This window comes from Methylobacterium sp. D54C (assembly GCF_053345595.1).
Genome location: NZ_JBKFAK010000003.1, coordinates 220761 through 444141, shown reverse-complemented (window position 1 = coordinate 444141; position 223381 = coordinate 220761). Strand labels below are relative to the sequence as shown.

The 223381-nt window shown below is 71.1% G+C and carries 205 protein-coding genes, 2 tRNA genes and 1 pseudogene (2 of these 208 only partly in view); 109 read left to right on the top strand and 99 right to left on the bottom strand.

Going from position 1 to position 223381, the window contains the following annotated elements; translation table 11 throughout:
• Window positions 1-134, bottom strand: the 5' portion of a protein-coding gene (gene mdoH / locus ACLBYB_RS11195) for a glucans biosynthesis glucosyltransferase MdoH (RefSeq protein WP_447698789.1). The gene continues 2020 nt to the left of window position 1, outside the view; only the first 134 of its 2154 coding nucleotides appear in the window; its start codon is at window positions 132-134; its stop codon lies beyond the left edge, outside the window.
• A 52-nt stretch (window positions 135-186) separates the two neighbouring features.
• Window positions 187-1755 carry a glucan biosynthesis protein D gene (locus tag ACLBYB_RS11190; protein WP_447698788.1) on the bottom strand — a complete coding sequence of 523 codons (1569 nt, stop codon included), beginning with the start codon at window positions 1753-1755 and terminating at the stop codon, window positions 187-189.
• A gap of 167 nt (window positions 1756-1922) precedes the next feature.
• Here ACLBYB_RS11190 and ACLBYB_RS11185 point away from each other — a divergent pair, with 167 nt between their 5' ends.
• From ACLBYB_RS11185 to ACLBYB_RS11175, 3 genes are all read left to right on the top strand, one after another.
• Window positions 1923-2516, top strand: a complete 594-nt coding sequence (locus ACLBYB_RS11185) for a ribosome hibernation promotion factor (protein ID WP_447698787.1) — start codon at window positions 1923-1925, stop codon at window positions 2514-2516.
• A gap of 144 nt (window positions 2517-2660) precedes the next feature.
• Entirely contained in the window at window positions 2661-3128 is a 468-nt protein-coding gene (gene ptsN, locus ACLBYB_RS11180) for a PTS IIA-like nitrogen regulatory protein PtsN (protein ID WP_020093595.1), read from the top strand.
• Window positions 3128-3454: a hypothetical protein gene (locus ACLBYB_RS11175; RefSeq protein WP_447698786.1), complete on the top strand. Its 327-nt coding sequence runs from the start codon at window positions 3128-3130 to the stop codon at window positions 3452-3454. The genes ptsN and ACLBYB_RS11175 overlap by 1 nt, the downstream gene beginning before the upstream one ends.
• Window positions 3455-3480: 26 nt before the next feature.
• On the opposite strand, the gene ACLBYB_RS11170 is transcribed toward ACLBYB_RS11175, so the two are convergent.
• From ACLBYB_RS11170 to ftsE, 3 genes are all read right to left on the bottom strand, one after another.
• A complete protein-coding gene (locus ACLBYB_RS11170) occupies window positions 3481-4257 on the bottom strand; it encodes a YdcF family protein (RefSeq protein ID WP_056528310.1) in 777 nt (258 codons plus the stop codon).
• Window positions 4258-4408: 151 nt separating this feature from the next.
• A complete protein-coding gene (locus tag ACLBYB_RS11165) occupies window positions 4409-5377 on the bottom strand; it encodes a cell division protein FtsX (RefSeq protein ID WP_020093598.1) in 969 nt (322 codons plus the stop codon).
• The gene (gene ftsE, locus ACLBYB_RS11160; RefSeq protein ID WP_020093599.1) at window positions 5374-6066 is read right to left on the bottom strand and encodes a cell division ATP-binding protein FtsE; all 693 of its coding nucleotides are present in this window, start codon (window positions 6064-6066) and stop codon (window positions 5374-5376) included. The genes ACLBYB_RS11165 and ftsE overlap by 4 nt, the downstream gene beginning before the upstream one ends.
• A 181-nt stretch (window positions 6067-6247) precedes the next feature.
• Between ftsE and ACLBYB_RS11155 the strand changes: the two genes are divergently transcribed.
• Window positions 6248-7036 (top strand): zinc-ribbon domain-containing protein, encoded by a 789-nt coding sequence (locus ACLBYB_RS11155; protein WP_447698809.1) that lies wholly within the window; start codon window positions 6248-6250, stop codon window positions 7034-7036.
• A 122-nt stretch (window positions 7037-7158) separates the two neighbouring features.
• The gene (locus ACLBYB_RS11150) at window positions 7159-8100 is read left to right on the top strand and encodes a helix-turn-helix domain-containing protein (protein WP_447698785.1); all 942 of its coding nucleotides are present in this window, start codon (window positions 7159-7161) and stop codon (window positions 8098-8100) included.
• Between the two features lie 5 nt (window positions 8101-8105).
• Here the strand turns inward: ACLBYB_RS11150 and ACLBYB_RS11145 are convergent, their stop codons facing one another.
• The 3 genes from ACLBYB_RS11145 to ACLBYB_RS11135 form a co-directional block, all read right to left on the bottom strand.
• On the bottom strand, window positions 8106-9233 hold the full coding sequence (locus ACLBYB_RS11145) for a glycosyltransferase (protein ID WP_447698784.1): 1128 nt from the start codon (window positions 9231-9233) through the stop codon (window positions 8106-8108).
• Window positions 9234-9382: 149 nt separating this feature from the next.
• The gene (locus ACLBYB_RS11140; protein WP_091683330.1) at window positions 9383-9790 is read right to left on the bottom strand and encodes a thioredoxin family protein; all 408 of its coding nucleotides are present in this window, start codon (window positions 9788-9790) and stop codon (window positions 9383-9385) included.
• A 123-nt stretch (window positions 9791-9913) separates the two neighbouring features.
• On the bottom strand, window positions 9914-10228 hold the full coding sequence (locus ACLBYB_RS11135; protein ID WP_020093604.1) for a hypothetical protein: 315 nt from the start codon (window positions 10226-10228) through the stop codon (window positions 9914-9916).
• 223 nt (window positions 10229-10451) lie between these two features.
• Here ACLBYB_RS11135 and ACLBYB_RS11130 point away from each other — a divergent pair, with 223 nt between their 5' ends.
• Both ACLBYB_RS11130 and ACLBYB_RS11125 read left to right on the top strand, forming a co-directional pair.
• Complete coding sequence (locus ACLBYB_RS11130; protein ID WP_132366537.1) at window positions 10452-11129, top strand: TetR/AcrR family transcriptional regulator; 678 nt, start codon at window positions 10452-10454, stop codon at window positions 11127-11129.
• Window positions 11130-11186: 57 nt separating this feature from the next.
• Complete coding sequence (locus ACLBYB_RS11125; protein ID WP_447698783.1) at window positions 11187-11648, top strand: DUF2852 domain-containing protein; 462 nt, start codon at window positions 11187-11189, stop codon at window positions 11646-11648.
• Between the two features lie 61 nt (window positions 11649-11709).
• Here the strand turns inward: ACLBYB_RS11125 and ACLBYB_RS11120 are convergent, their stop codons facing one another.
• The gene (locus ACLBYB_RS11120) at window positions 11710-13401 is read right to left on the bottom strand and encodes a methyl-accepting chemotaxis protein (protein ID WP_447698782.1); all 1692 of its coding nucleotides are present in this window, start codon (window positions 13399-13401) and stop codon (window positions 11710-11712) included.
• 478 nt (window positions 13402-13879) lie between these two features.
• Between ACLBYB_RS11120 and upp the strand changes: the two genes are divergently transcribed.
• Window positions 13880-14515, top strand: a complete 636-nt coding sequence (gene upp / locus ACLBYB_RS11115) for a uracil phosphoribosyltransferase (protein ID WP_020096508.1) — start codon at window positions 13880-13882, stop codon at window positions 14513-14515.
• 9 nt (window positions 14516-14524) lie between these two features.
• Here upp and ACLBYB_RS11110 read toward each other — a convergent pair whose 3' ends face one another.
• From ACLBYB_RS11110 to kaiC, 4 genes are read right to left on the bottom strand one after another with little or no spacing between them, the layout of a single operon-like run.
• A complete protein-coding gene (locus ACLBYB_RS11110; RefSeq protein ID WP_447698781.1) occupies window positions 14525-16279 on the bottom strand; it encodes an ATP-binding protein in 1755 nt (584 codons plus the stop codon).
• Window positions 16279-16539, bottom strand: a complete 261-nt coding sequence (locus ACLBYB_RS11105; protein ID WP_447698780.1) for a circadian clock KaiB family protein — start codon at window positions 16537-16539, stop codon at window positions 16279-16281. The genes ACLBYB_RS11110 and ACLBYB_RS11105 overlap by 1 nt, the downstream gene beginning before the upstream one ends.
• A gap of 53 nt (window positions 16540-16592) precedes the next feature.
• The gene (locus ACLBYB_RS11100; protein ID WP_331317765.1) at window positions 16593-16934 is read right to left on the bottom strand and encodes a circadian clock KaiB family protein; all 342 of its coding nucleotides are present in this window, start codon (window positions 16932-16934) and stop codon (window positions 16593-16595) included.
• On the bottom strand, window positions 16931-18619 hold the full coding sequence (gene kaiC / locus ACLBYB_RS11095; protein ID WP_447698779.1) for a circadian clock protein KaiC: 1689 nt from the start codon (window positions 18617-18619) through the stop codon (window positions 16931-16933). The genes ACLBYB_RS11100 and kaiC overlap by 4 nt, the downstream gene beginning before the upstream one ends.
• A gap of 247 nt (window positions 18620-18866) precedes the next feature.
• Here kaiC and ACLBYB_RS11090 point away from each other — a divergent pair, with 247 nt between their 5' ends.
• The 4 genes from ACLBYB_RS11090 to ACLBYB_RS11075 all read left to right on the top strand — a co-directional run bounded on the left by ACLBYB_RS11090 (window position 18867) and on the right by ACLBYB_RS11075 (window position 22405).
• A complete protein-coding gene (locus ACLBYB_RS11090; protein WP_447698778.1) occupies window positions 18867-19493 on the top strand; it encodes a DUF938 domain-containing protein in 627 nt (208 codons plus the stop codon).
• A 119-nt stretch (window positions 19494-19612) separates the two neighbouring features.
• Complete coding sequence (locus tag ACLBYB_RS11085; RefSeq protein WP_447698777.1) at window positions 19613-20854, top strand: ABC transporter substrate-binding protein; 1242 nt, start codon at window positions 19613-19615, stop codon at window positions 20852-20854.
• 121 nt (window positions 20855-20975) lie between these two features.
• Window positions 20976-21989: an NAD(P)H-quinone oxidoreductase gene (locus tag ACLBYB_RS11080; RefSeq protein WP_091677170.1), complete on the top strand. Its 1014-nt coding sequence runs from the start codon at window positions 20976-20978 to the stop codon at window positions 21987-21989.
• A gap of 113 nt (window positions 21990-22102) precedes the next feature.
• Window positions 22103-22405 (top strand): hypothetical protein, encoded by a 303-nt coding sequence (locus tag ACLBYB_RS11075; protein WP_020091847.1) that lies wholly within the window; start codon window positions 22103-22105, stop codon window positions 22403-22405.
• A gap of 45 nt (window positions 22406-22450) precedes the next feature.
• On the opposite strand, the gene ACLBYB_RS11070 is transcribed toward ACLBYB_RS11075, so the two are convergent.
• The 10 genes from ACLBYB_RS11070 to ACLBYB_RS11025 form a co-directional block, all read right to left on the bottom strand.
• Window positions 22451-23332, bottom strand: coding sequence for a 3-hydroxybutyryl-CoA dehydrogenase (locus ACLBYB_RS11070; protein ID WP_447698776.1), 882 nt, complete (start codon window positions 23330-23332; stop codon window positions 22451-22453).
• Between the two features lie 183 nt (window positions 23333-23515).
• Complete coding sequence (locus tag ACLBYB_RS11065) at window positions 23516-24469, bottom strand: electron transfer flavoprotein subunit alpha/FixB family protein (protein WP_056528343.1); 954 nt, start codon at window positions 24467-24469, stop codon at window positions 23516-23518.
• Window positions 24470-24535: 66 nt separating this feature from the next.
• The gene (locus ACLBYB_RS11060; protein ID WP_056528346.1) at window positions 24536-25285 is read right to left on the bottom strand and encodes an electron transfer flavoprotein subunit beta/FixA family protein; all 750 of its coding nucleotides are present in this window, start codon (window positions 25283-25285) and stop codon (window positions 24536-24538) included.
• A gap of 167 nt (window positions 25286-25452) precedes the next feature.
• A complete protein-coding gene (locus tag ACLBYB_RS11055; RefSeq protein ID WP_056528350.1) occupies window positions 25453-26025 on the bottom strand; it encodes a cob(I)yrinic acid a,c-diamide adenosyltransferase in 573 nt (190 codons plus the stop codon).
• Between the two features lie 13 nt (window positions 26026-26038).
• On the bottom strand, window positions 26039-26668 hold the full coding sequence (locus ACLBYB_RS11050; RefSeq protein ID WP_056528353.1) for an acyloxyacyl hydrolase: 630 nt from the start codon (window positions 26666-26668) through the stop codon (window positions 26039-26041).
• A 138-nt stretch (window positions 26669-26806) separates the two neighbouring features.
• Window positions 26807-26992 (bottom strand): twin transmembrane helix small protein, encoded by a 186-nt coding sequence (locus ACLBYB_RS11045; protein WP_020091853.1) that lies wholly within the window; start codon window positions 26990-26992, stop codon window positions 26807-26809.
• A 67-nt stretch (window positions 26993-27059) separates the two neighbouring features.
• Complete coding sequence (locus tag ACLBYB_RS11040; RefSeq protein ID WP_447698775.1) at window positions 27060-29708, bottom strand: TIGR02302 family protein; 2649 nt, start codon at window positions 29706-29708, stop codon at window positions 27060-27062.
• 137 nt (window positions 29709-29845) lie between these two features.
• Window positions 29846-31054 (bottom strand): polyhydroxyalkanoate depolymerase, encoded by a 1209-nt coding sequence (locus ACLBYB_RS11035; RefSeq protein ID WP_447698774.1) that lies wholly within the window; start codon window positions 31052-31054, stop codon window positions 29846-29848.
• A 235-nt stretch (window positions 31055-31289) separates the two neighbouring features.
• Entirely contained in the window at window positions 31290-31535 is a 246-nt protein-coding gene (locus tag ACLBYB_RS11030; protein ID WP_020091856.1) for a hypothetical protein, read from the bottom strand.
• 170 nt (window positions 31536-31705) lie between these two features.
• Window positions 31706-31915 (bottom strand): hypothetical protein, encoded by a 210-nt coding sequence (locus ACLBYB_RS11025; RefSeq protein ID WP_020091857.1) that lies wholly within the window; start codon window positions 31913-31915, stop codon window positions 31706-31708.
• A gap of 379 nt (window positions 31916-32294) precedes the next feature.
• On the opposite strand from ACLBYB_RS11025, the gene ACLBYB_RS11020 reads away from it, so the two are divergent.
• The 3 genes from ACLBYB_RS11020 to ACLBYB_RS11010 all read left to right on the top strand — a co-directional run bounded on the left by ACLBYB_RS11020 (window position 32295) and on the right by ACLBYB_RS11010 (window position 33309).
• Entirely contained in the window at window positions 32295-32948 is a 654-nt protein-coding gene (locus tag ACLBYB_RS11020; protein WP_091677159.1) for a Maf-like protein, read from the top strand.
• Complete coding sequence (locus ACLBYB_RS11015; RefSeq protein ID WP_100251145.1) at window positions 32945-33130, top strand: DNA gyrase inhibitor YacG; 186 nt, start codon at window positions 32945-32947, stop codon at window positions 33128-33130. Before ACLBYB_RS11020 ends, ACLBYB_RS11015 begins: the two co-directional genes overlap by 4 nt.
• A 103-nt stretch (window positions 33131-33233) precedes the next feature.
• Window positions 33234-33309 (top strand) — tRNA-Phe (locus tag ACLBYB_RS11010).
• Between the two features lie 104 nt (window positions 33310-33413).
• Here ACLBYB_RS11010 and ACLBYB_RS11005 read toward each other — a convergent pair.
• Window positions 33414-34166 carry a Crp/Fnr family transcriptional regulator gene (locus ACLBYB_RS11005; RefSeq protein ID WP_020091860.1) on the bottom strand — a complete coding sequence of 251 codons (753 nt, stop codon included), beginning with the start codon at window positions 34164-34166 and terminating at the stop codon, window positions 33414-33416.
• Window positions 34167-34378: 212 nt separating this feature from the next.
• On the opposite strand from ACLBYB_RS11005, the gene ACLBYB_RS11000 reads away from it, so the two are divergent.
• Window positions 34379-35356 (top strand): phosphoribosylaminoimidazolesuccinocarboxamide synthase, encoded by a 978-nt coding sequence (locus ACLBYB_RS11000; protein WP_447698773.1) that lies wholly within the window; start codon window positions 34379-34381, stop codon window positions 35354-35356.
• Window positions 35357-35410: 54 nt separating this feature from the next.
• On the opposite strand, the gene ACLBYB_RS10995 is transcribed toward ACLBYB_RS11000, so the two are convergent.
• The 3 genes and pseudogenes from ACLBYB_RS10995 to ACLBYB_RS10985 form a co-directional block, all read right to left on the bottom strand.
• Window positions 35411-35692, bottom strand: a complete 282-nt coding sequence (locus ACLBYB_RS10995; protein WP_020091862.1) for a DUF2312 domain-containing protein — start codon at window positions 35690-35692, stop codon at window positions 35411-35413.
• Between the two features lie 54 nt (window positions 35693-35746).
• A pseudogene (locus ACLBYB_RS10990) lies at window positions 35747-36928 on the bottom strand (alpha/beta hydrolase).
• 82 nt (window positions 36929-37010) lie between these two features.
• Window positions 37011-38375: an MFS family transporter gene (locus tag ACLBYB_RS10985; RefSeq protein WP_091677151.1), complete on the bottom strand. Its 1365-nt coding sequence runs from the start codon at window positions 38373-38375 to the stop codon at window positions 37011-37013.
• Window positions 38376-38613: 238 nt separating this feature from the next.
• Between ACLBYB_RS10985 and ACLBYB_RS10980 the strand changes: the two genes are divergently transcribed.
• Window positions 38614-39429, top strand: a complete 816-nt coding sequence (locus tag ACLBYB_RS10980; protein WP_447698772.1) for a DUF1236 domain-containing protein — start codon at window positions 38614-38616, stop codon at window positions 39427-39429.
• Window positions 39430-39483: 54 nt separating this feature from the next.
• On the opposite strand, the gene hrcA is transcribed toward ACLBYB_RS10980, so the two are convergent.
• On the bottom strand, window positions 39484-40539 hold the full coding sequence (gene hrcA / locus ACLBYB_RS10975; protein ID WP_020091867.1) for a heat-inducible transcriptional repressor HrcA: 1056 nt from the start codon (window positions 40537-40539) through the stop codon (window positions 39484-39486).
• Window positions 40540-40706: 167 nt separating this feature from the next.
• On the opposite strand from hrcA, the gene rph reads away from it, so the two are divergent.
• The 3 genes from rph to hemW are packed head-to-tail and all read left to right on the top strand — an operon-like array spanning window position 40707 to window position 43260.
• Entirely contained in the window at window positions 40707-41420 is a 714-nt protein-coding gene (gene rph, locus ACLBYB_RS10970; RefSeq protein ID WP_447698771.1) for a ribonuclease PH, read from the top strand.
• The gene (gene rdgB / locus ACLBYB_RS10965) at window positions 41417-42046 is read left to right on the top strand and encodes an RdgB/HAM1 family non-canonical purine NTP pyrophosphatase (protein ID WP_132366550.1); all 630 of its coding nucleotides are present in this window, start codon (window positions 41417-41419) and stop codon (window positions 42044-42046) included. Before rph ends, rdgB begins: the two co-directional genes overlap by 4 nt.
• A 26-nt stretch (window positions 42047-42072) precedes the next feature.
• On the top strand, window positions 42073-43260 hold the full coding sequence (gene hemW, locus ACLBYB_RS10960) for a radical SAM family heme chaperone HemW (protein ID WP_447698770.1): 1188 nt from the start codon (window positions 42073-42075) through the stop codon (window positions 43258-43260).
• On the opposite strand, the gene ACLBYB_RS10955 is transcribed toward hemW, so the two are convergent.
• On the bottom strand, window positions 43261-44526 hold the full coding sequence (locus tag ACLBYB_RS10955; RefSeq protein WP_447698769.1) for a penicillin-binding protein activator: 1266 nt from the start codon (window positions 44524-44526) through the stop codon (window positions 43261-43263).
• A 135-nt stretch (window positions 44527-44661) separates the two neighbouring features.
• On the opposite strand from ACLBYB_RS10955, the gene rsmI reads away from it, so the two are divergent.
• Window positions 44662-45633, top strand: coding sequence for a 16S rRNA (cytidine(1402)-2'-O)-methyltransferase (gene rsmI / locus ACLBYB_RS10950; protein WP_447698768.1), 972 nt, complete (start codon window positions 44662-44664; stop codon window positions 45631-45633).
• A complete protein-coding gene (locus ACLBYB_RS10945) occupies window positions 45630-46019 on the top strand; it encodes a YraN family protein (RefSeq protein ID WP_447698767.1) in 390 nt (129 codons plus the stop codon). The genes rsmI and ACLBYB_RS10945 overlap by 4 nt, the downstream gene beginning before the upstream one ends.
• Before the next feature lie 38 nt (window positions 46020-46057).
• Here the strand turns inward: ACLBYB_RS10945 and ACLBYB_RS10940 are convergent, their stop codons facing one another.
• The 3 genes from ACLBYB_RS10940 to ACLBYB_RS10930 form a co-directional block, all read right to left on the bottom strand.
• Window positions 46058-46447 (bottom strand): response regulator, encoded by a 390-nt coding sequence (locus ACLBYB_RS10940; RefSeq protein ID WP_012319888.1) that lies wholly within the window; start codon window positions 46445-46447, stop codon window positions 46058-46060.
• Window positions 46448-46717: 270 nt separating this feature from the next.
• Window positions 46718-47830, bottom strand: coding sequence for a L,D-transpeptidase family protein (locus tag ACLBYB_RS10935; RefSeq protein WP_447698766.1), 1113 nt, complete (start codon window positions 47828-47830; stop codon window positions 46718-46720).
• 76 nt (window positions 47831-47906) lie between these two features.
• Complete coding sequence (locus ACLBYB_RS10930) at window positions 47907-48914, bottom strand: extensin family protein (protein ID WP_447698765.1); 1008 nt, start codon at window positions 48912-48914, stop codon at window positions 47907-47909.
• A gap of 183 nt (window positions 48915-49097) precedes the next feature.
• Between ACLBYB_RS10930 and ACLBYB_RS10925 the strand changes: the two genes are divergently transcribed.
• On the top strand, window positions 49098-51167 hold the full coding sequence (locus ACLBYB_RS10925; protein ID WP_447698764.1) for a M3 family metallopeptidase: 2070 nt from the start codon (window positions 49098-49100) through the stop codon (window positions 51165-51167).
• Window positions 51168-51251: 84 nt separating this feature from the next.
• Window positions 51252-52145 carry a hypothetical protein gene (locus tag ACLBYB_RS10920; protein WP_447698763.1) on the top strand — a complete coding sequence of 298 codons (894 nt, stop codon included), beginning with the start codon at window positions 51252-51254 and terminating at the stop codon, window positions 52143-52145.
• A 3-nt stretch (window positions 52146-52148) separates the two neighbouring features.
• On the opposite strand, the gene ACLBYB_RS10915 is transcribed toward ACLBYB_RS10920, so the two are convergent.
• Together ACLBYB_RS10915 and ACLBYB_RS10910 are read right to left on the bottom strand one after the other, a co-directional pair.
• Window positions 52149-52367 (bottom strand): hypothetical protein, encoded by a 219-nt coding sequence (locus ACLBYB_RS10915; RefSeq protein ID WP_012319883.1) that lies wholly within the window; start codon window positions 52365-52367, stop codon window positions 52149-52151.
• Window positions 52368-52541: 174 nt separating this feature from the next.
• The gene (locus ACLBYB_RS10910) at window positions 52542-52934 is read right to left on the bottom strand and encodes a DUF2267 domain-containing protein (protein ID WP_012319882.1); all 393 of its coding nucleotides are present in this window, start codon (window positions 52932-52934) and stop codon (window positions 52542-52544) included.
• A 216-nt stretch (window positions 52935-53150) separates the two neighbouring features.
• Between ACLBYB_RS10910 and ACLBYB_RS10905 the strand changes: the two genes are divergently transcribed.
• The 6 genes from ACLBYB_RS10905 to ACLBYB_RS10880 all read left to right on the top strand — a co-directional run bounded on the left by ACLBYB_RS10905 (window position 53151) and on the right by ACLBYB_RS10880 (window position 60498).
• Window positions 53151-53894 carry a (Fe-S)-binding protein gene (locus tag ACLBYB_RS10905; RefSeq protein WP_042673458.1) on the top strand — a complete coding sequence of 248 codons (744 nt, stop codon included), beginning with the start codon at window positions 53151-53153 and terminating at the stop codon, window positions 53892-53894.
• Window positions 53891-55462 (top strand): lactate utilization protein B, encoded by a 1572-nt coding sequence (locus ACLBYB_RS10900; RefSeq protein WP_056528400.1) that lies wholly within the window; start codon window positions 53891-53893, stop codon window positions 55460-55462. The genes ACLBYB_RS10905 and ACLBYB_RS10900 overlap by 4 nt, the downstream gene beginning before the upstream one ends.
• Window positions 55459-56064, top strand: a complete 606-nt coding sequence (locus ACLBYB_RS10895) for a LutC/YkgG family protein (protein WP_447698762.1) — start codon at window positions 55459-55461, stop codon at window positions 56062-56064. Before ACLBYB_RS10900 ends, ACLBYB_RS10895 begins: the two co-directional genes overlap by 4 nt.
• Before the next feature lie 237 nt (window positions 56065-56301).
• A complete protein-coding gene (locus tag ACLBYB_RS10890; RefSeq protein WP_020091882.1) occupies window positions 56302-57162 on the top strand; it encodes a transglutaminase-like domain-containing protein in 861 nt (286 codons plus the stop codon).
• 716 nt (window positions 57163-57878) lie between these two features.
• Complete coding sequence (ilvD, locus tag ACLBYB_RS10885; protein WP_020091883.1) at window positions 57879-59609, top strand: dihydroxy-acid dehydratase; 1731 nt, start codon at window positions 57879-57881, stop codon at window positions 59607-59609.
• Complete coding sequence (locus ACLBYB_RS10880; RefSeq protein ID WP_447698761.1) at window positions 59596-60498, top strand: tetratricopeptide repeat protein; 903 nt, start codon at window positions 59596-59598, stop codon at window positions 60496-60498. Before ilvD (ACLBYB_RS10885) ends, ACLBYB_RS10880 begins: the two co-directional genes overlap by 14 nt.
• A 35-nt stretch (window positions 60499-60533) precedes the next feature.
• On the opposite strand, the gene ACLBYB_RS10875 is transcribed toward ACLBYB_RS10880, so the two are convergent.
• Together ACLBYB_RS10875 and xth are read right to left on the bottom strand one after the other, a co-directional pair.
• On the bottom strand, window positions 60534-61157 hold the full coding sequence (locus ACLBYB_RS10875) for a glutathione S-transferase family protein (protein WP_020091885.1): 624 nt from the start codon (window positions 61155-61157) through the stop codon (window positions 60534-60536).
• Between the two features lie 23 nt (window positions 61158-61180).
• Window positions 61181-61975, bottom strand: coding sequence for an exodeoxyribonuclease III (gene xth, locus ACLBYB_RS10870; RefSeq protein WP_447681281.1), 795 nt, complete (start codon window positions 61973-61975; stop codon window positions 61181-61183).
• A gap of 95 nt (window positions 61976-62070) precedes the next feature.
• Between xth and ACLBYB_RS10865 the strand changes: the two genes are divergently transcribed.
• The 3 genes from ACLBYB_RS10865 to glpX all read left to right on the top strand — a co-directional run bounded on the left by ACLBYB_RS10865 (window position 62071) and on the right by glpX (window position 65312).
• Entirely contained in the window at window positions 62071-62757 is a 687-nt protein-coding gene (locus ACLBYB_RS10865) for a ceramidase domain-containing protein (protein ID WP_447681282.1), read from the top strand.
• A gap of 109 nt (window positions 62758-62866) precedes the next feature.
• Window positions 62867-64183: a homoserine dehydrogenase gene (locus ACLBYB_RS10860; protein WP_447698760.1), complete on the top strand. Its 1317-nt coding sequence runs from the start codon at window positions 62867-62869 to the stop codon at window positions 64181-64183.
• Between the two features lie 145 nt (window positions 64184-64328).
• Window positions 64329-65312 carry a class II fructose-bisphosphatase gene (glpX, locus tag ACLBYB_RS10855; protein WP_020091889.1) on the top strand — a complete coding sequence of 328 codons (984 nt, stop codon included), beginning with the start codon at window positions 64329-64331 and terminating at the stop codon, window positions 65310-65312.
• A 57-nt stretch (window positions 65313-65369) separates the two neighbouring features.
• Here the strand turns inward: glpX and ACLBYB_RS10850 are convergent, their stop codons facing one another.
• Window positions 65370-66317, bottom strand: a complete 948-nt coding sequence (locus ACLBYB_RS10850; protein ID WP_447698759.1) for a L,D-transpeptidase — start codon at window positions 66315-66317, stop codon at window positions 65370-65372.
• 512 nt (window positions 66318-66829) lie between these two features.
• Here ACLBYB_RS10850 and ACLBYB_RS10845 point away from each other — a divergent pair.
• The 4 genes from ACLBYB_RS10845 (at window position 66830) to ACLBYB_RS10830 (ending at window position 71674) form a co-directional block, all read left to right on the top strand.
• A complete protein-coding gene (locus tag ACLBYB_RS10845; RefSeq protein WP_447698758.1) occupies window positions 66830-68092 on the top strand; it encodes an MFS transporter in 1263 nt (420 codons plus the stop codon).
• Between the two features lie 225 nt (window positions 68093-68317).
• Window positions 68318-69610, top strand: a complete 1293-nt coding sequence (locus ACLBYB_RS10840; protein ID WP_447698757.1) for an MFS transporter — start codon at window positions 68318-68320, stop codon at window positions 69608-69610.
• A gap of 6 nt (window positions 69611-69616) precedes the next feature.
• On the top strand, window positions 69617-70837 hold the full coding sequence (locus tag ACLBYB_RS10835) for a CaiB/BaiF CoA transferase family protein (RefSeq protein WP_447698756.1): 1221 nt from the start codon (window positions 69617-69619) through the stop codon (window positions 70835-70837).
• A gap of 24 nt (window positions 70838-70861) precedes the next feature.
• Window positions 70862-71674: an enoyl-CoA hydratase/isomerase family protein gene (locus tag ACLBYB_RS10830; protein ID WP_091677110.1), complete on the top strand. Its 813-nt coding sequence runs from the start codon at window positions 70862-70864 to the stop codon at window positions 71672-71674.
• A 191-nt stretch (window positions 71675-71865) separates the two neighbouring features.
• On the opposite strand, the gene ACLBYB_RS10825 is transcribed toward ACLBYB_RS10830, so the two are convergent.
• From ACLBYB_RS10825 to dctP, 4 genes are all read right to left on the bottom strand, one after another.
• On the bottom strand, window positions 71866-72333 hold the full coding sequence (locus ACLBYB_RS10825) for a YbaK/EbsC family protein (RefSeq protein ID WP_447698755.1): 468 nt from the start codon (window positions 72331-72333) through the stop codon (window positions 71866-71868).
• A gap of 194 nt (window positions 72334-72527) precedes the next feature.
• Entirely contained in the window at window positions 72528-73880 is a 1353-nt protein-coding gene (locus ACLBYB_RS10820; protein ID WP_020091896.1) for a TRAP transporter large permease, read from the bottom strand.
• Complete coding sequence (locus ACLBYB_RS10815) at window positions 73877-74569, bottom strand: TRAP transporter small permease (RefSeq protein ID WP_447698754.1); 693 nt, start codon at window positions 74567-74569, stop codon at window positions 73877-73879. The genes ACLBYB_RS10820 and ACLBYB_RS10815 overlap by 4 nt, the downstream gene beginning before the upstream one ends.
• Entirely contained in the window at window positions 74566-75588 is a 1023-nt protein-coding gene (gene dctP, locus ACLBYB_RS10810) for a TRAP transporter substrate-binding protein DctP (protein WP_020091898.1), read from the bottom strand. Before dctP ends, ACLBYB_RS10815 begins: the two co-directional genes overlap by 4 nt.
• 193 nt (window positions 75589-75781) lie before the next feature.
• Here dctP and ACLBYB_RS10805 point away from each other — a divergent pair, with 193 nt between their 5' ends.
• Both ACLBYB_RS10805 and ACLBYB_RS10800 read left to right on the top strand, forming a co-directional pair.
• Window positions 75782-76435, top strand: coding sequence for a GntR family transcriptional regulator (locus ACLBYB_RS10805; RefSeq protein ID WP_056528436.1), 654 nt, complete (start codon window positions 75782-75784; stop codon window positions 76433-76435).
• Between the two features lie 183 nt (window positions 76436-76618).
• The gene (locus ACLBYB_RS10800) at window positions 76619-77548 is read left to right on the top strand and encodes a class I SAM-dependent methyltransferase (RefSeq protein WP_447698753.1); all 930 of its coding nucleotides are present in this window, start codon (window positions 76619-76621) and stop codon (window positions 77546-77548) included.
• Between the two features lie 31 nt (window positions 77549-77579).
• On the opposite strand, the gene ACLBYB_RS10795 is transcribed toward ACLBYB_RS10800, so the two are convergent.
• From ACLBYB_RS10795 to ACLBYB_RS10775, 5 genes are all read right to left on the bottom strand, one after another.
• Window positions 77580-78260 (bottom strand): GntR family transcriptional regulator, encoded by a 681-nt coding sequence (locus tag ACLBYB_RS10795; RefSeq protein ID WP_020091901.1) that lies wholly within the window; start codon window positions 78258-78260, stop codon window positions 77580-77582.
• A 21-nt stretch (window positions 78261-78281) separates the two neighbouring features.
• Window positions 78282-81269, bottom strand: a complete 2988-nt coding sequence (locus ACLBYB_RS10790) for an FAD-binding and (Fe-S)-binding domain-containing protein (RefSeq protein ID WP_447698752.1) — start codon at window positions 81267-81269, stop codon at window positions 78282-78284.
• 208 nt (window positions 81270-81477) lie between these two features.
• On the bottom strand, window positions 81478-83283 hold the full coding sequence (locus ACLBYB_RS10785; protein ID WP_447698751.1) for an IlvD/Edd family dehydratase: 1806 nt from the start codon (window positions 83281-83283) through the stop codon (window positions 81478-81480).
• 156 nt (window positions 83284-83439) lie between these two features.
• Complete coding sequence (locus tag ACLBYB_RS10780; RefSeq protein ID WP_091926591.1) at window positions 83440-84207, bottom strand: SDR family oxidoreductase; 768 nt, start codon at window positions 84205-84207, stop codon at window positions 83440-83442.
• Window positions 84208-84209: 2 nt separating this feature from the next.
• Complete coding sequence (locus tag ACLBYB_RS10775) at window positions 84210-84923, bottom strand: GntR family transcriptional regulator (protein WP_447698750.1); 714 nt, start codon at window positions 84921-84923, stop codon at window positions 84210-84212.
• A gap of 119 nt (window positions 84924-85042) precedes the next feature.
• Here ACLBYB_RS10775 and ACLBYB_RS10770 point away from each other — a divergent pair, with 119 nt between their 5' ends.
• From ACLBYB_RS10770 to ACLBYB_RS10750, 5 genes are read left to right on the top strand one after another with little or no spacing between them, the layout of a single operon-like run.
• Window positions 85043-86302 carry an ABC transporter substrate-binding protein gene (locus ACLBYB_RS10770; RefSeq protein ID WP_091926592.1) on the top strand — a complete coding sequence of 420 codons (1260 nt, stop codon included), beginning with the start codon at window positions 85043-85045 and terminating at the stop codon, window positions 86300-86302.
• 7 nt (window positions 86303-86309) lie between these two features.
• Window positions 86310-87185, top strand: a complete 876-nt coding sequence (locus ACLBYB_RS10765; protein WP_091677084.1) for a branched-chain amino acid ABC transporter permease — start codon at window positions 86310-86312, stop codon at window positions 87183-87185.
• Window positions 87186-87199: 14 nt separating this feature from the next.
• The gene (locus ACLBYB_RS10760) at window positions 87200-89758 is read left to right on the top strand and encodes a branched-chain amino acid ABC transporter ATP-binding protein/permease (protein ID WP_447698749.1); all 2559 of its coding nucleotides are present in this window, start codon (window positions 87200-87202) and stop codon (window positions 89756-89758) included.
• Window positions 89755-90678: a 3-hydroxyacyl-CoA dehydrogenase gene (locus tag ACLBYB_RS10755; RefSeq protein WP_447698748.1), complete on the top strand. Its 924-nt coding sequence runs from the start codon at window positions 89755-89757 to the stop codon at window positions 90676-90678. Before ACLBYB_RS10760 ends, ACLBYB_RS10755 begins: the two co-directional genes overlap by 4 nt.
• 2 nt (window positions 90679-90680) lie before the next feature.
• Complete coding sequence (locus ACLBYB_RS10750) at window positions 90681-91610, top strand: 3-keto-5-aminohexanoate cleavage protein (protein ID WP_447698747.1); 930 nt, start codon at window positions 90681-90683, stop codon at window positions 91608-91610.
• A gap of 176 nt (window positions 91611-91786) precedes the next feature.
• On the opposite strand, the gene ACLBYB_RS10745 is transcribed toward ACLBYB_RS10750, so the two are convergent.
• The 3 genes from ACLBYB_RS10745 to ACLBYB_RS10735 are packed head-to-tail and all read right to left on the bottom strand — an operon-like array spanning window position 91787 to window position 94677.
• Window positions 91787-92068, bottom strand: a complete 282-nt coding sequence (locus ACLBYB_RS10745) for a DUF167 domain-containing protein (protein ID WP_447698746.1) — start codon at window positions 92066-92068, stop codon at window positions 91787-91789.
• A gap of 10 nt (window positions 92069-92078) precedes the next feature.
• Window positions 92079-93446 carry an FAD-binding oxidoreductase gene (locus ACLBYB_RS10740; protein ID WP_447698745.1) on the bottom strand — a complete coding sequence of 456 codons (1368 nt, stop codon included), beginning with the start codon at window positions 93444-93446 and terminating at the stop codon, window positions 92079-92081.
• 37 nt (window positions 93447-93483) lie between these two features.
• Window positions 93484-94677 carry a fumarylacetoacetate hydrolase family protein gene (locus ACLBYB_RS10735; protein ID WP_447698744.1) on the bottom strand — a complete coding sequence of 398 codons (1194 nt, stop codon included), beginning with the start codon at window positions 94675-94677 and terminating at the stop codon, window positions 93484-93486.
• Between the two features lie 277 nt (window positions 94678-94954).
• Here ACLBYB_RS10735 and ACLBYB_RS10730 point away from each other — a divergent pair, with 277 nt between their 5' ends.
• The 6 genes from ACLBYB_RS10730 (at window position 94955) to ACLBYB_RS10705 (ending at window position 102168) form a co-directional block, all read left to right on the top strand.
• Window positions 94955-96016 (top strand): ABC transporter ATP-binding protein, encoded by a 1062-nt coding sequence (locus tag ACLBYB_RS10730; protein ID WP_020091914.1) that lies wholly within the window; start codon window positions 94955-94957, stop codon window positions 96014-96016.
• Window positions 96017-96089: 73 nt separating this feature from the next.
• A complete protein-coding gene (locus ACLBYB_RS10725; RefSeq protein ID WP_020091915.1) occupies window positions 96090-97400 on the top strand; it encodes an ABC transporter substrate-binding protein in 1311 nt (436 codons plus the stop codon).
• A gap of 23 nt (window positions 97401-97423) precedes the next feature.
• Window positions 97424-98380, top strand: coding sequence for a carbohydrate ABC transporter permease (locus ACLBYB_RS10720; RefSeq protein ID WP_020091916.1), 957 nt, complete (start codon window positions 97424-97426; stop codon window positions 98378-98380).
• 89 nt (window positions 98381-98469) lie between these two features.
• Window positions 98470-99315 carry a carbohydrate ABC transporter permease gene (locus ACLBYB_RS10715; protein ID WP_234082978.1) on the top strand — a complete coding sequence of 282 codons (846 nt, stop codon included), beginning with the start codon at window positions 98470-98472 and terminating at the stop codon, window positions 99313-99315.
• Between the two features lie 198 nt (window positions 99316-99513).
• Window positions 99514-101142 (top strand): dihydroxyacetone kinase subunit DhaK, encoded by a 1629-nt coding sequence (locus tag ACLBYB_RS10710; protein WP_447698743.1) that lies wholly within the window; start codon window positions 99514-99516, stop codon window positions 101140-101142.
• A gap of 69 nt (window positions 101143-101211) precedes the next feature.
• Complete coding sequence (locus tag ACLBYB_RS10705) at window positions 101212-102168, top strand: D-2-hydroxyacid dehydrogenase family protein (RefSeq protein WP_447698742.1); 957 nt, start codon at window positions 101212-101214, stop codon at window positions 102166-102168.
• A gap of 26 nt (window positions 102169-102194) precedes the next feature.
• Here the strand turns inward: ACLBYB_RS10705 and ACLBYB_RS10700 are convergent, their stop codons facing one another.
• The 6 genes from ACLBYB_RS10700 to ACLBYB_RS10675 all read right to left on the bottom strand — a co-directional run bounded on the left by ACLBYB_RS10700 (window position 102195) and on the right by ACLBYB_RS10675 (window position 108594).
• Window positions 102195-103292 (bottom strand): ABC transporter permease, encoded by a 1098-nt coding sequence (locus ACLBYB_RS10700; protein ID WP_447698741.1) that lies wholly within the window; start codon window positions 103290-103292, stop codon window positions 102195-102197.
• Window positions 103289-104212, bottom strand: coding sequence for an ABC transporter permease (locus ACLBYB_RS10695; RefSeq protein WP_091926603.1), 924 nt, complete (start codon window positions 104210-104212; stop codon window positions 103289-103291). The genes ACLBYB_RS10700 and ACLBYB_RS10695 overlap by 4 nt, the downstream gene beginning before the upstream one ends.
• Window positions 104209-105795, bottom strand: a complete 1587-nt coding sequence (locus ACLBYB_RS10690; RefSeq protein ID WP_447698740.1) for a peptide ABC transporter substrate-binding protein — start codon at window positions 105793-105795, stop codon at window positions 104209-104211. The genes ACLBYB_RS10695 and ACLBYB_RS10690 overlap by 4 nt, the downstream gene beginning before the upstream one ends.
• 2 nt (window positions 105796-105797) lie before the next feature.
• Window positions 105798-106235, bottom strand: a complete 438-nt coding sequence (locus ACLBYB_RS10685; RefSeq protein WP_447698739.1) for a GlcG/HbpS family heme-binding protein — start codon at window positions 106233-106235, stop codon at window positions 105798-105800.
• A gap of 185 nt (window positions 106236-106420) precedes the next feature.
• Entirely contained in the window at window positions 106421-107449 is a 1029-nt protein-coding gene (locus tag ACLBYB_RS10680) for an alpha/beta fold hydrolase (RefSeq protein ID WP_447698738.1), read from the bottom strand.
• Window positions 107450-107529: 80 nt separating this feature from the next.
• Entirely contained in the window at window positions 107530-108594 is a 1065-nt protein-coding gene (locus tag ACLBYB_RS10675; RefSeq protein ID WP_020091925.1) for a WcbI family polysaccharide biosynthesis putative acetyltransferase, read from the bottom strand.
• Window positions 108595-109318: 724 nt separating this feature from the next.
• Here ACLBYB_RS10675 and ACLBYB_RS10670 point away from each other — a divergent pair.
• Entirely contained in the window at window positions 109319-109984 is a 666-nt protein-coding gene (locus tag ACLBYB_RS10670) for a hypothetical protein (RefSeq protein WP_447681306.1), read from the top strand.
• 91 nt (window positions 109985-110075) lie between these two features.
• Here ACLBYB_RS10670 and ACLBYB_RS10665 read toward each other — a convergent pair whose 3' ends face one another.
• A complete protein-coding gene (locus tag ACLBYB_RS10665; RefSeq protein WP_447698737.1) occupies window positions 110076-110930 on the bottom strand; it encodes a LysR substrate-binding domain-containing protein in 855 nt (284 codons plus the stop codon).
• Between the two features lie 92 nt (window positions 110931-111022).
• Here ACLBYB_RS10665 and ACLBYB_RS10660 point away from each other — a divergent pair, with 92 nt between their 5' ends.
• Window positions 111023-112327, top strand: coding sequence for an aspartate aminotransferase family protein (locus ACLBYB_RS10660; RefSeq protein WP_447698736.1), 1305 nt, complete (start codon window positions 111023-111025; stop codon window positions 112325-112327).
• Window positions 112328-112337: 10 nt separating this feature from the next.
• Here the strand turns inward: ACLBYB_RS10660 and ACLBYB_RS10655 are convergent, their stop codons facing one another.
• Complete coding sequence (locus ACLBYB_RS10655; RefSeq protein ID WP_091677043.1) at window positions 112338-114203, bottom strand: ABC-F family ATP-binding cassette domain-containing protein; 1866 nt, start codon at window positions 114201-114203, stop codon at window positions 112338-112340.
• A gap of 265 nt (window positions 114204-114468) precedes the next feature.
• On the opposite strand from ACLBYB_RS10655, the gene ACLBYB_RS10650 reads away from it, so the two are divergent.
• Complete coding sequence (locus tag ACLBYB_RS10650) at window positions 114469-115533, top strand: HD-GYP domain-containing protein (RefSeq protein ID WP_091677041.1); 1065 nt, start codon at window positions 114469-114471, stop codon at window positions 115531-115533.
• Between the two features lie 9 nt (window positions 115534-115542).
• On the opposite strand, the gene ACLBYB_RS10645 is transcribed toward ACLBYB_RS10650, so the two are convergent.
• Entirely contained in the window at window positions 115543-116445 is a 903-nt protein-coding gene (locus ACLBYB_RS10645) for a UDP-3-O-acyl N-acetylglycosamine deacetylase (protein ID WP_447698735.1), read from the bottom strand.
• A 244-nt stretch (window positions 116446-116689) separates the two neighbouring features.
• Between ACLBYB_RS10645 and ACLBYB_RS10640 the strand changes: the two genes are divergently transcribed.
• The 4 genes from ACLBYB_RS10640 to ACLBYB_RS10625 all read left to right on the top strand — a co-directional run bounded on the left by ACLBYB_RS10640 (window position 116690) and on the right by ACLBYB_RS10625 (window position 120177).
• A complete protein-coding gene (locus ACLBYB_RS10640; RefSeq protein ID WP_026604752.1) occupies window positions 116690-117376 on the top strand; it encodes a Crp/Fnr family transcriptional regulator in 687 nt (228 codons plus the stop codon).
• A gap of 4 nt (window positions 117377-117380) precedes the next feature.
• On the top strand, window positions 117381-118439 hold the full coding sequence (locus ACLBYB_RS10635) for an ABC transporter ATP-binding protein (RefSeq protein ID WP_447698734.1): 1059 nt from the start codon (window positions 117381-117383) through the stop codon (window positions 118437-118439).
• 77 nt (window positions 118440-118516) lie between these two features.
• Complete coding sequence (locus tag ACLBYB_RS10630) at window positions 118517-119407, top strand: ABC transporter permease (protein WP_447698808.1); 891 nt, start codon at window positions 118517-118519, stop codon at window positions 119405-119407.
• Window positions 119404-120177 (top strand): ABC transporter permease, encoded by a 774-nt coding sequence (locus ACLBYB_RS10625; protein WP_447698733.1) that lies wholly within the window; start codon window positions 119404-119406, stop codon window positions 120175-120177. Before ACLBYB_RS10630 ends, ACLBYB_RS10625 begins: the two co-directional genes overlap by 4 nt.
• A gap of 6 nt (window positions 120178-120183) precedes the next feature.
• On the opposite strand, the gene ACLBYB_RS10620 is transcribed toward ACLBYB_RS10625, so the two are convergent.
• Both ACLBYB_RS10620 and ACLBYB_RS10615 read right to left on the bottom strand, forming a co-directional pair.
• Window positions 120184-121644 carry a sodium:solute symporter family protein gene (locus ACLBYB_RS10620; protein ID WP_447698732.1) on the bottom strand — a complete coding sequence of 487 codons (1461 nt, stop codon included), beginning with the start codon at window positions 121642-121644 and terminating at the stop codon, window positions 120184-120186.
• A complete protein-coding gene (locus tag ACLBYB_RS10615) occupies window positions 121641-121844 on the bottom strand; it encodes a DUF3311 domain-containing protein (protein ID WP_042673517.1) in 204 nt (67 codons plus the stop codon). The genes ACLBYB_RS10620 and ACLBYB_RS10615 overlap by 4 nt, the downstream gene beginning before the upstream one ends.
• Window positions 121845-122042: 198 nt before the next feature.
• Between ACLBYB_RS10615 and ACLBYB_RS10610 the strand changes: the two genes are divergently transcribed.
• A complete protein-coding gene (locus tag ACLBYB_RS10610; RefSeq protein WP_447698731.1) occupies window positions 122043-122273 on the top strand; it encodes a hypothetical protein in 231 nt (76 codons plus the stop codon).
• 39 nt (window positions 122274-122312) lie between these two features.
• Here ACLBYB_RS10610 and ureG read toward each other — a convergent pair whose 3' ends face one another.
• The 7 genes from ureG to ACLBYB_RS10575 all read right to left on the bottom strand — a co-directional run bounded on the left by ureG (window position 122313) and on the right by ACLBYB_RS10575 (window position 128149).
• A complete protein-coding gene (gene ureG, locus ACLBYB_RS10605) occupies window positions 122313-122930 on the bottom strand; it encodes an urease accessory protein UreG (protein ID WP_020091939.1) in 618 nt (205 codons plus the stop codon).
• Window positions 122931-122939: 9 nt separating this feature from the next.
• Complete coding sequence (locus ACLBYB_RS10600) at window positions 122940-123650, bottom strand: urease accessory protein UreF (RefSeq protein ID WP_447698730.1); 711 nt, start codon at window positions 123648-123650, stop codon at window positions 122940-122942.
• A complete protein-coding gene (locus ACLBYB_RS10595) occupies window positions 123616-124116 on the bottom strand; it encodes an urease accessory protein UreE (protein WP_447681316.1) in 501 nt (166 codons plus the stop codon). The genes ACLBYB_RS10600 and ACLBYB_RS10595 overlap by 35 nt, the downstream gene beginning before the upstream one ends.
• A gap of 33 nt (window positions 124117-124149) precedes the next feature.
• Complete coding sequence (locus ACLBYB_RS10590; protein ID WP_091926618.1) at window positions 124150-124629, bottom strand: DUF29 domain-containing protein; 480 nt, start codon at window positions 124627-124629, stop codon at window positions 124150-124152.
• A 32-nt stretch (window positions 124630-124661) separates the two neighbouring features.
• Window positions 124662-126389: an urease subunit alpha gene (ureC, locus tag ACLBYB_RS10585; protein WP_447698729.1), complete on the bottom strand. Its 1728-nt coding sequence runs from the start codon at window positions 126387-126389 to the stop codon at window positions 124662-124664.
• Window positions 126390-126391: 2 nt separating this feature from the next.
• A complete protein-coding gene (locus tag ACLBYB_RS10580) occupies window positions 126392-127012 on the bottom strand; it encodes an urease subunit gamma (RefSeq protein ID WP_447698728.1) in 621 nt (206 codons plus the stop codon).
• A gap of 123 nt (window positions 127013-127135) precedes the next feature.
• On the bottom strand, window positions 127136-128149 hold the full coding sequence (locus ACLBYB_RS10575; protein ID WP_056528549.1) for a LysR family transcriptional regulator: 1014 nt from the start codon (window positions 128147-128149) through the stop codon (window positions 127136-127138).
• 97 nt (window positions 128150-128246) lie between these two features.
• Here ACLBYB_RS10575 and ACLBYB_RS10570 point away from each other — a divergent pair, with 97 nt between their 5' ends.
• Genes ACLBYB_RS10570 through ACLBYB_RS10560 form a run of 3 tightly spaced genes read left to right on the top strand, consistent with a single transcriptional unit; the run spans window position 128247 to window position 130319 of the window.
• The gene (locus ACLBYB_RS10570) at window positions 128247-129500 is read left to right on the top strand and encodes a GNAT family N-acetyltransferase (protein WP_447698727.1); all 1254 of its coding nucleotides are present in this window, start codon (window positions 128247-128249) and stop codon (window positions 129498-129500) included.
• Complete coding sequence (locus ACLBYB_RS10565; protein WP_020091947.1) at window positions 129497-130111, top strand: cysteine hydrolase family protein; 615 nt, start codon at window positions 129497-129499, stop codon at window positions 130109-130111. Before ACLBYB_RS10570 ends, ACLBYB_RS10565 begins: the two co-directional genes overlap by 4 nt.
• Window positions 130104-130319, top strand: a complete 216-nt coding sequence (locus ACLBYB_RS10560; protein WP_447698726.1) for a hypothetical protein — start codon at window positions 130104-130106, stop codon at window positions 130317-130319. Before ACLBYB_RS10565 ends, ACLBYB_RS10560 begins: the two co-directional genes overlap by 8 nt.
• Here ACLBYB_RS10560 and ACLBYB_RS10555 read toward each other — a convergent pair whose 3' ends face one another.
• Together ACLBYB_RS10555 and ACLBYB_RS10550 are read right to left on the bottom strand one after the other, a co-directional pair.
• Window positions 130320-130499 (bottom strand): hypothetical protein, encoded by a 180-nt coding sequence (locus ACLBYB_RS10555; RefSeq protein ID WP_091926624.1) that lies wholly within the window; start codon window positions 130497-130499, stop codon window positions 130320-130322.
• A 447-nt stretch (window positions 130500-130946) separates the two neighbouring features.
• Window positions 130947-131174, bottom strand: coding sequence for an HOOK family protein (locus ACLBYB_RS10550; protein WP_447698725.1), 228 nt, complete (start codon window positions 131172-131174; stop codon window positions 130947-130949).
• A gap of 255 nt (window positions 131175-131429) precedes the next feature.
• On the opposite strand from ACLBYB_RS10550, the gene ACLBYB_RS10545 reads away from it, so the two are divergent.
• From ACLBYB_RS10545 to ACLBYB_RS10520, 6 genes are all read left to right on the top strand, one after another.
• Window positions 131430-132683 carry an efflux RND transporter periplasmic adaptor subunit gene (locus ACLBYB_RS10545; protein WP_447698724.1) on the top strand — a complete coding sequence of 418 codons (1254 nt, stop codon included), beginning with the start codon at window positions 131430-131432 and terminating at the stop codon, window positions 132681-132683.
• Between the two features lie 49 nt (window positions 132684-132732).
• The gene (locus ACLBYB_RS10540; protein WP_447698723.1) at window positions 132733-135897 is read left to right on the top strand and encodes an efflux RND transporter permease subunit; all 3165 of its coding nucleotides are present in this window, start codon (window positions 132733-132735) and stop codon (window positions 135895-135897) included.
• A 236-nt stretch (window positions 135898-136133) separates the two neighbouring features.
• Window positions 136134-137279: a CaiB/BaiF CoA transferase family protein gene (locus ACLBYB_RS10535; RefSeq protein ID WP_447698722.1), complete on the top strand. Its 1146-nt coding sequence runs from the start codon at window positions 136134-136136 to the stop codon at window positions 137277-137279.
• A 34-nt stretch (window positions 137280-137313) separates the two neighbouring features.
• Entirely contained in the window at window positions 137314-138063 is a 750-nt protein-coding gene (locus ACLBYB_RS10530) for an SDR family oxidoreductase (RefSeq protein ID WP_447698721.1), read from the top strand.
• 10 nt (window positions 138064-138073) lie between these two features.
• Window positions 138074-139222, top strand: a complete 1149-nt coding sequence (locus ACLBYB_RS10525) for an acyl-CoA dehydrogenase family protein (protein WP_447698720.1) — start codon at window positions 138074-138076, stop codon at window positions 139220-139222.
• Window position 139223: 1 nt separating this feature from the next.
• Window positions 139224-140057, top strand: coding sequence for an FAS1-like dehydratase domain-containing protein (locus ACLBYB_RS10520; protein WP_447698719.1), 834 nt, complete (start codon window positions 139224-139226; stop codon window positions 140055-140057).
• Between the two features lie 123 nt (window positions 140058-140180).
• Here ACLBYB_RS10520 and ACLBYB_RS10515 read toward each other — a convergent pair whose 3' ends face one another.
• Together ACLBYB_RS10515 and ade are read right to left on the bottom strand one after the other, a co-directional pair.
• Window positions 140181-140606, bottom strand: coding sequence for an organic hydroperoxide resistance protein (locus tag ACLBYB_RS10515; protein ID WP_447698718.1), 426 nt, complete (start codon window positions 140604-140606; stop codon window positions 140181-140183).
• Between the two features lie 104 nt (window positions 140607-140710).
• The gene (gene ade, locus ACLBYB_RS10510; protein WP_447698717.1) at window positions 140711-142432 is read right to left on the bottom strand and encodes an adenine deaminase; all 1722 of its coding nucleotides are present in this window, start codon (window positions 142430-142432) and stop codon (window positions 140711-140713) included.
• A gap of 127 nt (window positions 142433-142559) precedes the next feature.
• Between ade and ilvD (ACLBYB_RS10505) the strand changes: the two genes are divergently transcribed.
• Window positions 142560-144389, top strand: coding sequence for a dihydroxy-acid dehydratase (gene ilvD, locus ACLBYB_RS10505; RefSeq protein ID WP_447698716.1), 1830 nt, complete (start codon window positions 142560-142562; stop codon window positions 144387-144389).
• Here the strand turns inward: ilvD (ACLBYB_RS10505) and ACLBYB_RS10500 are convergent, their stop codons facing one another.
• The 3 genes from ACLBYB_RS10500 to fcl all read right to left on the bottom strand — a co-directional run bounded on the left by ACLBYB_RS10500 (window position 144390) and on the right by fcl (window position 147163).
• Complete coding sequence (locus ACLBYB_RS10500; RefSeq protein WP_447698715.1) at window positions 144390-145088, bottom strand: GDSL-type esterase/lipase family protein; 699 nt, start codon at window positions 145086-145088, stop codon at window positions 144390-144392.
• 3 nt (window positions 145089-145091) lie between these two features.
• Window positions 145092-146114, bottom strand: coding sequence for an SGNH/GDSL hydrolase family protein (locus ACLBYB_RS10495; RefSeq protein ID WP_447681328.1), 1023 nt, complete (start codon window positions 146112-146114; stop codon window positions 145092-145094).
• Window positions 146115-146191: 77 nt separating this feature from the next.
• The gene (gene fcl, locus ACLBYB_RS10490) at window positions 146192-147163 is read right to left on the bottom strand and encodes a GDP-L-fucose synthase (RefSeq protein ID WP_447698714.1); all 972 of its coding nucleotides are present in this window, start codon (window positions 147161-147163) and stop codon (window positions 146192-146194) included.
• Between the two features lie 321 nt (window positions 147164-147484).
• On the opposite strand from fcl, the gene ACLBYB_RS10485 reads away from it, so the two are divergent.
• The 4 genes from ACLBYB_RS10485 to ACLBYB_RS10470 all read left to right on the top strand — a co-directional run bounded on the left by ACLBYB_RS10485 (window position 147485) and on the right by ACLBYB_RS10470 (window position 151751).
• Window positions 147485-148951, top strand: coding sequence for a hypothetical protein (locus tag ACLBYB_RS10485; RefSeq protein ID WP_447698713.1), 1467 nt, complete (start codon window positions 147485-147487; stop codon window positions 148949-148951).
• 74 nt (window positions 148952-149025) lie between these two features.
• Entirely contained in the window at window positions 149026-150549 is a 1524-nt protein-coding gene (locus tag ACLBYB_RS10480; RefSeq protein WP_447698712.1) for a phytoene desaturase, read from the top strand.
• Entirely contained in the window at window positions 150530-151600 is a 1071-nt protein-coding gene (locus ACLBYB_RS10475; protein WP_447698711.1) for a phytoene/squalene synthase family protein, read from the top strand. Before ACLBYB_RS10480 ends, ACLBYB_RS10475 begins: the two co-directional genes overlap by 20 nt.
• Window positions 151601-151622: 22 nt before the next feature.
• On the top strand, window positions 151623-151751 hold the full coding sequence (locus ACLBYB_RS10470; protein WP_280141588.1) for a hypothetical protein: 129 nt from the start codon (window positions 151623-151625) through the stop codon (window positions 151749-151751).
• A 50-nt stretch (window positions 151752-151801) separates the two neighbouring features.
• On the opposite strand, the gene ACLBYB_RS10465 is transcribed toward ACLBYB_RS10470, so the two are convergent.
• Window positions 151802-152713: a PhzF family phenazine biosynthesis protein gene (locus ACLBYB_RS10465; protein WP_447698710.1), complete on the bottom strand. Its 912-nt coding sequence runs from the start codon at window positions 152711-152713 to the stop codon at window positions 151802-151804.
• Window positions 152714-152723: 10 nt separating this feature from the next.
• On the bottom strand, window positions 152724-153647 hold the full coding sequence (hemC, locus tag ACLBYB_RS10460; RefSeq protein WP_447698709.1) for a hydroxymethylbilane synthase: 924 nt from the start codon (window positions 153645-153647) through the stop codon (window positions 152724-152726).
• Window positions 153648-153830: 183 nt separating this feature from the next.
• On the opposite strand from hemC, the gene ACLBYB_RS10455 reads away from it, so the two are divergent.
• The 3 genes from ACLBYB_RS10455 (at window position 153831) to ACLBYB_RS10445 (ending at window position 156036) form a co-directional block, all read left to right on the top strand.
• Window positions 153831-154751, top strand: coding sequence for a metallophosphoesterase (locus ACLBYB_RS10455; RefSeq protein WP_447698708.1), 921 nt, complete (start codon window positions 153831-153833; stop codon window positions 154749-154751).
• A gap of 191 nt (window positions 154752-154942) precedes the next feature.
• Window positions 154943-155497, top strand: coding sequence for a tellurite resistance TerB family protein (locus tag ACLBYB_RS10450; protein ID WP_091676961.1), 555 nt, complete (start codon window positions 154943-154945; stop codon window positions 155495-155497).
• A 77-nt stretch (window positions 155498-155574) separates the two neighbouring features.
• Window positions 155575-156036, top strand: coding sequence for an ABC transporter ATPase (locus tag ACLBYB_RS10445; protein ID WP_447698707.1), 462 nt, complete (start codon window positions 155575-155577; stop codon window positions 156034-156036).
• A 38-nt stretch (window positions 156037-156074) separates the two neighbouring features.
• Here the strand turns inward: ACLBYB_RS10445 and ACLBYB_RS10440 are convergent, their stop codons facing one another.
• Together ACLBYB_RS10440 and ACLBYB_RS10435 are read right to left on the bottom strand one after the other, a co-directional pair.
• A complete protein-coding gene (locus tag ACLBYB_RS10440; RefSeq protein ID WP_020091972.1) occupies window positions 156075-157607 on the bottom strand; it encodes an acyl-CoA carboxylase subunit beta in 1533 nt (510 codons plus the stop codon).
• Between the two features lie 157 nt (window positions 157608-157764).
• A tRNA-Val gene (locus ACLBYB_RS10435) sits at window positions 157765-157839 on the bottom strand.
• 258 nt (window positions 157840-158097) lie between these two features.
• Here ACLBYB_RS10435 and ACLBYB_RS10430 point away from each other — a divergent pair.
• A complete protein-coding gene (locus ACLBYB_RS10430) occupies window positions 158098-158439 on the top strand; it encodes a SelT/SelW/SelH family protein (RefSeq protein WP_234082982.1) in 342 nt (113 codons plus the stop codon).
• 55 nt (window positions 158440-158494) lie between these two features.
• A complete protein-coding gene (locus ACLBYB_RS10425) occupies window positions 158495-160711 on the top strand; it encodes a sensor histidine kinase (RefSeq protein WP_447698706.1) in 2217 nt (738 codons plus the stop codon).
• A 24-nt stretch (window positions 160712-160735) separates the two neighbouring features.
• Here ACLBYB_RS10425 and ACLBYB_RS10420 read toward each other — a convergent pair whose 3' ends face one another.
• The 8 genes from ACLBYB_RS10420 to ACLBYB_RS10385 are packed head-to-tail and all read right to left on the bottom strand — an operon-like array spanning window position 160736 to window position 172044.
• Window positions 160736-161884, bottom strand: a complete 1149-nt coding sequence (locus ACLBYB_RS10420; RefSeq protein ID WP_447681336.1) for an ABC transporter permease — start codon at window positions 161882-161884, stop codon at window positions 160736-160738.
• A gap of 11 nt (window positions 161885-161895) precedes the next feature.
• Window positions 161896-162912, bottom strand: coding sequence for an ABC transporter permease (locus ACLBYB_RS10415; RefSeq protein WP_042669521.1), 1017 nt, complete (start codon window positions 162910-162912; stop codon window positions 161896-161898).
• Entirely contained in the window at window positions 162909-164876 is a 1968-nt protein-coding gene (locus ACLBYB_RS10410; RefSeq protein WP_447698705.1) for an ABC transporter substrate-binding protein, read from the bottom strand. The genes ACLBYB_RS10415 and ACLBYB_RS10410 overlap by 4 nt, the downstream gene beginning before the upstream one ends.
• Complete coding sequence (locus ACLBYB_RS10405) at window positions 164873-165739, bottom strand: hypothetical protein (RefSeq protein ID WP_447698704.1); 867 nt, start codon at window positions 165737-165739, stop codon at window positions 164873-164875. Before ACLBYB_RS10405 ends, ACLBYB_RS10410 begins: the two co-directional genes overlap by 4 nt.
• Window positions 165739-167580: an ABC transporter ATP-binding protein gene (locus tag ACLBYB_RS10400; RefSeq protein ID WP_026604759.1), complete on the bottom strand. Its 1842-nt coding sequence runs from the start codon at window positions 167578-167580 to the stop codon at window positions 165739-165741. The genes ACLBYB_RS10405 and ACLBYB_RS10400 overlap by 1 nt, the downstream gene beginning before the upstream one ends.
• Window positions 167577-169529: a glycosyltransferase gene (locus ACLBYB_RS10395; RefSeq protein ID WP_447698703.1), complete on the bottom strand. Its 1953-nt coding sequence runs from the start codon at window positions 169527-169529 to the stop codon at window positions 167577-167579. The genes ACLBYB_RS10400 and ACLBYB_RS10395 overlap by 4 nt, the downstream gene beginning before the upstream one ends.
• Window positions 169517-170797, bottom strand: coding sequence for a glycosyltransferase family 4 protein (locus tag ACLBYB_RS10390; protein WP_447698702.1), 1281 nt, complete (start codon window positions 170795-170797; stop codon window positions 169517-169519). Before ACLBYB_RS10390 ends, ACLBYB_RS10395 begins: the two co-directional genes overlap by 13 nt.
• Window positions 170794-172044, bottom strand: a complete 1251-nt coding sequence (locus tag ACLBYB_RS10385; protein ID WP_447698701.1) for a glycosyltransferase family protein — start codon at window positions 172042-172044, stop codon at window positions 170794-170796. The genes ACLBYB_RS10390 and ACLBYB_RS10385 overlap by 4 nt, the downstream gene beginning before the upstream one ends.
• A gap of 148 nt (window positions 172045-172192) precedes the next feature.
• Here ACLBYB_RS10385 and ACLBYB_RS10380 point away from each other — a divergent pair, with 148 nt between their 5' ends.
• Window positions 172193-173521, top strand: coding sequence for a glycosyltransferase family 87 protein (locus ACLBYB_RS10380; protein ID WP_447698700.1), 1329 nt, complete (start codon window positions 172193-172195; stop codon window positions 173519-173521).
• On the opposite strand, the gene ACLBYB_RS10375 is transcribed toward ACLBYB_RS10380, so the two are convergent.
• On the bottom strand, window positions 173481-174341 hold the full coding sequence (locus tag ACLBYB_RS10375) for a carotenoid 1,2-hydratase (protein WP_447681344.1): 861 nt from the start codon (window positions 174339-174341) through the stop codon (window positions 173481-173483). The two genes, ACLBYB_RS10380 and ACLBYB_RS10375, sit on opposite strands and share 41 nt — an antisense overlap.
• Window positions 174338-175873, bottom strand: a complete 1536-nt coding sequence (crtD, locus tag ACLBYB_RS10370) for a 1-hydroxycarotenoid 3,4-desaturase CrtD (protein WP_447698699.1) — start codon at window positions 175871-175873, stop codon at window positions 174338-174340. Before crtD ends, ACLBYB_RS10375 begins: the two co-directional genes overlap by 4 nt.
• Before the next feature lie 106 nt (window positions 175874-175979).
• Here crtD and ACLBYB_RS10365 point away from each other — a divergent pair, with 106 nt between their 5' ends.
• The 15 genes from ACLBYB_RS10365 (at window position 175980) to ACLBYB_RS10295 (ending at window position 190508) form a co-directional block, all read left to right on the top strand.
• Window positions 175980-176849: a polyprenyl synthetase family protein gene (locus tag ACLBYB_RS10365; RefSeq protein ID WP_056528639.1), complete on the top strand. Its 870-nt coding sequence runs from the start codon at window positions 175980-175982 to the stop codon at window positions 176847-176849.
• A gap of 29 nt (window positions 176850-176878) precedes the next feature.
• Window positions 176879-178006: a methyltransferase gene (locus ACLBYB_RS10360; protein WP_447698698.1), complete on the top strand. Its 1128-nt coding sequence runs from the start codon at window positions 176879-176881 to the stop codon at window positions 178004-178006.
• Between the two features lie 94 nt (window positions 178007-178100).
• A complete protein-coding gene (bchC, locus tag ACLBYB_RS10355; protein ID WP_091976542.1) occupies window positions 178101-179039 on the top strand; it encodes a chlorophyll synthesis pathway protein BchC in 939 nt (312 codons plus the stop codon).
• Window positions 179036-180040, top strand: a complete 1005-nt coding sequence (locus tag ACLBYB_RS10350) for a chlorophyllide a reductase iron protein subunit X (RefSeq protein WP_020091989.1) — start codon at window positions 179036-179038, stop codon at window positions 180038-180040. The genes bchC and ACLBYB_RS10350 overlap by 4 nt, the downstream gene beginning before the upstream one ends.
• A 5-nt stretch (window positions 180041-180045) precedes the next feature.
• Window positions 180046-181575: a chlorophyllide a reductase subunit Y gene (gene bchY / locus ACLBYB_RS10345; protein ID WP_447698697.1), complete on the top strand. Its 1530-nt coding sequence runs from the start codon at window positions 180046-180048 to the stop codon at window positions 181573-181575.
• A complete protein-coding gene (gene bchZ, locus ACLBYB_RS10340; RefSeq protein ID WP_447681349.1) occupies window positions 181575-183041 on the top strand; it encodes a chlorophyllide a reductase subunit Z in 1467 nt (488 codons plus the stop codon). Before bchY ends, bchZ begins: the two co-directional genes overlap by 1 nt.
• Window positions 183042-183076: 35 nt before the next feature.
• Window positions 183077-183298, top strand: coding sequence for a hypothetical protein (locus ACLBYB_RS10335; protein ID WP_026604760.1), 222 nt, complete (start codon window positions 183077-183079; stop codon window positions 183296-183298).
• Between the two features lie 127 nt (window positions 183299-183425).
• On the top strand, window positions 183426-183662 hold the full coding sequence (gene pufB / locus ACLBYB_RS10330; protein WP_012319767.1) for a light-harvesting antenna LH1, beta subunit: 237 nt from the start codon (window positions 183426-183428) through the stop codon (window positions 183660-183662).
• Between the two features lie 10 nt (window positions 183663-183672).
• The gene (pufA, locus tag ACLBYB_RS10325) at window positions 183673-183864 is read left to right on the top strand and encodes a light-harvesting antenna LH1, alpha subunit (protein WP_020091993.1); all 192 of its coding nucleotides are present in this window, start codon (window positions 183673-183675) and stop codon (window positions 183862-183864) included.
• Window positions 183865-183945: 81 nt separating this feature from the next.
• A complete protein-coding gene (gene pufL / locus ACLBYB_RS10320) occupies window positions 183946-184770 on the top strand; it encodes a photosynthetic reaction center subunit L (RefSeq protein WP_020091994.1) in 825 nt (274 codons plus the stop codon).
• 90 nt (window positions 184771-184860) lie between these two features.
• Window positions 184861-185841 carry a photosynthetic reaction center subunit M gene (pufM, locus tag ACLBYB_RS10315; RefSeq protein WP_447681350.1) on the top strand — a complete coding sequence of 327 codons (981 nt, stop codon included), beginning with the start codon at window positions 184861-184863 and terminating at the stop codon, window positions 185839-185841.
• Between the two features lie 10 nt (window positions 185842-185851).
• Window positions 185852-186955: a photosynthetic reaction center cytochrome PufC gene (gene pufC, locus ACLBYB_RS10310; RefSeq protein WP_056528659.1), complete on the top strand. Its 1104-nt coding sequence runs from the start codon at window positions 185852-185854 to the stop codon at window positions 186953-186955.
• A gap of 109 nt (window positions 186956-187064) precedes the next feature.
• Window positions 187065-187208: a DUF3096 domain-containing protein gene (locus ACLBYB_RS10305; RefSeq protein WP_012319762.1), complete on the top strand. Its 144-nt coding sequence runs from the start codon at window positions 187065-187067 to the stop codon at window positions 187206-187208.
• A 165-nt stretch (window positions 187209-187373) separates the two neighbouring features.
• Window positions 187374-190064, top strand: a complete 2691-nt coding sequence (ppdK, locus tag ACLBYB_RS10300; RefSeq protein WP_447681352.1) for a pyruvate, phosphate dikinase — start codon at window positions 187374-187376, stop codon at window positions 190062-190064.
• Between the two features lie 192 nt (window positions 190065-190256).
• On the top strand, window positions 190257-190508 hold the full coding sequence (locus ACLBYB_RS10295; RefSeq protein ID WP_020091998.1) for a hypothetical protein: 252 nt from the start codon (window positions 190257-190259) through the stop codon (window positions 190506-190508).
• Window positions 190509-190590: 82 nt separating this feature from the next.
• On the opposite strand, the gene ACLBYB_RS10290 is transcribed toward ACLBYB_RS10295, so the two are convergent.
• The 3 genes from ACLBYB_RS10290 to ACLBYB_RS10280 all read right to left on the bottom strand — a co-directional run bounded on the left by ACLBYB_RS10290 (window position 190591) and on the right by ACLBYB_RS10280 (window position 196004).
• A complete protein-coding gene (locus ACLBYB_RS10290; protein ID WP_447698696.1) occupies window positions 190591-192105 on the bottom strand; it encodes a DUF882 domain-containing protein in 1515 nt (504 codons plus the stop codon).
• A gap of 142 nt (window positions 192106-192247) precedes the next feature.
• Window positions 192248-194272: a L,D-transpeptidase family protein gene (locus tag ACLBYB_RS10285; RefSeq protein WP_447698695.1), complete on the bottom strand. Its 2025-nt coding sequence runs from the start codon at window positions 194270-194272 to the stop codon at window positions 192248-192250.
• Between the two features lie 247 nt (window positions 194273-194519).
• On the bottom strand, window positions 194520-196004 hold the full coding sequence (locus tag ACLBYB_RS10280) for a sigma-54-dependent transcriptional regulator (protein WP_447698694.1): 1485 nt from the start codon (window positions 196002-196004) through the stop codon (window positions 194520-194522).
• Between the two features lie 250 nt (window positions 196005-196254).
• Between ACLBYB_RS10280 and ACLBYB_RS10275 the strand changes: the two genes are divergently transcribed.
• The 7 genes from ACLBYB_RS10275 (at window position 196255) to recJ (ending at window position 205280) form a co-directional block, all read left to right on the top strand.
• Entirely contained in the window at window positions 196255-198126 is a 1872-nt protein-coding gene (locus ACLBYB_RS10275) for a M3 family oligoendopeptidase (RefSeq protein ID WP_447698693.1), read from the top strand.
• Between the two features lie 109 nt (window positions 198127-198235).
• Window positions 198236-199597, top strand: coding sequence for an ABC1 kinase family protein (locus tag ACLBYB_RS10270; protein WP_091926654.1), 1362 nt, complete (start codon window positions 198236-198238; stop codon window positions 199595-199597).
• 122 nt (window positions 199598-199719) lie between these two features.
• Window positions 199720-200013 carry an aa3-type cytochrome c oxidase subunit IV gene (locus ACLBYB_RS10265; protein WP_020092004.1) on the top strand — a complete coding sequence of 98 codons (294 nt, stop codon included), beginning with the start codon at window positions 199720-199722 and terminating at the stop codon, window positions 200011-200013.
• Window positions 200014-200220: 207 nt separating this feature from the next.
• Window positions 200221-201450, top strand: coding sequence for a Re/Si-specific NAD(P)(+) transhydrogenase subunit alpha (locus ACLBYB_RS10260; protein ID WP_447698692.1), 1230 nt, complete (start codon window positions 200221-200223; stop codon window positions 201448-201450).
• Window positions 201451-201474: 24 nt separating this feature from the next.
• Window positions 201475-201930, top strand: coding sequence for a proton-translocating transhydrogenase family protein (locus ACLBYB_RS10255; protein WP_020092006.1), 456 nt, complete (start codon window positions 201475-201477; stop codon window positions 201928-201930).
• A gap of 4 nt (window positions 201931-201934) precedes the next feature.
• Window positions 201935-203332, top strand: coding sequence for an NAD(P)(+) transhydrogenase (Re/Si-specific) subunit beta (locus ACLBYB_RS10250; protein ID WP_020092007.1), 1398 nt, complete (start codon window positions 201935-201937; stop codon window positions 203330-203332).
• A gap of 130 nt (window positions 203333-203462) precedes the next feature.
• Window positions 203463-205280: a single-stranded-DNA-specific exonuclease RecJ gene (recJ, locus tag ACLBYB_RS10245; protein WP_447698691.1), complete on the top strand. Its 1818-nt coding sequence runs from the start codon at window positions 203463-203465 to the stop codon at window positions 205278-205280.
• Between the two features lie 12 nt (window positions 205281-205292).
• Here recJ and ACLBYB_RS10240 read toward each other — a convergent pair whose 3' ends face one another.
• The 4 genes from ACLBYB_RS10240 to ACLBYB_RS10225 all read right to left on the bottom strand — a co-directional run bounded on the left by ACLBYB_RS10240 (window position 205293) and on the right by ACLBYB_RS10225 (window position 208361).
• Window positions 205293-205787 (bottom strand): CAP domain-containing protein, encoded by a 495-nt coding sequence (locus ACLBYB_RS10240; protein ID WP_132366626.1) that lies wholly within the window; start codon window positions 205785-205787, stop codon window positions 205293-205295.
• 153 nt (window positions 205788-205940) lie between these two features.
• Window positions 205941-207014 (bottom strand): HD-GYP domain-containing protein, encoded by a 1074-nt coding sequence (locus ACLBYB_RS10235; protein ID WP_447698690.1) that lies wholly within the window; start codon window positions 207012-207014, stop codon window positions 205941-205943.
• A gap of 109 nt (window positions 207015-207123) precedes the next feature.
• Entirely contained in the window at window positions 207124-207270 is a 147-nt protein-coding gene (locus tag ACLBYB_RS10230) for a hypothetical protein (RefSeq protein WP_020092011.1), read from the bottom strand.
• A 398-nt stretch (window positions 207271-207668) separates the two neighbouring features.
• The gene (locus ACLBYB_RS10225; protein WP_020092012.1) at window positions 207669-208361 is read right to left on the bottom strand and encodes a GntR family transcriptional regulator; all 693 of its coding nucleotides are present in this window, start codon (window positions 208359-208361) and stop codon (window positions 207669-207671) included.
• A gap of 478 nt (window positions 208362-208839) precedes the next feature.
• Here ACLBYB_RS10225 and oxlT point away from each other — a divergent pair, with 478 nt between their 5' ends.
• Window positions 208840-210117, top strand: a complete 1278-nt coding sequence (gene oxlT, locus ACLBYB_RS10220; protein ID WP_447698689.1) for an oxalate/formate MFS antiporter — start codon at window positions 208840-208842, stop codon at window positions 210115-210117.
• A gap of 113 nt (window positions 210118-210230) precedes the next feature.
• Window positions 210231-210902 carry a class II aldolase/adducin family protein gene (locus ACLBYB_RS10215; protein ID WP_447698688.1) on the top strand — a complete coding sequence of 224 codons (672 nt, stop codon included), beginning with the start codon at window positions 210231-210233 and terminating at the stop codon, window positions 210900-210902.
• 12 nt (window positions 210903-210914) lie between these two features.
• Here the strand turns inward: ACLBYB_RS10215 and ACLBYB_RS10210 are convergent, their stop codons facing one another.
• Together ACLBYB_RS10210 and frc are read right to left on the bottom strand one after the other, a co-directional pair.
• On the bottom strand, window positions 210915-211847 hold the full coding sequence (locus ACLBYB_RS10210; RefSeq protein ID WP_447698687.1) for a methionyl-tRNA formyltransferase: 933 nt from the start codon (window positions 211845-211847) through the stop codon (window positions 210915-210917).
• Window positions 211848-212036: 189 nt separating this feature from the next.
• Entirely contained in the window at window positions 212037-213314 is a 1278-nt protein-coding gene (gene frc / locus ACLBYB_RS10205) for a formyl-CoA transferase (RefSeq protein ID WP_020092016.1), read from the bottom strand.
• 471 nt (window positions 213315-213785) lie between these two features.
• Here frc and ACLBYB_RS10200 point away from each other — a divergent pair, with 471 nt between their 5' ends.
• Entirely contained in the window at window positions 213786-214064 is a 279-nt protein-coding gene (locus ACLBYB_RS10200) for a hypothetical protein (protein WP_012319741.1), read from the top strand.
• Between the two features lie 5 nt (window positions 214065-214069).
• On the opposite strand, the gene ACLBYB_RS10195 is transcribed toward ACLBYB_RS10200, so the two are convergent.
• Window positions 214070-214762 (bottom strand): hypothetical protein, encoded by a 693-nt coding sequence (locus ACLBYB_RS10195; RefSeq protein ID WP_020092017.1) that lies wholly within the window; start codon window positions 214760-214762, stop codon window positions 214070-214072.
• A gap of 437 nt (window positions 214763-215199) precedes the next feature.
• On the opposite strand from ACLBYB_RS10195, the gene ACLBYB_RS10190 reads away from it, so the two are divergent.
• Genes ACLBYB_RS10190 through ACLBYB_RS10180 form a run of 3 tightly spaced genes read left to right on the top strand, consistent with a single transcriptional unit; the run spans window position 215200 to window position 218593 of the window.
• A complete protein-coding gene (locus tag ACLBYB_RS10190; protein ID WP_447698807.1) occupies window positions 215200-217080 on the top strand; it encodes an MHYT domain-containing protein in 1881 nt (626 codons plus the stop codon).
• Window positions 217080-217532 carry a response regulator gene (locus tag ACLBYB_RS10185; protein WP_020092019.1) on the top strand — a complete coding sequence of 151 codons (453 nt, stop codon included), beginning with the start codon at window positions 217080-217082 and terminating at the stop codon, window positions 217530-217532. Before ACLBYB_RS10190 ends, ACLBYB_RS10185 begins: the two co-directional genes overlap by 1 nt.
• Complete coding sequence (locus ACLBYB_RS10180) at window positions 217529-218593, top strand: sensor histidine kinase (RefSeq protein ID WP_020092020.1); 1065 nt, start codon at window positions 217529-217531, stop codon at window positions 218591-218593. Before ACLBYB_RS10185 ends, ACLBYB_RS10180 begins: the two co-directional genes overlap by 4 nt.
• A 10-nt stretch (window positions 218594-218603) precedes the next feature.
• Here ACLBYB_RS10180 and ACLBYB_RS10175 read toward each other — a convergent pair whose 3' ends face one another.
• Complete coding sequence (locus tag ACLBYB_RS10175) at window positions 218604-219167, bottom strand: TetR/AcrR family transcriptional regulator (protein WP_020092021.1); 564 nt, start codon at window positions 219165-219167, stop codon at window positions 218604-218606.
• Window positions 219168-219264: 97 nt separating this feature from the next.
• On the opposite strand from ACLBYB_RS10175, the gene ACLBYB_RS10170 reads away from it, so the two are divergent.
• The 3 genes in view from ACLBYB_RS10170 to ACLBYB_RS10160 are tightly spaced (at most 22 nt apart) and all read left to right on the top strand, a layout consistent with a single transcriptional unit that may run on beyond the window.
• On the top strand, window positions 219265-220368 hold the full coding sequence (locus ACLBYB_RS10170; RefSeq protein WP_427508785.1) for an efflux RND transporter periplasmic adaptor subunit: 1104 nt from the start codon (window positions 219265-219267) through the stop codon (window positions 220366-220368).
• Complete coding sequence (locus ACLBYB_RS10165) at window positions 220365-221462, top strand: efflux RND transporter periplasmic adaptor subunit (RefSeq protein ID WP_056528714.1); 1098 nt, start codon at window positions 220365-220367, stop codon at window positions 221460-221462. Before ACLBYB_RS10170 ends, ACLBYB_RS10165 begins: the two co-directional genes overlap by 4 nt.
• A 22-nt stretch (window positions 221463-221484) precedes the next feature.
• Window positions 221485-223381, top strand: the 5' portion of a protein-coding gene (locus ACLBYB_RS10160; RefSeq protein ID WP_020092024.1) for an efflux RND transporter permease subunit. Its footprint extends 1169 nt past the window's final position; only the first 1897 of its 3066 coding nucleotides appear in the window; its start codon is at window positions 221485-221487; its stop codon lies beyond the right edge, outside the window.

The window sequence follows — 223381 nt, the reverse complement described above, 5'->3', positions numbered from 1 at the left end:
TGACCGAGCCCCGGATCCCAGCGCGCCAGATCCTGGACGGGCATCGACAGGGGGGCCTCGGGCGGCAGATAACGGCCGCCGTCGGTCACGGTCTCGCGCCCGGAACTGGCGTCTGTCGCTGGCGGCAACATCATGGTCTCGTCCAGTCGCACGGGGGAGGCCGTTCCTCAGCAATCGGGTCGGGGTTCAGGGTGTCCAGCGAAACAGCCAGGTCTCGCTGGCCCGGGCCTGGCCGCGCCGGAGCGCGAGACGCAGCTCGCTCGCGCGCTCGCTCCCCGGATCGAGCTCGAACAGGATCCGCAGCGTCTTACGATCGGGGTACCGAAACCGTTCCTGACGCGTGATCATCCCGGCCGAAGCGCCGAGGTCGACGTCGATGTCGCCGGGCCGGAACAGCGCGTCGCCCTCGAAATCGACGGCGAAGAGCCGGCGGTTCCCCGTGCTGCCGTGACCGCAGCGGCTGTCGCGCACCCGGGCGATCTCCGGCGGCAGCGGGTCTGGCCAGCCCTTGGACCAGTGCTGCCGGCACTGGAAGCGCATCTCCGCGCCCTTCGCGAGCTTCGCCTTGGGCCGCCAGTAGGCGAAGACGTTCTCGTTGAGCTCGGAATCGCTCGGGATCTCCAGCAGCGTGACCGCGCCCTCGTTCCAGTCGTCGAGGGGCTCCAGCCAGAGGGACGGTCGCTGCTCCCAGTGGCGCCGGTCGTCCTCGAAATCGTCGTAGGCGCGGGCGCGCTGCATGAGGCCGAAGCCCTTGGGCCCGCGATCCACGAAGGCCGAGACCTGCAGCGCCTCGGGATTGTGAACCGGGCGCCAGATCGGCTCGCCGTAGCCGTTGTGGATCGCCAGGCCCTCCACCGAGAAGGCCGCGGCGCGCAGGTCGTCCACGCGGTTCCGGTCGAGGGGCCCGAACAGGTAGCTGCCCTGCATGCCGCCGAGACCGATATGGTCGAGCTCGGCGCGGGCGAAGACCGTCCCGTCGATCTGCGCCGTGGAGACGTCGCGGCCCGGCGTCAGGGTGATCTTGAACGCCGCGGTCGCCGATTCCGATTCCCCGAGGGCGTGGACGATGACCGGCTGGCCCGCCCGCGGCGCCTCGACGAACAGGGCCCGGAACAGCGGGAATTCCTCGCCGCGGGAATCCGCCGGCCGCAGGGCGAGCGCCCGGGCGTTGATGCCGAAATCCTGGCCCTCGGCGACGAGGCGGAAGAACGAGGCGCCCTGGAACAGGGCGAAGTTCGACAACTCGTCGGCGCCGCCGAACCGGGCGCGCAGGCGGAAGCCCGAGAAGGCGGTGTCGGCGGTCAGGTCGGGCAGGTCGAGGCCCGGCGCCGCGATGGCGGACTTGTCGTACCCGACCGGCTGCACCACGCCGTTCTCCACGACGAACAGCGACACCGGCGTCTCGAAGATCGAGCCGCGCAGCAGCGGCTCCAGGACGTAGCCGGCATTCCGGTCGGCCCAGACCGCGCGGCCCTCCGCGGGACGGATCGCCTCGTAGGCCTCTCGGGAGAGGTTCTTGAGAACCGTCGGCACGTCGCCGGTCTTCGGGGCGGCGTAGGGGGCGGCGGCCCGGGCGCGGGCGAGGTCGGTCAGCGTGCCCGCCGCGAATGCCTCGCCGGCGCCGGGCAGGGCCGGGGCCTTCTCCGGGTCGGCCGCCCGCGCGGCTGCCGGGAGCAGGCCCGCGGCAGCGCCGAGCGCGCCCCCCAGGACGGCGCGGCGTGTCGCGGTGGCGGAGAATCCGGGGTCGATCATCATGCAGGCGGTCGTCTCACGTCGCAAGGCAAGGTGCCGGAGGCCCCGTGTATACGGACAGGCCGGCTGAACCCAGCGTTAAGCAAGCGCTTGAACCGCAAGGGGCTCCGTTGACTTAACCCGAGCCGGCTCTCTAATTCGGCCGACTGCATCGGAACGGGGGAGGCAGCATGGGATCGTTGCGAGTGACTGGCCACGGCGTGGATCTCGGCGAGAGTCTGCGCGGCCGCGTCGAGGAACGGATGTCGGCGATCCAGGCGAAGTATCTCGACTCGCACATGCACGATTCCTGCAACGGCCACGTCACGCTCCGGCGCGACGGCACCGCCTTCCGGACGGATTGCGTCCTGCACCTCGTCTCCGGCCTGACGATCGAGGCCAACGGCTTCGCGCACGACGCGCGGTCGAGCTTCGAGCAGACCGCGGAGCGCCTGGAGACCCGTCTGCGGCGCTACAAGCACAAGCTGAAGCAGCACGCGACGGGCCCGGGGGACGAAGCGGCGGTCGAGGCCGCCTACGCGGTGTTCGCCGCCCCGGAGGTGGAGGAGGACGACGCCGCCGAGGGCGACGCCCACCCGCCGATCGTCGCCGAGAGCACCAAGACCCTCCAGCGCCGCACCATCGGCGAGGCGGTGACCGCCCTCGACATGACGGGATCCCCAGTGGTTGTGTTCGTCCACGCTGGCACCGGCCGCGTCAACGTCGTATATCGGCGGAGCGACGGAGCGATCGGCTGGGTGGACCCGCCGAACGCCACCGAGTGACGCCGCGGGTCGGGAGGAACGGAGCCGGAACCGGCTGGTTTCCCCGCTTATTGAATCTGGTGGGGGCGCGGCCGGAACGGTCGTCGATGCCCCTGCGACGAGGCCCGCTTCCTCGCGAACGGGCGACGGGGCAACGGTCGTTCGATGCCAGTTCTGGAATTCCTCGACCCCGACTCGGTCGTGCCGGCCCTGCGCGCCCGCGCCAAGAAGCAGGTGCTGCAAGACCTCGCCGCGCAGGCGGCGCGGCGCCTGCCCGCCCTCGGTGAGCGCCCCGTCTTCGACACGCTGCTCCAGCGCGAGCGGCTCGGGTCGACCGGCATCGGCGACGGCGTGGCGATCCCGCACGGCAAGCTGCCCGGTCTCGACCGTCTCTTCGGGCTATTCGCGCGCTTCGACCGGCCGGTGGACTTCGAGGCGCTCGACGGCCAGCCCGTGGACATCGCCTTCCTGCTGCTCGCGCCCGAGGGCGCCGGCGCCGATCACCTGAAGGCCCTGGCGCAAGTCGCCCGCATCCTGCGCGAGCCGGGCATGCTCGCCCATATCCGCGCCGCCCGGGACGCCGGCGCGCTCTACGCGCTCCTGACGCGCTCGACGGCACCGCAGGCCGCGTGATGATCCAGAGATTCCGAACGGCCGCCGCCCTGACCCTCGCGGCCGGCATCTCCGGCGCCGCCGCCCAGGGCGAGACCACCTGCGCGCGCGACGTCCTGGTGGCGCAATCGATGCAGCGCCAGGCCCTCGAGCAGCTCGAACAGGCGGACGGGGACGACGCCAAGAACTGCCGCGTCTGGCGGCGCCACGTGGAGACGATGCGCCGCGTGGCGAGCGTCTACGGTCGCTGCCTGTCCGGTTCGGAGCGCGGCGAGCGCCTGGCCCAGGTCCAGGGGTCGGACCGCGAGTTCTCGGCCGCGATCAAGGCCCGCTGCAAGGGGCTGTAGGGGCGGGGGTGGCGCGCGCCGCGCCCTCAATCCACGCCGCGGAGCATGAGCGGCTCGGCCACCATCTTCACCGGCTTGCCGCGCCCGATCAGGATCGCCGCGCGGGAGCGTTCGGGATCCGCCTCGAAGCGCGTGCGGACCCAGCTGACCAGGAACTTCATGTATTCGGAGGCCAGGAGGCGCGCGGCCGGCGGGTTCTGCCACCAGCGATCGGCATCGAAGGCCTCGCTCACGACCGGATGCGGCAGGACGCGGTCGCTGTCCTGGAGGGCGTGGTCGAGTTCGACCAGCGTCCGCGGCATGTGGTAGTTCGAGGTCACGACCGCCACGGTGCTGAACCGGTGCGCGCGCATCCAGCGGCGCGTCTCGATGGCGTTCCCGATCGTGTTGCGCGCCCGGTAGTCGAGATCCACGCAGCAGGCGATCAGGGCGCGCTGGGTCGGGTTCAGCCGGGCGATCTCGTCGCGGCTGGTCCGCTCGTTGACCCCGGTGATGAGCAGGCGCCGCCCGTAGCCGCCCGCGAGCAGGTCGATCGCGTCGCCGATCCGCTGGGCACCGCCGGTCAGCGCGACGATCCCGTCCGCCCGGTCGGTCGGCGTCCGCTCCTGGCGGGCCAGCGCGCCGACGAACACGAGAAAGCCCGCGAACAGGGCCAGCATCCCGAGCCCGGCGCCGAGGCCGCAGGTCCAGAGCGCGATCCGCCGCCGGTCGCGCGGGCGCGCGGCGGCGCGGCGCGGGAGACCCCACTCGTGCCAGGCCCAGCCGACGGCGTCGGTCGAGGGCGGATCCGATGCGCGCAGCATACGCGTGGTCATCCTCCGGAGAATCGGCGCCGATTGCGGCGGCTCGGAGGCCGGCGCAGTCAACTGTTTCCACACCGCAACGATAAAGTTTCCAGATGGTAAACGCGCTCGTAAGACCCCCTATTTCCACGTCTTCGTGACGCAGCAGGGATCAGGCCAGGAAGCGCCGCACGGTCACGCGCGAGACGACGCCCGTGACGAGGGACGCGATCACGCCGATCAGGATCACGCTGGCGTAGCCGCGCAGGCCGATATGGAACGCGCCGAACAGCGCCTCGACCTCCTGACCGGCCGGTCCGGAGCGCGCGGCCCGGGCGAGGAGCCCGGCGATCACGAAGGCCACGAGGGCCAGACCGGCGCCGATCGCGCCGCCGCGCAGGCCCAGGCCGAAGAACCGCCGCTGGAACGCGCGGGCGATGTAGTCGTCGTCGGCGCCGACGAAATGCAGCACTTCCACCACCTCGCGGTTGCTCGCCATGGCACCGCGTGTCGCGAAGGTCACCGCGAGGCCGGTGGCGATCAGGACGAGCAGCACGAGCCCGATCCCGATCCCCACGAAGGCGTTGGCGGCGGTCGAGAGCCGCTGCAGCCAGAGGGCGTGGTCGTCGAGGCTTGCGACGCCCGGCAGCGCCTCGACGAGGCGTGATCGCAGCCGCTTCAGATCGGCGGCCTGGCTGCTGGAGAGTTTGAGGGCGATGAGCCGCGGCACCGGCAGGTCGGACAGGTCGAGCCCGGTCCCGAGCCACGGCTCGAGCAGGCGCTCCGCCTCGGCCTTGCTGAACACCCGCGTCTCCGCGATCCCGGGTTCGGCCTTGGCGATGCCGTCGGCGCGGGCGACGTCGGCGTCGACGTCGCGGCCGGGACCGGGCCGGACCTGGATCGTGACCTCCCGCGCCACGTCGCCCTGCCACTGGGCGGCGTTCGTCGCGACCATCTCGGCCGCGCCCGCGCAGAGGCCGGCGAGGAAGGTGAGGATCGCGATGACCGCCGCGAGGGAGCGCCCCGCCGCCGTGTCGGTGGGCACCAGCGGCGCGTTGCGGCGCAGGTTGGCCGGCATCGACGGGTCGGGCGGAACGGCCGATCCACCGGCCTTCGTCCGCGGCATCGCCTGAGTGCTCATTCCTCGATCCGCAGCCGGCCTTCGCCCAGGACCATCCGGCGGGCATCGACGGCGTCCATGATGCCGAAATCGTGGGTGGCGATGATGACCGAGGTCCCGAGCTTGTTCAGCTCCAGGAACAGGCGCAACAGCCGCCGCCCGAGGCCCGGATCGACGTTGCCCGTCGGCTCGTCCGCGAGCAGCAGGTCGGGCCGCGCGATCAGCGCGCGGGCGATGGCCGCGCGCTGCTTCTCGCCGCCCGAGAGCAGCGGGGGCAGGGCGTGCATGCGCTCGCCGAGGCCGACCCAGCGCAGCAGTTCCACCACCTCGGCCCGGTAGCTGGCCTCGGCCCGGCCCTGGACGCGCAGCGGTAGGGCGACGTTCTCGTAGGTGGTCAGGTGGTCGAGGAGCCGGAAATCCTGGAACACCACGCCCATCCGGCGCCGGAGCCCGGTCAGCGCCTTCGCGGAGATGTCGCTCACCTCCTCGCCGAAGATCGAGACGAGCCCGCGGGTCGGCCGCACCGACAGAAGGATCAGGCGCAGCAGCGTCGTCTTCCCGGCGCCGGACGGACCGGTCAGGAACTGGAAGGAGCGCGGCGCGATGCGGAAGCTCACGTCGGACAGCACCTCCGGCCCGAGGCCGTAGCGCATGCCGACATTCTCGAACTGCACCACCGGTCGCTCCGCGCCGGGCAGCAGGCTCTTCATGCTCGCTTGTAGGTTCAAAGCCGTGCCGTATCTCGTCTGTCCGTCCCTCGGGAATCGCCGGAGCGGCGGGCGTTTTCAAGGCCTCGGGGATTTCACGGCCCCTTAACCCTGTTCGGGCACACTTCTTCAAGCAATTCACAGTCCGGCCCGGTCGCGGCCGATCGATGCGAGTATGGCGCGGATGCTGATCGCCTGCCCGAGCTGCGCGAGCGAATATCGCATCGACGCCAGCAAGGTCGGCATGGAGGGCCGTTCGGTCCGCTGTGCCGCCTGCCGCGAGACGTGGTTCATCTCGCCCGCCGACGTCCTCGCCGGCCACGAGGCGGAGCTCGCCGCGCAGGCCGAGACCGATCCCCTCGCGGACGCGGCCTGGGAGGAGGCGACCGCCTCGGTGCGGAATGCCACCGACGTTCCGGCGCCCGAATCCCGACGGTCCGCCAAGCGCAAGTCCGCCGGGAAGGCCGCTGGGAAGGCCGCCGGGAAGGCCCGCCGCTCGATCCCGGGTCTCACCCCGTCGCTGGCTCTCGGCCTGACGCTCCTGGCGGCGATCCCGCTCGTCTGCCTCGCCCGGACCAGCGTGGTCCGGGCCGTCCCGCAGACCGCCTCCCTGTTCGCGCGCATCGGCCTGCCGGTGAACGTGCGCGGGATCGAGATCCGCGATGTCGTCGCCTTCTACAACCCGGCCGAGGACGACAGTCCCGCGGAACTCGTCGTCGAGGGCGACCTCGTCGGCGTCGCGCGCTCGGACGCGCCCGTCGCGCCGCTGAGCGTTGAGATCCGCGACGCCGGCGGTCGGACGATCAAGACCTTCACGGTCGCGCCGCCGCGGACGATCCTCGCCGCGACCGAGACCGCGCGATTCCGCGCGAGCCTGCCGTCGCCGCCGGCCGCTGGGCGCGCGGTGGTGCTGCGTTTCGCCGACGCGTCCGCGACCCGCTCCGACCCTCGAGTGGCGGCGGCGGATCGGTGAGGCGGGTCCGCGCCGGTCATTAGCTCAGGTCACGCCTCTCCCGCGGATCGGCAACCTTCTCGACGGCGTTCCCGTTGCGGGCGTGAGCGTCGGCCGACGTCGGCGCATGGGATCGCCGTGCCTTGAGTGTTCGCGAAACCGTTCCCATCGTCGTCGAGACGACCGACTCGGTCGATCAGAAGCGCGCCTTCGACTACTGGCGCAGCACGGCACTGGCGCGCGTCAACGCGACGCCGCTGGCACCCGACATCCCGTTCGCGGCGGGCCGCCGGCTCGCGATCACCCGTCACGGCGCGATCCTGCACACCCTGAGCAAACCGATCGGGGTCGAGCGCACGACGCAGCACGTGCGCCGGGACGGGAGCGACGACATCGCGATCGTGCTCCTCTTCCAGGGCAGCGGCTACATCGAGCAGGGCAACAGCGGCGCCGTGCTGGGCGCCGGCGACATCGCAGTCCATGCCATGGACCAGCCCTTCGCGATCGGCAGCCGCGATTCCTACGAGGAGATCCGCCTCCAGGTGCCGCGCGCCGCCTTCGTGAGCCAGGTCGGCAGCGTGCACGCCTTCGCCGGGCGCGGTCTCCGCGCGACGCCGCTCAGCGGCCTGTTCGCGACCTATCTGCGCTCGTTCTCCGAGACGGTCGGCGGTATGTCGGAGGCGGAAGCCGGCATCGCCCTCGAGGGCGTCCTGCACCTGCTGCGCGCCCTGGCCGACCGCCAAGGCGAGACGGCCGGCGACGACCTGTCCGGGGACGCCGTGCGGGCCTTGGCCCTGGCCCATATCGAGCGCCGACTGCACGATCCCGCCTTCGGGCCGGAATCGCTGCCGACGGCTCTGCGGGTCTCGCGAAGCCGCCTTTACGCGGCTTTCACCGGCGACGAGGGCGTGGCGGCGAAGATCCGCGACGCCCGGCTCGACCGGGCCTACAAGCGGCTCCGCGGCGGCACGCGGATCGGGTCGGTGATGACGAGCTGCGGCTTCACCGACGCGGCCACCTTCAGCCGCGCCTTCCGCCGCCGGTTCGGCGTGGCGCCTCGGGACGTGCTGGAACGCCGCCCCTGACGGAGTCAGATGCGGCTGCCGCGCGGGTCGGAGACCGTCCGCCCGGGCGCGACCGCGCCCGCGAGCCGCTGCGCCACGCCGATGAGCCCCAGGCCGAGGCGGATCGCGACGACGCCGACCCGCGCGATCCGGATCTGCCCGGGCAGCTGGCGCGGGCCGATCGGGCGGTAGGCGAGGCGCGGGCTGGCGCGCTCCGCCTCCGCGATGGCCTGACCCAGCGGGAGGGACGCGATGCGCCGCGCCTCCGGCGGAACGATGCCGATCGCCCGCGCCCAGCCGTCGCTCCGCGCGAGCGCCCCGCGCCCGTGCATCTGGCGGAATCGCCGCCGCCAGAGGTAGCGCCGCACTGCGCGCGGGAAGGTCTCCATCCGGGCATCGCAGAGCGCGTCGGGCTCCTCGCAGCGGGAGCGGATCGTGTCCGCCACGCCGCCCGGCGCGCGCCCGGCGAGGCGGGCCGAGATGGTCACGCAGACGTCGGTGGCGTGCCGGACCCGCAGCCCGTGCTCCAGCAGCCGGGCGATGAAGGCGCCGTCCTCGCCGAGCGGGATCTCGGGCATGCCGCCGACGGCGAGGTACGCGCTGCGGGTCACCGCGAGGGTCGCGCCGATCGCGGTCCGGTGGCAGGGCCAGGGGTCGTTCGGATCGGGATCGATCCGCGCCTCGACCTCGGTGATCAGGGCGTCGTAGGTGTCCTCCAGCCGGCCGCGGGCGGGGAGCGAGGGCGGTAGCAGCGCCGCCTCCGCCGCGTCGAGCTCGACCCGGCCGGCCACAGCGTCGGCCCCGGCCTCGATCGCCGCGCGATTGCGCGCCACCCAGTTGGGCGGGACCCGGCTGTCGGCGTCGGTCGACAGGATGATCCCCGCATTCCCCGCATCACCCAGCCAGGCGGCGGCGGCGTCCATGGCCCGGCGCCGGGCCCATCCGGCATGGGCGCCGTAAAAATTCTCGACGGACACCCGGACCGGGATCGACAGCGTCGGCACCAGCGCGGTGACGAGGGCCTCGGTGCCGTCCGTGCAGTTGTTCAGGAACAGCACGAGCCCGACGCGCCCCGATTCAGCACCCTCCTGGGCGTCGATCGCCCGCAGGCACGCGGTGATCCGCTCCTCCTCGTTGCGCACGGGCACCGCCACGATCGCATCGGGACCCGGGACGTCTGACAAAGGGGGGCTCGACACCGGTGATCATCTCCGCCGGACCCGTCATGCGGGTCTGGATCGGGCTTATGCCGGAGCTTCCCTGAACGGAACCGGACCGGGGAGATCCGGCGACGCGCCGTCGGTCAGAGGGTCTTCTCGACGAGGCCCTCGATCCATTCCGGCTGGGTCTCGCCGACCGAGCGGCCGACCTCGGTCGCGCCCTTGTAGGCGATCAGCGTGCTCTGCATCCGCACGTTCAGGCGGCGCAGCAGCTCCTTCTGGCTGTCGAAGTCGATGTCGAAGATCTGGAGATCCTTGAAACGCGGCTCGGCCGCGAGTTTCGCGAGGATCGGCTTCTGCGTCCGGCAGATCGGGCACCACGGGGCGCTGACCGCGATCAGCACCGGCTTCCCGCCCTTCTGCGCGGCCTCGAAGGCCGCGTCCGAGAACGGCCGGGTCTCGCCCGCCAGGGCAGCGGTCGGGACCCCGAGCAGGGCCGGGCCGGCGAGGGCGAGGCCGACGAGCGCGAGGACGTGACGGCGGCTCTTCATGGCGTGCGATCCTCCCGCGACCCCGTCGGCGCGGGGGGCTGCTGTTGGCGGGATGCTACGTCGCGCGCCCGGCCCCGTCCCTGTGACCTGTGCGCCCCAAAGACGGAAAGCCCCCGCGCCGGATCACATTGTCGAGACGCCGGACGGCGGCGCGTCGGACGACCGGTCCTCCGCCACGAGCGCCGCGATGTCGTCGGGATCCACCGCGTCGATCGGGCGCCGGATCTTCAGGGCGCGCGTGGGCGCGCCGGCGCGCATCACCAGCACGATCGTCTCCATGTCGGGGCAGCCCGGATCGGCGCAGGCGATCTCGTTGACCGCCAGCGTGTCGGCCTCGCCGAGGCCGAGGGCCGTCCGCAGATCCTGCTTCAGGCGCGCCGCGATCGCGGCGCGCTCCGCCGAGCGGGCCCGCCACGCCTTGAGGCTCACGAAAGCCATGCGCGATGCTCGTTGTCCTGCCGTGGAAGCTCGGTTGCGGATGTCTAACACTGTTACAGTTATCCGGGGGCGGTCAAGCGTCGCCCCATGCGCCTGAAACAACCGTCGTGTTCACCGGTCATGTAGAGGCCGACCTCGGAAAAACCGACTTCGTTGGTCTTCGGACTCGACAGGGGCGTAGAGGTCCGGTGTGGTGTAATAGGCGCGCGAAGGATGTGAGATCTTGCGACCCTGGCGGGACGGGCCGGACGACCGGCGGAGCTACCATCACGGCAACCTGAAGGAGGCCCTGCTGGAGGCCGCGCGCCGGTTCATCGCCGAGCGCGGGATCGGCGGCTTCACCCTGGTCGACGCCGCGCGGCTCGTCGGCGTAACGCCGGCCGCCTTGTACCGCCATTTCCGCGGCCGCGAGGCGCTCCTCGAGGAGCTGGCCGGGCGCGGCTTCGCGGAGCTCGCCGCGCGTCTGGCGCGGGCCCTGACGTCGCGCGGGACGCCGCTGGAGCGGTTCACCCGGATGGGTGAGACCTATCTCGCCTTCGCCGAGGAGGAGCCGGCCTACTACGCGGCGATCTTCGAGACCCGCGGGGCACCCGCCGGCGGGGCCGATCCCGAGGCGCCGCCCGGCGCCGCGAGCGCGGAGGCGCGGCCGAGTCCCTTCGACCTGCTGGTGGAAGCGCTGCAGGCGACCTTTGCGGACGGGTTCGGGGGCGTGGCACCCCGGTTCATCGCCCTGGAGGTCTGGGCGCTGGCGCACGGCCTCGCCACCCTCTCGGCCGCCGGCCATCTGCCGCGCGGCCCAGGCTTCCCCGACAAGTACGAGCTGCTGCGGGCCGGAGTCCTCGCCCTGGTCCACGGGGCGGGGCGCCCCGGCGAGCGCGACGGCGGCGGTGGGCGGCCTTGAAAGGCCCCCGCCGGACCCGCATGTTAACCGCGTTCACATGAACAGCGGAGCACAGCCGTGACCTCTCAAACCTCCTCTCCCTGGGCGACCGGCAGGCTCTGCCGGTCCGGCCCGTTCCCGCGTCGGTCGCTGGAGATCGGCGCGATCGTGGTGGGCTTCATCTACTGGTGGCCGATCGGCCTCGCGCTCGTGGCCTGGAAATTCGCGGGCTACCCGGCCTTCGCCGAGATTCGGGACGCCGCGCGCCGGACGGTGTCGGGGTTCGAGGGCGGGCGCCCCGCGTCGCGCTTCGCCCGCGCTTTCGAGGCCGCGAACCGCCGCGGCGGCAGCGGGAACGCCGCCTTCGACGAGTACCGCCGGGCCGAGCTCGACCGCCTCGAGGCGCAGCGCCGCGCCCTCGAGGAAGAGAGCCGCGCCTTCTCGAACTTCGTGGAGGAGCTGAAGCGCGCCCGGGACCGCGAGCAGTTCGACGCGTTCATGGCCAAGCGCCGGACCGAGGGTGGCGGCCGCGCGGTCTGATTCTGCGACGCGGCGTCCGGGCCCATCGGCCCGGACGCACCCCTGAATGCCGCGTGCCGTCTCAGGCCGCGCGGACGCGATCGAGGAACCGCGCCACCTCGCCGTTCAGGTGCTCGGACTGCTCCGAGAGCCGCGACGCCTCGGCCAGAACCTGCCCGGCGGCCTGACCGGTCTTCTCGACGGCCCCCGCGACGCTGACGATGCTGCGGGTCACCTCCCCGGTGCCGGCCGCGGCCTGACCGACGTTGCGGACGATCTCGTGGGTCGCCGCGCCCTGCTGCTCCACCGCCGCCGCGATCGTGGTCGCCACGCCGTCGATGTCCCGGATGCGGGCCGTGATCGTCCCGATCGCCGCGACGGCCTGCCCGGTCGAGGCCTGGACCCGCCCGATCTGGCCCGCGATCTCTTCCGTGGCCCGGGCGGTCTGCTCGGCCAGCGCCTTCACCTCCGTGGCCACCACCGCGAAGCCGCGCCCGGCTGCGCCCGCGCGCGCCGCCTCGATCGTGGCGTTGAGCGCCAGCAGGTTGGTCTGGCCCGCGATGGTCGAGATCAGCCCGACCACGTCGCCGATCCGCGCCACGGCCTCGCTCAGGTCCCGGACCAGCGCGCCGGTCCGGTCGGCCTCCGCGACCGCCGCCCGCGCGAGGCCGGCCGAGCCGTCGACCTGCCGGCCGATCTCCTGCACGGAGGCGCCGAGTTCCTCGGCCGCCGCCGCCACGGTGCCGACGTTGCTGGCCGCCTCCTCGGCCGCGGCCGCGACGGTGGTCGACTGCCCCGCGGTCTCGGCCGCGGTCTCCGTCATGCCGCGGGCCGTGGCCTGCAACGATGCCGCCGCGGTCGAGACCTGCGCGACGATCCCGCCGACGGCGTCGGCGAAGCGGTCGGCGACCTGCCGCATCGCGAGGCCGCGCTGACGCTCCGCGTCCTGCCGGGCCGCCTCGGCCTCCACCTCGAGCTGCCGGGTGCGGATCAGGTTGTCCTTGAACACCTGCACGGCCGCCGCCATGGCGCCGATCTCGTCGCGACGGTGTCGGAACGGGACGTCGGTGCCGGCCTCACCCCGCGCCAGCCGGGTCATCGCGGCGGTCATCGCGGCGATCGGCCGCGAGATGTAGAGGAGGCCGAAGATCGCCGCCGCCAGGGCGGACACCAGCGCGAGGCCGATGCTGGCGACGGCCGCGGCGGACGCGGCCTCGACCCGGATCATCGCTGCGTCCGCGTCCTGCTGCGCCGCTTTCTCGTCTTGGTCCGCCAGACGGGCCAGGGCCGCCCGGGCGCCGTCGTACAGTGCCACGACGTCGGGCCGGATCAGCAGCGCGGTCGCCTCCGTCTGCCGCCCCGCCTCCACGAGGCGCCGCACGTCCCGTTCCACCTCCGCGAGTCGGGTCCAGGACGCGCCGAACGCGTCGTAGTGCCGCCGCTCCTCGACGGTGGTGATCAGCGGTTCGTAAGCCCGGCGCGCGTCGCGCAGCCGCGCGTGCGTGTTCGCCAGGGCGGCCTCATTGGCGTCCCGGTGCTCCGGTGTATCCGACAGTAGGATGAGCCGGTACTGCTTGATGCGCACCTCGGAGGCCGCCACTTCGATCGCGCCGACCTTCTCGAGGGAGGGCACCCAGTCCCTGGCCAGTGCCGTCGCAGCCTGCCCGATCCCGGCCAGCTGACGGAGGGACAGACCGCCCTGCGCCGCGGAGATCAGGGCAATTCCCGCGAAGAGAAGGGCCAGGATTGCTTTGAGTGGAATGGATACGCGCATGACGATCCTCGGCCAGATCCGAGTGCGGGACAATCGCATCGGGCGGCCCGACGCAGGCGACTGCATCTAGCCACTTCGGAATCTCGCACAACTCGCGCCTTAAAAACATCATAGAATGGTTTTGACTTGCAAAAATAATTCAAAAATACATAATTAACCGAACAAATCTACATCTTCATATCAGATAAAGGTCAACCGTCGCGCAGGTTCTGGTATCTGCTTCGACCGAGAATCTCTCTTATCCAGACGAAAGCGTTGACGGCGACGATACAAGTGACGCTTGAGCCGGACCCGCACGCGACGGTCCGCGCCGACCGAGCCCCCATCCTTCCGAGAGGATTCCGCGCCCGGCTGCGATGCCTACCCGAGTCCTCACGCACCTCCGTCGATCCGGCCTTCCGCCGGGATCACCGGGACGAGTTGCACCTCGGCCTTCGCTCCTGCATTGCTCCTCAACCACAAGGGGAGGGTTCGGGGCATGTCGACGGCTCGGGTCACCGTGGTCGATCACCCGCTGGTGCAGCACAAGCTGACCCATCTGCGGGACAAGAACCGCTCGACCAAGGGCTTCCGGCAGATCCTCAACGAGATCGGGATGCTCCTGGCCTACGAGGTGACCCGGGACCTCCCGCTGGAGCCCGTCACCATCGAGACGCCCCTCCAGCCGATGCAGGGGCAGCAGATCCAGGGCAAGAAGCTGGTGCTCGCGCCGATCCTCCGCGCCGGAGTGGGCTTTCTCGACGGCATGCTGTCGCTGGTCCCGTCGGCCCGCGTCGCGCATATCGGGCTCTACCGGGATCCCGAGACGCTGGAAGCCGTGGAGTACTACTTCAAGGCGCCGTCCGATCTGGCCGACCGGACGGTGCTGGTGCTGGATCCGATGCTGGCGACCGCCAACTCGGCGATCGCGGCCCTCGACCGCCTCAAGGCCCGGGGCGCCTCCGACCTCCGCTTCGTCTGCCTGCTGGCGGCGCCGGAGGGCCTCGCCAAGTTCCAGGCCGCCCATCCGGACGTGCCGGTCTGGACCGCGGCGATCGACAGCCACCTGAACGACCACGGCTACATCGTCCCGGGCCTCGGCGACGCCGGCGACCGGATGTACGGCACCCGCTAGGAGCCGGCCTCAGCGCCGCCGCCGGGCTCCGGCGCGGCCCTTGCCGACGACCTTGCGGAGGGTCTGCGAGAGCTGATCCACCGAGTAGGGCTTCTGGATCAGGTCGAAGCCGTGGACGCCCTCCTGCGCCAGCACGTGGCTGTAGCCGGAGGTGAGGACCACCGGCAGGTCGGGCAGGCGCCGCTGCAGCTCGCGGGCCAGCGCGATACCGCCCATGCCGGGCATCACGACGTCGGAGAAGACAGCGTCGAAACGGAAGGGGATCCTCTCGATCTCGACGAGCGCCTCCTCGGCATTCGTCGCCCAGACGGTCTTGTGCCCGAGATCTTCCAGGATCTGTGTGGCGAAGCGGCCGACCTCGATGTTGTCCTCGACGACCAGCACGCAGAGGCTGGCGCCGTCGAGCCCGCTCTCCTCGCTCCGCGGCGTGACGGGCATGTCCGGCGCGTGCTCCGCCTGTGGCAAGTAGAGCGTGAAGGTCGTGCCGTGGCCCGGGCTGCTGGACACGTCGACGTCGCCCCCGGACTGCTTGGCGAAGCCGAAGACCTGGGACAGCCCGAGCCCCGTGCCCTTGCCGATGTCCTTGGTGGTGAAGAACGGCTCGAAGATGCGCGGCAGCACGTCGGCCGGAATGCCGATGCCGGTGTCGGACAGCGACACCGCCGCGAAGGTGCTGCGCGACCCCGCGTGTCCGCGGATCGCCGGCATCGGCCGGTCGCCGGATAGCTGCAGGGTGAGCGTGCCCTCACCGCCCATCGCGTCGCGGGCGTTCACCGCCATGTTGATCAGCGCGGTCTCGAACTGGCTGAGGTCGGCGCGGATGTAGCAGGGTGTGGCGGGGATCTCGGCCAGAACGCTGATGCGCGCGCCGGTGACCGAATCCAGCATCTCCGCCACAGCCCGGAGCGAGGCGCCCACCTCGAAAACCTCGGGCCGCAACGCCTGGCGGCGCGCGAAGGCGAGGAGCTGGCCGGTCAGCTTGGCGGCGCGGTCGACGGTATCGGAGATCGCCTCGACGTAACGGCGACGGCGCTCCTCCGGCAGGTCCGGCCGCTTGAGCAGGTCGGTGGAGGATTTGATCACCGTCAGCAGGTTGTTGAAGTCGTGGGCGACGCCGCCGGTCAGCTGCCCCACCGCCTCGAGCTTCTGCGACTGCCGCAGCGCCTCCTCCACGCGCTCGCGCTCGGCGCTCTCGGACTGGAGCCTGGCATGGGCCTCCGCCAACGCCTGCATATTGCGTCGCTGCTCGGTCAGGTCCGTCAGGATCCCGCAGAGGAGCGGCTGATCGCCCTGGCAGGCGAAGCGGCTGAGCGACAGGAAGGTCGCGTTCTCCGACCCCGCCGCCGCGCGCAGCGCGATCTCCTCGCGGACGGGCCCGTCCATCGCGTGCCGGATCAGGCGCCCGAGGTCGACATCCACGTGGACGAAATTCCGGAGCGCGCGGCCGGTCAGGCGCTCCTGCGGCTCGCCGAGCATCTCGGCCAGCCGCCGGTTGCAGTAGAGCAGCGTCCCGTCCAGCGCCAACGTGAACGCGCCTTCCTGCATCTGCTCGATCAGTGCCCGGTAGGGCAGGTCCGCGTTCTCGAGCGTGTAGACGAGGCGCTCGTGGTTGGGCCCCTCCACCACGACGGCGTCGAAATCGCCCCGGCGGATGGCCGCGAGGGTCTCCTCGCTCTCCTCCAGCCGCGCCTCGAGCTCGCGGATATGGGCGCGATAGGCGTCGAGCCCGGGCTCGTCGCCGGGCAGCAGAGCGTCCACACCCATCAGAGCGGCTCCGCGGCGGACGCGATCTCGAGACTGCGCAGCACGCGGCCCTCGTCCGAGAGGTCGCCCGAGAGGCGCCGTTCCGGCGCCGGCGCCAGTCTCAGGAGTGTGGGTGCGGCGAGGATCCCGTCGCGCTCGGCCAGGTCGGGCTGCTGATAGATGTCGACGATCTCCAGTTCGTAGCGGCCCGGCACGTGCGCCTCGCAGATGCGGCGCAGCACTTCGACCGCGCGCAGCGAGCGCGGCGCGGTTCCGGCCACGAACAGCCGCAACCGAACGTGCCGCGCGTCCGTCCGAGACGAGGGGGCCGCGCTCAAGGCCGATCGGCCTTGGGACGGATGTCGAGGCCGACCAGAACCTTCTCGGTGTTCGACAGGTCGCCGATGATCCGCTTGAGCGGCGACGGCAGGCGGCGCACGAGGGTCGGGATCGCGAGGATCTGATCGCCGGCGGCGAGCTGCGGATTCTTCATGAGGTCGATGACCTCGATGTCGTAGTGGCCGGCCAAGTGCTCCTCGCAGAACCGCTTCAGGTTGGTGAGCGCGGCGAGAGACTTGGCCGTCTGCCCGGCGACGTAGAGGCGCAGGTGATAGTGGCCGGAATCGCGGTCGGGATCCGTCTCGGGTGCCGGGTCGTCCGATGTCGCATCGCTCATTCCGCGGCACTCCGTCGTGCGATCAACGCCTGCTGCTCCGCCGCGAGCATAACGCCCCGCGCCGCGTCCTCGGCGCGCAGGCTCTCCTCCTCGTCCACGGCCGCCTCGAGACCGGCCCTGAGCTCCTCGATCTGGCGCTCCAGGGCGGAGCGCCGGCGCGCCATATCCCGGAGCCGGCGCTCGGTCGCGTCCCGGTGCTGCTGCGCGGCCGCGCGTTCCTGAGCCTCCTGAACCAGGCGCGCGGTGCCGGTGAGAACACCTGAAGGACCAATATAGGCATCCACCAACTGGATCCCGCCCGACGACATCAGAAATTCACGGATCTGGTTGGAGTGGCTCATACCCCGCGCCTTGATGACGTAGAGGGTCCGCGTCCGCTCGCCGTTCGCCTCCATGTTCTGGAGCTTGATCCAGGCATCCATCAGGGAGGACACGCCGAGATCGTTGTCCTCGACCAGGGACCCGTCGCCGCGGAGGGTCGTGAAGATCGCCGTGACGCCGCGGACCTTCATCAGGTCGATCATGCGCAGGAGGGTCGCCTGCAACTCGCCCGCCGGCCCGCGAAGGGCCGAGATCGGGTCGATCACCACCACGTCCGGCCGGAACTGGTCGAGGTCGCGATGCATCCGCGCGAGATGCGTCTCCAGGCCGAACAGGCTCGGCCGCGCGGCCTCGAAGCGGAGGCGGCCGCTCGCCACGTGCGCGGCGAGGTCGAGCCCGATCGAGCGCGCGTTGCGGATGATCTGGGCCCCGCTCTCCTCGAACACGAAGGCCATGCAGCGCTCGCCGCGCCGGCAGGCCGCGTCGAGGATTGAGGCGGCGAGCATGCTCTTCCCGGTCCCGGCCTCCCCGGAGATCAAGATCCCGGAGCCGCGATGGAAGCCCCGCGGTCCCAGCATGGCGTCGAGCCCGGCGATCCCGGTCGAGAGGATGCCGTCGGGCACCGCGTAGGCGAGATCCGCCGAGGTCACCGGCAGCACACTGATCCCGGCGTGATCGATCAGGAACGGGTACTCGTTGGTGCCATGGGCGGAGCCGCGATACTTGACGACGCGCAGCCGCCGCGTCGTGATCTGGTCCTCGACGCGGTTGTCGAGCAGCACGACGCAGTCGGAGACGTACTCCTCCAGGCCCTGGCGGGTGAGCGGACCCTCGCCGCGCTCGCCCGTGATGATCGCGGTCAGGCCGCGATCCTTGATCCAGCCGAACAGGCGGCGCAGCTCGGCGCGGAGCAGGGTCGGATCGGTGCAGCCCGCGAAAAGTGTCTCGATCGTGTCGAGGACGACGCGCTTGGCCCCGATCGAGTCCACCGCGAAGCCGAGGCGGATGAACAGGCCCTCGAGGTCGTACTCTCCGGTCTCCTCGATCTCGCTCCGCTCCACGCGCACGTGGTCGATGGCGAGATGGCCCGCGGCGACGAGACCGTCGAGGTCGTAGCCGAGCGACGCGACGTTCGCCGCCAGATCCTCGGCCCGCTCCTCGAAGCTCATGAACACGCCGGGCTCGCCGTAGAGCGTCGCGCCGTTGACCAGGAAGGTCGTGGCGAACAGCGTCTTGCCGCAGCCCGCGGCGCCGCAGATGAGCGTCGGCCGCCCGGCCGGCAGACCGCCATGGGTCAGGTCGTCGAAACCGGTGATGCCGGTCGCGACCTTGGGTAGTGTCCGGGCGGCTTGCGGGTCGGGCACGATGGGCGAATCCCTGGACGTCTCGGAGGACGGCAAGTCCGGAAGTGGGGCGGCGCTCTCAACCCTGCCGGGCCGATCGGAACGGTTCGCACCGCGAGAGACGCGGCGGCGGGCGCGAACAGCGCGTCGAACGGGCAGAACACCGTTGGAATGCGGTATGGCAACGGGTCCGCCCGCGCAATATGGGTGCGTGACGCGTCCGGCCGCCATCCCGTCGACGGACTGCGCAGATCGATGGAAGGCCTCCATGCTCGGCTGGGACGTCGACGTCAACGAGGCCCTGACGGCGCCGGCCGTCGCGCGCAACCGCGACGCGATCCTGGCCGTGCTCCGCGAGATCCTGCCCGACAGAGGCACCGTTCTGGAGATCGCCAGCGGCTCCGGTGAGCACGCGGTCCACGTCGCCGCGGCCCTGCCGGGCCTGGACTGGCTGCCGAGCGATCCCGAACCCGCCGCCCGGCGCAGCATCGCCGCGCACGCGTTCCGGGCCGGCCTCGCCAACATCCGGCCGCCGCTCGCGCTCGACGCCGCCGCCGCGGCGTGGCCCGTCGCGCGGGTCGACGGGATCGTGTGCATCAACATGATCCATATCGCGCCCTGGGCCGCCACCGAGGGCTTGATGGCCGGCGCCGGACGCGTCCTGAGCGCGGGCGGCGTCCTGTTCCTGTACGGGCCGTTCCGCGAGGCGGACCGGTCGTTCGCGGAGAGCAACGCCGCCTTCGACGCCTCCTTACGCGCGCGGGATCCCGCCTGGGGCGTGCGGGACCTCGACGCCGTCGCGGCGGAAGCGGCCCGGCACGGGCTCAGCCTGGTCCGGCGCGTCGCCATGCCCGCCAACAATCTGAGCCTGATCTTCAGACGTGCGGACAGGTGAGGGCCCGTCTGTCACGGCTTTCCGTATCTGCACACTGTATTCAAGCATCCGCGTGCTGCACTATCCTGCCCTGGACCCGATGCGGCGGCAAAAGCCGCACGGGCCGCAGGAGGAAGCCCATGCCGATGGAACGCAGCGTCTCGAGCCGGGCCCTGGCCCTTCTCGCAGTGGCCGGATTACTGGGATCGACGCAGGCGCGGGCCGCCGATCCGATCAGGATCGGGGTGATCGCCGAGGCGCAGTCGGTGGTCGGGGCCTCGATCCCGCAGGCCGTCCAGCTCGCCGCCGACGAGATCAACGCCCAGGGCGGCGTCGACGGGCGCCAGATCCAGGTCGTCACCTACGACGACAAGTCCTCGGCCTCCGACGCGGTCCGAGCCTTCCAGCGGGCGGTCTCCGAGGACAAGGTCAACCTCGTCATCGCCAGCTACATCTCCGAGGTCGTGCTGGCGCTGATGCCCTGGGCGGCCCGGCTCAAGACGCCGATGATCACGCCCGGCGCTGCCTCGAACGAGATCAGCGCCGCGGTCCACAAGGACTACGCGCGCAACAAGTACACCTTCCACGGCTACCTGACCTCGGCGGCGCTCGCCCAGTCCATCTGCGATTCCACCAAGGACATGCTGATCGACCTGATGAAGGTGAAGACCGCCGCGATCATGAGCGAGGACGCGGCCTGGACCCGGCCTCTCGACGTCGGCTACGAGAAGTGCCTGCCCGAGATCGGCGTGAAGGTCGTCGACCACATCCGCTTCTCGCCGGACACGGGCGACTTCACGCCGATCTACAACAAGATCGAGGCGGCCAAGCCCGACCTGATCGTCACCGGCATCTCGCATGTCGGCGTGCAGCCGACCGTGCAGTGGCAGAACCAGAAGGTGCCGCTCGCCATGACCGGCATGAACTCGCAGGCGACCTCCTCGACCTTCTGGTCGAACACCAACGGCGCGACCCAGGGCGTGATCTTCCAGAGCATCGCGGTGCCGGGCGCGGCGATCACCGACAAGTCGCTCTCCTTCAGCGCCGCGTTCAAGAAGCGCTTCGGCAGCGACCCGTCCTACGCCGGGTACATGGCCTACGATCAGGTCTACTACGCCGCCGACGCGGTGAAGCGGGCCGGCACCACGGAGGCCGACAAGCTGGTCGACGCCCTGGAGAAGACCGACTGGGTCGGCACCGTCGGGCGCACGCAGTTCTACGGCAAGGACGACCAATTCACCCACTCGATCAAGTACGGGCCGGGCTTCGTCACCGGCCTGATGGCGCAGTGGCAGGACGGCAAGCAGGTCGCGGTCTGGCCGAAGAGCCTCGCGCAGGGCGCGATCGTGCTCCCGGCGGCCGTGAAGGCGGCGGCCCGCTAGGCGGCTCTCCGGACCGGCAACGGGCGCGCGGCTTGCCAAGCGCGCCCGTTGCCGCAAGTAGAGCCGGACCGCGACACCGTGAGCGCGGCCGAGACGACGTGCGCGCTGAGGACAATCGCTGATGGCCACCACCGACCTGCCCGGGACCATGCGCCAGATCCGCTACGCGGGTTCCGGCGGACCGGAGGTGATCAGCCTGGAGAACGCGCCCGTGCCGAGCCCGGGACCCGGCCAGGTCCTGATCGAGGTGGTGGCGGCCGGCGTGAACCGGCCCGACGTCGCGCAGCGGTCCGGGGTGTACCCGCCGCCGCCCGGCGCCACCGAGATTCCCGGCCTCGAAGTCGCCGGCCGTGTGGTCGCGCTCGGCAGCGGGGTCGAGGGCCTGTCGGCCGGCGACGAGGTCTGCGCCCTGGTGATCAGCGGCGGCTACGCCGAGTACGCCGTGGCCGAGGCGGCCCACTGCCTGCCGCGACCGAAGGCCGTCTCGCTGGTCGATGCCGGCGGTCTGCCGGAGACCTTCTTCACGGTCTACTCCAACGTGGTCCAGCGCGGCCGCCTGACGCGCGGCGAGAGCTTCCTCGTCCACGGCGGGTCGAGCGGCATCGGCGCCACGGCGATCCAGATCGCCAAGCATGTCGGCGCCCGGGTCTTCGCGACGGCGGGCTCCGCCGAGAAGTGCCGGTTCTGCGAGGATCTCGGGGCGGATGCCGCGATCGACTACAAGCAGGCCGACTTCGCCGAGGAACTGAAGCGCCTCACCGACGGGCGCGGCGTCGACGTCATCCTCGACATGATCGGCGCCAGCTACCTCGCCCGGAACCTCAAGTCGCTGGCACCGGACGGGCGGCTGGTGATGATCGCGCTGATGGGCGGCTACAAGGTCGACGGGCTGAACATCACGCCGATCATGCGCAACCGCCTGACCTTCACCGGCTCGACGCTCCGGCCGCGCGGGAAGGCCGACAAGGCCGCGATCGCCGACGGTCTCCGCCGGGACATCTGGCCCGAGCTCGAGGCCGGACGCATCCGGTCCGTCACCCACGCCACGTTCCCGCTCGAAGAGGCGCGGGCGGCGCACGAGCTGATGGAATCGAGCGCCCATCTCGGCAAAATCCTGCTGACGACCGGCCGCTGAGCCGGCCCCGTCAGGAACCTGCCTCGGCAGCCCCGCGTTGGCGGCCGGTAACGAGATCGTGTCGCACAGCGCCCGTTCCGGCGTGTGGCGTCCCGCCGAGGAAGGTTTTGCACATGGCCGAGAGACTGAACCCCAACGAGAGCCGCCAGGGCGAGCGCGGCAAGCCGGTGCTCTGGGTCTTGGTGGCGAGCCTCGTCCTGCTGGCGATCGCCACCGTGGGCCTGCTCACGTGGAACGGCGCCAACTCGCCGAAGGACTACGCCAGCCAGAGCCAGGACGCGTCGCGCAAGGAGGTGACGGGCTCGGTCAACGGCCAGTCCGGCGGGTCGTCGCCGTCGAACAGCACCGCCGTTCCGGGCGGCAACCCGTCCTATCCGCAGCCGGCTCAGCCGGGCGCGAACGGCGCGCCGAAGTAAGGCGTCGAGCGCGGGACGGGATGCGCCGTCCCGCGGCCGACCCTCTCAGCGGGTCGGGATCGGCGTCGGGCCGCGGTAATCGTAGAAGCCGCGCTTGGCCTTCCGGCCGAGCCAGCCGGCCTCGACGTACTTCACTAGGAGCGGGCAGGGTCGGTACTTCGAATCGGCGAGGCCCTCGTAGAGAACCTGCATGACCGAGAGGCAGGTATCGAGGCCGATGAAGTCGGCCAGCTGCAGCGGGCCCATCGGGTGGTTCGCGCCGAGCTTCATGGCGGTGTCGATCGACTCGACCGATCCCACGCCCTCGTAGAGCGTGTAGATCGCCTCATTGATCATCGGCAGCAGGATCCGGTTGACGATGAAGGCCGGGAAATCCTCCGACATCGTCGACGTCTTGCCGAGCTTCGCGATGAACGCCTTGGCCGACTCGTAGGTCGTGTCCTCGGTGGCGATGCCGCGGATCAGCTCGACGAGCTGCATCACCGGCACCGGGTTCATGAAGTGGATGCCGATGAACTTCTCCGGCCGGTCGGTCGCCGCCGCCAGCCGGGTGATGGAGATCGACGACGTGTTGGTCGCCACCAGGGTCTCCGGCCGCAGCGACCCGCACAGCGTGGTGAAGATCTCGCGCTTGGTCGCCTCGTTCTCGGTCGCCGCCTCGATGACGAGATCGCACGGGCCGAGGGCGGCGAAGTCGCGGGCGGGGACGATGCGCGAGCGGGCCTCGCCGCTGTCGCCCTCGGTGAGCGTGCCCTTCGTGACGAGGCGCGCGAGGCTGCCCTCGATCACCGACAGTCCATTCTCGAGCCGGGCGGGATCGCGGTCGTTCAGCAGAACCTCGAAGCCGGCGGTGGCGCAGACCTGCGCGATGCCGCTGCCCATCTGGCCCGCGCCGACGATGCCGACCCGCTTGATCTCCATATGCATGTGCCGACCTGTGCCCCCAAGGCGGATGCCGCAGCGCTGCCGCCCAGCTCTCTGGACGGCACGGACGCGACGGCACCGCGCGAAGTCTCGCCGCTGCTGCCTTCTAGACCAATCCTCGATCCGGAAGGAACCCGTGAAGCCGCGTTCTGCGACAATGCTCGCGGGTTGCCAGATCCGGTGCCGTTACTGGCCCTTGGCTTTGCCGATCTCGGATTGCAGCTCGGGAACGACCTGGAACAGGTCGCCGACGAGGCCGTAATCGGCCACCTGGAAGATCGGCGCGTCCTCATCCTTGTTGATGGCGACGATGACCTTCGAGTCCTTCATGCCGGCGAGGTGCTGGATCGCGCCCGAGATGCCCACCGCGACGTAGAGGTCCGGCGCCACGACCTTGCCGGTCTGCCCCACCTGCCAGTCGTTCGGCGCGTAGCCCGCGTCCACGGCGGCGCGCGAGGCGCCGACGGCGGCGCCCAGCGAGTCGGCCAGCGGCTCGATCAGCTCGTGGAACTTGTCCGAGGAGCCGAGCGAGCGGCCGCCGGAGACGATGATCCGCGCCGAGGCCAATTCCGGCCGGTCGGACTTGGCGATCTCCTCGCCCTTGAAGCTCGAGCCGCCCGCCTCGGGCGCGGCCGCCGAGACGGCCTCCACCGGTGCCGGGGCGCCGCCCTCTTCGGCCGCCTTGAAGGCCGCCGTGCGCACGGTGATCACCTTCTTGCCGGCGGGCGCCTGCACGGTCTGGATGGCGTTGCCGGCGTAGATCGGCCGCTCGAACGTGTCGGGCGAGACCACCTTGATGATGTCGGAGACCTGCGCGACGTCGAGCAGGGCGGCCACGCGCGGCAGCACGTTCTTGCCCGTGGTCGAGGCCGAGGCGATGATCGTGTCGTAGGGCTCGGCGATGGCGGCGATGAGCGCCGAGACCGGCTCGGCGAGGTCGTGGTCGTAGACGCCGTCCTCGGCGTTCAGGACCTTCTCGACGCCGTCGAGCTTGCCCGCGGCCTCGGCCACGGCCTTGGAGCCGGTGCCCAGCACGAGGGCGTGGACCGGCGCGCCGATCTCCTTGGCGGCGGCGAGCGCCTTCAGCGTGCTGTCCTTGATCTGGCCGTTGCCGTGCTCGACGAAGAGGAGTGTCGTCATGGTCTGCTGGTGCCCTCGAAGGTGGTGGCGCGGGGCTCGACCGTCGACCGGGAGCCCCGCCTCGGATCAGATGACGCCGGCTTCGACCTTGAGCTTCTGGACGAGCTCGGCCGCGGAGGCGACCTTCACGCCGGCCGAGCGGCCCGGCGGTTCGGCGGTCTTCAGCACCGTGAGCCGCGGCGTGACGTCGACGCCGAGCGCGTCGGGTGCCAGCTCCTCCAGGGGCTTCTTCTTGGCCTTCATGATGTTGGGCAGCGACGCGTAGCGCGGCTCGTTGAGGCGCAGGTCCGTCGTCACGATGGCCGGCAGCTTGAGGCTCACGGTCTGCAGGCCGCCGTCGACCTCGCGGGTGACGTCGAGGCTGCCCTCGCCGGGCTCGATCTTGTACGCGAAGGTGCCCTGAGGCCAGCCGAGCAGGGCGGCGAGCATCTGGCCGGTCTGGTTCGAGTCGTCGTCGATCGCCTGCTTGCCGAGGATGACGAGCTCCGGGCTCTCCTTCTCGACGACGGCCTTCAGGAGCTTCGCGACGGCGAGCGGCTCGCAGTTCACGTCGGTCTTCACCAGGATCGCCCGGTCGGCGCCCATGGCGAGTGCCGTGCGCAGCGTCTCCTGCGCCTGCTGCGGGCCGATCGACACGGCCACGATCTCGGTGACCTTGCCCTTCTCCTTCAGGCGGATCGCCTCCTCGACGGCGATCTCGTCGAAGGGGTTCATGGACATCTTGACGTTGGCGAGCTCGACGCCGGAGCCGTCGGCCTTCACGCGAATCTTGACGTTGTAGTCCACCACCCGCTTGACGGGCACCAGCACCTTCATGGCGGTCACGATCCTTCCCCGGAGGATTCTTGTCGTCGTGCAGGCCACTCCCACGGGCGCGCGAGGCGCAGCGTGGCCGGGGCACGCAAGGCGCCGGACCGTAACGGCCACATTTCCGCCTTGTCAACGCGGCGCCGTGGCGGCCCCGCGAAAACCGCGATGCCGGCTCAGCGATTGGCGCCGGGCACCCAGAGCACGTCGTCGGCCCCGTCGCCGTTCGCCGCCCGGCTCGCCACGAACAGGAAGTCCGACAGGCGGTTGAGGTAGCGCAGCGCCTCCGGCGAGACCGTCTCGTCCTCCCGCGCAGCGAGGCTGACCGCGAGCCGCTCGGCGCGCCGGCAGACGGTCCGGGCGAGGTGCAGCGCCGCGGCAGCCGGCGAGCCGCCGGGCAGCACGAAGGATTTCAGCGGCGGGATCGCGGCGTTGAGCGCGTCGATGTCGCGCTCCAGCCGGTCGACCTGGCTCGCCACGATCCGCAGCGGCTCGTAGGGGAGGGGCTCGGGGGTCGGCGGCGTCGCGAGGTCGGCGCCGAGGTCGAACAGGTCGTTCTGGATCGCCCCCAGCATCCCGTCGAGGGGGCCCTGCGTGTGCAGGCGCGCCATGCCGATGCAGGCATTGGTCTCGTCGACGGTGCCGTAGGTCTCGACCCGCAGGTCCGCCTTCGAGCGCCGCTGCCCGTCCGCCAGCGCGGTCGTCCCCTTGTCGCCGGTCCTCGTGTAGATGCGGTTGAGCTTGACCACGGGGTGGCGTGCCTCAGAACGTGTAGCCGATCTTGCCGCCGAAATTGGTCAGGCCGCGGTTGTTGGCGCAGAGCCCGGCATTCGACATGTGCTCGACCGTCGCCATGATGCTCCAGTGCTCCGTCAGGCGGAAGCCCAGGGCGGCCGCCTCGCGGAACATCGGCGAGCAGCCGAGGGTGTTGAAACCGTAGGGCGTCTCGGCCTTCGGGCCGGTCCAGCCGTTATGGGCCACGCCGCCGAAGAACCCGTCGAGGAACACGCGGCGGTTGAAGGTCTCGGGGAAGATCTCGAGCGTCCAGGTCGCGCCGAGATAGGCGTAGCTGGTCCGGCCGCCGGTGTTGTAGCTGCCGCCGACGGTCGGTCGCGGCACGAAGGCCTGCCAGAACGGATCGTCGCTGATGCGCGGCTTGGCGAACAGGATCTCGCCGTTGACGTTCGCCTTGCTGAATCCGGGGAGCTTGCCCTCGGCGCTCCCGGGATCCTGCACCGCGCCGCCGATCCGGATCTCCGACACGATGCTGAGCGGCTGGACGGGGGCCGCGTAGGCGGCGGGCGGCGGCGGCGCGAGGTCGGCGGCCGAAGCCGGCAGAATCGCCGCCCCGGTCAGAAGGCCGAACAGACGGAGGCGGGAAGGGGCAGTCATGCGGGCTCGGCCGGTTAGGCGCAGCGATTTGCTTCTACCGAGCGTAGCAGAGGCCCGCGCGGCGGGGCGGCCTATTCATCCTTCACCGGATCGAAAGGTGTTCGGTGCGGCGGCGCGGTCACACCCGGCCCGACGCCCTCATGCCGAGCGCCACCAGACCACGCCCATGATGATCACGATCGCGACGAACTGCAGGAGCACCCGGAGGCGCATCAGCTTCTGCGAGAGGTTCACGCTGCCGCCGCGCATCATGTTGGCGAGGCCCGCGACCAGGACCGCGGCGACGGCGAGGCAGGCGATCAGGACGAGGGTGTTGGACGACATGCGGTCGGGGATCCGGGTGGGGCGCGAGCCGCGATGCGGCTCGGCGCGTCGTTGAGGTGTCGGGCGCTCAGTTGCGGCGGAGCAGGCGCTCGAAATAGTCGAGTTCCTCGCGGGGGCGACTCGGGTCGCCGAGCTTGCGCCGCAGCTCTTCCATGATGCGCCGGGCGCGCTGGACCGCGGATTCGTCGGCCGTGGGGACGCGGACCCGCCCGTCGCTCATGTCGCGGCCGCGGGTCGGGCGCCCGAGAGGATCGTCGTCGCGCGCGCCGGCCTGACCCTGCTGGCCCGGCTGCTGGCCGCCCTCCTGCTGGCCCTCGCCCTGGCCCTCGGCCATCTCCTGCATCTGCTGGGCCATGCCGTCGGCGCCGCGCTTGAGGCCGTCGAGGGCGCGGCCCTGCGCGTCGACCGCGCCGTCCGAATCGCCGTCCTTCAGCGCGTTCTCGGCCTCGCGCATGGCGTCCTCGGCGTCGGAGAGGCCCTGCTCGCCGCGCATGCCGTTCTCCTTCATGCGCTTCTGAAGGTCCTCCAGCCGCTGCCGGAGCGCCTGCTGGCGCTCGCCGACGCCGCCCTGCTGGCCCTCGCCCTGCTGTCCCTGACCCTTCTGGCCCTGTTGGCCCTGACCCTGCTGGCCTTGCCCCTGCTGACCCTTCTGACCCTGCTGGCGCTGGCCCTGCTGCCCCTGGCCCTGCTGGCCGCGCTGTCCCTGCTGCGGCTGGCCGCGGCTCTGCGGGCGCTGGCCGTCGCGCTGCTCCTCGCCGTCCTTGAAGGTCTCGTCGCGCAGGCCCTGCTGCTCGCGCGACATCGCGTCGAGATCGCGCATCTGCTTCTGCATCTCGCGGGACGCCTGATCGGAGCGACCGCCGCGCTCGGCGGTCTGGAGATTCTCCAGGATATTGCGCAGCTGCTCCATCAGGCGCTGCGCCTCGGCGGTGTCGCCGCGCTTCATCGCCTCCGCCATGTCCTGGATCATCTTGTCGAGATCCTCCGGCGTGACGGTCTTGGTCTGCCCGTTGCTCTGGCCGCGCTCGCTCTGCTCGCGGGGCTCGCGGCCCTGCTTCTGCGCCATCTCGGACAGGAACTTGTCGAGCGCCTGCTTCAGGTCCTGCGTCAGGCGCTTGATCTCGTCGTCGGGCGCGTTGCGCTCGATCGCCTCCTTCAGCCGGTCCTGGGCCTGGCGGAGCTGCTTCTCGGCGTCCGACAGGTCGCCGTCCTCGATCTTGAGGGCCATCTCCCAGAGGAGGTCGGCCACCGCGACGAGGTCGGCATCCGTGCGGGCGCGGCGCAGGCGCTCGGTCGCGGTCCGCAGGCCGAGGAAGATCGCGGGCTGCGGCGTGTACGTGTCGGGCGCGACCAGCAGGGCGTCCAGCGCCCCCTGGACCCAGCGGCGATCGGTGTCTGGCGCGATGACGAGCCGGCGGCGCTGCTCGGCGAGCGCGCGCGCCAGCGGCTCGCGGAACGGCCGCGCCGGCAGGACGATCTCGGTGTCGGGCGTGCGCCCCTCCTGGCCGGCCTCGTCCTTGACCACGATGTGGTAGCGGACCTTCGCGCCGGACCACGGGCTCTCGGTGAGGTCCACGAGGGTCTTGGTATCGGTGTCGCCGCTCGCGTCGCCCGGCAGCGCCAGGTTGATCTGCGGCACCGGGACCAGGGCCCGCGCGGACTTCAGCGGCTCGATCACCGCCTCGGCCGAGCTGATCCCGTAATCGTCCTTCGCCCGGTAGGTCAGGTTGAAGGTGCCGCGCCCGTTCACCTCGGGGCCGCCCACGGCGGTCACCTCCGGCGGCCGATCGGGGATCGCGTCGACCGTGAGGCGCTGCTTGCCTGCCGGGGTGACGATCGTCAGCGCGGCGCCGCCGACGATGCGGTAGCGCTCCTCGCGCAGGTCGGGGCGCGCCTCCTGGCCCGGCACCGGGACGAGGCCGGCATTGGGCGTGAGGGTCGTCTCGGACGCGGCCTTGCCCTGGCCGGCGATCCGCACGATCAGCTGCGCGTTGACAGGCGCGCGCAGGTGCTGGTCGCTCCCGTCCATCGCGATCAGCAGCGGCGGAAGCCGCGTGTAGAGCGGCGGGTCGATCCAGCCGTCCACGCGGAAGTTCGGGCCGGGCGCCGCCGGCTCCTGCCAGTCGAAGGCGGCGCCGATCCGCTGGCGCCACTCGGGGCCGGCCACGAACAGGCTGGCGACCGCCGCGACCACCAGGCCGGCGCGCAGCGCGAAGGGGTCGTGCCGGGTCATGCCCGGCCGCGGCAGGCCGACCCGCAGGGCCGAGATCGCCTGCGCGGCGCGGCGCTGGTGGAGGTCCCACAGCAGCCGGCTCCCCGGATCGGCGGCGCCGACGGCGAGGCTGTCCTGGGCGGCCGAGGCCGGCCCGTGCCGCAGCTTCGGATCGCGGGAGGCGGCCTCGCGGTCGAGCCGCGCCAGGGCGAGGCGCCGGTCCGGCCGGGCGATGTGGATCAGCGGCAGCAGCGCGGCGACGAGCAGGATGGCGAGGGCGCCGAGGCCGATCTGGCGCCAGAGCGGCGTGAGGTCGAGCCACACGCCCGCCCAGGAGACGACCAGGAAGAGCAGGAAGACGCCGATGCCGCGCCAGAGCACGGGCCAGGCCTGCTCCCACAGGGCGGCCGCCCGCGCCTGCGCCACCAGCCGGTCGAGCCGCGTGGACGCCGCGTCCGCTCCGCCCACCCGGGTCTTGCTCTCGGTGCCGTTGCTGCCGATCACGCCGACCGTTCCGCCTCACGCCGAAGGAGTGGCCTACGGAGCCGCCCCCGGCGGGCCCCGTCACACGTGCCTAGCATGGTGGGCCGCGCGGGTCGGCGGGTCAAATCGGCGCGACGGCGGCCCGACCGGCGCGCCGGTCAGTTGTGCGCCTGGATGAAGTTGCGCACCTGCGGGTAGATCTGCGACTCCCAGCGCCGCCCGGCGAAGACGCCGTAATGGCCCACGCCGGCCTGGAGGTGGTGGGTCCGCATGTACGGGGCGAGGTCCGAGCACAGGTCGTGGGCCGCCATGGTCTGCCCGACCGCGCAGATGTCGTCCCGCTCGCCCTCGACCGTCATCAGCGCCGTGCGGCGGATCGCGCGCAGGTCGATCGGCTCGCCCCGATACGACACCGCGTTCCGGGCCAGGGCGTGGTCCTGGAACACGGTCTTGACCGTCTCGAGGTAGAAATCGGCGGCGAGATCGAGCACCGCGAAATACTCGTCGTAGAAGGTCTCGATCGCCTCGGCCTTGTCGTGCTCGCCGTTGGCCATGTGCCAGAACAGGTCGGCGTGGCCCTGGATGTGGCGCTTGGCGTTCATCGCCATGAAGGCCGAGACCTGCACGAAACCCGGATAGACCTTGCGGCCGGCCCCCTTGTGGCGCGACGGCACCGTGGCGATCAGGTTCTTCTCGAACCACTCGATCGGCTTGGAGGTCGCGAGTTCGTTCACGCCCGTCGGGTTGATCCGGCAATCCACCGGGCCGGCCATGAGGGTCATGCTGCGCGGGGCGGCCGGGTCCTTCGACTGCGCCATCGCGGCGGCGGCCACCAGGGCCTGCACGGCGGGCTGGCACACCGCCACCATGTGGGCGCCTTCGCCCATGGTCCGCAGGAACTGGATGAGGTGGCTCACGTAGTCGTCGAAGCCGAAGGTCCCGTCGGAGAGCGGCACGTCCCGGGCGTTGTGCCAGTCGGTGATGTAGACGTCGTGATCGGGCAGCATCGTGCGCACGGTGGCGCGGAGCAGCGTGGCGAAGTGGCCCGACATCGGCGCCACCATCAGCACCTTGGGCTGCTCGGTGTGGATGTCCTTCTTGAAGTGGAGCAGCGTGGCGAAGGGCGTGACCTCGACCGCCTCCTCGGAGACCGGGACGCTCCGGTTCCCGACATTCACCGACTCGATGCCGTAGGGCGGCCGCGCGAAGGTCAGGCCCGCGCGCATCATCATCCGGGCCCCGGCGGACATCCAGGTCGCCGGCTCGCCCCACCCGACCCAGGGCGACCAGATGTCGTTCAGCAGCCGCCCCCACGCCCGGGTCTGGGCGGCCATGTCGGTCTGCAGATCGAACGCGTCGTACAGCATCGGGCAGGCACTCGCTTGAGCCCTGCCCGGCACGCGGGCCATCGGGGCGGCAACGTTGGCGGATGCCGGAGTGAGGGTTGCATCAGCGTGGCCGTGCAGGATGGGTCCCGTTCCCGGAGGCGGCAACTGTCCGATAGGCGGATGCGAACAAGAATTGTCGTGACGTGACTTTGATGCACCACGCGCCGCGCCGATCACATTCGGGTGTGCCGAATCGCCCGACACACCCCCGCCGTCACGAGGCGCGGCGAATGACCGGGCGCGGATCGGACTCGCTCCGACGATGCTCGCAGGCGACCTTGAGGTACCGGTCGCTGCCCCCGGGCAACCCGGCCTGGGCGGCCATCGTCTGGGCGTGCATCAGGCATTCCATCGGCGTGTGCGCCGGCGCGACGATGACGTCGAGGGCGGTGTCGCGCGAGCAGTCCTGAGCCAGCAGCGTGCCGGCACAGACGAGGGCAACGGAGAGCAATTCCGACATGACGGACCTCAGCTTCGAGTGATCGAAAGGTCCGCGGGGTGCTCCGGCGTGCGAGCCACCGCGTTGTCGTTGCCTGGTCGCTTCCTCCGGTTGCTGAAGACTCGAAGCACGTCATGTGCCAGCGCAGCACGACGCGTCCCTTGCGAGGTGCAATGTCGTCCGGGCCGGACTCAGTCGCGGGCGGGAAGCCAGCGCGTCTCCGGCTCGTCGGCGGGCAGGAGCGCCGCGACCGCGTCGAGGTCGACCACGTACTGATCGGTGAGGCGCTGCCACATCTCGACCGGCGAGGCGACCTGCGGCCGGAGCCCGTCGAGGGCGCGGGCGAGCAGAGCCGCATTGACGAGCTTCGGGCGCGGCACGAGCGGGTCAGCGTTCAGCATCGATGACGATCCCATTGGAGTGACGCCATCCTGCGTCGATCGTGGTTAACGATGGGTTACATGCCGCCTCGACATCTTGCGCTGTTCTTGCGGACGCTTTCGCGCCAGGCTCTGAGCTGGATTCGTCGGCGCCCCCGGTCACGCCGAGGCGCCGCCAGACCTGAGTAACGCTGCCCGCGGACGCACCGGGCCGCGCGGGATCGCCCAGGCGAATCCACGCGCGTTCGCCAGGGCGTCGGCACCCGCTCGAGTTCACAAGCCGGACCCCTTCCCTTATCAGGCAGGCGCATCGAGCCTGTCCCGGCCGACGAAGTGCCGCCGCGCAGGGCGCGCACGGCTCCGGTCGCGCGGCTCCGGTCGATTGTGCGAACGGGACATCATGGACGCCAAACCTGAAGCGATCGGCGCGACGCAGGAGCCGACGGCGCGACTCGTGCTCGCATCCGCTTCGCCCCGCCGTCTCGCGCTGCTCCAGCAGATCGGGATCGAGCCCGCGGCGCTCCTGCCCGCCGAGATCGACGAGACACCGCGCAAGGCCGAGCCGCCGCGCGAGCTGGCGCGTCGCCTCGCGCGGACGAAGCTCGCCACCGCCGAGGCGGCGCTCCACCTGGAGGACACGACGACGCCGACCTGGCTTCTCTCGGCCGACACGGTCGTCGCGGTCGGGCGGCGCGTCCTGCCGAAGGCCGAGATCCCCGACGAGGCCGCGGATTGCCTGCGCCTGCTCTCGGGCCGGCAGCACCGGGTCTACACGGCGGTCTGCGTGCTCTCGCCCCGCGGGCGCCGCGAGCGGATCGTCGAGAGCCGCGTCCGGTTCAAGCGGCTCTCGGGCCGGGACATCCAGGGCTACGTGGCCTCGGGCGAGTGGCGCGGCAAAGCCGGCGGCTACGCGATCCAGGGACTGGCCGGGGCCTTCGTGGTCAAGCTGGTCGGCTCGTATAGCGGCGTGGTCGGCCTGCCGCTCTACGAGACCCTGAGCCTGCTCGACGGCGAGGGCTATCCCGTGCGGGCCGGATGGGGCGCCCTCGCATGACTCGGGAGCGCCGGCCGCCCCCCTGTCCGATCTGTCGGCAGCCCTCCACGCCGGACTTTCGGCCATTCTGCTCCCAGCGCTGCGCCGACGTCGATCTGGGGCGCTGGCTCAACGAGCGCTACGCGATCCCCGAGGAGCTCGATCCCGACGCGCCGCCGCCCCCGCCGGATCCGGAGCGCTGAATTTTTCGGCCTTCCGGTCCCGTCGAGGTCACGCGAGGCTGGACAGGCCGCCAAGCACTCACTATACCCCGCGACGTCCGAGGCCGACACCGGCGCGGACGACGCCCAGGTAGCTCAGTTGGTAGAGCATGCGACTGAAAATCGCAGTGTCGGCGGTTCGACTCCGTCCCTGGGCACCATTATCCCGCTGAGCGCCCGACCATCGGATCGGTAGAGCCGGCGACAGGATCCTCGATTTTCTGACAATACTCGGCTGTAGATCACGCGCGTCCGCGCGTCCTGATCAGCGCGTCTCCGCGTCGCGCAGGTGCAGGTAGGTCGGATCGAATTCGGCCGCTTCCTGCAGCCCGGCCCAGTCGTGGACGGTGAGGCGGCGACCCCGGAGCGTGATCAGGCCGGCGGCCTTGAGATCGCGGATCGTGCGGTTGACGTGGACCGACGTGATCCCGAGGGCGTCCGCGAGTTCGGGCTGTGTCATCGGCAGGTCGCAGGTCCGGTCGGGTGCCAGACCGACGGCGTCGAGGCGGGTCATCAGCTCGCAGAACAGGTGAGCCATCCGCGCATACGCTTCCCGGCGCCCGGTGTTGAGCATCCATTCCCGGACCAGGGCGGCGTCCATCAGCGTCGCGCGCCAGAACACCTCGTTGAGGCGCGGGTGCGCCCGCAGCATCGCCCGGACCGTGTCGTGCTGGACGAAGCCGAGGCGGCAGGCGCTCACCGTGGCGATGTTGATGTCGAGTACCTCCAGGAACAGGCTCTGGAAATCCGGCACGTCCCCGGGGACGTGGTAGCTCATCACCTGCCGCTTGCCCGCTCGTGTCGACTTGTAGGTGCAGGCGATACCGCTGAGCAGCGTGAAGCTCCGGGACGGCCGGTCGCCCTCCCGAATGATGTCCTGGTTGGGTTCGAACTGGGCGACCTGCAGCGGGAGCGCGACGAGGGCGGCGCGCTCCGCGTCGGACAGCCGGAACAGGGCCACGGTCTCGATCCGGCGCAGGAACGGATCTCTGACCGACGGTTGGGGTGTCTCGTTCATCGCGCCTCGGCCGTCCGGCAGAAGCGCTCGGCGTCGCGCGGCCGGTCGTCCACCGTCGTTGGTCCCCCCGTAAGTGTAGGGTCCCGGTCGGGCGCGACCAGGGCGAGGGCCGGCGCCGCGCGCCCTCGGTGAGGCCGGGACTGGAATTTCCCGCCCCGTCCGCGCACAGAAGTCCGGCGGCGCGGTCGCCGTTCAGCCTGACGGAAAGCCCGATGAACACGGCAGATCTCGCCCCGCACGCGCATCAGGTCCTGCGCGACGCGACCCTGCCCGAGCTGCCCCGGCACTACCGCGGCAAGGTCCGGGACAATTACGACCTCCCCGACGGCCGTCGCATCCTCATCACGTCGGATCGGATCAGCGCCTTCGACCGGGCGCTCGCGGCGATCCCGTTCAAGGGCCAGGTCCTGACCCAGACCGCCCGCTACTGGTTCGAGCAGACCGCCGACCTGTGCCCGAACCACGTCCTCGCCTATCCCGATCCCAACGTGGTGGTCGGCCGGCGCCTGGAGATCCTGCCCGTGGAGGTGGTGGTGCGCGGCTACCTCGCGGGCACCACGTCGACCTCGATCCTGACGCGCTACCGCGCGGGCGAGCGGGACATGTACGGCCACGCCTTCCCCGACGGGATGCGGCCGAACCAGCGCCTGCCGGAGGCGATCATCACGCCGACCACCAAGGCGTTCGACGGCGGCCACGACGAGCCGCTCACCGAGGCGGAGATCCTCGAGCGCGGGTTGCTGACGCGCGCGCAGTGGGAGACCGTGTCGAGGGCGGCCCTGGCGCTGTTCGCGCGCGGGACGGCGCTCGCGGCGGAGCGCGGCCTGATCCTGGCCGACACGAAGTACGAGTTCGGCACGGATCCCGAGGGCCGGATCGTCCTCGCCGACGAGATCCACACGCCGGACAGCAGCCGGTACTGGTTCGCGCAGAGCTATCCCGAGCGCTTCGCCGCGGGTTCGGCCCCGGAGAGCTTCGACAAGGACTTCGTGCGCAACTGGGTCGTCGCCCGCTGCGACCCGTACAAGGACCCGATCCCCGAGATCCCAGCCGAGGTGGTCCTGGAGACAGCCGCGGTCTACATCCGCGCCTACGAGACGATCACGGGCAAGCGCTTCGTCCTGCCGGACCCGGCCGAGGAGCCCCTGGAGCGGATCCGGCGCAACATCGCCGCCTATCTCGCGGCGTAGCCTCGGGGTCGGGACAGGCGGTGCGGCGCCTGGCGCCGCACCCGGTTGAGCCCGTCAGGCCGCCGCGGCGATCGGGGCCGGCGACGGCGCGTCCATGGCGCGCAGGTAGACGTCGAGGAGCGTCTCCTGCTCGTCGCGCTCGTCCTTGTCCTGCTTGCGGATCTTCAGGATCTCCTTGAGCACCTTCACGTCGAGACCCTCGCCCTTGGCCTCGGCGAAGACCTCCTTCTTGGCCTCCATCAGGTCCTTGATCTCCTCCTCCAGCCGTTCCACGCGCTCGATGATCGAGCGGATGCGGTCGCCCGCGACGCCCACGGTGTCGGTCATGTCGGTCATGCAGTCCCTCGTCGGATGACGGGGGCACCCTCGCCGGACAGGGTAAGCGGCGGGTTAAGGCCGGGCCGGCGCCCCGACCCGGTCCCGGATCCACCCTGCGATCGCGTCCGCAACGGCGTCGCTGTTCGATTCCAGCATCATCATGTGGCCGTTGCCGCGGATGCCGTGGTCGGCGAGCGCCAACCGGTCCGGCTTCGCGCCCGCCTAAGTCAGGAAGGCCGCCGTGCAATCGTCCATCGTCGCCCGGAACGACGCCTCGGCGGTCACGATCACCGCCGGCACCCGGGCGAGGTTCGGCAATCGGCGCGCGGGCTCGGCCTGGAGCCAGCAGCGGATCCTGTCGGGCGCGGCGGCGCTCTCCGCCTGGACGACCGTCAGGTCGGCCGGGCCGCTCACCGGCGGCTCGAAGTGCAGCGGCACCCGGGTGATGCCGTAGGGCCGCGCCCGCGCCTCGCCGACGCGCTCGTACCAGTCCGCGCCGCCCTTGAAGCGGATGTCGTAGAAGGTCGGCCCGTTCGGCTCGACGGCGACGTGTGCCTTCACGAGGTCGGGCCGCTGATCCGAGACAGCCCAGCCGAAGACGCCCGCCTGCGAGTGCGTCAGCAGGATCGCCGGGCCGATCTTCTCCAGCAGGGCGATCAGCGCCGGGTCGACCAGTTCCTCGCTCCTCAGGGCGCTGGCGATGTAGGGCACCTGGGAGAGGTAGAACTGATCGAAGGCGGCGTTGCCGCGGATCCCGGCGCCGCCCGGCCACTGCGTGTGGAGCTTCGCCTGCGGGTAGAGCGCGGACCGCTCCTGCCCGGTGAACACCGTCTCCAGATCCTCGGCGGGCAGGCGGGCGTAGGGGCCGTAGGTGTCCGGGTCGCCGCCCGAGCGGCCGCGACCGACTTGGTCGACGACGTAGACCGCGAAGCCCTGCGCGGCGAAGCGGTCGGCCCAGCCCGGCCGGCCGTCGGGCGTCCCGAGGAAGTTGGTCCCGGTCTGGGCGGTGCCGTGCACCAGGACGATCGGGTAGGGCTGCGTAACCCGCTCCGGAACGCGGTACTCCACGAACATCTGGCCGGACGCCGTCGTCTTGCCGCCCGCGGTGGCGTAGCGGCCGCCGACGAAGAAGTAGCCCGCGGGCTGCGTCGGCCTGAACGGCCCGTCGGCGGCACCCGGCTCGGCGGCTCGGGACGGCGATGCGGTGGCGAGACAGAGCAGGGCCAGCGCCCCGGCGGCGGCGTTCCTCGACATGGCGTCCTCCCGCGGGCGTCTGGCGCGCCCGGCGGGAGGCATATCAGCGTGAAAGTCCGGCCCGGTCCAGCCGGGCGGCCGATCAGGCGTGGGCGAGGCGCGGCTTCTTCCCCAGCGCCTCCTCGACGGTGCCCGCGCCGTCGAGATAGCCGTGGACCTTGGGGTTCGGCATGATCAGCGAGGCCACGAAGGCGATCGCCATCAGGACGGTCACGTACCAGAAGAACGTGCTCTCCATGCCGGCGTCCTTGAACCACAGGGCGACGAACTCGGCGGTGCCGCCGAAGGTGGCGTTGGCGATCGCGTAGGAGAGGCCGACCCCGAGCGCCCGGACGTTGGTGGGGAACAGCTCGGCTTTCACGATACCGCTGATGCCCGTGTAGAACGACACCACGGCGAGCCCGAGGGTGATCAGCGCGAACGCGAGGTAGGGGTCCTTGTTGGTGCCGAGGGCCGTCATCAGCGGCACCACCATGAGCGTGCCGAGGCCGCTGTAGAGCAGCATGTTCGCCTTGCGGCCGATCTTGTCGGAGAGCGCGCCGAAGATCGGCTGGATGATCATGTAGACGAACAGCACCACCGTCATCGTCTGCGAGGCCGACGTCTTCGGCATGCCGGCGGTGTTGACGAGGTACTTCTGCATGTACGTCGTGAACGTGTAGAAGCTCAGGGAGCCGCCGGCCGTGTAGGCGACCACGACCAGGAACGCCCGCCAGTGCTTGGCCAGCGCGGCGAAGGTGCCGGCGGTCTCCTTGTCGCTGCTGTCCTTCGTCTCGGCCAGGGAGCGCCGGAGATAGAGCGCGACGACCGCCAGCGCGGCGCCGATGAAGAACGGGATCCGCCAGCCCCAGGCGGTGAGTTCCGGGCCGGTCATCACCGTCTGCAGCAGGACCAGGACCAGCGAGGCGAGGAGCTGGCCGCCGATCAGCGTCACGTACTGGAACGAGGCGAAGAAGCCGCGCCGCCCCTTGATCGCCACCTCGCTCATGTAGGTCGCCGAGGTGCCGTACTCGCCGCCGACCGACAGGCCCTGGAGCATGCGCGCGAGCAGCAGCAGCACGGGCGCCAGCGTGCCGACATGCTCGTAGGTCGGCAGGATGCCGATCAGCAGCGAGCCGAAGCACATCATCAGCACCGAGATGACCATCGAGGTCCGACGGCCGACCCGGTCGGCGATGCGCCCGAACAGCCAGCCGCCGATCGGCCGCATGAAGAAGCCCACCGCGAAGATGCCGGCGGTCTGCAGGAGCTGACTGGTCGAATCGCCCTTCGGGAAGAAGGCCGGCGCGAAATAGAGCGCGAAGAACGCGTAGCAGTAGAAATCGTACCACTCGACGAGATTGCCCGACGACGAGCCGACGATCGCCCAGATCCGGCGCTTGCGGTCCGCGGCATCATCGAGGTCGCTCGGTGCGATACCGATCGTATCGTCGCGCGAGGCGGACATGGCGTCTCCGTCGATCAATCTTGGTGCCGGCCGAGGCCGGTCTCTTCTTGGTGCGGCGCGACGTTACAGGTGACGCGCCCGATCGCAAGACCGTGATCCGACTTAGCCGAGGACAGCGCGGGCGGGTGTCACCGGCCGCGCGTCCACGGTGCCGCGGGAGGGAACGGTTCGGCCCGGGGCCCCGTTGCGGGCCGGCGTGGGCGTCGGTGGCGTGCCGACCACGGCTGGAGAAGAGGCCATGAAGCGGATTCTGAGAGACACGGTCGCGGCGGCCATCGTCGTGGCCGGAGCGGCGACGGCGTTCGCGCAGGGCGGACCGGGCGGTGGCGGAGCGGGACCCGGTGGCGGCGGCGCTGGCGGTCCCGGCGGCGCGGCCGGCGCGGGCGCCGGTCCGGCCGGTGGCGGCGGCCCGGGCGGTGGCGCGGGCGGTGGGATGCGGGGCGGCGCCGGCGGGCCCGAGGGCGGGGCGATGCGCGGTCCCGGCGGTGCCGAGGGTGGGCCGCGCGGCGCCGAGCCCGGTGGGCCGGCGGGTCGCGGCGGCGAGGGACCGGGTCGCCCGGGCGGCGCGGCCGAGCGCAACGGACCGGCGGACCGGGGCGGCCCGGCCGCGAATCCCGGTGCGAGCGACCGCGGTGCGGGCGAACGCGGTGCCGGCGATCGGGGTGGCCGCGAGCCGGGTGCCGGACCCGAGCGGGGCAACCGCGACGCGGCCGGTCCCGAGCGCGGCGGTCGCGGTCCGGCCGGCGAACGGGACGGCCGTGCCGGTGCCCGCGACCGGGGCGCCGTCCGCGGCGCGGTCGGCCGCCTCGACACCCGTCAGCGGACCGAGTTCCGCAGCTCGATCACGCGTCTGGGCGTCTCGCCGCTCCGGGACGTGGCTTTCGGCTTGGCGATCGGCACCGCGATCCCGCGCTCGGTCAGGCTCCACAGGCTGCCGCCGGCGATCATCGAGCTAGTGCCGGAATACGAGGGCTACGATTTCGTCCTGGTCCGCGACGACATCGTGATCATCGATCCCGACACCTACGAGATCGTGGACGTGATCCCGGCCTGAGCGGGCGGTCACAAGAAGATCGGTGGGCCGGGCGGATCCTCTGCCCGGCGCCCTCTACCGCCCGCCGTCCAGGAGCTTCGACACCACGCGCGCCGTGTAGTCGACCATCGGCACGATCCGCGCGTAGTTCAGCCGGGTCGGACCGATCACGCCGACGACGCCCACGATCTTCTGCGAGCCGTCGCGGAACGGCGCCGCGATCAGCGAGGATCCGGACAGCGAGAACAGCTTGTTCTCCGAGCCGATGAAGATCCGCACGCCCTCGCCGCCCTCGGCTCGGGACAGGAGATCGATCACGTCCTTCTGGGTCTCCAGATCGTTGAACAGAAGGCGGATCCGCTCGAGATCCTCGACCGCGCGCAGGTCGTCGAGCAGGTTCGCCTGCCCGCGCACGATCAGCTGGCGGGCCTCCGTGGGGCCGACCGGCGTGGCGAGCCCGGCATCGACGAGGCGCTCGGTGATCGCGTCGAGCTCCCGCTTCATCGCCTTGCGGCCGGCCTCGATCTCGGCGCGCAGCGTGCCGAGGGTGCGGCCCTGCAGGCGCGCGTTGAGGAAGTTCGTCGCCTCCTGGAGGGCACCGGCCGGCAGGCCCGCCGGCAGGTCCACGAGGCGGTTCTCCACCGAGCCGTCGTCCGAGACGAGGATGACGAGGGCGCGGGCCGGATCGAGGCGCACGAACTCGATGTGCTTCAGGTTGACGTTCGCCTTGGTGGTCAGGACGACCCCGGCGCCCCGGGAGACGCCGGACAGCATGGTCGAGGCTTCGGCCAGGGCCGAGTCGAAGGTGTGACCCGAGGCGGCAGCGCGCATCTGCGCCTCGATGCGCGCCTGCTCGTCCTGGCTGACGTCGCCGAGCTCGAGCATCGCGTCCACGAAGAAGCGCAGGCCGAGCTCCGTCGGCAGGCGGCCGGCGGAGGTGTGCGGCGCGAAGATGAGGCCGGAATGCTCCAGATCCGCCATGACGTTGCGGATCGAGGCCGGCGACAGCGCCATCGGGAGGATGCGCGCGAGATTCCGGGAACCGACCGGCTCGCCGGTCGTGAGGTAGCTCTCCACGATCTGCCGGAAGATCTCCCGGGCACGCTCGTTGAGGGCGGCGAGCGCCTGCATCGCTTGGCCGTTCGAGAAGTTGGGACTGGGGTGTGTCACGGGGTCATCCTGTGGTCCGATCATGTCCAACCGTCCCGCGCGGATCAATCCGTACGGCGATGCTTGCCCGCGGTGGCGCGGCGGCCTAAGAGCCCGGCCCTCGACACTCTCGACAGAAGGGGCCCGCGATGCGGCCTTCCAAGCGTGCCGCCGACGAGTTGCGGCCCGTGAGCCTGGAGCGCGCGGTCTCGCGCTACGCCGAGGGCTCCTGCCTCGTCAGCTTCGGCAACACCCGGGTGCTCTGCACCGCGTCGCTGGAAGAGCGCGCGCCGCCGTGGCTGCGCGGTTCCGGCAAGGGCTGGGTCACGGCCGAGTACGCCATGCTGCCGCGTGCGACGCACGAACGCACCCGCCGCGAGGTCGGTTCCGGGAAGCCGTCGGGCCGGACCCAGGAGATCCAGCGACTGATCGGCCGTTCGCTGCGCGCCGTCACCAACCTCCCGGCCATGGGCGAGCGCCAGATCACGATCGATTGCGACGTGATCCAGGCCGACGGCGGCACCCGCACCGCCGCGATCACGGGCGCCTGGGTGGCGCTGCACGATTGCTTCGCCTGGATGCGGACCCGCTCGATCATCTCCGTCGACCCGCTGCGCGACCACGTCGCCGCCGTGTCGTGCGGCCTGTACAAGGGCGCACCGGTCCTCGACCTCGACTACGCCGAGGATTCGGCGGCCGAGACCGACGCCAACTTCGTGCTCACCGGCCGCGGCGGCATCGTAGAGGTGCAGGGCACCGCAGAGATGGAGTCCTTCACGCAGGAGCAGCTCCTCGAGCTCCTCGGCCTCGCCCGCGCCGGCACCGAGCGGCTGGTCGCCCTGCAGAAGGAGGCGATCGCGTGAGCCGCCGTCTGACCGGGAAGGTGGTCATCGCCACGCACAATGCCGGCAAGCTCGCCGAGATGCGCGACCTGCTCGCGCCGTTCGGGATCGAGGCGGTGTCGGCGGGCGAGCTCGGCCTGCCCGAGCCCGACGAGACCGGCACGATGTTCGCCGAGAACGCGGCGATCAAGGCGCGGGCGGCGGCCGACGCCACCGGGCTGCCGGCCTTCGCGGACGATTCCGGGCTCTGCGTCGACGCCCTCGACGGCGCGCCGGGCATCTTCTCGGCCCGCTGGGCCGGGCCGACCAAGGACTTCACCGGCGCGATGGCGCGGATCTTCGCCGAACTCGACCGGCGCGGGGCCGCCGAGCGCCGGGCGCACTTCGTGTCCGCCCTCGTGCTGGCTTGGCCGGACGGGCACACCGAGCTGTTCGAGGGACGGGTCTTCGGCGACCTCGTCGCCGCGAAGGGCTCCGCAGGCTTCGGCTACGACCCGATCTTCCGGCCGGACGGCCACGACCGCACCTTCGGCGAGATGAGCGCCGAGGAGAAGCACGGGGTCGACTGGCAGCAGGGGCGGGGCCTGTCGCACCGGGCGCGGGCCTTCGTCGAGCTGAGCCGCGCCTGCCTCGCGCCCGGCGCCTGATTGCCAAACGGCGCGCGGGCGCTCACATGCCCGCCATCATGTCATCGACCGGCCCGGACCATCCGACCCGCGACGCGGGCTTCGGGATCTACCTTCACTGGCCCTTCTGCGCCGCGAAGTGCCCGTACTGCGACTTCAACAGCCACGTCCGCCGCGCGGGCGTGGACGAGCCGCGCTTCCTGGCGGCCTTCCGCGCCGAGATCTCCCAAACCGCCGCCCGCACGCCGGGCCGGACCGTGACCAGCATCTTCCTCGGCGGCGGCACGCCCTCGCTGATGCAGCCCGCGACCGTGGCCGGGCTGCTCGACGCGGTGGGGGAGCATTGGGCGGTCGCGCCGGACGCGGAGGTGACCCTCGAGGCCAACCCGTCGAGCGTCGAGGCGGGCCGCTTCCAGGGCTACCGCGCCGCCGGGGTCAACCGGGTGTCGCTCGGGATCCAGGCCCTCGACGACGCCTCGCTGCGGACCCTCGGGCGCCTGCACGACACCGCGCAGGCGCTCGGCGCGATCGCCCTGGCGCAGTCGGCCTTCGCGCGGACCTCCTTCGACCTGATCTACGCGCGGCCCGGACAGACGCCGGACCTGTGGCGGGCGGAGCTTAGCGACGCGCTCGCGCGGGCCGCCGAGCACCTCTCGCTCTACCAGCTCACCATCGAGCCCGGGACGCCGTTCCACGGGCTCGCCGCCGCCGGCAAGCTGGTGACGCCGGACGACGAGGTCGGTCGCGCCCTCTACGACGTCACCCAGGAGCTCTGCGCGAAGGCCGGCCTCCCGGCCTACGAGATCTCGAACCACGCGCGGCCCGGTGCGGAATCGCGGCACAACCTGCTCTACTGGCGCTACGGCGAGTATGCCGGCATCGGTCCGGGCGCCCACGGTCGGCTCGTGACGGGCCGGGGCCGGGTCGGAACCGTGACGGAACGGTCGCCCGAGGCGTGGCTCGCCCGCGTCGAGGCCGAGGGCCACGGGATCGTCGAGACCGAGAGCCTCTCGGCCGCCGACCAGGCCGACGAGTTCCTGGTGATGGGCCTGCGCCTGCGCGAGGGGATCGATCCCGACCTCTACGCGGCGCTCAAGGGCCGGCCCCTGAACGGCAACCGCATCGGCATGCTGATCGGGGACGGCCTGCTCGAGCGGCTGCCGGGCGGCCGCATCGCCGCCACGGCGCGGGGGGCGCCGGTGCTCAACGCCCTGGTCGCCGAGCTCGCCGCCTGATCAGATCGCCGGCTTCGCGAGAACCCGGGGCGCCGGGCTGACGGGCGTCGCGGCGTTGTTGCGGATGTCGTAGACCGCGAGGGACCGCTCGCTCTGACCGTCCGGCCGGAACCGGAACGTCCCGTCGACGCCGGCGAAGCCCAGGCCGTTGGTCAGGGTGGTCTCGGCGAAGCGCTGCGAGCCGTAGCGCCGCGACAGGGCCGCGGCGAGCAGCACCGCGTCGTAGGCGAGCGAGGCCACCCGCGGCGGGACGGCGCCGAACCGGGCCTGGTAGCGCGCGCTGAAATTCGAGAAGCCGACGCGGTCCGGCGCGGCGAAGCGGCCACCCTGGAGGGCCGGCAGCGCGAACAGTGACGGCTCGTTCCAGAGGGCGGTGCCGAGGGGGCGCACCCGGGCCGGCGAGAAGCCCGCCTTCGTCAGCGCGGCCGCCACGGCGGGCATCGCGTCCGCGGTCTCGGGGATGAACAGCGCGTCGGCGGTGGCGCCGGGCCCGGTGATCACCCGCGCGAGCCGCTCGACCGCCGGGCCGGGCGCGCCGGCCGGGTAGCGCTCCACGGCGGCGACGCGCGCGCCCTTGCGGGCGACGACCTCCCGGAACGCCGCCTCGACGGCGTTGCCGTAGGCGGTCTCGGGGATCAGCGCCGCGAAGGACCTCTTCCCGCCCGCGACCGCGTCCTCGACCACGCGGTCCACCTCCGGCTGCGGCAGGAAGCTCAGCAGGTAGACGCCCTGGTTCGCCACGGTCGCGTCCGTGGAGAAGCCGATCACCGGCTTGCCGGCGGTCCTGGCGACGGCCGCGGCGGCCTGCACGCTGCCGGCGAAGAGCGGGCCGAGCACGATCTCGGCGCCCTGCCGCAGCGCCTCCTGGGTCGCCTCCCGGGCGCCGTCCGGACTGCCCCGGTCGTCCTCGACGATGAGCGTCAGGTCGGGCTGCTGGGCCTCGTCGTAGGCGAGCTGCGCCGCGTTGCGCATCGCGGCCCCCACGGTCGATCCCTGGCCGGTCAGCGGCAGCACCAGGGCGACCTTCACCGAGCCCGCCCCGATGCGCCCGCCGCCGCCCGCGGCCGGCATCGGCGGCGCCGCGGGCGCGGTGCCCGGCGCATCCGGCACGGCGGCCGGCGGTGACAGCTCGGCCTGCGGCCCGGTCGCGCGTCGCGCGAGGTCGCTGCCGACGCAACCGCCGAGCGAGAGCAGGATCGCGCAGAGCGCGGCGGTCTGGGCGGTGACACGCACGAGACGGTCCCGCGCGCTTGTCGGGCGCGCCATGGCGCGTACTCCTTCGGGCAGGCTCCGCAGCCTGACCGGCGGATTCTGAAATGTAAACGCGGCGGCGGGGACTTGCCCCCCGGCCACGCAGCCTCGCCGCGACGAGAGGCGACCAGTGTGGCAAGATCGCCGGTGATGACCCGCAGATTCGACGACCCGGGGGCCGCCGCCCCGACCCGAGCTCCGTCCCCGAAGCTCGCCCCCGACCGCCCGCGCAGCACGACCTTCACGGCCTTCGGCCTCGCGAGCGAGACCGAACCCCTGTCGCCGGGCCTGCACATCGTGGCGACGCCCATCGGGAACCTGCGCGACATCACGATCCGGGCGCTGGCGACCCTGGCGGCCGCCGACGCGGTCCTGGCCGAGGACACCCGCGTCACCCGGAACCTGCTGGCGCATTACGGGATCACGACGCCGCTGCTCGCCTATCACGAGCATTCCAACGACGCGGTGCGCGAGCGGATGGTGGCGCGGCTCACCGCCGGCGAGGCCCTGGCGCTGGTCTCGGATGCCGGGACGCCGCTCGTCTCGGATCCCGGCTACAAGCTGGTCCAGGCCGCCATCGAGGCCGGGATCGCCATCACGCCCGTCCCGGGGCCGTCCGCGGTGATGACCGCGCTGGTCGCGGCGGGCCTGCCGACCGACCGGTTCTTCTTCGAGGGCTTCCTGCCGCAGAAGGCCGGTGCGCGGCGCAACCGCCTGGAGGCGCTGATCCAAGTTCCCGGCACGCTGGTCCTGTTCGAGTCGCCGCATCGCCTGCCCGACATGCTGGCCGACGCCGCCGCGGTGCTGGGTCCGGAGCGGCCGGCGGCCGTGACCCGCGAGCTGACCAAGCTCTACGAAACCATCCGGCGCGATACGTTGGGCAGCCTGAGCGCGCGCTTCGCCCAGGAGGGACCGCCGAAGGGGGAGATCGTGGTGATCATCGGTGCGGCGACGGCGCCGGAGCGCAGCGCGGATTCGGATGCCGCCCTCGACGCCCTGATCCTGGCGGCGCTGGAGCGGCACTCGATCAAGGATGCCGCCAGCCTCGTGTCCGACGAGACCGGTCAGCCGCGGCGCCTCGTCTACACCCGCGCGCTGGCGCTGGCGCGGGACCAGGGATGACCGGGGCCGTGCCGGACAGGGCCGGCCGACGCCGCGCCGCCTACCGGCTCGGCCACCGCGCCGAGTGGCTGGCGCTCGCCGCGCTGATGCTCAAGGGGTACTGGCCGATCGGCCGGCGCGTGAGCGTCGCGGGCGGCGAGATCGATCTCGTCGTCCGGCGCTGGAAGACCGTCGTGTTCGTGGAGGTGAAGGCGCGGGCGCGCCGCGACGATGCCCGGGAGGCGATCGACGCCGCCAAGCGGCGGCGGTTCTCCCGCGCGGTCCGCGCCTGGATCGGACGCAATGCGTGGTGTGCCGGGTCGACGTTCCGGGCCGACGCCGTGTTCGTCGGATCCCGCACCTGGCCCGCCCATGTCGAGGGGGTCTTCACCATCGAGGGTCTGTGACGGGCGGCCCGTGACCGCCGGAGCCGACGCGCCGGGTCTCAGTCCCGGGCGGCGCGGATCGCCCCGATCAGGGTCCGCTTCAGGTCGGCCTGGCTGAACGGCTTCTGGACGACGGGCCTGTCGCGGAACGGCTCGCGGATGCCGGCACCGCCGTAGCCGGTCGAGAAGACCAGCGGCAGGTCGCGCTTGGCGATGGCCTCGGCCACCGGGTAGATCGGCTCACCCGCCACGTTCACGTCGAGAATGGCGACCTCGAACGCTTCCTGCGACGCCATCTCCAGCGCCGAGGACAGCCGCGCGGCCGGCCCGACCACGGCGCAGCCGAAATCGAGGAGCATGTCCTCCAGCAGCATCGAAATCGCGGCCTCGTCCTCGACGACGAGAACACGGACGCCGTTGAGGACGTCGTCGTTGGGGTCAGCAATCACGCCGGGCCGTCTTCCCTTCGAATGCCCCCGTCGCCGGGGATCTTGCCATGCGGCTGGTCACGCCTTGCGCACCGCGTGAGCAGCGTCCGGACGGGTGAACGCGGCCCGAGGGTCAGCCCGCGAGACAACCTGAGGCGTCGCCCGTAATGCGCAATGTGTCAAGCGTTCCCGGCCCGTTCCGACACCCAGACCGGGCGCTATGTTAACCGATGATACATTTTTGTGCGGGCGGCTTCGCGCGGGCGTATGCGAGTGTCGCCGCGCGGCCGTTCAGTCGTCCTTGAACGTGACCTTGGCGCCCCGTGTCACATGCGCGGCGAGGTCGCGGGCGTTCCAGTTGGTCAGGCGGATGCAGCCGTGGGACTCCGTCTTCCCGACCTTCTCGGGCTCCGGCGTCCCGTGGATCCCGTAGCTCGGGATCGCCAAGTCGATCCAGACCAGGCCGACCGGGTTGTTGGGCCCCGACTGGATGGTGAATTTGTGCTGCGCCTTCACGCCCTTGAACGCGTATTTCGGGTTGTAGGTGTAGTCCGGGTCGAACGCGACGCCCTTCACCTTGGTCTCGCCGCTCGGGGCCGGCTTCTCGGCACTGCCGATCGACGCGGGGTAATAGGCCACGAGCTTCCCGTCGGCGCCGTAGGCGCGGACGTCGCGGCTCGACTTGTCGACCTCGATGCGTTCGACCTTCGGCTCCTGGGGTAGATCCTTGGCCTTCGGCTTGTCCGTGCCCATCGGGTCCACCGCCGCGACCGCGATGGTCGTGCCGGCCTTGTCGAGGGGCTTGCCGGGATTGAGCGCGCTCACGAGGTCGCGGCTCATGTGGAAGCGCTCGGCCAGCATCTCGCGGGGATTGGTGTAGCCCATCGACTTGAGCTCGGCCTGCTCCTCCATCTTGGGCGGGATCCGCTCGACATAGGGGCCCGCGGCGTCGGCCTCGGAGAGCGTGTAGTCAGTGACGGCGGGCTTGTCGCTGGTCGCCTGGAGCTTGTCCCAGATCTCGGGCGTCAGGTCCTCGCCGGCGGGAAGCCCCTGGGCCACCGCGAAGGCCGAGAGGGCGTGCCGGTAATTGTCGCCCTTCCGGCCGTCGATCGCTCCGGGATAGAAGCGCGCGCGATCGAGCAGCACCTGGGCTTTGACGATCAGCGGATCGGGCTTGTCGTCCGACGACTTGGCCCGACGGGCCTTCGCGTCGGACTTCGTCCCCTCGCTCTTCCCGACGCCTGCCTGCGCCAGGGTCGCGGCGTTCACCGCCTCGGCGGTCAGCGCCGGCGGCTGGGCGGTCTCAGCCTTCCGGCCCTTCCCGGTCCGGGCAGCCGCACCATGCGCGGCCAGACAACTCGCCAGGAGAGCCACGCAGACCGGCCGCCAAGGTTTCGGGATCATCGCCGTCGTCATTCCGGGGAGCGGACGCGCTCTCGAGCCGAGAAATGCCGGACCTGCGGGAACGTTCCACCCGGTTCTACTGGCACAGGCGGTGACCGCCGTTACGCTCGCGCTCGTCGAGGTGGAAATGGTTGGCGTGGGCGGCGTTCGAGCCCGGGCCGAGGACGGTGCGGAAGAAGCCGCAGGCCTTGGCGCGCACCGCGCCGAGGAACTGTGCCTCCTCGGAACCGTCCGGCATCGCCTTGACGGGGATGCTCGCGCGTCCCGCGAAGGCGAAGCCCATGATGTCGGCGGCGTTGGCGAAGGCGTGCTCGCTGAGCTTGGCGTCGACGTCGTGGTTCTGTCCCCGGCAGACATAGGAGCCGCCGAGTTCGAGCGCGATCAGCGGGTGCTTCAGCGTTCGATCGGCCTCGATCTGCACCTCCGTGACCCAGCGCGCCAGCGCCTCGGCGGTCCGGCAGGTCAGCGTGGCGCCCTGCGGCAGCACCACCCCGTCGGCGAACTTCGTCACCTTGAGCGGCAGCGGCGCGGTGCACTGGCCTTCGGAGATCGCCGGCAGCGGCTCGAACTCGACCCCGAGACGCTTGAGGCGCGTCCGGCAGGCGGAATCGTCCGGCGGTGTCACCTTGAGCGCCAGGGCGGCCGCGCCCGACAGCTCGGGCGGCCGCGCGGGCGGCGCTGGCGGCGGTGAGGGGATCTCGGGCTTCGCTGTCTCCTTCGCGCTTTCCTTCGGAGCTTCCTTCCCGGCTTCCTGCCCGGACTCCGGCGGCTTGTCCCGGCCATTCTCCCTCGAAGGCTCTCGGGCCAAGTGCTTGCCCGGCTCCTTGCTCGGCTCCTTGCTCGGCTCAGCCGCGGCAGGTTTCAGCTCGGGCGGCCGCGCCGGCGGCGTCGGTGGCGCCGGCTCGGCGACGGGCGGCTTCAGCGCCTCGGGGCGCTCCGGCGGCAGCGGCGGGGGCGTCGGCACCGTGGCCGCCGGCGTCTCGACGGCGCCGACCGGCGTGGCCGGGAGGGCGAGCCCCGCGGCGAGGGCGCCGCCCGCCAGGAGCGTCGCGGATCGGAGGATCGACAGGCTGCGTCCCGGCATGGGGCCTCGAAGCGTGGGCGTTGGCCTCTACAACGGGCGAGACGCCATTCGGATCGCCCGGACCCGGTTGACGGCCGCGCCGATCGGACCACTGTCTTCCGGATCGCGCCGGCACACCCCATGTCGGCGCACCTGCGGCGCGGACGATCGCGCCGTCGCGTGGACGTCGAGATCGAGGACTGCATGTCGGACGCAGCTGATGCCGGGCTCCCGAGCCTGCCGCCGGACAATCCCTTCCGCGAGGCGCAGTGGAGCACCCCGCACGGCCTCCCGCCGTTCGAGCGGATCCGGCCGGAGCACTACCGGCCCGCGTTCGACGCCGCCCTGGCGGCGCACGATTCCGAGATCCGCGCCATCGCGAGTGAGTCCGCTCCCGCCACCTTCGGCAACACCGTCGAGGCGATGGAGCGGGCCGGCCTCGCCCTCGAGCGCGTCGCCGGCGTGTTCTACAACCTGACAGGCAGCCACACGAACCCCGAGCTGCAGGCCATCGAGCGGGAGATCGGGCCGAAGCTCGCCCGGCACGGCAGCGCCATCTACCTCAACCCCGAGCTCTGGGCCCGGATCTCGGCGATCGACGCCGAGGGCCTGAGCGCGGAGCAGCGCCGGGTCCTCGACCGGTACCGGATCCGCTTCCGCCGCTCGGGTGCGGATCTCGGGCCCGAGGACAAGGCCCGCATCGCCGAGATCGCGGCGCGCATGTCGGAGCTCGGGACCACGTTCAGCCAGAACCTCCTGGCCGACGAGAGCAGCTTCACCCTGCCGCTGCAGGGCGAGGAGGATCTGGCCGGCCTGCCGCCGTTCCTGCGGGCCGCGGCCGAGAGCGCCGCGAAGGAGCGCGGCCTCGACGGGCACGTCATCACCCTGTCCCGCTCGCTGATCGAGCCGTTCCTGGTCTGCTCGACCCGGCGCGACCTGCGCGAGCGCGCCTACGCGGCCTGGACGCGGCGCGGCGAGAACGGCGGCGCGACCGACAACCGGGCGATCATCGCGGAGATCATCCGGCTGCGCGCCGAGCGGGCGCGGCTCCTCGGCTTCGAGAGCTTCGCCCATTTCGCCCTCGACGACACGATGGCGGCGAGCCCGGACGCGGCGACCGGGCTGCTGCGGGACGTGTGGACGCCGGCCCGCGCGCGGGCGGCGGAGGAGCGCGACCGTCTCCAGGCCACCATCCAGGCGGAGGGCCACAACTTCGCCCTCCAGGCGCACGATTGGCGGCACTACGCCGAGAAGGTGCGGCGCGCCGAGCACGACCTCGACGAGAGCGAGATCAAGGCGTACCTGCCGCTGGAGCGGATGATCCAGGCGGCGTTCGACACGGCCTCGCGGCTGTTCGGTCTGACCTTCACGGAACTCGCCGACGTGCCGCGCTACCATCCCGATGTCCGGGTCTGGCGGGTCGGCAATCCCGATGGGTCCGAGGTCGGCCTGTTCCTGGGCGACTACTTCGCCCGCGCCTCGAAGCGGTCTGGCGCCTGGATGAGCGCCTTCCGCTCGCAGGAGCGCCTGAACGGGACGGTCACGCCGATCATCGTCAACGTCATGAACTTCGCCAAGGCGCCGGACGGCGAGGCGACGCTGCTGTCCTTCGACGACGCGCGCACCCTGTTCCACGAGTTCGGCCACGCCCTGCACGGGCTGCTCTCGGACGTGACCTACCCGCTCCTGTCGGGGACGGCGGTGTCGCGCGACTTCGTGGAGCTGCCCTCGCAGCTCTACGAGCACTGGCTGGAGCAGCCGGAAGTCCTGCGGACCCACGCGCGCCACCATCGCACGGGCGAGCCCATGCCCGACGCCCTGCTGCGGAAGCTGCTCGCCGCGCGGACCTTCAACCAGGGTTTCGCCACCGTGGAGTACACGTCCTCGGCGATCGTCGACATGACCCTGCACCTCTCGGCGGAAGGCGAGGGCGGTCTCGACGTGCCCGCCTTCGAGGCCGAGGCGCTGCGGCGGATCAGCATGCCGGCCGAGATCAGCATGCGGCACCGGACGCCGCACTTCGCCCACATCTTCTCTGGGGACGGCTACGCCGCCGGATACTACAGCTACCTCTGGTCTGAGGTGCTGGACGCGGACGCGTTCGACGCGTTCCGCGAGGCCGGCGACATCTTCGATCCGGAGACGGCGAAGCGGTTGCGGACCTTCGTGTACGGGGCCGGCAATTTGCGCGACCCGCGCGAGGCCTACACGGCCTTCCGCGGGCGGATGCCGAGCATCGAGCCGATCCTGAAGAAGCGCGGGCTGGCGGCCTGAGCCACGGGCGTGCGGTAAGGGTTTCGTAAACAAACGTCCTTAACGAACGCTTGCAGCGCGAGGCCGCGTGCGGAGTTCGGGGCGATGACGAAGATCGAAGCCAAGCAGGGCGTTTCCCAGGGCATCTCGCCGGCCGACCTGCTCAAGGCCGCGGTGACCGGCAAGACCGACGCCGCGGCCGCCGGGACCGAGACCGCGGCCTCGCCGGCTGGCGGGAAGTTCGCGCTGGCGTCGCTGGCGCGCCTGGATCCGAAGCGGTTCGCGATCCCGGGGGCTGCCCTCGCGCTGGGCGTCCTCCTGGGCGGGGGCGTGATGGCGCTCTCCCGCCCGGCCTCGGTCCGGCCCGACGCGCTCGCGGCCCTCGAGACGACGCTCGATGCCGGCCGCACCGAGACCGTGCGCCTCGCCGCCGACATCGCGCAGCTCCACACCGTGCTCGCCGACCTGCGCGCCTCGACCGACGTGGCGCGGAAGGAGGCGGCCAGCCGCAGCACCGCCCTCGGCGAGCGCCTGGCGCTGGTCGACAAGAGCCTGAACGGCAAGGTCACAACCCTCGGCGAGCGGCTCGAGCAGGTCGAGCGCGACCACAACACCCGCCTCAGCGGCCTCGCCGCGCAGCTCGACCGCCGCGCGGCCGCGACTCCGGCCGCCGCGAAGGCGGAGCCGACCCAGACCGGCAGCATCGGCGAGCCCGCCCGCGCCGCCGAGGCGAAGCCCGAGGTCAAGGTCGCGGACGCCAAGGTGAGCGAGCCCAAGCAGAAGCCGGCCGCGTCCGACAAGCCTCCGGTGATCGAGGGCTGGGCCCTGCGGGACGTCTACGAGGGCACCGCGATCCTGGAGAACCGCCGGCGCCGCCTCGTCGAGGTCGCGCCCGGCGACGTCATCCCGGGCGTCGGCCGCGTCGAGGGCGTCGAGCGCCACGGTCGGGAATGGGTGGTGGTGACCCGCCAGGGCCTCGTCACCGCGCAGGCTTGGTAGCCCTCAGCGGCCCGTGAACCCGGTCGGCGCCAGCTCGCCGGGCGCGATCGGGAAGCGCGGCTCGATCGTCATCGGATCGGCCAGGGCCGCCGCGCGCTCCGCGCGCCTGCGCCCGTGCCGCAGGGCCCGGGTCTGCGCCGCGCGGGTCGGGTGCAGGATGGCAGCGAGCAGGGACTGCCCTTCGAACTCGCTGTCCAGGTTCTTGGCTTCGAAGACGGGCATGGCCGGCCTGCTTGAGTGCGGTGCCGGACACTGCCGAAGGCGTCGATCCGGGCCACATCCCCAATAACGGGGATCGCGTGGACAGGTTCCGTCAAGCTTTCGCTCCGCAACCTCTTTTTTACTTTCGTCCAGGCGTCACCCGAATGCAGTGCGGCCGCGCACACCGGCCCGCGGTCAGACGAACTGGTTCAGCCCCGGGATCGATCCGATAATCGGGCCCATCGCGTCCTCGCCGACCTTCTCGCGGCCGAAGGCGAACAGCTCTTGTCCGAGGGGCTGCATCTGACCCATCGGCACGCCGGCGGCCATCAGCTTCTGGCCGAGCGCCATGACGCCGCCGCCGCCCATCATGCCGCCGAGCATGCCCATCAGGCCGCCGCCGCCGCTCTCGCCGGCATTCGACTCGGCGATCAGCGCCTCGGAGCCCGGCAGCGCCGCCAGGAGCTGGCCGACCTCGGCCGCGGGCCCTTCCTTCTGCAGGAAGGCCAGGATGTGCCCGATGGCGGTCTGAGCGGTCGCGGCGTCGAGCCCAGTGCGGGTGGTGACGCGGGCGAGCAGTTCTTCCATGGTGATGATCTCTTCGGAACGCTTCCAGACGTCCTTCGACTCTGAGGCGTCGGAAATCAAGCGCGCGGCATCGCTTCCCAGGAAAACTCCCCGGTTACAGCGGGCACGGTGCCGCAGCGCGCGACCTCGCCAAGGGCCGCCCCTTCCGGTAGACCCTCGGTCAGTCTTGAACCGTTCCAGGCCGCCGGGCCGGGTGATCCAGGGAGTTGCCGGACCATGCGGGTCGGCCTGTTCGTGCCGTGCTACGTCGACGCCTTCGAGCCGGAGGTCGGGATCGCCACGCTGGAGCTCCTCGAGCGCCTGGGCTGCACGGTCGAGTACCCGTTCGACCAGACCTGCTGCGGCCAGCCGATGACCAACACCGGCTGCCACGCCGAGGCCGCCGCGACCGAGGCGCTGTTCGTCAAGAACTTCTCCGGCTTCGACTATATCGTCGCCCCGTCGGGCTCCTGCGTTCACCAGGTGCGCGAGCACCTGACGGCGATCCCGCAGACCGACGAGGTCCGGCACGTCCGCGCCAGCACCTACGAGCTCGTGGAGTTCCTGCACGACGTGCTGAAGGTCGAGGACCTGCCCTGGGCGAACTTCCCCCACAAGGTCGCCTATCACACCAACTGCAACGCCCTGCGCGGCATCCACCACGCGCGGCCGACCGAGCTGGTGAAGCCCTACTACTCGAAGCCCCTCGACCTGCTGCGCCTCGTGAAGGGGGTCGAGCTCGTCGACCTCGCCCGGCCTGACGAGTGCTGCGGCTTCGGCGGCACCTTCTCGGTGTTCGAGCCCGCCGTCTCGGCCAAGATGGGCTACGACAAGGTCGCCGATCAGAACCGGGCCGGGGCCGCCTACGTCGTCTCGGCGGATTCCTCCTGCCTCATGCACCAGAAGGGCTGCGCCGAACGGCTCGGCTTGCCGCTCAAGTACATCCACATCGCGCAGGTGCTGAACGGAGCCGCCGCATGAGCGCCGAGGACCTCAACCCCCGCGAGCGCGAAGGCGTCATCCACCCCGAGGTGCGGGCCGGCCACGACGAGAGCGAGCGGGCGCCGGACGGCCGGCGTCTCCAGCACGCGGAAGCCGCCTCGAAGCCGATCCGCGCCCCGCAGACCCGGGAGCCGCAGCCGCGCGGCGCGAAGATCCGGGGCGACCGGCCGATCAACCAGTCGGAGGCCGCCGAGCGCTTCCTCGCGGCGCCGCTGCACCAGGCCGCCCACGACGAGCGCCTCTGGGACCTGCGCAAGAAGCGCGACGCCTCCGCGCACGGCATCCCGGAGTGGGAGGAGCTGCGCGAGCTCGCCTCGCAGATCAAGACCCACACGCTGAGCCACCTCGACCGGTACCTCGAGCAGTTCGAGGCGGCCGCGAAGGCCAACGGCGTCCACGTCCACTGGGCGAAGGACGGCGCCGATCACAACCGGATCGTGCTGGACATCCTGCGGAGCCACGGCGCGAAAACGCTGGTGAAGTCGAAGTCGATGCTCACCGAGGAGTGCGGCTTCCGCCACCACATGGCGGCCAACGGCATCGAGGTCATCGAGACGGATCTCGGCGAGCGGATCCAGCAGCTCGACAACGAGGAGCCGAGCCACGTCGTGGCGCCGGCCGTCCACAAGACCCGGATGGACGTGGCCGAGGTCTTCGCCAAGACGCTCGGCACCGATCCGGACAACGACGACGCGCACTACCTCGCCGAGAGCCAGCGCGAGACCACCCGGCCCTACATCCTGAAGGCCGATGCCGGCATGACCGGATGCAACTTCGCGATCGCCGAGACCGGCACGGTCGTGACCTGCACCAACGAGGGCAACGCCGACCTGTCCGGCAACGTGCCGCCGCTGCAGATCCACTCCATCGGCATCGAGAAGATCATCCCGAAGGTCGAGCACCTCGGGGTGTTCATCCGCCTGCTGTCGCGCTCGGCGCTGGGCTCGCCGATCACCCAGTACACCTCGCATTTCCGCGGCCCCCGCGCGGGCACCGAGATGCACATGGTGCTGGTCGACAACGGCCGCTCCGAGCGCCTCGGCATGGAGGAGTTCTGGACCTCGCTGAAATGCATCCGCTGCGGCGCCTGCATGAACACCTGCCCGGTCTACCGGCGCTCGGGCGGCCTCTCCTACGGCGCGACCTATTCGGGGCCTATCGGGCTGATCATCGATCCGACCTTCAACAAGCGGAAATACTCGACGCTGCCGTTCTCCTCGACGATGAACGGCTCCTGCACCAACGTCTGCCCGGTGAAGATCAATATCCACGAGCAGATCTTCGCGTGGCGGAAGGTGCTGGTCGAGGAGCACCAGATCCCGGCGCTCAAGCAGGGCATGATGAAGGCCGCGGGCGCCGTGCTCTCGCGCCCGGCCGCCTACCGGGCGGCGATCGGCGCGGCGGATTCCGCCCTGAAGGTCCTGCCGCGCTTCGCGGTCTACAACCCGCTCAACACCTGGGGGAAGAAGCGCGAGATGCCCGACGCGCCGCGCCAGACCTTCCACGCCTGGTACAAGCAGAACCGTATGAAGGACACGGGTCGATGAGCGCCCGCGACGCGATCCTCGACGGCATCCGCAGGAACCGGCCGGCCGGCGACTTCCCGCTGCCGGAGGTGCCGCTGTTCGCGCCGCTGGTCGGCCAGGACCTGGTCGCCGAGTTCGGCGAGCGGCTGAAGCGCATGGGCGGCCGCGTGGCCGAGCCCGGTGCCGGCGACGTGTTCGCGGGCGTGCGCGAGCGCCTCGACGCCGCCAAGGTTATCGCCTCCGCGGTGCCGGAGCTGACCGGCAACCGCGACCTGCGGAGCGTGCGCGCGCCCCAGGAGGTCGAGGACGTGGACGTGGCGGTGGTCCGCGCGGTGTTCGGCATCGCCGAGACCGGCTCGGTGCTGTTCACGCAGGACCAGCTGATCGTCAACGCCGTCGCCTATCTCGCGCAGCACCTCGTCGTGCTGCTCGACCCGGCCGACATCGTGCCGAACGTGCAGGCGGCCTACCGCCGGCCGGAATTCGGCCGCTCGGCCTACGCGGTGCTGCATACCGGCCCGTCGGCCACCGCCGACATCGAGGGCGTCCTCATCCACGGCGCGCAGGGCGTGCGCTCTCTGACGGTGGTGCTGCTCCCAAGGGATGCCGCCGAGCGCGGCTGAGAGCGGCTCCATCGCTTCAGCCGTCTTTGCGAGTGGAGCGAAGCAGTCCAGGGACGCCCTATGCCCGGCGATGTCGCGCCGCCCTGGCTCGCTTCGCTCCGCTCGCGATGACGGTGGCGCCGTCCGACGCACGCGGCGCCCCCGTCTCGCCCGCGCCCCCCGATCGAGCCGGAACCGACGGTCGGGCGCGCCCCTTGCTTGGACGGCGGATGGGCCGTCATCCGGCAAGGAGATCCGATGCGCTACACCCTCGGTTGCAGCCTGTCCTACAACATCCTCTCGGACACCACCTTCATCTTTAATCTGGAGGTGGCGAAGCTGAAGAGCGTCGAGATCCTGAGCGAGAGCCTGGTCCTGACGCCGAACCTCAAGCGCGATCTCTACACGACCCCCGATCTCCAGAACCGCTATCTCGCGGTCAACGTCCCGACCGGTCAGTTCGCGCTGGAGTACAATGCCGAGGTCGACCTGACCGTGCACCGGGCCGACCCGGCGACCGTCAACGAGACGCCCATCGGGCAGCTGCCCCTCGACATCCTGCCGTTCCTGCTGCCGAGCCGGTTCGTCTCCTCGGACCGGCTGACGCCCTTCGCGCTCGCCGAGTTCGGGGCGCTCCCCAAGGGCCACGCGCGCGTGAACCAGATCTGCAACTGGATCCACGACCACATCGCCTACCAGCCCGGCTCCAGCGACGGCGAGACGACCGCCCACGAGTCGCTCCTGAAGCGCGCCGGCGTCTGCCGCGACTTCGCGCATATCGGCGCCGCCTTCTGCCGGGCGCTCGGGATCCCGGCCCGGTTCGTGAGCTGCTACGCCCACGGCCTCGTCCCGAGCGACTTCCACGCGGTATTCGAGGCCTATCTGGACGGGCGCTGGTGGCTGTTCGACGCCACCCGGCAGGCCGACCTCGACGGGCTGGTGCGAATCGGCGTCGGGCGCGACGCCGCGGAGATCGCCTTCTCGACGCCCTTCGGCAACATGCAGCCGGTCAATCAGCAGGTCCGGATCCAGCGCGCGGACGGGCAGGGCAGCCCGATGCCGCGCACGGTGGACGCCATCTCGACCGAGATCCCGGCGCCGCACGCCGGAGCGGCCTGAGCGCGGATCCGGCCGGGATCACGTCGTCCTGTGATCCCGTGATCCCGGCCGCGCCGCCGCGAAGCGGGTGCCGGTGCAGGACGCCCGATCCCGGCCTGCGTCGGCGAAGAGCGGCACACGGGCTCCATTCGATCAGGCCCGCGACGCCGCCACGGACGCGCGCCGGACCCGCCGTTCCGCGCGAGCGAGGACCGCGCGGCGCGCAAGCAGATTGGCGCGCCGGACCTGCCGCGGCGGCGGCGCGACATGTCGTTCTGCCCGTCGGTCGGCGTATTGCCGGCGCAGGTCCCGCATAGGGATAGTGATACAGCGACTTTCCGGGTGCCGGATTGCCGCGTCCCGCCCGGATCGCGGCCGGGAGATCCTCGGCTTGCCCGAAGACAAGTTGCGTCTCGACGAAGCGTCTCGTCAGCGCCGCGCCATTGTCCTTCATCTTGTCGTCGCCGCCGAAATGGCCGCAAGCGTGGCTGTGGCGGGGTCGCAACACCGTAAAACGATCCCCGCTCCGCCCCGAGACCTGCCCGTAAACGCCGCGATCCCGCCATAGTCCGGGCCCACCTCAACATCCGCGGTAAACGGCAAATTCGACAACGGTTTACCGTTCGGAAACGAGGACTTCCCGAGCACGCGGACGGATCTCCCGGCGCCTCGCGAACGGCGACGCGCCGCGGTTCAACGCACCCTCGGGATCGGCTGCGAAGGCTTGGTCTGAAGTCATGGTGACGCGTTTGAACGACAAGTCGAAGCTGCCGAGTCGCCACGTCACGGAGGGGCCCGACCGCGCCCCGCACCGCTCCTACCTCTACGCCATGGGCCTGACCCGTGAGCAGATCCACCAGCCGCTGGTGGGTGTCGCCTCCTGCTGGAACGAGGCCGCGCCCTGCAACATCTCGCTGATGCGCCAGGCGCAGGCGGTGAAGAAGGGCGTCGCCGCCGCCAACGGGACGCCGCGCGAGTTCTGCACGATCACCGTCACCGACGGCATCGCCATGGGCCATGGCGGCATGCGCGCGTCGCTGCCGTCGCGCGAGGTCATCGCCGACTCGGTCGAGCTGACCATGCGCGGCCACGCCTACGACGCCCTCGTGGGCCTCGCGGGCTGCGACAAGTCGCTGCCCGGCATGATGATGGCGATGGTCCGGCTGAACGTGCCCTCGATCTTCATCTACGGCGGCTCGATCCTGCCCGGCTCGTTCCGCGGCAAGCCCGTGACCGTCCAGGACCTGTTCGAGGCGGTCGGCAAGGTCGCCGTCGGCGACATGAGCCTCGAGGACCTCGACGAACTGGAGCAGGTCGCTTGCCCGTCGGCCGGCGCCTGCGGCGCGCAGTTCACCGCCAACACCATGGCGACCGTCTCCGAGGCGATTGGCCTGGCGCTGCCCTACTCGGCCGGCGCCCCGGCCCCCTACGAGATCCGCGACAAGTTCTGCGCCACGGCCGGCGAGAAGGTGATGGAGCTCCTGGAGAAGCGCATCCGCCCGCGCGACATCGTCACCCGCAAGGCGCTGGAGAACGCCGCCACGGTGGTGGCGGCCTCGGGCGGCTCCACCAACGCGGCGCTGCACCTGCCGGCGATCGCCCACGAGTGCGGCATCGAGTTCACCCTGTTCGACGTGGCCGAGATCTTCCGGCGCACGCCCTACATCGCCGACCTGAAGCCCGGCGGGCGCTACGTCGCCAAGGACATGTTCGAGGTCGGCGGCATCCCGCTGCTGATGAAGACGCTCCTCGACCACGGCTTCATGCACGGCGACTGCCTGACGGTCACCGGCCGCACCATCGCGGAGAACATGGACCGGGTGACCTGGAACCCGGACCAGGACGTGGTCTACCCGGCGAACCGGCCGATCACCCCGACCGGCGGCGTCGTCGGCCTCAAGGGCAACCTCGCCCCCGAGGGCGCGATCGTGAAGGTCGCCGGCATCCCGGCCGAGAAGCAGGTCTTCACCGGCCCGGCCCGCGTGTTCGACGGCGAGGAGGCCTGCTTCGCGGCCGTGCAGGCCCGCAGCTACGAGGAAGGCGACGTCCTCGTGATCCGCTACGAGGGCCCGCGGGGCGGCCCCGGCATGCGCGAGATGCTGTCGACCACCGCGGCCCTCTATGGCCAGGGTATGGGCGACAAGGTCGCGCTGATCACCGACGGGCGCTTCTCGGGCGCGACCCGGGGCTTCTGCGTCGGCCATGTCGGACCCGAGGCCGCCGTGGGCGGCCCGATCGGGCTGCTGCGCGACGGCGACGTGATCACCCTCGACGCGATCCAGGGGACGCTCAGCGTCGCCCTGTCGGACGCGGAGCTGGCCGAGCGGCGCAAAGCCTGGACCGCGCGGCCCAACACCGCGACCTCCGGCTACCTCTGGAAATACGCGCAGGGCGTCGGCCCGGCCCTGTACGGCGCCGTCACCCATCCGGGAGGTGCCAAGGAGACGCAGAGCTATGCGGACGTCTAGGACTGACCTCAGCCGGCGCAGGGCGTCGGCCGGGGCCGATCCCGGTCGGTTCCGGTCCGTCGGCCGGCTCGCGGTCGCGACCTGGGCGCTCGCCCTGGTCGCGCTGCCGGTCGCGCCGTCGCGCGCCCTCGACGCCAATGTCCGCACGCCCGTGCAGGTCCCGGTCGCCGACAAGAGCTACCGCTCGGCCAAGGACGCGCTGCGCGCCGGCATGCGCGAGTACAATGCCGGCGACAAGCAGGGCGCCGCCCGCGCGCTGGAGTACGCGGCCGGCCAGGGCCACGCCCTTGCGCTGTGGAAGCTCGGCCGGATGTACGCCGACGGCGACGGCGTCCCGCACGACGACCTGAAGGCGTTCGAGTTCTTCTCGCGGATCGCCGACGCCAGCACCGATGACGGGCCCGATCCGCAGAACTCGGCGGTCCTGGGCAGCGCCTTCACGGCTCTGGGCACCTACTTCCTGGAGGGGATCAAGGGCACCTACGTGCGCCCCAATCCCGAGCGCGCCTACGACATGTTCAACTACGCGGCGTCCTACTACGGGGACCCCAACGCGCAGTACAATCTCGCCCGGCTCTACCTCGACGGCACCGGCGTCGAGGCCGACCCGCGGCAGGCCGCGCGCTGGTTCAACCTCGCCGCCGAGAAGGGCCACCACCCGGCGCAGGCGCTGCTCGGCGACATGCTGGTCAACGGCCTGGGCGGCATCCCGGTCCAGCGGGTGCGCGGCCTGATGTGGCTCTCGCTCGCGCGGGAAGGTGCCGAGAGCCGCAAGGACGACTGGATCGTCGCCCTCTACGAGAAGAACTGGGCGGCCGCCAGCGAGGACGACCGCGCCGAGGCGCAGACGCAGCTCCAGACCGTGGGCTCGATCCGCAAGCGGCGCTGAGCCGCCCTCGACTGTGCAAGCGGCGCTGAGCGGCCTCAGCTCTTCGCCGCGGCGATCGCCGCGGTGAAGGACGGCCGCTCCAGCGTCGCCGCGACCCAGTCGGCGAGCTTCGGCCACCGGGCGCCGTCGACCGCGACCTTGGCCAGCCGCAGGTTGTGAAACGGCGCCGCCACGGCGATGTCGGCGATGCCGAACCGGCCGCCGACGAGGTAGGGCCCGTCGATCTGCGATTCGAGGTAGTCGAACAGCGGCGGCAGAGCCGTGTCGACGGTCCGCTGCGCCAGGGCCTCGTCGCCCTCGACCTTGAACAGGCGGGGCTTGAGGAAGCGCTCGACGAACGGCACCAGCACCTGCCGGGTCAGCTCGCACTCGCCGAACTTGTCGAACCAGCGGGCGCGGGCGGCGTCCCGCGCGTCCTCGGGGATCAGCGCGGGCGCCGGGTGCAGCCGCTCGAGATAGTCCACGATGGCGCTCGAATCGGCGAGGCGATACCCGGCATCCTCCATCGCGGGGATCTTCCCCATCGGGCTCGCCGCCCGGAAGCCGGGATCCTGCGCGTGGAAGCCGACCGGGCGGTGTTCGAAGGCGACGCCCTTCTCGTAGAGCGCCGCGAGCACCTTGCGCACGTAGGGCGACACGCTGCTGCCGTAGATGATCATCGTCGTTCCCCCAAATCGCGGCTCTAACCGGCCGCCAGCTCCGCCGTGACCGGCACGTGGTCCGACGGCTTGTCGAGCCCGCGCATGTGCTTCTGGACCGAGGCCGAGACCAGGCGGTCGCCGGCCTGGGGCGAGAGCAGCAGGTGGTCGATGCGGATGCCGGCATTCCGCTGCCAGCACCCGGCCTGATAGTCCCAGAAGGTGTAGAGCCCGTCGCGCGGGTCGCAGGCGCGCAGGGCGTCGGTGTAGCCCTCGGCGAGGATCGCCCGGAACGCGGCCCGGGTCGTCCCGAGGAACAGGGCGTCCGAGCGCCACGCCTCCGGATCGGCCGCGTCGGCCGCCTCCGGGATGACGTTGTAGTCGCCCGCCAGCGCCACCGCGATCTCGTCGTCCAGCAGCGCCCGGGCGTGGAGCCGCAGCCGCTCCATGAAGGCGAGCTTGTACGGGTATTTCGGGCTGTCCACCGGGTTGCCGTTCGGCAGGTAGATCGACGCCACGCGCACCGGGCGGGTGTCCGCGCCCGAGATCAGCGCCTCGATGTAGCGAGCCTGCTCGTCGGCGGCGTCGCCCGGCAGCCCGCGCCGAATCTCCGACATGGCCAGCGGCGCCCGGACCAGCAGCGCCACGCCGTTATAGGCCTTCTGGCCCAGCGTCTCGACCGCGTAGCCCGCTGCCTCGATGTCGGCGCGCGGGAAGGCCTCGTCCTGGCATTTCAGCTCCTGCAGGCAGACCACGTCGGGCCGCGCCTCCTCCAGGAAGCCGAGGAGGTGCGGGAGCCGCTGCTTGATCGAGTTGACGTTCCAGGTGGTGATCCGCATCGCCTCGCTTCCGGTCGCCGCCCGGCCGTCATCCGCGCTTCGCGTCGCGCTGACAAGGCCATCCCGGCGCAAGGACGGGGAAGTAGGGTCGGCGGATGAACTGGTTCGAGCCGGTATCGGCTTACTGCGAGCGGGGCGGGCCGGACTTCTGGGCCGAGCCCGCGAACGCGCTGTCGAACGCGGCCTTCCTGCTGGCCGCCGCCGCCGCGGCGCGGCGCGCCGCCGTGGCCGATCCGCCGGACCGGACCTGCCTCGGGCTGGCGGCCCTGATCGCCGTGGTGGGCGTCGGCTCGTTCCTGTTCCACACCCTGGCGGTCTACTGGGCGATGCTCGCGGACGTCGTCCCGATCGCGCTGTTCATCTACGCCTATCTCGCGCTGGCCCTCTCGCGGTTCCTGCGCTTGGCGCCGGTCCGGGTCGCGGCGGCGACGGGCGGCTTCGCGCTCCTCGGATTCGCGCTCACGCCCCTGCTCGACGGGATGACCGGCCTCGACGTCGCGCGGCTCACCAACGGCTCGGTCGACTACCTGCCCGCCCTGCTGGCGCTGTTCGGCGTCGCCTGGGCGGCCGCGCGGCGGCCGGAGGAGCGCTTCGTCGGGACCGGGCGGCGGCTCGCCGGCATCGGCCTGCTCTTCCTGATCTCGCTCGCGGCGCGAACCGGCGACCGGGCGGCCTGCGCGCTGCTGCCGACCGGCACGCACCCGCTCTGGCATGTGCTGAACGCCGTCGTCCTGTACGCCCTCGTGGCGACGGCGATCCGCCACCGGGAGACCGCCGGGTGACACGCCCCGCGGTCCCGGGCCAATTCCTTGCGGGCTGGGCGGAATTCTTGCAGAAGTGCGCCGCATCGGGCGCCCGGCCCATCGCGGTCGCCCGGGCACGGAAGGGGTCATGACAGTGAGCTTTCGCCTCGGGATCGCCGGACTCGGGACCGTCGGTGCGTCCGTTGTCCGGATGGTCGAGCGCCGCCGCGCCGCCTTCGCTGCGGCAGGCCTCGACATCCGCGTCACCGCGGTCTCCTCGCGCGACCGTGGCCGGGACCGCGGCATCGACCTGTCCGGCATCGCGTGGTTCGACGATCCGGTGGCGCTCGCCCGGTCGGAATCCGTGGACTGCGTGGTCGAGCTGATCGGCGGCGCCGAGGGAGCGGCCAAGGCCGTGGTCGAGGCGGCGCTCGCGGCGGGCAAGCCGGTGGTGACCGCCAACAAGGCGCTGCTGGCCCGTCACGGCGCCGCCCTGGCCGCGCAGGCCGAGGCGAAGGGCGTGGCCCTCGCCTTCGAGGCGGCGGTGGCCGGCGGCATCCCGGTGATCAAGACCCTGCGCGAGGGCCTGCCGGGCAACGCGGTCTCCCGCGTCTACGGGATCCTCAACGGCACCTGCAATTACATCCTCAGCCGCATGGAGCGCGAGGGGCTGACCTTCGAGGCCTGCCTGAAGGACGCGCAGGCCCTGGGCTACGCCGAGGCGGACCCGACCTTCGACGTCGAGGGGTTCGACACCGCGCACAAGCTCGCGATCCTGACGAGCCTCGCCTTCGGGACCGCCGTCGACGCCGACGGCGTGTCGGTCGAGGGCATCTCCCGGGTGCAGCCCCTCGATCTGCGCATGGCGGACGAGCTCGGATACCGGATCAAGCTGCTCGGCGTCGCGCAGGCGACCGAGGCCGGCATCGAGCAGCGGGTCCACCCGACCATGGTGCCGAAATCCTCGGCGATCGCGCAGGTCATGGGCGTGACCAACGCCGTGACGATCGACGCGGACGCGGTGGGCGAGCTCACGCTCATCGGTCCCGGCGCCGGCGGCGAGGCCACGGCCTCCGCGGTGGTGGCCGACATCGCCGACGTGGCGCGCGGCGTGATCCGCCCGACCTTCGGCGTTCCGGCCGCGGCGATGCGCGCCAGCGAGCGCGTGGAGATGCAGCGTCACGAAGGCGGCTACTACATCCGCCTCACCGTCCATGACCGCCCGGGCGTCGCGGCCGGCGTCGCGCAGCGGATGGCCGAGCGATCCATCTCCCTGGAGAGCATCCTGCAGCGCCGTGTCGAGGGGCCGGAGGCCGATCCGCGCGGCCGCTCCGGCCGGCCGGTGCCGCTGGTGCTGATCACCTACGCGGCGACCGAGGGCAACATCCGCGACGCCCTCGACGCCATCGGCGCCGACGGGCTGCTGGCGGAGCCGCCGCAGCTGATCCGGATCGAGCGTGAATAACAGTGCATACGGTCGCGTGACCCCCCACCGCTTGATGCAGGATAGTGGGCATTAGCGAACCGGCGTATACGCTGCGCGGCCGTCATCCGACGGTATCCATCCGGGATCCGACCCCAAGATCGGACCCGGCCAGAGGCAGGAAACCATGGAAGAGGCCCCTAAGCCGGCATCGCGCGGCGTCCCGCGCACGCTCGCCCTCGAACTGGCCCGCGTGACGGAGCGTGCCGCCATCGCCGCCGCCCGATTGCGCGGCCAGGGCGACGAGAAGGCGGCCGACCAGGCCGCGGTCGACGCGATGCGCGACGAACTCAACGGCCTGCCGATCCGCGGCACCGTGGTGATCGGGGAGGGCGAGCGCGATCAGGCGCCGATGCTGTTCATCGGCGAGCAGCTCGGTCTCGGGGAAGGGCCCGAGGTCGATATCGCGGTCGATCCGCTGGAGGGCACGACCCTCTGCGCCAAGGACATGCCCGGCGCCATCGCCGTCATGGCCATGGCCGAGCGCGGCTCGCTCCTCGCCGCGCCGGACGTCTACATGCAGAAGATCGCGATCGGGCCCGGATACCCGCCCGGCCTCGTCGATCTCGACGCCAGCCCGACCGACAACATCGCGGCGCTGGCCCGGGCCAAGGGCGTCGACCCGAAGCAGATCACCGCGCTGATCCTCGACCGTCCCCGCCACGCGGCGCTCGTGGCCGAGGTGCGGGCGGCCGGCGCGGCGGTCCGCCTGATCTCGGACGGCGACATCGCCGGCATCATCTTCACGGCGAGCCCCGAGGAGACGGGCATCGACCTCTATCTCGGGACCGGCGCGGCGCCCGAGGGCGTGCTGGCGGCCGCCGCGATGCGCTGCATCGGCGGCCAGATGCAGGGACGCCTGATCCTCGACACCCCGGACCGTCGGCGCCGGGCCGCCGAGATGGGCATCGAGAATCTGGACCGGAAATACGACCTGACCGATCTCGCGAGCGGCGACGTCATCGTGGCCGCCACGGGCATCACGGACGGGGCTCTCCTGCGCGGCGTGCGCTTCCGGCCGGACAAGATCCAGACCGAGACCCTGGTATACCGGTCCGAGGCCGGGACGGTCCGCCGGATCCTCGGCGAGCACCGGCGCGGGCTGACCTGAACCGGCGGACCGCCGGTCGCGGACCGGCGGCGCTCGGGCGGTGGGCCCGGCCCGGTCTCAGTTCAGCACCACCACCTTGCTGCCGACGCCGACCCGGCTGAACAGATCGATCGCGTCCTGATTGATCATCCGGATGCAGCCCGACGACACGCTCTTGCCGATGGAGAAGGGCTCGAGGGTTCCGTGGATGCGGAACAGCGTGTCCTTGTTGCCTTGCCAGAGGTACATGGCGCGGGCGCCGAGCGGATTGCGCAGACCGCCGGCGACGCCGAGGCCGCTCTGCAGCTTGTCGACCTCGCTGGCGAGCTTCGGGCTGCGGGCGATCATCTCCTTCGGCGGATACCAGTCCGGCCACGCCTGCTTGGAATTCACCGTCGCGGTGCCCGACCACGAGAAGCCCTGCTTGCCGACGCCGACGCCGTAGCGGCGGGCCCGGCCGTTCGCCTCGACCAGGGTGAGCTGGTGGGCCCGCGGGTCGACGATGATCGTCCCCGGCTCGTAGGGACCGTGATAGGCGATCTCCTGACGGAGGAAGGCGGGGTTCATCTTCTTGTAATTGAACGCCTGGACCGGGAACACGTCGTCCGTGATCGGGCCGTAGATCTTGGCGTAGTCGATCGGCTCGTTGTCGGGCGCCCGGAGCACGGCCTTGGCCTTGGCGGCCTCCAGCGGCGAGAGCCCCTCGGCCGCAGGCGCGCTGCCCGGGCGTGCCGGGACCGTCGGGTCCGTCTCCAGGTTGGCGGCCGGCGGCGGCGCGACCGGGGCCTGCGCGGCAGGCGGCGGGGGTGCCGGGCGCACGAAGTCGGTGCGGCCGGTATAGGGCAGGTAGCGGCCGCCGCGACGCACGTAGAGAGCGCCGTTCTGATCCTGGTAGAGCTGATTGTCGTCGCCGAACCCGTCGATCCCGGCATCGCCCACGGGGCCGCGGCCCTGGGCGTTTGCGGCGGAGGCGAGGGCGAGGACCGTGAAGCCGGCCAGGAGAAGGCGACGGATCGGGGCGGACATGGTTCGAATTCCTCGGGAGGCGCCGCCGGGGCTTGCCGCGACGCGCAGGCGAGCGGGCCGGCACGAAGTCGCGGCAGAGCTCATCCCGGGGCTTAGCAAAGGTCGCGCTTTACCGCCAAGTTGCCGACGGTCATCAAGGGCAACTTACAGGGTCTTCCGGGTCGTTTCTCGCCGCGTGTGTTGCCCTCGTGCAGCAACGATTTCGGCCGCGCCGCTCACCGATCCGTGAGGGCGCCGGGCGAGCGCCCGTTTACTCGGCACGCCTGCCTCGCCGAGCGGCAGCGACTCGGCGCGAGCGACTTGGCGGAACGCGGTTCGGCCGCGGCGCCGCGACGGCCGAGCGATCCGGTCGGCGGGCATCCGTCCGGGATGGCACACTTGCTGCATTGCCCAGTCAGCCGCGCCTGCTGCGGCGGCGGAGCAACGACGCTCCAAACAGCGGACGGTGTGAGTCCGGATCCCCGGCATGAGCGACCGCACGGCGGTTCGCCCACTTACGACGAGCACCAGCTATGGCCAGCTTCAAAACGGTGATGAAGTCGGGTCACCCCCCGACGCTGTTCGCGGCATTCCTCTACTTCGATTTCTGCTTCGCCATCTGGGTCCTGAACGGCGCCATGGGCCCGTTCATCACCGAGACTTACAAGCTGACGCCGGCCCAGACCGGCTTCATGATCTCGCTACCGATCCTCGCCGGTGCGCTGATGCGCTTCCCGCTCGGCGTCCTGGCCCAGTATATCGGCCGCAAGAACGCCGCGATCACCGAGATGGTCGTGATCATGCTGGCGATGGCCTACGGCTATCTCTTCGTCTCCTCCTACAACGACGTGCTCGCCATGGGCGTGCTGCTCGGCATCGCCGGCGCGTCCTTCGGCGTCGCGCTCTCCCTCGGCTCCGGCTGGTTCCCGCCGGAACACAAGGGGCTGGCGATGGGCATCGCGGGCGCCGGCAATTCCGGCACCGTGCTGGCCGTGCTGTTCGCTCCGCCGCTGGCCCAGGCCTACGGCTGGCAGACCACCTACGCCTTCGCGGGCCTCGTCATGCTGCTGCCGCTGGCGGTCATGATCGTGCTCGCCAAGGAGCCGCCGGATTGCGAGCACCAGTCCTTCAAGGAGCACGTCTCCTGCCTGTTCACGAAGGATGGCTGGGCGTTCTCGCTGATCTACGTCATCACCTTCGGCGGCTTCATCGGCCTGTCGAACTTCCTGCCGACCTTCTTCTACGAGCAGTTCGCGGTGACGAAGGTCGAGGCCGGGCGGCTGACGATGCTGGCGGCCTTCATGGGCTCCGGCATCCGGATCGTCGGCGGCTACTTCGCCGACCGGATGGGCGGCATCGCGGTGCTGTCGGTGGTGCTGCTGGCGGCGATCGCGACCCTGCTCTCGCTGACCGCGACCCCGTCCCTCGCGCTCACGACGCTCCTGTTCATGCTGTGCTTCGCGGCGCTCGGCGCCGGCAACGGCGCGCTGTTCCAGCTCGTCCCGCTGCGCTGGCCCACCAACACGGCGGTGGCCGGCTCGATGATCGGCGAGATCGGCGCGCTCGGCGGCGCGATCCTGCCGAACGTCATGGGCTTGTCGAAGCAGTATACCGGCTCGTTCTCGCTGGGCTTCGTCGGCTACGCCGTCTTCACCGCGATCGTGCTCGGTTGCCTCGCCCTCTGGCAGCGCAAGTGGGTCGGGAGCTGGGTCGGACCGCGCGGAAAGGCGCTCGGCAAGGAGATCGGCACCCCGACCGAGGCCGAGCAGGGTCAGCTCCGGCCCGCGACGGCCTGACCGGCGCCGCGGGGCCTCCCGGCGACGACCGACACGAGACGGGGGCCCGGGCGGCCCCCGTTTTCAGTTGCACCCCGTGGAATGAATTCACGTGCCAGATGCACGTCGGCGGTTGCCTTCCGCCGCGCGACGCGTTTGAATAATGCATTACGAAAGAGCGCCCGGCCCGAGAGCCGAGGTGCCCGGCGACCGCGCGAGGCGGCGCCCCCATGGGAGGAACGGTCGATGTCGAAGCGCTTCAGCGCCACGAACGGCGTGCTCGGCCTGCTCTGTCTGATGTACTTCATCACGTACCTGGACCGGGTGAACATCGCCACGGCCGGTGCGGAGATCATGCGCGATTTCGGCATGTCGAAGACCGATTTCGGTCTGATCCTGTCGGCCTTCGCGTACCCCTACGCGATCTTCCAGGTGATCGGCGGCTCGGTCGGCGACAAGTTCGGCGCCCGGCGCACGCTGCTGGCCTGCGGGGTGATCTGGGCCTCGGCGACCATCCTGACCGGCATGGTCGGCGGCCTCGTCAGCCTGTTCCTGGCGCGCGTCCTGCTCGGCTTCGGCGAGGGTGCGACCTTCCCGACCGCTACCCGCGCCATGCAGAACTGGACGGCGCCCGGCCGGCGCGGTTTCGCGCAGGGCATCACCCACGCCTTCGCGCGGCTCGGCAACGCGGTGGCGCCCCCGATCGTGGCCTTCCTGATCTACCATTTCGGCTGGCGGACGAGCTTCGTCATCCTCGGCGCGGTGAGCTTCGTCTGGGTCGCGATCTGGTGGCTGTACTTCCGCGACGACCCGTCCGAGCATCCGGCGATCACCGAGGCCGAGCTCGCGACGCTGCCGCCGCCCCGCCAGGTCGGCGCGAAGCAGAGCGTGCCGTGGGGCGCCCTGACGCGCCGGATGCTGCCGGTCACCGTCACGTATTTCTGCTACGGCTGGACCCTGTGGCTGTTCCTCGGCTGGCTGCCGAGCTTCTTCAAGGAGAACTACAGCCTCGACCTGAAGAACTCGGCCCTGTTCGCCTCGGGGGTGTTCTTCGCCGGCGTCGTCGGCGACACGGTCGGCGGCCTGCTCAGCGACTCGATCCTGCACCGCACCGGCAAGGTGAAGCTCGCGCGCCTGTCGGTGATCGTGATCGGCTTCCTCGGGGCGGCCGCGAGCCTCGCGGGCGTGTTCATGACCCGGGACCTGACCCTCGTGGCGCTGCTCCTGTCCTCCGGCTTCTTCTTCGCCGAGCTGGTGATCGGCCCGATCTGGTCCGTGCCGATGGACATCGCGCCGAAATACGCCGGCACCGCCAGCGGGCTGATGAACACCGGCTCGGCGGTGGCGGCGATCGTCTCGCCGATCGTCTTCGGCGTCATCGTCGATCTGACCGGGAGCTGGACGCTGCCGTTCGTCGGCTCGATCGGCCTGTGCCTGCTCGGCGCCGCGCTGGCCTTCACCATGCACCCCGAGCGGGAGTTCGTGGATCCCGTCACGCCGTCGATCGGCCCCGCGGCCACCGTCCCGGCCGGGGAGTAGCGCGCGATGGCGGAGACGATGAAGCGGTCGGGTCCCCTCGCCGGGATGCGGGTGATCGAGCTCGCCCATATCATGGCCGGGCCGGTCTGCGGGCTGATGCTCGCCGACATGGGTGCGGAGGTGATCAAGGTCGAGAAGAGGGAGGGCGACGACACCCGTCGCACCGTCCCGCCCGCCCTCGAGGGCGAGAGCGCCGCCTACATGATGATGAACCGCGGCAAGCGCGGACTCAGCCTCGACCTGAAGGATCCGGACGGCGTCGTGGTCCTGCGGCGCCTGCTCAAGGGCGCGGACGCCCTGATCGAGAACTACCGCGGCGGCACGATGGAGCGCCTCGGGATCGGGTACGAGACCCTCAAGGTCGAGTTCCCGGAGCTGGTCTACTGCTCGCTCTCCGGCTTCGGCCGCACCGGTCCCTACGCCGACCGGGCCGGGTTCGACCTCGTGGCGCAGGGCATGAGCGGCCTCATGTCGGTGACCGGGGAGGGGCCCGGGCGTCCGCCGATGAAGTGCGGGCCGCCGGTCACCGACATCACCGCCGGCATCCTGGCCGCCATGGGCATCCTCGCCGCCTACGCGAACCGGCTCCGCACGGGCCGGGGCCAGGCGGTCGACACGTCGCTGTTCGAGGCCGGCATCACCCACACCTACTGGCAGTCGGCCATCGCCATGGCGACCGGGATCGCGCCCGGGCCGATGGGCTCGGCCCATCCGCTGAACGCCCCCTACGAGGCCTTCGAGACCGCCGACGGCTGGATCACGATCGGCGCGGCCAACCAGACCAACTGGCTGCGCCTGCTCAAGGCCATCGGTGCCGACGACCTCGCCGAGGACCCGCGCTTCGCGCTCAACCGCGACCGGATGGCCAACCGGCACGCGCTCGCCGCGACCCTCGCGCCGATCTTCCGGGCCCACGGCTCGGCCGAGTGGCTCGCCCGGCTGGAAGCCGGCGGCGTCCCGGCCGGCCCGGTCCTCGACGTGAACGCGATGCACCGGGACCCGCAGACCCTCGCCCGCGAGATGGTGGTCGAGGTCGATCACCCGCGGGTCGGCCGCATGAAGACGCTCGGCCTGCCGGTGAAGTTCTCCGAGACGCCGGGACGCGTGCACGGGCCGGCCCCGTTGCTCGGCGAGCATTCCCGGGCGATCCTGGCGGAGGCCGGCTACGCGCCGGCCGAGATCGACGCGCTGATCGCGCGGGGCGTGGTCCGCGAGACCGCGGCCTGACGCCGCCACCCGGAGACGCCGCGCATGACCGCCAAGCCCGCGACCGACGAGTTGCTGTTCACCACCGACGAGGCCGGCATCGCCCGCATCGTCCTGAACCGTCCGCAGGCGCGCAACGCGCTGACCTTCGCGATGTACCAGGGCCTGATTACCTGCTGCGAGGCGATCGCCGGGAACCCCGCGGTCAAGGCGCTGATCATCACCGGTGCGGGCGACAAGGCCTTCGCGGCCGGGACCGATATCGCCCAGTTCCGCGACTTCAGCACCGCCGAGGACGCGCTGGGCTACGAGCGCTTCATGGACAGGGTGCTGGGCTCCCTGGAGCGGCTGCGGGTGCCGACCATCGCGGCGATCGCCGGCGCCTGCACGGGCGGCGGCGCGGCCATCGCGGCGGCCTGCGACCTGCGCATCGCCACGCGCGACGCCCGCTTCGGCTTCCCGATCGCCCGCACCCTCGGCAATTGCCTGAGCCAGGGCAACCTCAAGCGGCTCTCCGGCCTGATCGGCCCGGCGCGGGTCAAGGACATCATCTTCACCGCCCGCCTCGTCGGAGCCGAGGAGGCGCTCGCCATCGGCCTCGTGGGCGAGGTGGTCGACGATCGGATCGCGCTCACGGAGCGGGTCGATACGCTGGCCCAGCTCTTGGCCAACCACGCGCCGCTGACCATGCAGGCGACCAAGGAGGGGCTGCGGCGGCTCGCCGAGGAGGAGGCCGGCGCCGAGGGCGCGCCGCATCCCGGCGATGACCTGATCCTCATGTGCTACATGAGCCAGGATTTCCGCGAGGGCATGGAGGCCTTCCTCGGCAAGCGCCCGCCCAACTGGACCGGGCGCTAGGGCCGAACCCTGTCACGTGGTGCGACGGTCCGGAGGGAAGGCGTCTTCGGTGTCGAGACAGTGGCGCCATGCCTCCTCTCCCGTGCGGGAGAGGGTTGGGGTGAGGGACGAGAACGTTCAGGATCAAGCGCGCGATCCTGCGTCGACGGCGCGCGCCTCGTGCGGAGCGGGAACGGCGCTGACCGCGCCGCTCAGCCCGGCAGCGCGCAGACATCGACCCAGGCGGCGCCGGTGAGCGCGGCCATCCGCGCCGGCGCGATCCGCACCGAGCTGTGGGTGCTGCCGGCGGCCGGCACCACCTCGTCGAACGCCCGCAGGGAGACGTCGCAGTAGACCGGCAGCGGCGCCAGCAGGCCGAAGGGGCAGACGCCGCCCACCGGATGGCCGGTGAGCGCCTCGACCTCGCCGAGGTCGAGCATCCGCACCTTGCCGCCGAAGGCGGCCTTGGCCTTCCGGTTGTCGAGCCGCGCGTCGCCGCGCGTCACCACCAGGGCGACCTGATCGCCGACCCGGATCGAGAGCGTCTTGGCGATCTGGGCCGGGACGACGCCGTGGCCCTCCGCCGCCTCGGCGACGGTCGCGGTGCTGGTCTCCAGCACGATGACGGCGATGTCGGGCGCCTTCTCGGCGAAGAAGGCGCGCACGGAGGCGAGGCTCATGGTTCGGTCCGAAGCTCGGGATCAGGGCGGGGCGGCGCGCGCGCTGCCATAGGCGGCTCCGGCCGCGCCGGCCAGCGCGCCGGCGCGGGGCGCCGCTGCGCGGGACGCGGCGCTCGCGCGACCGCCTCCCCTCACGCGACAGGCCCCTCTCCGGGCGGAGAGGGGCCTGCCTCGCACGGGCCGGGTGGATCGAGCTACCGCGTCGTCGTGAGCAGCAGGTCCGGCAGCCACATCGCGATGCCCGGCACGAGGCACAGGATCAGGATCGCCACCGCCATCAGGATCACGAAGGGCAGGGTGCCCCAGATGATGTCCGAGAGCGGGATGTCCGGGGCGATGTTCTTGATGACGAAGATGTTGAGGCCCACCGGCGGGTGGATCAGGCCCATCTCCATGGTGATGGTCATCACCACGCCGAACCAGACGAGGTCGAACCCGGCGGCCTTGAGCGGCGGCAGGATGATCGGCGCCGTCATCAGGATGATCGAGACCGGCGGCAGGAAGAAGCCGAGCGCGATCACCAGCGCCAGGATGGTCACCAGCAGCACCCACGGCGAGAGCTGCATCGCGACGATCGCGGCGGCGGCCGACTGCGAGATGTGCAGGTAGCTCATCACGTAGGCGTAGAGCAGCGACATGCCGATGATCAGCATCAGCATGGTCGATTCCCGCAGCGTCGCCGTCAGGATCGGCGTGACGTCGCGGAAGCGCCAGACGCCGTAGATCGCGGCGATCAGCGCCAGGGCCATCAGCCCGCCGAGGCCCGCGGTCTCGGACGGTGTGGCGTAGCCGCCGTACAGCGCCACCATCACGCCGGTGAGCAGGACCACGAAGGGCAGGACCCGCGGCAGCGTCGAGAAGCGCTGCGCCATGCTGTACTGCTCGTCCGCCAGGATCGGCGAGGCCGGCCCGCCGCGCTCCAGGGCCACCTTCGCGGCGGCGTATTCCGAGCGGAAGCGTACCATCGACCACGCGGCGAACAGGCCCACGAGCAGGAGCCCCGGCCCGATGCCCGCGAGGAACAGCCGCCCGAGCGACTGCTCGGCCGCCACCGCGTACAGGATCATGGTGATCGAGGGCGGCAGCAGGATGCCGAGCGTGCCACCCGCCGCGATGATCCCGGCCGCGAAGCCCGGCGAGTAGCCGCGCTTGCGCATCTCCGGGATGCCGGCCGAGCCGATCGCCGAGCAGGTGGCCGGGCTGGAGCCCGCCATGGCGGCGAACAGCGCGCAGGCGAAGACGTTGGCGATGCCCAGGCCGCCCGGGATGCGGTGCATCCAGGCGTGCATGGCCGTGTAGAGATCCTGGCCCGCCTTGGACCGCCCGATGGCCGCGCCCTTCAGGATGAAGAGCGGGATCGACAGCAGGGTGATGGAGGCCATCTCCTCGTAGACGTTCTGCGCCACCGTATCGAGGGAGGCGCCGGGCATGAACGCCACCATGAAGGCGAGCGCCACGAAGCCCAGCGCGAAGGCGATGGGGATGCCCGAGAGCATCGCCCCGAGGGTCGCGCCCGCGTACAGGAAACCGATCGCGGCCGTGCTCATCGTTCAACCTTCGCGGAAACGGTCTGACCCATCGGGTCCGGTCCCCGGGGCGCGACCTCGGCCGCCCCGTGCATGTCGCGATTCACGTCGGCCCCGAGCCCGATCTTGGGCTGTGCCCAGCCTGCAGCCCGGGGCCCGTAGGCGAGGGCCTCGGCGATCTGGAGGACGAACTGGACGCACAGCAGGCTCATGCCGACCGACATCAGCGTGTAGGGGATCCAGAGGGGCGGCCCCCAGGTCGATTGCGAGACCTGCCCGTCGACCCACGCCTCGTGATCGAGGGACCAGCTCTTCCAGGCGAAGAACAGGCAGAAGGCGAGGCTGACGACGTCGGCCAGCAGGAGCCGGATTCGGTTGGCGGCGGGCGGGAGGAGGCCGGTCAGGGCCTCGATCGCGACGTGCCCGCGCTTGGCCTGCACGCCGGCCGCCGACAGGAAGGTGGCCCCGATGATGAGGAACACCGCCATCTCGTCCTGCCACTCCGTCGGCTCCTTCAGGAGGTAGCGGACGACGACGCTGTGGGTCAGGACGAGGCAGGCGGCCACGAGGCAGAGGCCGCCGATAGCCAGGATCAACGAGTTCAGGAGGCGCATGCCCCGGTCGAAGGCGCCGAGGAGGCCCGGAACGCGGGGCTCCTCGGCCCCGCGCGCCTCCGGGGCGGCCGTGGCCGCGTCGAAGCCGTGGCTCACGCGACCTGCTCCGCGAGCTTCAGCAGTTCCGCGCAGTTCGCGTTCTTGGCGGCGTAATCCTTCCAGGCGGTGCTGCGGGCGAGATCACGCCACTGGCCGAGGGACTTCTCGTCGACCTGGACGACCTTGGCGCCGGCCTTCGCGAAGATCTCCTCCACGCGGGTGTCGTCCTCCTTCGCGCCGGCCTGGCCGAAGGCCTCGAGCTCCGTGCCGACCGCCATGATCAGGTCCTGCTGCTCCTTCGGCAGGCCCGAGAACACGATCTTGGACATCATGATCGGCTCGAGCATGAACCAGTAGGAGCGCTCGCGCCCCGAGGTCAGCGCCTTGGACAGCTCCTCCAGGCGGAAGGAGATCAGGCTGGTGGAGGAGGTGATCACCGCGTCGCAGGCGCCGGTCTGCATCGCCGCGTAGGACTCGTTCGACGGGATCGAGAGGGTGGCCGCGCCGGCCTCCTTCATCATCATGTCCATCTCGCGCGAGCCGCCGCGGACCTTCATCCCCTTGGCGTCGGCCGGCGCCACGAGGGCGCGCTCCCGGCTCGCGACGCCGCCGGCCTGCCAGACCCAGGAGACCAGGATGATGCCCTTCGCGTCCAGGATCTCGGTGAGCTTGCGGCCGACCGGGGCCGCCTTCCACGCCACGGCCTGCGCGTAGGACGTCACCAGGGCGGGCATCAGGCCGATATTGAGTTCCGGAATCTCGCCGCCCGCGTAGGGGCTCGGGTAGAGCGACATGTCGAGTGCGCCCTTGCGCATGGCGCCGAACTGGGCGTTCGTCTTCATCAGCGAGGAGCCCGGGTAGACCTGGACGTCCAGGGCGCCCTTCGAGCGCTCGCCGACCATCTTGGCGAACTTCCGGCACATGCGGTCGCGGAAATCGCCCTCGTCGATCGTGCCGCCGGGGAACTGGTGGGACAGCTTCAGCGTCGTGGCCGCCTGCGCGCTGTTCAGGCCGAACCGCAGGATGGCCGGTGCCGCGAGCGTGGCCGCGATCAGCGATCGACGAGTTGGCGTCATGGAGCTCTCCCGCACCGCAAACAACGCGGCGTAATTTTGTGCGCTGCAATAGTGCGGCGCCTCGTTGTATGCATGGAAAACCGCCTTGTATATTTTGTCAATGCTCCAGCATAATGTCCGCGCGTGCCGAACATCCGCCGGTCTCAAGGGCGGGACGGCGCGCGACCCGTTCATCGGGGGAGGGAACGGCGGCATGAGCCACGCGCAGCGGCTGCGGCAGCGAATCGAGGATGAGATCGTCTCCGGCGAGCTCGCCTTGGGATCGCGACTCGACGAGAACCAGCTCGCGGCCCGCTTCGGGGTCTCGCGCACGCCCATCCGGGAGGCGCTGCTGCAGCTCGCCGTCACCGGGCTGGTGCAGACGAAGCCCCGGCGGGGAGCGATCGTCAGCGCGCCCGAGCCGCACCTGCTGCTCGCCATGTTCGAGACGATGGCGGAGATCGAGGCGGCTTGCGGCCGTCTCGCGGCGCGCCGCCTCGTCCCCGAGGACGCCGCCGCGCTGCGCGCCGCGCTGGAGGGCTGCCGCGCCGCCCTGACCACCGAGGACACCGAGGCCTACTACGCCGAGAACTACGTGTTCCACACAGTGGTGTACCGGGCGAGTCGGAACGCCTTCCTGGCGGAGCAGGCGCTGTCGCTCCATCGCCGCCTGGCCCCGTATCGGCGGCTGCAGCTGCGCGTGCGCCAGCGCCTGCCGCAATCGCTGGCCGAGCACGAGGCGATCGTCGCCGCGATCATCGCGGGCGACGAGGCCGGCGCCGCGGAGGCCCTGCGGGGTCACGTGATCGTCCAGGGCGACCGCTTCACCGATCTGGTGGCCGGACTGCGGGCGCCGAGCGCCGCCTGAGCGGCGGGGGGCGCGTGGCCCGCGATAATTGCGTCGGCGGTCTGTCCGAATCCGGGCCCGGCCCGGGAATCGTCCCTTCATCGCGCCCTAACCCTGCCGGCAGGTCGGACTGCGTAGGTGTTCCGCCCGACTCGACCATAAGTTGCAGTCCCGGCATTGTCGATCCGGAGCCGGGGATCGATCATGCTGAAGGACGTCGTCAGGAGCGCGGGCCGTCGCGCGGGGGTGGATATCTTCCGGGCCAGCCGGGAAGTTTTTCGCTGGAGCCACACGGTCCACGATTACTACCCCGTCGTGCCGTCCGCGCGCTGGTCGCCGGGCCGGGCGCCGCACGGCCAGCTCAAGGCGGTGCTCGCCCGGTCGCACGCGGCCTACGACAGCTTCCTGACGGAACTCGAGGCGCGGGCGGACCTGCTGCACAGCGTCCCGCACGACGCGCCCGTGACCGGCGGGGCGACGCCCCAATGGAACAACACGTGGTTCACCGCCCTCGACGGCGCCGCGCTGATGACGATGCTGGCCTGGAAGCGCCCGTCTCGGTTCTTCGAGATCGGCTCGGGCTGCTCGACCTGCTTCGCGCGGCACGCGATCGACACCCTGAACCTTCCGACGCGGATCACCTCGATCGATCCGATGCCCCGCCGCGAGATCGACGCGCTCTGCGACTGGACCGTGCGCAGCCCGCTGGAATCCTGCGATCTGAAGATCTTCGAGGAACTGAAGGCGGGCGACATCCTCTTCTTCGACGGTTCGCACCGCTCCTTCGCGAATTCGGATGTGACGGTGTTCTTCTTCGAGGTGATGCCGCGCCTCGCACCGGGCGTGATCGTGCAGATCCACGACATCTTCATTCCGGACGACTACCCGTCCGCCTGGAACTGCCGATTGTACAACGAGCAGTACCTTCTGGCGGCGATGCTGCTGTGCGGCGCGCCGCCGTTCCGGGTGACCGTGCCGGTGATGTATATCTGCCAGGACCCGGCGATGAGCGCTCGGGTCAAGACGGTGTTCGCCGCCCGCGGCACCGGCCCCGACATCCCGTTCCTCTACGCGAACGATTCCCGCACGCCGGGCGCGTCGTTCTGGTTCGAGATGACCGGGACGCCCGGCTGATCGCGGGCGTGGTCTACCGTGGTCGAGGCGCTCAGGCGGTCTCGGCCGCACCGTAATTGGCGGCGATCACCGACTTCTTCCCGCGGATATGCTCGCGCATCAGGACGGCCAGCGCCGCACCGTCCCGGGCGCGCAGCAGCGCGATCATGCGCTCGTGCTCGGAGACGGCGCGGGCCCACTGCTCGGGGGTCTGGTGGGCGGAGTAGCGCGACCGCTGGATCCGGCCGGACAGGCTCTCGTAGATGTTGGCGAGGATCGTGTTGCGGCTCGCCGCCATGATCCCCTCGTGGATGCGTCGGTTGTGGCTGAAGTAACCGGCCTCGTCGCCCGACTTCCAGGCCTCGACCATCGCGTCGTGGTCGACCACCAGGGCGTCGATGTCGGCGTCGGTGATCGTGCGGCAGGCGAGATCGCCGGCCGTCGCCTCGAGGCCCGCGATCACCTCCATCATCTCCTCGAGTTCGCCGTCCGAGATGCTGGCGACGCGCGCCCCGCGATTCGGGAGCAGTTCGAGCAACCCCTCCGTCGCAAGGATCTTGATCGCCTCGCGGAGCGGCGTCCGCGAGATCCCGAAGCGCTCGGTCAGCTCGCTCTCGTTGATCCGCGCCTTCGGCTCCATCTCGCCGGACCGGATCAGTTCGCGCATGCGCTCGGCGACCTCGTCGTGGAGGTAGCGGCGGCTGATGCCGATCCCGGGCTCGATTTTGTTCATGGTCCCCCGACACACGTCAGGTCAGTGCGACCTGTGGTCTATGTGTAGGTGCCCGGCAATGGAGTGTCGAGGCACGAGGGCCCGATCCAGCACGCGGGCCACATGTTCCGCCTGGAGACCCAGCCCGTCGTGGATCTGGTGACGGCAGCTCGTCCCGTCGGCCACCACGAGGTCGTCGGGCCCGGCGGCGCGCAGGGCCGGGAACAGCGACAGCTCGGCCATGGCGAAGGACGTCTCGATGGATTCCGGCCTGTAGCCGAAGGCGCCCGCCATCCCGCAGCAGCTCGATTCGATCACCCGCAGGTCGAGCCCCGGCACCGACCGGAGCACCGTCTCGACCGAGCCCATGACGCCGAAGGATTTCTGATGGCAGTGGCCGTGCAGGTGCGCGACCCGGCCGCCCTGATCGGCGAACGGCAGCGCGATGCGTCCGGCCGTCAGGTCGGCGGCCAGCAACTCCTCGAACAGGAACGACTGCTTGGCCAGCAGCGCGGCCTCTTCGCCGGGCAGGAGCGCCGCGAACTCGTCCCGGAAGGTGAGCAGGCAGGACGGCTCGAGGCCGACGACCCGTGCCCCCGCGCGCAGGAACGGCAGCAGCGCGTCGAGGGTGCGGCGCGCCTCCTGGCGCGCCCGGTCGGTCTGGCCGGCGGAGAGCCAGGTCCGGCCGCAGCAGAGGGGGCGCCGGCCGCGGGACGGGTAGACCCGGTGCAGCCGGTAGCCGGCCGCCTGCAGGACGCGCTCGGCCGCCTCGAGATTCTCCCGCTCGAAGGCCCGGTTGAAGGTGTCGCCGAACAGGATCACGTCGCGGAAATCGCCCGCGACGTCCTGCGCATGGGCGGGCTCGCCCTGCTCGCTCCAGGGCCGGCGCCAGCGCGGCAGCGAGCGCTTGGCCGAGAGGCCGGCGACGCGCTCCGAGAGGGCGGCGAGGGCCGGGTATCGGTCCCGCAGGTTGAGGAGCGGCGCCAGCCGCGCGGCGGCTCCGGCGTAGAGCGGCATCGTCGCGATCAGGCGCTCCCGCAGGGGCAGCCCGTGGCGGGCATGGTAGTGGTGCAGGAACTCGATCTTCATCTTGGCCATGTCGACGCCGGTCGGGCACTCGCGGCGGCAGGCCTTGCAGGAGACGCAGAGATCGAGGGTGCGCTTCATCTCCGGGCTGGTGAACGCGTCCTTGCCGAGTTGGCCCGAGATGGCGAGCCGCAGGGAATTGGCCCGTCCCCGGGTCAGGTGCTGCTCCTCCCGGGTTGCCCGGAAGGAGGGGCACATGGCGCCGCCGACGAGCTTCCGGCAGGTGCCGTTGTTGTTGCACATCTCGACGGCGGAGCCGAAGCCGCCCCAGTCCGACCAGTCGAGGGCGGTCTTCATCGGCGCCGACACGGCGTAGTCCGGCTTGAACCGGAACAGGCTGCGATCGTCGAACTTCGGCGCCCGCACGATCTTGCCGGGGTTGAGCCGGTTGTCCGGGTCGAACGTGTCCTTCACGATCTCGAAGGCGCGGGTGAGCGTCGCGCCGAACAGCGGCTCGACGAATTCCGAGCGCGAGAGGCCGTCGCCGTGCTCGCCGGAATACGAGCCCTTGTAGCGGCGCACCAGCTCGGAGGTCTCTTCCGCGATCGCCCGCATCCGCCGGACGTCACCGGCCTCCTTCATGTCGAGGATCGGGCGGACATGCAGGCAGCCGACAGACGCGTGGGCATACCACGTGCCGCGGGTGCCGTTCTTGGTGAAGACCTCCGTCACCGCGTCGGTGTAGTCGGCGAGGTGCTCCAGCGGGACGGCGCAATCCTCGATGAACGAGACCGGCTTCGCGTCGCCCTTCATCGACATCATGATGTTGAGGCAGGCCTCGCGCACCTCCCAGACGGATTTCTGGCGCGCGGGCTCGACGACCTCCACGACGGCGTCCGGGAAGCCGTGATCGGCCATGCAGGCGTCGAGGCGCTTCAGGTCGCGCCGGAGCGACGCGAGGTCGTCGCCGGCGAACTCGGTGAGTAGCAGGCAGTTCGGCTTGCCCTTGGTGATGTCGGCGAGCGTCGTGCGGAACAGCGGGATATCGGCGCCGAGCACGAGGACGTTGTTGTCGACCAGCTCGACCGCCACCGGGTCCAGGCCGACGATGTGCCGCGTCGTCTCCATGGCCGCCCGGAAGGACGGGAAGTGGCACACGCCCATCACGCGGTGCGTCGGCAGGCGCGAGAGCTTCAGCGTCACCGCGGTGGTCGCGGCCAGCGTGCCCTCGGACCCGACGAGCAGGTGCGCGAGGTTCGGCTGGGCCTCGATCAGCGAATCGAGGTTGTAGCCGCCGACGCGGCGCTGAACCTTCGGGTAGCGCGTCTCGATCTCGGCGCGGTGGTCCTCGGCGAGGTCGCGCATCCGCGCGGCGAGCGCCGCGGCCCGATCCGACCCGTTCACGCCCGGATGCGCGTTTCCGGTCAGGCCGAAGCCGAAGGCCTCGCCGTCGTGGAGCAGCGCCTCGATCGCGAGGACGTTGTCGCTCATCTTGCCGTAGCGCAGGGAGCGGGCCCCGCAGGAATTGTTGCCCGCCATGCCGCCGATGGTGCAGCGGGTCGCCGTCGAGGGCTCGACCGGGAAGAACCAGCCGTCGGCTTTCACCCGCGTGTTCAGGCGCTCCAGCACCATGCCGGGCTCGACGGTGATCGTGCCGGCCTCCGCGTCGTAGGCCAGGACGCTGTTGAAGTACCGCGAGCAGTCGACGACGAGGCCGGACCCGATCGGCTGGCCGTTCTGCGAGGTGCCGCCGCCACGCAGGATGACCGGGGCGCCGTGCTCGGCGGCGATGCGCAGGGTCGCGGCGATGTCGGCGGCGGAGCGCGGCAGCACCACGCCGGCGGGCATGATCTGGTAGATCGACGCGTCGGTGCTGTAGCGTCCGCGCGTGAAGGCGTCGAAGCGCGCCTCACCCTGGAGCTGCTCCGCCAGCCGGCGCGGCAAACCGGCCTCGAGGCGCGCCGCTGCACGCGGCGCCGGGGCATCCGCCCTCGCTTCCGTCACGATCGATCCCTCCCGAGATGGGACGCGCCCACCCGCGGGGAAATGTATTCAAAATTCACTGCGGCGCAAATCGGCCGCGGTGTCACGCTGGCAACGGGCGGCCGGAGTCCTGTACTGCGCCGGGCCTCGCGGGCTGCCGCGAACCTCGCCCGGCGCGCGGCCCGTCGCAGCCCCGCGTCCGCCCGCCGGGCGGGTTCCGGTAACGGCCTCAGTGGTTGTCCCGCGGCACCCCGGAGGCCTGCGCGACCTTCTGGAACTTCACTGCGCCCTTCAGCACCATGCCTTGATCGAGCTGGTCGACCTGATCGCGGTAGATCTCCTGCCAGGGCGTCTGCGTCGCCGGGTAGGGATATCCGCCGCGCGCCGCCAGATCCGCGCGCCGGCGCGCGATCTCCTCGGCCGGGAGCAGGATGTCAGCGCTCCGGCGGTTGAGGTCGATCCGGATACGGTCGCCGCTCTGCAACAGGGCCAGCCCGCCGCCCGCGGCCGCCTCGGGAGACGCGTTCAGGATGGCGGGCGTGCCGGAGGTGCCGGATTGCCGGCCGTCGCCGATGCAGGGCAGCGAGGTGACGCCGCGCCGGATCAGGGCGCCGGGCGGCTGCATATTCACCACCTCGGCGGCGCCGGGATAGCCGATCGGACCGGCCCCGCGCATGATCAGGATCGTGTTCTCGTCGATGTCGAGCGCCGGGTCGTCGATCCGCGTGTGGTAGTCCTCGGGACCGTCGAACACGATCACCCGCCCCTCGAAGGCCATCGGATCGTTCGGATTGCGCAGGTAGCGGGCGGCGAATTCCTCCGAGATCACGCAGGTCTTCATGATCGCGGAATCGAACAGGCTCCCCTTGAGATTGAGGAAGCCGGCGCGCTCCATCAGCGGCTCGCCGTAAGCGCGGATCACGTCGCGGTTCCAACTGTGCCGCCCGCGGTAGTTCTCGCCGACGGTCCGGCCGTTGCAGGTCAGGACACCCTCGTGGACCTTCCCGGCCTCGATCAGCTCGGCGAAGACCGCCGGCAGGCCGCCCGCGCGGAAATACTCCTCGCCGAGCCAGCGGCCGGCGGGCTGCATGTCCACGAGCAGCGGGATCTCGAACCCGACCCGTTCCCAGTCGTCGCAGCTCAGCGGCACGCCGATATGCTTGGCGATGGCGTTGATGTGGATCGGCGCGTTGGTCGAACCGCCGATCGCTGCGTTGGCCACGATCGCGTTCTCGAAGGCCTCGCGGGTCAGGATGTCAGAGGGCTTGAGGTCTTCCCAGACCATCTCGACGATCCGCTGGCCGGTGGCGTAGGCCGCCTGGCCGCGTTCGCGGTAGGGCGCCGGGATCGCCGCCGAGCCGGGCAGCGCGAGGCCGAGCGCCTCGGCGAGGGCGTTCATTGTCGAGGCCGTGCCCATCGTGTTGCAGTGGCCCGTGGACGGTGCCGACGACCCGACGATGTCCATGAACTGCTGGAAGTCGATATCGCCGGCGGCATGCCGCTCGCGCGTCTTCCAGACGATCGTGCCGGACCCGGTCAGCTCCTTCTGGAAGTAACCGTTAAGCATCGGTCCGACGTTCAGCGAGATCGCCGGGATGTTGACGGTGGCCGCCGCCATCAGACAGGCCGGCATGGTCTTGTCGCAGCCGGTCAGCAGCACGACGCCGTCGAGCGGGTAGCCGTACAGCACCTCGACCAGCGACAGGTAGGCGAGGTTCCGGTCGAGCGACGCGGTCGGCCGCTTCCCGGTCTCCTGGATCGGGTGGCAGGGAAACTCGAAGGCGACGCCGCCGGCCTCTGTGATGCCGTCCCGCACCCGCTTGGCGAGCTCGACGTGATGGCGGTTGCAGGGCGACAGGTCGGAACCCGTCTGGGCGATGCCGATCAGGGGCTTGCCCGACCGCAGCTCCTCCGGCGTCAGCCCGTAATTGAGGTAGCGCTCCAGGTAGAGGGCGGTCATGCCCGGGTTGTGCGGGTTGTCGAACCAGGCCTTCGAGCGCAGGTCGGCGGGCGTGATCCGGCGTTTGTCGCTCATGGTCGCTTCCTCGCATCCTGGGGCCGGCGCTGGCGGTCCGGCTCGTGTCTTCCGCTACCGCGGCGGGCGTCGCGGCCGCGGTCGCGGCGCCCTGAGCTCGATCTTGCAATACTCTGAGGATTGATCCGCCGCAGCATCTCCGGCGCTTGATTAATTTCAGGACAGCATCCGGGTGTCACCATCGATGGAAATGGCCTGCCCCGAGATCGTCCGGCCGCGCGGCGAGCAGAGCAGCAGGATCTGGTCGGCGAGCTGCCGCGCCGTGACGTACTCCTTGACCGACACGAACGAGAACGCCCGCGCCTCCATGTCGGCGAAGCTCGTGCCCTGCTGCTGGGCCTTCGATTCGAGCACCCGGCGCTGGCGATCCCCGGCGACGAGACCCGGGAGGATCGCGTTCACCCGGATCCCCGCGCCGCCGAGCTCGATCGCCAGGGACTTGGTGAAGCCGATCACCCCCCACTTGGCGGCCGCATAGGGGCTGCGCAGCGCGAAGCCGAACTTGCCCGCGGCCGAGGAGAGATTGACGATCGAGGCGTTGGCGCTCTGGCGCAGGTGCGGCACCGCCAGGCGCGCGCAGTTGAACTGGCTGGTCAGGCAGACCGTGAGGCAGCGATCCCACTCCTCGGGCGCGATCTCCTCGACCCGGCCGGTCGGGCCGGCGATGCCGGCATTGTTGACGAGCACGTCGAGGCCGCCGAGGAACTCGACCGCCTGGTCCATCATCGCGGCGACGGCGTCGCGGTCGGCAACGTCGGTCCGGCTGCGCCCGACGGTGTCCGGCAGCGCGGCCAAGGCCTCGGCGTCGATATCGCAGGCGAAGACGCGCGCGCCTTCGTCCAGGAAGGCGTCGACGATCTCGCGACCGATTCCGGCAGCGCCCGCCGTCACCAGGACCCGCAGGCCGGCAATCCCCAGATCCATGATCAATCCTCTCCCTGAACGTCCCGCAATCCGCCGCGGGTCAAGATGAACTCCGCGGCTTCCCGGATGTCGGCGGCGATCGCGGCCGCGGCCGCCGCGCCGTCCCGGATCTCGATGGCCGAAACGGCCTCGGCGTGCCGGCGCAGAGCGAAGCCCTGGAGGAGGCGCTCCGGGTGGGCGCGCAGATCCAGGTTGATCACCGGGCCGGCCTTCAGCCAGAGCCGCGCGATAATCTCCTGCAGGGGGCCCAGCCCGCAGGCGCCGTAGATGGCGAAATGCAGGTCGCGGTTGAGCTGGACGGCGCGCGCCCTGTCGGGCTCCGCCGCCTCGGCCTCGGCTCGGAAGGCCGCCTCGGCGCTCCGGATCGCCGCGAGCTCGGCCCCCGTCCGCCGCTCGGCCGCCCGGGTCACCGCGATTCCCTCGACCGCGATGCGGGTCTCGACCAGGGCCCGGAACGCGGCTGCGCCCATGACCGGCACCCGGATCACGCGATTCGGCGCCACCTCCAGCACGCCGTCCGCCGCGAGCCGGCTCACCGCCTCGCGCACCGGCATGACCGAGACGCCGAGGGCCGCGGCGCTCTGCCGAAGGGACAGCCGGTCGCCCGGCGCCAGCCGCCCCGAGGCGAGCAGGTCCGACAGGGCCTCGTAGACGGTGTCCGACAGGGTCCGCCGCGCGAGCTGGGGCAGGTCGGCGAGGGCCAGAGTGGAATTCATGTGCCGACACTAGACGGATCCGGCACTATCGCGCTAGTGATCTGTGATCACAGTTCGGGTGAGGGCCGTCAGAGCCCGCCACAACAACCCGGCTGGAGGACACGCACGGGAGCGGAACGATGACGGATCGGTACGGGAATTCCCTTTCTCGCCGCAGCCTCCTGCGCGCCGGCGGCGCGGCGCTCCTCGCGCCGGCCCTCGCGAGCCCGGCGCTCTCCCAGGGACAGTCCGAGGTGATCCGGATCGGTCACCTCACGCCGCGGACCGGCTTCCTCGGGCCGCTCGGCGAGTTCGCCGTGCAGGCGGCCCAGCTCGCGGTGGAGGAGATCAACGCCGCCGGCGGCATCGCGGGCCGGAAGGTCGAGCTCCTGTCGGAGGACAGCGTCAACCCGCAGACCGCCTCGGCCAAGGCCGAGCGCATGGTCCAACGCGACCGCGTGGCGTGCCTCGTCGGCGAGATCAACTCGGCGTCCGCGCTGGCGATCAGCCAGGTCGCCCAGCGCGAGAAGATCCTGTTCATCAACACCGGCGCCAACTCGGACGCGCTGCGCGGCTCCGACTGCAAGCGGTTCATGTTCCACGTCGAATCGCAGAACACCATGATGGTGCGGGCCTGCGGCCGAGCACTGCTGGACCGGGGCCTGATCAAGGGGCGCAAGGTCTACGCGCTCACCGCCGACTACGCCTTCGGCCACGATCTCCTGAAGCAGGCCAAGAAGTACTTCGCCGCCAACGACGCCACCCTCGTCGGCGAGGATCTGATCCCGACCGAGCTCACCGACTTCTCACCGTTCCTGCTCAAGCTCCGTCAGGCCAAGCCGGACCTCGTGATCTGCAACCTCGCGGGCGCGCAGATCACCAACTTCCTGAAACAGTACAGCGAGTTCGGCCTGCCGTTCCCGGTCGCCGGCTTCGGCTTCGACACGGCGCTCGCCTGGGGCGCCGGGCCGGGGAACTTCCTCGGCACCTGGCCGGTGATCTGGCACCACCAGATCGACTCGCCCTCGGCGAAGAAGTTCGTCGCCGCCTTCAAGGCCAAGTACAAGAAGCCGCCGGAGAACCAGGGCTGGGGCGACTACACGGCGATGAAGATCGTCGCGCAATCGATGAACGAGCTCAAATCGACCGAGTCGATCAAGGTCGTGGAGCACCTGGAATCGGGGGCGAAGTTCGACATCGCCAAAGTCCGCGAGGGCTATTTCCGCCCCTGGGACCACGAGCTGATGCAGGAGATGTTCGCGATCACCGCCCTGCCGGCGGATCAGGTCAAGAATCCCTACGACATCTTCACCTCGACCGGGCCGCTGCCCGGTCCCGGCGAGAGCCTGGAAGTGCTCGCCACGACCCGCGACGAGAACGCCTGCACCTTCCCGGCGTGAGGCGTCCATGCAGCTCGTCTTCATCCTGGAGCAGGTGCTCAACGGCCTGCTGATCGGCGTCCAGTACCTGCTGATCGCGCTGGGCCTGTCGCTGATCTTCAGCCTCGGCGGGATCGTGAACCTCGCCCACGGCGCCTTCTACGCGATCGGCGCCTACATGACCGTGCTGCTGACGCCGACCATCGGCTTCGGCGGCGCGCTCATCGCCTCGCCGCTCGCGGTGGCGGTGCTCGGCCTCCTGATCGAGCGGTTCCTGCTGCGGCGCTTCTACCGCGGCGACCCGACGCTCGGCCTGCTCCTCACCTTCGGGCTCGCGATGGTGGCGGAGCAGGCGCTGCGCATGGCCTTCGGGGCGGCGCCGGTGCCGTTCGGGATCCCGAGCTGGCTGCGCGGACAGATCTTCATCGGCGACCTGATCTACTCGCGCTACCGGCTCTCGATCCTCGTCGTGGCCCTCGCCTGCGTCGCCGGCCTGTGGCTGCTCCTGACCCGCACCAGCTTCGGGCGGGTGGTCCGGGCCGGCGTGCAGAACCCCGACATGGTCGCGGCGCTCGGCATCTCGCTGCGGCCCTATATGACCGCCGTGGTGACGATCGCGGTCGGGCTCGCGGCGCTGGCCGGGACCATGATGGCGCCGGTCACGGGCGTGCAGCCCGCCATGGGCGCCGAGATCCTGACCTTCGCCTTCGTGGTCGTGGTGATCGGCGGTCTGGGCTCCTTCTGGGGTGTTGTGCTCGCCGCGCTGATCGTCGGCGTCGTCCGGGGCCTCACCGCCTACGCCTACCCGCCGGCCACCGAGGCCGCCGTCTACGCCCTCATGGTGCTCGTCCTGCTGCTGCGCCCGCGCGGCCTGTTCGGCGAGCACATCGCCCGGTTCGAGTGAGCGGAGAGCGTCCCATGTCCGGAACCGCCGAGCCGCTGCCGCTCGCCCTGCCGCAGCGCGGCCTGATCCTGCGCGAGAGCCGCCAGCTCTGGGCAGCCCTCGCCGCCCTGATCGTCCTGCCCTTCGCCCTCGACGCGATCGGCCTGACGCTGATCACCGCCACCGACGTGGTGATCTTCGCCCTGGCGGTGCTCGGGCTCAACATCCTGGTCGGCTGGACCGGGCTCACCTCGTTCGGCCACGGGGCGTGGTTCGGGATCGGCGCCTACGCGGTGGCGATCCTCCAGACGCGCCTCTTCCCCGGCGACATGGCCCTGCCGCTCCTCGGCGCCCTGGCGATCACCGGGCTCGCGGCCCTCGCCGCCGGCGGCCTGATCCTCCGGCGGCGGGGCGTCTACTTCTCGCTCCTGACCCTCGCCTTCACGGCGATGCTCTACGCCATCGCGTTCCGCTGGACCGACCTCACCGGTGGCGAGAACGGCATCGGCAACCTGCACCGCTGGGCGGCGCTGCAGGAACCCGGCGCCTACTACGCCGCGGTGTCCGGGATCGCCTTCGCGGTCCTGATCGCCCTGTGGCGCTTCCGGCGCTCGCCGATGGGCACCGTCCTGGTGGCGATCCGCGAGAACGAGCAGCGTGCCGGCTTCCTCGGCTACGCCACCAACCGCTACAAGCTCGCGGCCTTCGTGATCTCGGCGACGATCACCGGGCTGGCGGGCGCGCTCGCGGCCTACAGTCACCGCTTCACCTCGGCCGACCCGATCTCCATCGCCTTCTCGGGCGAGCTGCTCGCCATGGTGGTGATCGGCGGGATGCGCTCGTTCCTCGGGCCGGCGCTCGGCGCGCTGTTCTACATCCTCTTCCGCGAGTTCCTGTCGATCTACACCGCCGATTGGCTGCTGTATTTCGGCCTGCTGTTCGTCGCCTTCATCGTGTTCTCGCCGGACGGGCTCGTCGGCATCGCGGCGCGGCTGCTCAAGCCGTTCCGGCGCGTCCCGACCGAGGGCGCGGCCATGTCGGCCCGCCGCGCCGGCGCCTCGGGCCGCGTCCCGGCCCGCTTCATCGCGGAGGGGCGCAGTGACGGCCCGGTGCTGGTCGCCGACGAGATCCGGAAGAGCTTCGGGCCCGTGAAGGCGGTGCGCGGCGTGTCCTTCGCGGTGGCTGACCGGACGCTCCACGCCTTGATCGGACCGAACGGCGCCGGCAAGACCACCGCCTTCAACCTGCTGTCCGGGATGTTCAGCCCGAGCGGCGGCAGCATCCGCCTCGACGGAAGCGAGATCGCCGGCCTGGAGCCGCACGCCATCACCCAGGCCGGGATCGGGCGCTCGTTCCAGATCACCAACCTGTTCCCGGGCCTCTCCGTGGAGGAGAACGTCCGCCTCGCGGTGCAGGCCCGGCACGCCGCGCATTTCAGCCCCTGGCGGGACGCGCTGGCCGTCCGCGAGATCGCCGACGACACGGCCGAGCTGCTGCGCTGGACCGGCCTGTCCGGCATCGAGCGGGCCGAGGCCGGCAGCCTGTCCTACGGCGGCCAGCGGCTGCTCGACATGGGGCTGGCCCTGGCCACGCGGCCGCGCGTGCTGCTCCTCGACGAGCCCCTCGCCGGGCTCGCGGCGGCCGAGCGCGAGCGGGTCGGCGACCTGATCAAGGCGCTGTCGGCCGACATCCCGGTGCTCCTCGTCGAGCACGACATCGACCGCGTCTTCCGCCTCGCCGACCGCGTCACCGTGATGGCCGACGGCGCGGTGCTGGTCGACGGCTCGGTCGCGGACGCCCGGGACGACGAGCGGGTGCAGGCGGTCTATCTCGGCTCGGGCACGGCGGCGATCGCCGCGAAGCCGCGCGCCAGCGCCGCCGAGGCCGAGACGCTGCTCGCCATGGAGGGCGTCGACACCTTCTACGGCAAGTCGCACATCCTGAACGGGGTGAACCTGGCGGTGCGCCGGGGCGAGGTCGTGGCGCTCCTCGGACGCAACGGGGCCGGCAAGTCGACCCTGCTCAAGACCCTGATCGGCACCGCGCCGCCGGCCGCCGGCCGGATCGTGCTCGCCGGCAAGGACATCGCCGGCCTGTCGCCCGACCGGATCGCCCGGCTCGGAATCGGCTACGTGCCGCAGGGGCGGGCGCTGTTCGCCGGCATGACCGTCGCGGAGAATCTCGGCCTCGGCCGGCTGCGGCGGCTCACCGGCGCCGGCATCCACTGGGACGAAGAGAAGGTCCTCGAGTTCTTCCCGCGCCTGAAGGAGCGCTGGAGCGTCGACGCGGCCCGCCTGTCCGGCGGCGAGCAGCAGATGGTGGCGGTGGCCCGCGCCCTCTCGGGGGACACGCGGCTCCTCCTCCTCGACGAGCCCTTCGAGGGCCTGTCGCCGGCGGTGACGGAGGAGCTGTTCGAGGCCTTCGACCGGCTCCGCCGGGAGATCGCGATCATCCTGGTGGACCACCACCTCGACCTCGCCCTGGCGCTGTCCGACCGCACCGTCGCCCTGGAGCGCGGCAGCGTGCAGTGGACGGGCGAGTCGCGTCTCTTGCGCGAGGATCAGGAGTTGAGGCGGAAGGTGCTGTGGCTATGACCGAGAGCGTCGCGATCGTCGGCGCCGGCCTGATCGGCCGGGCCTGGGCGATGATCTTCGCCCGTGCCGGCTGGGACGTGCGCCTGTTCGACCCCGCGGCGGGCGTGGCCGAGGCCGCGATCCCGCTCTGCGCCGAGGGGCTGCGGACGCTGGCGGCGAACGACCTCTGCGCGGATCCCGAGGGTGCCGCGGCGCGCATCCGCGCGGCCGGCACCCTCGCGGCCGCCCTCGACGGCGTCGCCTTCGTGCAGGAGAACGGACCGGAGCGGCTGGAGGTGAAGCGGAGCCTCTTCGCGGACCTCGACGCCGCGACGCCGCGGGAGGCCGTCATCGCCTCGTCCTCCTCGGCGATCCGCTGCTCCCTGTTCACCGAGGATCTGCCCGGTCGGGCCCGGTGCCTCGTCGGCCATCCGGTGAACCCGCCGCACCTGATTCCGCTGGTGGAGATCTCCGGCGCGCCGTGGACGGCGCCCGAGGCACTGGTGCGGGCCCGTCAGGTTTACGAGCAGATCGGGCAGGTCCCGATCACCGTGCTGAAGGAGATCGAGGGCTTCATCCTCAACCGGCTCCAGGGCGCCCTGTTGGCGGAGGCGTTCCGCCTCGCCTCGGAGGGCTACGTCACCCCGCAGGACCTCGACAAGACCGTCGCGGACGGCCTCGGCCTGCGCTGGAGCTTCATGGGTCCGTTCGAGACGATCGAGCTCAACGCGCCCGGCGGCATCGCCGATTACTGCGCCCGCTACACCGGTTTCTACAAGAGCCTCGCCGCCGACCCGGCGCCGCCCGCGGTCTACGAGGCGACAGCCACCGAGGCGATCCTGGCCAACTGGCAGCCGCCGACCGATCTGCCCGCACGCATGAACCGCCGCGACGCGCGGCTGGCGGCGCTCCGCGCCCACAAGGCTTCACGGAAGGACTGAGCATGGCCTCACAGCGGAAAGTCATCATCACCTGCGCGGTGACGGGCGCGATCCACACGCCCAGCATGTCGCCGCACCTACCCGTCACGCCCGAGGAGATCGCCGACGCCGCCATCGGCGCCGCCGAGGCCGGCGCCGCCATCGTGCACCTGCACGCCCGCAATCCGGAGAACGGCCAGCCCGACCAGACACCCGAGGCCTTCGCCAAGTTCCTACCGGTGATCAAGCAGCGCTCGAACTGCGTGGTGAACATCACCACGGGCGGCGCGCCGACCATGTCCATCGAGGAGCGGGTGCGCCCCGCGGCGACCTTCCAGCCGGAGGTCGCCTCGCTGAACCTCGGCTCGATGAACTTCGGCCTGTTCGGCATGCTCGACCGCTTCAAGGACCTGAAGCACCAGTGGGAGCGGGACTATCTCGGCAACAAGGACATCATCTTCCGCAACACGTTCGGCCAGATCGAGCACATCCTGACGACCTGCGGCCCGAACGGGACCAAGTTCGAGTTCGAGTGCTACGACACCGCGCATCTCTACAACCTGAAATACTTCTTCGACCGCGGCCTCGTGCAGGCGCCGCTGTTCATCCAGACGGTCTTCGGCCTGCAGGGCGGCATCGGCGCGCATCCGGACGACGTGATGCACATGAAGCGCACCGCCGACCGTCTGTTCGGCGATCAGTACCGCTGGTCGGTGCTGGGCGCGGGCCGCAACCAGATGAACATCGCCGCCATGGCGGCCGCGATGGGCGGCAACGTCCGCGTCGGCCTCGAGGACAGCCTCTGGGACGGTCCGGGCAAGCTCGCCGAGACCAACGCCGCGCAGGTCCGGCGGGTGCGCGCGATCATCGAGGGGCTGGGTCTGTCCGTTGCTTCGCCCGACGAGGCGCGGGAGATCCTGGCGCTGAAGGGCGGCGACAAGGTCGCGTTCTGAACGCGCACTCGGTTGATGATGCGTCGCGGGAGGTGCGACGCGTCATCCGATAGCGGCTGACGTTCAGGCTCTTCCGTCCTTGCGAGCGCAGCGAAGCAATCCAGGCGCGCCACAGGCCTCCGATCGCGCGCAACACTGGATTGCTTCGCTGCGCTCGCAAAGACGTAGGCGACCGTTCACGGCGAACCGAACACACGATCCAGATCCGCCTTCGCGACGCCGTCGATCTCCAGGATCTTCAGCCGGCTCTGCTCGCCGGTCACGATGCGGACCGAGCCGCGGCTGACCTTCAGCGCCTTGGCGATCAGCGCGACGAGCGCCGCGTTGGCCGCGCCCTCGACCGGCGGGGCGGCGACCCGGACCTTCAGGTAGGGCTGCCCCTTGTCGTCCCGGGCCCAGCCCTCCGCGGCGTCGCGGCCCCCGCGCGGCGTGAGGCGCACCGCCAAGCGGATCGCCACGGCGGAGCCCTCAGAAGATCTTGCCCGGATTCAGCCGGTTGTCCGGGTCGAGCGCCCGCTTCACGAGCCGCATGACGGCGATCTCCTCGGGCGAGCGCGACAGCTTCAGCTTGGCCCGCTTCTCGAGCCCGATCCCGTGCTCCGCCGAGACGGAGCCGTTCAGCTCCGCCAGCGGCTCGTAGATCGCCGCGTCGATCGCCGCGTTGCCGGCGGCGTCGAGGCGGGTGGTGTTCCAGTGGAGATTGTTGTCGCCGATATGCCCGTAGACGACCGCCCGGCAGCCCGGGATCGCCGCGAGCCGGTCGAGCGCGCCGCGGACGTAGCCGTCCATCCGCGCGAGCGGCACGCTCACGTCGAAGGCCCGGTCGATCCCGTCGGCGTTCAGGTGCTCGACGCGGTCGCGGATCCGCCACATGCCGCGGCGCTGCTCCTCCGAGGCGGCGACCACGGCGTCGAGGATCGTGCCGTCCCCCATCAGCCCTTCCAGCAGGCCCAGGAACCGGTCCGATTCCTCGGGGACGCACTCGACCTCGATGATCGCGTAGAACGGGTAGTCCGGACCGAGCGGCGGGGTCGCGCGCCCGGGTGCCGTCATCAGCCTGTAGAAGTCCGGCCACAGGCCCTCGAACGAGGAGACACGCCCTTGGAAGGCGCTCTGCGCCGCCCGCAGCACCCGCGCGCCGTCGTCGACCCCGGGGCACGCGATCAGCGCCGTCGCGTAGCCGGCGGGCTCCGGCCGCAGGCGGATGACCGCCCGCGTGACGATGCCCATCGTGCCCTCGGTGCCGAGGAAGAGCTGCTTGAGGTCGAGCCCGGTGTTGTTCTTGATGAGCGGCCGCATCGACGACACGACCGTGCCGTCGGCGAGCACAGCCTCCAGGCCGAGCACCATCTCGCGCATCATGCCGTAGCGCAGCACCCGCAGGCCGCCCGCGTTGGTGGAGATCGCGCCGCCGATCGTCGCCGAGCCGCGGGCGCCGAGATCGAGGGGGAAGAACAGGCCCGCCGCGGACGCGGCGTTCTGCACGCTCTCGAGCGTCGCGCCGGTGCCGACCACCACCGTCATGCCGAGCGGGTCCACCGGCTCGATGCCGGTCATGCGCTCGGTCGACAGGGTGATCTCGTCGGGCTGGCAGAGCGTGCCGTCGACGAGGCCGGTGGCGCCGCCCCGCGGGACCACCGCGACGCCCGCCGCGTGGCAGGCGGCCATGACGGCGCCGGTCTCCTCCGTGCTGCGCGGGCGGACCAGCGCCAGCGCGGCGCAGGGCTCGGTCGGGCGCGTCCAGTTGGCCGAGCGCCCCCGCAGCTCCGCACCGGTGACGAAACCGGACGGTCCGACGATCGCGGCGAGGCGGTCGAGGAAGGCGGTGTCGGTCATCGGCATCATCTCGGGGCTCGGTCCGGTGGCCGCTCTGTCACAGAATCCCGCGCGCGGCGAGATTCCGCATCAGCGCGCGGGCGCCGAAGGTCCAGGGCTCGCAGGCGTCGCACGGGCGCATGCGGTTGACGAGGCTGCCGAGCTCCGGGCTCGCCACGACGACGCGGTCGCCGTCGGCGTGGGTGAAGCCGAGGCCCGGCCCGTGCCGGTCCTGGATCGGCGCGAACATGGTGCCGAGGAGGAGGAGGGCGCCGTCGGGGTAGTCGTGCGTCCGCCCCATCAGCGCCTCCGCCAGCTCCTCCGGGTCGCGGCTGATCTCGGAGAGCGGCGAGGTGCCCTCCAGCCGGAAGCCGTCCGTGCCGGTCACCTCGAGGGTCACGGTCGTGCGGCGGACGTCGTCGAGGCCGAACGTGTCGTCGAACAGGCGCAGGAACGGCCCCACGGCGCAGGAGGCGTTGTTGTCCTTGGCCTTCCCGAGGAGCAGCGCCGACCGGCCCTCGAAGTCGCGCAGATTCACGTCGTTGGCGAGCGTCGCCCCGACGATGCGCTGGTCGGAGGCGACCGCGAGCGCCACCTCGGGCTCGGGGTTGTTCCAGTGCGAGTCCGGGTGCAGCCCCGCATCCGCGCCGCAGCCGACGGCCGAGAGCGGCTGCGCCTTGGTGAAGATCTCGGCGTCCGGGCCGATGCCGACTTCCAGGTACTGGCTCCAGGCGCCCTGCGCGACCAGCACCTCCTTGAGGGCCATGGCCTCGGGCGAGCCGGGCTTCAGCCGGCGCAGGTCGTGCCCAACCAGGCGCTCGACCTCGGCGCGGATCGCCGCCGCGGCGGCGAGATCGCCGCGTGCGCGCTCCTCGATCACCCGCTCCAGCATCGAGGTGGCGAAAGTCACGCCCGCCGCCTTCAGGGCCTGGAGATCGACCGGGGCCAGGAGCCAGGGCTTGGTGGCGTCGCGCGCGTCCGGCGGCGTGGTGGCCAGCACCGCGTCGAGGCTGCCGAGATCCTCGCCCTGGGCGCCGCGCAGGGCGGCGGCGGGGTCTCGGGCCTCGCACAGGTCGCTGACGGTGGGGAAGGCGGCGGTGACGTCGACGATTCGGGCAGCACCGTCCGCGTCGGCGCGGATCGCCACGACGCTCGGACCGGCCACGTCCGGCCGCCACACCCGGCCCACGAGGGCGCCCCGGCATCCGTCGGCGGGCAGGATCTCCCGCGCGGTCAGGCCCGATAACGACATGTGCTCATGTCCCCTGGATGTGTGATCCTGAGATGTCCGCGCGTGGCGGGCCCGGTTCCGGGACCGCGGCCGGCGCGCGATCCCATAGCATTCCGCGCCGCCCGTCATCCCGCCGGAAGTTTCACCGGGCCGCGCTCGTCACGGGCGCCGGGGGGCTCGCCTGACAGATCCAAGAATATCTGCAGCTTTGCCAGGAGGCCGGCTTGCTTTCCCGCGAACCCTCATTTGTACTGCTGCCCTAGAGCCGCCGACAGAGCGGCCTTGATCGGGAGGAAGCATGGCCTCGGTGGGAATCCGCGAGGTTCGCAAGGCTTTCGGATCGACGAATGTCCTGCACGGCGTGTCGGTGGATATCCGGGACGGTGAATTCGTGATCCTGGTCGGCCCGTCGGGCTGCGGGAAATCAACGCTCCTGCGGATGATCGCCGGGCTCGAGAATATCTCCGGCGGCGAGATCCGCATCGGCGAGCGCGTGGTGAACGATGTGCCGCCCAAGGAGCGGGACATCGCCATGGTGTTCCAGAACTACGCCCTCTACCCGCATCTCACCGTCCGCGAGAACATGGCGTTCTCGATGCGGATCCGGAAGGCGCCGGCCTCCGAGATCGATCTCCGCGTCAACAAGGCCGCCCAGATCCTCGGGCTGGCTCCCCTGCTGGACCGCTACCCGCGCCAGCTCTCGGGCGGCCAGCGCCAGCGCGTCGCCATGGGCCGGGCGATCGTGCGCGACCCGCAGGTCTTCCTGTTCGACGAGCCGCTCTCCAACCTCGACGCCAAGCTCCGGGTTGCGATGCGCACCGAGATCAAGGAGCTGCACCAGCGCCTGAAGACGACGACGATCTACGTCACCCACGACCAGATCGAGGCCATGACCATGGCCGACCGGATCGTGGTGATGCACGACGGGGTCGTGGAGCAGATCGGGCCGCCCCTCGAGCTCTACGACCGGCCCGACAACCTGTTCGTCGCCGGCTTCATCGGCTCTCCGGCCATGAACTTCATGCCCGGCAAGGTCCGGGCGAACGGGCGTCTGACCTTCACCACCGAGACCGGCCTGTCGATCCCGCTCGCCGACGCGCCCTCCGGGGTCGACGGTCGGCCGCTCATCCTGGGCGTCCGCCCCGAGCATTTCGATCTCGCGCCCGAGGGGATCGCCGCGGAGGTCGTTGTCGTGGAGCCGACCGGCTCAGAGACCATGCTGGCGGTGCGGGCGGGGGGCCAGGACCTCACCTGCGTGCTGCGCGAGCGCGTGCGTGAGCGGCCGGGCGAGACGATCTCGCTGCGGCCGAACCGCGTGCACTTCTTCGACGCCGAGACCGGCCGTCGCCTGCCGAACTGACCCGCGTCGGATCCGACGCGGATTCGAGGCGCGCGGCGCCTCTAGGATCACGATCACCGAGGGAGAAGAAACGATGTCCGTTCTCGATCGCCGGTCCCTCCTCGCGGGCGCCGCAGCGACAGGCCTCGCCGCCGGCGGCGACCTCCTCGGCTTCGCCAAGGCCTGGGCGCAGAACGCGGAGTGGAAGCCCGAGCCTGGCGCGAGCCTGTCGCTCCTGCGCTGGAAGCGCTTCGTGCCGGCCGAGGACGAGGCCTTCATGAAGCTCGTCGACGCCTTCACCAAGGCGACGGGCGTCAAGGTCACGGTGACCAACGAGTCCTTCGACGACATCCAGCCCAAGGCGTCGGTCGCCGCCAACACGGGCCAAGGACCCGACATGGTCTGGGGTCTGTTCTCGTTCCCGGCGCTCTTCCCCGACAAGTGCCTGCCGCTCGAGGACGTGGCGGAATCCCTCGGCAAGAAGTACGGACCCTGGTTCCCGTCGGCCGAGGCCTACGGCAAGGTCAAGGGTAAGTGGATCGCGATCCCCGTGGCGTTCAACGGCGGCTATCCGAACTACCGCATCTCGGCGATGAAGAAGGCCGGGTTCGACAAGTTCCCCACCGACACCGCTGGCTTCCTCGAACTCTGCCGCGGCCTGAAGAAGAACAACACGCCCGCCGGCTTCGCCCTCGGCCACGCCACCGGCGACGGCAACACGTGGTGCCACTGGGCGCTCTGGTCGCACGGCGGCAACCTCGTCGACGCCAACGAGAAGATCGTCATCAACTCGCCCGAGACCGCCAAGGCGCTCGAATACGTCAAGTCCCTGTACGAGACCTTCGTGCCCGGCACGGTGTCGTGGAACGATTCCTCGAACAACAAGGCCTTCCTGGCCGGCGACCTGTACCTGACCAACAACGGCATCTCGATCTACGCGGCGGCCAAGAAGGACAACCCGAAGCTCGCCGAGGACATGGACCACGCGGTCTGGCCGATCGGCCCGGTCGGCAAGCCCACCGAGTTCCAGCTCGCCTTCCCGATCCTGGCCTTCAAGTACTCCAAGGCGCCGAACGCCTGTAAGGCCTTCATCGCCTTCATGATGGAGGCGGCGAACTACAATCCCTGGCTGGAGGCGGCCCAGGGCTACCTCTGCGAGCCGCTGTCGAACTATCCGAAGAACCCGATCTGGACGAGCGACCCGAAGAACGCCGTCTTCGCCGAGGCGGGACGGCGCTCCCTGGCGGCGGGCGGCCTCGCGCCGGTGAGCGAGCGGATCGCCGCGGTGCTGGCCGACTTCGTGATCGTCGACATGTTCGCCAGTCACTGCACCGGCCGCGAGGACGTGAAGGGCGCCATCAAGAACGCCGAGCGCGCCGCCACCCGCATCTTCCGGAACACCTGACCGCACCCGCCGGAGGCGAGACCATGGCGCACACGGCCCTGACGCAGCCCGCCCCGGCCGCAATCCCGACCCGCTCGGCCTGGCAGCGCGTCCGCGCGAGCCGGGGCTGGGCGGGGTTCTGGTTCATGCTCCCGACGGCGCTGATCCTCGGCCTGTTCCTGGCCTACCCGCTCCTGAAGGGCATCTGGCTGTCCTTCACCAACGCGCGGATCGGCCGCGACGGGGTCTTCGTCGGCCTGGAGAACTACGAGTGGCTCTGGGACGACGACGTCTTCTGGCTCTCGGTGTTCAACACCTGCCTCTACACGGCGGTGGCGTCCGTAGTGAAGTTCGGCGTCGGCCTCTACCTCGCGTTGCTGCTCAACAAGAACATGCCGTTCAAGTCGATCATCCGGTCGATCGTGCTGATCCCGTTCGTGGTGCCGACTGTGCTGTCGGCCATCGCGTTCTGGTGGATCTTCGACAGCCAGTTCTCGATCATCTCCTGGTCGCTGCGCCATCTCGGGGTGATCGACGGCAACATCGACTTCCTCGGCGATCCCGCCATGGCGCGGGCCTGCGTGATCTTCGCCAACATCTGGCGGGGCGTGCCGTTCATCGCGATCACGCTGCTCGCCGGTCTCCAGACGGTCTCGCCCTCGCTCTACGAGGCCGCGACGCTGGACGGCGCCTCCAACTGGCAGATCTTCTCGCGGATCACCCTTCCGCTGCTGACCCCGATCATCGCGGTCGTGATGACCTTCTCAGTGCTGTTCACCTTCACCGATTTCCAGCTGATCTGGGCCATGACGCGCGGCGGCCCGGTGAACGCCACCCACCTGATGGCGACCCTGTCGTACCAGCGCGGCATCCTCTCGGGGACGCTCGGCGAGGGCGCGGCCATCGCCACCGCCATGGTGCCGTTCCTGCTCGCGGCCATCGGCATCTCGTGGTTCGGCCTGCAGCGCAGGGCCTGGCAATCCGGGGGGAACGACCGATGAGCGCGCCCGCACCGCCCGCCCATGCCGATCCGCATCTCAACTCCGTATTGGAGGCGCGGCCCGCCGGGCTCACGGACAATTCGGAGGGCATGGCCTATCTCGAGCGCCTGCCCCGGCGGCTCGTGACGACCTACCTGCCGCTCCTCCTCATCCTCGCCGTGCTGCTGTTCCCGTTCTACTGGATGGCGCTGACGGCCATCAAACCGGACGAGCAGCTGATCGACATGGAGCGGTTCAACCCGTTCTGGGTCGTGGATCCGACGCTCAAGCACATCAACAAGCTCCTCTTCGAGACGCAGTATCCGCGCTGGCTCTGGAACACGATGTACGTGTCGGTGGCGGCGACCGTGCTGTCGCTGTTCGCGAGCGTGCTCGCCGCCTATGCCTGCGTCCGCGTGCGCTACCGGGGCGCCGGCTGGGTCGGGGCGGCGATCTTCCTGGCCTACCTCGTGCCGCCCTCGATCCTGTTCATCCCGCTCGCCACGATCATCCAGGCCTACGGCCTGTTCGACTCGCCGATCGCCCTGATCCTCGCCTACCCGACGATCCTGATCCCGTTCTCGACGTGGCTCCTGATGGGCTACTTCAAGACCATTCCCTACGAGCTGGAGGAATGCGCGCTGATGGACGGCGCCAGCCGGTGGCAGATCCTCACCAAGATCATCCTGCCGCTCGCCTTCCCGGGGCTGATCTCCGCCGGGATCTTCTCCCTGACCCTGTGCTGGAACGAGTTCATCTACGCGCTGACCTTCCTGTCCTCGACGCAGAACAAGACGGTGCCCATCGCCGTGGTGAGCGAATTCGTGGATGGCGACGTCTACAAGTGGGGGTCGCTGATGGCCGGGGCGCTGCTCGGCTCGCTGCCGCTGGTGATCCTCTACTCGTTCTTCGTCGAGTACTACGTCTCCGCACTCACCGGCGCCGTGAAGGAATAGGGACGGGCAGGACCGTCGTCTTCGCGCGCGCCGCGAAGCGTGACAGGGCGGCGGGACCTCGGTCGGCGTGGCGCGGGCCGGATCGCTGCGCTGTGCTCGCGAGGACGGAGACCGTTGCCAGCAGGGCTCGACGAGGCGGACAATGCGCGCGGATCCGCCGGCGCCGAATCGCGGACCGGCCCCATCGAAGGTCACGCCATGGCCCACTTCATCGATGCCCGTTCCACCCTGGTCAACGACGCCGTCGACGGCCTCGTCGCCGCGAGCGGCGGACGCCTGGCACGGCTCGACGGCGACCCGGGCATCCGCGTCGTCCTCCGCGCCGCTCCGGACCCCTGGAAGGTCGCGGTCATCTCCGGCGGCGGCTCCGGCCACGAGCCGGCCCATGCGGGCTTCGTGGGACCGGGCCTGCTCAGCGCCGCTGTCTGCGGTGACGTCTTCGCCTCGCCGAGCGTCGACGCGGTGCTGGCCGGGATCCTCGCGGTGACGGGGCCGGCGGGGTGCCTGCTCGTCATCAAGAACTACGCGGGCGACCGGCTGAATTTCGGGCTCGCCGCCGAGCGCGCCCGGGCGCTCGGCCACAGGGTCGAGACCGTGATCGTCGCGGACGACATCGCGCTGCCGGACGCCAAGCAGCCCCGCGGGGTCGCCGGGACGCTGTTCGTCCACAAGGTGGCGGGTCATGCCGCGGAGGCCGGGGAACCGCTCGAGACCGTGGCGTCGCTCGCTCGCCGGGCGGCCGGGGCGGCGAAGTCGCTCGGCATCGCGGTCTCCACCTGCACGATCCCCGGCTCGCCGCGCAGCGAGCGGCTGGCGGAGGGACAGGCCGAGCTCGGCCTCGGCATCCACGGCGAGCCCGGCGCGGAGCGCATCGCGCTGCCGAAGGCCAGCGACCTCGCCGAACTGATGGCCGAGCGTCTCGCGCGGGCCGTCGAAGGTGCGGACCGGCTGGCGCTGCTCGTGAACAATCTCGGCTCCGCCTCCGCGCTCGAGATGCAGGTCCTCACCCGCGCCGTGCTCGCCACCGACCTGGGGCGGCGCGTCCGCCTGCTGCTCGGGCCCGCGCCGCTGATGACGGCGCTCGACATGCACGGTGCCTCGCTGTCGGTCCTGCCGCTCGACGACGCGCTGGAGCGCGCCCTGTCGGAGCCCGTCCCGGTCCCGGCCTGGCCCGCGGCGGTGCCGGTCGCGCCGCCGATGCTCCGGCCGGTGCCCGAGGGGCTCGCGGGCGAGGCCTTCGTGCCGTCGCACGACACCGTCACCGCCGCCCGGATCCGGGCCGTCGCCGAGGCCCTGATCGGGGCCGAGGACACCCTGAACGGCCTCGATGCCAAGGTCGGGGACGGCGATGCCGGCACGACCTTCGCGGGCGCGGCGCGGGCCGTCCTGGCCGATCTGGACCGGCTGCCGCAGGCCGAGCCGGCCGCCCTGTGCCGGGCGCTCGCCGAGCGGATCGGGCGCGCGGTCGGCGGATCGAGCGGCGTGCTCGGATCGATCTTCTTCGCCGCGACGGCCTCGGCCCTCGCCGACGGCGCCGCGTGGCCCGAGGCTCTCGGGCAGGGCGTGGCGCGCGTCCAGGGGTACGGCGGCGCCCGAGCCGGCGACCGCACGCTGCTCGACGCCCTGATCCCCGCCGTCGAGGCCCTGAAGGGCGGCGATCTCGCGGCCGCCGCGGCGGCGGCCCGGGCCGGCGCCGAGGCCACGGCCGGCATGGATCGCGCCGGCGCGGGCCGCTCCAGCTACCTGGCCGCCGGGGACCTCGCCGGTGTCCAGGATCCCGGCGCCGCCGGCGTCGCGGCGGCGTTCGCGGCCCTGGCCGGGGCGTAGGCGCCGGGCGCCGCGCACCGGCGCCCCGCATCCGTTGACGCTCCACCCGTCGAGGCCTACCCCATCCCCATGCGCACCGGCCTGATCCTCGACGATTACCAGCAGGCGGCCCTCGCGCTCGCGGACTGGGCGCGCCTCTCCGACCGCGTCGCGATCTCCGCGATCAGCCAGCACATCCCGAACCCGGACGACCTCGTGGCGCGGATCGCGCAGGCCGAGATCCTCGTGATCATGCGGGAGCGGACGCCGTTCCCGCCGGCTCTGCTGGAAAGGCTGCCGCGGCTGGAACTCCTCGTCACCAGCGGCATGCGCAACCTCGCCATCGACGTCGCGGCGGCCCGGGCGCGCAACGTCGTCGTCTGCGGCACCGATTCGAGCCCGACGCCGCCGACGGAGCTGACCTGGGCGCTGATCCTCGGACTGGCGCGCCACGTGGCGCCGGAGAGCCTGACCCTGCGCGCGGGCGGCCCCTGGCAGAGCACGATCGGGACCGATCTCGCCGGCGCGACCCTCGGCGTTCTGGGCCTGGGGAAGATCGGGACGCGGGTGGCCGAGATCGGGCGCGCCTTCGGCATGCGTGTGATCGCCTGGAGCCCGAACCTCGACGATGGCCGCGCAGCCGCCGCCGGGGTCGAGCGGGCGGCCTCGAAGGAGGCCCTGCTGGAGGCCAGCGACGTCGTCACGATCCACTTGGTCCTCGGCGACCGGACGCGCGGCCTCCTGGGCGCGGCAGAGCTGCGCCGCATGCGCCGCGACGCGTTTCTCGTGAACACCTCGCGCGCGCCGATCGTCGATCAGGCCGCGCTGGTCCAGGCGCTGGAGGAGGGCTGGATCGCCGGCGCGGGCCTCGACGTGTTCGAGACCGAGCCGCTGCCGGCCGACAGCCCGTTCCGGCGCCTGCCGAACGTGCTGGCGCTGCCGCATCTCGGCTACGTGTCGCGCAACAACTACCGGACCTTCTTCACCCAGGCGGTGGAGGACATCGAGGCCTGGCTCGCCGGCGCCCCGATTCGGCAACTGGGCTGACGTCGCGGAGCTTGCCGGCCCCGGACTCAGTCCCGGCGGGGGTCCAGCGCGTCCGCGAGGCCGTCGCCGATCAGGTTGAGTGCCACCAGGGTCGCGATCAGGAACGCGGCCGGGGCCGCGAGCAGGTGCGGCGCCGCCTCGATAGAGCGAGCGCCCTCGGCGATCAGGACGCCCCAGCTGGTCTGCGGCTCCTGCACGCCGAGCCCGAGGAACGACAGGAAGCTCTCCAGCAGGATCACCTGCGGCACCAGCAGCGTCGCGGTCACGGCCACCGGGCCAAGGGTGTTCGGCACGATGTGCCGGAGGATGATCCGGGGTGTCCCGAGGCCGAGTGCCCGCGCGGCGCGGACGAAGTCGCGCTCGCGCAGCGACAGGGTCACGGCGCGCACCACCCGGGCCATGTCGAGCCACTCCACCGCGGCGATCGCCACCAGCATGAGCAGCAGGCTCGGGCGGAAGAAGACCAGCAGCAGGATCACGAAGAACACGAAGGGGAGGGCGTAGAGCACGTCGACGGCGCGCATCATCACGGCGTCGACGGCGCCTCCGACGAAGCCCGCAATCGCCCCGTAAGCCACGCCGATGAGCAGGGCGACGAGGCTGGCCGCGAGCCCGATCGCCAGCGAGATCCGGCCGGCGACGAGGCAGCGGGTCAGCAGGTCGCGACCCTGGATGTCGGTGCCGAGGGGGAAGTGCAGGCGTCGGACCGGCACCGCCACGACGAGCCCGCGGCCGCCGTCCCGCTCTTCCGCGACGGTCGGGGTCCCGAACAGAGCCGAGCGCGGCAGGTAAACGAGGCTACGCCGGTCGACGCCGGCGTCGGAGCCGAGGGTGAGCCGCAACGTGTCGCCGTCGCGCTCGACCGCGTCGAGCCGCGCGCGCATGCGGAAGGCCAGACGCTCGAGCGCCGGCTGGAGACGCGCGGCGTCGGGCTGCGCGGTGAGGCCGGCCGGGAGCTGGCGCAGGTCCGGATAGGCGCGCTCGGGGTCGTGACCGGTGAGGCCTGGGCCGATCAGGCAGGCGAGGGCGATCAGGACCAGCACGGCGAGCGCCGCCACGGCGGTCCGCTCCCGCGCGAACCGGAGGGCGGCGCGCCGGGCCGGCGCCGTGGAAACCGCCGTCACGCCGCCACCCGGAGGCGCGGGTCGAGCCACGCGCAGGCGAGGTCGGCGGCGAGGTTGAGCAGGATCACCAGCCCGGCGACGAGCAGGACCGTGCCCATCACCAGCGTGTAGTCGCGGTTGAGCGCGCCCTCGACGAAGTACCGCCCGATCCCCGGAAGCCCGAAGATCGTCTCGACCACCACCGAGCCGGTGAGCAGGGCCGCCGCCAGCGGTCCGAGATAGGCGACCACCGGCAGCAGCGCCCCCCGCAGGGCGTGCCGGGTGACGCGGGCCGGCGGAAGGCCGAGGCTGCGCATGGTGCGGACGGGCTGCGTCCGCAGCGCCTCGGCGAGCGAGGTCCGGGTCAGCCGGGCCAGGGCGCCGACCTGCGGCAGGGCCAGGGTCACCACCGGCAGGACGAGGTGGCTCGGGGCACCGTCGTTCCAGCCGCCGAGCGGCAGCCAGCGCAGGGTCAGGCCGAAGGCGATCTGCAGCAGCGGCGCGACCACGAAGCTCGGCAGCGAGAGGGTCAGGGCGGCCCCGACGCCGAGGAGCCGGTCGACGAGCCCGCCGCGCCGGAGCGCCGCCACGATCCCGAGCCCGACGCCGAGCGCGGTGGCCAGCGCGAGGGCGAGGGCGCCCAGCGTCGCCGAGACCGGCAGGCCCCGGGCGATCAGGCCGAGGACGCTCTGGTCGCGGAACGAGAAGGAGGGCCCGAGGTCGCCCCGCGCCAGCGCCGCGAGGTAGCTGCCGAACTGCGCGATCAGCGGCCGGTCGAGGCCGTAGACCCGGCGCAGGTTCTCCATGGCGGCGGGCGCCAGCGGCCGCTCCAGGTCGAACGGGCCCCCCGGGGCGAGCCGCATCAGGAAGAAGCTGACGGTCACCACGGCGAGCAGCGTCGGCACCGCCTGGAGGAGGCGGCGCAGGATGAAGCGGATCACGCGTCGAGCCTCATGAAGCGGGTCGGCGCGGCGTTGCGCAGGTTCGGGTGGTAGCCGTGCAACCGCGGCGCGATCAGCGCCTTGGAGCGGTAGTGCATCAGCGGGATCCACGGCAGCTCGCGCAGGGCGATCGCCTCGGCGTCGTAGAGCAGGCCGGCCCGGCGGGTGAGGTCGCGCTCGGTGGCGGCCCGCGCCATGAGGGCGTCGTAGGCGGCGTCCGACCAGTGGCCGGCGTTCATGCCGTCATTCCCGCTCTGGAGCAGGAACAGGAAGTTCTGCGGATCGGAATAGTCGGCGATCCAGCTGTAGCGGGCGACGTCGAAGTCGCCGCCGTCGCGCAGGTAGGCGAAATGCGTCTTCGCGTCCGTGTAGACGTAGCGCGTCACGATTCCGAGGTCGCGCCACATCTCGCCGAGCGCCACCGCGATGGTGCGGTTGTTGTCGCTGATGTTGAACCGGTACTCCACGGTGAGTGGCCGGTCCGGGCCGAAGCCCGCCTCCGCGAGCAGCCGGCGCGCCTCCGCCTCGTGGTCGATCGGCAGGCCGAGGCGGCCCTCGGTCTCGGGGGGCGTGCGGTAATTGTCGAGGCCGGGCGGGCACAGGGAGTAGGCCGGGCTCATGGTGCCGCCGTTGAGGCCGTCGGCGAGGTACTCGCGGTCGATGACGAGCGACAGCGCCCGGCGGACGCGCCGATCCGAGAACGGCGCCTTGCGGGTGTTCACCACCAGCGCCGCGAGCCCCAGCGAGGGGCCGAGCACCACCTGCGGCCCGAAGCGGCGGCGCAGGTCGGCGATCTGGTCGACGGGCAGGTCGGAGAGGGAGTCGATCTCGCCGGCGGCGTAGCGGCGCACCGCGGCGGCGATGTCGGGCGTCGGCAGGAAGGCGACGCGCCGGATCGCGAGGCTCGCGGCGTCCGGATGGTGCGGGTTGGCCTCCAGCGTGATCGCGCCGCCCGGCACGCGGTCGGCGAGCCGGTAGGGTCCGTTGGTCACGAGGTTCCCCGGACGGGTGAAGCTGTCGCCGTAGCGCTCGACCGAGGCGCGGTGGACCGGAAGCGCGGTCTGGTGGGTCAGGAGTTCCAGGATGTAGGGCGTCGGCTGTTCCAGGCTGATCGCGAGCCGGAGCGGCGCCTCGGCGGCGACGCCGAGGGCGTCGGCCGGCGTCTCGCCGCGGTTCACGGCGGCGGCGTTGCGGATCGGGAACAGGATCTCGGCGTATTTCGCCGCCGTGGCCGGGTCGAGCATTCGGCGGAACGCGTAGACGAAGTCGTTCGCTGTGACCGGCTCGCCGTTCGACCAGCGGCCATCGGGGCGCAGGTCGAAATGCAGGCTCACCCCGTCCTCGGAGACCGACCAGGCGCGCGCCGCGCCCGGGATGATCGTGCCCCGGTTGTCGTAGGTGAGCAGCCCGTCGCAGAGATCGCGCAGGATGTGCGCCTCCGCGACCGTGGACGAGCGGTGCGGGTCCAGCGTCTCGGGATCGGCGTCGTTGCCGCGGCGGTAGAGCGCGTCGGCCGCGCGGGCGGGCCGCACGGCCGCGAGGGCGAGCGCGCCGGCCAGCCAGTCGCGCCGGCGCGGGCGCACGGTCAGGCGCCGGTGTCCGGCTTCAGGCCGGCCGCCTCGATCCCCGCCACCGCGCAGATCTCGTCGTTGTCGGAAGTGTCCCCGGAGATGCCGACCGCGCCGAGAAGGCGTCCCTCGCCGGAGCGGATCAGCACGCCGCCCGGCACCGGCACGAGGGCGTCGGGCCCGGCGAGGTGACTGACGGCGGCGACGAAGTAGGGCTGCTGCTCCGCCCGCGCGTGGATCGCCCGGGAGCCGAGGCCCAGCGCCAGGGCCCCGTTGGCCTTGCCGCTCGCGATCTCGGCCCGGCGCAGGGACGTGCCGTCCTCGACCGCGACCGCCTTCAGCGCGCCGCGGGCATCGTAGACGACGACGGCGAGGGGCTTGAGGTTGCGGGCGCGCGCCTCCCGCAGGGCGGTGTCGACGACGGTGCGGGCGGCCTCGAGGGTCAGGTCGATCATCGGATTCCAACACGGACGCCGCTCCGAGCGGCGGCTCCATCCTTACGGACGGGGGCGCGCCGGGTCCACCGACGCGGATCGCTGCGGCCTCCGACACACGACCTCGACGTTCGGCGGCCGGCGCGAGCTCGACCCGCCGGTCTGCGAGCGCCTGCGCGCCGGTGTCCCGCGGGCCCGCTAACGGATCACGCCGGTCGCGCGGCCGGCAGGCGGATGATGCTCGCCAGGAACGCGTCGTAGCCGGCCGCCACCGCCTCCGGCCGCTCGAAATGCGGGAACGCGCCGGTCGGCAGGGTGTCGACGCGCCAGTTGGGCCGGTCGGCGACCCGCGGCACCAGCCGGTAGTCGACGAAGTCGCCGCGCTCCCCGTGCACCATCCAGACCGGGAGGCGCAGGCGCTCGTAGAGGCGGGTCGCGTCGGTGGGGAACAGGTGGCCCGCGATGAAGCAGAACGGGGCGTGCTCGGCGCCGGGCTGGTGAGCCGAGGCGTGATCGTAGGCGAGCAGACCCTCGTCGATCTCGGAGGAACCGAAGGTCTTCTCCAGGAAGAACCGCATGCTCGGCCGCGTGACCAGCGCGTCGAAGAGCGGCCGGCCGAGCGGAGGGCGGTCGAGGACGCGGAACAGCCAGTCGCGGCCGCGATGGCCGTCCGGCGGACCCTCCCCGGAGAGCCGGGCGTCGAACCCCGTCGGGCTCACCAGCGCGAGGCTGCGATAGGCGTCGGACCGCTCCAGGCTCGCCCGCGCCAGGAACGAGCACGAGAGCGACAGGGCGAGGGCGTCGATCGCCCAGCCGCCGTGCCGGCTCCGGATCTCGTCGACCGCCGCGTGGATCGCCTCCACCATCAGGCGCGGCGTGTAGCGGCGGCGCGAGCGCTCCGAGAAGCCGAAACCCGGGAGTTCCAGGGCGTAGACCGGGCGCGTGCCGCGGTAGCGCAGGTACAGCGGCCGGACCTCGTAGGCGTTGGCCGCCGCGTTGATCGAGTGGATCAGCAGGAGCGGCACGCCCTCGGCCTCAGCCGAGCCGTAGAGCGACAGCGCGCCGGCGCGGCGGGTTCGGATCCGCTCGTGGCGGCCCGGCAGGGCAGGCGGCAGGGTCATCCGCCGGTCCACGGCCAGCGCGCTCCAGCCGACCAGCGCCGCCGCCGAGCCGGCGAGCGTCAGGGCCGCCGCGGTCGCGGCGCGACCGGTGCGATGGCGGGACACGGAACTCATCGGAACACCTCGACGTCCTTCCCGCGGCGGCGGGCCGTGGCCGACAACGCCGGGCCCGCGGGGAAGTGCCCTTCCGGACGCTATGAGGCGTGGCCGGCGAGGCTGCCGGCATTCACCGCCGGGGCCCGGCTCGCCGGCCGCGCCGGCGCGTCGCCCCGGCCCGCGGCCTCGCGCAGGAAATCCACCGTCGGCGCGTCGTTGAGCCAGCCCTGGACGCGCTGCGAGATCAGGAGTTTCCGCTCGCGCCGGTCGTAGTTCGCGTAGGAGGCGGCGACGAATTCGGGCCGGCTCATCGTGCGCGCGGGGCCGGACCGGCGCGTCTCCGCCTTGAAGAACAGGGCGCTGCCGGGCACGCCGTAATGCTGGGCGATCTCCGGATAGACCGGCCAGCTGCCCTGGCCGCCGAGATCGTCCGGGAGGAACGCGTCGAGGTCGCATTCCTCGAAGGGCACGCCGGCCCGGGTCAGCAGGCCGCGGGCGAGGTCGGCCACCACGTAGAGTTTCGTGTGGTTGATCGAGTGCATGAAGCAGCCCCGACGCGCCCAGCGCGTGAGGTGCGTGTCGAGATCGTACCCGGCCTGGACGCCGAGGCCGCGCAGGTACGCGACCGACTCGTCCCAGAGATTGAAGTATCCGAGGCGCTCGAAGACCGGCTCGGAGAACAGCCGCAGCGCCTGCGCCTGCGAGAAGCCCGACAGGTAGGCGAACAGCGTGATCGCCGAGTGCGAGTGCCCCATCGGACCCGAGATTAGGCCGTTGAGCGTGACGTGATCCTGAACGCCCACGTGGACGAGGTCGGGATGGTAGGCGCTGAACACGATGGTCGGGATCAGGCGGACCTTCGGGTGCGTCCGAAGCGTGTCGATCGAGCCGCCGCCCTTGAACTTGGGCAGGTAGATGCTGGTGAAGACGTGGTCGTACCCGTCCGCGTGCGCCATCAGGTCGGCGAGCCGCGGGAACCGGCGGGACGCCGTGAAGGCCGAGACGAAATCCACCTGCGCGTGCGGCAGCAGGTAGCGCATCGTCTTGGCGATGGATCCGGCCTGGCAGACCCCGATCACGAGGATGCGCGGCGATCCGGTCCGCTTCTTCCCGAACTGCGCGAGCCGGTGCCGCGCGCGCCAGAGGCTATCGACGGTCAACATCCGGCCTCTCTCGCATGTCCGCGGGCCGCGGGCAAACACCGCACCCGTGCGGATCCCGCGGGCCGGGACCGCCGATCGCGCCCATCGGGAGGAGCCCCCTCGCGGTGCCGACCGTCGGACGGACTGCACGACCCGCGCGGCGGAACCGCAGCTCACGGCGACGCGCGCCGCCTGTGGATCGCCCAGGCTCGAAAGCACGCGCTCGGGGATCTCCGATTATTCGGAGCGCCGCCCGCCATCTCTGAAAACAGCGGAAGCAACGCGTACAGCGGACCGCCGAATTCCTACGATGTCGCCGCGATATAAAGTCCAAGAAAGTCTGTCACGGAGACGATTCAACTTGCGCGCCGTTGACAGAGTCAAGTCGTTGGATACAAATTCGATTCAACGAAGCATGAAGCTCGCGGACTGGGCGCTCGCGGTCATGAGGACCGGCAGGCCCCCGATGACCGAGGTGGATCCCCTCTCTCGCCGTGACTCCGCGTCAGCGGCCGCTCCGACGGGCGCGGGGCGCTTCCGACCGACCTGCCTGGACAACCGGCCACGGTCCGAGCCGCTCGGACGGCGCAGCTGCGGCATGCCCGCGGTGGCGCCCCTCCGCATCGCCGCGACGGTCGTCGATCCACGCCCGCATGACCGTCGGCGACCGGTCGATGCGCGGGCGACGGCGCTGCGCGGGTCGGAGGCCGGGTTCCGCATCGGGTCGAAAGCTGGAGACTGCGCGATGGATTACGTACCTCCGATGGCCGCGATCGCGGCGGCCGCACAGAAGGCGCCGCCCGGCGAGGCGACCGTGCTCACCCCGGCGCGCGACGTGAATCCCGTCGCGGCGCCGGATCCGCGGTCGATCTACACGCTCACGCCGGAGGCGGCCGGGGCCGTCTTCGCGCTCGTCGAGAACCGCATCCAGGTGATCGACGCCGCGCTCGACGTGACCGACCGGCGGGGTACGCAGGTCGCTGCCGCCGCGATGGCGACGGCCACGGCGACGACCCCGGTCGTATCGCCGGAGACGACGAAGACGATCGGCGCCGCCAATCGCAACTGGAGCGAGGATGTCCGGTTGGATCACAGCCCGTCCCGGCTCGTCGGCGCCGACACGGTCGTGGCGTACGACAGCCCGCGGGTCACGGCGGCCTGGAGCCTGGCCTTTCCGGACGTGCCCGGCCGGCGGTTCCGGGCCGTGCAATTGCCGGGACCGAGCCTCCGCTCCGTCCTGCACGAGGCGGAGGCCGGTTTGGACGACACGGGGAGCGACATCTACCTGCTCTGCAACAGCGCGCATTTCGAGACAATCCGCCAAGCCCATCCGCGCACCCACATCAACTGGATCAACGTCGACAACGACGAGATCGTCGTCGTCTGGCGGAAGCCGTCCGAGGCGGGCTAGCGACAGGCCCGACCGGCTCGGGGTGGCCGCGATCGCGACCGGACCAGGGCTACCCCGCCCGGACGAACGGGAGCCCGGCGGGACCGCCCGATCAGAGCGTCGGCAGCACCGCGCGCAGGTGGGCGGCGAAGGCGCGGGTCAGCGGCGCGGCGTGCGCCTCGTCCAGGCGGATCGTCAGGCCGATCCGCGGCAGCGCGGGCAGGCCGCTGCCGCGGCTCAGGATGCGCAGGTCGGGCGGGACCGCGGCCCGGGTGAGGACCGCGACCGCCTGGGCGGAGCGCGCCACCGCCAGCAGTCCGGACAGGCTGCCGCTCGCGTAGGCGATCCGGTACGCGCGCCCGCCCGCGTCGAGGGCGGCCCGCGCCGCCCGGTGGTCCAGCGTGTCGGGGTCGCCGAGCGCGAGCGGCAACGGGTCGGGCCACGGCGCTTCGGCGCCGCGCGGCGCCACCCAAACGAGGTCCTCGCGCCGCAGGATCTCCCGCCCGGCCGCCAGCGGGACCGAGACGAGGGCCAGATCGAGCCCGCCGCGGGCGAGCCGCTCCTCCAGACGGGGCGTCGCGCCGCAGACCACCTCGATCGCCGCGTCGGGATGCAGGTGCGCGAAGCCGCGCAGCAGGGTGGGGAGAAAGGCCTGCGCGTAATCGTCCGGGCAGCCGAACCTGAGCGTGCCGTTGAGGCGGCCGCCGGACAGTTCCGCCACCGCGTCGTCGTGCGAGGCCAGGATCCGGCGCGCGTGGACGAGGAGCCGCTCGCCCTGCACCGTGAGCACCACCCCGCGCCCGGTCCGTCGCAGCAGCGGCTGCGCGACCAGATCCTCCAGCCGCTTCATCTGCATGCTGAGGGCGGCCTGGCTGCGCCCGACCCGCTCCGCGGCCCGGCTCAGCGCGCCCGTCTCCGCCACCGTGACGAAGCTGCGCAGGAGGTCGATGTCGAGGCTCTGAGCCATCAGGATCGCTGAACCCTCGGTTCAGAACTATAAGCTTCTCTGGGGTTGCGGGCGGTCCTAGCATGGCGGGGCCTGTCACGGGACCCGGATCGATGACGACGCGGAACGACGACCCCGACTTCTGGACGCGCGCGCGCCGGCACCTCGTGCGCTACGGCGGCGCCTTCGCGCCGGTCATCATCGAGCGGGCGGAGGGCAGCTTCGTCTACGACGCGGACGGCCGGAAGATCCTCGACTTCACCTCCGGCCAGATGAGCGCGATCCTGGGTCACGGGCATCCCGAGATCGCCGCCGTCGTCGCCGACCACGTCGGGCGCCTGGATCACCTGTTCAGCGGCATGCTGAGCCGGCCGGTGGTCGACCTCGCGACCGCGCTGGCCGGCCTCGCCCCCGGCGGGCTGGAGCGCGCGCTTCTCCTGACCACCGGCGCCGAGGCCAACGAGGCCGCCCTGCGCATGGCCAAGCTCGCCACAGGCGGCTGGGAGATCGTCAGCTTCGCGCAGTCGTGGCACGGCATGACGGCGGGGGCCGCTTCGGCGACCTACAGCGCCGGCCGCAAGGGCTACGGCCCGGCCCCCGTCGGGTCCTTCGCGATCCCTGCCCCGAACGTCTACCGCCCGACCTTCGCGCGGGACGGGGCCCCCGACTGGCAGACCGAGCTCGACTACGCCTTCGCGCTGGTGGACCGGCAGTCGACCGGCAACCTCGCCGCCTTCCTGGCCGAGCCGATCCTCAGCTCCGGCGGCATCCTCGAACTCCCGCCCGGCTACCTCGCGGCGCTGAAGCGCAAGTGCACCGAGCGGGGCATGCTGCTGATCCTCGACGAGGCCCAGACGGGCATCGGCCGCACCGGCCTGATGTTCGCCTGCGAGCGCGACGGGGTGGTGCCCGACATCCTCACCCTGTCGAAGACCCTGGGCGCCGGCCTGCCCCTCGCGGCGGTCCTGACCACGCCGGAGATCGAGGATCTCTGCCACGCCCGCGGCTTCCTGTTCTACACCACGCACGTCTCCGACCCGCTTCCCGCCGCGGTCGGCCTCAAGGTGCTGGAGATCGTCCGGCGCGACGGCCTGGTCGGCCGGGCCGAGGCGGCCGGCGCGCGGCTCGCGGCGCGGCTGCGGGCGCTTCAGCAGCGCTTCGCCTGCATCGGCGACGTGCGCGGGCGCGGCCTCCTGCAGGGCGTGGAGATCGTGGCCGACCGGGACACGAAGGTGCCGGCCCCAGAACTCGGCGACGCAATCACGCGGCGCTGCCTCGAACTCGGCTTGAGCATGAACATCGTGCAGCTGCCCGGCATGGGCGGCGTGTTCCGCATCGCCCCGCCGCTCACGGCCACGGACGCGGAGATCGACCTCGGGGTCGACATCCTGGAGCGGGCGATCGAAGGCTCGGTGTGAGGCGGCCCCGTCAGGCCGCCTCGATCTCCGCGCTGACCGTCAGCCACTCCTCCTCGGCGGCGGCGAGCGCGGTCGCGGCGTCCGACCGCATCTTGGCGATCTCGCCGGCCTTGGCGGCGTTCTCCCGGAACGCGGACCCGTCCTCCAGGGCGGCGTCGATCTTCTGGATCGCCGCGGTCAGCTTGGCCATCCGCGCCTCGATCGCCTCCAGCCGCTTGCGCAGGGGCGCGAGGGCCGCGCGGCGCTCGACGCCGGCGCGGCGCGCCTCGGCCTTCTGCCCGCCGGAGGGCTCCGAGTCGCGCTCGACCTCGCGCTCGGGCCCCGACAGGACGAAGCGCCGGTAATCGTCCATGTCGCCGTCGAAGGTCTTCACCGTGCCGTCCGCGACCAGCCAGAGCCGGTCGGCGCAGGCCTCGACCAGGAACCGGTCGTGTGAGACGAGGATGACGGCGCCCTCGTAGTCGTTGATCGCCTCCACGAGGGCCTGCCGGCTCTCGATGTCGAGATGGTTGGTCGGCTCGTCGAGGATCAGGAGGTGCGGGCCGTGGAAGGCGGCGAGCCCCATGAGCAGGCGCGCCTTCTCGCCGCCCGACAGCTTCTCGACCGGCGTGTCGGCCTTGTTGGCGCCGAATCCGAGCCGCGCCGTCGCGCTGCGGACCTTCGCCTCGGGGACATCCGGCATCAGGGTCCGGACATGCGCGTAGGCGCTCTCGGCGGGGCGCAGCTCGTCGAGCTGGTGCTGGGCGAAGTAGGCGACCTCCATCTTGGAGGAGCGCTTCACCTCGCCGGCGACCGGCCCGAGCCGGCCGCCGATCAGCTTGCAGAAGGTCGACTTGCCGTTGCCGTTCGCGCCCAGCAGCGCGACTCGGTCGTCCGGCGCGAGGCTGAGGTCGAGGCCGGTCAGGACGATCCGGTCCCCGTAGCCGGCCTTGACGCGCTCCATGGCGACGATCGGCGGCGACAGCGGCTTCTCCGGGCTCGGCAGGTGGATCACCGGCACGTCGTCCTCGAGGAGCGCGGCGATCGGCTCCATCTTGGCGAGCCGCTTCATCCGCGACTGCGCCTGCCGCGCCTTGGTGGCCTTGGCCTTGAAGCGGTCGATGAAGCTCTGCAGGTGCGCGCGCTCGGCATCCTGCTTGGCCTTCGCCTTGGCCTGGAGAACGCGCTTCTCCGAGAGCTGCTTGGCGAAGCTGGTGTAGCCGCCGCGGTAGATCGCCAGCTTGCCGCGGTCGAGGTGCAGGATGTGATCGACGCTGGTGTCGAGCAGGTCGCGGTCGTGGCTGATGATGATCGCGGTGCGCGGGTAGCGTTCCAGGTAATCGTACAGCCAGAGCGTGCCCTCGATGTCGAGGTAGTTGGTCGGCTCGTCGAGGAGCAGCAGGTCCGGCTCCGAGAACAGGACGGCGGCGAGCGCCACGCGCATCCGCCAGCCGCCGGAGAAGTCCGCGCAGGGCCGCGCCTGGGCCGCCGCGTCGAAGCCCAGCCCGTGCAGGATCGCGGCGGCCCGGGCCGGCGCCGAGTGGGCGCCGATATCCACGAGCCGCGTCTCGATCTCGGCCCGGCGCAGACCGTCCGCGTGCTCGGCCTCCGCCATCAGGCGGGCGCGCTCCGTGTCGGCGGCGAGCACGACCGCGTGCAGCGTCTCCGGTCCGGCCGGCGCCTCCTGGGCGACGGCGCCGATCCGCATGCCCTTGGGCAGCGCCACCGACTTCGCGTCGACCGGGAGGTCGCCGAGAATGGCCTTGAACAGGGTGGTCTTGCCGGCCCCGTTGCGCCCGACCAGCCCGACGCGGGCGCCTTCCGGGATCGTGAAGCTCGCGGAATCGAGAATCAGACGGTCGCCGATGCGGTAGGTGAGGTCGTTGACGCGCAGCATGCCGGCGTTCTGGCGGTCCGGACGCCGCGAGGCAAGCGCCGCCGTCGCGCGGGCAGGCCGGCATCCCCGTGTCGCCCCCCGACACAACGCGACGCCTATTTTAAGCTTCAAACATCAGCTTCGGCTGTCGGATTTTTAACGGAATGCCGTCAAACCTGTGGCGAGTGCTGCGCAAATAGACGCTGATAGTGCGTTCATCGGCTCTAGAACGTCGTCGCGTGAGCCGGAAAAGCGCCCGGGCGGGGGCGAGCCACAGGGGGGAATCTTGGGCCAGACCCTGATCCTGACCGACGATGTCGAGCGCGCCGAGAGGCTCGCGCGCAATCTCGGCGGCGTCACGCCCGTTGTGCTGCACGACCTCTACGGCGACGCCGTCCCGCCGCGGGGGGCGGGGCTGATCATCAGCGACGTCAGCGCGCTGACCTCCGAATCCGTGCGCCGGCTGCGCCAGGCGCTGTCCACCGCGCGCGGGCCCGGCATCCCGTTCCTGGCCCTGATCCACGGCAACCTCGGCCGCGGCGAGATCCAGGCCACCGCCCTCGGCGCGACCCGCGCGATGCCGGCCGCCGCGGTCAGCGCCATGCTGCTGAACGCGGTCGCGACCCTGATCGGCACCGCCAAGGCCCCGCCGCAGACCGGCAACTGGCAGGAGCAGGTGAACGAGGCCCGCTCGGCCTTCGTCAGCCTGTTCCGCGCCGATCAGGCGCCCCCGGCCGCGCTGGTCGAGAACGGCGCCGACTTGGTCAACCAGGCGATCCGCGAGGCCAAGGTGCGCGAATGGCTCAGGGTCGTGGCGAGCTTCGACGACGTCACGCACCGCCACTGCCTGAGCGTGGCCGGAATCGCGGCCGAGTTCGCGCGTGTCCTGGGACTCAACGAGGCGGATTCCCGCTACCTCGTCAAAGGCGCGCTGCTCCACGACATCGGGAAGGCCAAGATCCCCCTCGCGATCCTGAACAAGCCCGCGCCGCTGACGCCGACGGAGCGCGCCGAGATGGCTCGCCACCCGGCGCTCGGACACGAGATGCTGCTGACGGGCGACTACGACGCGCTGACCCTGTCGGTGGTCCGCTCGCACCACGAGTATCTCGACGGGTCGGGCTATCCGGACGGGCTGCGCGGGCAGCAGATCCCCGACCTCGTCCGCCTGATCACCATCGCCGACATCTTCGCCGCGCTGATCGAGGCGCGCCCCTACAAGGCGCCGAAGGCCCCGCGCGAGGCCTACGCCATCCTCGAATCGATGAGGGCGAAACTCGATGCCGACCTCGTCCGCGCCTTCGGAGCGGTCGCGGTCGCCTGCGAGACGCCCCGCCGCGCCTCCGCCTGAACCCGACCCTCAGACGAGTTCCCAGGCCTTGCCGTCCCGCATCAGGGCGGTGACGAGGGCGTGGTTCAGCTCGTGCCCCGTGTGGAACGCCGAGATCCGACCCTCGACCGGGTGGCCCGCCAGCGCGAGGTCGCCGACGAGGTCGAGGATCCGGTGGCGAACCGGCTCGCCGGGGACGCGCATCCCGCCCAGGACGTGCCCGCGCACCAGCAGCGCTGCCGAGCGGGGCGAGACGCCCTGCAGGAAGTCGTTCCGCATCAGGTAGCCGTAGGCGCGGCCCGCCATGGCCCGCGCGTAGCGCCCGAAGCTGCGCGCCGGCGCGATCTCCCGCCCGAAGGATTCCGGCGTGATCGCGCCCGACCAGTCGATCGATCCGAAATGCGCCAGCGCGACGTGGCCGGTGATGTGCAGGCCCGGGCCCGGCTCGATCTCGAGGCGGCGCCGCCCGTTCTCGACCGCCACCGTGCGCAGCAGGCGGATCACCCGGCAGGGCAGGCTCTGCTCGCGCCGGCCCGCGATCCGTATGGCCTCACACCAGGGCGTCGCGCTCCCGTCGAAGATCGGCAACTCGTCGGCGTCGATCTCGGCCAGCACGTTGTCGATCCGCAGCGCGCTGAGCGAGGCCATCAGGTGCTCGATCGTGCGCACGAGGACGCCGTCGCGTCGCAGCGCCGAGGAGAGCGGCTGCGATTCCCGGTAGTGCCAGTGGGCGGGCACGTCGACCGCCCGTCCGTCCTTCAGGTGGCGGCGGAAGACGATGCCGTGGCCGGCCGGGGCGGGGCTGACGCGGACCGTGGCGTGCCGCCCGGAATGGAGGCTGCGGCCCGAACGCTCGAAGGGGCGCGCGAGTGTCGCCTGCTGGCGGGGACCGGTGGAGGATGTCGAGCGCGGGAAAGGTACGTCTTGATGCATCGATACTGCCCGCCTCGGCGGGCCAGGAATTTAGCCCTGATACCTGATCCACGCTAATAAACTCCTGTTCATCGGGACGCGGCTTGACCGCCCCGCCCGCGACCGTCACGATTGCGGCGCCCGATCGATCCAGCACCGCCCCGGCGGGGCGCGGCTTCACTGTGCGGGCTGCTCCCGTCCCCAGATCTGCTGGCCGGCCCCCGTCAGGGCAGGGACGGAGGCCGGAGTTGAGGGAACACGATCGATGGCGCGGTTGGGGACAATACCTTTCTTCAAGGATCCCGGCATCGAGCTCAGCCCCTACGAGCCCCGCTGCCACTGGCGCCGCTTCGACGAGAACGAGGTCCTCGTCGACTTCGACGACATCTCCACCGACGTGTACTTCATCGCCTCCGGCGAGGTCCGCATCCTGAACCGGACCCAGTCCGGCAAGGAAGTCATCCTGGGCGAGATGCGGGGCGGGGCCTTCTTCGGCGAGCTCGCCGCCATCGACGGGATCGGCCGCTCGGCCAACGTCACGGCGCTGACCCGCGGCGAGGTCTGCGTGGTGCCGGCGCCGGTCTTCCGGCAGATCGTGTTCGCCTCCGAGGCGATCGCCGACCGGCTGTTCCGGCTCCTGGCCAAGCGCGTGCGCGAGCTGAACACGCGGCTCATGGAGCACGCCCTGCTCGACCTGAAGCACCGGCTCTACGCCGAGCTGCTCCGCCTCTCCGTGCCGCGGGCCGGCACGGCGGGCGAGCGGGTGGTCTCGCCGCCGCCCTACCACCACGTCCTCGCCGCGCGGATCGGCTGCCGCCGCGAGCAGGTGACCCGGGAGTTCACCGCGATGGCGGCGGAGGGACTGGTCGACCGCACCCGCGGCGCCCTGGTCCTGCGCCGGCCGGACCTCCTGGAAGCGCGCGTGGCCGAGGCGCTGCGCGAGGATTCCTGATCCGTTGTCCGAGGGGCCTGCGCCGCGCCTGCGGCTGGAGGAGCTGACCAAGCGCTTCGGCACCCATCAGGCCGTCGACGCCGTGTCCCTCGACCTCGAGGCGGGGGAGTTCTTCTGCCTGCTCGGCCCGTCCGGATGCGGCAAGAGCACACTCCTGCGCATGATCGCGGGCTTCGAGAGCCCGACCTCGGGACGGATCCTGCTGGGCGCGCAGGACCTGACCGCGCTGCCGCCCCATCGGCGGCCGGTCAACATGATGTTCCAGTCCTACGCCCTGTTCCCGCACATGAGCGTGGCCGGCAATATCGGCTACGGGCTGAAGGGCCTCGGCCGCTCCGCCTCGGCGGAGCGCGTGTCGGAACTGCTCAAGCTCGTGCGCCTGGACGGGTTCGGCGACCGTAGACCGGAGACGCTCTCGGGCGGCCAGCGCCAGCGGGTCGCCCTGGCCCGGGCGCTCGCCCGGGAGCCGAAGCTGCTGCTGCTCGACGAGCCGCTCGGCGCGCTCGACCGCGGCCTGCGCGAGGAGACCCAGGGCGAGCTGCGCGCGGTCCAGCGCCGCCTCGGCACCGCCTTCGTCGTCGTCACGCACGATCCCGAGGAGGCGATGATGCTCGCCGACCGGATCGGCGTCATGGAGGCGGGCCGCCTGATCCAGGTCGGGCCGCCGGCCGATCTCTACCGGCGCCCGGCGAGCCGCTTCGTCGCCGGCCTGCTCGGCGACGTGAACCTCATCCCCGGTCGCATCGGCGCCGGAGGCGCCGACGCGGTCCGCACGGTCGAGACCGCCCACGGCCCCGTGCGGGGCGTCGCGGAGGCCGCGCTCGCGGAAGGGGCCGCGGTCGTGGTGGCGGTGCGGCCCGAGGACGTGGTGCTGGGCGCGGAAGGGCTGCCGGTGGTCGTCGCCGACGCCGTGTTCCTGGGCGACCGGGTGCGTCGGACGCTGCACCTGCCCGACGGCGCCACGCTGCGGGCGAGCGGGCGGCCCGCGGAGGCCGCCGCGGCGCCGGGCTCGGACGCACGGGCCAGCTTCCCCGCCGACGTCGCCGTGATCCTGCCGGCATGAGGGCCGCCGGAGCGGAGGCCGACCGCGCGACCGGGCGAACGGAGGCCGGGTCCGCGCGCGCCCGCAAGCGCGGCCGGATGTTCGACCGCCTGGCGCGCCTGCCGCCCTTCCTGTGGCTGGCGGCGTTCTTCCTGCTGCCCTTCGTCATTACCCTGAAGATCAGCCTCTCGGAGCCGGCCACGGCGATCCCGCCCTACCTGCCGCTGCTCGACTGGCGCGGCGGGCTCGACGGCTGGTCGGCTTTCCTCGAGGCCCTGAACTTCGACAATTACCGCACGCTCGCCGCCGACCCCCTCTACCGCGACGCCGCCCTGGGCTCCCTGACCTACGCGGGCGTCGCCAGCCTGATCCTCGTCGCTCTCGGGACGCCGCTCGCCTACGCCCTGGCGCGGGCGCCGTCCCGCTGGCAGCCGCTCCTCGTCGCGCTGGTGATCGTGCCGTTCTGGACGAGCTTCCTGATCCGGATCTACGCCTGGATCGCGATCCTGAAGCCCGAGGGCCTGCTCAATCTCGCCCTGCGCCGGCTCGGCCTGATCGACGCGCCGCTGACGATCCTCAACACCGACGCGGCGGTAATCGTCGGTCTCGTCTACGCCTACCTGCCCTTCATGGTGCTGCCGCTCTACGCGGTGATGAACCGCCTCGATCCGACCCTGCGCGAGGCCGCGGCGGATCTCGGCGCCTCGCCGAGCCGGGTGTTCTGGACCGTGACCGTGCCGCTCAGCCTGCCCGGGATCGCGGCCGGCGCGGGGCTCTGCTTCATCCCGATGGTCGGCGAGTTCGTGATCCCCGACCTGCTCGGCGGGTCGGAGACGCTGATGCTCGGCCGGGTGCTCTGGAGCGAGTTCTTCTCGAATCGCGACTGGCCGCTGGCCGCGGCCGTCGCCGTGCTGATCCTCGCCATCGTCATCGGACCGGTGGTGCTGTTCCGGGACAGCCTGCGCGCGGGCGAGGGCGAGGCGCCGTGAGCTGGGTGACCCGCACCGCCCTGGTGGCCGGCCTGGGCTTCCTCTACGGGCCGATCGCGGTGCTGATCGTCTACTCGTTCAACGCCTCGCCGATGGTGACGGTCTGGGGCGGGTTCTCGACCCGTTGGTACGGCGCCCTGCTCGCCGACGCGCCGCTCCTGTCGGCCGCCTGGGTCTCCCTGAAGGTCGCTTTCCTCGCGAGCCTGCTCGCCACGATCCTGGGGACGCTGGCCGCGCTCGCCCTGGAGCGGCAGGGCCGCTTCCGCGGTCGCGCCCTGTTCACGGGTCTCGTCTTCGGGCCGATCGTGATGCCGGAGGTGATGATCGGGCTGTCGCTCCTGCTCATGTTCATCGGGATCGGGCTGGACCGCGGCCTCCTGACGATCGTCATCGCGCACACGACCTTCTGCACCGGCTTCGTGGCGGTGGTGGTCGGCGCGCGCCTGCGCGGCCTCGACCGGTCCCTCGAGGAGGCCGCGGCCGATCTCGGGGCGGCGCCGGCGCGCGTGCTGATGACCGTGACGCTGCCGCTGCTCGCGCCCGCCCTCGTGGCCGGCGCGCTCCTCGCCTTCACCCTGTCGCTCGACGACCTGGTGATCGCGAGCTTCGTCTCCGGCCCGGGCTCCACCACCCTGCCGATGCGGCTCTACAGCCAGGTCCGGCTCGGCGTGAATCCGGAGATCAACGCGGCCTCGACCCTCCTCGTCGGGCTGGTGAGCGTCGCGGTGCTGCTGGCGTCCTGGCTCACCGCCCGCCGCGGACAGGGCTGAGCGGCGTCACTCCGCGGCCTGCGCCGCGGTCGCGCCCCCGCGCACCATCTGCGCCACGGCGACCGTCACGACGACGTTCACCACCAGCGCCACGATGCCGACATTCACGTCCTGGAGCGGTCCCAGGACCGGCAGCTTCGCCAGGCTGAACCCGGAGAGGACGGTCGCCGCCACGGTGGCCACGCCCGCGACGATCCCGGCGATGGCGGCGCGGCGGTCGAGGGGATTGCGGCGCATCAGGCTGGTGATGAAGCACGGGAAGAGCTGCGTCACGAAGTTGTAGCCCATGAGCAGGAGCTGCACGATCGTGTCGCCGCCCGACAGGGTGAAGCCGACGCAGACCAGCGCCAGCACCGGCACGAGGATCTTGCACAGCCGCGCGGTCGCGGCGTCGTCCATGCCGGGGCGCAGCGGCCGGACGAGGTTGTTCGCCACCAGCGTGACGCCGGCGATCAGGATCATGGAGCCCGGGACGAGGGCGGTGAGCACGCCCGTGGCGCCGATCAGCCCGATGACCCACGGCGGGAAGGTCGCGAGGGAGAGCTTGAACAGCGAGAGGTCGACGTCGGGCCCCGTCAGGCCCGGCACCTGCATCACGGCGGTGAAGCCGATCACGAACACGAACAGGTTGATCAGCTGGTAGATCGGCAGGATCACCGCGTTGCGGCGGAAGGCGCCGGGCTCCCGCGCCGTGTAGAGCGACGCGAAGGTGTGGGGCCACATGTAGCCGCCGAGCGCGGTCAGCAGGACCGTGGTGGTGAACCAGGTCGGGCTCTGGCCGCGGTCGGGCAGGGCCAGGAAGCCGGGCTTCGCCGCCTCGATCGCCGTGAACAGACCCTCGTAGCCGCCGTAATAGTGGACCGGCAGGTAGATCCCGAGGAACACCACCACGAACAGGATGCTGGTGTCCTTGATCACGGCCGTCCAGGCGGAGCCGTGCACGCCCGACACCACGACGTAGGCGGTGAGCGCGGCCGCGCCGATCCAGACCGCGGTCGTCGACGAGATCGCGCCGTAGGACGCCGTCGAGACGATGATCCCGAGGCCCTTGAACTGCAGCACGAGGTAGGGGACGAGGGCGACGATCCCCACGAGCGCCACCAGCATGCCGAGCGCGCGGCTGCCGTACTTGCGCGCGAAGAAGTCGGGCTGCGTGTAGAGGTTGTGCTGCTTGGCGTAGCGCCAGACCGGGGGCAGCAGCCAGTACGAGGTGACGTAGGCGAGCGTCAGGTAGCAGAGGATGTAGTAGGCGGGGCCGCCCTTGCCGTAGGCGATGCCGGAGCCGCCGAGGAACGTGAAAGTCGTGTAGATCTCCCCGGCCATCAGCAGGAAGACCAGGGCGGTGCCGAAGCCGCGGCCGCCGACAGTCCACTGCTCCAGCCCCATCTCGCGGCCCAGCCGCGCGTAGAGGCCGAGCCCGATCGCCAGCGCGAAGCCGGCCGCCACGATGACGAGCGCGATGCTCATCGGGGATCCTCCGGCGCGCGGTTCTGAGGGTCGGTCAGGTAGATCACCCCCATCACGACCGAGGTTCCGATCACGCAGAACACCAGCCAGGCGAGGAGCAGCGGCAATCCGAACACGAAGGGCTCGACCCGGTTCAGGAAGAACGGGCCGACCAGGATGCCGAGGAAGGGAAGGGCGGCCAGCCACCGCAGATTTCGCATGCGCGATACCGTTCAGAAGGCCCCGATATCGCGGGTTGAATCAGTCACGGACCGCTGTCAACGCCGCGAGCGCCCGACGGCGCTCATCCCGATCACGTCTGCGTGCTGTGCGCTCGCGCACGCGGCCGCGCTCCGGGCGCGCATATCCTCAGCGCAGCGTCGCGCCGTCCGACACGGCGGGCGCCGAAGGTTTTCACGATGACCCGCACTCTGACCATCGCGGCGCTGGCCGCGCTCCTCGTCGTTCCGGCGGTCCAGGCGGAGGCCCGCCCGCGGCACACCCCCGCCAAGGCGCAGCCCAGCGCCGCGATCAAGGCGCGCCAGACCGTCCTGAACGATTTCAACGCGCGGATGAGCCGCCTGGACGCGCTCATGGGCACCCCGAGCAGGTCGTCGGTCCGCGCGCGCTCGGCCGAGGCCGGCCGCTAGGAAACGTGACGCGCCGGCGGCCCGGACCGGCGCGTCGACTCAGCGGCCCAGGCCGCCCGCCTCCTCCACGAAACGCGCCACCGCGTCCGCGCCCGCGCCCTCGCGCAGGGACGCGAACACGTACGGCCGGGTGCCGCGCATCCGCTGCGTGTCGGATTCCATCACCGACAGGTCGGCGCCGACGAGGGGCGCGAGGTCCGTCTTGTTGACGATCAGCAGGTCGGACCGGGTGATGCCCGGACCGCCCTTGCGGGGGATCTTCTCGCCGCCGGCGACGTCGATCACGTAGAGCGTGATGTCGGCGAGTTCCGGCGAAAACGTCGCCGCGAGGTTGTCGCCGCCGGATTCGATCAGCACGAGGTCGAGCTTCGGGAAGCGCCGGCTCATCTCGGCGACGGCGGCCAGATTGATCGAGGCATCCTCCCGGATCGCCGTGTGCGGGCACCCCCCGGTCTCGACGCCGAGGATGCGCTCCTCCGGCAGGGCGCCCGCGACGGTGAGGATCCGCGCGTCCTCCTTCGTGTAGATGTCGTTGGTGATGGCGCAGATCTCGTAGCGGTCGCGGAATCGCTTGCAGAGCTGCTCCATCAGGGCGGTCTTGCCGGAACCGACAGGTCCGCCGATGCCGACGCGGAGGGGGCCGTTCGTGGAGGTCATGCTGCGGGCTCAGGATCGGAAGATGCGGGAATACTGGGTCTCGTGGCGGAAAGAGCCGAGATCCAGGCGGAAGGTGGCGGCACCGAGGGCGTCGAGATCCGCCGCGGCGGCCGCCTCGGCGAGCCCGGCGAGGCGCGGCGCGAGGGCGGCAACGACCCGCGTGCCGGCGGCCTGACCCACGGGCGCCGCCCGGAGGGCCGCGGAGACGAGATTCTGGAGGAAGGCGAGGCCGTAGGCGGCGAGCACGGGCCCCGGATTCATGCCGTGCGCGCCGGCCGCGAGGCCGACCGCGATCGGGTACGCGACCGGCCCCGGCAGCCGTTCCGCCAGGGCGTCGAGGGCGTCGCAGGGCCACGCGCCGCGCGTCGCGTCGAGGAAGCTGCGGCCCTGCTGGCTCGTCTCCAGGTGCAGCTCGCGCGACGGCGCCAGGGCCAGGGCGAGGTCGTTGACGGCGACCAGCGCGGCGCCGTCCGCGGACAGCGCCGCCGCGTGGGCGTGGGCGGCCAGGATCAGGTCGTTGCGCAGGGCGCCGCGCTCGCAGACGTCCCGGAGCCACGCGGTCAGGCTCGCCTCGTCGCGGACGTCGCCCGCCTCGACCGCCCATTCGAGCCCGTGCGAGTAGGCGTAGGCCCCGACCGGGTAGCCGGGCGACAGCCACGCCATCAGGCGCAGCGCCTGCACGGCTTCAGCCCGCGGCATGGTGGTGATGGTGGCCGCCATGCGGGTGGTCGTGCCCGTGGCCGTGGCCGAGATCCCCGGAATAGGCGCCGCCCTCCGGCCGAAACGGGCGCTCCACCGGCTCGGCGGTGCCGCCGAGGCCCCGGACCATCTCGGCGAGGACGTGGTCGTGCGCGATCCAGACCGCGTCCGGGCCGATCTCGGCGGCGATGTGCCGGTTGCCGATGTGCCAGATCAGGCGCTTGAGGGCGTGATCGCTGGGAGCCCGGATCTCGAGCAGGCGCTCCGGCGCGGCCTCGACCCAGACGAGGCGCCCGTCCTGGAGGACGAGGGCGTCGCCGTCCTCCAGCACGGTCGGCTCCGGAAGGTCCAGCAGGAAGCTCAGCCCCCCCGCGCCGCGCATGGCGACGCGGCGGCGGTGGCGGTCGCCGTGATCGAGGACGACGCGGTCGACGATCTCGCCACCCGACAGGGCGTCGCGGCGGAGGATGCGGGTGGCGCGGATCATGGTCGACGGTTCGGGTGGGGTTCTCGGGCGCGGTCAGACAACGTCCGTCTCCGGCGTGCCCGGATAGAAGCCGAGCTCACGGATCTGCTCGATCGCGTAGGGACAGGATTTCGGAAAGACGGATCCGGGCAAGCCCGTCTCGCTCGCGGCCCCGAGGACAGCGACGGAATAGGCCTTCGCGAGCACCGCATCCGGCCAGGACTGGAGGCTGGGGCTCACGTCGATCAGGTCATCGATCCGGATGCGCTGCTCGAGGATGGTCGCGCGCCAGCCGTACTTCCGCTTCTCCGGCTGGAATTCCCACTTCAGCAGGTGCAGCAGCAGGATGGCGAGACGGCTCCGGATCTCGGATTTCTGGGATCCGCCCAAGCTCTCGATCTCCTCGGCGACGTTGGCGCGGTCCAGATCCGGCCAGCGCCCGGCCCGGAGCAGGGCCGCCTGCTCCTCAGTCCAGAGGCAGAGATCGGTCGTGTAGAGGTCGTCCCTCGCCGGAAGCTGGGCGATCTTCGTCATCGCGGCTCTCCTGCCACCGAGCCCATCCTATCTCAGAACAGGAAGTAGCGCTGCGCCATCGGCAGCACCTCGGCCGGCTCGCAGACCAGCAGCTCGCCGTCGGCGCGCACGTCGTAGGTCTCCGGATCGACCTCGATGACCGGCGTGGCGTCATTCAGCACCATGCTCTTCTTCGAGATGCCGCCGCGGACGTTCTCAACGGCGACCAGCTCCTTCTGCACGCCCAGCCGCTCCCGCAGGCCGTCCTCCACCGCCGCCCGGGAGACGAAGGTGAGGGCGGTGGCGAAGGGAACCCGTCCGTAGGCGCCGAACATCGGCCGGTAGTGCACCGGCTGCGGCGTCGGGATCGAGGCGTTCGGGTCGCCCATGGGCGCGGCCGCGATGGTGCCGCCCTTCAGCACGAGGTCGGGCTTCACGCCGAAGAAGGCCGGCGTCCACAGCACGAGGTCGGCGAGCTTGCCGGGCTCCACCGAGCCGATATGCCGGGAGATGCCGTGCGAGATGGCCGGGTTGATCGTGTACTTGGCGACGTAGCGGCGCGCGCGCAGGTTGTCGGTGCCGGACGCGTCGCCCGGCAGGGCGCCCCGCTGGCGCTTCATCTTGTCGGCGGTCTGCCACGTGCGGATGATGACCTCGCCGACCCGGCCCATCGCCTGGCTGTCGGAGGACATCATCGAGAGGGCGCCGATGTCGTGCAGGATGTCCTCGGCCGCGATGGTCTCGCGCCGGATGCGGCTCTCCGCGAAGGCGAGATCCTCGGGGATCGACGGGTCGAGGTGGTGGCACACCATGAGCATGTCGAGATGCTCGTCGATCGTGTTCCACGTGTAGGGCCGCGTCGGGTTGGTGGACGACGGCAGCACGTTCGGCAGCCCGGCCACCTTGATGATGTCCGGCGCGTGGCCGCCGCCCGCGCCCTCGGTGTGGAAGGCGTGGATGGTCCGGCCCTTGAAGGCCGCGATCGTGTCCTCGACGAAGCCCGATTCGTTGAGCGTGTCGGTGTGGATCATGACCTGGATGTCGTGGGCGTCCGCCACCGACAGGCAGGTATCGATCGCCGCGGGCGTGGTGCCCCAGTCCTCGTGCAGCTTCAGCGCGCAGGCACCCGCCCGCACCATCTCGACTAGGCTCTCCGGACGGGACGCGTTGCCCTTCCCGGCGAAGGCGAGGTTCATCGGGAAGGAATCCGCCGCCTCGATCATCCGGGCGATGTGCCAGGGGCCCGGCGTGCAGGTGGTGGCGAAGGTGCCGTGCGCCGGGCCGGTGCCGCCGCCGAGCATCGTGGTGACCCCCGAGCAGAGTGCCTCCTCGATCTGCTGCGGGCAGATGAAGTGGATGTGGCTGTCGAAGCCGCCCGCCGTCAGGATCTTGCCCTCGCCGGCGATGACCTCGGTGCCCGGCCCGACCACGATGTCGACCCCGGGCTGCACGTCCGGATTGCCGGCCTTGCCGAGCCGGAAGATCCGGCCGCGCACGATGCCGACATCGCACTTCACGATGCCCCAGTGGTCGAGGACCACCGCGTTGGTGATCACCGTGTCGACGGCGCCGTCGGCGTTCGTGGCCTGGCTCTGGCCCATGCCGTCGCGGATGACCTTGCCGCCGCCGAACTTCACCTCCTCTCCGTAGGTGGTGAAGTCGCGCTCGACCGTGATCTCCAGGCTCGTGTCCGCGAGCCTGATGCGGTCGCCGACGGTCGGGCCGAACATGTCGGCATAGGCCGAGCGCGGCAGGCTGGCGGGCTTGGGCGTGTTGGCCATGGTCAGAGCTTGCCCATCACGTCGCCGCGGAACCCGTAGACGGTGCGCCCGCCGGAGAGCGGCACCAGCGCCACTTCCCGCGTCGATCCCGGCTCGAACCGCACGGCGGTGCCCGGCGCGATGTCGAGGCGCTTGCCGCGGGCCTGCTCCCGCGGGAACACGAGGCCCGGATTGACCTCGAAGAAGTGATAGTGCGAGCCGACCTGGATCGGCCGGTCCCCGACATTGGCGACCTCGATCACGGTCCGCTCGGCGCCGAGGTTGAACACGATCTCGCCGGGCAGCGTCGTCACCGCGCCGGGGATGTCGGACGAGGCCGCACCGCGGATCGGGTGATGCACGGTGACGAGCTTCGTGCCGTCCGGGAAGGTCGCCTCCACCTGGATGTCGTGGATCATCTCGGGCACGCCCTCCATGACCTGATCGGCGTTCAGCACGGTGGCGCCGGCCTGCATCAGGTCGGCCACGGTGCGGCCGTCCCGCGCGCCCTCGACCACGAAGTCGGTGATCAACGCCACCGATTCCGGATGGTTGAGCTTCACGCCGCGGGCGAGGCGGTTGCGCGCCACCTGCGCCGCCATGGCGATGAGCAACTTGTCCTTCTCACGGGGCGTCAGCAGCACGGGCAACCTCGTCGTCGCGGCGGCCGGAGCAAGGATCATGCGCGCGGCGCGGTCAAGGGCGGGCGTCGGCCGTTGCAGGACCCGGACCAGCGGCCGTCGCGGCCCGCCGGAATCACGGAGGCGTCACGGCGTCATGGCGATGAAGCCGGCGAACAGGTCGGGCAGGGGGGCGCCTTTCACGGCACCCGGCAGGTCGCGGGGGTGGATGAACTCGTCCCGGAACCAGGGATAGCGCTTCGGATCGAAGGAGGCCCGCAGCCAGTCGATCGTCCGCCGCACGCGGGTGATCCGCTCGGCGTCCGGGTGATAGGTCAGCCAGATATCGACGCTGAAGCGGCCGAGATTGTCCACAGGGACGACCTGCGCGCCGATCGCGCTGGCATAGGTCGGCAGCAGGCCGATCCCGGCCCCCTTGGCGATGGCCCAGTAATACGCGCTGCTGACGTTGATCTTCAGGGTGATCGGGACCTTCGCGGGGAAGCCCGGCACCGTGCGCACGTAATCCTCGAGGGCGACGGTCTGGCCGCCGTCCTGCACCACGATCCGGTGGCGCTCGAGGTCCTCGGGGCGCGCCGGGAGCCCGTAGGTCTCCTCGTAGCTCCGCGCGGCGTAGGGCACCATGTGGATCCGGCCGAGCTTGACGATGCGCAGGTCCGGGCTGGTCGGCCGCGTCAGCTGGATCGCGACGTCGGCCTCTAGCCGCAGGACGTCGGCGGATTCCATCGCGCAGCGCAGGTCGACGGTCAGGCGCGGGTTGGCGCGCTGGAACTCGACGAGCCGCGGCGCGAGCCAGAACGCCCCCAGCCCCTCCGTCACGGCGATCCGCACCTCGCCGGTCTCGGCGAAGGGCGCGCCCTCGCCGGTGCGCACGAGGCTGAAGGCGGCCGCCTCCATGCGGCCGGCGGCCTCGAGGATCGCGTGGCCCTCGGCGGTCAGGCGGATGCCGTCGACGTGGCGGGTCAGCAGCGGCGCGCCGATCAGCGCCTCGAGATCGTCGATCCGGCGCCGCACCGAGTTCACCGACAGGCCGAGCTTCGTGGCCGCCGAGCGGAAGCTGCCGGACCGCTGGAGCGCCAGGAAGACCCGGATGCTCTGCCAGTCGGGCATCGGGTCCCGGATCGCCTCCGCCTGTTCCATCGACGGAACACCCCTGTTTCAAATTTTGCACATACAGCCAGAGCGCTAGATGCGAAGTGCTTAACCGTCAATCCGTACCCGAATGACAGGTCATCCGATGACGGTGCACATTGCTAGCGCGCAGTTCGTGGCCAAGGACGCCGATCAACTCGGTACAGCGCTAGTCTCTCCCGAGCCGCGGCACGCGCTGAATGCGCTCGAGGTCGGCCGAATTGCCCGGCACCTCGTCATCTTCACGCCGACCCCGGACGATCTGGCGCGGCTGATCGCGGCGGCGCGCGCGGATCTGCCCGATCTCGCGCCCCTGCGCACCGTCCAGCGGGTGATGTCGCTCAATCCCGACAGCGTCCTGGCGATCGCCCAGCGCCACCGGTTCGACGCCGCGGATCCGCGGGGCGAGGGGTTCGTGGCCTGCCTGATGCTGAACGCCGACGGCCTGGCGGCGCTCAAGGCCGGGACGCTCGACGCGTTTGATCCGCCCGCCGCGCTGCTGGCCGGCCAGCACGAGCGCCCGGCGGGCATCTACGTCTGGGCCGTCTACGCGCGGCGGCGCCTCTCCGGCGGCGTCGGCCTCGTCTTCGACCGTCTGTCGAGCCCGACCTACCGGGGCGTCGACTTCTACGCCCGCGCGGCCACCCCCGAGGGGGCCGACCTGCTGACCACCCTCGGCTTCACCGCGCAGACCTCCGCCCGCGGTGCCCTGTACCATTTCGCCCGCGCGCCGAAGGCGGAGCCGGCGCCCCCGTACGACACCCACCGGTCCGGCGGGACCGGCATCAGCGTCGCGGTCGCGCGGAACATGGAGGACCTGTCGCGCGTGATCGCCCTGCGCGCCGCCGTCTACATGGCGGAGCAGGCCTGCCCGTACGAGGAGGAGTTCGACGGCAACGACCTCTCGGCGACGCACCTGATCGGCTACGTCGGCGACGAGCCGGCGGGCTGCCTGCGCATCCGGTTCTTCGCGGATTTCGCCAAGATCGAGCGCCTCGCGGTTCGAGCGGAGTTCCGCAACACGCGCCTGTCCTTCGCGCTGGTCCGCGCCGGGATCGAGCTGGCCCGGGTCAAGGGCTACCGGCGGCTCTACGGCCACGCCCAGAAGCGCCTCGTCGGCTTCTGGAGCCGCTTCGGCTTCCGCGTCTTCGAGGGCGCGCAGGAGCTGGTCTTCTCGGATTTCGACTACGTCGAGATGCTGATGGAGGCGGAGCCGCACCCGCAGGCGATCGGCCTCGGCGCTGACCCCTACGTCATCATCCGGCCGGAGGGGCGCTGGCACCGGGCGGGCGCCCTCGACCGCTCGCGGAGCCGCGCCGTGACCCGCCCGTCCGTCGACCGGGCGGTGGCCGCGCGATGAACCGGCCGATCAACCCGGCGCTGTATCGCCGGCCGCGCAGCGTCCCCGCCCTGGTGCTGGTGGACATGCAGCAGGAATACGAGATCGCGGGCCGCCCGCTCGCCCTGGCGGGGATCGAGCCCGCGCTCTCCAACTGCCGGCGCGCCCTCGCGCATGCCCGCGCGAGCGGCATGCAGGTCGTCTACGTCCGCTGGATCGGCGCGCCGCTGTTCCAGGCGGGCAGCCGCTTCGTCCGCTGGATCGAGGGGTTCGAGCCGCACGGCTGCGACATGATCTTCGACCGGGACCGCCCGTCCTGCTACGCCAGCCCCGCCTTCGCGGACGCGATGGAGCGGGGATCGCCGCCGCTCGTCATCGCGGGCTTCGCCGGCGAGTCGTCCTGCCTCGCGACGGCGGTCGACGGCTTCCACCGCGGCCAGGACGTGACCTTCCTGTCCGACGCCTCCGCGAGCCACGACCTCGACGGCATCTCCGCCGACGAGATCCACCGGTCGGTGAGCGCGGTGATGCGGGTGTTCGGCGACGTCACCGACACGCAATCCTGGATCGCGGCCTCGGCGCCTTTCAGGCCCCTGCCCACAGCTTCGAGACCCACGCACGCCAATGACTGACCGAAGCCAGAATCACGGGATTCCGGAGGGGGTCCCGGCCGGCGACGACGATGTGGACCTGCGCCTCGGCCGGCACGCGATCGAGCTGCTGCAGGCGGCGCGCGAGGCCGGCGAGCCGACGCTGATCGCGCAGGCCGAGGCCATGGCGATGGCGGTCGGCTTCGTGCTGGCGAGCCGGCTGCCGGGCGGCGCGCCGGAGACCGCGTGATCAGTCGGCGCCGTCCTCGCCGCCGATGAGGCGCATGGCGCGCAGGCGCGCGGTCCGCTCGTCCTGGGCGCGCCGGTCCGCGGCGAGCGCCCGCCAGAGCACGACGAGCTCATCCGCGACAGGCGAATCGACGGTTTCGTCGGCATCGCGCGCGATATTGGCGTGATCGAAGGCGTCCATGTTCGAGGTTCCGCGCCTTGAGGTGCGGTCCGCTAACAGGACAGGATCGCGATCGTCCAGCCCGAAAGTTGAGCAGATCCTGTACAAGCCGACGGGATCGTCACGCGCGGCGCAATCCATCGCCGGCAAACCGAACACCGGATCGTAGATCGGCGAGGATGGGGAGGCTGACGGCGGTCGATCGACCGGGACGATGATCCGGCTGGACCGAATTGCATCCGGAGCCGCTGTTCCGCCGCCTGCCGGGACATGAATTCAATAATCTATTGACGATAATCGATAAATACGCGACCGGCCACGCAGCCCGCCGCCTCGAACAGTGTCCGCACGGGGCCGCACACGCCGCGAGCCTCAGAAACATCTCGGACACCGAACTGTGACAATCCCGACCGGTATCGGCCAGGGCCCGGGCGCCGCACGGGTGCGTCCGATCGGACCGCGAGCACCTCAGGCCCGGGATCGCTTCAGCGCGGCGATGATGGATTCGACCACGACGATCTGCTCCTGCACGGCGACCAGCCGCGGCCCGGCATCCGCGCCGTCGCCCAGCACGAAGGTGCCCTTCTGCCGCCGCGCGTCGCGCAGCTTGCGCACCGACGCGACGATGACCTGCCGCTCCTCGATCAGCGCGTCGCGCAGTTCGTTCAGGCCGTCCAGTTCCAGGGTCGAGGCCATGCGGCGTCCCGGTCTCACATCCTCGGCGCGGCGTCGGCGGCCGTCCCGCGCGGGCACGCCGGGCGCCTGTCGTCCGCGCGGGGCGTCGGGCCCCGCGGCGCGGCCCACTCTCGGCGGCGGTAGCACGCTTTCCGCTCACGGAACATTGCCGCGATCCGGGGAGCGCCGCGATGTCCGGCGCGGCCATTGTATGCTATTGAATGCAAAATTATCCCGGCCCGCGAAGCGGTCGGATCAACGGGCGGATAGCGGCGCATGCTGAGTGAGGACGTGCACGACCGCGACGAGTCTCGCGCGGACGAGACGGTCACGGACCGGCGCCACGGCGACGCGCGTCGCGCCGCGACCAAACCGGCGAAGAAGCGCTCGGGCGCGGCCGGCCTGATCCTCCTGCTGCTCGCCGTCGCGGGCGGCGGCGCCTACGGCTACACGCGCCTGAATCAGCCCGCGGTGAAGTCCCGGGCGGCGGCCCCGCTGCCGGTGCCCGTCACCCTCGGCACGGTCGAGCAGGGGCCGTTCGCCCTCGTGTCGAACGGCCTCGGCACCGTCCAGGCGTACAACACCGTCCAGGTGCGCACGCGCGTCGACGGCGAGATCCAGCAGGTCGCGTTCCGCGAGGGTCAGACCGTCCGCAAGGGCGACGTGCTCGTGCAGATCGACCCGCGGCCCTACCAGGCGGCGCTGGATCAGGCGAAGGCCAAGAAGGAGCAGGACACGGCCAACCTCGGCAACGCGAAGGCGGACCTCGTCCGCTACACCGGGCTGGGCGCCTTCGCCTCCCGGCAGCAGACCGAGACGCAGACGGCCCTGGTCGCCCAGCTCACCGCGCAGGTGGCGTCCGACCAGGCGGCCATCGACAACGCCACGACGCAGCTCGGCTACGCCACGATCCGCGCGCCCATCGACGGCGTCACGGGCTTCCGGCAAGTCGATATCGGCAACATCGTCAACGCGGCCGGCCAGACCCCGATCGTGACGATCACCCAGGTCGAGCCGATCTTCGTGGTGTTCACGGCCCCGGAGGATCAGCTGCCCGCCATCACCGCGGCCCTCAAGGCCGGTGACGTGCCGGTGGAGGCCTGGACGTCGGACGGGCTGACCAAGCTCGCCGACGGCAAGCTGGCCCTGTTCAACAACCAGGTCGACACCGCGACGGGCACGATCCGCCTCAAGGCCGTCTACGAGAACAGGAACCACGCGCTGTGGCCGGGCCTGTCGGTCTCCACCAAGATGCGGGTCGGCACGGTCGCGGTCGCCACGACGGTGCCGGACGACGCGATCCAGCACGGGCCCGACGGGCTGTTCGCCTTCGTGGTGGACGATGCCAGCCGGGCGCATCAGCGCGCGCTGAAGGCGGGCCGCTCGGATTCGGGGCGGACGCGCGTTCTCAGCGGCGACCTCCGGCCCGGCGAGCGGGTGATCGTCGCCGGCCAGTACAAGGTGCAGGACGGCAGCCTCGTGGCCGATCCGCACGCGGCCCACACCGCGCAGGCGGAGGCGGTCCAGTGACGCGCGCGGGACGCCTCACGGCGGGCGCGTCCCCGCGCGGGGCCCGGCCATGAAGGGCGGCATCTCGGCACCGTTCATCCGGTTCCCGGTGGCGACCACGCTGATCATGGTCGGCATCCTGTTCCTCGGGATCGTGGCCTACCCGCTGCTCGGCGTCGCGCCGCTGCCGCAGGTGGATTTCCCGACCATCCAGGTGACCGCGCAGCTCCCCGGGGCCAGCCCGGAGACGATGGCCTCGTCGGTGGCGCAGCCCCTCGAGCGGCAGTTCTCGCAGATTCCCGGCGTGTCGCAGATGACCTCGACGAGCTCCCTCGGGATCTCGACGGTCACGGTCCAGTTCGACCTCAACCGCAACATCGACGGCGCCGCGAGCGACATCCAGGCGGCCATCAACGCCGCCAGCGGCCAGCTCCCGAAGAACCTCCCGACCCCGCCGACCTACCGCAAGGTCAATCCGGCCGATTCGCCGATCCTGCTGCTCTCGGCCACCTCCGACAGCATGCCGCTGATCGACGTCGACGACGCGGTCGACGTCCAGCTCGCCCAGCGGATCAGCCAGATCTCGGGCGTCGCGCAGGTCTTCATCGGCGGCCAGCAGAAGCCCGCCGTGCGGATCCAGATCGACCCGGCCAAGCTCGTGGCCAAGGGCCTGTCGCTGGAGGACGTGCGCGCGCAGCTCACCCTCACCACGGTCAACAACCCGAAGGGCAGCATCGACGGCGGCAGCCACAGCTACACCATCTACGCCAACGACCAGCTCACCGCGGCCCACAACTGGAACGACGTCATCGTCGCGTATCGCGACGGCGCGCCGCTGCGCGTCCGCGACATCGGACAGGCGGTCGCCGGCCCCGAGGACACCAAGCAGGCCGGCTGGACCAACGGCAAGCGCGGCATCTTCCTGGTCGTGTTCAAGCAGCCCGGCGCCAACGTCATCGACACGGTCGACAGCATCAAGGCCCAGCTGCCCCGCCTGACCGCCACACTGCCGGCCGCCATCAAGGTCGGCATCCTGAGCGACCGCACGCAGACCATCCGCGCCTCGGTCGAGGACGTGCAGTTCACCCTCCTGCTGACGATCGCGCTGGTCGTCGGGGTGATCTTCGTCTTCCTGCGCAGCTTCTGGGCGACCGTGATCCCGAGCGTGACCGTGCCGCTCGCGCTGCTCGGCGCCTGCGCGCTGATGTGGATGGCGGGCTACACCCTCGACAACCTCTCGCTGATGGCGCTCACCATCTCGGTCGGCTTCGTGGTCGACGACGCCATCGTCGTGCTGGAGAACATCAGCCGCTACGTCGAGGAGGGAATGCGGCCCATGGAGGCCGCCTTCAAGGGCGCGGGCGAGATCGGTTTCACCATCGTGTCGATCTCGGTGTCGCTGATCGCCGTGCTGATCCCGCTCCTGCTGATGGGCGGCATCATCGGAAGGCTGTTCCGCGAGTTCGCCGTGGTGCTGTCGATGACCATCGCGGTCTCGGCCTTCGTGTCTCTGACGCTGACCCCGATGATGGCCTCGCGGCTGCTGAAATCCCACGACGCCGAGCGCCACGGCCGCCTCTACCGCATGAGCGAGGCCGCCTTCGACTGGCTGCTCGCGGTCTACGCCGACGCCCTCGACGTCGCGCTGCGCTTCCGCCGCGTCACGCTGCTGGTCTTCTTCGCCACGCTGGCGCTGACCGGCTACCTGTTCGTCGCCATCCCGAAGGGCTTCTTCCCGCAGCAGGACACCGGTTTTATGATCGGCGTCACCGAGGCGTCGCAGGACATCTCCTTCTCGGCGATGAAGGCGCTGCAGGAGAAGGTCGGCGCGATCGTCCAGGCCGATCCCGCGGTCGCCACCGTCGGCATGTCGCTCGGCGGCAACGGCCAGGCGCTCAATTCCGGGCGCATGTACATCACGCTCAAGCCCCGCGACGAGCGCGACGTCAACGCCTTCCAGGTGATCGGCCGGCTGCGCCCCAAGCTGGAGCGCGTCGAGGGCATCCGGACCTTCATCCAGGCGACCCAGGACGTGCGCACCGGCGGCCGCACCTCGCGGACGCAGTTCGAGTACACCCTCCAGGACCCGGACCTCGCCGAGCTGAACACCTGGGCGCCGCGCATCCTCGACAAGATGAAGACGCTGCCGGAGCTGCGCGACGTCGCCACCGACCAGCAGACCCGCGGCACGACGCTGACGCTGTCGATCGACCGCGACGCCGCCTCGCGCTACGGCATCACGCCCCAGCTCATCGACGACACGCTCTACGACGCGTTCGGCCAGCGCCAGATCGCGCAGTACTTCACGCAGCTCAACAGCTACCACGTCGTCCTGGAGGTTCTGTTGGCGCTGCAGGGCAGCGTCGAGAGCCTCGACAAGATCTACATCAAGGCGCCGATCGGCGGCGGGCAGGTGCCGCTGGCGGCCTTCGCCCGCTGGACGACGGTTCCGGTGGCGCCGCTGGCCGTGAACCACCAGGGGCAGTTCCCGGCGGTGACGATCAGCTTCAACCTCGCTCCCGACGTCGCCCTCGGGCAGGCCACGGAGGCGATCGGCCGGGCGATGCGGGAGCTGCAGGTCCCACCGACCGTGGTGAGCGGCTTCCAGGGCACCGCCCAGGCCTTCCAGCAATCGCTCTCGACGGTGCCGCTGCTGATCCTGGCGGCCCTGTTCGTGGTCTACCTGATCCTCGGCATCCTCTACGAGAGCTTCATCCACCCGATCACCATCCTGTCGACGCTGCCCTCGGCCGGTGTCGGCGCCCTGGCGGTGCTGATGTGGGCGGGGTTCGACTTCAGCCTGATCGCGCTGATCGGCATCATCCTCCTCATCGGCATCGTGAAGAAGAACGGCATCATGCTGGTCGACTTCGCCATCGTCGCCGAGCGGGAGGAGGGTCTCTCGCCCGAGGTCGCGATCCGGAAGGCCGCGCTGCTGCGCTTCCGGCCGATCCTCATGACCACGATGGCGGCCCTGCTCGGCGGCATCCCGCTGATGGTCGCCACCGGGACTGGCTCGGAGATCCGGCAGCCGCTGGGCTACGCCATGGTGGGCGGCCTCGCGGTCAGCCAGGTGCTGACGCTGTTCACCACGCCGGTGATCTACATCTACCTCGACCGGCTGGCGCACCGCTTCTCGTTCCGCGACAAGCCGCAGGCGGTGGACGCGGCGCTCGATGACCCCGAGCCGGTGGAGGAGGTCCGCGGCCCGCCGGCGTTGCGCGCGGCGGAGTGAGGCTAACCGCCGTCTTCGCGAGCGCGGCGAAGCGATCCAGATGCGCCGCGCTCGCCGACGTCGCGCTTCCCTGGATCGCTTCGCTCCGCGCGCAGAGTCGCTGAGCGTCGCGGAAGAGGCGTCCCGAAGCCAATGGCCGGGCAGCCCTGTCACCGCGGCCCGCTTGGCGGGGCTTCTCGCCGTTCCAGTTCATGCGGCACCGGCCCTCTGAGACCGCGGGAAGCCGAAGGATGCGGATGAGCCAGAACCTGCCGCTGCGAGGGCTGACCGTGCTCGCCCTGGAGCAGGCCGTCGCCGCGCCCTACTGCACCTCGCGGCTCGCCGATGCCGGGGCCCGGGTCATCAAGATCGAGCGGCCGGAGGGGGATTTCGCCCGCGGCTACGACGCGGCGGTCAACGGGCTGGCGAGCTACTTCGTCTGGCTCAACCGCGGCAAGGAGAGCCTCGTCGCCGACATCAAGGATCCGGCCGACGGCAGCCTGCTGCACGCGATCCTCGCGCAGGCCGACGTGTTCGTGCAGAACCTCGCCCCCGGCGCGGCGGCCCGGGCGGGCTTCGGCTCGGCGGAGCTGCGCGCGCGCTACCCCCGGCTGATCACCGTCGACATCTCCGGCTACGGCGCCGGCAACGCCTACAGCGACATGAAGGCTTACGACCTGCTGGTCCAGGCCGAGAGCGGGCTCGCCGGGATCACCGGCCACCCGGCGGGGCCCGGCCGCGTCGGCGTCTCCGTCTGCGACGTCGCCTGCGGGATGGACGCCCACGCCGCGGTCCTCGAGGCGCTGATCGCCCGCGGGATCACCGGGCAGGGCTGCGCCCTGGAGGTCAGCCTGTTCAGCGGCGCCGCCGACTGGATGAACGTCCCGCTGCTCTACTTCGAGGGGACCGGCAAGGCGCCCCAGCGGGTCGGCCTCGCGCACCCGTCGATCTGCCCCTACGGCGCCTTCCCCACGGCCGACAGCAGCCTCGTGCTGATCTCGATCCAGAACGAGCGCGAATGGGCGAATTTCTGCGCCGGCGTGCTCGGGGAGCCGGAGCTCGCCCGGGCCGAGGGCTTCGCGTCCAACAACGCCCGGGTGGCCAACCGCGCCGCGGTCGATCTGCGCATCGGCGCCGCGCTGGTGCGGCTGGGCCGCGACGCGGCCGCCGCCCGGCTGAAGGCGGCGGGCACCGCCTACGGTTTCGTCAACACGCTGGCGGACCTCGCCACCCACCCGGCGCTGATCCGCGCGGAGGTCCGGACGCCTTCGGGGCCGGCCCGAATCGTGGCGCCGCCGGTGCTGATCGACGGCGCGGTCCGCGCCCTCGGGCCGGTCCCCGCGATCGACGAGCACGGGGCGCGGATCCGCGAGGAATTCGCGCTCCGCGCTCGAGGACAGTGATCTGACAGCACATCGGCGTGGGCGGGAGGAGACGATGAGACTGAACGGCAAGATCGCGCTCGTGACGGGGGCCGGCAGCGGCTTCGGGGCGGGGATCGCCCAGCGCTTCGCCGCGGAGGGCGCCAGGGTGGCCTGCGTCGACATCGACGGCGCGGCGGCCGGGCGCGTCGCGGCGGCGATCGGCGACAACGCCATCGCGATCGCCGCCGATGTCGGTCTGGCCGCCGACGTCGCCGCCAGCGTCGCCGAGACGCGGCAGCGCTTCGGCGTGCCGAGCATTCTCGTCAACAATGCCGGCACCACCCACCGCAACAAGCCGCTGATGGAGGTGACGGAGGAGGATTTCGACCGGGTCTTCCGGGTCAACGTGAAGTCGATCTTCCACTACGTCCGGGAAGTCGCCCCGCTGATGCGCGACGCGGGCGGCGGCGCGATCCTCAACGTCAGCTCGACGGCGGCGCTGCGGCCGCGCCCGGGTCTGACGTGGTACAACGCCTCCAAGGGTGCGGCGAGCCTTGCCTCGAAGTCGCTGGCCCTGGAGCTGGCGCCCTGGAAGATCCGGGTGAACGCCCTCTGCCCGGTGATGGGCGCCACGGGGCTCCTCGAGCACTTCATGGGCGTCCTCGACACGCCCGAGAACCGCGACCGCTTCATCGCCACGATCCCGCTCGGGCGCCTGTCGGAGGCGAGCGACATCGCCGCCGCCGCCCTGTTCCTCGCCTCCGACGAGGCGGCGTTCATCACCGGCGTCGATCTCCCCGTCGACGGCGGCCGCACGGCCTGAGGAGCCCCCGATGGAAGCCTATACCGAGATCCGCGAGGCGGTCGCCAAGCTCTGCGCCGGCTTCCCGGGACCGTACTGGCGGGCCCTCGACCGGGAGATGGCCTACCCGACCGAATTCGTGAACGCGCTGACCGAGAGCGGCTACCTGTCGGTGCTGATCCCCGAGGCGTACGGCGGCGCCGGCCTGCCGCTCTCGGCGGCCGCCGCGATCCTCGAGGAGGTGCAGCGGGCGGGCTGCAACGGCGGCGCCTGCCACGCGCAGATGTACACGATGGGCACGCTGCTGCGGCACGGCTCGGAGGCGCAGAAGGCCGAGTACCTGCCGGTCATCGCGGAGGGGCGCCTGCGGCTCCAGGCCTTCGGCGTGACCGAGCCCACCTCCGGCACCGATACCGGCAGCCTGAAGACGACGGCCCGCCTGGAGGGCGATCAATACGTCGTCAACGGCCAGAAGATCTGGACCAGCCGCGCCGAGCACTCGGACCTGATGCTGCTCCTCGCCCGCACCACGCCGAGGGCCGAGGGCATGAAGCGCACGGACGGGCTGTCGGTGCTGCTCGTCGACATGCGCGCGGCCAAGGGCAACGGCCTGACGATCCGGCCGATCCGCACGATGATGAACCACGCCACCACGGAGGTGTTCTTCGACAATCTCCGCGTTCCGGCGCAGAACCTCATCGGCGAGGAGGGCAGGGGCTTCCGCTACATCCTGTCCGGCATGAACGCGGAGCGGATCCTGATCGCCGCCGAGTGCGTCGGCGACGCCAAGTGGTTCATCGACAGGGCCCGGGCCTATGCCGGCGAGCGCTCCGTCTTCGGGCGGCCGATCGGTGCCAACCAGGGCGTGCAGTTCCCCATCGCGAAGGCCTACGCCAACATGCGCGCGGCCGAGCTGATGGTCCGCGAGGCGCTGACCCTCTACGAGGGCGGGGCCAATCCCGGGGCCGAGGCCAACATGGCCAAGATGCTCGCCGCCGACGCCTCCTTCGAGGCCGCCAACGCCTGCATCCAGACCCATGGCGGCTTCGGATTCGCCGAGGAGTACGACGTGGAGCGCAAGTTCCGCGAGACGCGCCTCTATCAGGTCGCGCCGATCTCCACGAACCTGATCCTCGCCTACCTGTCCGAGCACGTGCTCGGCCTGCCGCGCTCGTACTGACATGACCGATCTCAGCGCCTGGATCGGCCGGACGCGGGCGGCGTCCGACCTCGTCACCCCGCGCCTCCTCGCCGAGTTCCGCGCGACCTTCGCGCCGCACCTGGCGCCGGTCGCCGACGGGATCGCGCCGCCGGCCCTGCACTGGTGCCTCGCGCCGGAGACGCCGCCGGCCGACTCCCTCGGGCCCGACGGCCACGCCGCCAAGGGCGGCTTCCTGCCCCCGGTGCCGCTGCCCCGGCGGATGTGGGCGGGGGGCGAGATCGAGACGCTCTCCGACCTGCGCGCGGGGGACACGGTCACGCGCACCGAGACCGTGCGGGACGTCGCCTTCAAGAGCGGGCGGAGCGGGAGCCTGTGCTTCGTCACCGTCGACCACACGGTCTCGACAGAACGGGGCGTCACGATCCGCGAGCGGCAGGATATCGTCTACCGCGAGGCGGCGGGCGCGCAGACGGGAACCGGCGCCGCGCCCGAGCGCGACGGTTCCGAATCCTACGCGGTGATCTGGGAGGTGCCGGCGACCCCGACGCTGCTGTTCCGCTACTCGGCGATGACCTTCAACGGCCACCGCTTCCACTACGACCAGCCCTACGCGACGCGGGTGGAAGGCTACGCCGACCTCGTCGTGCACGGCCCGATGCAGGCGACGCTGCTGATGAACCTCGCCGCGACGCTCCTCGGACGCGTGCCGCGGACGTTCACGTATCGCGGCGTCGCGCCGATGACGGCGAACCAGGTGTTTCGGGTCTGCGGGCGGGTCGCCGGGACGGCGTTCGAGGGCGCGACCCTCGACGCGGGGGGCCAGGTCTGCATGCGGGCCCGGGCCGACGGGTGAGCGGCCGCGGACGCTCGGTCCGCATCCAAGATTGGGACGGGATCGGCACCGCCGTCGCGCCGCGCGCGGGCAAAAGCGGCACAGCGGCCCGCGGACGCGTCCGCGGGCCGGCCCCGGGCGGGATCAGGCCAGCTTCAGGCCAACGTTGACGTTGCCGCGGGTCGCGTTGGAGTACGGGCAGACCTGGTGGGCGGCGTCGACGAGCTTCTGCGCGTCGGCGCCGTCCAGGCCCGGGAGGCTGATGGTCAGGTCGGCGGTGATGCCGAAGCCGCCCTCGGAGCGCGGGCCGATGCCGACGTCGGCGGTGACGGTGGTCTCGGCCGGGACCTTCAGCTGCAGCGACGGCGCGACGGCCTTCATGGCGCCGAGGAAGCAGGCCGAGTAGCCGGACGCGAAGAGCTGCTCCGGGTTCGCGCCCGGACCGCCCGCGCCGCCGAGCTCCTTCGGGGTCGAGAGCTTGACCTCGAAGCTGCCGTCGGCAGTCCGGGCGGCGCCGTCGCGGCCGCCGGTGGCCGTGGCGGTGGTGCGGTACTTCACGTCTACGGGCATGGGACTCTCCGGTTTGGGGATGCCGCCGGCATGTAGGTGCCGACTCGCTTCCGCACAGCCCATTTAGATTGCGCACAATCTAATTTCAAGGATCAATCAGCGTTTCAAGGATCGATCAGCGCGAAGCGGTCGACATCGACGAGCCCTCGATCGGTGATCTTCAGGTGGGGGATCACAGGCAGGGGCAGGAAGGCCACCTGCAGGAAGGGTTCGGGAAGGACGACCTCCAGGCTTCGCGCCGCGTCGCGCAAGGTTACGAGCGAGCGGCGGATGGCGTCGAACGGCATGAGACTCATGAGCCCGGCGACCGGCAGCGCGATCTCGGCCAGCACCCGGCCGCCCTCGACCACCACGAAGCCGCCCTCGATCGCGCCGAGCCGGTTCACCGCCACGGCCATGTCGGCGTCGTCCGCCCCGACCACCGTGATGTTGTGGCTGTCGTGCCCGACCGACGAGGCGATGGCGCCGCGCTTGAGGCCGAACCCCTTCACGAACGCGACCCCGACGCCGCGCGCGCCCGGCTGTGTCCGGCCGTGGCGCTCGACCACCGCGACCTTGATGACGTCCTGGTCGAGGTCGATCCGGCGCTCGCCGCCGGAATAGGGCAGGGTCAGGTCGTGCCGCAGGGTGATGATCTTGCCGGGCACGACGCCGATCACCGGCGTCGACGGCCCGGAGCCCGGAGCGGCGAAGTCGGCGGCCGTCACGTGCCGCGCCCGCACGCTCCGGCGGCCGATCGGCTCGATCGACGCGCGCGCGTCGAAGAGCGCGGCGTCCACCGGCCGGCCCGCGCTGAGGACTTGCGACACGGCACAGGCGGCGAGATCGTCGAGCACCACGAGGTCGGCGCGCTGGCCGGGCGCGACGAGGCCCCGGTCGTGCAGCCCGAAGGCGCGGGCCGCCGACCAGGAGGCCGCCCGGTAGGCGGCCAGCGGCGGCACGCCGAGGGCGATGGCCGTGCGGATGACGAAGTCGAGGTGCCCCTCCTCGGCGATGTCGAGGGGATTCCGGTCGTCGGTGCAGAAGGCCAGGAACGGCGCCGTCCGCTCGGTCAGGATCGGCGCGAGGGCGTGCAGGTCCTTGCACACCGAGCCCTCGCGGATCAGCACGGTCATGCCCTTCGACAGCTTCTCGCGGGCCTCCTCGGGCGATGTCGCCTCGTGCTCGGTGCGGATGCCCGCCGCGATGTAGCCATTGAGGCCGAGGCCGCGCAGGAGCGGCGCGTGCCCGTCGATGTGCCGCCCCTGGAAGGCCGCGAGCTTGTCCAGCACGCCCGGGTCGCTCGCCAGAACACCCGGGAAGTTCATGAACTCGGCGAGGCCGATCACCTTCGGGTGCGTCGCGAAGGGCAGGAGATCCTGCGCCTCGATCCGGGCGCCCGAGGTCTCCAGGTGGTCGGTGGCTGGCACGCAGGACGAGAGCTGCACCCGCAGATCCATCGCCAGCGTCTCGGAGGATCTGAGGAACCACGTGAAGGCGTCGGTGCCGAGCACGTTGGCCATCTCGTGCGGGTCGCAGATCCCGGTGGTGACGCCGTGCGGCAGGACGCACCGCTCGTATTCCTGCGGCGGCATCAGCGACGACTCGACGTGGAAATGCGTGTCGATGAAGCCCGGCACCACGACCTTGCCGGACACGTCGATCTCCCGGGTGCCGCTATACGCTCCGAAGGTCCCGACGATCCGGTCGCCGCAGATCGCGATGTCGGAGGCCACCAGATCGCCGGTGACGAGGTCGAGGAAGTGGCCGCCCTTTAGGACCAGATCGGCTTCGGCCCGGCCCTGACCCTGCGCGATCGCGCGCCGGAGGAAATCCACCTGTGTCATCGTGATCCGCCCCTCCCTCCTGCCATCCGCCAGAAGCATGCCACGGGTGCCGGTCTCCCGGCGACGCTTGCGGATGCGCGGGCGCGGGCGCAGAAGCCCTTCACCTTTGAACCAGTCGAAGCTCTCGATGCCTGCCTATCGCTCACGCACCACCACCCACGGCCGCAACATGGCCGGTGCCCGCGGCCTCTGGCGCGCCACCGGCATGAAGGATTCGGATTTCGGCAAGCCGATCATCGCGGTGGTGAACTCCTTCACGCAGTTCGTGCCGGGCCACGTCCACCTGAAGGACCTCGGCCAGCTCGTCGCCCGGGAGATCGAGGCGGCCGGCGGCGTCGCCAAGGAGTTCAACACCATCGCGGTCGATGACGGGATCGCGATGGGCCACGATGGGATGCTGTACTCGCTGCCGTCCCGCGAGCTGATCGCCGATTCCGTCGAGTACATGGTCAACGCGCACTGCGCCGACGCGATGGTGTGCATCTCGAACTGCGACAAGATCACCCCCGGCATGCTGATGGCGACGCTGCGCCTCAACATCCCGACCGTCTTCGTCTCGGGCGGCCCGATGGAGGCCGGCAAGGTCCAGCTGCCGGGCATCGCCAGGAAGGTCGACCTCGTCGACGCGATGATCGCGGCGGCCGACGACCGGATTTCCGACGAGGACGTCGCCGTCATCGAGCGCTCCGCCTGCCCGACCTGCGGCTCCTGCTCGGGCATGTTCACGGCGAACTCGATGAACTGCCTCACCGAGGCGCTGGGTCTGGCGCTGCCGGGCAACGGCTCGGTGCTCGCCACCCACGCCGACCGCAAGCGCCTCTTCGTCGAGGCCGGCCATCTGATCGTCGATCTGGCCCGCCGCCACTACGAGCAGGACGACGCCAGCGTGCTGCCGCGCGCGGTCGCGAGCTTCCAGGCGTTCGAGAACGCCATGACCCTCGACATCGCCATGGGCGGCTCGACCAACACGGTGCTGCACCTGCTGGCCGCCGCCCACGAGGGCGAGGTGCCCTTCACCATGGCCGACATCGACCGGCTGTCCCGGCGGGTGCCGGTGCTGTGCAAGGTCGCCCCGGCGGTGGCCAACGTCCACATGGAGGACGTCCACCGGGCGGGCGGCATCATGGGGATCCTGGGCGAGCTCGACCGGGCCGGCCTGATCGACACCGGCGTCGGCAACGTCTCGGCCGGAACGCTCGGCGGGGCGCTCGCCCGCTGGGACGTGCGCGGCGAACCGGCCGCCTCGGTCCAGACCTTCTACCGCGCGGCCCCGGGCGGCGTGCCGACCCAGGTGGCGTTCAGCCAGGAATCGCGCTTCGACGCGCTCGACCTCGACCGGGAGGGCGGCGTCATCCGCGACGCGGCGCACGCCTACTCGCAGGATGGCGGCCTCGCCGTGCTCTACGGCAATCTCGCCGAGCAGGGCTGCATCGTGAAGACCGCGGGCGTCGACACCTCGATCCTGACCTTCACGGGCACCGCCCGCGTGTTCGAGAGCCAGGACGCGGCCGTCGACGGCATCCTCAACGGCAAGGTCACGGCCGGCGAGGTGGTGCTGATCCGCTACGAGGGCCCCCGCGGCGGCCCCGGCATGCAGGAGATGCTGTACCCGACGAGCTACCTGAAATCGAAGGGTCTGGGTAAGGCCTGCGCGCTCGTCACCGACGGACGATTCTCCGGCGGGTCGTCGGGCCTGTCCATCGGGCACGTCTCGCCCGAGGCGGCCGAGGGCGGCCTCATCGGCCTCGTGCGGGACGGCGACCGGATCGCCATCGACATCCCGAACCGGCGCATCCACCTCGATGTCGAGACGGGGGAGCTCGACCAGCGGCGGGCCGCCCAGGAGGCGGCGGGCTGGCAGCCGGCGAAGCCGCGCAAGCGGAAGGTGAGCGCGGCCCTGCGCGCCTACGCCATGCTCACGACGAGCGCGGCGCACGGCGCGGTGCGCCGGGTCTGATCAGCGGAGCTCGAGGACCAGGGCGGCGATGGCGGCCAACAGGGCCGCCGCCACCACCGCGACGCCGATGAGGCGCGCGCGGACGGACCGGGCCGTGTTCGCGGGCGCACCGTTCACCGACAGGGCAGGGGCGGATGGGGCGTCCGGGATGCGCCCCAGCGCCCGGAGCATCAACGGCTCGATCGCCGCGTATCCGGCCGGGCTCAGGTGGAGCCCGTCCGTCCCGTAATCCGGCCGGAGTCCGCCGGTCTCGGACACCAGCACGGCGTGGTAATCGATGAACGTCGCGCCGTGCTCGTGGGCGTGATCCCGGAGCCACGCGTTGACCGCCGCGATCATGGCGGGGGCGTCCCGCACCTCCGGATTCCACGGGATGCCGTCCACCGGCGTGAGCGAGCCGATCCAGGCCTTCACGCCCAGGGCACGGGCCTCGTCGAGCATGCCGGCGAGCGTGCGGCAGATCTCCTCGACCGGGACGAAGACACCCTCGTTGCGGCCGATATCGTTGACGCCGCACAGGAGATGCACGCCCCGGGCGCCGGTCTCCGCGAGGTCGCGGGCGAACCGCATGGTGATCCAGCGCGCCGTCTGCCCGGAGCCGCCACGGGGGATGAGGTCGTAGGCCTCGAAAGTGCCGGCCCGGTGGAAGCCCCAGAGCTCCGTGATCGAGTCGCCCACGAAGACGATCGGTTCGGCCATGGCTCAGGCGGCCGTCGCCGCCCCGACCGTCTCGACCACCTCCGCCTGGAGACGGTCGGCCATCACTTGGCGCCCCTCCGAAGTCACGTGGACGATGTCGGTGAACAGGGCGCGGGCGTCGGCCTCGAACAGCCGGCTCAGATCCCGCGCCGCGAAAGACCGGTCGGCCGTGTCCAGCCGCCCGAGGACACTCTCGAAGCGCTCGTACTGGCGGTCGAGATAGGCGAGGAACGCGCCGGACGCGGCGCCGGCCTCCGCGCCCGCGAGCGCCCCCTTGCGGACGACCGTCGGCTGCAGGAGGAACCGGACCGGCGCGCCGATCCCGGGCGCGAGCCGCGCGAGGCGCCTGAGCGCCAGCTCGAACTGCCGCACCACCTCCCATTCCCAGATGTCGGACTGCCAGTTCGTCAGCGCGCGCAGGTTCTCGAGGCGATTGAAGATCATCGCCTGCAGGCCGTCATACGACAGGTCCTCCGCGTCCTCGGCGGATTTCCTCGGGTCGAAGAAGTAGTCGTAGAGGCTCTCGTTCGCGAAGTGATTGTAGGGAACGCCGGCCCGCGGATCGAAGCTCCACGGCTGGAAGATGTCGGTCGCGCCGCCGACCACCAGGATGACGTCGGGCTGCAGGTCCATCAGCCGCGTCGTGATCAGGGCGATCATCTGGTTGAGACAGGCCGAGACCGCGCCGAAATTGTAGACCCGCGCGCCGGGCCCGTGCGCCTGCTTCAGCCCGGTCTCCAGGCGTCCGGGCACGGTATCGGCGAAGACCTGGCCGTCGATCAGCGTGCTGTCGCCGACGACGAAGACCCGCAGCGTCTCGGAGGGCGGCCGCGCGTCCGCGTGCGCGTCGTTGCGATACCCAAGGGCGTCGTAGCGCCAGCCCTGACCGGACGCCTCGGTCAGCGGCTTCCCGGCGAACTGCGCGTAGGGCGCGGGAAACCGGCTGTTCGCGTCGAAGTTCTGGAAGCTCTGCAGGAACTTCCGCCGTCGCGCGTCCGCGCTGTCGTCGGGCGGCCGGTGGGCCATGGTCCGTCTCCTCGCCGGGCGGATGCCCGGTGGCTGTGCGATGGTCGGTGAGCCGGGCGGCGGGACTGCGGGCCCGGTCAGCTCCGCAGCGTCGCGTGGTTCTCCAGGAACCAGCCGTAGGTCTGGCGCAGGCCGTCCTCGAGGGCGATCTCCGGCCGCCAACCCATCGCCCGCAGCCGCGACACGTCCATCAGCTTGCGCGGCGTGCCGTCGGGCTTGGTCGCGTCGAACGCCAGCTCCCCCCCGTAGCCGATCACCCGCGCGAGCGCCTCGGCGAGCTGACGGATGGTGCAATCCTCACCCGTCCCGACGTTGATGTGCGAGAGGTCGGGGCGCGTGTTCGCGGCGTAGACCGCGTCGTCCATCTCCATCACGTAGACGCTGGCCCGCGCCATGTCATCGACGTGCAGGAACTCGCGCATCGCCCGGCCGGTGCCCCAGACCGTGACCTTCGCCAGACCCTCCCGCTTCGCCTCATGGAAGCGGCGCATCAGCGCCGGCAGCACGTGGGCGTTCTCGGGATGGAAGTTGTCGTTCGGGCCGTAGAGGTTCGTCGGCATCACGCTGCGATAGCGGCGCCCGTACTGGCGGTTGTAGCTCTCGCACATCTTGATCCCCGCGATCTTGGCGATCGCGTAGGGCTCGTTGGTCGGCTCGAGCAGCCCGGTCAGCAGGGCGTCCTCGCGCATCGGCTGGGGCGCGAGCTTCGGGTAGATGCAGGACGAGCCCAGGAACAGCAGCCGGTCGACGCCGTGCGTGTGCGCGGCGTCGATCAGGTTCGACTGGATCAGCAGGTTCTCGTGGATGAACTCGGCCGGGTAGGTGTTGTTGGCGTGGATGCCGCCGACGCGCGCGGCGGCGAGGTAGACCTGGTCGATGCGGTTCTCGGCGAAGAAGCGCCGGACCGCGGCCTGATCGAAAAGGTCGAGGGTCCGGCGGTCGGCCGTGAGGATCCGCTCGTGACCGAGCTCACGCAGGCGACGCACGATCGCCGAGCCCACCATGCCGCGATGGCCCGCCACGAAAATGGTCTGACCTCGACCGTCCATCACGCGTCCGTTCCCTGCCGAAAGCTCGGATTTCCAAGCCCCTATAGCCCCTTTGCGGCGCGATATCGCCGCGCAAACACGCGTTTTCTGAGGCGGGCGACGAGGCGCGCGCCGGCCTCCGCGAACCGCGTCATTGTACGGGAAACGACGAAACCAAATACAACTGAAAGTTAGCGTTAATCATTCTACCAGAAGCTGCATCTCGTTCCTGCTTGCCGACCAACGGGTTGCAGGGCCGGATCGGAATCGCTCCCCGGCCGCGCAGCAATGGAGTTCCAGATGCGTCCCTTGACCGTCGTCCCGGTTACGCCGCGGACTGCGATGATCGCTGTCCTCCGTCCGGGCGCCGCCCGCGCGATCCCGATCGCGACCGGGCTCCTGCTCTGCACGGCCCTGGCGACGCCCGCCCAGGCGCAGCTCCTGCGCGGCGCCTTGGATACAACTTCGAATGGCATCCTCGGCACCGGGCTCACGATCGGCACGAGCAGCCCCGGCAGCGGCGTGCTCGGAACCGGCCTCAATGTCGGCACGACGAGCGGCGGGCTTCTCGGCACCGGCGTCACGGTCGGTACCACTGATCCCGGCACCGGCGTGCTGGGGACCGGCCTCAACGTAGGAACCACCAGCGGGGGTGTGCTCGGGACCGGCGTGCTCGTCGGCACGACCGGTCCGGGAGACGGGCTGCTCGGCACCGGTCTCACCTTGGGAACCGCAGGAGGGACCGGAACGGGCGGCTGCGGCACCTGCGGCGGCACCGGCGGGGGTGGGACCGGCGGAGGCGGAACCGGTGGTGGTGGTACCGGTGGCGGGTCCAATCAGGGCATCTACATCATCACCGGCAACGTGACGCAGTCCCAGGGGCAGACCGTCATCAACGAACTGAGGCTCTCGCAGCTCACGAGCGTCACGGGCGTCGCCGCCAACAACACCAGCAACCAGGCCGCGCCGATCGCCGTCGGCAGCGATGCGCTGGCGGTGGGCTACGGTTCGAGCGCGGCCGGGACGGCCTCGACCGCGGTCGGCACGGGCGCCAGCGCCGCCAACACCGGCAGCGTCGCCCTCGGCTACGCGGCCAGCGCGCAGGGCCTCGGCGGAACGGCCATCGGCACGGCCTCCGCGGCGTCCGGAGCCGGCAGCACCGCCCTGGGCTTCGTCGCCGGCGCGACCGGGACCGGATCCACCGCCGTCGGTGCGGCCGCCTCGGCGGCCGGCAACAACAGCGTCGCGCTCGGCAACGGGGCGGCCGCCAACCAGGCCAACACGATTGCGATCGGCGCGAACGTGAAGACGACCCAGGCCAACCAGGTCGCGATCGGCAATTCCGCGAACACCTACAGGCTCGCCGGCATCGCCTCGCAGGCGAGCGCCGCCGCGCAGAGCGGAGCCACGGCCTTCGTGACCACGGACGCGAACGGTAACCTCGCGGCCTCGGCCTACGGACCGTCGACGATCGCCGGCCTCGGCAATCGGATCGATTCGGTGCAGGCGCAGGTCAACAACCTGGAAGCCAAGACCGACTCGGTCCAGCGCTACGCCATCCAGACCCGCAAGGAGGCCCGGCAGGGCGTCGCCATGGCCATTGCGATGGCGACCGCGCCGATGCCGTCGGCGCCGGGCAAGACGACCTGGGCCACCAACGGGGCGACCTACCGGGGCGAGTGGGCCGGCGGTCTCGCTGTGGCGCACCGGTTGCCGACCTGCTGCGTCCCGATCGCGGTGACCGCCGGCGTGGCCTACGGCGGCGACAACGCTGTCGGTGTCCGCGCCGGTCTCGCGGGCGAGTTCTGACACGGCCATCATCGCCAGGGACGCGCCTGATTTCGTCCTTGCGCGGCGGGAAAGGACCGCGATAGTGTCAAGCAATGCTGACACTCGCGGTCGACCATCGGGTTGCGCAAGAGATCGATCGGCGCCCGCACGCCGTCGTGGTCGGCTCGGGCTTCGGCGGCCTCGCCGCGGCGGTCCGGCTGGGCGCGCGCGGCTATCGGGTCACCGTGCTGGAGCGCCTCGCGCAGCCCGGGGGACGGGCCCGCGTCCACCGGCAGGACGGCTTCACCTTCGACGCTGGTCCGACCATCGTCACCGCGCCCCAGCTCTTCGAGGAGTTGTGGCAGCTGGCCGGCCGCAGGCTCGCCGACGACGTGACGCTGGTGCCGATGGATCCGTTCTACCGGATCCGCTTCGCCGACGGCACGTCCTTCGCCTACAGCGGCGACGTGGACCGGATGCGCGCCGAGGTGGCCCGCTTCGCGCCGGACGACGTCGCGGGGTACGAGCGCTTCATGGCGCACAGCCGCGCCGTCTGCCGGATCGGGTTCGAGCAGCTCGGACACGTGCCGTTCGGCAGTGTCGGCGCGATGCTCAAGATCGCGCCCGATCTGCTGCGCCTCTCGGGACACCGCTCGGTGCACGACGTGGTGGCGCGCTTCATCCGCGACGAGCGGCTGCGCACGGTCTTCAGCTTCCATCCGCTCCTGATCGGCGGCAACCCGTTCCGGGCCAGCGCCATCTACTGCCTGATCGCCGACCTCGAGCGGCGCTGGGGCGTTCACTTCGCGATGGGCGGTACGGGGCAGCTGGTCGACGGGCTGGTGCGGCTGATCCGGTCGCAGGGCGGCCGCCTGCGCCTCGGCGTCGAGGTCGCGCGCATCCGGGTCGAGGCGGGGGCGGCCACCGGCGTCGACCTGACCGGCGGCGAGACGATCGCGGCCGACGTCGTGGTGTCCAACGCCGATTCGGCCGTGACGCACGCGCGCCTGCTTCCGGAGGCGCAGCGCTGGAGCCCGGGGCGGTTCCAGCGGGCCCGCTCGTCGATGGGACTGTTCGTCTGGTACTTCGGCACCAAGCGGCGCTACCCGGCGGTGAATCACCACACGATCCTGCTCGGGCCCCGATACCGCGGCCTGCTCGCCGACATATTCGACCGCAAGGTGCTGGCCGAGGACGCGAGCCTCTACCTGCACCGTCCGACCGCCACCGATCCGAGCCTCGCCCCACCGGGATGCGACGCCTTCTACGTGCTGGCCCCGGTGCCGAACCTCGCCGGCGGCCAGGATTGGCAGACCCTCGCCGAACCGTACCGGCGCCGGATCGCCGCCCTGCTCGAGGCGAGCGTGATGCCCGGGCTGTCGGAGGCCATCCTGACCTCGAAGGTGACGACGCCGCTGGATTTCCAGGACGATTTCCTGAGCTACCGGGGCTCCGGATTCGGCCTGGAGCCGGTGCTGACACAATCGGCCTGGTTCCGTCCGCACAACCGGTCGAGCGCAGTCCGCAACCTCTACCTCGTGGGGGCCGGCACGCATCCGGGGGCCGGCCTCCCCGGGGTGCTGTCCTCCGCCCGCATCCTCGACAGCGTGGTCCCCGATGCCCGCGTTACCGCCTGAATTCGCCGCCGCGGCCGACCGGACCGCCTGCCGGATGGCGATCCGGGCCGGCTCGAAGAGCTTCTTCGCGGCCGGCCAGCTGCTGCCGGCCGACATGCGCGAGGCGGCTTACGGCCTCTACGCCTTCTGCCGGCTGTCCGACGATCTCGTCGACGATGCGGCGAGCCCGGCCGACCGGCGCGGCGCCGTAGCGCGTCTCGAGGCCCGGATCGGCCAGGCCTATGCGGGCCGTCCCGCCGACGCCCCGGCGGACCGCGCCTTCGCGGAGATCGTCGCGGCCCACGCGATTCCGGAAGCGCTGCCGCGCGCGCTGATCGAGGGCTTCGCCTGGGACGCCGAGGGCCGGCGCTACGCCGATCTCGGGGCGCTCCACGCCTACGCTGCCCGGGTCGCGGGCTCGGTCGGGGCGATGATGGCCCTGATCATGGGGACCCGCTGTCCCGACGCGCTGGCCCGCGCCTGCGATCTCGGCGCCGCGATGCAACTCACCAACATCGCGCGCGACGTCGGCGAGGACGCGCGGATGGGCCGCCTCTACCTGCCGCTGGACTGGATGCGGGAGGCGGGGCTCGATCCGGACGCGTTCCTCGCCGATCCGCGGCCGAGCCCGGTCCTGGCCGGCGTGGTGGCCCGCCTCCTCTCCGAGGCGGACAGCCTCTACGCGCGCGCCGAGGCGGGCATCGCGGTGCTACCACGCGGCTGCCGGCCCTCGATCCGGGCGGCGGGGCTGATCTACGCCGAGATCGGCCGGGTCGTCGCGGCGCAGGGCTACGATTCGGTCCGCCACCGCGCCCGGGTCACGACGGCGCGGAAGCTCGCCCTGATCGTCCGCGCGATCCGAACGCCCGCGGACGCGGCCGGCCTCGGCGCGGCCCCGCTTCCCGAGACGGCGTTCCTGATCGAGGCCGTGGCGGCCGAGCCGGTCCTGCCGATGCGCGCGCGCCCGGCGCTGCGGCCCTGGTGGGACGTCGGCGGCCGGGTCGTGCACGTCCTCGACCTGATCGAGCGGATGCGCGAGCGCGAGGCGTTCGGCCGCTCCGCACCGTCCTGATCGACGCGGCGGAGGCTCATCGGTGCGCGACGGGCTGTTCGCCGCCCTCGATATCGGACTCGTCTTCGCCCTGGCGCTGGGTGTCGGGGTCTGGCAGCTCATCGCGGTCCGCCGCAGCATCCGCCGCGACCGGGACGGCAAGGTGGATTGAGGCCACGGTTACCGACGGCGGCCTCCGAGCCGTGACGGCGCGGTGAGCCACTACCCCGCGATCCGGCCGCCCTCATCCGTCGCGGTCACGCGGTCGGCGGATCCGGCAAGCGCGACATCGCCCTCCAGCAGGCACCCGACCGGGCGGCCGTCCACGAAGCCGAGCCGCACCCGGATCTCGGACAGGCGGCCCATAGCCCGACCCTGCAGGATCCGGATCGGACGGTCGTCCGGCTCGATGAGGCCGTCCTGCAACAGCCCGAAGGCCAGGGCGGCGGCCGCGATGCCCGTGGCGGCGTCCTCGGGATAGCCGGAGGCGCGGGGAAACTGCCGCGCCTCGAACAGCCGGGCCGGGCCGTCGAGCACGGCGTAGGGGTAGAGCCCGGTCGACCCGATCCGCGTGCAGGCAGCCTCGACGGCATCGCTGGCGGGCGCGAGGGCGTTCAGCGCCGCCGCGTCGCGCATCGGCACGAGCGTCTTGATCCGGGACGTCACAGCGTTGTGGACCGGCCGCGCAGCGAGGGCGTCGCGCCCGATTCCGAGCGCCGCTTGGGCTGCGGCGCTCTGCTCGTCCGCCAGGGGCCGCACGCGGCCGACCGACTGCGTGATCGCGACGCTCCAAGCATCCGCGCCGCGCGGGCTGACGAACCCCGTTACGGAACCGCTGCCGGTGGCGATGCGGACCGACCCCTCCGGGAGGCGCCCCTCGCGGGCGAGCACCCACAGGACGCCGATCGTGGCGTGGGCGCACATCTCCATCTCGTGGTTCGGCACGAAGAAGCGGAGGTGCAGATCGTGGGCCGGGTCATCGGCCGGCAGCGCGAAGCCCGATTCGTGGCCGTACCGCCGGGCGACGCCCCGCATGGCCTCCGCGTCGAGGGCCCGCGCGTCGGAGACGACGGGACAGGGATTGCCGCCCGTGCCGGCGTGCGTGAAGACGTCGACCACAGTCACGGGCGGCATCGGCCGGCCCTCACTGGAGGTGGCGGGTATAGGTGTCGCCGGCCGCCGCCTTGAGCGCCGCGCCCGCCTCACGGCCGATCCGCTCCGCCTCCGCGACGGGCCCCTGCCGGGACGCCGCCCAGTGGCGGCTGCCGTCGGGCAGGAAGAGCAGCCCGTCGATCCGCAGAGTGTCCCCGTCGATCTGCGCCAGGGCGGCGATGGGCGTCCGGCAGGACCCGTCGAGTTCCGCGAGCAGCGCCCGCTCGGCCGAGACCGCGATGGTGGTCCGCCCGCAGGCAATGGGCGCCAGGAGGTCGCGGATCGCCGCGTTGTCCGAGCGGCACTCGATGCCCAGGGCGCCCTGCGCCACGGCCGGCAGCATCTCCTCGACCGACAGGACGCTGCGCGCCATGCTCTCCAGGCCGAGGCGCTCCAGGCCCGCGATGGCGAGGAGCGTCGCGTCGCACTCGCCGGCCTCGAGCTTGCGCATCCGGGTGTTGGCGTTGCCCCGCAGCGGGACCACTCGGAGATCGGGCCGCCGCATCAGCACCTGCGCGCCGCGGCGGAGCGACGAGGTCCCGACCCGGGCGCCGGCCGGCAGCCCCGCCAATCCGTCGGCGTGCGGCGACAGGAACGCGTCCCGCGGGTCGTCGCGCGCGAGGATGCAGGCGATGGTGAGGCCGTCGGGGAGCCAGGTCTCCACGTCCTTCATCGAATGCACGGCGACGTCGACCTCGCCGGCGAACAGGGCCTGCTCGAGTTCCTTGGTGAACAGGCCCTTGCCGCCGATCTCGGACAGGGGCCGGTCCAGGATCTTGTCGGCCACGGTGGTCACGACCACCAGCTCGGTCTCGAGGCCCGGATTGGCCGCCACGATCCGGTCGCGCACCATCCCGGTCTGCGCGAGCGCCATCGGAGAGCCGCGGGTGCCGATGCGCAGGGGGCGGTTCAACATCTGTTCCGGATCGCTTCGCTGGACGAGACACTGCCTTATAGACCGAGCGCGGCGGCAGGCCACATTCCGTCAACTGGTTTCGGGCCAAGGTCTCGCGGCCGTGAAGGCGGGCCGCCCCGCTTTCGCCGGACTGCACGCCTAGCGGGACCCCGGCGGGTTCTGGAGCCTACAGGTCTTATCGCGATGCTGATCATGCCGAGCCGCCGGCAGTTCCTGACCGGGCTCGGCGTGGGCGCCGGCCTCACCGCCGCGACGGGCGTCTACGCCTTCGACGTCGAGCCGCTGCACCGGCTCGTGGTCACGTCCTACGCGCCGTCCCTGCCGCGCTGGGATACGGCGCTGCGCCTGCGGGTGGCGGTGCTGGCGGATTTCCACATCTGCGAGCCGTACATGCCGTTCGACCGGGTGGCGGAGATCGTCGCGGCCACCAACGCCCTCGCGCCCGATCTGGTCCTGCTGCTCGGCGACTACCCGGCCGGGCGCATCGCGTGGCGCAAGCTGCCGCTCGACCAGTTCGCCCGGATGATGACCGAGCTGAAGGCGCCCCTCGGCACGCACGCGATCCTCGGCAACCACGATTGGTGGGACGACCATGCCGTCCAGCGGGCCGGCCGCGGCGTTCCGGCGGTGCGGCGCCTGCTGGAGGCGCAGGGCATCCCGGTCCTGGAGAATCAGGCCGTGCGCCTCGTGAAGGACGGGCGGCCGTTCTGGCTGGCCGGGCTCGGCGACCAGCTGCCGTTCCTCAACGCGTGGAACACGTTCAGCCTGGCCGACCTGCCGCGAACGCTGCGAGCGGTCACGGACTCGGCGCCCGTGATCCTGATGGCCCACGAACCCGACATCTTCGTCTCCGTGCCCGACCGCGTCTCGCTGACCCTCGCCGGCCACACCCATGGCGGCCAGGTCCGGCTGTTCGGCCACGCCCCCGCCATCCGGAAGGTGCGCGGCCACGATTACTCCTACGGCCACATCGTTCAGGACGGCCGCCACATGATCGTCTCGGGCGGTTTCGGGATGAGCCGGATCCCGGTGCGGATGGGCGTACCTCCGGAGATCGTCCTCCTCGAGCTCGGCAGGTCGGAGGCGTCCGCGACCGCAAGCTGAGCGCGCGAGAGCGTCACGCGGACGCCGACGGTCGCCGCATCGGTGAAGTAGATCCAGGTCGCGCGCAATGGATGTGTCGCCTGCGCGCGCGATCCCGCAAGTCACAGCGGTCATTCGCAGGCATTGACGCGGGTTTGACACACCGAGATCTGCGTGAGAGCGTCCCGCGTCGATTCGATCTGGGGACGCTCATGCCGATCCTGCTCGGCCTCATCGGGATCATCGTCGCGGGACTGTTCTGGATCTTGCGGACGCACGGGACCGTCAAGGGCCTGCAGGAGGTCAACCGGGACACGAAGGGGCTTCAGCGCCGCGCCGTCTCGACCTTCCAGAACCTCGTGGGGACGCCGTTGCAGCGCGTCCGCGACCCGCGCCTGGCGGCGGTGATCCTGATGATCCAGCTGGTCCGGACCGGCAGCCCCCTCACCGCCAGCGAGAAAACGCGGATCCTCGAATACATGGAGCGTCCGCTCGAGGTGGATCGGATCTCGGCCACCTTCGAGCGAGCCTGGGGCTACACGCAGGCGCGTCTCCCGTTCTCGCAGGTCGCCGACGCCCTGGCGCCGCTGCTGCGCGACGCGCTGACGGTGTCCGAGCGGGGCGAGCTGATCGCGATGCTGACCCAGGTGGCCAGCGCGCATTCCCCGCCCAGCGAGTTGCAGCGGGAGGGCATCGCCCGCCTCAAGCGGCGCCTCCTCGTCGGCGAGGGACCCGTCTTGGTCAGGGGACGGGGCGAATCCGCCTGATCCGCATCGGGGTGGGGCGCGGCGCGCCGGAACGCCGCGCCGCTCGCCTTTCCGGACCGCCGCGCTACCTCGCGGGCATGCGCGCGCTCCTGCCTCTCCTCGTCTTCACCGCCCTCTCGGCCGGCGCCGGCCCCGTCCGGGCACAGTCCTGCGACGCGCTCGTCGACAAGGTCACGGCCGAGACGGCGGCCAAGACGGCCGAGCGCCGGAGCGACTACGCGAGCTTCACGGCCGGTCCGGACATGACCCTGACGCTGGCCTGCGGCGGGCCAGCCCTGTCCTCTGTGGGCGCGCAGTTTCGCGGGGCGAACCCGCCCGACCGCTACTACGACCTGTTCGGGCAGGCCGGGCACGCGGTGACCGGCATCGACGCCGCCGTGATCACCGAGGCCGCGCACCGGGCCCAGGCGACGGCCACGAAGCTCAGGCACAGCAACGTCGATCTCGGCGGGGCCCGGGTCACTTGCTCAGCGATGGTGTCGCCCGACAAGGGCCCGCTGACGCTGTGCGCGGTGATCGAGAACAGCAACCGCAGCTGAGACCGGCGGCGGCGCGGCCGCCGGCCCGTGCGTCCGCCTCAGAGCGGGATGTTGTCGTGCTTCTTCCAGGGCTGCTCCATCTTCTTGGTGCGGAGCATCCCGAGGGCCTTGGCGATCCGGCGGCGGGTCGAGTGCGGCATGATCACCTCATCGATGTAGCCGCGCTCGGCCGCCACGAAGGGCGAGAGGAACCGGTCCTCGTACTCGCCGGTGCGCGCCGCGATCTTCTCCGGGTCGCCGATCTCGCTGCGGAAGATGATCTCGACCGCGCCCTTCGCGCCCATCACGGCGATCTGCGCCGTCGGCCACGCGTAGTTCACGTCCGCGCCGACGTGCTTCGACGCCATGACGTCGTAGGCGCCGCCGAAGGCCTTGCGGGTGATGATCGTGACCAGCGGCACCGTCGCCTGCGAGTAGGCGAAGAGCAGCTTGGCGCCGTGCTTGATCAGGCCGCCGTATTCCTGCGCCGTGCCCGGCAGGAAGCCCGGCACGTCCACGAAGGTGACGATCGGGATGCCGAAGGCGTCGCAGTAGCGCACGAAGCGCGCGGCTTTCCGCGAGGCGTCCGAATCGAGCACGCCCGCGAGCACCAGCGGCTGGTTGGCCACGAAGCCGACGGTTCGGCCCTCGATCCGGCCGAACCCGGTGATGATGTTGCGCGCGTAGGCGGACTGGATCTCGAAGAAGTCGCCCTCGTCCACCACGCGGCGGATCAGCTCGCCCATGTCGTAGGGCTTGTTCGGGTTGTCGGGGATCAGCGTGTCGAGGGACGCGTCGATCCGGTTGACGTCGTCGAAGCTCTCCAGCTCCGGCACGCCGTCGATGTTGTTCGCCGGGAGGAAGTCGAGGAGGCGGCGGATCTGGAGGATCGCCTCGACGTCGTTCTCGAAGGACCCGTCGGCGATCGACGACTTGGTCGTGTGGACCTTGGCGCCGCCGAGTTCCTCAGCGGTCACGACCTCGTTGGTGACGGTCTTCACCACGTCGGGGCCGGTCACGAACATGTAGCTCGTGTCGCGAACCATGAAGATGAAGTCGGTCATGGCCGGCGAGTAGACGTCGCCGCCCGCGCAGGGACCCATGATCACCGAGATCTGCGGGATGACGCCCGAGGCCATGACGTTGCGGCGGAACACCTCGCCGTAGCCGCCGAGCGCCGCGACGCCCTCCTGGATGCGCGCGCCGCCGGCGTCGAAGATACCGATGATCGGGGCGCGCATCTTCAGCGCCATGTCCTGAACCTTCACGATCTTCTGGGCATGCGCCTCGGACAGCGAGCCGCCGAATACCGTGAAGTCCTTCGAGAAGAGGAAGACCGTGCGGCCGTTGATCGTGCCCCAGCCGGTCACGACGCCGTCGCCGGGGATCTTCTGCTTCTCCATGCCGAAATCGGTGGAGCGGTGCTGCACGAACATGTCGAACTCCTCGAACGACCCGTGGTCGAGGAGGAGTTCGATGCGCTCGCGCGCCGTGAGCTTGCCGCGCTTGTGCTGGGCCTCGACGCGCTTCTCACCGCCGCCGAGCCGGGCCTGCGCCCGCCGCTCTTCGAGCTTGTCGAGGATGTCCTTCATGGCTGTTCCCGCCCTTCCCCTGCCTGTGACCTGCGACCCGGATCGGGCCGGGTCCAAGCTTATGCGTTCACCGATCGAGCGCCCTTAGCACGCGCTTTTCGGGTGGCAAACCGACGCGGGGAGCCGCGGGATCAGACCTTCGGGGAATAGGGGATGATGGTGGACGGTGCAGGGATCGAACCTGCGACCTTTCCCGTGTGAAGGGAACGCACTACCGCTGTGCTAACCGTCCGTACCGGCGTGCCGCCTGAGCGCACGCCATCGCCGCTCGCCCGTGGGGGCGCCGCGACCCGGTGGCGGGCCTTCTAGAGCGCGGCGGGCCGCGACGTCAAGCGCGGCCGGCGATGTTGGCCGACAGCCGGACGAGCGTTCGAGCAGGCGTCCAGATTCGCACCGCACTCGGCCGAGCGCCGCCGTCGCCGGCCCGTGGCACGCCGACGTGCGCGCGCGTGAGGTTGACAAGGGCGCCGGCCCGGTGCGCTGTGCGGGCATGCACGATGGGCCAGCGGGCGCGAAGCCCGGCAGCGACGTGACGGTGGAGGGCGCGGCGAGGCCAGGACGGCCGCGCGTCGCGATCACGTACTGCACCCAGTGCAACTGGCTGCTGCGCTCCGCCTGGATGGCGCAGGAACTCCTCTCGACGTTTCGCGATGATCTGGGCGAGGTCGCCCTCGTCCCGGCCACGGGGGGCGCTTTCAACATCCAACTGGACGGGGTGCTCCTGTGGGAACGGGTGCGCGACGGCGGTTTCCCGGACGTGAAGGCGCTGAAGCAGCGCGTGCGCGACCACCTCGACCCGACACGCGATCTCGGTCATATCGACCGGTCATGAGGCGAGGGAACGGCGACGAGCCCGCGTGGCACCGCGGGCCGGGGACGGACCCCGCTTGAGTCCGGACCATCACGCCGAGGGCGCGGGCGTCCCCGCGGTGATTCCCGCGCGCCGTTCCTGGCTTTCGCGGCGGCTGCACCGCTTCGGGCGAAACGGCTTCTCGACCCAGGTCTACCTGATCGCGCTGGTGATCGCGCTGATCGGCCCCGGCCTGCTGTTCACCAGCATCCTGCTGATGCGCTACGCCTCCGCCGAGCGGGCACGGTTCGAGCAGGACGCCCGCGAGAACGTGCGCGGCATCGGCCTGTCCCTGGACCGCGACACCGCCGGTCTCGTGTCGGTGCTGCAGACTCTGGCGACCTCACCGCGGATCAGGCAGGGCGACTTCGAGGCGTTCGACGCCCAGGCGCGCCTCGTCCGCGAATCGATCGACCTGGACGTGCTCCTGCGCCGGCCCAACGGGCAGGAGATGGTGAATACCGGCGTGCCGCGCGGCGCGCCGATGCCGGTCGTGACGCTACCCTTCGACCAGGATCTGGCCCGCGGGACGCAGCGCGCCATGGTGAGCGGCTACGTGCCGGGCCCGACGCCGAGCGAGGCCACCTACGCGGTCGGCGTGCCCGTGATGGTCGACGGCGAGGTCGGCTATATTCTGAGCTTCACCGTCCCCCTGTCGCGCCTGCAGGGCATCCTGTCCCGGGAGGTCGTCCCGGGCTGGACGACGGGGATCAGCGACAGGTCGGGCATCGTCCTGGCGCGCCTGCCCGATCCCGAGGCTGTGGTCGGCAAGCAGCGCCTCGCCAGCCTCCGCCAGGTGCAGTCGTCGACGCCCGGGGTCTGGGAGGGCCAGGATCGCCAGCACAAGCCGGTGGTGGTCATCGAGGCGCGCTCGCGGCTCACCGGCTGGATGGTCGCGACCAGCATCCCGCAGGCCCTCGTCGACGCGCGGGTGCGGCGCTGGATCTGGGCCTTCGCGGGCTTCGGCCTGCTGGTGCTGGCCACCTCGTCGCTCCTGGCGGTGAACCTCTGGTCGCGGGTCTCGCGCCCCCTCCGGCTGCTGGCCGCTTCGGGCCCTTCCCTGGCCCGGGGCGAGGCGATCCCGCGCGTGTCGTCGCCGGTCCACGAGATCCAGCGGCTCGGCGTCGTGCTGTCGGAGGCGTCTCTCCGGCTGCGCACCCGGGAGGAGGAGCGCGACCGGGCGCTCGCCGACACCAAGCGCGGCCTGAGCGCCCTGAGCGAGTCCGAGGCGCGCTTCCGGCACATGGCCGATTCGGCGCCGGCCCTGATCTGGATGACCGACGAGACCGGCGCGGTCAGCTTCGCCAACCTCCATTTCGAGCACCTGTTCGGGCTGCCGGCCGCACGGTTCAACGACGACGGCTGGCACCAGATCGTGCATCCCGACGACCTGGAGAATTTCCGCAGCGCCTTCACGGAGGCGTTCGAGGCCCGGATCCCGTTCCGCACCGAGGCGCGGGTGATCGACCGGACGGGCGCGGTGCGCTGGCTCCAGTGCGAGGGCGTGCCGCGGCTCGACGACGCCCAGAACTTCCTGGGCTACACCGGCTGCAACATCGACATCACCGACACGAAGAACGCCGAGGAGCACCTGTTGCTCCTGATCCACGAGTTGAACCACCGGGTGAAGAACACCCTGGCGACGGTGCAGTCGATCGCGGCCCAGTCGCTGCGCGGGCTGGAAGGCGCCGAGGCCGACGCGGCGCGCGCCGCCTTCGAGGCGCGCCTCCTCGCCCTGGCGCGGGTGCACGACGTGCTGACCCGGGAGAGCTGGGAGGGAGCGGAACTCTCCGCCGTCGTGGCGGACGCGATCCGGCCTCTGGAGGCCGGCGACGGCCGGGCCTCGCGGTTCCAGGTGCAGGGACCGGCCCTGCGGCTGCCGCCGCGGCTCGCGCTGTCCATCGCCATGGCCCTGCACGAGCTCGGCACGAACGCCGTGAAGTACGGCGCGCTCTCGACCGAGGGCGGCACGGTCGAGATCTCCTGGACGGTGCGGCGCCTGGACGAGATGCAGCTCTCGCTCCGCTGGTCCGAGCGCGGCGGGCCGCCGGTGAAGAAGCCGACGCGGACCGGATTCGGCTCGCGCCTGATCGAGCGCAGTCTGGCGCGCGAGCTCGCCGGCGAGGTGGTGCTGAGCTACGAGCCGACCGGCGTGGTCTGCACCATCGACGCCCCGGTGCCGCCGCCGGGCCTCCTCGAGCGCAAGGGCGTCACCGCCCCGACGCGGATCGCGCCGCTGCCGCTCGCCGGGTAGGCCAGGCGGCGCGGCGCGCGCCCGTCAGTGGTACGGATCGGCAGCGTCGCGCAGGCCGTCGCCCATGAAGTTGAAGGCAAGCACCGTCACCAGCACGGGCAGGACCGGCAGGAGAAGCCAGGGGTAGAGCTGCACCGCCGCGAGATTCTGCGCCTCGTTGAGCAGCACGCCCCAGCTGGTCACCGGCGGTCTGAGTCCGAGGCCCAGGAACGACAGGGCGGTCTCGCCGAGGATCATGGTCGGGATCGACAGCGTCGCCGACGCGATCAGGTGGCTCATGAAGTTCGGGATCAGGTGACGGCCGATCACCCGGGTCGGCGAGGCGCCCATCAGCTCGGCGGCCTGGACGAAATCCTCCTCCCGCAGCGCCAGGAGCTTCCCGCGCACCGCCCGCGCGAGCCCCGGCCAGTCGAGCAGGCCGAGGATCACCGTGATGCCGAAAAAAATTAGCAGCGGGCTCCAGTTCGGCGGCAGCGCCGCCGACAGGGCGAGCCAGAGCGGCAGCTCCGGCAGGGAGCGCACCACCTCGATCAGCCGCTGCACCCCGGCATCGACGATGCCGCCGAAATAGCCCGCGATGCCGCCGAAGAAGAGCCCGAGCGCGAACGAGATGGCGACGCCCACGAGGCCGATGGTGAGGGAGATCCGGGCCCCGTAGATCATGCGCGAGAACAGGTCACGCCCGAGCTTGTCGGTGCCGAGGAGGAACAGCGTGCCGTTCTCCGGCGGGCAGACGAGGTGCAGGTCGGTGCGGACGAGCCCCAGCCAGTCGTAGCCGTCGCCCCGGCAGAGGAAGCGCAGCGGCTGCGGGGCGGCGGCGTCCACCTTGTAGTCCCGGCGGAACGTGTCGAGGTCGAGATGGGCCCGGTAGGGGTAGACGAACGGCCCGACGAAGCGGCCCTCGTGGAACAGGTGCACGCCCTGTGGCGGCGCGTAGAGGAAGTCGCCGTTGCGGCGGGCCTGTCCATAGGGCGCGAGCTGCTCGACGAACGGCACGGTCGCGTAGAGCGCGAGCAGGATCAGGGCCGAGGCCACGGCGAGGCGGTGGCGCAGGAACTTGCGGAGGATGAGCCGCCACGCGGAGGCCGTGGCGACCGGGCTCTCGGTCCGGGCCTCCGGCTCGAAGGGCGCCGGATCGACGAAGTGTCCGGATGCGGGCAGCGCGTCGGTCATCGCGGGGCGAGTCATCGCAGGCCCATGCGGATGCGCGGATCGAGCCAGACCAGGATCAGGTCCGAGATCAGCATGCCGACGAGGGTGAGGGCCGCGACGAACATCAGGATGAACCCGGCCATGAACTGGTCCTGGCTGCGCAGGGCCTCGAGGAGCAGCGGCCCGACGGTCGGCAGGCTGAGCACCAGGGAGACCAGCACCGACCCCGAGACGAGGTGCGGGAGCAGGTTGCCGATATCCGCGACGAACGGGTTGAGCGACATCCGGAACGGGTATTTCAGCAGCGCCTGCAGGGGCGGCAGGCCCTTGGCGCGGGCGGTCACCGTGTAGGGCTTGGCCAGCTCGTCGAGCAGGTTGGCGCGCATGCGCCGGATCATGGCCGCGGTGCCGCCGAGGCCGATCACCAGCGTCGGCACGATCAGGTGCGCCATGAGCGAGCGGACCTTCTCCCAGGTCCAGGGCTGGTTGGTGAGGGCCGAATCGTAGAGGCCGCCGATCGACAGCCCGAACCACCGGTTGGCGTAGAACAGCAGGATCAGGGCGAGCAGGAAGCCCGGCACGGCGAGGCCGACATAGCCCAGCAGGGTGACGACGGCGTCGCCGAGCGTGTTCCGGTGCGTCGCGGAGTAGATCGCCGCCGGGATCGCCACGAGGTGGACGAACACTACCGCCGTCAGGTTGATCAGCAGGGTCAGCCACAGGGCGTCGCCAACGACGTCCGCCACCGGCTTGTCGTACTCGAACGACCAGCCCCAGTCGCCCTGGAGCAGCCCGGAGAACCCGACCGATCCGGGCAGCACGCCGATCCACATCAGGTATTGCTGCCAGACCGGCCGATCGAGCCCGTACTGCCTGATGAGCAGCTCCGCCTTCGCCACGGAGCTCGCGTCGCCGGTGGCCCGCAGCTCCATGATCCGGTTGGTCAGGTAGTCGCCCGGCGGCAGCTTGATGATCACGAAGACGAGCGCCGAGATGACCAGCAGCGTCACCGCCATCGTGACGACGCGGCGGAGGATCTGGACGATCACCGGGCCTCCGCGCGCTTGTCGGCCCCGGTTTCGGTGCCCTTGTCCCAGAACAGCTCGTCGAGACGCTGCACGCCGATCATCGCGGTGGGCTCCCAGGAATAGAGGGCGCGCTTCGGGAGGTTGATCAGGCGATCGGCGCCGACCACCGGCTGGAGCGCGCCCGCCACCGTGCCGATCACCCAGGTGTTGTGCGCGTGGTTCATCAGCATCTCGCGCCAGATCGCGGCCTGCCGGCCGGCATCGTCGGTGTGGCGCCACTCCCGGTCGAGCTCGATGAGGCGCTGGACCTCCGGTACGTCGCAGGGCTCGCCGCTCTTGCCGCGGCTCTCGACGTTCATGCTCCACAGCGGCCAGGAATAATGCTCCGGCTGGGCCGGGCTCAGCTCGGTCGGGGGCATGATCGCGGTCGGGACGGCGAGGTCGAGGCCCTGGGCGGCGACCATGACGGTCACGCCCGCGATCGAGCGCCGGTGCAGGTTCGTGCGCTCCTGCGGCTTGGTGATCAGGCGGATCCCGACCTCGCGCCAGAACTCCGTGATGAGCAGCAGCGCGTCGAGGACCATCTCGGCCTCGCCGTCGCTCTCCACCACCAGCTCCAGGGCGCGACCGCCCGGGAGCAGCCGCGTGCCAGACCCGTCGCGGGCCGTCAGCCCGATCTCGTCCAGAAGCTTGGCGGCCCGGGCCGGGTCGTAGGCGGCGTTGAGGGTCCGCATCTCGGGCTCGAACAGCGCACTCTCCGGCACGATCGTGTCGTTGCCCTCGGTGCCCAGGCCGAACAGGAGCGTGTTGTTCAGGGTGCGCCGATCGATGGCGAGCGACAGGGCGTGCCGGTAACGCACGTCGCGGTTGAGCTGCCGCCACGCCGGATCCGTCGTGGTCAGGTTCGGGTAGAGCGCGATCTCCGAGCCGCGGGCCACGGGCCACAGGTTGGTGCGGTAGCGATGCGCCGCCTCACCCTCCTTGAGGCTCGGGATGTCGGGCATCATCAGCCCGCGGAACATCAGGTCGGCCTCGCCGGCATTGGTCTTGGCGACCAGAAGGCCCTGCGAGGCCACGTCCATCACGATGGAATCGACGTAGGGGAGCTGCGTGCCGGCCGTGTCGACCCGGTGGTAGCTGCGGTTGCGCTCGAACCGGAACCGGGTGGCCGGCGAGCGGGTCCGCGGGACCCAGCCCTGCAGGGTCGGGCAGTCCGGGTTGTTGAGCTCGTAATTGTCGTCGAGGCGATTGTGCAGGGCCGCCCAGCTGCGGAGCTTCAGCGCCTTGGCCTTCGCGTCGGCCGCCTCCTTGCCGACGTAGCGGGCGTGGTACGGCTTGAGATAGTGCGACGGCCGGTAGATCAGCGGGTCGCGCGGCGCCGCCAGGGCCGGCAGGAACATCGGGTTCGGCCGGTCCCAGCTGTAGCGGACGGTGACCGGATCGAGGAACTCCACCACCGGGAGCTTGCCGTCGACCCGGAAGAAGGCCGCTGGCCCGTCGGGGCTCAGGGCCTTCTCGTTGGCGACATCCTCCCAGTAGTAGCGGAAATCCTCCGCGGTGAACGGGTGACCGTCCGACCAGCGGTGGCCCTGGCGGAGCGTGAACGTGAAGCGGCCGCCCTCGACGTCGACGCGCTCCAGCACGTCGGGCCGCAGGTTGAGGTCGGCATCGTAGCCGACGAGGCGGGTGTAGCCGTAGACCGACAGGTAGCGGACGTCCCGCGCCTTGGCGATCAGCGTGCGGATCGTGCCGCCCGCGCTGCCGAGGCGGCGTCCGTGGGCGGCGAGGTCGGCCACGTAGGGGGTGGTTGGCGGGCCGGGCGCGTCGGCCGGCGGAGTGTCGGCGAAGGCCCGCGACGGCGCGCGCGACCAGATCAGGCTGGCGCCGAGCCCGGCGAGCAGGGCGCGGCGGGACACGGTGCTGTCGTTCCCGCCCCGCAGCGGGAGAGCGGACGGGGTGCCGTCCTGAATGTCCCAGGCCTTCATGAGCTGCCCCGCAACGTCACGGAGGTGAGCCGGGCGGGCGAGTAGCCGGTCGCCCTGTGCAGGTCGTCGAAGGCGTGGGACCGGGCGATCAGCACGGCGGCCTGCCGCACCAGGGCGTCGTCGGCCGGCTGCTCGAAATGGCGGCCGTTCCGCGTCCACCGGATCGGCTCCGGGCTCCGCTCGGGCCCGGTGATCATCGCGATGGTCGGGTGCGCGGGGCCGCCATGGGCGTGGATCCGGTGCCCGGCCGCGTCGTCGTCGAACAGCAGCCGGGTCAGACCGCGCGCCCGCGCCTCCACGACCCGCCGGCCCTGGGCGACGTGGTCGTCGAAGAACGCCACCGTCAGCGCCGGGTCGAGCATGGACCAGTCGGCGGTCGACCAATCCGCCGTGCTGTAGCGGGCCTGCCGGTCGCGGTACTGCAGGCCCGACAGGTCCGGATCGTGGCAGAAGATCTGCGCTTGCGGGCGGGCCTGCCGGATCACCCAGGTCGTGAGCCCGCGGAACACGCCCGATTCGATCACGAAGTCGGGCTTCAGCGCCCGCATGACAACGTAGAGCTGCAGCGCGCCGTTGAAGCCGCTGCCGCCGCGCCGCTGCCGGACGGGGGCGGTGGGTATCAGCGCCCAGAATGCCCGGACCTGCTCCAGCACGTCGCCGTCGGGGATGAGGCCGGCGGCGGCGAGATCGCGTTCCAGGATGGCGGCGGCCGATTTGAGCAGGGTGGCGACTTCCCGCGGCGAGGTCGGCCGGTGGGTCCAGTCGGGGGCGGCCGGGACGAGGTCGTAGCCCAGGCGGTCGAAGAACGGCGACAGCACCTTGCGGCGCAGGCGCTCCAGCATCACGGGCGGCCGGGCCTGCATCACGCGGCCTCCGCGCTGTGGGCGGCGCTGAAGCGCACCCGGTGTCCGGTCTCGACCGGGCGCATCGCCCCGGCCTCGTCGGGGGCCAGGCGGAACGGCTCCTCCCAGCGGGTCGGGTCGTTGCGGTCGGAGGCGACGGCCGCGAAGTCGAGGGGGTGGTCCAGGCTCGGGTCGGGCACGGCGGCGAGCAGCGCCCGCGTGTAGGGATGGACGGGCCGGCGGAACAGGGCCGCGCGGGGCGCCTCCTCGACGATGCGGCCCCGGCACATCACGCTGATCGTGTCCGCCATGTAGTCGATCACTGCCAGATTGTGGGAAACGATGAGGTAGGAGAGGCCCAGGGCGGCCTGGAGATCCTTGAGCAGGTTCAGGATCTGCGCCTGGACCGAGACGTCGAGGGCCGAGACCGGCTCGTCGAGCACCAGCAGCCGCGGCTTCGGGGCGAGCGCCCGGGCGATCCCGATGCGCTGCCGCTGCCCGCCCGAGAAGGCGTGCGGGTACCGGCCGAGACCGCTGGGCTCCAGGCCGACCATCGCCATCAGGGCGCGGCAGCGCTCCCGCCGCTCCGCCGCCGGGACGCCGTGGATCTCCATCGGCTCCGACAGGATCTGCCGGACTGTCATGCGCGGATCGAGGGACGCGTAGGGGTCCTGGAACACGAACTGGACCGTGCGGCGATAGGCGAAGAGGGCGTCGCCGCTCAGGCCGTGGACGTCCCGCGGGCCGCTGCCGTCGTCGAACAGGATCCGCCCGGAATCCGGCCGGAGCGCCCGCATGATCATCTTCGAGACCGTGGTCTTGCCCGACCCGGACTCGCCGACGAGCCCCAGCGTCTGGCCCGCCGCCAAACTCAAGGAGACGTCGGACACGGCGTGGACGATCCGCGGCTTCTGCCAGAGCCGACCGGCGCGCAGCGTGAAGCTCTTGCTCACCCCCTCCACCTGCAGGATCGGCCCGGCCAGGGGCGCGGGCGCCTGGCCGGGTGGGATCTCGGCCTTGGCCGGGCGGATCGGCGTGAGCCGCTCGCCGGGCGCCATGTCGAAGCGCGGCACCGCGTGGAGGAGCGCGCGGAGATAGGCGTGGCCCGGCGCGCGCATCACCGTGTCGCGCGGGCCCGCCTCGACGAGGCGTCCGCGGTAGAGGACGGCGACGTCGTGGGCGATGTTGGCGACCACGCCGAGGTCGTGGGTGATCAGCAGGATCGCCATCCCGGTCTCCTCCTGGAGCCGGGCCAGCAGAGCGAGGATCTGGGCCTGGGTGGTGACGTCCAGCGCGGTGGTCGGCTCGTCGGCGACGAGGAGGGCGGGTTTCAGGATCAGCGCCATGGCGATCATGGCGCGCTGGCGCAGGCCGCCGGACAACTCGAACGGGTAGGTCCGCAGGGCGCGGTGCGGGTCCGGGAAGCCGACCCGGGCCAGCGCCCCCTCCGTCCGGGCATCGGCCTCCTTGCGGTCGGCCCCGGTGTGGATGCGCAGCGCCTCGCCGATCTGGTCGCCCACCGTGTGGAGCGGTGACAGGCAGGTCATGGGCTCCTGGAAGATCATGGCGATGCGCTGGCCACGGATCGCCCGCATCGCCTCGCCTTCGGAGGGGAGCCGCGCGATGTCGGCTTCGACCTCGCCGTCCCGGAACAGGATCTGACCGCGGGTGATGGCGGCGGAGGGCGGCAGGATCCGCAGGATCGCCTGGGCGGTCACCGACTTGCCCGAACCGGACTCGCCGACCAGGGCGAGGGTGCGGCCGCGGTGAACGTCGAGGGACAGGCCGTGCAGCGCCTCGAACGGACCGCTCTCCGTGCGGAACGCGACCGCGAGGTCGCGGATGGACAATAGCGGGCTCAACCCGTCCTCGCGATCTGTGAGACCTGAGACTTAGATGCCGCCGGCCCCTTGTCCATCGCGGACGCGCCGAAGTGCGCCCGAACATCCACGACCTGTATCGCCGGGTGCCGCAGGAGGTTGGCCACGAGCGCGCCGACGAAGTCCCAGACGGCCTGGTCGTGGACGCGGTGGTGCGTCAGAAGGCCGAGCGGCCGCTCCGGCGCGCCCGCGATGTCGGCGGCGAGGCCGCGCAGCAGGGCCTCCGGATCGCGCAGGGACCGGCTGCCCCGCCAATCGATCGGATCGAGGGTGGCATCGAGCCGGCGCAGACCCGGGATCGACGGGCCGGGCATGGCCGAGAGGCCGCGATAGCCGAGATCCGGCAGGGCGGAGGCAAGTACCGGCGCGACGCGGTTCCACGGCGGTACGAAGACAGGCAGCAGCGAGCCTTCCGGCAGACGCTGCCGGGCGATCCGGAGGCCGGCAGCGGCGTCGGCAACCAGGGTGTCGAGAGGGCGGTGCGCGCCGAACTCGGCCCGCTTCTCGCCCGGCGGGGCGTGGTTGTGGTGGGCGAGGCCGTGGACGGCGACGGATACACCGGCAGCCGCTTCGAGCCGCCGCGGCAGCGAGGCGTCGATGCCGGCCGGGATCGCGGCGAGGAGGAGCGGGACGCCGTGGTGCTCGGCGAGACCGATGAGGCGGTCGAGGTCCGGACCGCCCGCGACCGCGTCGTCATCGCGCCAGAACAGCGGCACGCGCAGGCCCCGCGCCGCGACGGCGTCGAGAGCACGGCGGAGAGCGTCGAGGGCCGGCTCGGAGGGCTTAGCCCGGACGGGGCGCGATCGCTCGCCCCCGCGGAGGGATTCGACCAGCGCGACCGTGCGCGCTGCGCCGTCCCGATCGATCCCGGGATCGCCGGGCGCGGGGAGGACGCCCCGCGACGCGATGGCCTCCACCAGGGTCCCGGGCGTCAGCTCCGATTCCGGCAGCACCCGGGCGAGTCCCCGGGCGGCGAGGCGCTCGGCGCGCAGGCGCTGCTCGGTCTCGCCGCCGGCCTCGAAGGGCACGAGGACAGCGGGTGTGCCGGTGGCGAGGAGATCGACGGCCGTGTTGTAGCCGCACTGGCTGACCGACAGGGCGGCGCCGGCCAGGAGCGCGCGATAGTCCGGCTGGGCGCGACCGAGGATGCCGGGCGCGAGACCGTGACCGATCTCGGACAGCTCGGCCTCGGGGACGCCGTGGCCGGCCAGGATCCGCCAGCCGAGATCCGGCCGAAGCCGGGCCGCGCCTGCGGCCGCGCGCAGCAGGACCAGCCCGGCCGGTCCGGATCCGGCGGCGACCACCACGCCGGAGCGGCGCGAGGCCGGGGCGGGCACGGTCAACTCGTCCACGTATCCGGTGTAACGCACCTTCGCGGCAATGGCCGCGTCGAGGGGCCACGAGGCCTCGAGGGGGATCAGGGCCGGGTCGCCGTGCACCAGCACGGCGTCGTAGAGGTCCGCCACCCGCGCGTGCGCCTGGGCGATCCGCTCCGGCTTGGTCGAGGCCACGAGGACGTCGCGCACGGAGGCGAGGACGAGCGGGCGCGGCCGCCGGGCGCGGGCCGCGTCCACCAGGGCGAGGAACTCGGCCGCCAGGGCGCGCCGGCCGAACGGGAACAGCTCGGTGATCACCGCGTCCGGCTCGAAAGCCGCCAGGGTGTCGACCATCAGGGCCCGGCGGCGTTCGAGGAGCGCCGGCCCGGCCAGGCGTCCGTCGGGGTCCAGCAGCGTCGAGAAGTCCGTGCCGGCGATCCGGAGCGGCGGCAGCTGCACGCGGCGCAACCCGTCCTGTCGGACCATCGGTGCCGGGACGCCGCCCGAGACCAGCATCGTCTCGTGGCCGGCCGCCGCGAAGGCGCGGGCGATGGCGGCCGCGCGGGTGAGGTGCCCCGCGCCGAGCAGATGCGTGACCGCGATCAGGACGCGCACGCGGACAACTCCGATTCGCGGGCGACCGCGCCCTGCGGCAGACCCGCGGACGCGCGCAGCCGGCCGGCGATCAGCGCGATCGCCGCTTCCTCGGAGAAGTCCTGCACGAGCCGGGCCAGGGCAGCCGCGCCGAGTCGCTGACGGAGGCCCGGATCGCCCGCGAGACGGACCAGGGCCTCGGCCAGCGCCGCCGGCTCGCCGGGCGGCGTCAGGACGCCGTGGACACCGTCGGTGATGAATTCCGGCGTGCCGGCGAAGGCGGTCGCCAGGATCGGCAGCGCTTGGCTCGCGGCCTCCATCAGCACGTTCGGCAGGCCGTCGCGATCGCCGCCGGGGGCGGGCTTCGTCGGCAGGACGAAGAGGTCCGCCGCGCGCATGGCCTCGATCACCGCGGGCTGCGCCAGGGCGCCGCGGAAGCGGACCCGCTCCGCCAGGCCGCAGGCAGCGACCCGGGCCTCCAGGGCTTCGCGCCGCTCGCCGCTGCCGATCAGGTCGAGCCGCCAGTGCAGGTGCGCGGGCAGGGCGGCGAGGGCGTCGATGAGGTCGTCGTGCCCCTTCTTGGCGACGAGCCGGCCGACACAGAGGAGCCGGAGGGGGCGGTCCGGGTCCGTCCCGTCGCGCGGCTCGCGCGGCGGCGGCGCGTCGGGGAACCGGGCGAGATCGAGCCCGTGATAGGCGAGCAGCGTCCGGCCCGGGGCGAGGCTGTCGAGCCGGGCGAGGCCGTCACGGGTGCAGGTCACGCCCCATTCGGCGTCGCGCAGCTTCTCGGCCAGTTCCCAGTCGGGCGTGGTCCAGATGTCCTTGGCGTGCGCCGAGAAGCTCCACCGGCGCCCGGTCAGGAGCGCGGCGTAGCGGGCGACGCTGGCCGGCGTGTGCAGGAAGTGCACGTGGATATGGGCGACCTCGGCCGGCAATTCCCGGGCGAGGACCAGGGCCTGCCCGAGGCGCCGCAGCCGCGACGCCGTCGGGTCGCGCCGGAGATCGCGGGCGAACAGCGCCAGGAGCGCGGGCAGGTTCGGCCGCCGGAGCGCGGCGCCGAGGCCCCGGAGCACCCGCAGCGGCGCGTCGCGCAGGTACTCGGGCAGGTAGGCGGCCTCCGCGCGGATCTGCGCGTGCATCGGATGGCGGGCCCGATCGGTCGGGCGCCGGAGGGACCAGATCTCGAGAGCCAGTCCGCACCGTTCCAGCGACAGCAACTCCTGCGCGATGAAGGTCTCGGAGAGCCGCGGATAGCCCTTCAGCACCACGGCGACCCGCTTGGCGCTCACGAATAGGCCTGCAGGTACGGCCGGGCCGCGACGTCCGCGCCGCCGCGGGCGGTCAGCGCCCGGACGCGGCGCGCGACCGCGTCGAGGCCGTCGAGGAGACCCGGCACCAGGACCCGCGACGGCGGGTCCTGTCCCGGCAGGTCGCGAAGCGCCGCCGCCATGCGCCCGGGCGCCCGGCCTTCCGCCTCCATCAGCACCCGCGCGAGGCCGAGCCGCTCGGCCGCCAGCGCCCGGATCGCCTGTTCCCGCCGCGGCTCGGTCCGGGGCACGAGGATCGCCCGGCGGTCGAAGGACAGGATCTCGCAGAACGTGTTGTAGCCCCCCATGGCGACGACGCCGGCGGCCTTGCGCATCAGGAACTCGATCTCGCTGTCGAAGGTGATGGCCGCGATCCGGTCGCCGAGGCGGCGGATGCGCGCCATGAACCCGTCGCGGATGCCGGCGTCGAGGAAGGGACCGAAGGCGATGAGCGCGGGCAGGGGGATCGCGGGATCGGCCTCGTAGGCGGCGATCACCCAGTCGATCAGGGCCGCCCCGTCGCCGCCGCCGCCCGGCGTCACCAGGATGAAGGGGCCGTTCGCGATCGGGGGCTCCTCGCGGCCGGCGCGGTGCTCCGGGAGGTCGCGGCGGAGATAGCCGGTGTAGATCAGGCGTTCGTCGATGCGGGCGGCCATCTCGGGCTCCATCGGCAGCGCCGCCAGGGGCTCGTGGATCCGGCTCAGCCCGTACACCCAGATCTCGTCGTAGAAACGCGCCATCGTCTCGGCCGCGCCCTTGCGCTCCCATTCGGGGACGAGGCGGTCGGCGTCGTCGAGGACGTCGCGCAGGCCCAGGACGAGGCGGATGTCGCGGGCCGCGGCCTTCTCCAGCACCGGCAGCAACTCGCCGTGGAAGCCGGCCGGTTCCTTGTCGACGATGATCAGGTCGGGTCGGAAGGCGTCGCAGGCCTGGGCGATGATCGCGGAACGCTGCGCGACGGTGCGCGCCAGCGGGGTCGCGCCGTCGAGGCTGGCATAGCCGCCGTCGGCGAACTTGGTCACCGGCGGCAGCCTGACCGTCCGGACGCCCGCCGCGAAGGCGAAGCGGTCGACCACGGGGGAGCCCGAGACGATCATCGCCCGGGCGCCGCGGTTGCACGCCACGATCGCGTTGGCGATCGCCCGCGAGCGGCGCAGATGGCCGAGCCCGAAGGTATCGTGGCTGTAGATCAGGACGCGCGGGGCCGGAGACGCCTCGTCCAGTCGCATCGATGTGATCGCCCCGGTTTGACGGCGCGAGGATCGCAGCCGCCGCCCTCTTGCACAAGCCGGGCCGGGCCGCAAACACCCCTGTTAACGGGCCCGGAACCGCGCGCGCCTAGGCTGCCGCGGAATCCGGACGCGGAAATCCTCCGTCATGCCAGCGCCCATCGAGACCCGCGTGCCGGGCTCACCGACAGCACGCGCCGCCGCGCTCCGGTCAGATCTCGCGCATCTCCTGAGCAGCGATGACCGGCTGTTCGCCTTCGGCAGGCGGGCGGCCTGGGTGCTGCTGCCGTTCGGCCTCGCCATGGTCCTCCTCGTCTACGGGACCGGCCCGGACCCGCGGCGCAACTGGTACGGCGACCCCCTCGGCAACGACTTCGTCCAGGTCTGGGTGGCGGGCCGCTCGGCGCTGGAGGGGCGGGGGGCGGACCCCTACGACCTGCCGGTGCACTTGGCGAACCTGAAGGCGGCCTGCGGGCAGGCGTGCCGGTTCGCGTGGCACTATCCCCCGGTGTTCCTCCTGCCGGCGGCCGCGATGGCACTGCTGGATCTGCAGCCGGCCTACCTGCTCTGGACCGCGCTCTCCCTCGCCCTGTTCGCGCTCGCGATGCGGGTCGCGGCCGGCCGGCGGGACGCGGCCCTCGTCGCGCTCGCGCACCCGCTCGTGCTCTGCAACCTCGTCTACGGCCAGAACGGCCTGTTCACCGCGTCGCTGCTCACCCTCGGCGCGGTGCTCGTCGATCGCCGACCGTGGCTCGCCGGGCTCTGCTTCGGCCTGCTGGCCTACAAGCCGCACTTCGCGGCGCTCGCCCCCCTGCTGCTGCTGGTGACGGGACGGCGCGCGTGCCTGGCCGCCTGCGCGTCGACGGTGCTGGCCCTCTGCCTCGCGTCGCTGGCGCTGTTCGGGACGGCGCCCTGGACCGGCTTTCTCGGCACGCTCGGGGACACGAACCGGATCATCCTGCAGAACGCGGCGGCGAGCCTCAACCTCAACGCCAGCGCGTTCGGCGCGGTGCGCCTGCTCGGCGGCTCGATGGCCGCCGCCTGGACGGCGCAGGGTCTCGTCGCCGTACTGGCGCTCGGCCTCGCCTGCCGCGCCTGGTCCCGGCCCACAGACCCGACGCTGCGCGCGGCCGCGCTCCTCGTCTCCGCGCCGCTGCTGTCGCCGTACCTCCCGGTCTACGACCTGGCGCCCCTCGTGCCAGCCGTGCTCCTCCTGGCGCTCGCCGCGCACCGCGCCGGCGGCCTGCGGCCGCGCGAGCGGGCCCTGCTCTGCGCGGTGCCGCTCTTCGCGGTCGTCCGGGAGGCGGCGGCGCTGACCGGCTTCTCCCTCGGCCTCGTGCTGAGCATGGCGACCTTCGCCTGCATCGCGGAGCGCGTCATGCCGCGGAGCGTCACCCCGAGCCGACGGCGATCCGGGACGGGCGCCGCCGAGGCCCTCACGGAGCCAGCGGCCGCGGGATCCGGAAGGGCAGCATGAGTCGCACCATCGGGTTGCGGAACCGGTCGAGCGACAGGCTCTCGTGCATGGCCCGGACCGGCTCGCCGCCCAGGGTCGAGGCGAGCAGCGAGCGGGCGTAGAACGGCGTGTCCTCGTAGGTCGCGAGCACCCGCGAGCGGCCACCGTCGCTGCGGGTCTCGCGCGGCATCCGCCAGAAGCGCGTCGCCGGGAGCGCCGCGCCGGGCGGCGGCCGGATCTCGCGGCGGCTGCCGTCCGCGGAGAACCGGAGCGACAGGTTCTGGCCGCCGCCGTCGCGGTGATGGACGTCGTAGAGGATCGCCGCGCCGTCCGGCAGGTCGGCCCGGCACCATGTCCACCGCGAGAAGGCGGCCTCCAGCGGCTCGTCGCCGTCGTTGGTGTCGAAGTAGCCGCTCCCGCTCCAGCGAAGGTCCGGCGCGTCGAAATCCACCTCGACCCGCGAGGAGGGCGACATCGGCCACCAGCGGTGGCGCCCGGCCCGGTCGAGATGGAACGGGCCGCCCGTGAACCCGCGCGGCTCGAGGCGCACGGTGCCGCGGATCCTCCGGGGCAGGGGCGCGCCGCGCTCGTCGATCCGCACCGTCAGCGCCGTGCCGTCCCAGTGCATGGCGCTGGGTCCGACGGCGATGTGGTCGGCGCTGCGCGACAGGCTGGCGGCGCGGCGCTCGGTCATGGCGAAGCGGCCGCGGTCGCCGTAGAGCACCACGTTCATGGCGCAGTGGGCGAAGGGGTCCTTCTCGGCGCTCCAGGCGTAGTAGGGCGAGAACACGCTGCCGATGAACGCGATGATCGTGAGGCCCTGGCGGCCGTCGTCGCTCACCGCATCGACGTACCACCACGCGTAGCCGCCCCGCGCGACCGCGCCATCGAATCGCGGTCGTCCAGGATCGCTGCCGCTGCCAGCCGCCCCGACTGCGCCGCCATCGGCACGCCCGGGCCGGGATGGATCGAGCCCCCCGCGAGATAGAGGCCCGGCACCGCCGTCCGCGCGCCCGCGCGCTTGAAGGTCGTCGCCCATCCCTGTGCCGCCCGACCGTAGAGGGCTCCGCCCGTCCCGGGGAAGAGGGCGTCGAAGTCCCGCGGCGTCGTCGTGACCGCCGACGACGTGAAATCCAGGGTGAGCCCGCAGGCCTCCAGCCGGCGGATCAGGTTCCTCTCGCATCTCTCGATCTCCGGCGGCTGAAGGGGGCGCTCCCGGCCATCCGCCGGAGCGTTGACGAGCAGGAGCAGGCGTTCCGGCCCCCGCGGCGCGGCGCCCGCCGCGTCCCGGTCCTGGGCACAGACGTAGACGGTCGGGTCGTCGGGCAGGCGGCGGGCGCGCAGGAGCGCGTCGAACTCGGCCCGGTAGTCGCGCGAGAAGAACACCGTGTGGTGCGCCAGCGGGAAACCCGCCGGCACCGCCTCCGCGCAGAGCGTGACCGCGGAGAGCGAGCGCTCGCCGGGCGCGAGCCGCTCGCCGGCGGCGGCCGCCTCGGGCCCGAGCAGCCCCGCCCCCAGGGCCGCGCAGTCCGCGTTGCAGACGACGTAGTCGGCAGCCACAGTCGTGCCGTCGCTAAGGCGCACGCCGGTGACGCGGCCGCCGTCCGTGAGGATCCGCGCGACCTCCGCGCCGTACCGGAAGGTCGCGCCGCGCTCCGCCGCCAGATCGGCCACCGCCCGCGCGAGGCCGCTGAGCCCTCCCGCGACGGTCCAGACGCCGGCCTGCTCCACGTGGGCGACGAGCATCAGCGTCGCCGGTGCCGTGAAGGGCGAGGCGCCGCAATAGGTGGCGTAGCGGCCGAACAGCTGGAGCAGTCGCGGGTCGCGAAAGTACGCCCCCAGCGCCGACCAGAGCGTCGTGAAGGGCTGGATTCGCCAGAGATCGCCGAGGCCCGAGAGCCCGACCCGCTGCGCGAGGCCGGCGGGACCCGTCCGGCCCTCGCGGATGAACGGCCCTTCGAGGGTGCGGTAGACCTCGGCCGAGCGGGCGCAGAAGCGCCGGTAGCCGTCCGCCTCGCGCGGTCCCGCGAAGGCCGCGATCGCGTCCGCCGACGCGTCGATATCGGCGAAGAGGTCGAGACGCTCGTCCCGGCTCCAGGCGTGACGGGCGAGGAGCCTTGCCGGTGACAGGGCGACCCGGTCGCCGAGATCCGCCCCGCACTCGGCGAATAGCTCCTCGAGAACCCAGCGCATCGTGAAGACGGTCGGACCGGCCTCGACGGCGCGGTCCCCGACCGGGACGGCGCGCATCTTCCCGCCGGGCTGCGGCGCGCGCTCGAGGATTGTCGTCTCGAAGCCGGCATGGGCGAGCCGCAGGGCGGCGGCGAGGCCACCGATCCCGGCACCGATCACGACGACGCGCTCCTGCGCCACGGCCGCTCCGAACTCCCCCACCACGGGATTGATCTACCCTCCGCAAAGTGTCAATAAGAAATGACACCTGTTGCTGACAACCGCATACAACACGGGAGGCAACGATATGGAGTCCGGTCGGCGGATCGAGATGGCGCTGGATCGCGCCGTTGCGCACGCGGAGGCGCCCGGCGCCCCGCCCCTTCTGGCGGAGGCTCTCCGCTACGCGGTGTTTCCCGGCGGCCATCGGATCCGGCCGCGCCTCTGCCTCTCGGTGGCCCGCGCCTGCGGCGACGACGACCCGGCGGGGTCCGTGGCGGCCGCCGCCGCTATCGAGCTCCTGCACTGCGCCTCACTGGTCCACGACGACCTGCCGTGCTTCGACGACGCGCCGATGCGGCGGCAGAAACCCTCCGTCCACGTCGCCTTCGGCGAGCCGATCGCCGTCCTGACCGGCGACGCCCTGATCGTCCTCGCCTTCGAGACCCTCGCGCGGTCCGTCGGGCCTCATCCGGCGCGCCTCGGGCGCCTCGTCGGACTCCTCGGTCGCGCCGCGGGGTCGCCGTCCGGCATCGCGGCCGGGCAGGCCTGGGAATCGGAGGCGCATATCAGCCTCAGCGACTATCAGCAGGCGAAGACGGGCGCCCTGTTCGCCGCCGCCACCGTGGCGGGTGCCGCGGCGGCGGGCGCGGATCCGGAACCCTGGCGCCGCCTCGGCGAGTGCCTCGGCGAGGCCTATCAGGTCGCCGACGACCTGCGCGACGTCGCCTGCCGGCAGGAGGAGATCGGCAAGCCCGCCGGGCGCGACGCGACGCTGGGCCGCCCCAACGCCGCCGCTCTGCTGGGTACCGGCGGCGCGATGGAGCGCCTGTCCCGGCTGACCCGCGAGGCGATCGCGGCGATCCCGCCCTGTCCGGGCGTGGCCGCGCTCACCGCCGAGATCGAGGCGCAGGCGCGGCTGTTCCTGCCCGCGAGCCTGCGCGCGGTGGCGGTCTGAGCGCCGGATCGCTCCCCGGAACCGGCACGGTGCCGCCCGTTCCGCCCGCGTGGGCGGACAGGTGGCTCGCGTGGCGCAACCGCCTCGTCGCCAGCCCCCGGTTCCAGCGCTGGGCGGCGGGTTTTCCGCTGACGCGCCGCGTCGCGCAGCGCAACACGCGCGCGCTGTTCGACCTCTGTGCCGGCTTCGTCTACGCGCAGGTCCTGACCGCCTGCATCCGCCTCGACCTGTTCGCGATCCTCGCGGATGGCCCGCTGACGGTCGACGCGCTGGCGCGGCGGCTCGACCTCACGCCCGACGCGGCACGACGCCTGCTGCGCGCCGCCGAGTCCCTCGGTCTGCTGCGCGCCCTGTCGAATGACCGATTCGGGCTCGCCGACTTGGGCGCGGCCCTGGTCGGCAATCCCGGCATCGCCGCCATGATCGAGCATCACGCGCTGCTCTACGCGGATCTCGCGGATCCGGTCGCCCTGCTGCGCGGACAGGCCCAGCCGACCCGCCTCGCGGGCTACTGGCCCTACGCGGCCGGGGCGACGGGCGACGCGCGCATGGTGGCTCCCTACAGCGGCTTGATGGGTGCCTCGCAGGCGCTGATCGCCGAGGATGTGCTCGACGCCTGCGACCTGTCGCGCGTCCGGCACCTCATGGATGTCGGCGGCGGCGAGGGCGCCTTCCTGCAGGCCGTGGCGGCGCGGCACGCCGGCCCCCGCATGACCCTGTTCGACCTGCCGGCCGTCGCCGACCGCGCCCGAGCGCGCCTCGACCAATCCGGCCTCGGCGACAGGATCGCCTGCCGCGGAGGCGACTTCCACGGCGGGCTGCCCGCGGGCGCCGACACGATCACCCTGGTGCGGATCGTCCACGATCACGACGACGCGCCGGCCCAGGCACTGCTGCGGGCGGCCTACGCGGCGCTGCCGCCGGGCGGCACGCTGCTCATCGCGGAGCCGATGGCCGGGACGCCCGGCGCGGAGCCGGTCGGCGACGCCTATTTCGGCTTCTACCTCCTGGCGATGGGCTCCGGCCGGCCGCGCCGGGCCGAGGAGCTGCGCGCGATGCTCGCGGCCGCAGGTTTCACCGCCACGCACGAGCATCCGACACGTCGCCCGCTGCTCGCGCGGGTGCTGAGAGCCCAAAAAACAGGCCCAGCAAAGTAAGTGTGACTTGACGCTGATCTGTGTCTATCTAGGATGACACATAGCGGCTTCGCACCAGAGAGAGTCGCAACGCAAAGGGTGGACACTTCCAGCCATGGACGCTCTGGCCGTCATTCTGGAAAACCCGGAGCACCTCTCGGTTCAGCGCCTGGCCCTGACGCCGCCCACTGACGCGGACGCGGTCGTGGCGGTGTCCTGGAGCGGGATCAGCACCGGCACCGAGCGCCTGCTCTGGTCGGGGCGGATGCCGCCCTTCCCGGGTATGGGCTACCCCCTGGTGCCGGGCTACGAATCCGTCGGGACGGTCGTGGAGGCGGATGCCGGCGCTTCGGTCCGGGTCGGCCAGACCGTCTACGTCCCGGGGGCCCGGTGCTTCGGCGCCGTTCGCGGCCTGTTCGGAGGCGCCGCGTCCCATCTGGTCGCACCGGCCGCCCGCCTCGTGCCGGTGGACGAGGCCCTCGGCGAGCAGGCCTGCCTCCTGGCCCTCGCGGCGACCGCCCATCGCGCCCTCGGGCGCCTCGCCCCCGGCGCGGCTCCGCTCATCGTCGGGCACGGCGTCCTCGGCCGGCTGCTCGCGCGGCTGACCCTGGCGGCGGGCGCCGCGCCCACCGTCTGGGAGACGGACCCCGTGCGCGCAGCCGGCGAGCACGGATACACCGTCGTCGCACCCGACGCGGATCCCCGGCGCGACTACGCGACGATCACGGATGTCAGCGGCAACGCCGCCGGCCTCGACGACCTGATCGCCCGGCTCGCACCGGGGGGCGAGATCGTCCTCGCCGGGTTCTACGAGGCGCCCCTCAGCTTCGCTTTCCCGCCCGCCTTCATGCGCGAGGCCCGGATCCGGATCTCGGCCGAGTTCAGGCCCGAGGACACGGTGGCGGTGACGCGGATGATCGAGAGCGGCCGGCTCTCCCTCGACGGGCTGATTACCCACCGTGCCCCGGCGGCACAGGCCCAGGACGCCTACCGCACCGCGTTCGCGGATCCGGGCTGCCTGAAGATGATCCTCGACTGGAGGGACGCCGCGTGAACGTTCAGCTCAATAAGGCTGCCCTGTCCCAGGCGACCCAGCTCCGCGCCGAGGCCGCGATCGAGCCCGATGCCGTGTCCACCGCACCGGCCAAGAAGGAGACGCAGATCATCGCGATCTACGGCAAGGGCGGCATCGGCAAGTCGTTCACCCTCGCCAATCTCAGCTACATGATGGCCCAGCAGGGCAAGAAGGTCCTGCTGATCGGCTGCGACCCGAAGAGCGACACCACCTCGCTCCTCTTCGGCGGCAAGGCCTGCCCGACCATCATCGAGACGTCGACCAGGAAGAAGCTCGCGGGCGAGTCGGTCGCGATCGGCGACGTCTGCTTCAAGCGCGACGGCGTCTACGCCATGGAGCTCGGCGGTCCCGAAGTCGGGCGCGGCTGCGGCGGCCGCGGCATCATCCACGGCTTCGAGCTTCTGGAGAAGCTGGGCTTCCACGAGTGGGGCTTCGACTTCGTCCTCCTCGACTTCCTCGGCGACGTGGTCTGCGGCGGCTTCGGCCTGCCGATCGCCCGGGACATGTGCCAGAAGGTCATCGTCGTCGGCTCGAACGACCTGCAGTCGCTCTACGTCGCCAACAACGTCTGCTCGGCGGTGGAGTATTTCCGCAAGCTCGGGGGCAATGTCGGCGTCGGCGGCCTCGTGATCAACAAGGACGACGGCACCGGCGAGGCCCAGGCCTTCGCGGAGGCGGCCGGCATCCCGGTCCTGGCCTCGATCCCGGCCGACGAGGACATCCGCCGCAAGAGCGCGAACTACGAGATCATCGGCAAGCCGGACGGGCGCTGGGGCACCCTGTTCGCGGACCTCGCCGCCAATGTCGCGGAGGCCGCGCCGCACCGCCCGACGCCGCTCTCGCAGGACGGGCTGCTCGGCCTGTTCTCCAGCGAGACCACCGGCCGCGACGTCGTGCTGGTTCCGGCGACCCACGAGGACATGTGCGGCGTCGCCCACGTGTCCAAGCCGTCCCTCGAAGTCGTGTACGACGAGGTCTGACGCGCATGGCCGTCTCCCTCGACATCGCCGATCTGCGGGCCCGCAAGGCGCCGGCCACCGTCGACCTCGCCGCGGCGCAGAGCGACGGCCTGGGTTGCCACGCCGGCAAGGACGCGATGGTGGCAGCCGCGGAAGCCGCCGGCCTATCGGAGACCCTGGCGCAGCTGCGCGAGGATTATCCCCAGGGCCCGCACGACCAGCCGCAGAGCATGTGCCCGGCCTTCGGCTCGCTGCGGGTCGGTCTGCGGATGCGCCGCACGGCGACGATCCTGTCGGGCTCGGCCTGCTGCGTGTACGGCCTGACCTTCACGTCGCATTTCTACGGGGCGCGGCGCAGCGTCGGCTACGTGCCGTTCAACTCCGAGACGCTCGTCACCGGCAAGCTGTTCGAGGACATCCGCGAGGCGGTCCACGCGACTGCGAAGCCGGAGGATTACGACGCCGTCGTCGTCATCAACCTCTGCGTCCCGACGGCCTCCGGTGTGCCGCTGCGCCTGCTGCCGAAGGCGATCGACGGCGTCCGGGTGATCGGCATCGACGTGCCGGGCTTCGGCGTCCCGACCCACGCGGAAGCGAAGGACGTGCTCGCCGGCGCCATGCTCAAGGTCGCCCGCGCGGAGGCCGAGCAGGGGCCCGTCGCCGCCCCCCGCGGTGGCCGTTCCGAGCGCCCCAGCGTCGCGCTGCTGGGCGAGGTCTTCCCGGCCGACCCGGTGGTGATCGGTGCGCTCCTGGAGCCGCTGGGGCTGGCGGCCGGCCCGGTCGTGCCGACCCGGGAATGGCGCGAGCTCTACGCGGCCCTCGACTGCGCGGCGGTGGCGGCGATTCACCCGTTCTACACGGCCTCGATCCGCGAGTTCGAGGCGGCGGGCCGCCCGATCGTCGGCTCCGCTCCCGTCGGCGTCGACGGGACCGCCGACTGGCTCGACCGGATCGGCGAGGCCTGCGGCGTGCCCCGCGCCACCGTCGAGGCGGCCAAGAACCGGATCCTGCCCGGCATCCGCGGCGCGCTCGGCGCGATGCCGATCAAGGGGCGGATCACGCTCTCGGGCTACGAGGGATCGGAGCTGCTCGTGGCGCGCCTCCTCGTCGAGAGCGGCGCCGAGGTCCCCTATGTCGGCACCGCCTGCCCGCGCACGCCCTGGTCGGAGGCGGATCGCGACTGGCTCGAGTCTCGCGGAACGGAGGTCCGCTACCGGGCCTCCCTCGAGGATGATCTGTTCGCCTTCGAAGCGCTGAAGCCCGATCTCGCCATCGGCACGACGCCGGTGGTGCAGCGCGCCAAGGAGCGCGGCACCCCGGCGCTCTACTTCACCAACCTGATCTCGGCGCGCCCGCTGATGGGCGCGGCCGGCGCCGGGTCGCTCGCCACGGTGATCAACGCCGCCCTCGGCAACAGGGCGCGCTTCGACGCCATGCGCGACTTCTTCGAGGGCGTCGGCACCGGCCACGCCGCGGGCGTCTGGCAGGAGGTGCCGCAGAAGCGCCAGGGCCCGAAGATCGAGGGTCCGAAGAAGCCGATCGGGGAGATGGCCTGATGCTCATCCTCGATCACGACAGGGCCGGCGGCTACTGGGGCGCGGTCTACGTCTTCACGGCGATCAAGGGCCTGCAGGTCGTCATCGACGGCCCCGTCGGCTGCGAGAACCTGCCGGTCACCTCGGTGCTGCACTACACCGACGCGCTGCCGCCGCACGAGCTGCCGATCGTGGTCACGGGCTTGGCGGAAGAGGAACTCGGCCGGCACGGCACCGAGGGCGCCATGAAGCGCGCCCACGCGACCCTCGATCCGGGCCAGCCCAGCGTCGTGGTCACCGGCTCCATCGCCGAGATGATCGGCGGAGGCGTGACGCCGGAGGGCACGGGGCTCCAGCGCTTCCTGCCGCGCACGATCGACGAGGACCAGTGGCAGGCCGCCGACCGGGCGATGCGCTGGCTCTGGCAGGAGTACGGGGCGAAGAAGTTCGCCAAGAAGGGCATCCCGGCCCGGCCGGAGAAGAAGCCCGGCGAGAAGCCGCGGGTGAACCTCATCGGCCCGGCCTACGGCACCTTCAACATGCCGTCCGACCTCTCCGAGATCCGGCGGCTGGTCGAGGGGATCGGCGCCGAGGTGAACCTCACCTTCCCGCTCGGCGCGCACCTCGCCGACGTGCCGAAGCTGGTCAACGCCGACGCCAATATCTGCCTCTACCGGGAGTTCGGGCGGCTGCTCTGCGAGGATCTGGAGCGCCCGTACCTGCAGGCGCCGATCGGCATCCTGTCCACGACCAAGTTCCTGCGCTCGCTGGGCGCGATCCTGGGCCTCGATCCCGAGCCGTTCATCGAGCGGGAGCGGCACACGACGATCAAGCCGGTATGGGATCTCTGGCGCTCGGTGACGCAGGACTTCTTCGGGACCGCCAGCTTCGGCATCGTCGCGACCGAGACCTACGCGCGCGGCGTGCGCCATTTCCTCGAAGACGAGATGGGCCTGCCCTGCCACTTCGCCTTCGGGCGCTCGGCCGGTCTGAAGCCCGACAACGCGGCCGTCCGCGCCGCCGTCGCGGCCAAGCCGCCGCTGGTGCTGTTCGGCTCGTTCAACGAGCGGATGTACCTCGCCGAGTGCGGAGCCCGGGCGACCTACGTGCCGGCCTCGTTCCCCGGCGCGATCATCCGGCGCCACACCGGGACGCCCTTCATGGGCTACGCCGGGGCGACCTACCTGGTCCAGGAGGTCTGCAACGCCCTGTTCGACACCCTCTTCCACATCCTGCCGCTCGCCCGCGACATGGACAAGGTCGAGGCGACGCCGGCCCGGCGCCACGCCGAGCTGCCGTGGGACGAGGCCGCCCGGCAGGCGCTCGACGCCCTGGTCGAGGCCCAGCCGGTGCTCGCCCGGATCTCCGCGGCCAAGCGCCTGCGCGACGCCGCCGAGCGGGCTGCCCGGGACACCGAGGCCGCCGCGGTAGCGCCCGCTCACGTGGCGCGGGCCCGGGCCGCCCTCGCGGGAGGAGTGCCCGCATGAGCCGCCTTTCCGTTTCACCCAGAGGAGACCTGACGATGCGAACGATGGTCCCGACCGGCCGCCAGCACCAGGAAGCGTTTCAGTTCCGGCTGATCCTGGCGGCGACCTACCCGTTCTTCCTCGCCGCCGCGGCGCTGAACCGGTTCCGGCCCAGCCGCGAGACGGCCCGCCCGGGCCTGGCGCCGGCGCGCCGCTCGGTCTTCGGCGAAGCCCGCGCCATGGCGGTTCAGGCGATCCCCTTCGCCTTCATGGGCTGAAACGCCCCTGAGCGAGACGCTTCCGTCCGGTCACGCGGGGGAAGTCGGGCCGTGACAGCCGAAAGGCATCGCGGCTGAACCCGTCGCGCCTCGCCAGAGGCGCGGCCAACACACGGAGGTCTGAACGATGGCGAGTGGACCCGTCACAACAGAAAGACCGAGCAGCCTGTCCGGGCTGACGGAACCGGAAGCCAAGGAGTTCCACGCGATCTTCCTGACGAGCTTCCTCATCTTCACGGCGATCGCCGTGGTCGCCCACATCCTTGTCTGGCTGTGGCGTCCGTGGCTCCCCGGACCGCAGGGCTACGCCTCTCTCGAGGGCGTTCGCGATGCGGCCCACGCCCTCGTCACGATGATCGGCTGAGGAGGATCGGATGCACAAGGTTTGGTTGCTCTTCGATCCGCGGCGCACGCTGGTGGCTCTGTTCACCTTCCTCTTTATCCTGGCGCTGCTGATCCACTTCATCCTGCTCTCGACCGACCGGTTCAACTGGCTGGACGGCCCGAGAAACAACAAGGCGGCCCAGAACACCATCACGCTCGCGCTGCCGCAGATGCCGGCCTGAGTGCCGGTCCGGACCGCGGCGCGCGAGGGCCGCGGTCCACCCATATTTCCTCTTCTCCGGCCTGACTGAGGAGCAGCCGCCATGGCGATGCTGAGCTTCGAGCGCAAATACAGGGTTCGCGGCGGCACCTTGCTCGGAGGTGACCTGTTCGACTTCTGGGTCGGGCCGTTCTTCGTCGGTTTCTTCGGCGTCGTCGGCATGTTCTTCACGGTGCTGGGCACCGCGCTCGTCATCTACGGGGCCGCGATCGGACCGACCTGGAACATCTGGCAGATCAACATCGCGCCGCCCGATGTCAGCTACGGCCTGAGACTCGCGCCGCTGAAGGATGGCGGGCTCTGGCAGATCATCACCATGTGCGCGCTCGGCTCGTTCGTCTCCTGGGCGCTGCGCGAGGTCGAGATTTGCCGCAAGCTCGGGATCGGCTACCACGTCCCCGCGGCCTTCGGCATGGCGATCTTCGCCTACTTCACCCTCGTGGTGATCCGGCCGCTGCTGATGGGCGCCTGGGGCTACGGCTTCCCGTACGGCATCCTCAGCCATCTCGATTGGGTGTCCAACACCGGATACCAGTATCTCCACTTCCACTATAATCCGGCTCACATGCTGGCCGTGACGTTCTTCTTCACGACGACGCTGGCCCTGGCGATGCACGGCGGCCTGATCCTGTCGGCGACCAACCCGAAGAAGGGCGAGACCGTGAAGACGCCCGAGCACGAGGACACCTTCTTCCGCGACACGATCGGCTACTCGATCGGCACGCTCGGCATCCACCGCCTCGGCCTGTTCCTGGCCCTCTCTGCAGGGTTCTGGAGCGCGGTCTGCATCGTCATCAGCGGGCCGTTCTGGACGCAGGGCTGGCCGCAATGGTGGGGCTGGTGGCTCAACCTGCCGGTCTGGCGGTGACGGATCGGACGCGATCGGACGCGATCGGAACGAGGGGACTAACGTGGGTCGCCGCCGCCCAGTGCGCGGCACTCCGGGGGAGGGCAGGCCATGGCCTATTACCAGAACATCTTCACGCAGGTTCAGGTGCGCCCGCTCGTGCCGGATCAGGGCGTCCCGGTCGCGGTCGACGAGCGGGTCGGCAAGCCGTTCAACAGCTACCTGTTCGGGCTGATCGGCAACAGCCAGGTCGGGCCGATCTACATCGGCTACATCGCGGCTCTGTCGATCACATGCGGGGTGATCGCCTTCGAGATCATCGGGCTCAACATGTGGGCCTCGGTGAACTGGGACCCGGTCCAGTTCGTCCGGCAATTGCCGTGGCTCGCCCTCGAGCCGCCTCTCCCGAAGTACGGCCTGAAGGTCCTCCCGCCCCTGAACGAGGGTGGGTGGTGGCTCATCGCCGGCTTCTTCCTGACGGCCTCGATCCTGCTGTGGTGGGTCCATCTCTACAAGCGGGCGCGGGCGCTCGGCCTCGGCCTGCACGTACCGTGGGCCTTCGCGTCGGCGATCTGGCTCTACCTCGTCCTCGGCTTCATCCGGCCGGTGCTGATGGGCTCGTGGTCGGAAGCCGTGCCGTTCGGCATCTTCCCGCACCTCGACTGGACCGCGGCCTTCTCGCTCCGCTACGGGAACCTCTTCTACAATCCGTTCCACATGCTCTCGATCACGTTCCTCTACGGGTCGACGCTGCTGTTCGCGATGCACGGGGGCACGATCCTGGCCTGCTCGCGCTACGGCGCGGAGCGCGAGATCGACCAGATCGTCGACCGCGGCACGGCCACCGAGCGCGCCGCCCTGTTCTGGCGCTGGACCATGGGCTTCAACGCCACGATGGAGTCGATCCACCGCTGGGCGTGGTGGTTCGCCGTGCTGACGACGCTGACCGGCGGCATCGGCATCCTGCTCACCGGGACCGTGGTCGACAACTGGTACCTCTGGGCCGTCAAGCACGGCGTCGCGCCCTCGTATCCGCAGGTCTACGGCCCGATCGTGGATCCCGCCCATCTCGCACCCGGCATGAAGCCGTGAGGAGGCCGTCATGAAGACGATTCTGGCGGTGGCCGGCGGCGCACTGGCCCTCTTCCTCACCATCGCGATGTTCGGCGGCGCCGGCTGGACCCACCCGCCGATGGCGAACAAGCAGACCGGCTTCCGCGGGACGGGCATGGACCTGATCCGCACCCGCGCCGGCAACGAGGCGCTGGCCGCCGCGAACGTCGCCCCGACCCCGGCCGATCCGGCCGATGCGGGCGGCGACAAGGCCTCGGCCGTCTACCAGAACGTCCAGGTTCTGGGCGATCTCTCGGCCGAGCAGTTCAACCGGCTGATGGTGTCGATCACCGAGTGGGTGGCCCCGCAGCAGGGCTGCACCTACTGCCACAGCACCGAGAACATGGCGTCCGACGAGCTCTACCAGAAGCGCGTCGCCCGGCGGATGCTCCAGATGACCCAGTACATCAACTCGTCCTGGAAGGAGAACCACGTCCATCAGGCGGGCGTGACCTGCTACACCTGTCACCGCGGCAATCCGGTGCCGGCCAATATCTGGTTCGATCATCCGGTCCAGGGGGCGGGGCGCTTCATCCCGCGCAACAACAGCCAGAACCTCGCCTCCGCAGAAGTCGGCAACACCTCGCTGCCCTACGACGTCTATCAGGCCTTCTATCAGCACAAGGAAACGTCGGAGGACGCGGTCCGGGTCAACGCCACCACGGCGCTGCCGGAGACCAAGGGCAAGCCGATCCAGGACGCCGAGAAGACCTTCGCGATCATGATCAGCATGTCGCAGTCTCTCGGGGTCAACTGCACCTTCTGCCACAACACCCGATCGGTGGCGCAGTGGGACACCAGCACGCCCAACCGCGTCCATGCCTGGTACGGCATCCGGATGGTGCGTGACCTGAACCAGGATTACATGGAGCCGCTGAAATCGACGTTCCCGCGGAACCGGCTCGGGATACTGGGCGACGTGCCGAAGATCAACTGCGCCACCTGTCACAACGGCGCCAACAAGCCGCTCAACGGCGCCAACGTGATCGAGCCCTACCCGGAGCTGTCGCATCCGACGATCGCCGTGAGCCTGCCGACCGGCGAGGCCAAGGACCCGATCCCCGGGACCGAGACCCCGACGCCGAAGCCCTGATCCGCCCCGGGGCGGCCGGACGACCGGCCGCCCCGCCCAAGCTACAGGGAACCTCCGTGGGGTAGAGGCGTCGATACCGGCGGCCAAGCTCGGCCCTCAGGAGGCGTCCGTGACCATCACCATCTCGAACCTCCAGCCGCTGATCGCGATCCTCGCCGGAATCCTGATCCTGGTGATGCCGCGGCTGCTCAACTACATCGTCGCGATCTACCTGATCGTCGTCGGCGTGATCGGGCTCGGAATCCTGCATTGACGGGCCGCGCCCGCGCCGCGACGGCGCGGACCTGACAGACCGCTCGAGCCGTCAGCCGTGCACGCACAGGGCCATCGCGCGTTCATCTTGCGTTGCGCTGCGGGATGGTCCAACCCCGCCCATCAGCTCGGCCGGCGCCGGGCACCAGATACGGACGGGATCGACATGGCGACCGGCAGCGCGAAGTGGGTCTATGCCTTCGGCGACGGCAAGGCGGAGGGCAAGTCGCAGATGCGCGACCTGCTCGGCGGCAAGGGTGCCAACCTCGCCGAGATGTCCAACCTGGGCCTGCCGGTCCCGCCGGGCTTCACGATCACCACCGAGGTCTGCACCTACTTCTACGATCACGGCAAATCCTATCCGCCGGAGCTCAAGGATCAGGTCGCGGAAGCGCTCGCCCAGGTGGGCAAGCTCACCGGCCGCAAGTTCGGCGACGCGACGAACCCGCTGCTCGTGTCGGTCCGCTCGGGTGCGCGCGCCTCGATGCCCGGCATGATGGACACGGTCCTCAATCTCGGCCTCAATGACGAGACCGTCCTGGCCCTCGCCAAGGAGGCCGACGACGAGCGTTTCGCCTACGATTCGTACCGGCGGTTCATCACGATGTACTCGAACGTGGTGCTCGGCGTTGAGCACCACGCCTTCGAGGAGGCGCTGGAGCAGTACAAGGAGGGCAAGGGCTTCGACCTCGACACCGAGCTCGGCGCCGGCGACTGGAAGACCCTCATCCAGACCTACAAGAAGATCGTGCGCGACGAGCACGGCTCGGACTTCCCGCAGGGCGCGGACGACCAGCTCTGGGGCGCGATCGGCGCCGTGTTCAATTCGTGGATGATCCCCCGCGCGAAGAAGTACCGGGAGCTGAACAACATCCCGGAGAGCTGGGGCACGGCCGTCAACGTGCAGGCCATGGTGTTCGGCAACATGGGCGACACGTCGGCCACCGGCGTCGCCTTCACCCGCAACCCCTCCACCGGTGAGAAGGCGCTCTACGGCGAGTTCCTGATCAACGCGCAGGGCGAGGATGTCGTGGCGGGCATCCGCACCCCGCAGAACATCACCGAGAAGGCGCGGGAAGAGGCGGAGAGCGACAAGCCTTCCATGGAGAAGGCCATGCCGGAGAGCTTCGCGGAGCTGACCCGGATCTACGGGATCCTAGAGTCGCACTACCGCGACATGCAGGACATGGAGTTCACCATCGAGAAGGGGAAGCTCTGGATGCTCCAGACCCGCAACGGCAAGCGCACGGCCAAGGCCGCCCTGCGCATCGCCGTTGATCTGGCGGGCGAGGGGCTGATCTCGAAGGAGGAGGCGATCGGCCGCGTCGAGCCCGGCGCCCTCGACCAACTCCTGCACCCGACCATCGACCCGAAGGCCGACCGCAAGGTCATCGCCTCCGGCCTGCCGGCCTCGCCCGGCGCGGCGACCGGCGAGATCGTGTTCAATTCCGAGGACGCGGAGGCCCACCGCAAGGCCGAGCGCAAGTGCATCCTCGTCCGGATCGAGACCTCGCCCGAGGACATCCACGGGATGCACGCCGCCGAGGGCATCCTCACCACCCGCGGCGGCATGACCAGCCACGCGGCCGTGGTGGCCCGCGGCATGGGCAAGCCCTGCGTCTCCGGCGTCGGCTCGATCCGGATCGACTACAAGGCGCAGACCCTGACGGTCGGCGGCACGACGCTGAAGGCCGGCGACCGGATCACCATCGACGGCTCCACCGGCCAGGTGATCCAGGGCGAGGTGAAGATGCTGGAGCCCGAGCTGTCGGGCGACTTCGCCACCCTGATGGAGTGGGCCGACGCGATCCGCGGCATGAAGGTCCGCGCCAACGCCGACACGCCGACCGACGCCCGGACCGCGCGCAACTTCGGCGCCGAGGGCATCGGCCTCTGCCGCACCGAGCACATGTTCTTCGAGGGTGACCGCATCATCGCGGTCCGCGAGATGATCCTCGCCGACGACGCCGAGGGCCGGCGCGCGGCGCTGGCGAAGATCCTGCCCTACCAGCGGCAGGACTTCCTGGAGCTGTTCACGATCATGTCCGGCCTGCCGGTCACGATCCGCCTCCTCGACCCGCCGCTCCACGAGTTCCTGCCGCACACCGACGCCGAGGTCGCCGAGGTCGTGAAGGCGACGGGCGTCTCCGAGGAGAAGATCCGGCACCGGACGCGCGAGCTGTCCGAGCACAACCCGATGCTCGGCTTCCGGGGCTGCCGCCTCGCGATCGCCTTCCCGGAGATCGCCGAGATGCAGGCCCGCGCGATCTTCGAGGCCGCCGTCCAGGCGGCCGCCGATACCGGCAAGGCGGTGACGCCCGAAGTGATGGTGCCGCTGGTCTTCACCCGCGCCGAGTTCGACATCGTGAAGGCCCGCATCGACGCCATGGCGAAGGCCGTGGCCGAGGAGAAGGGCGCGACCCTCGACTATCAGGTCGGCACGATGATCGAGCTGCCGCGCGCGGCCCTCAAGGCCAATGAGATCGCCGAGACCGCGGAGTTCTTCTCCTTTGGCACCAACGACCTGACCCAGACGGCGCTCGGCATCTCCCGCGACGACGCGGCCACCTTCCTGGGCCCCTATACCCAGAAGGGCATCCTGCCGGCCGACCCGTTCATCACGATCGACCAGGAAGGCGTAGGCGAGCTGGTGCGCATCGGCGTCGAGCGCGGCCGCAAGACCCGGCCAGACATCAAGCTCGGCATCTGCGGCGAGCACGGCGGCGATCCCGCCTCGGTCGGCTTCTGCCAGGAGGTGGGACTCGACTACGTGTCCTGCTCGCCCTACCGGGTGCCGATTGCCCGGCTCGCGGCCGCACAGGCGGCGCTCGGCAAGGTCGCCGGCAAGGAAGGCTGAGACCAGTCCGGGGGACGCCGAGCACGTCCCCCTTTCGGCTATCAACCGTCCGTATGAGGATCAGTGGAAAAATTCGCCTTTCGGTCGAACTCGCCTCTTTTTGAGGCGTTCTTCGATTGAACGGGTACGCCCTACGTGCGCCTAATCGGCCCGCGTCGGGTTCAGCATCGCCCGTCAGAAGCGGCCGCCACCATGTCCCACAGCCCATCGCCGCTGTGCCTCGCTGAGACCGAAGCGGTCGCGGCTGTTCCGAGCGTCGCCGTCCGCGCCTATCTCGCTCTCGTCGCCGGTCTCGGCGGTGTCGTCACGGCCGTGATGCTGATGATGTCGGTCGCGGCCAACAGCGGCAGCGAGGCGGAGCGCATCTCGGCGACGCAGGAAGACAGCTACGCGACCACGCTGGTCGGCGCGCTGGCGGTCAACCTGTCCAAGCCTCTGCGCTGAGTGCGTATCCGGCGTCGACCGCCCCGGGTGGCCCGGTCCACTGCGCGGCTCCGATGCGGACGTCCTGACGACGACGGTCGAATCACCGCGCCCCCGACACGGCCCGCGCGGCCGAGCCGGTGAAACGGGTCGGCAGATCGTCGCCGGGGCTGCGTGGACTGAAGCGCGTGGTGACCCGATCGGGCGCGGCGCCGACCACCGCGTCGGGCGCGGCACCGCGCAGGCGCGTGGCGGCCACGTGCACGGGCGCGGCGCGGCTCGCGGGGGCAGCGCCCGGGCCGGCCGATACGGAGTCGAACAGGGCGCGCAGTTGCGCCTTGGCATCCGCGTCCGGAGCCACGAGGGAGCGGGCGCGAGCCGGAACCGCCGCCGCCGGCTTGTCGAGGGCGCGGATCTCGGCAGCCGGCGCGAAATTGGCCATCCCGCGCTCCAGCGCCGCGAACTGCACAGGGCGGGGCGGCGGCAGGGGCATGTTCAGGCTCGCCGCGACGGCGGCCATATCGGCGGGGCGCCGCGGCGGGAGCGGTGCCGTGACGGCGGTCACGGTATCGTCGACGGCGACCGGCTGACTGGCGGTCAGGAACGCCTTGGCGTCGGCGGGCCTGATGTCGGAGGGCTTGGTCTCGGCACCTTTCGCCTGTGCCCGCTCGGCGAGCGAGCCGCGCAGGGCGTCGTCGGCCGCGGGCGCCGCGTAGGCGAGGGCCGCGCGCGCGGCCGCCGGATCCTGCGGATCGGCGCTCGCCACGGCGACGACGGGCGCGCGGCGCGACTTCCGCGCCGTCTCCACCGGGGCCGGCACCGGCGCGGGTTCCGGTGCGGACCGGCCGCCGCCGAACAGGCTGGCCAGGAAGCCGAACAGGCCGGGCCCGTCCTCCTCCTCGCCGCTGGCCATCTGCGTCGTGAGGCCCGCCACGGTACCGCCGCGGGCCAGGATCTCGGCCTTGGCCTCCTCGTAGCGAGGGAAGGGGCGGTTGTCGCTCGGGAGCAGGACGGTCTTGCCGTCCGGGAACAGGCGGGCGAGCTGGTCGTGGGTCATGCGCGGCCACATCCGCACCGAACCCACGTCGAGGTGCACGAAGGGCGTTCCGGCATGGGGGTACCAGCCGACGCCGCCCCGCTGCATCCGGAGGCCGACCTCCCGGATCCGGTCGATCGACACGTCCGGCAGGAAGAAGTCCATCGCCTTGCCGAGCATGTGCTGGCTGTACTCGGCCACCATCCTGGAGCGGCGGCGCAGCATCGCGTTGGTGCCCGGGGAGCGGTAGGCCGACACGACGTGGATCGGCTGCGTCGCGCCGACCTGGCGATAGGCCTCCCAGACCGTATCGAACAGCCGCGGGTCCATCTTGGTCGGCTCGTTGACCCGCCAGTCGCGCAGGAGCCAGTTCAGCTGCTCGAGGGCCGCGCGATCGTAGCGACCATCGCGCTTGAACGTGATGGTCGCGCTCTCCTGCGTGTGGGTGTGGTAGATCGACAGGGAGCGGGTGTCGCCGTTGGCGACCGCGTCCTCGGTCTCGGCCGTCCCGGCGATCAGTCCGAGCGCGAGGCCGGACAGGGCGAGAGTGACGTGGCGAAGGGCGCGCGGGAGACTGGGCACGACGGTCCTGATCCTCTCCCGACAGCCTGACCCGACGCCTGTTGAACCGGGTTCGCGACCGAAACGGCTAAGGCTCGACCGTGGCGAAATCGTGCCCGGCTGTGCGGCCGCGCACCTGAAAGTTGCTGGTGGCGCGGGTGGGCTACCACCACCCGCGCGGCGCCGCCTGCTGCGGCGCGGGCGTCCAGAGGCCGGGCTCGCCGTATTCCGGCGCGCTGTCGGCACGGGCGGCGCGACGCTGGGCGCGGCGCGGCGTCTCCGCCTCCTCGTAGCGCCCGCCCGGCCACGCGTCGGCATCCGCGACCGGCCGCTCGGGCGCGCGGCGATCGACGGTCCGGGGCGCGGGCGGCTTCGGGGCGCGCTCGGCCTTGCGCCGCGGCGGCTCGTCCGGGAGCCTCGCGATCGCCGGCCCGCCGCCGCCGGGCAGCCCGAGGGCCGCGCGCATCGGCGCGTCGTAGCCGTAGAGATCCGGAAGGGTGCGGTAGGCGCCGCCGTCGTCCACGAAGGCGGTGAAGTAGGCGAGGTGGACCGGCAGCTTCTCCGGCAGCCGAATGGTGCGCTCGCCCTTGCCGATCAGCTTCTTCAGCCGATCCGCGGACCAGTTCGGCAGCACCGCGTCGGCGAGCCGGAACGGGTCGTCGACGCGAACGCAGCCGTGACTGAAATCGCGCTTCGCGGCGGAGAACAGCGAGCGGTTCGGCGTGTCGTGCAGGTAGACCGCGTGCTGGTTCGGGAACATGAACTTGATGAAGCCGAGCGCGTTGCGCTCCCCCGGGGGCTGGCGCAGCGAGATGTGCCCGCCGCGACGGACGACCTCGTAGCCGCCCCAGGTCTTGCCGCCGTAGCCGGCGAGCTTCGGCGCCATCGTCTTCAGGATCGACGGCGGGACGTACCAGGACGGGTTGACGACCGCGTACTCCATCATGCCGGAGAACAGCGGCGTGCGCGATTCCGGCTTGCCGACGATGACCCGCGCTTCGTCGCGCATCACACCGCCTCGGTAGGCGCGCAGGCGATATTCCGGCACGTTGACGAGGATGTAATCCGGCCCCAGATCGCCCGGGAGCCAGCGCCACCGCTCCATGTTGACGATGAGTTCGGCCTCACCGCCCGTCGGGCGCGCCGTGCGGCCGGCATCGGCGAGGGCGAGCACCGTCTGGACGTTCAGGACGCCGTTCCCCGGCAGGCCGCGGCCGCGCTGGAACTTGGCCACCGCGTCGGCGACCACGGAATCGTACTCCTCCGGCTCGCCGGGCCCCCTGTCCAGGGTCGCGGCCGGACGGCTCTCGAGGTTGAAATGTGCCCGCAGCAGCGGGACGCGGGCATCACGCATGCCGACGCGCAGGGCCGGCCCGGCCGGGAGGCGCAGCGGCTTCACCGCGGTCGGCGCAGGCGCCCGCAGGCTGGCGAGCCGCGCCTTCAGCGCGAGATAGCCCGGAGTCGCCGGGTTGTAGGCCTGCAGTGCCTCGCCGGCTTTCGCGCCGGCCTCGTCGAGCTTCGCCAGGACGTCGTTGCCGGCCGGCAGATCAAGGTGCGGGGTGATCAGCCTCGAGATCGAGGCCAGGTTGATCCGACCGCCGCGGGCGTCCCGGGCATAGAGAACCGCCGCCGCGGACAGGCGCAGATCGGCGTCGGCGACCGCCTTCTCGTCCGGTTTGTCGGCGAGCGCCGGGACCGTGTAGGCGCGGGGGTCGAGCCCGTCCTCGGCGGCGGCCGCCAGCCGCGCCGAGACCGCCTTCGCGGCGTCGGTCCAGGCCCCGCCGGAGATCCAGAGCGGCTTGAAGCTGCGGGCCTCGTAGAAGCTCCGGATCGCGTCGCGGTCCTTGCCGGTGAGGCGGAGCAGCAGGGGCGCGGCATCCGCGAACCGGGCGAAGATTGCGGCGCCGAGCGGGTCCGTCGGGGCGACCGGGGCCGCCGCGGCGGGAGCCGGGGCCGGCTCGGCCGCCGGCGCCTCAGGCTTGTAGTCGGGAAGGGCGGTCGCGGCGGGCGCCGACGGGTCCGCCGGCGCGGGCGCCGCTGGCCCCGGCGCGGCAGCGGGCGGGGTCGCGGGGACATCGGCGGCCGGCTGGTCCAGCGCGGCCGTCGCGGCGCGGAGGGAGCCGGCCGGTGCCAGCGTGCCGCCGAGAAGGGCGGCCAGCGCGATGAGGCTGGAGCGCGGGACGCGCATCGTGATCTCCCGGGGCGCGGCGGCAGGACCGCACGCTCAGATTGTGATTATCCGCGCAAGCGTGGCTTTGAGCAACCGCAGTCATCGCGAATAGAGGCTCGGTCCTGCAGATGAATGTGTCATTTCTAATGCTGCTCAGCTTACGATCCGCTCAATCATTTTGCCGGCGCGACGCAGCAGGGCCGAGAATTCCAGCGACCGTGGCCAAAACGAATGCGCGCGGTGCGCTAGCGCACGCCGCGCTCGATCAGGCCGCGTCCTCGGTTTTGTCGTCCTCCTCCAGCCCCAGATCCTTGAGCTTGCGGTAGAGGGTGGAGCGTCCGATGCCGAGGCGGCGCGAGACCTCGGACATCCGCTGCCGGTAGAACTGAAGCGCGAAGCGGATAATCTCCGCCTCCAGGACGTCCATCGGCTTCATCTCGCCGGTCTCCTCGGCGACGAGCGACATGGCGTGCGGGTCGCGGACCTCGACGCGGACGATCTCCCGCACCGGTTCGGGGGCGTAGGCCGGCATCTGCGGCTGGACCGGCGCTGCCGGGATCCGCACGTCGAAGCCCTCGACCTGCGCGGCGATCTGGGGGAATTCGGAGACGGTCAGCTCGTCGCCGTCCGCCAGCACGACGGCGCGGAACAGGGCGTTCTCCAGCTGCCGGACGTTGCCCGGCCAGGGATAGCGCGTGAGCAGGGCCATGGCCTCCGGGCTGATCGCCCGAACGCGCTTGCCTTCCTCGGCCGAGAACCGCGCGCAGAACGAGCGGACGAGGTCCGGGATGTCCTCGCGGCGCGCCCGCAGGGGCGGCAGCGTCATCGGGAAGACGTTCAGGCGGTAGTAGAGATCCTCGCGGAACTTGCCCTGCTTCACGAGGTCGAGCAGCGACCGGTTCGTCGCCGAGACGAGCCGGATGTCCACCCGCACCGAGCGCTTGCCGCCGACGGGATCGACCTCGCCCTCCTGGAGGGCCCGGAGCAGCTTCACCTGCGCGTCGAGGGGCAACTCGCCGATCTCGTCCAGGAACAGGGTCCCGCCCGAGGCCTCGACAAACTTGCCGGCGTGCTTCTCGGTGGCGCCGGTGAACGCCCCCTTCTCGTGGCCGAACAGGGTGGATTCCACCAGGTTCTCCGGGATCGCCCCGCAATTGACGGTCACGAACGGCTTGCCGCGCCGGTCGCCGGACCCCTGGATCGCCCGGGCCAGGACCTCCTTGCCGACGCCGGACTCGCCCTCGATCAGAACGGGGATGTTCGACTTCGCCGCCCGCTCGGCGAGGCGGATCACCCGCTCCATGTCGGGGCTCTTCGAGGTGAGATCCTTGAAGGTGAGCGCCCCGGAGGCGCGGCGGCGCATGCGGCGCACCTCCTCCTCGAGCGTGTCGACCCGCAGGGCATTCTTGATCGAAACCTGGAGCCGCTCCGCGCCCGCCGGTTTGACCACGAAATCCACGGCGCCGGCCCGCATGGCGCTGACCACCGTGTCGATGGAGCCGTTGGAGGTCTGGACGATGACCGGCGTGGCGAGGCCGCTCTTGCGCATCTCGGCCAGGACACCGAGCCCGTCGAGCCCCGGCATCACGAGGTCGAGGAGCACGACATCCGCACCCTTGGATCGCAGCAGGGTCAGCGCGTCCGCACCGGTCTCGGCGATCCGCGCCTCGAAGCCGAAACGGCGCACGGCCGCCTCGGCCAGGCGCCGCTGGACCGGATCGTCATCCACGATGAGCACGGTGGCGGACATGGCGGCTCCCTGAACGGCGCGCGAAGGCCGGACACGCGACGCGGGCTCGACCCGGTCGCGGCCTTCCGATTCGGCGACTGTTTCGTTTCGAGCCGTAGGGTGACCGACAGTCGTAAAGTGCCGCTTAACGACGTTTGCGCCGCGTCGTCACCGATCGCGCGCCGGTCCGACGGTCCCTCCGCGTTGAACGCGTGGCGGCACGCTCGATATCAGGGTACGGGGCCGGGGCCCTTGGAGAGGATTGCACACCATGATGCCGAGCCACACCGCCTCGCCGGTGACTGTCCGCCTGCCGGAGGGCGTGAGTGCCGCGCGCGCCGCCGCGAAGGCTGCCGACCTCGGCCATCTTCCGGAATGGGACCTCACGGATCTCTATTCCGGCCTCGATGATCCGAACTTCTCCGGCGACATGACCCGCGCCGAGGAGGAGTGCCGCCGCTTCTCCGAGACCTACGCCGGCCGGATCGCGGAGCTCGCCGCGGGCCCGGACGCGTCCGCGCGGCTGGCCGAGGCGGTGCGCGCCTACGAGGGCATCGAGGACCTGCTGGGCAAGCTCATGTCCTTCGCGGGTCTCGTCTATTCCGGCGACACCACCGACGAGGCGCGCGCCAAGTTCTACGGCGACACCCGCGAGCGGCTGACCAGCGCCTCGGCGGATCTCCTCTTCTTCGCCCTGGAGCTGAACCGCGTCGACGATACGGCCATGAACGCCGCGATGGCCATAGGGCCGCTCGCCCACTACGCCCCGTGGATCGAGGACCTGCGGCGGGAGAAGCCGCACCAACTCGACGATCGCACCGAGAAGCTGTTCCTCGAGAAGTCGGTCACGTCGAACGCCGCCTGGGACCGGCTGTTCAACGAAACGATCGCCGCGCTGCGCTTCACCGTGCAGGGCGAGGAGATGCCGCTGGAGCCGACGCTCAACAAGCTTCAGGATCCGGACGGCGCGGTCCGCAAGGAGGCGGCCGGCGCGATCAGCGCGGTCCTGCGCGGTCAGCTGCGGGTGTTCACGCTCATCACCAACACGCTGGCGAAGGACAAGGAGATCAGCGACCGCTGGCGCGGGTTCAAGGACGTCGCGGACGCGCGCCACCTGTCGAACCGGGTCGAGCCCGAGGTGGTGGAAGCCCTCGTCGACGCCGTGCGGGCGGCCTATCCCCGCCTGTCCCACCGCTACTACACGCTCAAGGCGAAGTGGTTCGGGCAGGAGGCGCTGCCCTACTGGGACCGCAACGCGCCGCTGCCCCGCGTCGAGCAGCGCACGATCCCGTGGACGGAGGCCCGCGACACGGTGCTGTCCGCCTACGACGCCTTCTCGCCGAAGATGGCGGGGATCGCGCGGCGCTTCTTCGACGAGCGCTGGATAGACGCACCGACCCGTCCCGGCAAGGCGCCGGGCGCCTTCGCGCATCCGACCGTGCCCTCCGTCCACCCCTATGTGCTGGTCAACTACCAGGGCAAGCCGCGGGACGTGATGACGCTGGCGCACGAGTTGGGCCACGGCGTCCACCAGGTGCTCGCCGGGCCGAACGGCGCCCTCATGGCGCCGACGCCCCTGACGCTGGCCGAGACGGCGAGCGTCTTCGGCGAGATGCTGACCTTCCGTCGGCTCCTCGCCGCGACCACGGACACGACCCAGCGCCGGGCCATGCTCGCCGCCAAGGTCGAGGACATGATCAACACGGTGGTGCGCCAGATCGCCTTCTACTCGTTCGAGCGGAAGGTCCATCTCGCCCGCGCCAAGGGCGAGCTGACCACTGATCAGATCAACGCGCTGTGGCTGTCCGTCCAGGCAGAATCGCTCGGTCCGGCCATCACGCTGGATTCCGGCTACGAGCCGTTCTGGGCCTACATCCCGCACTTCATCCACTCGCCGTTCTACGTCTACGCGTACGCGTTCGGCGACTGCCTGGTGAACTCGCTCTACGGCGTCTACGCCCGGGCGGAGGACGGCTTCGTGGACCGCTACTTCGCGTTGCTCGCGGCCGGCGGCTCGAAACCCTACGGCGAGCTGCTCGCGCCCTTCGGCCTCGACGCCAAGGACCCGGGCTTCTGGCAGATCGGGCTCGGCATGATCGAGAGCATGATCGTCGAGCTCGAGAGCATGGAAGGACAGGCCTGAGCCGAGCGCCGCGGACCCCGTCGACCCCCGCGGCGCAGGGACCCACGCCCCTGGTTCGCGGCCGGGGGCGGCTTATCTGCGCATCATCGTCAGACAAGCAGATCGAGTGATGGCCGAGACCGACCGCGAAGCCAACCGCTTCTCCGCCCGCGCCGGGCGCTACGCCAGCGTGGGCGCCAACGTCGGCGGCGTCGCCGCCCGGATGGCCGTGGCACGGCTGTTCGGAAAGGAGGGCACCACCAACGCCGCCGCCCTGGCGCAGGCGCTGGGCGGCCTGAAGGGCCCGATCATGAAGGTGGCCCAGCTGCTGGCCACCGTTCCGGACCTGCTCCCGCCCGAATACGCGACCGAGCTGCAGAAGCTTCAGGCGGACGCCCCGCCGATGGGCGCGGCCTTCGTCCGGCGCCGGATGCAGTCGGAGCTCGGCGCCGGCTGGCAGGAGCGCTTCGGCAGCTTCGACCTCAAACCCGCGGCGGCGGCCTCGCTGGGCCAAGTCCATCGCGCAACCACCAAGGACGGCGAACGGCTCGCCTGCAAGCTTCAGTACCCGGACATGCAGTCGGCCGTGGAGGCCGACCTGAAGCAGCTGGAGGTCGCGTTCGCGCTGCACCGCCGGATGAACACGTGGCTCGACACGCGCGAGATCGCGAAGGAGATCGGCGCCCGGGTGCGCGAGGAGCTCGACTACGAGCGCGAGGCCAAGCACGCGGCGCTCTACGGGGCCGTGCTGAAGGACATCGCGGCGGTGCGCGTGCCGCGCGTCTTTCCGGAGCTCTCGACGAAGCGCCTGCTCACGCTCGGCTGGCTCGACGGGGACAAGATCCTGGGCTTCGCCGAGGAGCCGGTCGAGGTGCGCAACCGGATCGCCCAGGCGATGTTCAAGGCGTGGTGGCACCCGTTCAGCCGGGCGGCGGTGATCCACGGCGACCCGCATCTGGGCAACTACACCGTGTTCTCGGACGCCGGCGAGGCCGCGGGAATCAACCTGCTGGACTACGGCTGCGTCCGGATCTTCCATCCGCGCTTCGTCGGCGGCGTCGTGGATCTCTACCGCGGCCTGTTGGAGAACGACGATGCCCGCATCGTCCACGCCTACGAGGTCTGGGGATTCAAGGATCTCGACAAGGAGAAGATCGAGATCCTGAACATCTGGGCCCGCTTCATCTACGGGCCGCTGCTCGAAGACCGTACCCGCACCGTCGCCGACGGCGTGAAGCCGGGGGAGTACGGTCGCCGACAGGCCTTCCAGGTCCATCAGGCCCTGAAGGAGCGCGGGCCCGTGACTGTCCCGCAGGAATTCGTCTTCATGGATCGCGCGGCCGTAGGGCTGGGCGCCGTGTTCCTCCACCTCAGATCTGAGCTCAACTACCACCGGTTGTTCGAGGCCGAGATCGAGCATTTCTCGCTGGACGAACTCACGAAACGCCAGGGCCGGGCGCTCACCGAAGCCGGTCTGCCGAAACCGGCCTGATTCGACGCGAAGATCCACCGGGAGAGCGATCAACTTGCGTGCGTCCGATTGCGGCAGGTAAACGCTTGAGCTACATCCGACCGCGACCGCAAGAAGTCGCGTCTTAGGGAAACGAGCGCACGATGGCCGAGAGTGACACGGTGGCCGGGCACACCTACAGCCCGGCGATGGACGCGACGACGCACGAGCAGACCTATCGCGGATTTGTCCGGTTCGTCGAAATCGCCACTGGCGTCGTCATCTGCTGGGTGCTGGCCCTCGCCATCGGCGGGATCCGCGAGGCGTGGCTGCTGGCCATCGTCGGCGTGATCGCCTCCGGAGCCGCGGGCGCGGTGGGCGCCCTCGCGCCGGCCGTGGGGTGGAAGGCCCCGCTGGTCGTCGGCATTCTCCTGGTCCTCTACCTGTTCTTCGCCTGAGAGGGCCGTGGGCGGCGGCGTCGAGCGTCGCCGCGGATGACGAACCCGCTCGCGTTCGCCGAGCGGGACGCTGACACATTGTTGGCAATTAAATTGGGCGCAAGTTACATTCCGGCCGCATCCATCGCGGTATCGTAGATCCGCCTCTCGAAAAGCTGCGCCGGTTCGCGCATTCGAAAGGCCGAGCTTTTCCAGGGGAACCCTCGCATGCGCATTGCTGTGCTGTCCGAGACGGACTCCGCGGAGCCGCGCGTCGCCGCGGTTCCTGAGACCGTCAAGAAGTTCAAGACTTTCGGTGCCGACGTCGTGGTGCAGTCCGGGGCCGGCCAGAAGGCCGGCATCCTGGATTCCGAGTACGAGGCCGCCGGCGCCAGCATCGCCGGGAGCGCCGCCGATGCCGCCGGGGATGCCGACCTCGTGCTCAAGGTCCGGCGCCCGAGCGCCGAGGAGCTGCCGCAGCTGAAGCGCGGCGCCACCGTGATCGCGATCATGGACCCCTACGGCAACGAGGACGCCCTCAAGGCGATGGCCGAGGCCGGGATCGACGGCTTCGCCATGGAGCTGATGCCGCGCATCACCCGCGCGCAGGTGATGGACGTCCTGTCCTCGCAGGCGAATCTCGCCGGCTACCGCGCGGTCGTCGACGGCGCCGCCGAGTACGGGCGGGCCATGCCGATGATGATGACCGCCGCCGGCACCGTGCCGGCCGCCCGCGTCTTCGTCATGGGCGTCGGCGTGGCCGGCCTCCAGGCCATCGCGACAGCCCGCCGGCTCGGCGCGGTCGTCACCGCCACCGACGTCCGGCCCGCCACCAAGGAGCAGGTCGAATCGCTCGGCGCCAAATTCGTCGCCGTCGAGGACGACGAATTCAAGCAGGCCGAGACGGCCGGCGGTTACGCCAAGGAGATGTCGGCCGAGTACCAGAAGAAGCAGGCGGAGCTGGTCAAGGGTCACATCGCCAAGCAGGACATCGTCATCACCACCGCGCTGATCCCGGGCCGGCCAGCGCCGAAGCTGGTCTCCGAGGAGATGGTGGCGTCGATGAAGCCGGGTTCGGTCCTCGTCGATCTCGCGGTGGAGCGCGGCGGCAACGTCGCCGGCGCCAAGGCCGGCGAGGTCGTCACGAACGATCGCGGCGTGAAGATCGTCGGCCACGTCAACGTGCCGGGGCGGCTCGCCGCCACCTCGTCGAGCCTCTACGCGCGCAACCTCTACGCCTTCGTCGAGACCCTGATCGACAAGGAATCGAAGGCGCTGGCCATCAACTGGGACGACGAGCTGGTGAAGGCCACGAACCTCACCCGCGACGGCTCGGTCGTCCACGCATCCTTCCAGCCCAAGACCGATGGCGCAGCCTCGGAAGCCACCTCCGTGGGGCTGGCCAAGTCGGAGGCCAGCAAGGCGTCCGGTGCGGCCACCCCGGCAGGCGCGCAGTGAAGCCTGGCCGAGAGGAGTAGCAGAATGGCAAACGTCATCGTCCCTCCCGATCAGGCGGCCGATCAGGCCCGCGTGCTGGCCGACGCCGCGCGCGCCGCGGCCGCGGTGGCGCGCAACGCCGCCGACCAGGCGCAGGTCATCGCCGACGGCATGGGCCACGGGCTCAGCGCCGCCACCGGCGGCGCGGTCGATCCGACCGTGTTCCGGCTCGCGATCTTCGTGCTGGCGATCTTCGTCGGCTACTACGTGGTCTGGTCGGTGACCCCGGCCCTGCACACCCCGCTCATGTCGGTGACCAACGCGATCTCGTCGGTGATCATCGTCGGCGCGATCCTGGCGGTCGGCGTTCCGCTGATCGAGAAGGGCACGGGCCTCGCCCGGTTCTTCGGCTTCATCGGCATCGTGCTCGCCAGCGTGAACATCTTCGGCGGCTTCCTCGTCACGCAGCGCATGCTCGGCATGTACAAGAAGAAGGGCTGAGCCGGTGTCAGAGAACGTCTCCTCCCTTCTCTATATCGTCGCCGGCGTCCTGTTCATCATGGCGCTGCGGGGGCTCTCGCACCCCACGACCTCCCGGCAGGGCAACCTGTACGGCATGGTCGGCATGGGGCTCGCCATCCTGACCACGCTGGTCGGCCACCCGCCGGCGGGTGCCGGCGCCTGGATCCTCGTCCTGCTGGGCTTAGGGCTCGGCGGCGGCGCCGGCGCGGTGATCGCCAAGCGCGTGCCGATGACCGCGATGCCGCAGCTCGTGGCGGCCTTCCACTCGCTGGTCGGCCTCGCGGCCGTCTTCGTGGCCGCGGGCGCCCTCTACGCACCGCAAGCGTTCGGCATCATCGAGAACGGGCACTTCCACAAGCAGTCGCTGTTCGAGATGGGTCTCGGCGTGGCCATCGGCGCCATCACCTTCACCGGCTCGGTGATCGCCTTCGCCAAGCTCGACGGGCGCATGTCCGGCAAGCCGATCATGCTGCCTCAGCGCCACCTCATCAACGCGCTGCTGGCCGCCGGCCTCGTGCTGCTGATCGCCCTGTTCATCGGCACCGAGTCGAAGGCGATCTTCTGGCTGATCGTCATCGCCTCGCTGGTGCTCGGCGGCCTGATCATCATCCCGATCGGCGGCGCCGACATGCCGGTGGTCGTGTCGATGCTCAACTCGTACTCGGGCTGGGCGGCGGCCGGCATCGGCTTCACCCTGGGCAACCTCGCGCTGATCATCACCGGCTCGCTGGTCGGCTCGTCGGGCGCGATTCTGTCCTACATCATGTGCCACGCGATGAACCGGTCGTTCATCTCGGTGATCCTCGGCGGCTTCGGTGGCGACACCGCCGCGGCCGGCACCGGCCAGGTCGAGACCCGGCCCGTGAAGCAGGGTTCGGCCGACGACGCGGCCTACATCATGAAGAACGCCGAGCGGGTCATCATCGTCCCGGGCTACGGCATGGCGGTCGCCCAGGCGCAGCACTCCCTGCGCGAGATGGCCGACATGCTGAAGAAGGAGGGCGTCGACGTGAAGTACGCCATCCACCCGGTGGCGGGCCGCATGCCGGGCCACATGAACGTGCTGCTCGCCGAGGCCAACGTGCCCTACGACGAGGTCTTCGAACTGGAGGACATCAACGGTGAGTTCCCGCAGGCGGACGTCGCCTTCGTGATCGGCGCCAACGACGTCACCAACCCGGCCGCCAAGACCGACAAGGCCTCGCCGATCTACGGCATGCCGATCCTCGACGTGGAGAAGGCCAAGACCGTGCTGTTCATCAAGCGCGGCATGGGCTCCGGCTACGCGGGTGTCGAGAACGAGGTGTTCTTCCGCGACAACACCATGATGCTGTTCGGCGACGCCAAGAAGGTCGTGGACAGCGTGCTGAAGTCGCTCTGAGACCCAGGTCTCCGGCAGCGTCGAGGGGCGGGCAGCGATGCCCGCCCTTTCTCGTTGTGGCGATCGGGTTCGCCGTCGCTGTTGCGGCGGGGCGCAAGATTCCCCGCGCCGGCCGGTGTAGGGTGGCCCCGTGTCGTCCGCTCCGCTCCTCGCCGAATTGCCGCCCTTCCTGGGTGTGGCCGCCTCCGTGACCGGCCGGCGCTGGCAGGAGCGCTGCGGCGGCGCGGCCGTCCAGAATCACATCGCCAAGATGGTCCAGGCCCACGGCCTGCCGGAACTGCTGGCCCGGGTGCTCGCGGGACGCGGGATCGTACCGGAGGCGGCGCCCCGCCACCTCGCGCCGCGCCTGCGGGACCTGATGCCGGATCCGGACACGCTGCTCGACATGGAGGCGGCCGTCCGCCGACTCGTCCGGGCGGTGAAGCGCGGGGAGACCGTGGCGGTCTTCGGCGATTACGACGTTGACGGCGCCGCGAGCGCGGCCCTGCTCGCCGGATACCTCCGCGAGCTGGGTTTGCGCGCGCCGATCCACATTCCCGACCGGATCACCGAGGGCTACGGACCCAACATCGCGGCGATCACCGCGCTCGCGGCCGAGGGCGCGACGCTCCTCGTCTGCGTCGATTGCGGGACGAGCGGCCACGCGCCCCTGGAGGAGGCCGAGAAATCCGGCCTGGACGTCATCGTCCTCGACCACCACGCGGCCTCCGAGGTGCTCCCGCCGGCCCGCGCCGTGGTCAACCCGAATCGCCTCGACGACCTCTCGGGCCTCGGCCATCTCTGCGCCGCCGGCATCGTGTTCCTGACCCTGGTCGCGCTGAACCGCGCCCTGCGGCAGGACGGCTTCTTCGGCGGCCATCGTCCCGAACCGCAGCTCACCGACGCCCTCGATCTCGTCGCCCTGGCGACCGTTGCCGACGTCGTGCCCCTCACGGGCCTCAACCGGGCCTTCGTGACCCAGGGCCTCACGGTGATGCGCCATCGCGGCCGCACCGGGCTCGCGGCGCTGCTGGACGCCGCCTCGCTCGGCGAGCCGCCGGAAGCCTGGCACCTCGGCTTCGTCCTCGGGCCGCGCATCAATGCCGGGGGCCGCATCGGCGATTCGGCACTGGGCGCCCGCCTGCTGACCACGGCGGACCCGAGCGAGGCGGCCCGGATCGCCGCCGACCTCGATCGTCTGAACCGCGAGCGCCAGGCGATCGAGGCGCAGGCCGTCCAGGAGGCCGAGGCCGAGATGGACCGGGCGCTGACGCTGGATCCGGCCCGCACCGTGCTGGTGACCGCCAGCGCCGAGTGGCACCCCGGCATCGTCGGCCTCATCGCCTCGCGGTTGAAGGAGCGCTTCAACCGCCCGGCCTTCGCGTTCGCGATCCGCCCGGACGGCACCGCCACGGGCTCTGGGCGCTCGATCCCGGGCGCGGATCTCGGGCTCGCGGTCCGCGCCTGCGTCGAGGCCCGGCTCGCCAGCAAGGGCGGCGGCCACGCCATGGCGGCCGGCGTCACCGTGCGGGCCGACGACATCCCGCGCTTCGAGGCGCACCTGGCGATGCTGCTCGGGGCGAGCGTCGCGGTGGCCCGCGCGGCCGACGCCCTGCTGATCGACGGCGGCCTCAGCGCCGGCGGCGCCACCGCGGAGACGGTCCGGCTGCTGCAGCAGGCCGGCCCGTTCGGCCAGGGCGCGCCCGAGCCGCTCTTCGTGCTGGGCCGGCATCGCCTCGTCGATGCCGGCGTGGTCGGCTCGAACCATGTCAGGGCGCGACTGCGCAGCCGCGACGGTCAGGTGGTCGGGGCGATCTGCTTCCGCGCGGCCGAACGGCCGCTCGGCCTGGCCCTCCTGAACGGGATCGGCCGGGAGATGCACGTGGCCGGGACCCTGTCCTGCGACCGCTGGCGCGGCGCCGAGCGCGCCCAGCTCCGGATCGTCGATCTCGCGCCGTCCGAACCCTGAGACGCCCCGGCGTCAGGTCCCGGCCATCACCAGCGCCCAAAAGCGCTTGTACCGCGTCGTGGGGGCATCGACCCGGGCGATCCCGATCCTGCGGATCTGCGGGAGCAGCATGTTCTTGTTGTGCTCGGGGCTCGCCTTCCAGCGGGCGAGCACCTGTTCCAGGGTCTCGGATCCGGCGCTGAGATTCTCGGCTGCCCAGGATCTCGCGAGACCGGCCGACGCCATGCGCGAGGTGAAGCTGCCGCCGACGTCGTGGCTGAGCTGGCCGCGGCGGGCGTTGTTGCCGGCCTGGAAGGCGGCCGCCTTCACGAGAGCCGGATCGACCACGACCGGGCTCAGGCCGTGCTGGACCCGGTAGGCCGAGATCGCCGCGGCGGCCGCGACCTCGTCGAGCACGGCGGTGTGCGTCGCGTTCTCGACAGAGGACTCGGGAAGGACCGAGAGACCGCCGCACCCGGCGAGGGCCAGCAGGAGGGTGGCGGCGATGGCGCGACTGAGTTTGGGCACGGTCCGGACGGCGTTGCGTGAGACGGGATCGCTTCCCTCCGGCGCGGTTGCGGCGAAAGCGCGGCGCGCGGCGCGCCGGCAGGATCCCGCCGACCGGCGTGGCGCCAGAGCCACGCCCGGCCGCGGATCAGGCCGCGAATTCACGCTGCGGATTCAGGCCGCCAGGGCGCTGCCTTTGAGCATGGAGGGCGCGAAAGCCCGCAGGAGATCCGGATCCAGATGCCCGGCGCTGTCGGTCATGATCGACAGCGCCTCGGCGGGCGAGGCGGGCTGCCGATAGGTCCGCCGCTCGGTCAGCGCGGAGAACACGTCGCAGATCGTCACGATCCGCACGAGGTCGGAGATCGCGGGGCCGGACAGCCGATCGGGATATCCTTTCCCGTCCAGACGCTCGTGGTGGTGGCGGACCACGTCGATCACCGCGTCCTCGAAATCGCCGTGCGCCCGGAGCAGATCGGCGCCGATGTCGGGATGGCGCTGCATCAGCCGCAATTCCTCGGCGTTGAGCGGCCCCGGCTTGTTGAGGATCTCCACGGGGATGCGCGCCTTGCCGATGTCGTGCAGGAGCGCCGACCGCACCAGCAGTGCGAGATCGGTCTGACCGAGCCCGATCTGCGAGCCGAACGTGGCGGCATGGCCCGCGACGCCGAGGGTGTGCTGATAGACGCCGATCTCGTGGCGCCAGACCTCGGCAAGCCACTCGGAGATCCCGACCTCGGAGATGGCCGCCAGAACGAACTCGGTCCCGCGATCCGCGTCGGCGCGCTGCAGCCGGGCCCCGAGAGCGGCGCTGTCGAAGATCTCGGCGACGACGGCGGTCGCGCCCGAGACGCGCTCCAGGAGCCGGCGCTGCCGCAGCTCTGCGGACCGCGTCGCCTCCTCGATCATGGCGAAGACGTTCGCCAGAACGAGTTGCCGGGGCGAGGCTGCCGGCAGCTGACGCAGATAGCGGGTAGCCGGCATGGGTTCGCCGCGCACGAGGACGAGGCGCGGAACCGGCGGTCCGTGGTGGGGGAGGGTCGACTGCACTCTGGCGGTCTGGGCCGGCGGCAGGTCGAGGATGACGAGGTGCGGGCGGCCTGACGGTAGCGGCGCGCCGGGCGGGATCGCCCAGCAGTTCATCACGAGCGCGATGGCACGCTCAAGGGCCGACCGTTCGGACGGGCGGTCCGATACGAGGAGGACGAAGGGGCCGTCCGAGAAAACCGAGGCTGCGCCGAGGGCCAACGCGGTAGCTCCTCGCCCGCACGGTCAACGATCGGTTCACCCTACGCGTAAAATTTGAGGAAAGCGTTACCCCTACGCACTCTCTGGTATCGCGGATCCAGCTCTGACTTCAGGCGAGCTTGGCGTTCGCGACGTCGGCGGTCGGCTCGACAGTGTTCCGGGCCCGGTCGGCGGAGAGGAAGTCCGCGAACTTGACGGTGAGCAGCGCCTGGCAGGCGGCGAAGGCGACAAAGATGGCGAGGAAGCTGGCGATCATCGGATTCTCCGGCGCGGTCTGGAACCGCCTCATGTTGCGACGCAATGCGTGCCATGCTGCTGCGCAACTTGGTATGCCAGATTACGAATACCGATTATGTCGAACATGCATGGGGCGCGCAGATCGAGCCCACAAAGTTCGGATTGTTGCCCAGTCATGCATAAAAATGCACAACTGATCAGCTTTGAAAGGTCGTGGCCTCGCCGAACATGTTCTGCAGTGCATCAACGCTTGCGCGCGATTTATATTCAGGCGCGTGCTGAACTCGCGTGATAGCCGGCGCGGCGATGGAGGGTTCCCCCCGAGCGCCGCTCGCGCCCTTGGCCCATCATCATGCCGCACAGGCACGAGGTGCCGTCCGGGCCGGACGATCTGTCAGGCGAGTACTGAACGGTCGCTCAATCCAGATAATCGCCGTAGGTGTCGACGTGCTGCGCGAGCCCCAGACCGTGCTCGCGCACGAGTCTCTCGGCGAGATCGGCATCACGGGCTTCGAGCGCCGAGATGATGGCGACGTGCTCCCGGATGGAGCGCTCCGCCCGATCGCCCTGCCGGAGCGCGGTGCTGCGGATGCCGCGCACGTGCATGAGCAAATTGCTGGTCAGATCGGCGATCGCCTCGCAGTGACCCAGCGCGATGATCCGCTGATGAAATCGGATGTTCGCGTCCGAATACTCGTCCATGTGTTCGGACGGCTGGCCCTCGAAGAACTCGGGGAAGGATTCGCGCAGCGAGCGGAGCTGGCCGTCGGTGGCGCGCGCGCAGGCGAGCCGTGCCGCCATGCTCTCCAGCGCCGTCCAGGCGTGGATCATGCTGACGATCTCGCGCTTGTTCTTCTTGATCACGAAGACGCCGCGCCGGGCCTCGGAGCGGACGAAGCCTTCCTGCTCGAGAACCGTCAGGGCCTCCCGCACCGGGGTGCGGCTGACACCGAGATCCTGCGACAGCTTGCGCTCGTCGAGCCGCACCTCGTCCGGACGCCCGTAGATGTCCATGTTGGTGATGGCCGTCTTGAGCGCCTCGTAGGCCAATGTCCGGAGACTGGAGCTGGCGACGATGGGCTTCACGCTCAGCGGTTCGGAATTCGACATCCCTCGTCCAGTCAGCTCACACGCATGATGTCTCGCACGCATTCTCTGTCGTGCGCTCTCAAACGACCTAACCCAAACCTTTGCGAGATCCTAGTCGATCGCGGAGCGGTCCCACAGACCTGTGACCATTGCCGGCGCTCGGCACCTGAAAAATTGGCCGCGGCGCGGCCATCACCCGGCGCCTAGCGAGTTACGTTCGGGAAGGCGATTTAATCCCCGGTCGCGAACCTGTGTTTTTTTGCAGGTTTGATTGACACCCCGGGATTAAATCAGCACCATCTTGCTGGCATACCGTCGACCATCGGACATCAAGGCCGACTCGGCGACGGATGCTGCTGTACTGCAGAGATTATTTGCCTGCGGGCCAAGAATTTTTCGAAGAATTCCGATCACGTTGTTCTGACAAGCTGCGCCGTGGCAGGGCATAAGCCCGGCTCGAGCGCGAACGCCGACAAGAATACTGCCAAGAGGGAACGGTATGTCCGAGATCGTCAAACCGGTTGGGCGCGGCCGCTGGCTGCAACTCGCCTTCGGCGTCGTCTGCATGTGCATGATTGCCAACATGCAGTACGGCTGGACTTTCTTCGTGAGCCCGATGCAGGAGCGGCACGGCTGGGATCGCGCGGCGATCCAGGTGGCGTTCACGCTGTTCGTCGTCACCGAGACGTGGCTGGTCCCGATCGAGGGCTGGTTCGTGGACAAGTACGGTCCGCGCATCGTCACGCTGTTCGGCGGTCTGCTCTGCGCCGTCGCGTGGGTGATCAATTCCTACGCGGACTCGCTCACCGTGCTCTACATCGCGGCCGCGATCGGCGGGACCGGTGCAGGCGCGGTTTACGGGACCTGCGTGGGCAACTCGCTGAAGTGGTTCCCCGACCGCCGCGGCCTGGCCGCCGGCATCACCGCCATGGGCTTCGGCGCGGGTTCGGCACTCACGGTCGTGCCGATCCAGGCGATGATCAAGTCCCAGGGCTACGAGGCGGCCTTCTTCTACTTCGGGATCGGGCAGGGCGTGATCGTCATGCTGATCGCCCTGTTCCTGCGCGCGCCGGCCAAGGGCCAGGTTCCGGAAGTCGCCCGGGTCAGCCAGTCGAAGCGGGACTACAAGCCCTCCGAGATGGTCCGCACCCCGATCTTCTGGGTGATGTACGCGATGTTCGTCATGATGGCCGCCGGCGGCCTGATGGCCACCGCGCAGCTCGGCCCGATCGCCAAGGACTTCAAGATCGCCGACGTCCCGGTCTCGCTCCTGGGGATTACGCTGCCGGCGCTGACCTTCGCGGCCACGCTCGACCGGGTTCTCAACGGCGTGACGCGCCCCTTCTTCGGCTGGGTCTCCGACCATATCGGTCGTGAGAACACGATGTTCCTGTCCTTCGCGATCGAGGGCCTGGGCATCTACGCGCTGAGCCAATTCGGCCAGAATCCGGTCGCCTTCGTGCTGCTGACCGGTCTCGTGTTCTTCGCGTGGGGCGAGATCTACTCGCTGTTCCCGGCGACCTGCGGCGACACGTTCGGCTCGAAGTACGCGGCGACCAATGCCGGGCTGCTCTACACGGCCAAGGGCACCGCGGCGCTGATCGTTCCCTACACCAGCGTGCTCACGACCATGACCGGAAGCTGGCACACGGTGTTCCTCGCGGCCGCGGCCCTCAACATCCTCGCGGCCCTGCTGGCGCTGTTCGTCCTCAAGCCGATGCGCGCCGCCTACACCAAGAAGCCCGAGGCGGGCCTCGCTCCGGTGCTGGCGCAGTAGCGGGCCCCGATCGCTCGGCGCCGCGGCGCCGAACCGAAGCGAATGAGCCCGGCGCCGTCTTTACGGCGCCGGGCTTCCTGCATACCGGGAACCGGGCCTTCCGGAGATCGGGCATGGACAGGGACGAGCGGATCGCGCGCGAGGGCGTCGTGGCGGCGGCGCGGGCACTCGACGCACAGGGGCTGAACCGCGGCACGTCGGGCAATGTCTCGGTGCGCTTCCGCGACGGGCTCCTGATCACCCCGTCGGGCGTGCCCACCGAACGGATCGGACCGGACGACGTGGTCCGGATGGGTCTCGACGGCACCCACGCGCCGGATCGGAAGCCGTCATCGGAATGGCGCTTCCACCGGGACATCCTCGCGTCCCGTCCGGAATTCCACGCGGTGGTCCACGCGCATCCGGTCTACTGCACCGCCTTCGCGATCTGCGGAGAGGCCATCCCGGCGATCCACTACATGATCGCGGCCTTCGGCGGCCCGACGGTACGCTGCGCGCCCTACGCGCCCTACGGCACCGCGGAACTCTCGGACCTCGCCCTCGCGGCGCTCGTCGACCGCAACGTCTGCCTCCTGGCCAATCACGGCATGATCGCGGCCGGGGCGAGCCTGGAGAAGGCCCTGTGGCTCGCCGTCGAGCTGGAGACGCTCTGCCAGCAATACGCCGTCGCACGGCAGATCGGGACGCCGATCATCCTGTCCGACGACGAGATCGGCACGACGGTCGAGCGCTTCCGCGGCTACGGTCTGAATGCGGCGCGGCCGACCGCGCCGGAGACGACCTGAGGTGCGGCTAACCTAGCGCCCGAGAAACTGACCGACCGCCAGCCCGGCCTCCCGGGCGTACTCGGCGGCCGCGGCCTTCTTGCCGCCCTCCGCCTTGACCTTGCGGATCTCGAGCCGCCCGCCCTGCGCGCAGACGCTGAAGCCCTCGTCGTCGACGGCGATCACCTCGCCGGGCTTGCCGACGACGTCGGCGAGCTTGCGGATCCGATGCAGGCTGCAGTCGAAGATCTGGAGCTTCTTGCCGTCGTGCGTGGTCCAGGCACCGGGCGCCGGGTTCGCCGCGCGGATCAGGTTGTAGATCTGCTCGGCGTGGGTCGACCAGTGGATCTCCGCCTCGGCGCCGCGGAACCAACCCTCGTAGCTCGCGGCGTCCTCGTCCTGATCGATCTCGACATGCTGGCCGGCCACGACGAGGTCGGCCGCCTCGAGCATGGCCTCGACGCCCATCGGGAACAGGTTGTCGAAGTAGACGTCGCCCAGGGTCGCGTCGGCGCCGATCGGGCAGGATTTCTGCAAGATCACCGGACCCTCGTCGAGGCCGTCGGTCGGCCGGAAGATCGTCAGGCCGGTCTGCAACTCGCCCCGGGCGATCGGCCAGTTGATCGAGGACGGGCCCCGGTAACGCGGCAGCAGGCTCGGATGATACTGGATGGTGCCGTGCTTCGGGATGTTGACGAAGCTCTGCGGCGCGAACTGGAGTACGTAGGCCATGATGCCGATATCGGCGTTCAGGCCGCGCATCGCGTCCTCGGCCTCGGGGCTCTTCAGGCTGGGGAACTGGAAGACTGTCAGCCCCTTCTCGACGGCCGCCGTCTTGAGGACATCCGGCTTGGCGCCGGGCTTCTCGGGCGCGCAGAACACCGCCGCAACCTCATCGCCTCGTTTGAGGAACGCCTCCAGGACCGCTTTTCCGAAATCCTGTTGACCGATGAAGGCGATGCGCATGCAGGCTCCTGGGTGTCATCCGGACCCTGAGCGGGGCCGGGGAGAAACGGACCGAACGCGGGCTCGGCGGCGCGACCGTGCCCCGGCTGTCGAACGGCGTCACCCGGAATCCGGGGCCGCGCTTCACGCACGCCCCCGGATTGTAACATCGGCGATCCGGGATCTCGCCCCCGGATCGCCGGAGATCGATCACTCCGCCGCGATCTTCTGGACCGCGCCGATCGCGCCGGACTCGGCGATCTCGCCGACCTCGGCCTCGGAGTAGCCGAGCACGGAGCGCAGGATCTCGTCGGTGTGCTCGCCGAGGAGCGGCGAGCGGGTGACCTCGCTCGGGCTCGCCGACAGCTTGATGGGGTTGCCGACCGTCAGGTACTTGCCGCGGGTCGGGTGATCGACCTCCACGATGGTGCCGGTCTTCCGCAGGGACTCGTCCTCGGCGATCTCCTTCATCGACAGGATCGGGCCGCAGGGGATGTCGTACTTGTTCAGGGTGTCCATCACCTCGAACTTCGACACCTTCATCGTCCAGGCCTCGATCCGCGTGAAGATCTCGTTGAGATGCGGCAGGCGGGCCTTCGGGGTCGCGTAGTTCGGATCGGTCTTCCAATCCGGCTCACCGATGATGTCGCAGATCGGCTCCCAGACGGCGGCCTGGGTGATGACGTAGATGTAGGAGTTCGGGTCCTGCTCCCAGCCCTTGCAGCGCAGGATCCGGCCCGGCTGGCCGCCACCGGAATCGTTGCCCGCCCGCGGGGTCGCCTCGCCGAACGGGATGCCCTCGCCGAACTGGCTGTACTCCCTGAGAGGCCCGTGCGCGAGACGCTGCTGGTCACGCAGCTTCACCCGGCAGAGGTTGAGCACGCCGTCCTGCATGGCGCAGTCGACCTTCTGGCCGAGGCCGCTCTGGGTCCGGTGGTAGAGCGCCGTGACGATGCCGAGGGCGAGGTGCAGGCCGGTGCCGGAATCGCCGATCTGCGCGCCCGTCACCATCGGGATTCCGTCGCGGAAGCCCGTCGTCGACGCGGAGCCGCCGGCGCACTGCGCGACGTTCTCGTAGACCTTGCAATCCTCGTAGCGGCCCGGACCGAAGCCCTTCACGGAAGCCAGAATCATCCGCGGGTTGACCTCGTGGATCTTCTCCCAGGTCAGGCCCATGCGGGCGAGGGCGCCGGGCGCGAAATTCTCGACCAGGACGTCGCATTCCTTGATCAGCCGCCAGAGGACCTCCTTGCCCTTCGGGTTCTTCGAGTCGAGCGTGATCGACCGCTTGTTGTGGTTCAGCATCGTGAAATAGAGGCTGTCCACGTCCGGGATGTCCTGAAGCTGCTGACGCGTGGCGTCCCCCGCGCCCGGCCGCTCGACCTTGATGACGTCGGCGCCGAACCAAGCCAGGAGCTGCGTACAGGTCGGGCCGGATTGAACGTGGGTGAAGTCCAGGATGCGGACGCCTTCGAGGGCCTTGGTCATGATCGGTCTCGGAGCTGGAGTCGGTTTGGGGATGTCGGAGGGCGGCTCAGGCCGCGCGGGATATCGGTTCGATGCCTGCACGGGCCCGTGACGCGCGTGCCGCGACTGCGGGGCAGGGGCCTTCCATCCTCGAACGGATCATGTCTGTTCTCCCTCCCACAGCGCGGTCCCGTCGTATCGCGACACCGTCACGCGGACCCGGGGTGACGAGTCCGCCAATTTGTATACCACATGCCATTTGCCGGATGCGAGTGCCTATTGTGGACACCTCCGGCACCGGCCGATGGCCGACCGTAAGCCGGTGCGGGCTCGCGCTCAACACGCTGCACAGCGTGCATGGGGTCCGGGGCGGCGACCCCTTGGCATTCGCCGACAGGCGGTCCATGATTTCGCCAAAATTGCCCCAGCCGCGGGATGAAAAACGCGTCGCGGCCGTGGGTGAAACGATGTAACGCTGCACGAGGAACGCCCATGCTCGCCAGCACCAGCCTGATCAAGTCGTCCTGGATCGCCGTCGACGTCGCCCACGACCGCGCCGAGCGCGTCCTGGTGGTCGAGACCTACATCGCCGTCAGCCCGCTCGAACCGAATTACGACGCCGCGCAGTACGAGCGGGTGCTCGCCTGCGTTCAGAAGGTGCTCAAGACGCACCCGGAGATCGACCGCGCGTCGATCCTGAGCATGCATCGCGGCTCCGGCTGTACGGCTCTGTTCCGCGACACGCCCGCGAAGCAGCCTGCGGCGGCCTGAGGCGTTCAGGCCTCGCCGCCCTCGGTCGGTCGGGACAGGTCCGGCGGCTCGAGGGCGACGCGGGCCGCGTGGAACCACCAGAGCGGGATGTCGCGATTGGCCTTCGCCAGTTCCGACGCCCATCCCTCCTTGGGCATGACGTCGGCCCGGTCAGCGAACAGGCGCAGCGCCGCCTCCGCGCGTTCCCGTCGGCAACGCTCCTCGATCGCCCGCCGCTCGGCCTCGGCGCGGGCGTCGGTCTGCTCGATGAGGCGCCGGGTCGCGAGATCGTCGGCGTCGAAGGCGAATTGCTGCCAGAACGCCTCGGCTTCCCGCGCGACATCCCGCTCGCGGCGCAGCGTCGCGAGCGCTTCCTCCGCGGTGTGCCGCGCCGTCTCGGCGGCCTCGGCGCGGGCGACGAGGCGGTTGTTCGCCTCCAGCAGCTCCCGCTCGCGCTCGGGCGACATCCGCTGCCGGCGCAGCACCCGCAGTTCCTCCTCGTCGGCATGGCGGGCGGCCATCAGGTCCGCGAGCGGACCGGCCGCCAGGGCGTCGGCGGATCGGCGATAGCGCTCGCGCAGGCCCGGGTGGCGGGCCTCAAGGTCCGTGTCGGTCCAGGCGGCGCGATCCTCCCCGTCCGTCCGCTCGCAATCGTACAGAGCCTGCGCCAGGGCTTCGCGCAGGTCGTCCGGAAATCGTGCCGCGGCGTGTCCGTTCATGAACCTGCATTCGCGTTGAGCGATCGATAGAACCTAGAACGCGCGCGCCCGCCGGGAGAGACCGTCGCTGTGTGACGAACGCGTTTTTTTTCGACGCGGCTCGGCCGCGCGCGGCGGCGATAAGCGCCCGTCCACCGAGGCATTCCGGCCGGGATGACAGCGTCGCCGTCATCCAGCCTCTGGCGCGCATCCTGACTGCTGGTCTCGTCTGACGGGGATCGCCGTGGATCATCGCTGACCCTGCTTGCCTGAGCCTGTGTGGTGCGCACCAGGATGCCGATCGCGGTGGCCGATCCGCTCTGGGCCCGGCGCCGGTCTCGGAGCTCGCCGACGCGGCTCGATGTTCGGGAGCGTCATGCGTCTCGGAATCGCGATAGCGCCGACGGATGAGCCGGGATACATCGCGAGGAGGTTCCTTCACGCGTCGATCGCAGTTGATGGTCCATACTGGCTACAATCCGGCGCTGGTCGCCCTGTCGATCGGCCTCGCGGTCTTCGCGTCCTACACCGCGCTGGACCTGGGCGCGCGGATCCGCGGGCCCGTCGCGGGACCGCGCTGGCCGTGGATCGCCGGCGCCGCCCTCGCCATGGGCGGGGGCATCTGGTCGATGCACTTCATCGGCATGCTGGCCTTCGAGATGGGCCTGCCGGCCGCCTACGATAGCGGGCTCACGCTCCTGTCCCTCGCGATCGCCGTCGCGGCGACCGGCGCCGCCTTCCTGTGGGTGGCGCGCGTCGGCGAGGGGACCGGCAGCCTTCTCGTCGCCGGCCCGCTGATGGGCCTGGGCGTCGCAGGCATGCACTACACCGGCATGGCGGCGCTGCGGATCCCCGGCGACCTCGCCTATAGCCCGGCGATCATCGCGCTCTCGGTGGCGATCGCCGTGACCGCGGCGACCGCCGCCCTGTGGCTCTCCTTCCGGCAACACGGCGTCTGGCAGAAGCTCGTCGCGGCCTGCGTGATGGGCCTCGCGGTGGCGGGCATGCACTACACCGGCATGGCGGCGGCGACGATCACCGCCGAGGCGGGCGGCGCCCACGCCGCCCACGCGGTGACCGGCGCCCCGGCTCAGCAGAACCTCGCCCTCTACGTCGCCGGTGCCACGTTCCTCATCCTATTCCTGGCGATGCTCGCCTCGTCGCTGGACCAGCAGCGCGTGCAGCGCGAACTCCAGGCGAGCGAGGCGCGGTTCCGGGCCGCCGTGCAGGCCGTGCGCGGCGTGCTCTGGACCAACGATGCGGCGGGCCGGATGCTCGGCGAGCAGCCGGGCTGGAGCGCGATCACCGGTCAGACGCGGGCGGAGTATCAGGGCTACGGCTGGGCCGACGCGGTCCATCCCGACGATATGGAGGCCTCCGTCGAGACGTGGAACGCGACCGTCCGGGCGCGGCGCACCTACGTCCACGAGCACCGGGTCCGGGTCCGCGACGGGACGTGGCGACACTTCGCGATCCGCGCCATCCCGGTCCTCGACGCGCGCGGCGAGATCCGCGAGTGGGTCGGCGTCCACACGGACATCACCGAGCAGCGTCAGGCCGAAGCCGACCTGCGCGAGTCCAACGAGGAGATCCAGCGCTACGCCTACATCGTCAGCCACGACCTGCGCGCGCCGCTGGTCAACGTGATGGGATTCACGAGCGAGCTGGAGGCGACCCGGACCGAGGTCGCCGCGGCCCTCCGGGATCACCCGGCTGCAGAGCGGCTCGACGCCGATTTCGGCGAGGCGCTCGGCTTCATCAAGGCTGCGGTGAACCGGATGGAGGGGCTGATCGCCGCCATCCTGAAGCTCTCGCGAGAGGGCCGGCGACAATTCTCGCCCGAGGCCCTCGACATGACGAGCGTGCTCCGCGGCGTGGCCGATGCCCAGCGGCATCAGGCGGAGGCGGTCGGGGCCACGGTGACGATCGCCCGCGACCTGCCCGAGATCGTCGCCGACCGGCTCGCGATCGAGCAGGTCTTCGGCAACCTGCTGGACAACGCCGTGAAATACCTCGACCCGAGCCGGCCCGGACGGATCACCGTCACGGCCAAGGCCGTGGGCGAACGCGGCGTCTGCTTCTCCGTGGCCGACAACGGCCGGGGGATCGCCGCGCGGGACCATGCCCGCATCTTCGAACTCTTCCGCCGATCGGGCGCCCAGGACCGCCCGGGCGAGGGGATCGGTCTCGCCCACGTGAAAGCGCTGGTGCGCTCGTTCGGGGGCCGGATCGAGATCCGTTCAGAACTCGGTGTGGGCACGACGTTCGACGTGACCTTGCCGCACGGGACAGCTACAGCGGTTCGGATCGACCCCGAACCGGCGCCCATCGCCGCCTAATGAGCGTGGAGCGGCCCGTGCACCCCGTCAGCATCGTGATGATCGAGGATGACGAGGGCCATGCGCGCCTGATCGAGCGCAACATCCGACGCGCCGGCGTCAACAACGACATCGTGCCGTTCCGCAACGGCACTTCGGCGCTGGACTATCTGCTCGGGCCGGACGGCTCCGGCGAGGCGAGCGCCCGAAGGCACCTGCTGATCCTGCTCGACCTCAACCTGCCGGACATGACCGGCCTCGACATCCTCGAGAAGGTGAAGGCGAACCCGCACACGCGTCGGTCCCCGGTGGTGGTCCTGACCACGACGGACGACAGCCGCGAGATCCAGCGCTGCTACGACCTCGGGGCCAACGTCTACATCACCAAGCCGGTGAGCTACGACGGCTTCGCGAACGCGATCCGCCAGCTCGGTCTGTTCTTCTCGGTCATGCAGGTTCCGCAGAACCCATGACCGCTCGGCGTGCCAGCGGGGACGGCACCGCCGCGGCGGCACGCATCCTCTACATCGACGACGATCCCGGCCTCGGCCGCCTGGTCCGGCGCGCCCTCGAGGCGCGCGGCTACGCGGTCGAGCTCTGTCCCGACGGCGCGGCGGGTCTGGCGCGGCTCGCCCAAGGCGGGATCGACGCCGTCGCCCTCGACCACCACATGCCAGGACAGACGGGCCTCGACCTGCTGCCCGAGATCCGCGCGCTGCCCGAGGCGCCGCCGGTCATCTACGTGACCGGCTCCGAGGACAGCCGCGTCGCCGTGGCGGCCCTGAAGGCCGGAGCGGTGGACTACGTCTGGAAGGACGTCCAGGGTCAGTTCCGCGAGCTGCTCGGCGAGGCCGTCGCCACCGCCCTCCGGCAGGAGAGCCTGCGGCGCGACAAGGAGCGGGCCGAGGCCGAGATGCGCGAGGCGCGCGACCGCGCCGAGCTGCTGCTGCGCGAGGTCAACCACCGCGTGGCCAACTCCCTGGCCCTCGTCGCCGCCCTGGCGCACATGCAGCGCAACGCCGTCACCGACCCGGCCGCCAAGGCGGCGCTCGACGAGATGCAGGCCCGGATCTCGGCGATCGCCGGCATCCACCGCCGCCTCTACACGTCCGACGACGTCGAATCCGTCGAGCTCGACGCCTACCTGCAGAGCTTGGTCGAGGAGTTGCAGGCCGCCATGCGGGCGAGCGGGCGCGACCACGCGATCCGCCTTCGTGCCGCGCCGGTGCGGCTCTCGACCGACAAGGCCGTGTCGGTCGGCGTGGTCGTGACCGAACTCGTGACCAACGCCTACAAGTACGCCTACCCGGTCGGCACGTCGGGCGAGATCCGCGTCGCGGTCGAGCGGGACGCCGCCGACACCGTGCTGCTCGCCGTCGAGGATGACGGTATCGGCTGGACCGGGGAGGGCGAGGTCCGCGGCACCGGTCTCGGGTCGCGCATCGTGCGCGCCATGGCGTCGAACCTGCGCTCGGCCCTGTCGTATGCCCCCCGAAGCGCCGGGACGCGCGCCGTCCTCGCGTTCCAGGCCTGAGCGTCCGGATCTAGCCGCCGGCTCGCCCCGCGATGCGGTCGAGGGCCTCGAGCATCGGCGCCAGGGCGTCCTCGTCGAGTTGCTGGAAGCCCAGCGCCCGGCTCATGAACAGACCGAGGATGGCGAAGTACAGGACCGAGCCCTCGCCCGGGGGAGCGCCCTCGATCCGTCCGAGCTGGTCCAGCTGATCCGCGACGAACGCCTGAAAGTCTTTCTGCGCCTCCGGTGACTCCATCGATGCCAGCAGGAGTGCGCGCGCCGCTTCGTTGTCGTCGCAGTAATGCCCGCGGATATGCGCCACCATCGCCCTGGGAAGCTGCGACGGGCCGGCCGGTATCTCCCGCGCGCAGGCGTCGATCTCCGCGCGCACGTCCGCGAGCTTGCGGGCGACCAGCGCGCCCACCAGGGCGTCCTTCGACGCGTAATGGTGCAGGACGCCGCCTTTGCTCAGCCCGGCCTCGGCCGCGACCGCGTCGATGGTCAGCCCGCGGACGCCTCCCTTCAGGAGAACGGCCGCGGCCGCCTCCAGGATGATCTCGGGGCGCGCCGCCAGTCGCTGTCGCTTCGCCTGCATCACGGACCTGCACTAAAAACCGTCTGGACGGTATGTAACGGATGGCGTAGGAACGCGCCACGCAATTCGCACGAGTCGCGCCGACACGGTCGATCGCATGAACCGCATCGCTTTCCTTCCATCGGCTTCCGCGCTGCTGATGTTAACCGCGCTCGGGTCGATCGGGTGCGCCCAGGCCGCGCCCGAGACGGCGCTCGACTCCGCCGTGGCGCGCGTGCGGGTCGTGCAGGCGCGTCGCACACCGATGGCGCTCGACGTGGTGGTGACCGGCGACGTCCAGGCCCAGGCGCAGGTCAACGTCTCGTTCCGGACGAACGGGAAGGTCGCCGAGCGGCGCGTCGAAGTCGGCGACCACGTCACGGCCAATCAGGTCCTCGCCGTCCTCGAACCCCTGACGCAGCAGGCGAATCTCGACAACGCCAAGGCCGCCCTGGCTTCGGCCGAGGCGCTGCTGACGCAGGCGAAGATGTCGTACGAGCGCCAGAAGCAGCTCCTGGCCGGCGGCTTCACGACCCGCTCGACCTACGACAACGCCGAGCAGGAGCTGCGCACCACGCAGGCGGCGGTCGACTCGGCCAAGGCGGCGCTGGGAACCGCGCAGGAGCAGTTCTCCTATACCGAGCTGCGCGCGGGCGTGTCCGGCGTGGTGACGAGCCGCAGCTTCGAGGTCGGCCAAGTGGTCCAGTCGGGCCAGACCGTGCTGGTCGTCGCGCAGGACGGGCCTCGCGACGCGGTCTTCAACGTCTACGAATCGCTGCTGGCCCAGCCGCCGGCCGGCGACACCGTCGCGGTGGCGCTGCAGTCGGACCCGTCCGTCACCGCGGTCGGGACCGTGCGGGAGATCTCTCCCACCGTGGATGCCGCCAGCGGCACGGTGCGGGTCAAGATCGGCCTTAAGTCGACGCCCGCCGCCATGGGGCTCGGCGCCGTCGTGATCGGCCGCGGGCGCTTCGCGCCGCACGAATCGGTGATCCTGCCCTGGTCGGCGCTCTACCGCTACGACGGGAAGCCCTCGGTGTGGGTCTACGATCCGGACCGGAAGACCGTCTCGGTCCGCGCGGTGGAGATCGATCGCTTCGGCCCCGATATCATCGCGCTGAAGCGCGGCGTCGAGCCGGGCGAGCGCGTGGTCGTCGCCGGCATCCAGTTCCTGCGTCCCGGCCAGACGGTCGCGGCCGCCGAGATCGGAGACCGCCCATGACGGCGCGCGCGTATCTCGTCCTGGGCCTCCTCGCGACGGCACTGGCCGGGTGCAACGGTCACGGCGAGGAGGGAGGCGAGGCCGCGGCGGCCCCGGTCCGTCCGGTGCTGACGCAGGTTGTCGTACCGAGTGACACCGTCACGTTCGGGCCGTTCGCCGGCACGATCGAGCCGCGCTACCAAGCGCAGCTCGGCTTTCAGATCCCCGGGCGCATGGTCGCGCGGGACGTGACGATCGGCGACCTCGTCACCCGCGGCCAGCGCCTCGCGGCCCTCGACACCATCGTGACCCGTTTCGACCTGACCCGCGCCGAGGCCGACTTGGCCGACGCGAAGGCGCAGGCCGAGAACGCAGAGGCCGCGGAGTCGCGGACCCGGCGCCTGATGACCGGCAACGCCGTCTCCCAGGCGACGCTCGATCAGGCTGTCGCCAAGCGCGAGACCGCCCGGGCCCGGGTGGATCAGGCGATGGCGAGCCTCCAGAAGGCCCGCGACCAGATGGGCTACACTGAGCTGAAGGCCGAGTTCGACGGTGTCGTGACCCAGCGCCTCGCCGAGGTCGGCCAAGTGCTCAGCGCCGGCCAGGGCGTCGTGACCGTGGCGCGGCCCGACGTCCGTGAGGCGGTGGTCGACATTCCCGAGGCCCATGTCGGGGCTCTGCCGTCGGACGGCGTGTTCACCGTCGCGCTCCAGAGCGCGCCGGAGCTGACGGCGCGCGGGCGCGTCCGCGAGATCGCGCCCCTCGCCGAGTCGGGGACGCGGTCCAAGCGCATCCGGATCACCCTGGACGATCCCGGCCCGGCCTTCCGGCTCGGCGCGACCATCAACGTGTCGCTCATGCGCAAGGTCGCGCCCACCGTCCTTCTGCCCGCCTCGGCGCTGCTTGAGGACGGTGACCGCCGCTCGGTCTGGGTCGTCTCGCCCGACGGGAAGTCGGTAGCGCGCCGCGACGTCACCGTGGCGGCGCGGGACAACGCCGAGGACGGCCGCGTCGCGGTCGTCGCCGGCCTGAAGGCCGGCGAGCGCGTCGTGGTCGCGGGCGTCCACGTCATCAAGGAAGGCCAGGCCGTGCGCCTGACCGACGGCGCCGTCTGATCCGGCCGCACGGGGTTTTCGCGTGAAGGACTTCAACCTTTCCGACTGGGCGCTCGGGCACCGCTCGTTCGTCTGGTTCCTCATGCTGGTCTCGCTGATCGCGGGCCTGATGGCCTACACCCGCCTCGGCCGTGAGGAGGATCCGCCCTTCACCATCAAGACCATGGTGGTGCAGACCACGTGGCCGGGCGCGACCATCAAGGACACCCTCGATCAGGTCACCGACCGGGTCGAGAAGGAGCTCCAGCAGCTCAACGGCCTCGACTTCGTCCGCAGCTACACGACGCCCGGATCGTCGACAGTCTTCGTCCAGTTCCGCGACACGCTCAAGAAGAACGAGATCCAGCCGGCCTTCTACCAGGTCCGCAAGCGGCTCGGGGACATCAAGGGTCAGTTCCCGGAGGGCGTGCAGGGTCCGTTCTTCAACGACGAGTTCGGCGACGTCTACGGCAATATCTACGCGTTCACGGCCGACGGCCTGACGCACCGGCAGCTGCGCGACTACGTCGAGGGCATCCGCACCGAGGTCCTGCGGGTGCCCAATATCGGCAAGACCCAGCTGATCGGCACGCAGGACGAGACGATCTACCTCGACTTCTCCACCCGGAAGCTCGCCGGCTACGGCATCGATTTCCAGGCCCTGATCAAGGCCCTGCAGGCGCAGAACGCGGTCTCGGCCTCCGGCGTGGTGCAGGCCGGGCCGGAGCGCATCTCGCTGCGGGTCAGCGGCTCCTTCGCCTCCGAGGCCTCGCTCCAGGACTTCAACCTGCGGGTCAATGACCGCTTCTTTCGCCTCGCCGACATCGCCGAGATCAGCCGCGGCTACGAGGATCCGCCCGCACCGCTGTTCCGGGTGGACGGCAAGCCCGCGATCGGCCTCGCCATCGCGATGCGTCCGGGCGCCAACCTGCTGCATTTCGGAGAGGCGCTGAAGGAGCGCATGCGCGCCATCGAGGCCACCCTGCCGCTCGGTGTCGGCGTCCATCTCGTGTCGGACCAGCCCAAGCAGGTCGAGCACGCGGTCGGCGGCTTCACCCAGGCGCTGGTCGAGGCCGTCATCATCGTGCTGGGGGTGAGCTTCGTGAGCCTCGGCGTCCGGGCCGGCCTCGTCGTCTCCGTGTCGATCCCGCTGGTGCTGGCGATCGTCTTCGTCGTCATGCAGATCATGGACGTCACCCTCCAGCGCATCTCCCTCGGCGCGCTGATCATCGCGCTCGGCCTCCTCGTCGACGACGCCATGATCACCGTCGAGATGATGGTGGCCCGCCTGGAGCGGGGCGACACGCTGCGGAAGGCCGCCACCTTCGCCTACACGTCGACGGCGTTCCCGATGCTGACCGGGACGCTCGTGACGGTGGCGGGCTTCCTGCCGATCGGCTTCAACGGCTCCGGCGCCGGCGAGTACACCTACTCGCTGTTCGTGGTGATCGCGGCCTCGCTGCTGGTCTCCTGGGTCGTGGCGGTCCTGTTCGCGCCGCTCGTCGGCGTCACGCTCCTGCCGAAGACCATGAAGCACCACACGGAGAAGGAGGGGATCTTCACGCGCCTGTTCGTCTGGGCGCTGCGGCTCGCCATGCGCTGGCACTGGACGACGGTGGTGGTCTGTCTCGGGCTGATGGCGGCGGCCATCGTCGGGATGGGGCACGTGCAGCAGCAGTTCTTCCCGTCCTCGGACCGGTCCGAGGTGCTGGTGGACCTGACCCTTCCGCAGAACGCCACCATCGCCGAGACCCGGGCGCAGATGGACCGGTTCGAGGCGAACCTGAAGGACGATCCGGACGTGACGAGCTGGTCGTCCTACGTCGGCGAGGGCGCGGTGCGCTTCTACCTCCCGCTCGATCAGCAGCTCGCCAACGCGTTCTTCGGCCAGATCGTCATCGTCACGAAGTCGCTGGAGGTGCGCGACCGCGTGATGGCGC

Bases quoted from the DNA above. Each gene is read 5' to 3' on its own strand.
- ACLBYB_RS11190 (WP_447698788.1), bottom strand. From the start codon at position 1,755: ATGATGATCGACCCCGGATTCTCCGCCACCGCGACACGCCGCGCCGTC.
- ACLBYB_RS11185 (WP_447698787.1), top strand. From the start codon at position 1,923: ATGGGATCGTTGCGAGTGACTGGCCACGGCGTGGATCTCGGCGAGAGT.
- ptsN (WP_020093595.1), top strand. From the start codon at position 2,661: ATGCCAGTTCTGGAATTCCTCGACCCCGACTCGGTCGTGCCGGCCCTG.
- ACLBYB_RS11175 (WP_447698786.1), top strand. From the start codon at position 3,128: ATGATCCAGAGATTCCGAACGGCCGCCGCCCTGACCCTCGCGGCCGGC.
- ACLBYB_RS11170 (WP_056528310.1), bottom strand. From the start codon at position 4,257: ATGCTGCGCGCATCGGATCCGCCCTCGACCGACGCCGTCGGCTGGGCC.
- ACLBYB_RS11165 (WP_020093598.1), bottom strand. From the start codon at position 5,377: ATGAGCACTCAGGCGATGCCGCGGACGAAGGCCGGTGGATCGGCCGTT.
- ftsE (WP_020093599.1), bottom strand. From the start codon at position 6,066: ATGAAGAGCCTGCTGCCCGGCGCGGAGCGACCGGTGGTGCAGTTCGAG.
- ACLBYB_RS11155 (WP_447698809.1), top strand. From the start codon at position 6,248: ATGCTGATCGCCTGCCCGAGCTGCGCGAGCGAATATCGCATCGACGCC.
- ACLBYB_RS11140 (WP_091683330.1), bottom strand. From the start codon at position 9,790: ATGAAGAGCCGCCGTCACGTCCTCGCGCTCGTCGGCCTCGCCCTCGCC.
- ACLBYB_RS11135 (WP_020093604.1), bottom strand. From the start codon at position 10,228: ATGGCTTTCGTGAGCCTCAAGGCGTGGCGGGCCCGCTCGGCGGAGCGC.
- ACLBYB_RS11120 (WP_447698782.1), bottom strand. From the start codon at position 13,401: ATGCGCGTATCCATTCCACTCAAAGCAATCCTGGCCCTTCTCTTCGCG.
- upp (WP_020096508.1), top strand. From the start codon at position 13,880: ATGTCGACGGCTCGGGTCACCGTGGTCGATCACCCGCTGGTGCAGCAC.
- ACLBYB_RS11110 (WP_447698781.1), bottom strand. From the start codon at position 16,279: ATGGGTGTGGACGCTCTGCTGCCCGGCGACGAGCCCGGGCTCGACGCC.
- ACLBYB_RS11100 (WP_331317765.1), bottom strand. From the start codon at position 16,934: ATGAGCGATGCGACATCGGACGACCCGGCACCCGAGACGGATCCCGAC.
- ACLBYB_RS11090 (WP_447698778.1), top strand. From the start codon at position 18,867: ATGCTCGGCTGGGACGTCGACGTCAACGAGGCCCTGACGGCGCCGGCC.
- ACLBYB_RS11085 (WP_447698777.1), top strand. From the start codon at position 19,613: ATGCCGATGGAACGCAGCGTCTCGAGCCGGGCCCTGGCCCTTCTCGCA.
- ACLBYB_RS11080 (WP_091677170.1), top strand. From the start codon at position 20,976: ATGGCCACCACCGACCTGCCCGGGACCATGCGCCAGATCCGCTACGCG.
- ACLBYB_RS11075 (WP_020091847.1), top strand. From the start codon at position 22,103: ATGGCCGAGAGACTGAACCCCAACGAGAGCCGCCAGGGCGAGCGCGGC.
- ACLBYB_RS11070 (WP_447698776.1), bottom strand. From the start codon at position 23,332: ATGCATATGGAGATCAAGCGGGTCGGCATCGTCGGCGCGGGCCAGATG.
- ACLBYB_RS11065 (WP_056528343.1), bottom strand. From the start codon at position 24,469: ATGACGACACTCCTCTTCGTCGAGCACGGCAACGGCCAGATCAAGGAC.
- ACLBYB_RS11060 (WP_056528346.1), bottom strand. From the start codon at position 25,285: ATGAAGGTGCTGGTGCCCGTCAAGCGGGTGGTGGACTACAACGTCAAG.
- ACLBYB_RS11050 (WP_056528353.1), bottom strand. From the start codon at position 26,668: ATGACTGCCCCTTCCCGCCTCCGTCTGTTCGGCCTTCTGACCGGGGCG.
- ACLBYB_RS11045 (WP_020091853.1), bottom strand. From the start codon at position 26,992: ATGTCGTCCAACACCCTCGTCCTGATCGCCTGCCTCGCCGTCGCCGCG.
- ACLBYB_RS11035 (WP_447698774.1), bottom strand. From the start codon at position 31,054: ATGCTGTACGACGCGTTCGATCTGCAGACCGACATGGCCGCCCAGACC.
- ACLBYB_RS11030 (WP_020091856.1), bottom strand. From the start codon at position 31,535: ATGTCGGAATTGCTCTCCGTTGCCCTCGTCTGTGCCGGCACGCTGCTG.
- ACLBYB_RS11025 (WP_020091857.1), bottom strand. From the start codon at position 31,915: ATGCTGAACGCTGACCCGCTCGTGCCGCGCCCGAAGCTCGTCAATGCG.
- ACLBYB_RS11020 (WP_091677159.1), top strand. From the start codon at position 32,295: ATGGACGCCAAACCTGAAGCGATCGGCGCGACGCAGGAGCCGACGGCG.
- ACLBYB_RS11015 (WP_100251145.1), top strand. From the start codon at position 32,945: ATGACTCGGGAGCGCCGGCCGCCCCCCTGTCCGATCTGTCGGCAGCCC.
- ACLBYB_RS11005 (WP_020091860.1), bottom strand. From the start codon at position 34,166: ATGAACGAGACACCCCAACCGTCGGTCAGAGATCCGTTCCTGCGCCGG.
- ACLBYB_RS11000 (WP_447698773.1), top strand. From the start codon at position 34,379: ATGAACACGGCAGATCTCGCCCCGCACGCGCATCAGGTCCTGCGCGAC.
- ACLBYB_RS10995 (WP_020091862.1), bottom strand. From the start codon at position 35,692: ATGACCGACATGACCGACACCGTGGGCGTCGCGGGCGACCGCATCCGC.
- ACLBYB_RS10985 (WP_091677151.1), bottom strand. From the start codon at position 38,375: ATGTCCGCCTCGCGCGACGATACGATCGGTATCGCACCGAGCGACCTC.
- ACLBYB_RS10980 (WP_447698772.1), top strand. From the start codon at position 38,614: ATGAAGCGGATTCTGAGAGACACGGTCGCGGCGGCCATCGTCGTGGCC.
- hrcA (WP_020091867.1), bottom strand. From the start codon at position 40,539: ATGCAGGCGCTCGCCGCCCTCAACGAGCGTGCCCGGGAGATCTTCCGG.
- rph (WP_447698771.1), top strand. From the start codon at position 40,707: ATGCGGCCTTCCAAGCGTGCCGCCGACGAGTTGCGGCCCGTGAGCCTG.
- hemW (WP_447698770.1), top strand. From the start codon at position 42,073: ATGCCCGCCATCATGTCATCGACCGGCCCGGACCATCCGACCCGCGAC.
- ACLBYB_RS10955 (WP_447698769.1), bottom strand. From the start codon at position 44,526: ATGGCGCGCCCGACAAGCGCGCGGGACCGTCTCGTGCGTGTCACCGCC.
- rsmI (WP_447698768.1), top strand. From the start codon at position 44,662: ATGACCCGCAGATTCGACGACCCGGGGGCCGCCGCCCCGACCCGAGCT.
- ACLBYB_RS10945 (WP_447698767.1), top strand. From the start codon at position 45,630: ATGACCGGGGCCGTGCCGGACAGGGCCGGCCGACGCCGCGCCGCCTAC.
- ACLBYB_RS10935 (WP_447698766.1), bottom strand. From the start codon at position 47,830: ATGATCCCGAAACCTTGGCGGCCGGTCTGCGTGGCTCTCCTGGCGAGT.
- ACLBYB_RS10930 (WP_447698765.1), bottom strand. From the start codon at position 48,914: ATGCCGGGACGCAGCCTGTCGATCCTCCGATCCGCGACGCTCCTGGCG.
- ACLBYB_RS10925 (WP_447698764.1), top strand. From the start codon at position 49,098: ATGTCGGACGCAGCTGATGCCGGGCTCCCGAGCCTGCCGCCGGACAAT.
- ACLBYB_RS10920 (WP_447698763.1), top strand. From the start codon at position 51,252: ATGACGAAGATCGAAGCCAAGCAGGGCGTTTCCCAGGGCATCTCGCCG.
- ACLBYB_RS10915 (WP_012319883.1), bottom strand. From the start codon at position 52,367: ATGCCCGTCTTCGAAGCCAAGAACCTGGACAGCGAGTTCGAAGGGCAG.
- ACLBYB_RS10910 (WP_012319882.1), bottom strand. From the start codon at position 52,934: ATGGAAGAACTGCTCGCCCGCGTCACCACCCGCACTGGGCTCGACGCC.
- ACLBYB_RS10905 (WP_042673458.1), top strand. From the start codon at position 53,151: ATGCGGGTCGGCCTGTTCGTGCCGTGCTACGTCGACGCCTTCGAGCCG.
- ACLBYB_RS10900 (WP_056528400.1), top strand. From the start codon at position 53,891: ATGAGCGCCGAGGACCTCAACCCCCGCGAGCGCGAAGGCGTCATCCAC.
- ACLBYB_RS10895 (WP_447698762.1), top strand. From the start codon at position 55,459: ATGAGCGCCCGCGACGCGATCCTCGACGGCATCCGCAGGAACCGGCCG.
- ACLBYB_RS10890 (WP_020091882.1), top strand. From the start codon at position 56,302: ATGCGCTACACCCTCGGTTGCAGCCTGTCCTACAACATCCTCTCGGAC.
- ilvD (WP_020091883.1), top strand. From the start codon at position 57,879: ATGGTGACGCGTTTGAACGACAAGTCGAAGCTGCCGAGTCGCCACGTC.
- ACLBYB_RS10880 (WP_447698761.1), top strand. From the start codon at position 59,596: ATGCGGACGTCTAGGACTGACCTCAGCCGGCGCAGGGCGTCGGCCGGG.
- ACLBYB_RS10875 (WP_020091885.1), bottom strand. From the start codon at position 61,157: ATGATCATCTACGGCAGCAGCGTGTCGCCCTACGTGCGCAAGGTGCTC.
- xth (WP_447681281.1), bottom strand. From the start codon at position 61,975: ATGCGGATCACCACCTGGAACGTCAACTCGATCAAGCAGCGGCTCCCG.
- ACLBYB_RS10865 (WP_447681282.1), top strand. From the start codon at position 62,071: ATGAACTGGTTCGAGCCGGTATCGGCTTACTGCGAGCGGGGCGGGCCG.
- ACLBYB_RS10860 (WP_447698760.1), top strand. From the start codon at position 62,867: ATGACAGTGAGCTTTCGCCTCGGGATCGCCGGACTCGGGACCGTCGGT.
- glpX (WP_020091889.1), top strand. From the start codon at position 64,329: ATGGAAGAGGCCCCTAAGCCGGCATCGCGCGGCGTCCCGCGCACGCTC.
- ACLBYB_RS10850 (WP_447698759.1), bottom strand. From the start codon at position 66,317: ATGTCCGCCCCGATCCGTCGCCTTCTCCTGGCCGGCTTCACGGTCCTC.
- ACLBYB_RS10845 (WP_447698758.1), top strand. From the start codon at position 66,830: ATGGCCAGCTTCAAAACGGTGATGAAGTCGGGTCACCCCCCGACGCTG.
- ACLBYB_RS10840 (WP_447698757.1), top strand. From the start codon at position 68,318: ATGTCGAAGCGCTTCAGCGCCACGAACGGCGTGCTCGGCCTGCTCTGT.
- ACLBYB_RS10835 (WP_447698756.1), top strand. From the start codon at position 69,617: ATGGCGGAGACGATGAAGCGGTCGGGTCCCCTCGCCGGGATGCGGGTG.
- ACLBYB_RS10830 (WP_091677110.1), top strand. From the start codon at position 70,862: ATGACCGCCAAGCCCGCGACCGACGAGTTGCTGTTCACCACCGACGAG.
- ACLBYB_RS10825 (WP_447698755.1), bottom strand. From the start codon at position 72,333: ATGAGCCTCGCCTCCGTGCGCGCCTTCTTCGCCGAGAAGGCGCCCGAC.
- ACLBYB_RS10820 (WP_020091896.1), bottom strand. From the start codon at position 73,880: ATGAGCACGGCCGCGATCGGTTTCCTGTACGCGGGCGCGACCCTCGGG.
- dctP (WP_020091898.1), bottom strand. From the start codon at position 75,588: ATGACGCCAACTCGTCGATCGCTGATCGCGGCCACGCTCGCGGCACCG.
- ACLBYB_RS10805 (WP_056528436.1), top strand. From the start codon at position 75,782: ATGAGCCACGCGCAGCGGCTGCGGCAGCGAATCGAGGATGAGATCGTC.
- ACLBYB_RS10800 (WP_447698753.1), top strand. From the start codon at position 76,619: ATGCTGAAGGACGTCGTCAGGAGCGCGGGCCGTCGCGCGGGGGTGGAT.
- ACLBYB_RS10795 (WP_020091901.1), bottom strand. From the start codon at position 78,260: ATGAACAAAATCGAGCCCGGGATCGGCATCAGCCGCCGCTACCTCCAC.
- ACLBYB_RS10785 (WP_447698751.1), bottom strand. From the start codon at position 83,283: ATGAGCGACAAACGCCGGATCACGCCCGCCGACCTGCGCTCGAAGGCC.
- ACLBYB_RS10780 (WP_091926591.1), bottom strand. From the start codon at position 84,207: ATGGATCTGGGGATTGCCGGCCTGCGGGTCCTGGTGACGGCGGGCGCT.
- ACLBYB_RS10775 (WP_447698750.1), bottom strand. From the start codon at position 84,923: ATGAATTCCACTCTGGCCCTCGCCGACCTGCCCCAGCTCGCGCGGCGG.
- ACLBYB_RS10770 (WP_091926592.1), top strand. From the start codon at position 85,043: ATGACGGATCGGTACGGGAATTCCCTTTCTCGCCGCAGCCTCCTGCGC.
- ACLBYB_RS10765 (WP_091677084.1), top strand. From the start codon at position 86,310: ATGCAGCTCGTCTTCATCCTGGAGCAGGTGCTCAACGGCCTGCTGATC.
- ACLBYB_RS10760 (WP_447698749.1), top strand. From the start codon at position 87,200: ATGTCCGGAACCGCCGAGCCGCTGCCGCTCGCCCTGCCGCAGCGCGGC.
- ACLBYB_RS10755 (WP_447698748.1), top strand. From the start codon at position 89,755: ATGACCGAGAGCGTCGCGATCGTCGGCGCCGGCCTGATCGGCCGGGCC.
- ACLBYB_RS10750 (WP_447698747.1), top strand. From the start codon at position 90,681: ATGGCCTCACAGCGGAAAGTCATCATCACCTGCGCGGTGACGGGCGCG.
- ACLBYB_RS10740 (WP_447698745.1), bottom strand. From the start codon at position 93,446: ATGACCGACACCGCCTTCCTCGACCGCCTCGCCGCGATCGTCGGACCG.
- ACLBYB_RS10735 (WP_447698744.1), bottom strand. From the start codon at position 94,677: ATGTCGTTATCGGGCCTGACCGCGCGGGAGATCCTGCCCGCCGACGGA.
- ACLBYB_RS10730 (WP_020091914.1), top strand. From the start codon at position 94,955: ATGGCCTCGGTGGGAATCCGCGAGGTTCGCAAGGCTTTCGGATCGACG.
- ACLBYB_RS10725 (WP_020091915.1), top strand. From the start codon at position 96,090: ATGTCCGTTCTCGATCGCCGGTCCCTCCTCGCGGGCGCCGCAGCGACA.
- ACLBYB_RS10720 (WP_020091916.1), top strand. From the start codon at position 97,424: ATGGCGCACACGGCCCTGACGCAGCCCGCCCCGGCCGCAATCCCGACC.
- ACLBYB_RS10715 (WP_234082978.1), top strand. From the start codon at position 98,470: ATGGCCTATCTCGAGCGCCTGCCCCGGCGGCTCGTGACGACCTACCTG.
- ACLBYB_RS10710 (WP_447698743.1), top strand. From the start codon at position 99,514: ATGGCCCACTTCATCGATGCCCGTTCCACCCTGGTCAACGACGCCGTC.
- ACLBYB_RS10705 (WP_447698742.1), top strand. From the start codon at position 101,212: ATGCGCACCGGCCTGATCCTCGACGATTACCAGCAGGCGGCCCTCGCG.
- ACLBYB_RS10685 (WP_447698739.1), bottom strand. From the start codon at position 106,235: ATGATCGACCTGACCCTCGAGGCCGCCCGCACCGTCGTCGACACCGCC.
- ACLBYB_RS10680 (WP_447698738.1), bottom strand. From the start codon at position 107,449: ATGAGTTCCGTGTCCCGCCATCGCACCGGTCGCGCCGCGACCGCGGCG.
- ACLBYB_RS10675 (WP_020091925.1), bottom strand. From the start codon at position 108,594: ATGTTGACCGTCGATAGCCTCTGGCGCGCGCGGCACCGGCTCGCGCAG.
- ACLBYB_RS10670 (WP_447681306.1), top strand. From the start codon at position 109,319: ATGGATTACGTACCTCCGATGGCCGCGATCGCGGCGGCCGCACAGAAG.
- ACLBYB_RS10665 (WP_447698737.1), bottom strand. From the start codon at position 110,930: ATGGCTCAGAGCCTCGACATCGACCTCCTGCGCAGCTTCGTCACGGTG.
- ACLBYB_RS10660 (WP_447698736.1), top strand. From the start codon at position 111,023: ATGACGACGCGGAACGACGACCCCGACTTCTGGACGCGCGCGCGCCGG.
- ACLBYB_RS10655 (WP_091677043.1), bottom strand. From the start codon at position 114,203: ATGCTGCGCGTCAACGACCTCACCTACCGCATCGGCGACCGTCTGATT.
- ACLBYB_RS10645 (WP_447698735.1), bottom strand. From the start codon at position 116,445: ATGCATCAAGACGTACCTTTCCCGCGCTCGACATCCTCCACCGGTCCC.
- ACLBYB_RS10640 (WP_026604752.1), top strand. From the start codon at position 116,690: ATGGCGCGGTTGGGGACAATACCTTTCTTCAAGGATCCCGGCATCGAG.
- ACLBYB_RS10630 (WP_447698808.1), top strand. From the start codon at position 118,517: ATGTTCGACCGCCTGGCGCGCCTGCCGCCCTTCCTGTGGCTGGCGGCG.
- ACLBYB_RS10620 (WP_447698732.1), bottom strand. From the start codon at position 121,644: ATGAGCATCGCGCTCGTCATCGTGGCGGCCGGCTTCGCGCTGGCGATC.
- ACLBYB_RS10615 (WP_042673517.1), bottom strand. From the start codon at position 121,844: ATGCGAAATCTGCGGTGGCTGGCCGCCCTTCCCTTCCTCGGCATCCTG.
- ACLBYB_RS10610 (WP_447698731.1), top strand. From the start codon at position 122,043: ATGACCCGCACTCTGACCATCGCGGCGCTGGCCGCGCTCCTCGTCGTT.
- ureG (WP_020091939.1), bottom strand. From the start codon at position 122,930: ATGACCTCCACGAACGGCCCCCTCCGCGTCGGCATCGGCGGACCTGTC.
- ACLBYB_RS10600 (WP_447698730.1), bottom strand. From the start codon at position 123,650: ATGGCGGCCACCATCACCACCATGCCGCGGGCTGAAGCCGTGCAGGCG.
- ACLBYB_RS10595 (WP_447681316.1), bottom strand. From the start codon at position 124,116: ATGATCCGCGCCACCCGCATCCTCCGCCGCGACGCCCTGTCGGGTGGC.
- ACLBYB_RS10590 (WP_091926618.1), bottom strand. From the start codon at position 124,629: ATGACGAAGATCGCCCAGCTTCCGGCGAGGGACGACCTCTACACGACC.
- ureC (WP_447698729.1), bottom strand. From the start codon at position 126,389: ATGGCCAACACGCCCAAGCCCGCCAGCCTGCCGCGCTCGGCCTATGCC.
- ACLBYB_RS10575 (WP_056528549.1), bottom strand. From the start codon at position 128,149: ATGGAACAGGCGGAGGCGATCCGGGACCCGATGCCCGACTGGCAGAGC.
- ACLBYB_RS10570 (WP_447698727.1), top strand. From the start codon at position 128,247: ATGACGGTGCACATTGCTAGCGCGCAGTTCGTGGCCAAGGACGCCGAT.
- ACLBYB_RS10565 (WP_020091947.1), top strand. From the start codon at position 129,497: ATGAACCGGCCGATCAACCCGGCGCTGTATCGCCGGCCGCGCAGCGTC.
- ACLBYB_RS10560 (WP_447698726.1), top strand. From the start codon at position 130,104: ATGACTGACCGAAGCCAGAATCACGGGATTCCGGAGGGGGTCCCGGCC.
- ACLBYB_RS10555 (WP_091926624.1), bottom strand. From the start codon at position 130,499: ATGGACGCCTTCGATCACGCCAATATCGCGCGCGATGCCGACGAAACC.
- ACLBYB_RS10550 (WP_447698725.1), bottom strand. From the start codon at position 131,174: ATGGCCTCGACCCTGGAACTGGACGGCCTGAACGAACTGCGCGACGCG.
- ACLBYB_RS10545 (WP_447698724.1), top strand. From the start codon at position 131,430: ATGCTGAGTGAGGACGTGCACGACCGCGACGAGTCTCGCGCGGACGAG.
- ACLBYB_RS10540 (WP_447698723.1), top strand. From the start codon at position 132,733: ATGAAGGGCGGCATCTCGGCACCGTTCATCCGGTTCCCGGTGGCGACC.
- ACLBYB_RS10535 (WP_447698722.1), top strand. From the start codon at position 136,134: ATGAGCCAGAACCTGCCGCTGCGAGGGCTGACCGTGCTCGCCCTGGAG.
- ACLBYB_RS10530 (WP_447698721.1), top strand. From the start codon at position 137,314: ATGAGACTGAACGGCAAGATCGCGCTCGTGACGGGGGCCGGCAGCGGC.
- ACLBYB_RS10525 (WP_447698720.1), top strand. From the start codon at position 138,074: ATGGAAGCCTATACCGAGATCCGCGAGGCGGTCGCCAAGCTCTGCGCC.
- ACLBYB_RS10520 (WP_447698719.1), top strand. From the start codon at position 139,224: ATGACCGATCTCAGCGCCTGGATCGGCCGGACGCGGGCGGCGTCCGAC.
- ACLBYB_RS10515 (WP_447698718.1), bottom strand. From the start codon at position 140,606: ATGCCCGTAGACGTGAAGTACCGCACCACCGCCACGGCCACCGGCGGC.
- ade (WP_447698717.1), bottom strand. From the start codon at position 142,432: ATGACACAGGTGGATTTCCTCCGGCGCGCGATCGCGCAGGGTCAGGGC.
- ilvD (WP_447698716.1), top strand. From the start codon at position 142,560: ATGCCTGCCTATCGCTCACGCACCACCACCCACGGCCGCAACATGGCC.
- ACLBYB_RS10500 (WP_447698715.1), bottom strand. From the start codon at position 145,088: ATGGCCGAACCGATCGTCTTCGTGGGCGACTCGATCACGGAGCTCTGG.
- ACLBYB_RS10495 (WP_447681328.1), bottom strand. From the start codon at position 146,114: ATGGCCCACCGGCCGCCCGACGACAGCGCGGACGCGCGACGGCGGAAG.
- fcl (WP_447698714.1), bottom strand. From the start codon at position 147,163: ATGGACGGTCGAGGTCAGACCATTTTCGTGGCGGGCCATCGCGGCATG.
- ACLBYB_RS10485 (WP_447698713.1), top strand. From the start codon at position 147,485: ATGATCGCTGTCCTCCGTCCGGGCGCCGCCCGCGCGATCCCGATCGCG.
- ACLBYB_RS10480 (WP_447698712.1), top strand. From the start codon at position 149,026: ATGCTGACACTCGCGGTCGACCATCGGGTTGCGCAAGAGATCGATCGG.
- ACLBYB_RS10475 (WP_447698711.1), top strand. From the start codon at position 150,530: ATGCCCGCGTTACCGCCTGAATTCGCCGCCGCGGCCGACCGGACCGCC.
- ACLBYB_RS10465 (WP_447698710.1), bottom strand. From the start codon at position 152,713: ATGCCGCCCGTGACTGTGGTCGACGTCTTCACGCACGCCGGCACGGGC.
- hemC (WP_447698709.1), bottom strand. From the start codon at position 153,647: ATGTTGAACCGCCCCCTGCGCATCGGCACCCGCGGCTCTCCGATGGCG.
- ACLBYB_RS10455 (WP_447698708.1), top strand. From the start codon at position 153,831: ATGCTGATCATGCCGAGCCGCCGGCAGTTCCTGACCGGGCTCGGCGTG.
- ACLBYB_RS10450 (WP_091676961.1), top strand. From the start codon at position 154,943: ATGCCGATCCTGCTCGGCCTCATCGGGATCATCGTCGCGGGACTGTTC.
- ACLBYB_RS10445 (WP_447698707.1), top strand. From the start codon at position 155,575: ATGCGCGCGCTCCTGCCTCTCCTCGTCTTCACCGCCCTCTCGGCCGGC.
- ACLBYB_RS10440 (WP_020091972.1), bottom strand. From the start codon at position 157,607: ATGAAGGACATCCTCGACAAGCTCGAAGAGCGGCGGGCGCAGGCCCGG.
- ACLBYB_RS10430 (WP_234082982.1), top strand. From the start codon at position 158,098: ATGCACGATGGGCCAGCGGGCGCGAAGCCCGGCAGCGACGTGACGGTG.
- ACLBYB_RS10420 (WP_447681336.1), bottom strand. From the start codon at position 161,884: ATGACCGACGCGCTGCCCGCATCCGGACACTTCGTCGATCCGGCGCCC.
- ACLBYB_RS10410 (WP_447698705.1), bottom strand. From the start codon at position 164,876: ATGAAGGCCTGGGACATTCAGGACGGCACCCCGTCCGCTCTCCCGCTG.
- ACLBYB_RS10405 (WP_447698704.1), bottom strand. From the start codon at position 165,739: ATGCAGGCCCGGCCGCCCGTGATGCTGGAGCGCCTGCGCCGCAAGGTG.
- ACLBYB_RS10385 (WP_447698701.1), bottom strand. From the start codon at position 172,044: ATGCGACTGGACGAGGCGTCTCCGGCCCCGCGCGTCCTGATCTACAGC.
- ACLBYB_RS10380 (WP_447698700.1), top strand. From the start codon at position 172,193: ATGCCAGCGCCCATCGAGACCCGCGTGCCGGGCTCACCGACAGCACGC.
- ACLBYB_RS10365 (WP_056528639.1), top strand. From the start codon at position 175,980: ATGGAGTCCGGTCGGCGGATCGAGATGGCGCTGGATCGCGCCGTTGCG.
- bchC (WP_091976542.1), top strand. From the start codon at position 178,101: ATGGACGCTCTGGCCGTCATTCTGGAAAACCCGGAGCACCTCTCGGTT.
- bchY (WP_447698697.1), top strand. From the start codon at position 180,046: ATGGCCGTCTCCCTCGACATCGCCGATCTGCGGGCCCGCAAGGCGCCG.
- bchZ (WP_447681349.1), top strand. From the start codon at position 181,575: ATGCTCATCCTCGATCACGACAGGGCCGGCGGCTACTGGGGCGCGGTC.
- ACLBYB_RS10335 (WP_026604760.1), top strand. From the start codon at position 183,077: ATGCGAACGATGGTCCCGACCGGCCGCCAGCACCAGGAAGCGTTTCAG.
- pufB (WP_012319767.1), top strand. From the start codon at position 183,426: ATGGCGAGTGGACCCGTCACAACAGAAAGACCGAGCAGCCTGTCCGGG.
- pufA (WP_020091993.1), top strand. From the start codon at position 183,673: ATGCACAAGGTTTGGTTGCTCTTCGATCCGCGGCGCACGCTGGTGGCT.
- pufL (WP_020091994.1), top strand. From the start codon at position 183,946: ATGGCGATGCTGAGCTTCGAGCGCAAATACAGGGTTCGCGGCGGCACC.
- pufM (WP_447681350.1), top strand. From the start codon at position 184,861: ATGGCCTATTACCAGAACATCTTCACGCAGGTTCAGGTGCGCCCGCTC.
- pufC (WP_056528659.1), top strand. From the start codon at position 185,852: ATGAAGACGATTCTGGCGGTGGCCGGCGGCGCACTGGCCCTCTTCCTC.
- ppdK (WP_447681352.1), top strand. From the start codon at position 187,374: ATGGCGACCGGCAGCGCGAAGTGGGTCTATGCCTTCGGCGACGGCAAG.
- ACLBYB_RS10295 (WP_020091998.1), top strand. From the start codon at position 190,257: ATGTCCCACAGCCCATCGCCGCTGTGCCTCGCTGAGACCGAAGCGGTC.
- ACLBYB_RS10285 (WP_447698695.1), bottom strand. From the start codon at position 194,272: ATGCGCGTCCCGCGCTCCAGCCTCATCGCGCTGGCCGCCCTTCTCGGC.
- ACLBYB_RS10280 (WP_447698694.1), bottom strand. From the start codon at position 196,004: ATGTCCGCCACCGTGCTCATCGTGGATGACGATCCGGTCCAGCGGCGC.
- ACLBYB_RS10275 (WP_447698693.1), top strand. From the start codon at position 196,255: ATGATGCCGAGCCACACCGCCTCGCCGGTGACTGTCCGCCTGCCGGAG.
- ACLBYB_RS10270 (WP_091926654.1), top strand. From the start codon at position 198,236: ATGGCCGAGACCGACCGCGAAGCCAACCGCTTCTCCGCCCGCGCCGGG.
- ACLBYB_RS10265 (WP_020092004.1), top strand. From the start codon at position 199,720: ATGGCCGAGAGTGACACGGTGGCCGGGCACACCTACAGCCCGGCGATG.
- ACLBYB_RS10260 (WP_447698692.1), top strand. From the start codon at position 200,221: ATGCGCATTGCTGTGCTGTCCGAGACGGACTCCGCGGAGCCGCGCGTC.
- ACLBYB_RS10255 (WP_020092006.1), top strand. From the start codon at position 201,475: ATGGCAAACGTCATCGTCCCTCCCGATCAGGCGGCCGATCAGGCCCGC.
- ACLBYB_RS10230 (WP_020092011.1), bottom strand. From the start codon at position 207,270: ATGATCGCCAGCTTCCTCGCCATCTTTGTCGCCTTCGCCGCCTGCCAG.
- ACLBYB_RS10225 (WP_020092012.1), bottom strand. From the start codon at position 208,361: ATGTCGAATTCCGAACCGCTGAGCGTGAAGCCCATCGTCGCCAGCTCC.
- oxlT (WP_447698689.1), top strand. From the start codon at position 208,840: ATGTCCGAGATCGTCAAACCGGTTGGGCGCGGCCGCTGGCTGCAACTC.
- ACLBYB_RS10215 (WP_447698688.1), top strand. From the start codon at position 210,231: ATGGACAGGGACGAGCGGATCGCGCGCGAGGGCGTCGTGGCGGCGGCG.
- ACLBYB_RS10210 (WP_447698687.1), bottom strand. From the start codon at position 211,847: ATGCGCATCGCCTTCATCGGTCAACAGGATTTCGGAAAAGCGGTCCTG.
- frc (WP_020092016.1), bottom strand. From the start codon at position 213,314: ATGACCAAGGCCCTCGAAGGCGTCCGCATCCTGGACTTCACCCACGTT.
- ACLBYB_RS10200 (WP_012319741.1), top strand. From the start codon at position 213,786: ATGCTCGCCAGCACCAGCCTGATCAAGTCGTCCTGGATCGCCGTCGAC.
- ACLBYB_RS10195 (WP_020092017.1), bottom strand. From the start codon at position 214,762: ATGAACGGACACGCCGCGGCACGATTTCCGGACGACCTGCGCGAAGCC.
- ACLBYB_RS10190 (WP_447698807.1), top strand. From the start codon at position 215,200: ATGGTCCATACTGGCTACAATCCGGCGCTGGTCGCCCTGTCGATCGGC.
- ACLBYB_RS10185 (WP_020092019.1), top strand. From the start codon at position 217,080: ATGAGCGTGGAGCGGCCCGTGCACCCCGTCAGCATCGTGATGATCGAG.
- ACLBYB_RS10180 (WP_020092020.1), top strand. From the start codon at position 217,529: ATGACCGCTCGGCGTGCCAGCGGGGACGGCACCGCCGCGGCGGCACGC.
- ACLBYB_RS10175 (WP_020092021.1), bottom strand. From the start codon at position 219,167: ATGCAGGCGAAGCGACAGCGACTGGCGGCGCGCCCCGAGATCATCCTG.
- ACLBYB_RS10170 (WP_427508785.1), top strand. From the start codon at position 219,265: ATGAACCGCATCGCTTTCCTTCCATCGGCTTCCGCGCTGCTGATGTTA.
- ACLBYB_RS10165 (WP_056528714.1), top strand. From the start codon at position 220,365: ATGACGGCGCGCGCGTATCTCGTCCTGGGCCTCCTCGCGACGGCACTG.